Genomic DNA, 162,137 nt, shown 5'->3' on the forward strand with positions numbered 1-162,137 from the left:
TATTCCGGAAGACGAACGGTTGATCACCATCGAGGACGCGGCCGAACTGCAGCTGCAGCAGCCGCATGTCGCGCGCATGGAAACGCGCCCCGCCAACATCGAAGGTCATGGCGAGCTGAAGCAGCGCGACCTGGTCAAGAACGCGCTGCGCATGCGCCCTGACCGCGTCATCCTCGGCGAGTGCCGCGGCGAGGAGGCCTTCGACATGCTGCAGGCGATGAACACCGGCCATGAAGGCTCGATGGCGACCATCCACGCCAACACGCCGCGCGACGCCATTTCGCGCCTCGAGCAGATGCTGGGCATGACCGGCATGCCGATGACGGTGCAGTCGATCCGCAGTCAGATCGCCAGCGCGCTCGACCTTATCGTCCAGCTGACGCGACTGTCGGACGGCAAGCGCAAGGTGACCAGCGTCGCCGAGGTGACCGGCATGGAAGGGGACGTCATCCAGATGCAGGAGATATTCCGCTTCGTGCGCACTGGCATGGAGGCCGACGGCAAGATCCTCGGTCACTACGAGGCGACCGGCATTCGCCCGCGTTTCCTCGAGGACCTGCGCAATATGGGCATTGAATTCCCCGGCAAATATTTCGAACCCGGCCGGCCGCAGGAGTAGCCGGGTGTTCGAGAATTTCAGCCCGATCTATGTCGTTTATGCCGCGGCAGCGCTGACCGGCATCATGATCGCCGAAGGCTGCTATCTGCTCTATGCCGGCCGCAGCGACAAGCGCCTGGCCATCAACCGGCGCATGAGGCTGCAGGAAAACAAGATCAGCCAGGAACAGGTGCTGATTCAGCTGCGCAAGGAACGCGGCCTCGATTCCGGCACGTCATTCTTCTCGCCCGACCGTTTTCGCGCGCTGCGCACGCAGTCTGGCATGGTGATGCCGTTGCCGAAATTCCTGACGATGACGACGGGCGTGGCGCTGGCCATGATGCTCGTCGCGCTCTGGTACGGCCTGCCGCTGTTGCTCGCCATTTTGCTGTTTGTGGTGCTGACAGCGCTGCTGCCGGTGATTGTGCTGCGTTCCAAGCGTGCCCGGCGGGTGAAGCGTTTCGGCGTGCAGTTGCCGGAGGCGCTGGAATTGATCACGCGCGGCTTGAAGGCCGGGCATCCGGTTCCGGTGGCGATCTCGATGGTGTCGCGCGAGATGTCCGATCCGATCGGCACCGAATTCGGCGTTATCTCCGACGAGGTGACTTATGGTTCCGACCTGGTTTCGGCGCTGAATTCACTGTTCGACCGCGTCGGCCAGGAGGATCTGCCGCTGTTCGTCACCGCGGTTTCCATCCAGACGAGTTCGGGCGGCAATCTGCGCGAGATCCTCGACGGGCTGTCGACGACGATCCGCGAACGCGGCAAGCTGCGCCGCAAGGTGCGCGCCATTTCGACTGAGGGTCGTATGTCGGCCTATATCCTGACGGCGGTGCCGGCACTGCTGTTCGCCACCATCATGGTGATGATGCCGCAATTCTATCAGAGCGTCTGGGATGTACCGAAGACGTGGTATCTGCTGGGCGGTTCCGTGACATGGCTGATGCTGGGCAACATCATCATGTTCAAGATGTCGAACTTCCGGTTCTGAGATGGAGCAGATGATCCAGTTTCTTGCATCGCTGGCGCCGACGTCGCTGATGCCGGTAGCCGCGCTGCTGCTGGTGTTGGGTGGCAGCGCGGTGGCATGGCCGCTCGTGGTAGCCAAAGGCGACCGCAACGATCTCAAGCGCCGGCTCAAGATCGACGACAGCAAGACTCCCCAACAGGCCGAGGCGGCGCCGAAGAAGAACCAGAGCGTCGTGCGCGAGAAGGCGGTGAAGCGGGCGCAGGAATTCTACGCCAAGAGCGATCCGGAAAATGTCGCCCGGTTGCGTATGAAGCTGATCCAGGCGGGCTATATGGAGCCGCGCGCGATCGGCACATTCTTCCTGATCCGCTTCGCCTGCCTGGTGGGCGCAACGATCGGCGCGTTCCTGGTCAACCATTGGATGGGCAGCGCCGATTCCACCGCGACCAGCCGCTGGACCTTCATCATCCTGTCGGGAGCCGCCGGCTATTTCGTGCCCGGCCTGGTGCTCAGCCAGAAGGTGCGGGAAAAGATGCGCGAATACCGCAACGGCTTTCCCGACTTCATGGATTTGATGATCGTCTGCTCCGATGCCGGCATGAGCATGGAGGCAGGCATCGAGCGGGTCTCGAAGGAACTGGCCAAGACCTATCCGTCGCTGAGCCAAAACCTGCAGCTGGTGTCGCTGGAACTCAGGGCCGGCCGCAGCCTCGACGATGCCTTGAAGGCGCTCGCCGACCGCCTCAGCTTGGACGAGGTGCGCTCCTTCGCCACGCTTTTGCAGCAGTCGAAGGAACTCGGCACCAGCCTTGCCGGGGCGCTGCGCGTGTTCTCCGACGAAATGCGCCACAAGCGCATGTCGCTGGCCGAGGAGAAGGCACATGCCTTGCCGGCCAAGATGTCGGTGCCGGTGGTGGTGTGCATCCTGCCGGTGGTGCTGATGATCGCCGTCATCCCGATCATCGTCAAAATGACGGCGGTTCAGTAGATACCTAGGGGATTGCCCGGCGGCTTCTTGCGGTTACTCACTCCAACTACGCTTCATCTGGATGTCGAAACCCGGCCGGTTCGGTCGCTCTCCTTCGGCAAAATCCGCAAAGCAAAATGAGTGAGCCGTCCATGCGAATAGTCTTGTGCACCGCTTTCCTCGGCCTGGCCGCCACCAGTCTGTCGCCGGCCTCGGCCGCGGCCGACGATTGCGGCGATGCTGCCGCCCTGGTGCAACAGGCCTATCCCAGGGCCCAAAAGAGCGCAGACGGCGCCTCGTTCACGCTCGAACCCCATACCAGCATCGCCGTGACGCTCCCGGATACGCCGTTTGGCCTCGTCTGCAAGATATGGCCTGCCCATGACGATCTGTTGCTGGTCGCGGTGCCGCTCATCGACAGCAGCCAATCCAGCGACGACGGGCATGTCGGCGATGTCGACCTTCTGGTCGTCGACAGGAAGACCCGGCAGGTGCGCCAGCGCCTGCTCCAGCCCGGGCTGATGACCGATGATGCCATCGCCATCAACAAGGTCGAATTCGATACCGGCCGCTATGGCCTGGCGCCCGGTGTCACCGGCTTTGGCCTGCGCATCCAAATGGCGAGCCATTCGCGGCCCAATCCCTTCAGCGAAACCGACCTGCGACTCTATGCCCTTGACGGCGGTGATCTGCGCCTGGTGCTCGACGGCATCATCGTGGCCGGCTTTGGCGGCGAAGGCGACACCAATTGCTCAGGATCCTTTCAATCCAGCCGGGTCAGCCTGGCGATGAGCCCGGCGAGACATCACGGCTATCACGACATCACAGTGTTCGAGCGGTTGGACACCGACAATCCGTCTGTCGACAAGAATGGCGAGTGCCAGTCCCATCCCGGAAGGTCCATGAAACGAACCTACCGGCTGCGCTATGACGGCAGCCGCTATCAGTTTCCGGCGGGGCTCAAGTCGATGGAGCCGGACCCTCGGCTGGTTAATGGCTGGTGTGCCCGAAACCAAATTTTAGGGGCGTTTCAGCACTGAAGTTTAATTGCCCTGTTGTAGTCTGCCTCCTGAAGAACGACCCGGTAAATCGGGCGATTGGGGCCAGGGGCATGCGTCACAGAAGTTTCACGGCAATGGCCGCGCTAGCGGCCGTCTTGATGGTCGGCGGCTGCACGACCGACAACGTCGACAAAACCAAGACCACATCGATCCAACCGGTGGCAAAAGACGTCAGCACCTCCGACCTTGCGCAAGGCAAGGCGCAGTTCCGCGAGGCCAATTACGGCCTTGCCGAACAGCATTTTCGCAAGGCCGTGGAACTGAAGGCCGACAGTGCCGAGGGATGGATGGGGCTTGCCGCCTCCTATGACGAACTCGGCCGGTTCGACTTCGCCGACCGCGCCTACGACCAGCTTTTGAAGGTTGCCGGGCGCAAGCCGCAGATTGTCAACAATATGGGCTATTCGCAGCTGCTGCGCGGCAACAAGAAGAAGGCGAGAGCGCTGCTCATGGAAGCAAGGGCCGGCATGGCCGACCCGAGCGTGATCAACGCCAATCTGGCGCTGCTCAACAAGGGCTGAGACTAGGGACACTCGCGTGCCGAGCTTCGCGGGACGGCAGTCGACGCTTTGTAAACCCTGTCGGCAGGTTGCTTTGAAAACCGGCCGAAAACGGTATCTCCGGCCGGTTGCATGCCTATGATGCGCCACAAATCGAAGATCCCAAAGGTTGCCGCTCATCCATGCTGGATTTCAGTTCGCTATTGCTGGCGGCTGCGCTGTCGGGCACATGCCTGAGCGTCACCATGTTTGTGATCTGGTTCACGGCGCCGCGTGCACGCTTCGTGCTGACGGTTGCGTGCGGCATTCTCGTCCTTGTCGCCCACGTCATCGTCTTCTGGCGCTACACGAGGGAGCCCAGTCCGTTGCTTTGCCAAGCGGCGCTGGCGCTGCTCAGCCTCGGTTTCCTGGCGCTTTCACTTTCGGCCATGCAATATCTTGGTGTGCGCAATTACAGCCGCGCTGTCCTGCCGGCCCTGCTCGCGATGGCCGTGTGCGCCGGCGTCACCTATCTCGGTTTCGATGGTGTCGCCTTCATCCTCACCTATGCGACGGTAACAGTGCTGCTCGCCTCGATCGGGATGATGTTCTGGATCAAGGGCGGTCATGATCGCGGCATTCTGCTGGTCGTTTCGGCGCTAAGCGGCGTCTGTGGCGTATCCTTCGGGCTCTGCGGCGCCGTGCTTCTGGTCAAGGGCCAGTGGGTGCTCGGCGTCGCACCCGACAATTGGGCCGAGCGGTTGAATTCGGTCGTGGCGGTCGCCTGCATGACGGCTCTCGGCGCGCTGACGCTGTCGCTGCATCATCTGCAGGCACAGATCGAACTGAAGGCCGAGACCTTGACCGACCCGTTGACCGGGCTGATGAACCGGCGGGCTTTGAACTCGCTTTATGGCGAGCACGTCTTCGGCCCGTTCATGTCGGTCGCCATGTTCGACCTCGACGACTTCAAGCGGACCAACGATGTCTATGGCCATCCCGTCGGCGATCGGGTGCTCTGCCGTTTCGCCGCTGTCATCAAGAAGTATGACAGGGTTGGCGTCGACGCCTTCCGGCTGGGCGGCGAGGAGTTCGCGTTGGTCATGTCGCGGATGACTGAGGACAAGGCCTACGATCTCGCCAGCAGGATCGGCGTCGCCTTCGGCACGGAAGTGGTGCCGACGCCGCGCGGGCCGTTGCGCAGTAGCGTCAGCGGTGGCATTGGCTTTGGCAAGGAAGACGGCAGCAGCCTCGAGGACGTCCTGGCCGAGGCAGACAAAGCGCTTTACGCGGCCAAGCACGCGGGGCGGAACCGCGTGCTTGTGCTGAACCGGGTAAGCAAAGCCGACGGACCGGCCCTGCGCTCAGCCTGACAGGCCAGAGTGTTATTCGGCGGCGCCGAGATATTCCGACAGCGGCGGGCAGGAGCAGACGAGGTTGCGGTCGCCGGCGACATTGTCGATGCGCGAGACCGGCGGCCAGTATTTGGCCGCTGTATCGACATCGCCGGCGGGGTAGGCCGCTTCCAGCCGCGAATAGGGGTGGGTCCACTGGCCGGCAAGGGTTTCGGCCGCCGTGTGCGGGGCATTGACCAGCGGGTTGTCCTCGAGCGGCCATTCACCCTTCGCCACTTTCGCTGCCTCGCCGGCAATGGCGATCATCGCCTCGCAGAACCGGTCGAGTTCGCGCTTGGGCTCGGATTCGGTCGGCTCGACCATCAGCGTGCCGGCGACAGGGAACGACATGGTCGGCGCGTGAAAACCGTAATCGATCAGCCGCTTGGCGATATCGTCGACGCTGATGCCAGCGCTCTCCTTGAGCACGCGCGTGTCGACAATGCATTCATGCGCGATGCGATCGTGCCTGCCCTTGTAGAGAAGCGGGAAGTGCGGCGCGAGCCGCGTCGCCACATAATTGGCCGAGATGATCGCCGTCTCCGTCGCCTGCTTCAGGCCGGCGGCGCCCATCATGCGGATGTACATCCAGGTGATCGGCAGGATGGAAGCGCTGCCGAACGGGGCAGCGGACACGGCATGCGCCGAACCTTCGGTGACATGACCCGGCAGATAGGGTTTCAGATGCGCCCTGACGCCGATCGGACCGACGCCCGGACCGCCGCCGCCATGCGGGATGCAGAAGGTCTTGTGCAGGTTCATGTGGCAGACATCGGCGCCGATATCGGCGGGCCGCGCCAGGGCGACCAGCGCGTTAAGGTTGGCGCCGTCCAAATAGACCTGGCCGCCATGTTCGTGGATGAGAGCGCACAGGTGGCGCGCGCCTTCCTCGTAGACGCCGTGCGTCGAGGGATAGGTGAACATCAGAGCTGCGAGATTCTTGGAATGCTCGTTGGCCTTGGCCCGCATATCGTCCATGTCGATATTGCCGTCCTCCAGGCAACGCACGACGACGACGCTCATGCCGGCCATCGCCGCACTCGCGGGATTGGTGCCATGCGCGGACTGGGGGATCAGGCAGATGGTGCGATGGCCTTCGCCACGCGAACGGTGATAGGCGCGGATGGCGAGCAGGCCGGCATATTCGCCTTGGCTGCCGGCATTGGGCTGCAGGCTGACGGCGTCGAAGCCGGTGATCTCCGCCAGCCAGCCTTCCAGCTCGCCGACCATGGCGCGATAGCCGGCCGAATGGCTGGCCGGCGCGAAGGGATGGAGGTTGGCGACAACAGGCCAGCTGACCGGCATCATTTCGGCCGCCGCGTTGAGCTTCATGGTGCAGGAGCCCAGCGGGATCATGGTGCGGTCGAGCGCCAAATCCTTGTCGGCTAGCCTGCGCAGCAGGCGCATCATGTCGGTCTCGGAGTGGTTTTCGCGGAAAACCGGCTGGGTCAGAAACTCCTTGCCGCGCGGCTTGCCGGGCATCGCGCCCGCCTCAGTAGCGCCGGACTTGGCGCCGAACAGGGCGGCGATAGCCTCGAGATCCGCCTCGGTCGAGGTTTCGTCGAAGGCGATGCTGATGCGGTCGGCATCGATGACGCGCAGCAGCCGGCCACCTTTTTCAGCGGCAGCGGCGATCGAAGCTGCCTTGCCCTTCACTTCGGCTGTCACCGTGTCGAAACGGCTTGAGCCGAGCACGGAAACACCAGCGGTTTTCAGGCCTGCTGCGAGGCCGTTGGCGAGCTCATGGATGCGGGCTGCGATCGCCTGCAAACCAGTGGGGCCGTGCCAGATCGCGTAGGCGGTCGCCATGTTGGCAAGCAGCGCCTGCGCGGTGCAGATGTTGGAGGTCGCCTTGTCGCGGCGGATATGCTGTTCGCGCGTCTGCAGGGCGAGGCGATAGCCGGGACGGCCCTTGCTGTCGATCGACTGCCCGACGAGGCGGCCGGGCATCAGCCGGGTCAGCTTGTCGGAGACGGCGCAATAGGCGGCGTGCGGGCCGCCAAAGCCCATCGGCACGCCAAAGCGCTGCATCGGGCCGACGGCGATGTCGGCGCCAAGCCTGGCCGGCGCTTCGGTCAGCGTGAGCGCAAGCGGATCGGCGATGAAGACGACCACGGCGCCGGTGGCGCGAGCCTTCTCGATCGCCGCCTTGTGGTCGCCATAGACGCCAAACGTGTCCGGCCAGGAGACCAGCAGGGCGGCGGTGTTGTCGTCGATGGTCTCGCCATCGATCTCGATGCCGAGCGGCTCGGCGCGGGTGCGCACGACGTCCAGCGTCTGCGGATGCGGCGTGCCGGCTAGCGCCACCTTGGTGCGCTTGTCGCGATGATGGCGCAGCGCGATGCCGACCGCTTCGGCCACCGCCGTCGCTTCGTCGAGCAGGGAAGCCGAAGCCACCGGCAGGCCGGTCAATTCGGTGACCAGGGTCTGGAAGTTGAACAGCATTTCCAGGCGGCCCTGGCTGATCTCGGCCTGGTAGGGCGTATAGGCGGTGTACCAGGCCGGGTTCTCGAACAGGTTGCGCTGAATGACCGGCGGCACATGGACGCCGTGATAGCCGGCGCCGATGAAGCTCTTCAGCACCCTGTTTCTTGCCATGGTCGCAGCCAATTCGGCCAGCGCTTCGGCTTCGCTGGCCGGCGCGGGAAGGGCCAGCGGCAGATCGAGGCGGATCGACTGCGGCACAGCCTGGCTGATCAGCGTCTCGACGGAGGGAACGCCGATCACGGCAAGCATGGCTCTGACGTCGTTTACATCAGGACCGATGTGGCGGGCCGAGAAGGGGGTAAGTGCTGCGCTCATGGCAATAGGTCCTGATGTCAACCGATATGGGCTTTGTAGGCGGCCTCATCCATGAGGCCTGCGAGTTGGCCTTCGTCGGCGAGCTTCATCTTCCACAGCCAGCCGTCGCCGGTCGCAGCGGAGTTGACCAGCGACGGGTCCGAGGACAGCGCGCCGTTGGCGTCGGTGATCTCGCCATCAACCGGCGCATAAACATCGGATGCCGCCTTGACGGATTCGACGACCACGGCGGTGTCGCCCTTACTGAGTTTGGTGCCGATTTGAGGCAGTTCGACGAAGACGAGATCGCCAAGCTGTTCCTGCGCATAGTCGGTTATCCCGACGGTGGCGATGCCTCCCTCGACGCTCAGCCATTCGTGATCTTGTGTGAAATAGGTTTTTGCCATCGGAATTATCCTTTGCGGTAGCGATGAGGAGTGAAGGGCAAGGAACTGATATCGACCGGGATTTTCGTCCCGCGAACGTCGGCGAACAGTTTCGTGCCCGGCTTGGCCAAGGCCGTTGACACATAGCCCATGGCGACGGGATGGCCGGCCGACGGGCCGAAGCCGCCTGATGTCACGTAGCCGGTCGGATCGCCGTCGGCATCGAACAAAGCAGCGCCGGCGCGCACCGGCTGGCGGCCGTCCGGCTTCAGGCCGACGCGCTTTTGCGACGGCCCGCGCTCCAGGATGGACCGCAGCGCATCGGCGCCGATGAAGGACCCGCCGGCGCGGAGATCTTTGGGGATCGCCCACATCAGGCCGGCACTCGCCGGATCGATCTCCGGCGTGATGTCCTGGCCGTGCAGGCACAGGCCGGCCTCCAACCGCAGCGAGTCGCGGGCAGCAAGGCCGATCCACAACACACGCTCGTCCTCGAGCAGTTTCGTGACCAGAGCGCGCGCATCCGCCTCCGGCAGGCCGATCTCGAAGCCGTCCTCGCCGGTGTAGCCGGAGCGGCTCATGAACCAGTTTTGCTTCGGCTCGATGCCATGCATGAACAAGAGTGAGCCGGTCTCGATGCCGGCGCGGGACAAGGCAGCCCAGGCTTCCGGCCCCTGGATCGCCAGGAAGACGCGGTCGAGCGCATCGACTTTGACGTCGAAGTCCGCGGCCAGCGCACGCAAATGCTTCTCGTCCTCGACCGCATTTCCGGCGTTGGCGACCACCATGAAGCGCTCGGCGCCGAGCCGGGTGACGATCAGATCGTCGATGATCCCGGCGGCCTCGTTGAGGAAGAAACTATATTTGGACTGTGAAATCTCAAGCGCGCCGGCATCGAGCGGACTGGCGCGGTTGAGCAGTGCCGCAGCGCCCGGTCCGCTGACAGCGAACAGCTTCATATGCGAAATGTCGAACAGGCCGGCATGTTCGCGGGTGTGAAGGTGCTCCTTCATCACGCCGGCCGGATAGGTCAGCGGCATCGACCAGCCCGCAAAGGCGCCAAAGCGTGCGCCGGCGGCGGTGTGCAGATCTTCGAGAGGAAGGTGTTTGGTGTCGTCGCCCGTCATGTCATCTCCAGAGTCGCACGCAATCGGCCGCTGCTGGCGACCAGTCCGTGCCCCTCTGTCTGAAGCCTGAGAGACTCGCGCAACCGGAACTCTGTCGGCGACGCTTACACCTTCGGCGCGGGGGCAAGCCCCGACTTTCCAGAGTGTCTTTCCCGTCTACGGTTCTTTTGCCTGAGAGATTTCGGGCGATTTCCCCTTCGGCGACAGCTCGCGCTGCTCTCTCCCGCAAACAGGTAGGACTCAAAACTTAAGCCCTCGACGCGCCATCCATAGCTTGTCGGCGACACCTTGTCACCTGCCAGCGACACGTAAAGCGCGTCGTCTTTACAGTCTTCGCTAACCACGCCGTTTGCCGGTTTTTCAAGACAATGGCGATATTCTGGGCTGACGGTTTGGCCGGCAATTGCGTTGGGCACGGCGGATGGGGATTGACAGATGGGCGAACGGATCGGGAGCGCGCCGGTGGCGGGGCTGGCCTCCAAGGACCGCATCACGGCGGAAGATGTCGTCATGCTGCGTCGCGAAGTGTTCGCTGACGGCGTGGTGACGCGCGGCGAGGCTGAAGGCGCTCGATGCGACAGCGACGGACAAATGCCCGCAATGGCCTGAATTCTTCGTCGAGGCCGTTACCGACTACATCGTCTACCAGGAAAAGCCGGCAGGCTATATCTCTGAAGACAATGCCGGTTGGCTGATCCAGACCATCTCGCGCGACGGAATGGTCGACAGTGTGACCGAACTGGAGCTGCTGGTGCATGTGCTGGAAAGGGCGAAATCATCGCCCGGCCGGCTCTCCGCCTATGCGCTCGAGCAGGTCGCCAACGCGGTGGGTCGACGGCAAGGGACCACTGATGCTCGGCGGCGCGCTGGTTCCCGGGCTGGTCGCCAAGGCAGAGGTCGATCTGTTGCGCCGCATTCTCCATGCCTATGGCGGCGACGGCAACATTGCCATCACACGGGTTGAGGCCGAGGTGCTGTTCCAGATCAACGAGCAGACCGCAGCGGCCCACAACGACCCGTCCTGGAACGACCTGTTCGTCAAGGCGCTCGCCAATTTCGTCATGTGTTCGGCCGGCTACGAAGCGCCGACGCGCGATGTGGCGCTGCGTCGTGACAGTTTCTTGGACCAGGCCGAGCCCGAAATTGGTGGCTTCTTCAGCCGCATGGTGTCGGGCGGACTGGCCGGCATCATGGAAGCCTATCGTTCGCCCGGCGATATCGAGGCCGAATGGGAGTCGAAGAACCGTGCCGCCGAGGCACTCGCGCGCCGCGCCGAGACGATCGAAGCCAGCGAGGCGAAATGGCTGGCCGATCGCATCGGCACCGACCGCCCGCTGCGTGACAATGAACGCGCGCTGCTGACGCTGATCAAACTCGCCTCGCCCGAGATACATCCGGCGCTCAAGCCGCTGCTCGACAAGGTTGCTTAAGCCGCGCCGTTTTCTGCGACCGGTTTGCAGAGGACGGTATTGGAGTGTCTTCAGGCCAATCGCCAAGTTTGGCCACGCGCTCGAAACCAGCTTCCTCAGGAAAGCTCGGTTCGGTCGGAGTCAGATCGTGCTCGGTCAGAATGCGAGGCCCATCAAATCCCGCCATACCAGTCATAGCCATTGTCTTCCCAATAGCCGCCGCGGCCGCCGCCGATATTGGCAAAACTGTCGACGAGCTCGATCTTGTAGAGATACTTTGGCATCTTGTAGCCGAGCTGTCGTTCGACGCGCACGCGCAGCGGCGCACCGTTTTCGACCGGCAGCGGCTTGCCGTTGAGGCCGTAGGCGAGGATCGTCTGCGGGTGGCGGGCATCGATCAGGTCGATGGTGCCGTAATATTTGATTTCCCCGGAGAGGCTGCGATCGATCGTATCGAGGCAGTGGAACATGACATAGCGGGCCTGCGGCTTGACCACAGCCAGGTCGAGCACCAGCGACAGCGGGGTGCCGGTCCATTTGGCGATGCAGCTCCAGCCTTCGACACAGTCGTGGCGGGTGATCTGCGTGCGGCTCGGCATGTTCTCCAACTGCTCGCGGCTGAGCGACAGCGGCTTTTCGATCAGGCCCGTTACCTCCAGCCGCCAGTCGGCGAAATTGTTGGCGAGCAGGCCCTTGTAGGTGTCATCCTCGGGCGCGGTGACGCCGTTCGGCCGCTGCGGCTGGCGGATGTCGGCCTCGGTGAATTCCGGCGCCAGAGCATCGCGGCCGGCAAGCCAGCGTTGCGCGCGGTAGGTCAGGCCATTGGCGTTTTCGAGGAAACTGCGCAGGCCGTCACCCATGCCGAGCTGGCTGTCGAAGGCATCGCAGCCCGACAACATGATGCCGGAAACGCCGAGGCCGGCGCCCGTTAGGAACTTTCGGCGGCTGATCTGGAATTTGGCCATCTCACGCACTCCTCTCGGTGTCGCCATGCCTTGGCGGATCGGAGCGGTACCAGCCGGTGATGATCGAGCGCAGTTCGTTGATCGGGCCGGCGGCGAGGATCATCATCATATGGACGATGAAAAAGCCGACCAGCAGCACCATCACCGTGAAATGGATGGTGCGCGCCGTCTGCCTTCCGCCGAGCAGTTCGTTGAGCCAGGGCAGCACCGAGTTCATGCTCGGCGACATGGCAAGGCCGGTGATGATCATGAGTGGCAACAGCACGAACAGTACGCCGCCATAGGCCATTTTCTGCAGCGTGTTGTATTCGCGTGTGTGGTGGAACCTGAGCTTGGCGTGCTCGATGATGTCCTGCGGCAGCCGCTTGAGATCGTCAAGGCGCGGCGCCAGATCGCGGCGCAGATGGCCGTTGACCAGGCTGGCGACCAGCCAGACGACCAAGGTGGTTGTCAGTATCCAGGCGAAGAAGAAATGCACGACGCGGGCGGTGCCGAGATCGTAATAGGACGGGATTGTCGCCCAGGACGGGAAGGCACGCGACGTTTGCTGCCCGGCCGGGCCCGACCAGCCGAGCACGCCTGTGGTGTCGAAGCGATGGCCGAAGATTTCGGTATAGCCGCGCGGGCCGGTGGCGGTGTTTTCGGCGCCGATGGCAAAGACGGTGTTGTTGTACTCGAAGCCGGATTGCTTGCCGATGTAGAGCTGCGGCCGGGCATTGAAGATCTGCAGGCCGGACAAAAGCATGAAGAACAGCGAGATCGCCCACAGCCAGTGCGTCAGGCGGGTCCAGCGCGATTGCCGGTAGATCAGCGTCGCATCCTTCGTTGAGGCGGCATCGACGCCTGCGCCGGGCTGACTCATGGTAATGGTTTCCATCTTTTCCTCGCCTCCGGCTGCGCGATCCTGGGATGGCCGCGCTCGTCCTTGTCCTCCCAATACGTCGCTATCGAAAGCGATGTTTCATGCGGTCACGTTTTTATTACGGGCACGGGTTTATCGCGGGCACGGATACTCAATTGCCGAGGCTCACCGCGAGATTGACGACGGCGGCGACGATGACGGCGTTGAAGAAGAACGACAGGATCGAATGGACAAGCACCACGCGGCGCATATGCGAGGTCGTGATCGCGGTGTCGGCGGTCTGCGCGGTCATGCCGATCACCGTCGCGAAATAGAGAAAGTCCCAACCGTCCGGCCGTTTGCTGCCGGGAAAATCGAGGCCGCCGACCGGTATCTTCTTCTTGGTTTCGGCATCGATCGCGTCGCCGTCCATCCAGTAGACATGCGCATAGTGGAGGGCGGCCATGGCATGGATGGTGAACCAGCCAAGCGGGATCGACAGCATGGCGAAGCCGAGTTCGATGGGGTCGCGATCCTTGTGATTGATCAAAAGGAACAGCAGGACAATGGCCATGGCGACGATGCCGAGCGTGATGGCAAAGATGCCCAGCACTGGGAGGTCCAGTTCGCGCGCGTTCTTGCTGAGATAGCGGCCGGACAGCAGCGGCATCTTGGCGATGACGAGCGCGATGAAGACGACGAAGAAGGAATCGGCGGCAATCGAGATCGAATAGGCAAGCCGCGTGGAGACGGGGAGCGATCCAATCAAAGGCAATACCGCGGCAAATACGACCAGACCGACGGCTAGCGACACAAAGAACTGCTTGTGCCGCTGCAAGGGGTTATTCGGCGATGTGTCGGCCATAGCCCGACCTCGGATGATGCTTCACGTCTGGTCGGGTGTGACGGATTTCAGAGCCCGCCGCAAGATACGGTCGAGCTCACCCAGGAAACGCGAGCGATCCTGTGGCGCAAAGCTGGCATTGTAGCCCTTGCTCTCGCCGGTTTCGCGCAGATGCTGCTTCAAATCGCGCATTGCAACCGCCATGCCGATGGTCTCCGGCGTGAACGGCCGGCCGGTTGGCCCAAGCACATGCGCGCCGAGCGCCACGGTGCGAGCGGCAAGCGGGATGTCGGCGGTGATCACGATGTCGTTGGGTTTTGCGTTCTCGACGATCCAATCGTCAGCGGCATCGGCGCTTTTAGAGACGACGACGTTGCGAATCATCGGATCGCGCGACGGACGCAGCCCGCCATTGGAGACGTAGGTGACGACCACGCCATGGCGCTCGGCGACCTTCTCGACCTCGGCTTTCACCGGGCAGGCGTCGGCGTCGACGTAGATGGCGGGTGCCGGCATTATCTCTCCAAAACGGACATGGGGCCGGCATGTTACCCGGCCCCATGCCAGAAATCTCGTACTGTCAGGCCGGCAGCGCGCCCGACTTCTTCGCCGTCCAGGTGGCTATGTAATCCATCAGGCCGGGATTGAGACAGTCATAGGGCTCGAGGCCCATCGACTTCAACTGGCCGCGGATGCCGTCCATGCGCTTGGGGTCGACACCGGATTCGATGATCGACGAAACGAAAGCGGTGAAGCCCGGCGGTGACCAGCCGTCTTCCTGGAAGCGCTCGGGATGGATGAAGGACAGACCCTTGAACGGATGGTCGCGCTCGACCGGTCCGTGCATATGGACACCGCAGCCGGTGCAGGCGTGACGCTGGATAAGTGCCGAGGGGTCGACCACTTTCAGCTTGTCGCCGTTTTCGGTGACTGTGACATCGCCGGTGCCGGCTACGGCCACGACCGAGAACACCGCGCCGTCAGGCTTCCAGCATTTGGTGCAGCCACAGGCATGGTTGTGGGCGATCTGGCCCTTGACCGTCACCTTCACCGGCTTGCTGGTGCAGGCACAGACCAGCGTGCCGCCGGCAAAGCTTGCGCTTTCCTTCGGCAGGCCATTGTCGATTTTCGGATGCAGTTTCTCAGGCATTATCTTCCTCCCTTGTTGAACCCATGCAACTACAGTCGCTGGCCCTTCGGTCGGCGGCTTCTTCTCCTCAATAAACGACGACGCTCCTGATCGACTTGCCCTCATGCATAAGGTCGAAGCCCTTGTTGATGTCTTGCAGCTTCAGCAAATGGGTGATCATCGGGTCGATCTGGATCTTGCCGTCCATGTACCAGTCGACGATTTTTGGCACGTCGGTGCGGCCGCGTGCGCCGCCGAAGGCGGTGCCCATCCAGGTGCGGCCGGTGACCAGCTGGAACGGCCGGGTCGAAATCTCCTGGCCGGCGCCGGCCACGCCGATGACGACCGACTTGCCCCAGCCGCGATGCGAGGCTTCCAGCGCCTGGCGCATCACCTTGGTGTTGCCGGTGCAGTCGAATGTGTAGTCGGCGCCGCCGATCTGGTCGGCGCCGCGCTTGGTCAAGTTGACGAGGTGAGGAACGATGTCGCCGTCGATCTCCTTCGGATTGACGAAATGCGTCATGCCGAAGCGCTCGCCCCATGCCTTCTTGTCGTTGTTGAGGTCGACGCCGATGATCATGTCAGCGCCGGCGAGCTTCAGGCCCTGGATGACGTTGAGGCCGATGCCACCGAGACCAAAGACGACAGCAGTCGCGCCTTGCTCGACCTTGGCGGTGTTGATGACGGCGCCGATGCCGGTGGTAACGCCGCAACCAATGTAGCAGATCTTGTCGAAGGGGGCGTCGGCATTGACCTTGGCCACCGCGATCTCGGGCAGCACGGTGAAGTTCGAGAAGGTCGAGCAGCCCATATAATGGAAGATCTTGTCCTTGCCGATCGAGAAGCGCGAGGAGCCATCGGGCATCAAGCCCTGGCCCTGCGTGGCGCGGATGGCGGTGCACAAATTGGTCTTGCGCGACAGGCAGGATGGGCACTGCCGGCATTCCGGCGTGTAGAGCGGGATGACGTGGTCGCCCTTCTTGACCGAGGTGACGCCCTTGCCGACATCGACGACAACGCCAGCGCCTTCATGGCCGAGGATTGCCGGAAACAGGCCTTCGGGATCGGCGCCCGACAGGGTGAACTCGTCGGTGTGGCAGATGCCGGTCGCCTTGATCTCGACCAGCACCTCGCCTTCGCGCGGTCCGTCGAGGTCGACCTCCATGATTTCCAACGGCTTTCCGGCGGCGACAGCGACAGCGGCGCGGGTTTTCATTAGGCAATTCCTCCCAAGGCGATTGGTCTTCAGGCTTTCAGGGTTTCTATACTGTTTCAACCCGATTTGGCGACCAAATATGGCGCAAATCTTGGCCCAGTCGTCGGCGAGCCCAACCTTCGCCCCTCGGCACGGGCCTGGCGGGCAGGGAGTGTCTTGATGGGTGCGCTGCCGGCGGTGCTTGAGCCCGGCTGCCGAAGCCCATAAGAAGGACGAAAGACCGAGGAAACGCCTTCGATGTTCACGAAAATCCTGATCGCCAATCGCGGCGAGATTGCTTGCCGCGTCATCAAGACGGCGCGCAGGATGGGGATTGCCACCGTAGCGGTCTATTCCGACGCCGATCGCGACGCCGTGCACGTCGAAATGGCCGACGAAGCCGTGCATATCGGGCCATCGCCTGCCGCGCAAAGCTATCTTCTGCCTGAAAAGATCATCGCTGCCTGCAAGGAGACGGGCGCGCAGGCCGTGCATCCCGGCTACGGTTTTCTGTCGGAGCGGGCCGCCTTCTGCGAAGCGCTTGAGGCTGAGGGCATTGTCTTCATCGGTCCGAAACCCAAGGCTATCAAGGCGATGGGCGACAAGATCGAATCGAAGAAGTTCGCCAAGGCCGCAGAAGTGTCGACGGTTCCCGGCTGGCTTGGTGTCATCGAAAATGCCGACCATGCCGAAAAGATCGCCGGCGAGATCGGTTATCCCGTGATGATCAAGGCCTCGGCCGGCGGCGGCGGTAAAGGCATGCGCATTGCCTGGAGCCAGTCGGAAGTGCGCGACGGCTTCGACCGGGCGCGCTCGGAGGCGAAAAGCTCGTTCGGCGACGACCGCGTCTTCATCGAAAAGTTCGTCGTCGATCCGCGTCATATCGAAATCCAGGTGCTGGCCGACGCGCATGGCACCGCCCTCTATCTCGGCGAGCGCGAATGCTCGATCCAGCGCCGGAACCAGAAGGTTGCGGAGGAGGCGCCGTCGCCATTCCTCGATGCCAGGACGCGCAAGGCCATGGGCGAGCAGGCCGTGGCGCTGGCCAAGGCGGTCGATTACCAGAGCGCCGGCACCGTCGAGTTCATCGTCGATGCTGAAAAGAACTTCTATTTCCTTGAAATGAATACACGATTGCAGGTCGAGCATCCGGTGACGGAGCTTGTTACCGGCATCGACCTAGTCGAGCAGATGATCCGTGTCGCCGCCGGCGAGAAGCTGGCGATCGAGCAGAGCGACGTCAAGCTGAACGGCTGGGCGGTGGAAAGCCGGCTCTATGCCGAGGATCCCTATCGCAATTTCCTGCCCTCGATCGGCCGTTTGACGCGCTACCGGCCGCCAGAGGAGGGCACGTTCGGCGACATCGTCATCCGCAACGACACCGGCGTCACCGAAGGTTCCGAGATTTCGATGTTCTATGACCCGATGGTGGCAAAACTCTGCACATGGGCGCCGACACGGCTGGCGGCAATCGACGCCATGTCGGAAGCGCTGGACAGTTTCGTCGTCGACGGCATCGAGCACAACATTCCATTCCTGGCGGCGCTGATGCAGCATCCGCGCTGGCGCGAGGGGCGGATATCGACGGGCTTCATCGCCGAGGAATGTCCTGACGGCTTCGCGCCGATCGTGCCCAATGGCGATGAAAAGGCAGTGCTGGCGGCGATCGCCACCGCGGTCGAGCTTCTGCGCCGCGACCGGCTCGACCGGCTGGGCGGGCGGCTGGCGCCGCATTCGGGCGCACTCAAGCGCGATTGGGTGGTGAAGCTCGGCGACGACTATCTCCAGGCTTCGATCATCGAGGGCATGATCTCCATTCCGATGGAAATCGATCTGTCGGTCGATGGCGGCAAAGCGCTGACGGTGGCGTCCGACTGGCGGCCGGGCGACCTCATCTGGCGCGGCACTGTCGGTGCCCGCAAGGTCACGGCGCAGATCAGGCCGGCGCCGAACGGCCTGCGCATTGCCTGGAAAGGCATGTCGGTGAGGGCACGCGCCATGCTGCCGCGCACGGCTGAACTGGAAAGGCTGATGCCGGAGAAGGTGGCGCCGGACACGTCCAAGATGCTGCTTTGCCCGATGCCGGGCCTGGTCGTGTCGATCGCGGTTGCCGAGGGGCAGGAGGTCAAGGCCGGCGAGACGCTGGCCGTGGTCGAGGCGATGAAGATGGAAAACGTGCTGCGCGCCGACCGCGATCTTGTCGTGTCGAAGCTCAACGCCAAGCCGGGTGACAGCCTGGCTGTGGATGCGGTGATCATGGAGTTCGCCTAGAGATTGTTTGGAAATTCTACTCCGGCGGCCATCTGAAGGCGGTTTCTGCGCTTCCCGTGCTCACGGACCAATGGCCGCTGCGCTCCGGTTCTCGAAACCACCATCATATGACTCGCCAGAGCGAATTTCAGAAACAATCTCTGAGCCGTGCGGCTGGGTACGGAAGCCTGTGGTCGGTGGTCATTTGTGCTGGACTGGCATCGCCCGGTCCGGGACAATACATCTCCATCGACTCAAAGCCCTTCGAGCAATTTGAAACATCATGGCGGATGACAAACTTCCACGCGATCCCCTGAGGCGCGAAGCAGCGCTCGCTGCTGCGCGCCCGGAGGCGCCGGCGCGGCCGTTCATCCATCTGCGCGTGCATTCGGCGTATTCGCTGCTCGAGGGCGCCTTGCAGGTCGCCGCCGTTGTCGGTCATGCCGTCAAGGACGAGTGCCCGGCAATCGCAGTCACCGACACAAACAATCTGTTCGGCGCGCTGGAATTTGCCCAGAAGGCGGTGAAGGAAGGCATCCAGCCGATTATCGGTTGCCAGATCGATCTCGCCTTTTCCGGCGAGACCAGCGACGCGCAGCGCGACCGCCGCCGCCATGGTCCGGAGATGCACGCCGTGGTGCTGCTCGCCGCCACCGAGGTTGGCTATAGCAACCTCGTCAGGCTGGTCAGCCAGGTCTATCTGGAGACGCCGCCGGGCGAGCCCGTGCATCTGACGTCAGCAATGCTGGAAGGCCATTGCGATGGCCTGATCTGCCTCAGCGGCGGGCCGCGCGGCCCGATCGGCCGGGCGCTGAAGGAGGATCGCCGAGATCTTGCCGAGACGCGGCTTCTGGCACTCAAGGCGCTGTTCGGCGACCGGCTCTATGTCGAGCTGGACCGTGTTTCCGGTTATGACCGCGCTATCGAGAAATCATCGGTCGACCTTGCCTATATCCATGATCTGCCGCTGGTCGCCACGAATGAGGCGTTCTTCGCCGCCCGCGACGACTATGACGCGCATGATGCTCTGATCGCCATTGCCGAGGGTTCGGTGGTTGCCGCCGACAACCGTCGCCGGCTGACTTCGGACAATTTCCTGCGCAGCCAGGCGGATATGGCGCGGCTGTTCGCCGACCTGCCGGAAGCGATCGACAACACCGTCGAGATCGCGCTGCGCTGTTCCTATTATCCCAAGACCCGCAATCCGATCCTGCCACGCTTTACCGGCGGCGATGTCGCCGACAATGAGGTGGCGCTGAAAGCGGAGGCCGATGAGCTACGCCGGCAGGCGCATGAGGGGCTGGAGGCGCGGCTGGCTGCGCATGGGCCCACTTCCGGCTACACGGTCGAACAATACCGCGAGCGGCTCGATTTCGAACTCTCCATCATCGAGAAGATGAAGTTTCCCGGCTATTTCCTGATCGTCGCCGACTTCATCAAATGGGCCAAGGCGCAAGGCATTCCGGTCGGGCCGGGCCGTGGTTCGGGCGCCGGATCGCTGGTCGCTTATTCCACGACCATCACCGACATCGATCCGCTGCGCTTCTCGCTGCTGTTCGAGCGCTTCCTCAACCCCGACCGCGTGTCGATGCCCGACTTCGACATCGACTTCTGCCAGGACCGGCGCGAAGAGGTCATCCGCTACGTCCAGCAGAAATATGGCCGCGACCAGGTTGGGCAGATCATCACCTTCGGTACGCTGCAGGCGCGCGCGGTGCTGCGCGACGTCGGCCGCGTGCTGCAAATGCCTTACGGCCAAGTCGACAAGCTCTCCAAAATGGTGCCGCAGAACCCCGCCAATCCGGTCAAGCTGGCGGATGCCATCGCCAACGAGCCGCGCTTTGCCGAGGAGGCGGAGAAGGAGCCAATCGTGCAGACGCTGCTCGATATGGCGCAAAAGCTGGAAGGGCTCTACCGCCACGCTTCGACGCACGCCGCCGGCATCGTCATCGGCGACCGGCCCTTGTCGGAACTGGTGCCGATGTACCGCGATCCGCGCTCCGACATGCCGGTCACCCAGTTCAACATGAAATATGTCGAGCAGGCCGGGCTGGTAAAATTCGACTTCCTCGGCCTGAAGACGCTGACGGTGCTGGAGACGGCGGTGAAGCTGATCCGCCGGCGCGGCATCGAGATCGATCTGGCGACGATCCCGCTCGACGATCCTGAAACCTACGCCATGCTGTCGCGCGGCGAAGTGGTCGGTGTGTTCCAGGTGGAAAGTGCCGGCATGCGCAAGGCGCTGATCGGCATGCGGCCCGACTGCATCGAGGACATCATCGCGCTGGTGGCGCTCTACCGTCCCGGCCCGATGGAGAACATCCCGACCTACAATGCCAGAAAACATGGCGAGGAGGAGATGGCCTCGATCCATCCCAAAATCGACCATCTGGTGAAGGAGACGCAAGGCGTCATCGTCTACCAGGAACAGGTGATGCAGATCGCGCAGGAACTGTCGGGCTATTCGCTCGGCGAAGCCGATCTGCTGCGTCGCGCGATGGGCAAGAAGATCCGCGCCGAAATGGACAAGCAGCGCGAGCGTTTCGTCACCGGTGCGGTCGAACGCGGCGTCGGCAAGCCGCAGGCCGACTTCATCTTCGACCTTCTGGCCAAGTTCGCCGACTACGGCTTCAACAAATCGCACGCGGCCGCCTACGCCGTCGTGTCCTACCAGACCGCCTATCTCAAGGCGCATTACCCCGTCGAGTTCCTGGCGGCGTCGATGACGCTCGACATGGGCAATACCGACAAACTCGCCGATTTCCGCCAGGATGCGCTGCGTCTCGGCATCGAGGTGGTGGCGCCGTCAGTGATGACCAGCTTCCGCAATTTCGAGGTCGGCGAGAACCGCATTTACTATTCGCTGGCGGCCCTCAAGGGCGTCGGCGACGCCGCGGTCGAGCACATCGTCGCCATGCGCGGCGAAAAGCCGTTCAAGAATCTCGCCGATTTCTGTGAAAGGGTCGATCCCAAGATCGTCGGCAAGCGCGTCTTCGAAAGCCTGATCATGGCCGGCGCGCTCGACTGCTTCGGCCACGACCGCGCCCAGATGATGGCCGGCGTCGAACGGATGATGGGGCTGGCTTCGCTGGCGCAGCAGAATGCCATTTCGGGCCAGCACGACATTTTCGGCGCGTCGCTCGGCGCGCAGCAGCAGGCGCTCAATTTGCCGCAGACCGATCCTTGGCTTGCCGCCGACCGGCTGCACCGTGAATTCCAGGTCGTCGGCTTCTATCTCTCGGCGCATCCGCTCGACGAGTACAAGGCGGCCCTGCAGAAGATGCGCGTGCAAAACTGGGGCGAGTTCTCGGCTGCGGTCAAACGCGGTGCCGCCGCGGGCCGGCTCGCCGGCACCGTCACCACCAAGCAGGAGCGCAAGACCCGAACCGGCAATAAGATGGGCGTCATCGCCTTTTCCGACACATCTGGCCAATATGAAGCCGTGCTGTTTTCGGAAGGGTTGGCGCAGTATCGCGATCTGCTCGAGCCCGGACGTTCGGTGGTGATCACCGTTTCGGCCGAGGATAGGCCCGAAGGGGTCAATCTGCGCATCCAGACGGTGCAGTCGCTGGAGGATGAGGCCAGCCGTATCCAGAAGGCGCTGCGCATCTTCGTGCGCGATGCGGCTCCGATCGGCATGCTGGCCGGCCAACTGGCGGTAAAGGGCGAGGGCCAGGTCAGCTTCGTGCTGATCAAGGAAGCCGGGCAAGGTGAGATCGAGATCGAATTGCCCAATCGCTACCGCATCTCGCCGCAGATCGCGTCTGCGATGCGCGCGGTGCCGGGTGTGGTGGAAGTCGAGCTCGTCTAGGCTGCGCTGATATACACGGCAGTCGCATCGACGTCGGCCAGTGCATGACGGCCTAAAGATGCTCTGGGCCTGACATTGCAGCCGATAGGGCCAGCGTGCGGGGCGTGGTTGAACTGACCTTCCTTTGAACCACATGCGTAGAGCAGAAACGTCACAGGAACGCACAATCATGCCCAGCCGCGAACGCGTCGAAGCCTTCCTCAAGGCGGTGGTCGAAGGCAGCCATGTCAAGGCGATCGCCGACTTCTACCATGACGATGCCACCATGCAGGAAAATCTTGGCGTCCCGCGGCGGGGCAAGGAAACACTGATGGCGCATGAACAGGCAGCACTCGACCGGATCGAGAAGATGCACACCCATCCTGTCCAGACATTCCTGGTCGATGGCGACAATGTCGCCATCCGCTGGACCTTCGACCGTGTCGACAAGGCCGGCACCGTGCGCCGGCTGGAAGAGGTGGCCCTGCAGCGCTGGCGTGGTGACCGGATTGCGGAGGAGCGGTTCGTCTACGACACCGCCTCGGCCTGGCGCCTCGTCGGGCCGGACGGCAAGGTGGTGGAGGGCTGACGATTACCGGGGCCACTAGATGATGATGAGATTTGGTTGAAATCTCATCATGATCTAACCCTTTGTTGGAGCATGATCTTTTCCGCAAACCGGCACCCACTTTTTGGTATCATGCTCTAGACGACCCCGGCTGGGACCGTTACGCACTTGGTGATGAAAGCAGCCGAGAAGGACGGATTGCAGCAAAGCTCAGCGATGGCGCGGCTGCGTGACAGGCTGCGCAAGCTCTATCACGGACGCACGCCGGCGGCGTTCCGGTTTCAACTGGTGGCGGTCATCATCGACCTCGCCATCATCGCCTTCTTCGTTGCCACGCCGGTGCTCCAGGACAAGCCGTCATTCCTGTGGCTCGACTATACCGTCGCGGCGCTGGTCGCCGCCGACCTGATTGCCCGGCTGTTAGCCTCCAACGACATGCTGCGGCTGATGAAACAGCCGACATCCTGGGTCGATGTCTTCATCCTTTTGACGCTGCTGATGCCGACGGCGTTGGCAAATCTGGCGTTCCTGCGCATCCTGCGGCTATGGTCGCTGTCGCGCAGCGGGTCGCTGTGGCGGCATTTCGAAATGCGTGGCTTAAGGCCCTGGCGCGAGGCGAGCCACGCGGTCATCAACCTGTTGACGTTCCTGTTCGTCATCACCGGCTTCGTCTACACCTTCTTCTTCCGCACCGGCGCCGGCCTCGAAAACTACATTGATGCGCTGTATTTCACCGTTGCCACGGTGACGACGACCGGTTTCGGCGACATCGTGCTGCCGGGGATCGCCGGCAAGCTGACCGCGATCGCCACCATGATCATCGGCATCTCGCTGTTCGTCAGACTGGCGACGGCGATTTTTCGACCCGCCAAAGTGTTCTTTCCCTGTCCGCAGTGCGGACTGCAACGGCACGAGCCGGACGCCGTGCACTGCAAGGCCTGCGGGCATCTTCTCAACATACCAGATGAGGGGAATTGACCGACCGCTACGAGGCCGCGACCTCGGCCGGCTTTGGGGCCTTGCGCTGCAGGTTGAGCAGGTTGCCCATCAGGATCAGCAGGGCGCCGCCGGCTGTAAAGATGTCGATCTGTTCGCTGTAGAGCAGCCAGCCGATCAGCGCCGACAGCGGCACGCGCAGGAAATCCATCGGTGAAATCACCGTAGCGTCGGCATAGGTGAGGGCACGCGCCATGCAGAAATGCGACGACATGCCGGTGAAGGCAATCAGCAGGATCCATGGCCAGAGTTCGAGCGGTGGGTTGCGCCATTCATAAAGCGCCGGGATCAGGCCGACCACCGACTGGATGATCAGCATCCAGAAGATGATGCGCACGACACTGTCCGTGCGGGTCAGCGACTTGACCAACACCACCGATACGCCAAAGCACACGGCCGCGCCGAGAACGACGAGGTGACCCGGATCCATGGAGCCGACGCCGGGGCGAACGATGACCACCACGCCGATCAGGCCAAGCACGACCGCCGCAATTTTCGGGCGGGAGAGCCTTTCGCCAAGAAAGGTCACCGCCAGGATCGCGGTCCAGATCGGCGTGGTGAATTCGATCGATATGAGCACCGCAAGCGGGATCAGCGTCAGCGCATAGAGCCATGCCGCCTGGCCCGTATAGTGGATGACATTGCGAGCGATATGGGCCAACGGGCGCTGCGTGCGCATTGCGGCGAATCCGCCGCTCATCGTCACCAGCGGCAACAGGATGAAGAAGCCGATCACCGAGCGCAGTTCCAGCACCTGGAAGACGTTGAGCTCGGCGGTGGTTGCGCGGCCGGCGACTGACATCGCCAGAAACGAGGCGATCGACAGCGCCATCCAGAACGCGGCTTTGGGGATCGATGGGGAAGGTGCCATAGGCGCTATGTCGCAAGCCGGGACTTCTATCGCAACCGTTAGGCGACGCATTCGACTGGGCCAGACCGTTGCGAAAACAGCCATGCTGGAAGTGGAACCTGACGAAACGGCAGGCGTTGGTTCCCGGTATTGGCCAATTGCTGGACGCATCGTTTCTTCAACATCAACGGGGAAGAGATTCCGATGAAATCATTCGCGCGGTTTCTGCTAGCCGGCTGCCTGCTAACTGCAAGCGCCGCGGCCCATGCCGACGAGGCGAATTTTCTCAGCTCCTTGCAAGGGAATTTCTCCGGCAAGGGGACAGTCAAGGTCACCACCGACGCACCGACGGTGAATGTGTCCTGCACCTTCAATTCCGACGCGACCTCGAGCTCATTGTCGCTTGACGGCAATTGCCGTGGTCTTGTCGTGGTGACGCGCGCCATCAGCGCCAATCTGAAGGTCCGCGGGGCGAAGTATACAGGCGTCTATGTCGGGTCGCGCACCGGGCCGGCACAGCTCGCCGGCAGCCGTTCCGGCAACGCGATCAGTCTCGGCATTCGCTGGGCGGCGGAGGTCAATGGCGATCGTAAGGCGCGGTTGACGGTCGAGAAAACCAGCGGCGACGGAATGCGGTTGACCGTTACCGACGTCGATCCGAAAACCGGCAAGAACGTGGTGACGAGCCGCATCGATCTCAAGCGTATCTAAGCCGTCTCACTCCTCGATCGGCTCCGGCGGGTTGGCGTTGCGGCCTTTACCGAAGGTGTAGCCGGTTTCCACCGCCTTCTTGCCGAACTTGTCGCGCAGCGTATCGATGGCGCTTTCGGCCATGGCGCGCTTGCGCGAGCCGACGTCGACGAGATCGGGCGGATCGGCCTTCTCGTCATCCGAGAGATCGCTGACACCGATGCCAAGCAGCCGGTACTTTGTCCCGTCCGCCTCCTTGCGCAACAGCTCGAGCCCGGTCTGGAAAATGCGGTCGGCCAGCCGGGTCGGGTCGCCGAGCTGGCGGTTGCGGGTACGCAGCTTGAAATCCTGCGTCTTCAGCTTCAGCACCACGGTGCGCCCGGCAATGCCTGACTTCTTCAGCCGCGCCGAGACCTTTTCCGACAATCCCCTCAGCACTGGAACCAGTTCGCCCATTTCAGCTATGTCGGTGTCGAAAGTGGTTTCGGCCGACACACTTTTCGCATCCTGGTCGGGATCGACACGGCGGTCGTCCTGGCCGCGCGAGAGATGGTAGAGCCGGGTGCCCATCACGCCATAGCGGCGCATAAGATCGGCGCGCTCCATGCGCTGCAACTGGGCGATGCTGCGGATGCCGTCGCGTTCGAGCGTTGCGGCAAAAGCCTTGCCGACGCCCCAGATCAGCGTCACCGGCTGTTCGGCCAGGAAACCCAGCGCCTCGGCTTCGCCGATCACCGAAAAGCCGCGCGGCTTGCGGAAATCGGAGGCAACCTTGGCCAGGAACTTGCAGTAGGAAAGGCCGGCCGAAACGGTGATGCCGATTTCCTTTTCGACGGTCTGCGCAAAGCGCGCCAGCACCACCGCCGGCGGCATGCCGTGCAGGCGCTCGGTGCCGGCGAGGTCGAGAAACGCCTCGTCGATGGAGAGCGGTTCGACCAGCGGCGTCAGCGCCTGCATCAGCGCGCGGACCTCGCGGCCGACGCGGACGTATTTCTCCATATTGGGCGGGATGACAACCGCTTCCGGACAGGCTTCGAGCGCCTTGAACATCGGCATTGCCGAGCGCACCCCCTTGATGCGGGCGATGTAGCAGGCGGTGGAGACGACGCCGCGCTTGCCGCCGCCGATGATCAGCGGCTTGTCCTTCAGCGCCGGATTGTCGCGCTTTTCGATCGCCGCATAGAAGGCGTCGCAATCGATATGCGCCAGATGCAGCTGGTAGAGCTCGGGATGGCGGGTGAGTCGAGGGCTGCCGCAACGCTCACAGCGCCTGGTATCGCTGCGCTGAAAGGTCAGGCAGTCGCGGCAAAAACCGTGCTCGGGATTGTTGACAGGGGCCGCCATCGCTGCGAACATAAAGAGAACAGATGCAATGGTACGTCAGGACGGAAGCCGCCACAAGCGGTTAGCCGGGAGATAACTCATGAGCACGACCATAGCGCCGCTGGCGCCCGACCTGTGGGCGGATTTCGAGGATCTTTTCGGCAAGCAGGGCGCCTGTTACGGGTGCTGGTGCACGCATTTCCGGATGGCGCCGGCGGTCCGGCGGGCCAGCGACAAACAGCGCAACAAGGATCATATCAAGGCGCGCATCGAGGCAGGGCCGCCGCCGGGGCTTTTGGCTTTCGAGGACGGCATAGCGGTCGGCTGGATGCAGATCGGCCCGCGCGCCGACGTGCCCGAATGGAACAATCGGGGCAGGGGCTCGGCGCCGGTCGATCCAACCGACGCCGTAGATCCCGGCGTCTGGGCCATCTCCTGCTTCTTCATCCGCGCCAGCGCGCGCGGCCGGGGCGTCAGCCACCGCCTAGTCGAGGGCGGCATCGCTTTTGCCCGCCAGAACAAGGCGCGGCTGGTCGAGGCGTGTCCGATCGACGTGTCGCGCGATTCGCGTTCGATCGGGCTATTCGTCGGCTCGTCGCGTGTGTTCGAAAAGGCCGGCTTCGAGCGGCTCCTCGAACGCAAGGCCGGCCGGCCGCTGATGCGGCTTGTGCTGTAGTCTAATTACCCGTCGGCGTTTGTTGATGTCCTGTGGAAACTGTAGGTTGGTTTCATAGCAGACGAACGAAGCGTTCCTTTTTGGTCAAATGGAGAATTTTGTGAACCGTGTCTTGCCGCTTGCTTTCCTTCTCGCCCTCAGCGCTCCTGCCTTTGGCCAGGCTGTCGATGCCCAAGGTGCCAAGCAACTTTCCGATGAGCTCTCTCGCTATGTCGGCAAACAGGCGCTCAATGAAGGCATTTTGAAGATCTCAGCCGAGGAGGGTGCCTACAAGATCACCTTCGATGTGAAGGCGCTTGTGGCGAAGATGCCGAAGCAGGATCTGAAGCGGTTCGATTTCCCGCCCGTCACGCTGCGGGTCAAACCGCGCAGCGACGGAGGCTGGGATGTCGCCTCGGATTTCTCTACGACTGGGTCCATCGAGGTAAATGGCCCAAATGGCCTGAACACCGGGCAAATCGTTGTCAAGGATGGCAAGTTCACGGGCGTCTATGACCCGAAACTGGCGGCATTTACCAGTGGCACCAGTTCGATTGCGGGCATGACGATGACGTCGCGCCAAGTCAGTCAATTGACCAATTTGAGCGTGGGGCTGGGCTCTTCCAAATTTGACGCCAGCAAGTCGGCTAACGGCGGCGTCGATCTTAATTTCACACAGGCGATGGCGGACTTCGTCGAAACGGTCAAAATCGATGACCGGTCAATCGCAGCGCTCCGGGCACCGGAGCTCGCTGTGAACGTGACCGCTAAGGCCATTCAGACCAAGCCGCTTCTGGATCTTTTGGCGTTCGCCGTCGCCCATGAGGACGAGGCCCGGCTGAAGGCCGATCAAGCAGAGTTCAAAACGCTTCTGCTCGGTGCGCTGCCGCTATGGGAACGGATCGATGGGACCTACGCATTCAAAAACCTTGCCATTGAAACATATGCCGGCAATTTCGGCGCGGCGCAGCTGAACACCGTTGTCGGCATGGACGGCATCACCAAGGACGGCAAGATCAGCTACGCATTCAAGGTTTCCGGCCTGACAATACCGCAGCAGATGCTGCCCAGTTGGACCGTTGCGTTGCTGCCGACGGATCTCGACCTGAATTTCGGCGGCGCCAACATCAATCTCGACAGTATGGCTCGGAAAACCATAGAAACCCTCGATTTCAGTAAGGATCCACCGCTTCCGGCAGATTTCGGCGATGAGATTTCCGCCGATTTCTTGGCCAAGACACCAAAGTTCGTGCTTGGACACAGCACGGTCAAGAATGGTGACATTGAGGTCGCCATGGAAGGCGAAATGACCTTCCCCGACAAGAAGCCCGATGCCAACGTGACGATCGACGTGACCGGCTACGACAAGATCGTGGCAAGCCTGCAGGAGGCGGCGAAGACGGACCCGCAGGCCTCGCAGGCTTTTACCGGCGCGCTGGCCATCAAGGGATTCGCCAAGACGCTGCCGGGCGGTCGTATCGAATGGGTGATCAACGCCAGGCACGACGGGTCGGTGACGGTCAACGGCGCCATGCTGAAGGGGCCTGATCCGGTCGTGGAAGACAACACCGATCAGGATGCGAGCCCTGGGACAGCAACGAAGCCCTGAGCGCTGGACTCAGAGGCGACTAACTCAGAGCCCGAGCGCGCTTGCGATCTTCGGCGCGGCCTCGTGCCAGTCCTCGACGGAGATGACGTCGTCCGGCACCGGCGGCAGGAAGGCGCGCAGCGAATTGTCGGCCATCAGGTGGAAGAGATGGGCGTCGGCAACCGAGTTGCGTGCTGAGATGAGGTTGGCGGGCTGGTCGTCGACAAAGACCACCGGCCGGCCCTTGCTACCACGCAACTTGGCCACCGCCGGTCCCTTGGCCATCTCGGTGGTCAACAGCGGATAGGGCAGCCCGAGCGCATCGAGATGAGCGCGGCGCGCCGCGCGATGCCGATGCGGCATGGCGGTCAAAAGGACGATCTCGGCGCGGTCGCCGAGGCTGGCAAGCGCTTGTTCGGCACCGTCGGTGACGCTCTGCCAGTCGGCCTGCGTATCGAAGAAATCTCCGAGAAGTGCCGTCACCTCCGGCTGTTCGATCAGCCGGCCGCTCGCCGTTTCGGCAATGTTGCCGGTGAGACGGAACGAGGCCAGCGTCAGGCCGAAGCCGCGCGATTTCAGGAAATGCGGAAACGGCCGGATGAATTCGAGCACGACATCGTCGACATCGAGGATCAGCAGAGGCCGGTCGTCGGCTGCAAGTTCGGCGATCTGGCGTGCCGTCTCGGGATCGTCGCTCATATCGAATGCTCATGGTCCTCGCCGCCAAGAGGCAGCGCGCGCAACGCCTTGCCGACTGAGGCAGGCGGGGTGCCGGTTTCCTCGGCAAAGCGCAGCAAGGTCGGCTCGTGGGCGAGGATGAACTGCAGCACGCCGGCAAGGAATCCCGGTTCGGCCGCGGCGCGGCGGATGGCGGACGCCTCGATGCCGGTGATGGCCAGGAAGCGCGGCAGGAGTTCGGGGTCGGCGGCGACGAAGCCCAGTGCCTTCACGGCAATGGTTTCCGCTTCCTCGCGCATTGACGCTGCGTTTGCCATCACTACTTTCTCGTTGCGGAAATGAGTCTCTTTTCCGCAGTAATCGCAAGCGTCGCCTGCGGCAAGCCACAGCCCCGATCCAATGTGGTTTTCGAGGTGGAATCCGAATGGCTTTTGCCGCTTCGGGTTTCCATTTCGTCAATCATATTGCCTTAAGAGTGAGCGAGGGTTTGGTGTGCTTCGACAAGGGCGCATAGCGGCAGGGCTTCGGGCAGAAGCCTGGCCGGGACGGGAAATCGATGCCTAAGAAGGTCATGATCGTCGAGGACAACGAGCTCAATATGAAGCTCTTTCGCGACCTCATCGAAGCCAGCGGTTATGAAACGGTGCGCACGCGCAACGGGCTCGAGGCGCTCGATCTGGCGCGCCAGCACAGGCCCGACCTGATCCTGATGGACATCCAGCTGCCCGAAGTGTCGGGGCTGGAAGTGACGAAATGGCTGAAGGAGGACGACGACCTCCATTCCATTCCGGTCATCGCCGTCACCGCCTTCGCCATGAAGGGCGACGAGGAACGCATTCGCCAGGGCGGTTGCGAGGCCTACATCTCCAAGCCGATCTCGGTGCCGCGTTTCATCGAGACCATTAAATCCTATCTCGGTGATGCCTGATGCCTTCAGCCGGAGCCTTGTGACATGACCGCGCGGATCCTCGTCGTCGACGACATCCCTGCCAATGTCAAACTTCTCGAGGTTCGGCTGCTGGCCGAATATTTCGAGGTGTTGACGGCCTTCAACGGGCCGGACGCGATCGAGACCTGCGAAAACGGCAAGGTCGATGTCGTGCTGCTCGACGTGATGATGCCCGGCATGGACGGGTTCGAGGTCTGCAAGCGGCTGAAAAGCGATCCGGCGACCGCGCATATACCGGTGGTCATGGTGACCGCGCTGGGCCACGTTGCCGACCGGGTGCGCGGCCTCGAGGCAGGCGCCGACGACTTTCTCACCAAGCCGGTCAACGATCTGCAGCTGATGACGCGGGTGAAGAGCCTGGTCAGGCTGAAGTCGCTGACCGACGAGCTGCGGCTGCGCGCATCGACCACCCGCAACATCGGCATCGAGGCGCTGTTGAGCCGCAGCTTCGCGTCGGAGGACGCCACGCCGAAGGTGCTGTTGATCGACGAGCGCAAATCGTCGTTCGAGCGCATCCAGAAAATGCTGCGCGGCAGCGCCGAGCTCGACATTGCGACCGATCCGCATGCCGGCTTCTTCCAAGCCGCCGAGGCGCCCTATGAGTGCGTGCTGATCTCGACCGGTTTTGCCGATTTCGATCCGCTGCGGTTGTGTTCGCAATTTCGTTCGCTCGACCGCACCCGCTTCCTGCCGATCATCCTGATTGCCGATGGAGGCGAGGAGGGGCGCATCATTCGCGGGCTCGAGCTCGGCATCAACGACTATCTGATGCGGCCGATCGACCAGCAGGAGCTGACGGCGCGGCTGCGCACGCAGGTGCGCCGCAAGCGCTACAACGACCAGCTGCGCGCCAGCGTCACCCAGACCATCGAGATGGCGGTGACCGACGCATTGACCGGCCTGCACAACCGCCGCTACCTCGACAGCCATTTGCAGACGCTGTTCGACCGCGCCGTGGCGCGGCGGCGGCCTCTGTCGGTGATGATCACCGATCTGGACCGCTTCAAGACCGTCAATGACTCGCATGGCCATGATGGCGGCGACGATGTGCTGCGCGAGTTCGCAAGGCGGCTGCGCAAGAACGTCAGGGGTATCGACCTTGCCTGCCGCTTCGGCGGCGAGGAATTCGTCGTTGTGATGCCGGACACGGACGGCGCGGTGGCGGAGAAAGTTGCCGAGCGCATTCGCGCTGAAATCGCCCAGCTGCCGTTTGCCATCGGCCCTGAAGGCAAGGCGATCGAAGTCACGGTCAGCGTCGGCGTGTCATCGGTTCTGAAGGGCGCGGACACGGTCGCGGCGTTGATGAAACGTGCCGACGTGGCGCTCTACGAAGCCAAAAGTGGCGGCCGCAACCGGGTCGTCGCCAAGGCAGCGTAGGCTAGACCACCGATTATGCAGTCAATCGGACAGGGTTAGGAATTTACCTTAATCCAAGCGATTCGGCAGGCTTGGTTAAGAAACTATTGATTTTCAAACATTGTTGCGCAAATGTGCGGTGCAAGAACAAGGGCGATGCGGGCACGAGGGTAGACAGCCGCATCGCTTCGCCGAATACCCCATGATGCTCAGGTCCGCCGCATCTCCTGGGTCCGTGGGGTCGGCCGGCCGGCGCTGGCACATAGTGGCCTCCTCGTACCGCTGCCATACGCCGACCGGCCCCCTTTTTTGCCAAAAAATGAGATGAGCACTTCGCGCCAAACAGCGGAGGGTTCTGGCTTTTCGGGGCCTTGAATCAAAAACGCCGCCCGAAGGGGCGGCGCTTTTGACAGAGCGTATGAAAACCAGATTACTTGATCTTGGTTTCCTTGAACTCGACATGCTTCTTGGCGACCGGGTCGTATTTGCGGAACGACAGCTTGTCGGTCTTGGTACGGCTGTTCTTGCTGGTCACGTAGAAGAAACCGGTGTCGGCGGTCGACAGAAGCTTGATCTTGATGTTTGCGGCTTTGGCCATTGTATCAGTCCGTTATGTTCGTGGGGTTTTGGCCGCTGGAGCGGGGGAAAACACCCGGACGCGGGAAACTTGGCGCGACACATAAAGAACGTGCCCGGAAAGTCAAGCCCGGCGCGGCCGCCGTGTCGTAAGCACATGAGTTGTCCGGATTAGGTAGCACATGAGTTGTCCGGTTTTATCACCGGCTCGATGGAGGCTGAGGCTCAGGGCGTTCGAATCTCGAAAACCAAGCAATTGGCTTTTCGTCCGCTACGAGGCCGCTTCTCACCCCACAAGGAGAGAAGGTAAGGTCGCTGTTGCTCGCCCTCAGCGGGGCCGGATTTCTAGGCTTCTTCCTTAACTGGAAGCGCTTTTTTCCAGTCCCCGGTGGTGTTCCACCAGCGATTCGGATTGGCGCGGTCGTCCAGGCCCTTGGAGCGGCTGGCGAGGATCGGCTGGATGCGGATCACCGGCTCCTGGTAGGAATGCGCCTGGAAAATCGCCTCGACGACGCGGGCGGCGAGCACCTGGTCGTCGGGCAACTCGAACGAGACCTCGACGGTGCCGGGGCGGCGGCGCAGTTCGGTTTCGACGCCGGCGGCTGCACCTTCCAGCGGTCGGTAGCGTTCGATGCCGTGCGCCGTTTGATAGGCGTTGCGGTCGTATTTGCCCATTGCCAGCGGCGCGATCGCGACCACGGCGTCCATGATGCGGTCGACATCGGTTGCCGGGGCCTGGAAGCTGACAAGCAGCAGAAGCGTCATGCGCAGAGATGTGGTTTCAAAGCCGCTGTCGATCATCACCGTATCCTCAAACTCGGGTTTTTTGGGACACCCTTTTAGCTGAGGTCTCCTGACACAGTTCTGTCAGCAGCGGCGACATCCCGTCAGGATTGCGCAGGCTGGCGACGGACAGGCTACCAGATCTTGCGGACCAGCCTGGCGCTGACCAAGGCGATATAGGCGGCAAAGAACAGGCCGAGCGACCAGCCGAAGCCGGAGGGCCCGAAGGCATCCATGCCGATGCCGATCGCCTGCGGGCCAAGCACCATGCCGACGCCGTAGCAGAGCACGAAGGCGGCATTGGCCGAGGCCAGTTCATGGCCGGAGAGCTGCGAGCCCAGATGGGCAAGGCCGATCGTGTACATGGCGGCCACCACGCCGCCCCAGACAAACAGAAGCGCCGCCATCAGGTGCCAATTGCCGGCGAAGAACGGCATGAAGATGGTGCCGGCAAGTCCGACCGTGGCACAGGCCAAAAGCAGATAGCGGCGGTCTGAGACGCGGTCGCTGATCATGCCGATAGGGATCTGCAACAGCACGTTGCCGAGGCCGATCATGGTGAGCAGGAGGGCTGCATCCGCCTCGGAATAGCCGATGCGGTTGCCATAGACGGGGAACAGCGCAAAGCCGCCGGTCTCGACGGCGCCGAACACCAGCACGGCGGCGGTCGCTGTCGGCACCAGCCAGATGTAGCGCAGGAAGTTGCTGGTTTCGCCGTCAACCACGATTGTGGGACTTTCATTCCGTGCGGCCAGCACCGGGATTGCGGCCAGCGCGACCAGGACGATGATGACGCCAAACGGCAAGAAGCCGGTGCTGCCGATATGGGCGAAGATCCATGGCCCGGCGGCGAAGCCGAGCGACAGCACTGTGGCGTAGATGCCGAGCACCAGGCCGCGCCGGCGCGGCGGCGCCGAGGTGCTGATCCAGAATTCCGACAGGATGAACAGCACCGTCAGCGCGATGTGCAGCACGACGCGTAGTGGGAACCACATCCAGAAGTCCGGCGCGAAGTGGAAGCCGACAAAGGCGAGCGCGCCGGCGGCGATCATGGCGATCATCGTCCAGGCGACGCCGAAGCGCATCGCCAGCGGCGTGGCCAGCGGGGCGCCGGCGATCGAGGCAAGGCCGGCGACCGCGGTGTTGAGGCCGATCATCGATGCCGAGTGGCCGCGGCTCTCGAGAATAACGCTGAGCAGCGGCATGCCGAGGCCTATGGCGATGCCGACGACGCTGATCGACGAGATCGCGGCGATCATCGGTAGCCAATGTACGCGCTCGTCGCCCTCTTGCTGGGTATCGACCGTCATGTGATGCCTGAATACTCTGTCTGTTTGATATTGCGTAATTCCGGACGGAAAACCGCGTCACACTTTTCCTGGAATTGCTCTAAAGAATTTCGCGAACGAAGCGGTTGCGGATAAGCCGGTAGAACGGCACGGACCCACCGGGTCGCAGGCGCGGATCGCCGGCAAGCCGCGTCTCCAGCTCCTGCAAGATCGTTCGGGTGATGTCGGGGATATCGGCCTCTCTGGCCTTGGCAAGCGGCAGCCAGACCAGTTCTTCCAGCTCATTGGTCGGGCCGCCACCCGGCAGTTCCACGGCGACATCGCTGCGCCAGGCGCTGAAGAAGCGGGTGTCGAAACGACGCACGCGATTGGGCGGGGTGATGGCGCGGGCGATGAAGCGCAGCGGCGCCAGCGAAGGCTGGACGCCGTGCTCGACAAAGCCCTGCCAGTCGCGCTTGTCGGTTGCGAACGAGCCTTTGCGGCCGATGAGCAGGCCGGCTTCCTCATAAGTCTCGCGGATGGCCGAGAGCGCGATGGCACGGGCCCGCGACGGGCTGATGCGGCCGACGCCGGCGGTCAGCCTGGCTTCTTCCTCCGGGAGCAATGGGGTGGCAACGGCTATGCGGCTGTCGGCCGAATCGGTGCGGCCGCCGGGAAAGACGAACTTGCCGGGCATGAAGGCGTGGCCTGCATGGCGCCGGCCCATCAGCACCAGAATCTCGTCGCCCTCGCGGTCGAGCAGGATCAGGGTGGCGGCATCGCGCGGGCGTATGGGCAGGCCGCTGTGGGCGGCTGCGCCACGGTCCATCCTGCTGACTTCCGCCTTGGTCATACCTTCCATGCGCAGGACCTAGCGGAAACTTCTGGCAAACGAAAGTGGCCTTTCACGGTCGGCATGTTGCGCCAGGCGACATTGCCCTGACGCAAACTAGGTTCCGGGATGCGGCTCGGTGCCGTCTTTTTCGCCGCCGAAGCCGTGCATATAGAGCGCCCATTGCAGTCCGATGACGGCGCCCTTGACCGGTTGCAGCAGAGCGACCGACAGCACGATGGTCAACGGCACCCAAATGGCGATGTGCTGCCACATGGAGAGCGTCGAGGTCGCCTCAACGCCCATGAAGGCGCCGAGAACGATGTGGCCGACAATGACGATGACGAGATAAGCGGGCAGGTCGTCGGCGCGGTGGTGGTGGAACTCCTCACCGCACACGGCGCATTTGTCGACACTTTTGGTGAAGCCGGCGAACAACCTGCCTTCGCCGCAATGCGGGCAGCGGCCAAGGGCGCCGCGCTTCATCGCCGTCCACAGCGGGCGGGCGACTCGGCCCGAATGATGTTCGCCGCCGAAAACCTGCTTCTGGATTCCCATTTCGCTTGCCATTATCGTCTCCTGCCGCGCGACCCCGGGCGCGATTGCGACGCGCGGGCGCGGCCTTTTGCCTTGTGAAACGACCGTTTGGAGCCGGGCAGGGGCTTCGGGTCGGTCAGCATCTCGAAACGCATCGCGCCGGCCATAGGCGCCACCTCGATCAGGCGAACCTCGACGCGGTCGGCAAGCTGATAGCCCTTGCCGGTGCGTTCTCCGAACAGCGATCGCGCGGTTTCGTCATATATATAGTAATCGCCATCCAGACTTGACACCGGGATGAAGCCATCTGCGCCAAACTGCGGCAATTGGACAAATAGTCCCGATTTGGTGACGCCCGAAATGCGGGCGTCGAACCGGTCGTCGATGCGCTCGGCGAGGTAGGCAGCGATCAGCCGGTCGACGGTGTCGCGCTCGGCCGCCATGGCGCGGCGCTCGGTGCCGGAGATCAGCACCGCGACGTCTTCCAGCCGCGTCTCTTCGTCCTGCGTCAGCCCGCCAGGGCCGAGCCCAAGTGCGGCAATCAGCCCGCGATGCACGATCAGATCGGCATAGCGGCGGATCGGCGAGGTGAAATGCGCGTAGCGCTTCAGGTTGAGGCCGAAATGGCCGATGTTCTTGGGCGAATATTCGGCCTGACTCTGCGAGCGCAGCACCACTTCGTTGACCAGCCCCTCATTGTCGGCGCCACGCACGCGCTCGAGAATGCCGTTGAACTGGGCGGGCCGCATCTGCGCGCCACGCGCCAGCGACAGGCCGAGCGTCTGCAGGAACTCGCGCAGCGATTCCTGCTTGGCCAGCGACGGCGCATCGTGGACGCGGTAGACCAGCGCCTGCTTCTTCGCTTCCAGCGTTTCGGCGGCGGCGACATTGGCCTGGATCATGAATTCTTCGATCAGCTTGTGGGCGTCGAGCCGCTCCGGGACGACGACGCGGTCGACGGTGCCGTCCGGCTTGAGCAGGATCTTGCGCTCGGGCAGATCAAGCTCGAGTGGCTGGCGGCCATCGCGGCCGCGCTTGAGGATGGCGTAGGCGTCCCACAGCGGCTTCAGCACCGTATCGAGGATCGGGCCGGTCTTGTCGTCAGGAAGGCCGTCTATCGCGGCCTGGGCCTGCGGATAGGCGAGCTTTGCCGCCGATTTCATCATGACGCGGTGGAAGGTGTGACGCAGCTTGCGGCCATCGGCGGCAAAAATCATGCGCACGGCAAGCGCGGGACGGTCCTGGCCTTCGCGCAGCGAGCACAGGTCGTTGGAGATGCGCTCTGGCAGCATCGGCACGACGCGGTCGGGGAAATAGACAGAATTGCCGCGTTTCAGCGCCTCGCGATCGAGTGCGGTGCCATAGCGGACATAGGCTGCAACATCGGCGATCGCCACCGTGGCGATCACGCCGCCGGGGTTCTTCTCGTCGAGGTCGGGCGTGGCGAAGACGGCGTCGTCATGGTCCTTGGCGTCGGCCGGGTCGATGGTCACCAGCGGCAGGTCGCGCCAGTCCTCGCGGTGAGCAAGCGTCGCCGGTTTTACCGCCTCGGATTCGGCGATGACGTCGGCCGGGAAGATATGCGGAATGTCGTGCGCGTGGATGGCGATCATCGAGACCGCCTTTTCGCTGGTCAGCGAGCCCAGCACCGCCACCACTTTTGCGCGCGGCAAACCATACCGGGAGGCCCGCGCGGGCTCGACCTCGACAAGGTCGCCGTTCCTGGCGCCGTTCTGGAATTCCTTGTCGACGATCAGTTCGGGCTGGCGACGTTCCACCGGCTCGATGCGGAAGGTGCCGTCCTGAAGGATACGAAAGACGCCCAGCACGGCATCTGTCCGCTTCTCGAAAATCTTCATTACGCGGCCCGTATAGGCGGGCCCGGTCGCATCGTCGGTCGGGAAGGTCTTGGCCAGCACACGGTCGCCGATGCCCGGCTGCGGGCCATTGCCGCCGCGCGAGACGCGGATCGAGACGACGGGCGGTTCGCCGGTGCCTACGGGCTCGGCAGGATGCGCCAGCAGGATGCCGTCGCCATCGCGGCCAAAAATGTCGAGTACGGCGACATGCGACAAGGCGCCGACACGGGCCAGCCGTTTGCGCTCCTTGGTCAGGATGCCTTCGTCCTGCAGGTCGCGCAGAATGTCCTTCAGCCAGATGCGGTCGTCGCCGCGCAAGGCAAACGCCTTGGCGATGTCGCGTTTTCCCGCGCGGTCGGGGTTCTCGGCGATGTAGCGCAGGATTTCGTCACGCGAGGGCCTGTAGTCGTCCTTGACCTTGGCCCTCGTGTCGGCGGTGCGCGGATCGCCGTGGCTTCTACCGGTGATCCTGCGCGCCACGCTGCTATCCCTTTTTCTTCGCCGCCGGCTTCTTGGTCGCCGACTTCTTGGCTGTGGTTTTCTTGCCAGTGGTTGTTTTGGCAGTGGTTTTCTTGGCTGTGGGGGCCTTGGCGGCTGCCGCCTTGCGGAACGGCTTCTTGCCGCCGCCCTTGGCTTCCTTCTCGGCGATCAGCGCCAGCGCGTCCTCGACGGTCACCGACTGCGGATCCTTGCCCTTGGGCAGTGTCGCGTTGACCTTGCCGTAGTTGACATAGGGCCCATATTTGCCATCGCGCACGACGATCTTGCCCCCGCCATCGGGATGGTCGCCGAGTTCCTTCAGCGCCGCCGCAGTGCCGCCATTGCGGCCGCCCTTGCCCTTCAGCTGCTTCTCGGCGATCACGGTGACAGCGCGGTTGAGGCCGATCGAGAACACATCCTCTATGCTGTCGACATTGGCATAGATGCCATCATGCAAAACGAATGGACCATAGCGGCCAAGCCCGGCGGAGATCATCTTGCCGGATTCAGGGTGCTTGCCGATATCGCGCGGCAGCGACAGCAGCGCCAAGGCCTTTTCATGGTCGATCGAGTCGGGCGTCCAGCCCTTGGGCAGGCTGGAGCGCTTGGCTTCCTTGCCGTCGCCGCGCTGGATATAAGGACCGAAGCGGCCTGAGCGCAGCGTGATTTCCTCTGCCGTGTAGGGGTCCTTGCCGAGGACCTTGGTGCCGTCCTCGCCGCCGCCATTCTCGCCATTCGGGTTGGCGGCATCGCCGAGTTGGCGGGTAAAGGAACATTCCGGATAGTTGGAGCAGCCGACGAAGGCGCCGAACTTGCCGAGTTTCAGCGACAGATTGCCGGAGCCGCATTTTGGGCAGATGCGGGGATTCGAGCCATCCTCCCGCGCGGGGAACACCAGCGGCGCCAGTTCCTCGTTCAGCGCGTCGAGCACGTCAGTGACGCGCAGTTCCTTGATGTCGGCGACGGCGCCGGAAAAATCTTTCCAGAAGTCACGAAGCACGTCCTTCCAGGCGAGCTTGCCGTCGGAAATCTCGTCAAGCTTTTCCTCGAGTGAGGCCGTGAAGTCATATTCGACATAGCGCTCGAAGAAGCTTTCGAGGAAAGCCGACAGCAGCCGGCCCTTGGCCTGCGGCACCAGCCGGCGCTTGTCGATGGTGACGTAGTCACGGTCTTCCAACGTCTTCAGGATCGCGGTGTAGGTCGACGGACGGCCGATGCCGAGCTCTTCCAGCTTCTTGATCAGCGACGCCTCGGAGTAGCGCGGCGGCGGCTCGGTGGTGTGCTGGGTGGCATTGATCGCCTGACGGGCCAGCTGCTCGCCGGCACGGATCTCGGGCAGACGACGGTTTTCCTCGTCTTCGGCGTCGTCGTCCTTCTGGTCGGTGTAGGCGGCGATGAAGCCGTCGAAGCGAACGACGGAACCGACGGCGCGAAGCTCCGCGGTGCGAGCGCCATTGACCGCCTCGATTTCGACCGTGGTACGCTCGATCTCGGCCGACTGCATCTGGCTGGCGATGGCGCGCTTCCAGATCAATTCGTAAAGCCGCAGCTGGTCGGAATCGAGATACTGCCTGACCGAAGCCGGCGTGCGCATGAAATCGGTCGGGCGGACCGCCTCGTGCGCTTCCTGGGCATTCTTAGCCTTGGCTGTGTACTGGCGCGGCTTTTCCGGGAGGTATCTTGGGCCGAATTCCTTGGCGATGGTGTCGCGGGCGGCGTCGATCGCCTCCGGCGCCATCTGCACGCCGTCGGTTCGCATATAGGTGATCAGGCCGGTAGTCTCGCCGCCGATCTCCATGCCTTCATAGAGGCGCTGCGCCACCTGCATGGTGCGCGTCGCCGAAAAGCCGAGGCCCGACGATGCCGCCTGCTGCAGCGTCGACGTGGTGAAGGGCGGGCCAGGATTGCGCCTTGTCGGTTTGGCTTCCACCGACAGAGCCTTGAAGGTCGCGCCTTCGAGCATGCCCTTGATATCGTCGGCCTGCGCCTTGCTGGCGATGTCGAGCTTCTGCAGCTTCTTGCGCTCGAACGCGGTCAGCCGCGCCTCGAAGCTGTCGTTACGTGGCGTGCCGAGGAGGGCAGCGATCTGCCAGTATTCCTCGCGGATGAAGCGCTCGATCTCGGATTCGCGGTCGCAGACCAGGCGCAGCGCCACCGACTGGACGCGGCCGGCCGAACGGGCGCCCGGCAATTTGCGCCACAGCACCGGCGACAGCGTGAAGCCGACGAGATAATCGAGTGCGCGGCGAGCCAGATAGGCATCGACCAATGGTGCATCGATCTGGCGCGGATTGGCCATCGCTTCCAGCACCGACGACTTGGTTATGGCATTGAAGACGACGCGGCTGACCGGCTTGTCCTTCAACACGCGCTTCTGCTTGAGCACCTCCAGCACGTGCCAAGAAATGGCTTCGCCCTCGCGATCCGGATCCGTGGCGAGGATCAGGCCATCGGCATCCTTGACCGCGTTGGCGATGTCGGTGAGACGCTTTCCGGAAGCGGTGTCGACCGCCCAGGACATGGCGAAATCCTCGTCGGGACGCACCGAACCATCCTTGGCCGGCAGATCGCGGACATGGCCGAACGAGGCCAGAACCTTGAAGTTCTTGCCGAGATACTTGTTGATTGTCTTTGCCTTGGCCGGCGATTCGACGACGACGACGTCCATGAGGTCTCATATCAGCTGTGGGGCGGCAGAAGAATTCCGCTGCGTGACGCATTCAATTGGTCGCTCACATGGCCGCGCTTTTGCGATCGGTCAAGGGCAAGCGGCCAAAATGCGGAGGCGTGTGCCGCAATACACTCTTAGAGTGTATGGAGAAGATCACAAAATTTTTGTCTGGGACGGTTCGTGTTTCGAGCCACCGGGAAAGGCGCCGCGACCAGTTCGTGCTGCGCGTAAATGCCGAACTGGTCGCCGGGTCGCTTGGAGCCGGCGGCCAGCCGAGTCCCGCCGATGGGGTGCGGGATAGAGGTTCGGACGATCAGTCGGCCTTGACGATGTGCCAGACTTCGCCGACGCCGTCGCCCGTGATGTCACCGGCCTTCTTGTCCTTGATGAAGGTGTAGACCGGCTTGCCGTCATAGGCCCACATCTTGGTGCCGTCGGTGCGGTCGACGATGGTCCATTCGTCGTCCGCCTTAGCGCCGTCCTCGGCCTTCAGCGGCGGCCAGTTGGTGGCGCATTTGTCGTAGCAGTTGGTCTTGCCCTTCTCGTCCTTGTCATAGGTATAGAGCGTCATGCCATTGGCATCGGTGTAGATCTTGGTGCCACCGACTTCGGCTTCCTTCCACGCTTCGGCGGCGAAGGATGCGGCGGTGCTGAGCAGAAGGGCGGCCAGGCCGACGGTGATCGTTTTCATGGAAATCTCCCTGGTGATCCGACGAAGCGCGCAGAAATCGCGGCTTCGCTCTGTGAACGCTCGGCGAGGGACATTTCTTCCCCGGCTTGGTCAACTTGGGATTGGCCGCCAACAATTCGTCCGCCGGACCGTATCTGTAGCCAAATGCCACACGATGGTGATTGGCGAACACGATTTTGCACCGCTATATCGGCGCCAGGGAATCTGGAGTTCTGGAATGCCATTGGACGTCGGCTATGTCAGCGCGGTCGGAGCGGGGGCGATCTCGTTCCTGTCGCCTTGCGTGCTGCCGCTGGTGCCTCCCTATCTCTGCTACATGGCCGGCGTGTCGGTCGACGATTTTCGCGGTGACGATGCCGGCGTCACGGCCAAGGCCGGCGCCCGCGGCGCGCTCATCTATTCCTCGCTCGCCTTCGTACTCGGTTTCTCCACCGTGTTCGTGGCGCTTGGCGCCGGCGCCTCGACCATCGGCCACTGGCTGCGCGTCTGGCAGGAGCCGCTGGCGATGGCTGCCGGGGTGCTGATCATCCTGATGGGGCTGAATTTCCTCGGCATCCTGCGCATCCCGCTTTTGTCGCGCGAGGCGCGCTTCCAGTCGCAGGGCAAGCCCGNGGCTGAATTTCCTCGGCATCCTGCGCATCCCGCTTTTGTCGCGCGAGGCGCGCTTCCAGTCGCAGGGCAAGCCCGCCAGCATGGTCGCCGCCTATGTCATGGGGCTGGCCTTCGCCTTTGGCTGGACGCCGTGCATCGGCCCGGTGCTGGGGCCGATCCTGACCTTGGCCGGCGGCCGCGAGACGGTGGGCGAGGGCGCTCTTCTGCTTGCCGCCTATTCGCTTGGCCTCGGCATTCCGTTCCTGATTGCTGCCCTGTTCTCCGGCGCCTTCATGCGCTTCCTCGGCAAATTCCGCGTCCATCTCGGCCGCGTCGAAAAGGCGATCGGCGCGCTGCTGGTCGTCGCCGGCGTGTTCTTCCTCACCGGCGGCGTGCAGACGGTGTCCTACTGGCTGCTGGAGACCTTTCCGCTGCTGGGCCGGCTGGGGTAGAGATCCGCTGATCGAGAGTGAACTGCCTCATCACCTCACCGGAATTTAACCCCATTGGTGCAGCATGGCGCCAGATGCTACCACTCTGCGATTCCTGATCCCATTCATACGGTTGTCCTTCCATGAGCCAGAGATCCTGCTTGTCCGTCATTCTCGCCGCCGGTGAAGGCACGCGCATGAAGAGCGCGATGCCGAAGGTGCTGCACCAGATCGCCGGACTGCCAATGGTCGCCCATGTGGTGAAAGCGGCCGAGGCCGCCGGCGCCCGCAGCCAGGCGCTGGTGATCGGCCATGGCGCCGATGATATGCGCAAGGCGGCGGCGAAATTCGCGCCCAAGGCCGAGACCTTCGTGCAGGAGAAGCGGCTCGGCACTGCGCATGCCGTGCTGGCTGCGCGCGATGCGATATCAAAGGGTTATGACGATATTCTCGTGATGTTCGGCGACACGCCGCTGATCGATGCTGAAGCCCTAGTGGCCGCGCGGCAAAAGCTTGCCGATGGCGCGGCCGTCGTAGTGATCGGTTTCCGTCCGCCCAGCCCGACCGGCTATGGCCGGCTGATCGAAAAGGGCGGCAAGCTCACCGCCATCCGCGAGGAGAAGGACTGCTCCGCCGAGGAAAAGAAGATCGGCTTCTGCAATGCCGGCATGATGGCGGTGGCGGGCAAGCATGCGCTCGACCTGCTCGACCAGGTTGGCAACAAGAACGCCAAGGGCGAGTACTATCTCACCGACATCGTCGAGATCGCCAGTGCGAAAGGGCTCGATGTCCTCGCCACCGAAACGAGCTTCGAGAGCGCGCTCGGCATCAACAACCGGGCCGAGCTGGCGCAGGCGGAAGGCATCTGGCAGGTGCGCCGGCGCTACGAGGCCATGCTGTCGGGCGTAACGCTGATCGCGCCGGAGACGGTGTATTTCTCGCACGACACCGAAATCGGCGCCGACACGATCGTCGAGCCCAATGTCTGGTTCGGCCCGGGCGTGAAAATTGCAACCGGGGCCAAGATACACGCTTTCAGCCACATAGAGGGCGCCACCATCGCCTCCAATTGCGACGTCGGTCCGTTCGCGCGGCTCAGGCCTGGCGCCGATCTGAGGCAAAAGGCCAAGGTCGGCAATTTCTGCGAGGTCAAGCAGGCGGTCATCGAGGAGGGCGCCAAGGTCAATCATCTGACCTATATCGGCGATGCCCGTGTGGGCGCGGGGGCCAATATCGGCGCCGGCACCATCACCTGCAACTATGATGGTTATTCAAAGTTCTTCACCGATATCGGCGAGGGTGCCTTTGTCGGCTCGAACTCGTCGCTGGTGGCGCCGGTTTCCATCGGCAAGGGTGGCTACATCGCCTCGGGCAGCGTCATCACCGAAAGCGTGCCGGACGATGCGCTGGCCTTCGGCCGCGCCCGCCAGAAGACCATTCCCGGGAAAGGCAAGGAATTGCGCGAGCGCTTTGCCTCGGCCGCTGCGGCGAAGAAAAAGGCCGGCACCGACCATTAACCGCCGAAGCAATTGAACAACCGAGGAATTGCGGTAACCGGATTGCAAGAGCGGTGTGTCATGGTGCATCGGGTTGAGAAGCGTTCCGTTACACCAGACGAAATGCAAAGTGACTTTCGCGGCGGGCCGGCAATCCCTAGATAACGCTGGTTTTCCATCGGGACTGGTTTTCCAGGTGAATCGGGGGCAGGCGCATGTGCGGTATCGTCGGAATTGTCGGCCAGAGCCAAGTCGCGCCGCTCATTGTCGATGCTTTGAAGCGGCTTGAATATCGTGGCTATGACTCCGCCGGAGTCGCCACCGTCGAGAAAGGTGCGCTCGGCCGCCGCCGCGCCGAAGGCAAGCTCATCAACCTCGAACGCCGGCTGAAGGAAGAACCGCTCGACGGCACCATCGGCATCGGCCACACGCGATGGGCGACCCATGGCGTGCCCAACGAGACCAACGCCCATCCGCATTTTTCCAACGGCGTCGCCATCGTTCACAACGGCATCATCGAGAATTTCGCCGAGTTGCGCGATGAGCTGATCCGCGACGGCTATTCCTTCTCGTCGCAGACCGACACCGAGGTCGTGGCGCATCTGGTGGCGCGCGAACTGGCCAAGGGGCTGAAGCCGATCGAGGCCGCGCACCAGGCGCTGAAGCGGCTGGAAGGCGCCTTTGCGCTGGCCATCATGTTCACCGGCGACGAGGACCTCATCGTCGGCGCCCGCAATGGTCCGCCTCTGGCCGTCGGCCATGGCGATGGCGAGATGTTTCTGGGCTCCGACGCCATCGCGCTGGCGCCGTTCACCAATTCCATCACCTACCTCGAAGACGGCGACTGGGCGGTGGTGCGCCGCGATGGCGTCACCATCTTCGACATCGACGGCAAAGAGGTTGCCCGCAAGCGCCAGCAATCACTGTCGACCAGCTTCATGGTCGACAAGGGCAACCGCCGCCATTTCATGGAAAAGGAAATCCATGAACAGCCCGAAGTGATCTCGCATACGCTGGCGCACTATGTCGATTTCGTCTCTGGCGTGTCGAAGCCGCTGGAACTGCCGTTCGACTTTGCCAAGATCGGCCGGCTGGCGATCTCGGCCTGCGGCACCGCCTATCTAGCCGGCCTGATCAGCAAATACTGGTTCGAGCGCTATGCGCGGCTGCCGGTCGACATCGATGTCGCCTCGGAATTCCGCTACCGCGAAATGCCGTTATCGGCGGATGATGCCGCCTTCTTCATCTCGCAGTCCGGCGAAACCGCCGACACGCTGGCCTCGCTGCGCTATTGCCGCAAGGCGGGCATGAAGATCGGCGCCATCGTCAATGTGCGCGAATCGACCATGGCGCGCGAATCCGACGTCGTGCTGCCGACGCTGGCCGGGCCGGAGATCGGCGTCGCCTCGACCAAGGCTTTCACCTGCCAGCTTTCGGTGCTGGCCTCGCTGGCGGTGCGTGCGGGTGTGGCGCGCGGCACGATCTCGAAGGATGAGGAAAAGACGCTGGTGCGCGCTCTTTCGGAGGCGCCTCGCTACGCCAACCAGGTACTGAAGCTCGAAGAGCAGATCGAGCGCATCGCGCGCGAAATCTCGCGCTACAAGGACGTGCTCTATCTCGGACGCGACACCAATTTCCCGCTGGCCATGGAAGGCGCGCTGAAACTCAAGGAAATCTCTTACATCCATGCCGAGGGTTATGCCGCGGGCGAACTGAAGCACGGGCCGATCGCGCTGATCGACGAGAACATGCCGGTCATCGTCATCGCGCCGCATGATCGCATCTTCGAAAAAACCGTGTCGAACATGCAGGAAGTGGCGGCGCGCGGCGGCAAGATCATCCTGATCACCGACGCCAAGGGCGCGGCGCAGGTCAGCGTCAAGACGATGGAGACGATCATCCTGCCCGACGTGCCGGAAATCATCTCGCCGATCATCTATGCGCTGCCGATCCAGATGCTGGCCTACTACGCCGCCGTGTTCATGGGGACGGACGTCGACCAGCCGCGCAACCTGGCGAAATCGGTGACGGTGGAGTAGTCGGCGCTCATCGGGGGTCTAAAAAACTTCGCAGTTCCAAAGCGCCGTCCGCTTCACTAGTGTGGCGCTGCAACCCGCGTCCCCGGTGAACCATGTCCGATGCTCCCAGAACTTCAGGCATGACCCGGCTGAGGAACTATTTCCTCACAGGCTTTATCGTCTGCGCGCCGCTGGCGATCACCGCCTATATCGCCTGGTCGTTCGTCGGCTGGGTCGATTCCTGGGTGAAGCCGTACATTCCGGCGCGCTACAGCCCCGACACCTATTTGCCGTTTCCGGTGCCCGGCTTCGGCCTGATCGTGGCGCTCGTGCTGATCACGCTGATCGGCTTCATGACCGCCAACATCGTCGGTCGCGCCATCGTCAATTTCGGCGAACGGCTGCTTGGCCGTATGCCGCTGGTGCGCGGCATCTACGGTTCGCTGAAGCAGATTTTCCAGACGGTGCTGTCGAACAAGGGCGATATGTTCCGCCAGGTCGGGCTGGTCGAATATCCGCGAAAAGGCGTCTGGTCGCTGGTCTTCGTCGCCAGCGAGAAGGAAACCGAGATCAACCAGAAGCTCGACCATGCAGGCGACCCGATGATCGCCGTGTTCATGCCGTGCACGCCGAACCCTACCACCGGTTTCCTGATGTACGTGCCGAAATCCGACATCGTGCTGCTCGACATGACGATCGAGGACGGCGCCAGGCTGATCGTCTCGGCCGGGCTGGTGGCGCCCGAAGTCAAGCCGAAAATGGTGACTATGAACGGCCAGCCGATCGACGGAGATCTCGCCAACCCGCCGCTTGGCGGGCTGATCGCCGAGGGCGCTCAGCCGGCGCGCAAGAGCCGTACGGCCTCGTCGCGGCCGAACAAATAGAGCAGCAGGCGCAGCGCCTCGCCGCGCTCAGACTGTAGTTCCGGGTCGCGCGACAGGATCAGCCTTGCATCGTCGCGGGCTGCTTCGAGCAAGTCGGCGTGCACCTCGATGCGCGCCACCTGGAAGCCCGGCGTGCCGGACTGGCGGGTGCCGAGCAATTCGCCTTCGCCGCGCAGCTTCAGATCCTCTTCGGCGATCAGGAAACCGTCCTCGGTCTCGCGCATCACCGACAGCCGGCGTTTTGCCGTCTCGCCGAGCGGGTCCTTGTAAAGCAGCACGCAGGAAGAAGGCTTGTCGCCGCGGCCGACGCGGCCGCGCAACTGGTGCAGTTGCGCCAGGCCAAAACGTTCGGCATGCTCGATGACCATGATGGTGGCATCCGGCACGTCGACGCCGACCTCGATGACGGTGGTGGCGATCAGGATGCGGGTTTCGCCGGCCTTGAAGGCGCGCATCGCCTCGTCCTTTTCGGCGCCCTTCATGCGGCCGTGGACGAGGCCGATGCGATCGCCGAACAAGGGCTGCAGCGAGGCAAATCGGTCCTCGGCCGACATCAGCTTGATCTCTTCGGATTCCTCGACCAGCGGGCAGATCCAGTAGATCTTTTGGCCGTCGGCAACCGCGTCCAGCATGCGACCGACCAGTTCGTCCAGCCGTTCCAGCGGCAGCGTGACGGTGCGGATCGGCTGGCGGCCGATCGGTTTTTCCGTCAGCTTGGAGACGTCCATGTCGCCGAAGGCGGTCAGCACCAGAGTGCGCGGGATCGGCGTCGCCGTCATCACCAGCATGTCGGGGGCGTCGCCCTTGGCGGTGATGGCAAGCCGCTGGTGGACGCCGAAGCGGTGTTGCTCGTCGACCACGGCAAAGACGAGGTCGTGATAGGCCACCGTTTCCTGGAACAGCGCATGGGTGCCGACGACGATGTCGATCTCGCCGCTGGCGAGACCTGATAGCGTTTCAGTGCGTTCGCGGCCCTTTTCGCGGCCGGTCAGGATAGCGACGCGCAGGCCGGCCTGTTCGGCCAAAGGCGTGATCGTCGCCAGATGCTGGCGCGCCAGGATTTCGGTCGGCGCCATCAAGGCCGCCTGGCCGCCGGCCTCGACTGCGCGCCCCATGGCCAGCAGCGCCACCACCGTCTTGCCGGAGCCGACATCGCCTTGCAGCAGGCGCAGCATGCGCTCGGGGTCGGCCAGATCGGCATTGATTTCGGCAAGCGCGAATTCCTGGCTGCCGGTCAATGAATAGGGCAGGGCTGCGCGCAGTTTCTCGACGATGCGACCGTCGCCGATGAGCGGCCGGCCCGACAGGCGGCGCACTTTTGCCCGCACCAATGCCAGCGAGACCTGGCCGGCGAGAAGCTCGTCATAGGCAAGGCGGCGCCATGCCACCCCCTCGATGGCGACATCGATCGGGTCCGCGGGATAGTGGACCCGGGCGAGCGCGTCGGCAAAGGCCGGAAAGGTCTGGTTGCGCATGAAGGCAGCGTCCTGCCACTCCGGCAATTCCGGCAGCCGGCCGAGCGCCTGGCCGATGGCGCGGCGCAGCACTTTTCCGGACAGGCCCGCAGTGAGCGGATAGACCGGTTCGACCAGCGGCAGGCTCTCAGTGTCACCTGCCAAAGCGATATGGTCGGGATGGACCATGGTCGGGCGGCCGTTGAACCATTCCATACGGCCGGAGACGACGACATGCTCGCCCACCGGCATCGCTTTTTCGAGATAGGCGGCATGGGCGTGGAAGAAGGTCAGGCCGATCTCGCCGGTGTCGTCATGGGCATAGACGCGGTAAGGCACCGACCGGTTGCCGCGCGGCGGCGGCTGGTGGCGGTCGATGCGCACGTCGAGCGTGACGATGGAGCCGGCCGGCGCAAGCGCGATGCCGGGACGATTGCGGCGGTCGATGACGGTGTGCGGCAGCACGAACAACAGGTCGCCGGCGCGCGCCGGCCGTTCGCCGAGATCGGCCGCCACCACCTTCTCGATCAGAGCGCCAACCTTGGGGCCGACGCCGGCAAGCGAAGTGATGGGCACGAAGAGAGGGTCGAGGAGGGAGGGGCGCATGGCTTTACCCTCCCCCCTGTGGGGAGGGTCGATCCGCGAAGCGGAGCGGGGTGGGGGTAGGTGCGCGGCTAACTTTCGAGGAAGTCGGTAGGTCAGCGCCGCACCCCCACCCCGTCTCACTCGCTTCGCTTTGCGAAGCGTGCTCGCCGACCCTCCCCACAAGGGGGAGGGTGAAGTGCGGGCGGTATCCGGCACCAGCGTTGTCAGGAGTGTTCTTCACACCTGGGATGTTTAGCCGCCCACCCGTGCGTTGCAAGGCTGACACCGCCCTCTATCCACGCTATATGCGCCGCACCAAGGAAGGATGCGGCACGATGACCGGGACGAAACGATCAAGCGAGGGGCTGGATATCAGGTGCCGCAAGCTGTTGTTCCGCTCCTGGCATCGCGGGATGCGCGAGATGGACCTTATCCTCGGTACGTTTGCCGACAACGAGATCGGCGCCTTGACCGGCGATGAAATCGACCAATATGAAAGGCTCCTCGACATCCCCGACACCGAATTCCTGCCCATGGTCACCGGCGAACGCCCGGTTCCCGGGAATATCGACTGTGCCGTCCTGCAAAAGATCCTGGCATCGCGCCGGACCATGACATTTTAAACGTGCAACCATGAGCCTCATTCCCAGAATCGGTCTGCCGAAAGGCCGCGCCGGCCAGTTCATCGTCGACGGCGTTGCCGATGGCTACGAAGCCTTTGCGCTGGTGCAGGCGATCCATGAGATTGCGCCTGACAAACCGGTGCTGTTCGTGGCGCGCGACGGCCAGCGCCTGCCGTCGATCATCGAGGCGCTGACCTTTGCCGCCCCCGGCCTGCCGGTGTTGGAGTTGCCGGCCTGGGATTGCCTGCCCTATGACCGCGTTTCTCCCGGCTCCGATGCCGCCGCCAAGCGGCTCGACGCGCTGACGGCGATGATCGCGCTGGCGAAAAAGCCGCATCGCGCCGTCATCCTGACCACTGCCAATGCGCTGCTGCAGCGCATTCCGCCGGCCGATCTGGTCGAAGCGCAGACTTTCCACGCAAAGCCCGGCAACCAGATCGACATGAACGCGCTGGTGTCCCGGCTGGAGATTTCCGGCTTCGAGCGGGTGCCGACGGTGCGCGGTATCGGCGAATTCGCCGTGCGCGGCGGCATCCTCGACCTCTACGCACCCGGCTGGACGGAAGCACTGCGGCTCGATTTCTTCGGCGACACGCTGGAATCGATCCGCGTCTTCGACGCCGCCACGCAGCGCACCACCGGCCAGCGCAAGTCGATGGCGCTGCAGGCGATGAGTGAAGTGGCGCTGACCCCCGAAACCATCAGCCGCTTCCGCCGCTCCTATATCGAAGCCTTTGGCGCGCCGCAGCGCGACGACGGCCTTTATGCGGCGGTGAGCGAAGGGCGGCGCTTTGCCGGCATGGAGCACTGGCTGCCGCTGTTCTACGAGCGGCTGGAGACAGTGTTTGATTATCTGCCGGATGCGCCTGTCATCTTCGACCATCTGGCGCACGAAGCGCTGGCTGAGCGTCACACGCTGATCCTCGACCACTACGAAGCGCGCCGCAAACAGGCCGACGCCGCCTTGAAGGACGCCGTGCCCTACAAGCCGGTGGCGCCGGACCTGCTCTATCTCTCACCGGAAAACCTCGTAGCGTCGCTCGGACCGCGCGAAGCCATCGACTTCACCGCCTTCGACGCGCCCGATGTCGGGGCCAAGAAGGTCTTCCATGGCGGCTCGCGCCATGGCCGCAGCTTTGCCGAGGAACGGGCTGACCCAAACATCAACGTCTTCGATGTCGTCGTAAAACACATCGCTGACGAGCGCGCGGCGCGCCGCCGGGTCATCGTCGCCGGCTGGACCGAAGGCTCGCTCGACCGGCTTGGCCAGATCCTGGCCGAGCACCATCTCGGCAAACTCGTGCCGGTGGCGACGCTGGCCGAGGCGGAAAAGCTCGAGCCGGGGCAGGCGGCACTCGCCGTGCTGCCGCTGGAATCCGGCTTCGAGACCGAACAGCTGGTTGTCGTCGCCGAGCAGGACATTCTGGGCGACCGGCTGATCCGCCGCTCGAAGCGCAAGAAGCGCGCGTCGGATTTCATCGCCGAGGCCTCGTCGCTGTCGGCCGGCGACATCGTCGTCCACGCCGATCACGGCATTGGCCGCTTCATCGGCCTGCGCACCATCGAGGCGGTCGGCGCGCCGCATGACTGCCTGGAAATCCACTATGCCGGCGACGACCGGCTGTTCCTGCCGGTGGAAAACATCGAGCTTCTGTCGCGCTACGGCTCTGACACAGCCGAGGCGACGCTGGACAAGCTCGGCGGCGGCGCCTGGCAGTCGCGCAAGGCGCGGCTGAAGAAGCGCCTGCTCGACATGGCCGGACAGCTGATCCGCATTGCCGCCGAGCGCCAGATGCGTACCGCGCCGCCCATGGTGCCGGCGGAAGGGCTTTACGGCGAATTCTCGGCGCGCTTTCCCTATGAGGAGACCGACGACCAGCAGGGCGCGATCGATGCCGTCGTGGACGATCTCGGCGCCGGCAAGCCGATGGACCGGCTGATCTGCGGCGATGTCGGCTTCGGCAAGACCGAAGTGGCGTTGCGCGCCGCCTTCATCGCTGCGATGGAAGGGTTCCAGGTCGCGGTCGTGGTGCCGACGACGCTGTTGTCGCGCCAGCATTTCAAGACCTTTTCGCAGCGCTTCTCCGGCCTGCCGATCCGCGTCAGCCAGGCCTCGCGGCTGGTCGGCGCCAAGGAACTGGCGGAAACCAAGAAAGGCATCGCCGAGGGGCAGGTCGACATCGTCATCGGCACCCATGCACTGCTCGGGTCGGCGATCTCGTTCAAGAATCTCGGCCTGCTGATCATCGACGAGGAGCAGCATTTTGGCGTCAAGCACAAGGAACGGCTGAAGGACCTCAAAACCGACGTCCACGTGCTGACGCTGTCGGCGACGCCGATCCCGCGCACGCTGCAGCTTGCCTTGACCGGCGTGCGCGAACTGTCGCTGATCGCCACGCCGCCGATCGACCGCATGGCGGTGCGCACCTTCATCTCGCCTTTCGACCCGCTGGTCATCCGCGAGACGCTGCTGCGCGAACGCTATCGCGGCGGCCATTCCTTCTATGTCGTTCCGCGCATCAGCGATCTCGCCGAAATCCATGACTTCCTGCGCGAATCCGTCCCCGAGCTGAAGGTGGCGGTGGCCCATGGCCAGATGCCGCCGGGCGAACTCGACGACATCATGAACGCCTTCTATGACGGCCAGTACGACGTGCTGTTGTCGACCACCATCGTCGAATCCGGGCTCGACATTCCGACCGCCAACACGCTGATCATCCATCGCGCCGATATGTTCGGCCTGTCGCAGCTCTACCAGCTGCGCGGCCGCGTCGGCCGTTCCAAGGTGCGGGCATATGCGTTGTTCACGCTGCCGGCCAACCGCAAGCTCACCGACACGGCCGAGCGCCGGCTGAAGGTGCTGCAGTCGCTGGACACGCTTGGCGCCGGGTTCCAGCTCGCCAGCCACGACCTCGACATCAGGGGCGCCGGCAATCTACTCGGCGAAGAACAATCCGGACACATCAAGGAGGTCGGCTTCGAGCTCTACCAGCAGATGCTGGAAGAGGCGGTGGCCGAGGTGAAGGACTCCGGCGAGGTCCAGGACGGCGGCTGGTCGCCGCAGATCGCTGTCGGCACGGCTGTCATGATCCCGGAAAGCTACGTGCCGGACCTTCAGCTCAGGCTGGCGCTCTACCGCCGCCTTGGCGATCTCGAAAACACAGAGGAGATCGATGCTTTCGGCGCCGAGCTGATCGACCGCTTCGGCCCGCTGCCGGAGGAAGTGAAGCATCTGCTCAAGATCGTCTTCATCAAGGCACTCTGCCGCAGGGCCAATGTCGAAAAACTCGATGCCGGCCCCAAGGGCGTCGTCATCCATTTCCGCAAGCGCGAGTTTTCCAACCCGGTCGGGCTGGTCAAGTACATCGGCGAACAGGGCTCGCTGGCCAAGATCAGGGCCGACCACAGCGTGGTCTTCATCCGCGACTGGCCGACAGCCGAGAAGCGTCTGGCGGGCTCGGCTGTCGTCATGACGCAGTTGGCGCGGCTGGTGGCCACCTAGACTTTCGGATGGAAATTCGACTGCAACTGCAGGTCGGATGCCGAGAACGTGCCGGCGCCGACGATGACGTGCCCGGCAGGCACGGTGAAGCCGCGCGCGGCGCCGGCGCCTTTCAGCAATCCGGCCCGGCGGTCGGGGTCGGACTCACGAAAACTGCCGCCCGGTTCCAGCCGGCAACTGTCGACGGTGATCGCGCCGAGAAGCTGGCTGCCCGAACCGAGCACCGTCTCACCGAACACCGCCGCGCCGTTGAGATAGCGGCCTTGATCGCCGATCACGATCGAGGCTCCCGGCCTGTTGGCCTTTGCAGTAAAACCGCCTTCGCCAAACTGGTTGCGTGAGCCGACGCGGATTGCGCCGGCGGATGCTTCGAACAGTGTGTTGGCGTGGAAAATGTTGGCGTCGCCGATCTCCAGCGCGCCACCGTCGGTGCAGAACAGGTAGACGCCGGGGAAGAAGACGTTGCCTCGCCCGATGACGGCGCCTGCGGAAATCAGCGTGGAGTAGGGGTCGTAGATCACGTTGCCGCGCTCGGACAGGCCAACAACCTCTTCGATCGTAAACAGGCCTTGCTCGCGGCGCACGCGGTCAAGGTAGGCGGACACGGACATAGGGACTCCATGGAGAATTGTTGCGCAGCGGACGATGACCGGCGCGACTACATCGGTGAGGATCGATTCTGGCACCAAGGGATATTGCACAGCCGTCGCGAAGATAAGAAGCCAAAGTGGGTCGCGGCATGGAGCTCCCCATCATTCGCCAGCGCTTGAATTCCGGTCTAGAATAGAAAATCGGCTTCGTGTATGGAGCCGCCATCCCCATATGGGGCGGGAATGGCGGGCAAAAGCCTGCTGGAAAGAGCGTTTGGGTGCAGCGATGACGAAATGGTCGCCGAATTCTTGGAGAGCAAAGCCGATCAAGCAGGTTCCTGCCTATCCGGACCTCGCCGCGCTGAAGAACACGGAAGCCCAGCTCGCCACCTTTCCGCCGCTGGTTTTTGCCGGTGAGGCGCGCAAGCTGAAGAAGCAGCTTGCGGCTGTCGCTGCCGGCGACGCATTCCTTCTGCAGGGCGGCGATTGCGCCGAGAGTTTCGCCGAACATGGCGCCGACAACATCCGCGACTTCTTCCGCGTCTTCCTGCAGATGTCGGTGGTGCTGACCTTTGCCGGCGCGCAGCCGGTGGTGAAGGTCGGCCGTGTCGCCGGCCAGTTCGCCAAGCCGCGCTCGTCCGACAATGAGACCAAGGGCGAGGTGACGCTGCCAAGCTACCGTGGCGACATCATCAACGGCATCGAGTTCGACCCCAAGTCGCGTATTCCCGACCCGGCCCGCCAGGAAATGGCCTACCGCCAGTCGGCGGCGACGCTTAACCTGCTGCGTGCCTTCGCCCAAGGCGGCTACGCCAGCCTGGAGAATGTGCATCGCTGGATGCTGGGCTTCGTCTCCGACAGCCCGCAAGGCGAGAAGTATGGCATGCTCGCCAACCGCATCACCGAGACGATGGACTTCATGAAGGCCGTCGGCATCACCTCGGAGACCAACTACGCGCTGCGCGAGACCGACTTTTACACCAGTCACGAGGCGCTGCTGCTCGGCTATGAAGAGGCGCTGACCCGCGTCGATTCGACCTCCGGCGACTGGTACGCAACGTCGGGCCACATGATCTGGATCGGCGACCGCACCCGACAGCCCGACCATGCGCATGTCGAATATTGCCGCGGCATCAAGAACCCGCTCGGCCTCAAATGTGGCCCGTCGCTGACGACTGACGGCCTGCTGGAGCTCATCGACCTGCTCAATCCGGAGAACGAGCCGGGCCGGCTGACGCTGATCGCCCGCTTCGGCTCCGACAAGGTCGCCGACCATCTGCCGAAGCTGGTGCGCGCGGTGCAGAAGGAAGGTCGCAGCGTCGTGTGGTCGTCCGACCCGATGCACGGCAATACGATCGAGGCTGCCGGCTACAAGACGCGGCCGTTCGACCGCATCCTCAAGGAAGTGCAGACCTTCTTCGAGGTGCATCGCGCCGAAGGCACGCACCCCGGCGGCATCCATGTCGAGATGACCGGCAAGAACGTCACCGAATGCACCGGCGGCGCCCGCGCCATCACCGCCGAGGAGCTGCAGGACCGCTATCACACCCATTGCGACCCGCGCCTCAACGCCGACCAGGCGATCGAGCTGGCGTTCCTGGTGTCGGATCTCTTGAAGAAGAGCCATCCGGTGCAGCACAAGCAGGTGGCTAACGGCTGAACCCGTTTTCAGAATTGAAATGATAAGCGCCAGAGAAATCCGGCGCTTTTTCGTTTGATCAACGCCCGCGTTCCCAGCGCAATCCGTTGAGCCGGGGATCATTGGCGAAGGCGGTTCTGGAAAACTCGATGCGCCTTTCCGGAAATTCGCAGATCCCCTGGACGCCGAGGGAGCCTAGCCGGATGCGCCATGTGTGCGGCTCCAGCGGCTTGGCCTTGGTAAAGCCGCGGCATGTCAGCAGCGCCACATTGACGCCCTTCGGGTCGCGCGCCGAACGGTAACGGATCGCCTCCAGCCCAGCCTCACGCGCGACATCGGCAATCGCCTGGCTGGCGGCATAGTCGGTCGGATGCGTCCAATGGGCCCGATCGCGGTCGAGCGGCGGCCGCGTCAGGTCGATGGCATTGTCGGTATGGATCGCGGCGGCGAAGGCGGTGTATTCGGCGGCGTCGCGCGGCCATGGCGTGTCGGGCGAATCGGCGAAGAACAGCAGGCGGTAGAAGGCCATTTCGGCGACCGCCGTCATGATCGTCTCCGCCGCATAGTAGACGCCCAGGGTGCGGCCGGCGCGGCGGAAGCGCGAGCCGTAGGGATAGATCGAGCCGTAGCGGAAGGGCGTCGCCAAGAGATAGTGGAGATGCCGGCATTCCATGGGGATCTGCGGCTTGGTCTCCTCGATCAGATCCTCGAGCAGCGCCTGTTCGTCCAGCGTGTCGACGATCTTCAGCGTCGAGACGCGGTGCTGCGCCTCGACCATGCGCCAGTATTTGCCGTCGAGCCGGACGGCTTCAGACGAGAGCGCGTCGGGAGTCCAGATAGGCAATGACATCGACAAGCCCGGTAATGGTGAGGATCTTTTCAAGCGGGCTGCCATCGAACGCGGTATTGGCGTTCTTCAGCCATGCCCGGGCTATCGTCTCGTCACCGCCGACAATGGCGTCGAGCGAACGGAACAGCCGCACGAACAGCACCGCGAGTTCGAACGGCTTGGTGCCGCGCTCCAGCAGGAATTCCTGCCTGCGCATGCGTGAAACCGTGGCTTCCGAGACGCCGATGATCGACGCAAGCACCCTGGCGGTTATATCCAAGAGTTCGGCGGCGCGCAGCGTGGCCTTGGTCAGAACCGCGTTTTCGGCCGCCTTCACGGTCAGATCAGGGGCGGCAGCATTGGGTTGTGTAACAGACATGGCCTCTCTCTTTCCATGGAAAATATAGTCCACGGAAATTCATATGGAAAGAGGCGGGATCCGATAAATTTGCCTGTGCCCGGGAATTAGCTGCACGCCGAAGCGTCAGTCTTTCTTGTATAGCAGCCAGTTCTTGCCGGTGCGGCCGGCCATTGTCGAGTGCCGGGTGACGCGGTTGCGCCCGCCAACCTTGGAGCGGTAGAGCGCCCGGTCCGCCTTGGTGTAAAGATCCTCCGGGCTTTCCGCTTCGGAAGCCATGCAGATGCCCATGGAAACGGTCACTGTGCCGTAATTGGCGCCGGTCTGGCTGCTGGTGAACGGCGTCTGTTCGATCAGCACGCGGATGCGTTCGGCGATCTCGTAAGTGGTATCCTCGCTGGCGCCCTCGACGATCAGCGCGAATTCCTCGCCGCCGGTGCGGGCAACGAACATGTCTTCACGGATGCTGGTCTGGAAGATGTCGGCGACGATCTGGATGATCTTGTCGCCGACCGGGTGGCCGTAGCGATCGTTGACACCCTTGAAATGGTCGATGTCGGCAAGGATCAGGGCGTTGAACAGGATCCCCTTGTTGGAGGTGTAAATCGCCGTGATTTGCTTGTCGAAGGCGCGGCGGTTCCAGATATGGGTCAGGGGGTCGGTGTCGGCGAGCCGCTTGTACTCCTCAAGCTTCGACTTGACGCTCTCCAGTTCCGCCGTCTTGTCGCTCAGCGTGGTTGCAACCTGCTTGCCGTGGTCGAGGGTCGAGTTGGTGGCCGCCGCCATGGCGCTGGCGACCTTCTGCAGCAGATCCTGCGAAAGCAGGCTGCGGTTGGCGAGGCCACTCGATGTCTCATCGAGGATCTTGCCGTATTTCTCGATATGGCTACGTTCGCTGCGCAGCAGCAAGGCGATGTCCTCGAGTTCCCTGGCCAGCACGTCGCGCGCCTGCTCGACAATGCCGGGACCGTGATGCTGGGCAAAGAAAGCGCGGCCGATGCGGTCGAGATCGTCCTGCGTCGGCTGGTTGCCGAGCGCGACGACGGCCAGGCCGAGTTCGCGGTTGGTGCCTTTCAGTGCTTCGTAGAAGATTTCGTAATTGCGCGGCAGGCCAAGCACACCGAGCTGACGCATGGTCGCCACAACGGCTGTTGCAATGTCGCTGTTTCGGTCGGTCTGGACGGCTGCCGGCTGCATGTTCTGTTCACTCTGCCTCTGGGAACCATCGCAGACCGTGCGAGATGCCGCCGACCGGAGAGTGCCAGCCGTATTTCGGATCATCCTGCGAAAGACACGTCCCCAATCGCGACATTCGCTTGGCAACGACTATAGATGCGCCGGCGCTAAAGTTTCCTTAATGTGCCGCCAGGTAACGCGTCCGTTCTACCGCAGGCTGCAGAAATGGTTTGCAAAGATCCTGAGGTCAGGTCCGAACACGCCCACCCCATGTCGCATTTGCCGGTGCCCGGCTGCGGCAAAACTGAAATCCTCTCGGCCAGCGGCGAAGCCGTGAACGATGGCTGGTGGAGGCAGGGATGAGCAACAACCACAGCGGATCTTGCCTGTGTGGAGCCGTGCGTTTCCAGACGCGAGGGCCGTTGCGCGGAGTCATTTATTGCCACTGTTCGCAGTGCCGCAAGCAGAGCGGGCATTTTTACGCCGCGACCAACGTCGCCGACGGCGACATCACGATAACCGGCGCCGACAACATCAGCTGGTACGAATCGTCTTCCTTTGCCAAGCGCGGCTTTTGCAAGATCTGCGGCTCGGTGCTGTTCTGGAAGCCGGGTCAGGATGCCTATGTCTCAGTTCTGGCCGGATCGTTCGACAACCCGACCGGGCTCGAAGGCCAATGCCACATCTTTGTCGGCGACAAGGGCGATTACTATACGATCGACGATGGACTGCCGCAGTTCGAGAAGTCGACGCCGACGATCAAGGTTGCGGAGGAGTGATTTTGCGGCGGCTGCCTTATTCCCTTGATCCAGCCATTGCGATATCCCCTGCCGGTGATTCGAAGGGGATGCGGCATGCAGCGGCTGATCGGTGCTTACTTCAATTCTGTGCGAGCCTTTCGCAAGCTCGCCGCCAGCGAAAGGGCATTTCAGCAGGAACTGATGCTGCTGGTGCTGGCGCTGCCGCTCGGCTGGTTCGTCTCGGTCTCGTGGCGCGGCTACGCGCTGTTGATCGGCGCGGTGCTGCTGCTCATCATGGTCGAAGTGCTGAACACCGGCATCGAGGCAGCCTGCGATGCCTTCAGTCGCGAGTTCAACGTCGACATCCAGCTCGCCAAGGACTGCGGCTCGCTGGCGGTGCTGATTTCGGTTGTTATCGTCGCCGGCGTCTGGGGAATCGCCCTCATCGAGCGCATCACGGGACTACCGATCTGATCTGAACGCTCCCATATGTTAGTCACCAAAGGAGACTGACGTCGTGGAAGCCAATTTTCTGCTGCTTGAAAGAGCCGGCCTGCCGGAAGACCTGCGCTGGCTGGCGGAAAAATATCCGCGCGAGACATGGCAGGGCCACGCCAACATCCACGGCATGGCAAACATGTGGCTGCAGCGGCACGACATGTTCCGAGAGCTGGGCGGCATGCTCACCAACGGCATTGGCGACTATCGCGAAGGCAGGCTGACGGCGCCGGATTTCGCGCGCTGGTTCGCGCCGCGGCTGAACCACTTTCTCGGCAATCTCGACGGCCACCACAATGTCGAGGACTACCAATATTTCCCGGCTTTCGCCAAGGCGGAGCCGCGCCTGAAGCGCGGCTTCGAAATCCTCGATGCCGACCATCACACCATTCATGAGGGGCTGGAGCGCAACGCCGAGACGGCGAACGCCTTCATCCGCACGCTCGAGGAGAGCGAGGACAGGCAGCGCTTCGCCGCCGACGCCTATGCGGACGAGAACAGCCGGCTGATCGCCATGCTGAAGCGGCATCTGGCCGACGAGGAAGATCTCATCATCCCGCTGATCCTCGATCGCGGCGACCGGGCTCTGGTCGAGGACGACGACTGAACCTTACGATGTGGTTTCGCTGTCGCGGGCGTCCTTGGCGCGCTCCTTGCCGGCGACGGTGCGGGCGATGAGCCAGGCAATGATGGCGACACCCAGACCTATGGCAAGCGCGATCAGCAGCCGTTCGTGATGGAGCAGTGCCTTGCCTATCATCTGCTCGGCGCCGAGGCCGAAGACGTAGCCGATGCCGCAGAACAAAGCCGCCCAGACCAGCGACGACACCGCGTTGAGGATAACGAAGCGCGCTACCGAAATGCTGGCGAAACCGGCCGCGATGCCGCCGACTAGGCGCAGGCCATAGATGTAGCGGTTGGACAGGACGAATATGTTGGGATGGGACGAGACGAGACGGTAGGCGTGGTTGAAGCCGGGCCTCGCCTTCAGTTTCAGCACCCTGGGATGGTCGGCAAAGCTGCGGCCGAGAATGAAGAAAAACGTGTCGCCGACGAAGGCGCCAATGGCGGCCGTGAGGAAAGCCTTCCAGAGGATGAAGACATGCTGATGGGCGAAGAAGCCGCCGAGGATGGCCGCACTTTCGCCTTCGGCGACACAGCCCATGAAAACCGCGATCAACCCATATTGCTCGATGAGGTGATGGACGATCCCGGTCATTGAGAGGTTTGCCGGCCCGACAGTTTTTCGTCTATGCGGTTCACCTGTTCGGCCAGGCGCGCGATGTCCTCGCGCACGCCGATGATCTGGCTGTGGCGCAGTTCGTCCAGCTTTTCATGCAGAGCCATGATCTCGATCTCGGCCTTGAGGTTGACCTCATAGTCATGCGCGGCGTCGATGCGGTCGCGCGCGGCCTGGCGGTTCTGCGACATCATGATCACCGGCGCCTGCAAGGCGGCGATCATCGACAGCACCAGGTTTAGGAAGATGAAGGGGTAGGGGTCGAACGAGTCTCGCCCGAGCAGCCACCAATTGGCGCCGATCCACAGCACCAGAAAAGCAATGAAGGACAGGATGAACGTCCACGAGCCGCCGATGCGGGCAATGGCATCGGCGATCCGGTCGCCGGCGCCCTGAAGGCCGGTGAGGCTGTCGTTGATATCCTGCGAGATGGGCTTGCGGTCGACAGTGCTCTGCAACACCCGCCGCTCGAGCTCGCTGAGGGTTTCAGGCGTTCGCCTCAACCAGCGGTTGGCAAGTTCTGGCACGGTCTTGTGCATGGATGTCTCCATAGGAAAAGCGTCGGCTTGGCAGCCTTGTTTGCATATAGGAAGATGGCGTTTCGTCAAAAGCGCGGCGCGAGGATGCAGGATGCCCGATTTCGCGAAGATTCGCGCCCGTGCTGCAAAACGCAAAGGCGGCGACGCGGTGCTGACGTCGCTGCTCGGGCCGGCGTCTGACAATGCTGCTGTTGCCGACATTACGGACGATCGCATCCTGTCGACGATGGCCGAGCGGGTGTTTGCCGCCGGCTTCGTCTGGCGCGTCATCGAACAGAAATGGCCGGGCTTCGAGGAAGCCTTTCTCCATTTCGAGCCGAAACGGCTGTTGTTTCAACCTGATGACTTCTGGCACGACCTGACGGCTGATCAACGCATCGTGCGCAACCCGCAGAAGATCAAATCCGTCCGCGACAACGCCGCCTTCGTTGAGCGTGTGTCGAAGGAACATGGCGGTTTCGGCAAATTCCTCGCGGAGTGGCCTGACGACGACCAGGTCGGGCTGATGGCGTATCTCGGCAAGCATGGCAGCCGGCTTGGCGGCAACACCGGCCAGTATTTCCTGCGCTGGCTGCAATGGGACGCCTTCGTCATCTCGGCCGATATGGTCGCGGCTTTGCGTGACGCCGGCCTCGACATCGCGGAAAGTCCGACGTCGAAGAGGGATCTCGACAGGATTCAGGCGCAGATCAACAAATGGGCGCAGGAAACCGGCCTGCCGCGCCGGCACATTTCGCGCATTCTGGCGATGTCGATGGGAGAGAACCATTCGCCGCAATCGCTGCGCGAATATATGGGCGACGACTGATCACCGAATTGGTCCAAACGAACGCCATTGCTCGGGCAAATTTGCCGCGCTAAACCGCACAGATGACCCAGAAGACCGCACCCGATATTCTGCGCATCGCCGTTGCCCAGCTCAACCCGACGGTCGGCGATGTCGCCGGCAATCTTGCCAAGGCGCGCGAGGCGAGGGCGGATGCCGCCCGCCAGGGCGCCGACATCGTGCTCTACACCGAGCTTTTCCTTGCCGGTTATCCGCCGGAGGATCTGGTGCTGAAGCCGGCCTTCCTCAAGGTTTGCGAGAAGGCCGCTCAGGATTTCGCCGCGGATACCTCCGATGGCGGGCCGGGCGTCATCATCGGCACGCCGCTGAAGCGCAAGAGCGGCACCCACAATTCGATCATCGTCGCCGATGGCGGCAAGATCCTCGCCGAGCGCTACAAGCTCGATTTGCCAAACTATGGCGAGTTCGACGAGAAGCGCGTCTTCCAGGCCGGGCCCGAGGCTCAGGGACCCGTCAACTTCCGTGGTGTGCGCATCGGAATTCCGATCTGCGAGGACATCTGGGGCGACGTTGGCATCTGTGAAACCCTGGCCGAGAGCGGCGCGGAAATCCTGCTAGTGCCGAACGGCTCGCCCTACTACCGCGCCAAGATGGACGTGCGCCATCAGGTCGTTATCCGCCAGGTCATCGAGACCGGTTTGCCGATGATCTATGCCAATCAGATCGGCGGCCAGGATGAGCTGATCTTCGACGGCGCCTCTTTTGCCATCGGCGCCGACAAGACGCTCGCCTTCCAGATGAGCCAGTTCGAGGAAACTGTCGACGTCACCACCTGGAAGCGCAACCGCGTCGCCGCAGGCGCGCAAAACGCAGAAGAGTTCGACGGCTGGGTCTGCTCGGAAGGGCCGATGTCGAAAATCCCCGAGCGCGAGGAGGCGGACTACCGCGCCTGCATGCTCGGCCTGCGCGACTACGTCAACAAGAACGGCTTCAAGAACGTCGTGCTGGGTCTCTCCGGCGGCATCGATTCGGCGATCTGCGCCGCATTGGCCGTCGATGCGCTCGGCGAGGAGCGGCTGCGGGCGGTGATGATGCCCTACCGCTATACCTCGGAGGATTCGCTGAAGGATGCCGAGGATTGCGCCCGTGCGCTTGGCTGCCGCTATGACATCGTGCCGATCTTCGAACCGGTCGAGGGTTTTCTGCATACGCTGGCGCAGCTTTTCGAGGGCACCAAGGAAGGCATTACCGAGGAAAATTTGCAGAGCCGCGCGCGCGGCACGATCCTGATGGCGATCTCCAACAAGTTCGGCTCGATGGTCGTCACCACGGGCAACAAGAGCGAGATGTCGGTGGGCTACGCCACGCTTTATGGCGACATGAATGGCGGCTTCAACCCGATAAAAGACCTCTACAAGATGCAGGTCTATGCGCTGTCGCGCTGGCGCAACAGCCATGTGCCGCCGGGCGCGCTCGGTCCCTCAGGCGAGGTGATCCCCAGGAATATCATCGACAAGGCGCCGTCGGCGGAATTGCGCGAGAACCAGACCGACCAGGATTCGCTGCCGCCCTATCCGGTGCTGGACGACATTCTGGAATGCCTGGTCGAGAACGAAATGGGCGTCGACGACATCGTCGCGCGCGGCCACGACCGGGCGACGGTGACGCGCGTCGAACATTTGCTCTACATTGCCGAGTACAAACGCCGGCAAGCGGCGCCGGGTGTGAAGATCACCCGTAAGAATTTTGGACGCGACCGCCGCTATCCCATCACCAACCGTTTCAGGGATCGCGGCTAAACATCTGATTAAATTGATGAACCTTGGGGGGGGCGCATGTTTATCAGCTATTTCAAGGGAACGCCTGAGTATCACATCCTGCGCTTCAAGAACGGCAAGATCAGGGAGCAGGGGCGCGGCATCTCCTTCTGGTACGGCACGTTAGGCACCACGATAGCGATGGTGCCGGTGACGTCGCTCGATAACCCCTTCATCTTCACCGAGACGACGGCGAATTTCCAGGATCTGGCAATCCAGGGGTCGGTCAGCTACCGCATCATCGATCCACTCAAGGCAGCCGAAGGTTTTGATTTCAGCGCCAAGCTCAGCCGTGCCGACGTCGTCGGCGACGGCCGGGAGAAGATCGCCGAGCGCCTGGTGCTTGCGATACAGAGCCGCGCCCGCGCGGTGGTTTCGAGCATGACGCTGGAACAGGCGCTGGCCGAGGTGACCAAGCTCGGCGGCAATCTCGCCGAACTCCTGCGCAACGATCCGATTGCGGCAACCGCCGGCCTGTCGATCGAGGAGGTCCACATCACCTCGGTCCAGCCGACGCCGGAGATCCGCAAGGCGCTCCAGACCGAATATCGCGAGGCGCTGCAGCGCCAGGCCGATGCGGCGATCTATGGGCGCCGTGCCTGGGGCGTGGAGAAGGAGCGCGAGATCAAGCAGAGCGAACTGGCGACCGAAATCGAGCTTGCCGAACGCAACAAGCTGCTGGTCGACACCGAAGCGCGCAACAAGCTGACGCTTGCCGAGGCGCAAGCCAAGGCGCAGCAGCTGGAACTGACCGTCTATTCGTCGGCGCCCGCCCACGTGCTGACGGCGATGGCCTTCAAGGCCTGGGCGGAAAAGGGCGGTTCGGTCGGCAATCTGTCGATCACGCCTGACATGCTCACCAGCGCGCTCAGCCAGCTTTCCACGCCGAAAGCCGGGTCCTGAAAGGCAAGCACGGGTGGCAAGCGACCAGAGCGGCAGGCCGATCGACCGGGTGATCGTCGTCACCCGCAAGACCGAGCTGGAGGAGCTGACGACGCGCTTCAACACGCAGGGACAGGCGCGCTTTTATCTCCGGCAGGCCGGCATGAATTTCGACCCGGTCAAGGCGGCGCATGACGTCTATCACCATGCGCTCGACCGGGTGATGGGTTCGCTTCCCCAAGGCCTCAAACAGTTGCGGCTCGACCGCGAACTGGTACCGCAGTTCGAATTCGGCTCCGACGCGGTGATCGCGCTCGGTCAGGACGGGCTGGTGTCCAACACCGCGAAGTACCTCCCGTACCAGCCGCTGATCGGCATCAACCCGAACCCGGCGCTTTTCGACGGCGTGTTGCTGCCGTGGAATGCCGACGATACCGAAAAGGTCCTCGGCCTGACGATCGCCGGCAAGGCGAAGCGCCAGGCGGTGGTGATGGCCGAAGCGCGCTCCAATGACGGACGCCGGCTGATCGCCTTCAACGATCTGTACGTCGGCGCCTCGACGCATGTCTCGGCGCGCTACGAGTTGACCTATGGCGGCAGGACCGAGCGCCAGTCGTCGAGCGGCATTATCATCTCCACGGGCGCCGGCTCCACCGGCTGGCTGCGCTCGGTTATGGCGGGCGCCGCGGGACTGGCCGCGGCCTATGGTGACAACTCCGTGCCGACCGTGCCGCCGCAAGGCTACGATCGCGAAGGCGAACAGCTGTTCTTTTCGGTGCGCGAACCGTTTCCGAGCAACACGACCGGCGTGTCGCTTGTGCATGGCGTCATCACCCGCGACCGGCCGCTGGTGGTTTCTTCGCGGCAGAGCAGGGGCGGCGTCATCTTCAGCGACGGGATGGAGCTCGATTTCGTCGAGTTCAATTCCGGCACCGACGTGACCATCGCGATCGCCGACCAGAAGGCCTATCTCGTGGTGCCATAAACGCGCCACGTGGGCAGCCAAATCACCGGCCGGACTGAATTCGGCCGCCCGCCATTCTTTGCGATGCACCATGCCCGACTGTGAAATCAGCTTCGACATGTCACGGATCGATTTCCGGGCGACCTCCGACCTGTTGATGGCCAGCTATTGGGGCGACGGTCGCAGCGATGAGTTTCATCGCCGCGCCTTTGCGAACTCGCTTTGCGCCAGCGCCTATCTGGATGGGAATCAAGTCGGTTTTGGCCGGGCCATCACCGACCGTACGGTGTTTGCCTATCTCGCCGACATCATCATCTGGCCGCAGCATCGCGGCCAAGGCATTGGCTTGCAACTGGTGCAGGCGCTCATCGACCACCCTGAACTCAGCACGGTCTCGCACTGGAGCCTGTCGACCAGTGACGCGCATGGCCTTTATGAGAAGCTGGGCTTCAAGGCATCAACCGACGGCCGCTACATGCGCCTCGATCGCAACCCGGAATGACGCATAGCGAGGGGGGTTGACCGGCTGTTGTTGCAAAATAACCTCACTGGTTGGACCAGTTACGCTTTGCCACGTGCCCGGCCTTGGCGATCCTTCATGGCGTCTCTATAAGGACCTCTCCGCAAGTGTCTTGCGGGAGGTCCGAATGGCAGTATTTCACATGGTAATGCGAGGCCGCGAAGCCTAGGTCTCACCTGGCGTCCGGCGAAGGTTTGCCCTTCGCACCGATGCCGGGTCGAGTACAGGCTTCTGCCGATGCCGGTCGCCACCCGACAAACCGGGGCGCGCCGCCACCTATGCCGAACCTCCGCAGCCGGGCGAATTGCCCAGCGCGGTTTTCAATTTTCAGACCTTACCGGGACCGGGCAGATTTGCGCCCGGATGACACCATGACTCGTTTTCGAATCGATCTGCGTGCAAGCGCCTTTCGCAGCGTTCTTGGCTTCACGCTCAGCCACTGGCGGCGCCAGCCGTGGCGGCTTTCGCTGATCATGGGCAGCTTCCTGCTGTCGACCCTGGCCGACGTCTTGACGCCGCTCTATTCCGGCCGGCTGGTCGACGCCGTCGCCAGCAGTGCGTTGGCTGACGATGTCGCGTGGAACGCGGCAATGGCGGCGTTCTTCGCGCTCATCGCTTTGGCGCTGACCGGCGTGGTGCTGCGCAACCTCGCCTTCATGGGCATTGTCGAGCTGACGCTGAAGATGATGGCCGACATCGCCGCCGACGCGTTCCATCGCGTGCAGCGCTTCTCAACCGACTGGCACGCCAACAGCTTTGCAGGATCGACGGTGCGCAAGGTCACGCGCGGCATGTGGGCTCTCGACCTGCTCAATGACACCATCCTGATTGCGTTGTTGCCGTCGGTCGCCATGCTGGTCGGCTCGACGTTGCTGCTCGGCTGGTTCTGGCCGCTGATGGGGCTGGTCGTGGCAGTCGGTTCGGTGCTGTTCATCACGGTGACGGCGCTGCTGTCGCTCGGCTATGTCGCGCCCGCGGCACGGCTCGCCAACAGCTGGGATACGCGGCTTGGCGGCTCGCTTGCCGATGCGGTGAGCTGCAATGCCGTGGTCAAGGGTTTCGGCGCCGAGACGCGCGAGGAAACGCGTCTTGCCAAGGTCGTCGCCAAATGGCGCGCGCGGACCAGCCGCACTTGGGTGCGCGGCACCATCAACGGCACGACGCAAGGCGCCATGCTGCTGGTGCTGCGGACGGCAGTAATCGGCCTGTCGCTGATGCTGTGGGCCTGGGGCCAGGCAAGTGCGGGCGATGTCGCCTTCGTGCTGACCTCGTTCCTCGTGCTGCAGGGCTACCTCAGGGACATCGGCACGCATATCCGCAATTTGCAGCGTTCGGTCAACGACATGGAGGAACTGGTCGATTTCCAGTCGCAACCGCTCGGCGTCGAGGACCGGCCCGGCGCCAAGCCGATCCGGATCACGCATGGCCACATCGCCTTCGATAACGTCACCTTCCACTATGGTAGCCATCGCTTGCCGCTCTACCGCGACTTTTCGGTGGAGATAGCGGCGGGCGAGCGGGTCGGACTGGTCGGTCATTCCGGCTCGGGCAAGACGACCTTCGTGAAGCTGATCCAGCGTCTCTATGATGTCAGCGGCGGCAGGATACTGATCGATGGCCAAGACATCTCCCAGGTTGCACAGGCGTCGCTGCGCGCGCAGATTGCCATCGTCCAGCAGGAGCCCATCCTGTTCCACCGCTCGCTGGCGGAAAACATCGCCTACGCCCGTCCGGACGCCACGCAGGCCGAGATCGAGCATGCCGCCAAGCTCGCCAGCGCGCACGACTTCATCACCAGCCTGCCGAAGGGCTACGGCACGCTGGTCGGTGAACGCGGCGTGAAGCTGTCGGGCGGCGAGCGCCAGCGGGTGGCGATCGCACGCGCCTTCCTGGCGGATGCGCGCATCCTGATCCTGGACGAGGCGACATCGAGCCTCGATTCGGAATCGGAAGTGCTGATCCAGCAGGCGATGGAGCGGCTGATGGTTGGCCGCACGACGCTGGTCATCGCGCACCGTCTGTCGACGGTGCGGGCGCTGGACAGGCTGCTCGTGTTCGACCGTGGCAAGATCGTCGAGGAAGGCTCGCATGACGAGCTGATCCGGCTGAAGGGCGGCATCTACCGCCGCCTGTTCGAGCGGCAGGCGCTGGAACTGACCAAGGGCCTGGTGATCTGAGCTGAACGCAGAGCCCTATCCGAGGGATAGGGCTCTGCCTGGTTCATCCAGGCATTCGCTCGAATGGCTGAAGCGCTGGGTCGATCGTGTCCCAGACGTGGCCGCGCACGGTGTAGGTGACCGCCTGCGGGTCGAACTGGCCGGGATCGTCGAGGCTCGTGGCCTGGATCGCCGTCACCTCCGGCATGGCGACGAACGTTACGTAGACCGGCGTGCCGCAGGTCGGGCAAAAGGCCTGGGCTTTTTCATTGCCGCTGTCGGCGATCATCCGCCATGTGCTCGGCTCGCCGGTGATCTTTACGTCAGCGCGCCGGCCGAAGGTCACATAGGAACAATGGCCAGTACCGCTGCGCTTCTGGCAATCGAGGCATTGGCAGTGGTTCTGAAAGATCGGCTCGCCGCTGGCCTCATAGCGGATCGCGCCGCAGGCGCAGCCGCCGGTATAGTGCCTGGTCATTGTCGTTCTCCCGCTGTCAGATTGCTTCAGGCCGATTTCGGCTTGGCGAACAGGTCGATGCCTGTGCCGGTTTCGAGGAAGGATTTCATGCTGGACAGCACGGCCGGCCAGCCCTGGCTGATGCCCTTGGCCATGCCGCTGCCGGCTTCGAGCTCGTCATGGCTGACGGTCAGCTTGACCATGGTGTCGTATTCCTCGATGGCGAACGTCACCCGGCTGTGCTTGGTGGGATCGTCGGCCTGCGAGGCGTTGGCCCAGCTCATGACCAGGCGGGTCGGCGGCGAGATCTCGACGACCTTGCCAACGAGTTCGACGGTCCGTTCGTCATTGGCGCGGATGTGTTCCCATTTCGAGCCGGGCTTCCAGTCGGAGACGTTTTCGTGGCCCCAGTAGCGCTTGGCGATATCGGGCCTGGTGATGGCTTCGAACACCTTTTGTGGCGTCGATCTGATGTAGGTCACGTAGACAAAACTGGTGGTTTCCCGGGTCATTGGTCGTCTCCTTCGAGTTCTTGTTTCAGGTCGTGCAGCAGGCTCAGCCGCTGCCGTTCGAATTTTCGCACCCACCGCTCGTAGACTTCGTGCAGCGGCACGGGGTTGATGAAATGCAGCTTCTCGCGGCCACGCTTGACCGTGCTGATCAGATTGGCCGCTTCCAGCAGATCGATGTGCTGCGTGGCGGATTGCCTCGCCATGTCGAGATTTTCGCAAAGCTCGCCGAGCGTCTGGCCGTTCTTCTCACACAGAAGATCGAGCAGCATTCTGCGGGTCGGGTCGCCCAGCGCTTTGAAAACCTTGTCGGCGTCCATCGGTCTCACTCATCTTGAAGACACAATATGCAGGTAAATGCCTGCATGTCAAGCTGTGGCTAAGCTTGGCCTGAAGGGGAGGGATTTATAGTGTCGGATTGCTGGCGCGCGGAGCGAAGCACCGAGCCCGGAATCGGGGCAAGAACCGGTGCGGGCGCGCAGGACTATGCAGCGGTGGCTGTGAGCTAGGCTCTAACGACGAACTTGTCGGGATCGGCGCAGAAATGGGCGATGATCTGGCAGAGGTCCGGCTCGTTGACCATGCGTACGGCCTCGGCCCCATTGACCCATTTGCGGGTGCGCGCGCGCTTTTCCTTCCAGCGGTCGGCAACGTGCTCGACCTGCAGCGGAAACACCAGCACTTCGCAAGGGACTTCCTCGCCGGACGCGAGGGCCTTGGCGTAGAAGTAACGACCGGCCTCGAAAAGCGAAATCTTGCCACGCAATCCGGCTTCCTCGCCCGCCTCGCGCGCCGCTGCCTCGCAGAGCGGCTCCCTGGCCTCGGGCCAGCCCTTCGGCAGCACCCAACGCCCGGTGTCTCGGCTGGTGATCAGCATGATCTCGACGCCGTCTTCGTTATTGCGCCATGGCAAAGCGGCAACCTGCAGGCGACAAGGCGAAGTGCCGAAGAGCTTGCGGACCCTTTCAGCCAGATGGTCGTGTGTCGCCGGTGTCGTCAGCATCAGTGAAAGCTACCCCAGCCCTCAGAATCGTTAGCCGCCGTATGAATCTTACCGACAAGTGTAAGTCTTAAAAGTAAAAAACCTCACACCGACCCGTCAAACTCCGCCAACAGCTGTCGATTCGACAGAATATTGTCCCTTCCAGTGCCTGTTTTCATAGCAAACGGGGCGGGTTTGGCCGTCTGGGCAGAAATGGGGCTGGCGCGAATCAGCCTGCGTGATCGTCGGCGATCGGCTTCTGGTAGGTAAAACCCATGTCCCAGGGAAAGTAGATCCAGGTGTCCTGACTGACTTCGGTGATAAAGGTGTCGACCAGCGGCCTGCCTTTCGGCTTGGCGTAGACGGTGGCGAAATGCGCCTTGGGCATCATGGCGCGCACGATGCCTGCCGTCTTGCCGGTGTCGGTGAGGTCGTCGATGATCAGCACGCCCGCGCCATCATCGGCGAGCAGCGCCGGGGTGATCTCCTTCAGCACCTGCAACTGCCCCTGGCTGGTGTAGTCGTGATAAGAGGCGACGCAGACCGTCTCGATGACGCGTATGCCGAGTTCGCGTGAGATGATGGCAGCGGGAACCAGGCCCCCACGGGTGATGCAGACGATGGCCTTCCACTGACCCTTGTTGGCGCCGGCAAGCCGCCAGGCGAGCGCCCGGGCATCGCGGTGGAACTGGTCCCAGGAGACCGGAAAGGCTTTTTCGGGAAGGGACATTCTGCACTCCGCGCGCACCATTGTGGAATGCGCGCGGAATTAACTGGAAAGTCAGGGCATTGGCAAGGGCGGGGCCAGTCTGTGGGGTTACCGCGACAAAAAGGCCGCCACCGGCACGCTGCGCAACACGGTGCGCGTGACGCCGCCGAACAAAAGCTGACGCAGCCAGGAATGGCTGTAGGCGCCGAGCACCAGAAGGTCGGCTCCGGTCTCGGCGATCCGGGTCTGGATAACGTCATCGACCGAAGCATTGCCCGATTTCTGCACCGACACGCTGACCGTTGCGCCATGCCTGGAGAGTGCCGCGGCGATCTCGGCGCCGGCGGCTTCCGGGTTGTCATCCAGCGTATCCGGCGGATCGATGACCAGAATGTCGGTTTTCTCGGCCTCGATGATGAAGGGCAGCGCGTCGAAGGCGGCACGCGCCGCCTCCTTGCTGCCGTTCCAGGCCAGCAGCACATGTTTGAATGTGGTGACCAATGGCCCCTCATGCGGCACCACCAGCACCGGCCGGCCGGCATCGTAAACCAGCGTGTCGACATCGGCGCTCGTGTCGCCCCCGGTCTCGCGCTGCGCGGCAATAATCAGATCGGCGGCGCGCACGCTGGAAATACCCGTCAGCGCGCTGTCGCCGGAAAAGCTCTCGAGGCTGCGCCATTCGAAGGAAAGGCCGGAATTCTCGATCCGCCCAACGAAAAGCGCCTGCAGTTTCTCGGCGCGCTCGCGGTTCATGTCGGCGGAGACCTGCAGGAACTCGGTGTCGGGGAAGCCGGTTGCCGAGGTGTAGGGAACGGGCAGCGCTTCGGCATGGATGCCGATGAGATGGCTCTCGAACCGGTCGGCAAGCGGGATGGCGCAGTCGAGCACGCGTTCGGCGTCCTGTTCGTTCTGCAATATGGCGACGATGGTCTTGAAGCGCATGCGAAATCCCTCAAATCTGCCAGCGCGTGCTGCGCCCGAGGGAAAACGTGGGAGTGCGGTGCTTGGTTCCGGCCCGGCGATGGTCCGCGAACCCAGGGTCAATTGGCGGCGGTGAAGCCGGCCACCATCGCCTCGACGTCCTTGCGTGCCGAATCCAGCGCCTCCTGGCTGCGGGCGCGGACCACCAGCTCCGTCCAGAATTTGCCGTCGCCATATTTCGGATAGGAGCCGATGATGGTGTCGGGATGCGCCTTCTGGATGTCGCCCAGGGGACCGCCGATCAGGCCTTCGCCGAACGGGCAATGGACGGTGGCCGACAGCATCTTGGTGCCGGCCTTCAGCGTCGGCACGACATTGTCGAGCATGGCCTGGAAAATCGCCGGCACGCCGGCCATGACATGGACGTTGCCGATGCGAAAGCCGGGCGCGACGGAGACCGGATTGTCGATATGGTCGGCGCCGCGCGGCATGCGCGCCATGCGCTTGCGGGCCTCGGTGTATTCGATGCCGCGCGCGGCATAGCTCTCGCCCAGCATGGCATAGGCCTTGGCGTCGTATTCGCACGGCACCCCAAAAGCCTTGGAAACGGAATCGGCGGTGATGTCGTCATGCGTCGGGCCGATGCCACCGGTAGTAAAGACATAGGTGTAGCGGGCGCGTACGGCATTCACCGCAGCGACAATCTCGTCCTCCTCGTCGGGAACGATGCGCACTTCCTTCAGGTCGATGCCGATGGCCGTCATGATGTCGGCGAGGTGGCCGATATTTTTATCCTTGGTGCGGCCGGACAGAATCTCGTCGCCGATGACAAGCATGGCGGCAGTGACGATTTCAGGCATGGAAGGCTCCGGCAAACAGGCCCGTTGGCAGACAAGGTCGCCTGAGGCAGAAAGAAGGTCGCCTGAGATAGCGCGCCATTGAACTGGCGGCAATGCCGACACAAGCCGCCATCTGCCTTGCCGAGCGTTCGTCAGTGGGTGATGGTGCGCGCCGATCCGCTTCCCGGGTGAAAACATGCTGGTATCAATTCTGCTGTGGCTTGTTGCCGGCCTGTCCGTGCTGGCTCTCGTCATCGTAGCCTGCCTGGTCGCGGCAACGCTCTGGATTGCCGCCAAGGCCGAAAGGCTGGTGCCGGCCGGCGGAAACTTCGTCGAGATCGACGGCAGCCGCGTCCATTATATCGAAACGGGCGAGGGACGGCCGATCCTGTTCGTGCACGGACTTGGCGCCCAGCTTCATCAGTTCCGGCACACGCTGTTCAACCGCTTCGGCCCCGGTTACCGGCTGATCGCGCTCGACCGGCCGGGATCGGGTTATTCGGTGCGGGCCAAAGGAGCCACCGGCCGCTTGCCTGAGCAGGCCGAGATCATAAGGCGCTTCATCGAAACGCTCGCGCTGGAAAGGCCGCTTGTGGTCGGGCATTCCCTGGGCGGCGCCGTCGCGCTGACCCTGGCCGTGGAACATCCCGACGCGATTTCCGGCATCGCCTTGCTGGCGCCGCTGACCCATCTGGAAGCCGGCGTCCGCGAGAAAGCGGGACTGCTCTATATCCGTTCGAGGATTTGGCGCTGGATCATGGCCTACACCGTCGCGATACCGACAAGCCTCGGATATGCGCGGCGGACACTGGAGTTCATCTTCTCGCCGCAGGCCGTTCCCGCCGACTACATGATCGATGGCGGCGGATGGCTCGGGCTGAGGCCAAGCCATTTCCATGCGACCTCCACCGATTTCGTGGCGGTCGAAGAGGATCTTGGCCGCATCGAAGAGCGCTATGGAGAGATCGCCATGCCGGCCGGCATTTTCTTCGGGACAGCCGATCGCGTCATCGCCATGGGCACACATGGGGAGCCGATGAAGGACAGGATCGAAGGGCTCGATTTCGAGACGGTCGAAGGCCTCGGCCACATGCCGCAATTCGACGAGCCGGACCGCGTCATCACCTTCATCAAGCGCATTGCCGAGCGGACATTCGCCGGCCAAGACCTCACCACAGCCTCACAACAATTTCACTGAACCATTCGGCTGATATCCGGTTTTACCCCGTGTCGCACCCAAGGCGGCAGATACGGCGTAATTCAATGTACAGGAAAGTCTTTGCAGCATTCATGCTGACGATCGGTCTTGCCACATCGGCGATGGCGCAGTCATCGGACGGCACGTATTCCAACCATCACAGCTGGTGGCCGTTCGGGAACGACCAGTCATCGACCGTCGACCAGAGCACCACCGGCAGCATCAATGCCGACGGCAGCCAAGGCTATGGCGGCGCTACGGGGCCGTGCGCCTCCGACCCGTCAGGACCCTATGGAAATGTGAGGCCCAACGTGAACGATCAATATTGCGGCAAGTGATCAAGCCGCGGGCGACTGACCGGCAGGATGTCCCGCCTGTTTGTTTTGACGCAATTCCCTAGGAATTGCTTAGGCGAGCATCCACGGCCGGCAGCGAAAGCTGAGGGGCAAAGATCAGTCGGAAACTTCAGTCTGCGGCCGGTCGCGGCCGTCGGCCAGTTCGTCGTGCCACTTGCCTTCGGCATCCTCATACTGGATGCCGTCCGTGGCGCCGGCGATCTGCTGTTCGGCCGAGGCGATCTCGGCGGCGCGCAGCGCATCCTGGTGGGTCGGGAATGTCTCCGAGAATGTCGAACCGACCTTGTAGGCCCAGCCCCCGTCATGCTCGACGATCTTGTAAGTCAGCTTCGCCATGAAATCCTCCGGTTCGCCGTCCGCTCAATGCGGCCCGTTTTTCAATGCCATCTGCGCTTCAATGCAATTTGGCGTCTGGCAGCCGGTCTTCGGGAACCAGCACTTCCGATTCCTTGGCCGCTTCGATCAAGGCCCTGCGTGCATCGGCCGTCGAACGATAACCTTCCAGCACTTTGAGGCAAGTGTCGAGAGCATCACGATGGCGCGGGCCGCGATTGAGCGGCCACACCGTCATCAGACACTCCGCCGCTTCCTGGGTGCTGCGGATCTGGCGATATTTGCCGACATGGCCGAGTTCGACCACGACCGGGGTTTCAAAAGGTTTGTTATCCATGATGGCCGCAACGCAAAGCAGCCAATATGGTTGCAAAAGTGGCCGTCAGCCTGCGCCCAAACGTCTCACCAACCGCAATCGTTGGTCTCAGTAACTGCAGTCGTTGCGCAGCCAGCGGGCGTTGGCCCAGCCGGTCCGTCCGCCGATTTCGACCTGGTACCAGTTGCCCCGGCGGTCGAAAATCTCCGTGTGGTCGCCGTTGAACAATTGCCCGATCATGCGCGACGACGAGTTCGGCCGTGCGCGCACGGCGAGAAACCCGCTGCCGGTATCCAGATCGTAGTGCCTGGACAGGCCGTGCACCGTGCCTTCGCAATATTGCGCGCCGACCGGAGACGACGCGGCGAACGACAGCGCGACCACCAGAGCGGCGGCTGCCGGATAGATTGCCCTTGATGCCATGGACTTTGCTCTCAACCCGGCCGCCAAGGCGGCCTACCCCAGGGAATATTGCGGGCGGATTAAAGCGAAGCTGCGGCAATCTGTCCAGCAGATGCGTTTGGCGCATCCGTCGGCGCAGCCTGTTCAGCCCTTCGTCCAATGCTGCATCGTCGTCACCGAGCGGGCGAGCTGTGGCGCGGGATGGATTTTCTCGCTGAAGGTGGCGGCGGCGCGCCAGCCCCAGCGCGGATCGGCGAGGAAGGCGCGGGCCAGCGCGACCATGTCGGCGCGGCCGTCGGCGACGATCGCCTCTGCCTGCGAGGGATCGTCGATCAGGCCGACAGCCCGTGTCGGGATGCCGGCGCCCTTGCGCACCGCTTCGGCCAGATGCACCTGATAGCCGGCGCCGGTCGGCAGCTTCTGCAACGGCGAATTGCCGCCGCTCGAACAGCAGATATAGGCAACATCAAGCGCCTTCAAGGCTTTGGCCACCTCGATCGCCTCGTCGACCTCGAAGCCGCCATCGACCCAGTCCTTCACCGACAGGCGGGCGCCAAGCATCAGGTTTGGAACTGCCTTCCTCACCGATTTGGCGATCTCGATGAGGAAACGCATGCGGTTTTCCAGCGAGCCGCCCCAGCGGTCGGTGCGCTGGTTGGAAAGCGGCGACAGGAACTGGAAGATCAGATAGCCGTGCGCGGCGTGCAGCTCGAGGAAGTCGAAGCCGGCGCGCTCGGCCCGCCTCGCGGCTTGAGTGAAGCGCTCGACAAGCTGCAGGATTTCATCTTCCTCCAGCGCATGCGGCACATTCCAGCCGGTGTCATAGGCGATGGCCGAGGCCGAGACGGTCTGCCAGGGATCCTCGCCCGGCTGCAATGGGCCGCCGCCTTCCCAGGGCTTTCGGTTGGATGCCTTGCGGCCGGCATGGGCAAGCTGAATACCGAATTTCGTTTCCGGCGCGGCGACGCGCCTCGCTGCATCCAGCGTGCGCCGGGCGGCCGCCTCGTTGTCGTCGGAATAGAGGCCGAGGCAGCCATGGGTGATGCGGCCGCGCCGTTCGACGTCGGTCATCTCGACGGTGACCATGCCGGCGCCCGACATCGCCAGGTTCATCCAGTGATAGAGATGCCAGTCGCTGGCCGAGCCGTCTTCGGCGGAATACTGGCACATCGGCGCCACCGCGATACGATTCGGAAAGGTCAGGCCATCGAGGGCGATCGGCTGGAAAAGCGCTGCGGTCATCAAAAAAACTCCGGAGAGGGACTGCAGCTATTTAGGCGATGGCAGTTGCCGGCACCAGACACGAGGCGGTGAAAGCTTCGCCGTTTCGGTTGCGCGCAAAACCGTTCGCGGTTACGCCATGGCGCCGACAGCTTGGAGCTCATCATGGAAGATCGTATCCGCATCCGCTCGGAGGAAGTCCTGTCCGACGACTGGGCGGTCCTGAAGAAGACCGTTCTCGATTACCGTCGGCGCGACGGGCAGTGGGAGACGCAGATTCGCCAGACCTACGATCGTGGCGACGGCGCGGTGATCCTGCCTTTCGATCCCGAGCGTCAGACGGTGCTTCTGGTGCGGCAGTTCCGCTACCCCGCCTACGTCACCGGCCACCGCGAACCGCTGATCGAGGCCTGCGCCGGCCTGCTCGACAAAAACGATCCCGAAACCGCCATCCTCAAGGAGGCCGAGGAAGAGCTCGGCTACCGCCTACAGAACATCGAGCGGCTGTTTTCCCCCTATATGAGCCCGGGCAGCGTCACCGAACGGCTGTGGTTCTTCGTCGCCCGCTATTCACCCGCCGACCGCATCTCGGCCGGCGGCGGCGCGGCCGACGAGGGCGAGGACATCGAGGTTCTGGAAATGCGGCTTGATGAAGCGCTGGCCGGCATTTCAGACGGCCGCATCATCGACGCCAAGACGATCATCCTGATCCAGCATTTGAAACTGTACCCGATGAAGGGCTAGCTCGGCGAAGCTCGACGTGCCTCACTGCTGCGGGCAGGGTGGCACGTCCACTTCGCGGATGAAGTTGCGCAGGTTGCAAGGACACCGGAATGGCGCGTGGCGCAAAGGCATGGCTGAAGCGAAACAGCGCGCGGGCATCTCTCATCTTGCTGAACGCCGCGCTGCTTGTCCGCTACCGCCGGTTGACCCAGCGTTTCCTTGAGCGGATGCGGCATCTGCCGAATTTTGCAGCCCCGGTGACGTTCACGGAAAAGATCCACTGGCGCAAGATTTTCGATGACGATCCTCGCTTTACCGGCCTTCTCGACAAGCTCAAGTCCAAGGAAATCGTCAGGGAGCGGCTTCCCGGGCTCGCCATCCCGGAGGTGCTGTGGCAGGGCGACGATCCGCGCCAGATCCCTTTCGATGACCTGAAAATCCCCTACGCCGTCAAATGCAACCACGGTTGCGCCATGAATGTCATCGTTCGCGATCCGGCCAACGCCGACCGGGAGGCGATCATTGCCGAGATGACGGAATACCTTGGCCAAACCTATGGCGCCCGCAAGCTGGAGCGCAGCTATGCGCACATAGAGCGGCGGGTTTTCGTCGAAGCGCTTGTCGGCAAGGACCAGGATTATGACCCGGTCGACTACAAATTCTGTGTGCTGGCTGGCCACGTCGCCTACATTGTCGTCGTCGCCTTCCGTTCCACGGTCAAGAATACCGCCCACCTGGATCGCGATTGGCGCCCGCTGAACATCGTCCAGGGCGCGATCGACTCGAGCCTGGAAATTCCCCCTCCCAAGAGCCTGGCGCGGATGATCGAGGCAGCCGAGGCGCTCGGCAGCGAGTTCGACATGGTGCGTGTCGATTTCTACGAGGAGGAGGGGGAGCCGATCTTCGGAGAATTCACGGTCTACCCACGCAGCGGCTTGCTGCAATTCGACCCGGCTGTCTTCGACCGCGAACTGGGCGCGCATTGGGATATTGGCGCGTCAGCTTACCTCAGTCGTTTGCCCAGCCGATTTGCCAAACGGTACAAGGCAATGCTCGTCGCCGCCGGCTATCTCGACGTTTGAGATGGCTGCCTTGGTGGCGTGCTACCCGAAGCTCGAAGAGCGAAGGGTGGTGCGGAGAACCCATACCATTAGAGATCGAGGGAAACTGATAGCTCAGCAGGTCAATAGCCGTGATTTCGAAGTGCTGCCTCAACTGAGCCGTAGCGTTCATAGCGACGCCGCAGTCTTCATCGAGCAAGTTTTCAGCGCGCTTCCTGCTGCGACTCGGCCGATTACCGCTAAGGTTACCGGCAAGCTCTCCCACGTCCGGACTGGGTCGAGATCATTTGAAGAACTCTTTCAGCTTGTTGAGTCGACTGTCGCCAGAGGCCTTCCGGCCTTCAGGACACGCCGCCTCGCCGATCGTATCCTGCTGGATAAAGCGAGGTTCTCAGCCACCATTTTCTCGCTGAGTACCAGCGCGAACTCGGTCTGTTTGATGCGCTGCTGAGCATCAGCGAGTTGCATCGTGAAAAGATCGGTTGCCATTGTTGATCCGGGATCCGCGAGATTCATGATTGCGTAACACATGGCGGGCGAAATCGTTCCTAATTGTCGGGCGAAGCCGGTGCCGCAAAGGGCGGCTGAGTTTGAACTTCCCACCCGGCCAGACGTCCGCGAGCGCCAAGGCATCGAGAGCCCAGTGATCGGAGGGCCACGACGAGCGGGCGCAACCCGACCACTTAAGTGATCAGCCTCGCTACAGCCTTGACAGGTACAGTCGCGGCCTCATCAAGGGGAGGTATCAATGGTCTCGGCGATTGGAAACCAACATCGGCAGGCAGCTGAACCTCGACCGAAACCCGCAAAGACAGAACCGGGCGAAGGATTTGCGCCAGGCAAAAGCGCAGACAGCGTAGGACATCGCGCCAAGGCAATGGCGGCAGAAAGTGGCGACACGGATTCTGGCGCCCAGGGGCGCGCCGCATCGACAATCGCCAGGATGGATATCACCGTTTTGGCTCCACAGAGCGAAGAGCCGCCTTTGGAGTAACCCGGGCGGCCGTGCCGCTGCCTCGGTCCTTGTGCAGCACGACGCGCGCTGGCTACGCTCGGTGGACATCGTCGTCTCGAAACACTTCGGGCGTTGCACTGCCGCGAGCCGCCTTCGCTGCTGGTCGAGGGGCTGTAACCCTTGGTGAGGCCGGCATCGCCTCGCCGGTCGTTGCGAGCCCACGATCGCGCGGCCAAGCGACCTTCCCTGTGTCGGTCTCTATTTGATACTAGGGGACGGCGGTTTCATCACGGGCAATTGCAGCTGGTCAATGGTTGCGACGATGCCGGCGGCAATGGCTTCCGCCTCATGGATCAGTTCCGGACCATAGAGCCCATTGACCATCTCTTCGCTCGGCAGCACGCCAGGAGGACAGTGCTCTTCCATTGTGCGCCGGATGAGCGTCAGCGCTGCCCGGCATTGGTCGGCTTCGATCTTCATAGCCCTTCAAACATCCAATTCGTCTAAAATGTTCCGGAACTAATTTAGCGATAGCTAATTGAAGTCGTGGTTCTGCGAGTCAGTGCATGCGTCTGAAATTCATCAAGCCTATGGAACCCGAACTGGTCGACACGCCGCCGATGGGCGATGATTGGATTCATGAGATCAAATTCGATGGCTACCGCACCCAGGTCATCAAGGATGATGACGGGATTCGGCTGATCACCAAGAACGGTTATGATTGGACGGGCCGCTACATCCAACTTGCCGGTGAGGCGGAAGCGATCGAGGCGAAAGACTTCATCATCGACGGCGAGACCATTACGATCAATGAGGCTGGCCTATCCGACTTCCATGCGCATCAATCAGCCGCGACCAGCCGCAAGCCGTCGCGCGATCTGTATCTGCTAGCATTCGACCTCTTGCATCTGAACGGGCATGACTTGCGGAACACGCCGGTGGAAGACCGTCGCGAGATCCTCCGGGCGTTGATCCCGGACGGCGGCCGAATCCAGTTCAGCGAAGCGATGCCGGGCACTGGCGACGCCGTCTTTCATCTGGTCGACCAGGCTGGGCTTGAAGGTATCGTTTCAAAGCGGAAGGGCAGCAAGTATCGGTCGGGTCCGACGACGAACTGGCGCAAGATCAAGTGCTATGCCGAAAAGGAGATGGACATCATCGGCGTGCAGCGCGAGGCCGGCAAGCCTGCCATGGTGCTGATGGCCGACAAAGGCCACTATGCCGGCGGCGCCTTCGTCACCTTCAAGGCGGACAAGCGCCAGCGCCTATGGGACCGCGTGCAAGGCAAGATTGGCGGGCCGGCGCCGAAAGGGCTCAAGAGTGACAAGGCCGAATGGCTAAAGCCGGGCCTGGTCGGCCGCGTGCGGTTCCTAAAGGGCGAGGAGAAGCTTCGCCATGCCAAGCTGCTGGATTTCCGGGAGGAGACTTAGCCCGGAGGCTTGTCCCGGGGCTGTGCCGGTCCTGTACCGTTCCAGCGGATGAACTGCGCCCTCTGGCCGGTGATGGTCTCGATCGACTTCAACAGGGGTCCATGGACCTTACGTAGAGCTTGGTAGTGCTCGCCGTGGTACGCCAGGAGCGGCCCGACGATGCTCTTGTGCAGCGCTTCGGCTGCCGCCAGGAAGCGCTGGATTTCAGCCCGGGAAAGTTGTTCCGAAGGTTTGGTTCTGGCCATTGGCGCTCTCCATTGAGGGGTCGCCGCAACGAGGACTATAATCCTACATGCCGGACTGCCTGACAAGAGGGCTCGCCGGCCTTACCGCGCAGGTAGCAGTAGGGCGACGGCGCCAAGCGCAGCCATCAGGAGCAACCACCAGCAAAGATGAGCAACGGCAGGCCCGGCGACCTCCTTTGGCACACGGGACAAACAAGAAGGTCGCCGAGCCTTACCGGCGCTGCTTTGTGAGGGAGACGACGCCGGATGAGATGAGAGTATGCGATCGTGCTAATCTCTGCGAACCATGCGAACGAAGGAAAGCCTTGTGGCACCGACGTTGAGATCAAGGTCGGCGGGGCGCTGATCGCTGCGGCAGGATTCTTCCAAAGCGGTAGTGAGTCCAGAGCGGAACATTAGCGTCGGCTAACGGTTAATTCGGCAGTGTTCCGAACCGTGATTGGTAGGGCGATGGTGACGTTTCATCTTGTCTATTTTTCCGGCCTGACGGCAGACCAGCTGCTAGGCAGCGCCGTTTCTATCCTGGCGTGTTTGCTGCTTTATAACGCTCTGGCTACGGACGCCTGACTGATAGGTCGGCCAGCGGCCCGGCATCCTTGGCAGCCGGCGATTGCCATCCCGATGCCAACTCCTATCACGAGGCCAAAGACAAGCTTGCCGACGAAATCAATGGCGAGGGCCGGACAGGACGCCACACGTCCAGGCAGGGCTCTCTGAGGGCATTGGCGATGCCCGTTGCCTCAAGGTGGCGAGCTTTTTCGTTAATGGGCCTCCGCGCTGGGCAATCTGTCCCAAGAGCTTCTGTGATGCCTCTATGACGCGGCAAACCTTGGAAAAGGTTTCCGTGGCAGGACCTGGGTACGATTCTAACAAACTACGGCTGTATAGGCCACTAGCGCCCGACGATCCGGCTAATCATGTCGTCGTCAGGTGCGCTGTCGGTGAATTCCCGTAGGAGCGCCTTCGCGTGGTCTACCCAATGCTCTTCAGCCAGGTTCAGCTCCCGAACGGAACTCCTGAAGGTCTCGCACACCACATCGAAATCGAAGGCGTCAATGCTGTAGCCTTCCTCGTCATGGTCCATCGGCCGCCTCCCCCAATGGGGGAAACTGTACGGAATCGTACGAAGCAAGTGCAAGGGCATTCAAAAGCAATTGGCTGATGCCGCCCGATCGTTCCACAATGTGTTGCTAATATGCAGCACCGACTGAATCTCCGATCAGCGGCACTTGTGGTTGGTTCCAACAGCTGCACGTTGACGGCAAGATGCCAAAGCCAACGACATGCGGGCGACGAAGATGGACAAGCGACAAAACACAAGAAATGTTGAGTTGGTCGGTCTTCTGGCCGTGCCGTTGTCAGTTCTAATCACGCTGCTGATAGCTGGAATGATCCTTTGCTGAAATGTTTGAGTGGCAAAAGGCTGGGGCGGCGGGTTTTTCCCCTTTGAAAGAAGTCACGATGTCCCAATCCGTCGAACCCCGATATTGCCAGAGGATAGCCCAGACCGTGAGGTGAACTGTGAAGTCGCATTAGAAGCCGCGTTTGCGGCCTTGGTGACTGCGTCAGAAGCGCAAGGTTGGACGCCACAGGAAACGGCTGCAACTCTTCTTAAAATCGCGACGGAGCATGCCCACCGGGTTGAGGCCGCTGCGGCCCCAGCCGGCTCCCAAGGGAGTGCTTGACCTGGCCCGCGCGGTCGGTCGCTACCGACAGGAGTGTTGCAGCAGGTATTCCAGCAAGAGTGTTAAACCTCTTCAGTTTTGTCCCTCTCCTCTACCAATGCGCTTTTATCAAAGCCAAGCCCCAGTGGCATCGGCATGATAAGGTCTGTGAGTTGCGGCTTACACTCGAAGAGGATTGCCCTGGCCAATAGGTGGCCGGCTCGCAAAGGTCTTTGAGACGTTCTGCAGCCACATCCTCTATGCCGACATGCTCCATAGCGTATGAAGAGCTACCAGCACGCTTGTAATATAGCTTTTGATCGCTGCGGTGTGGTCGACGTTCCGACCGTGGCACGTCAATGACTATGAAACCGGCATTTTGGTCGGCATTCGATGCAAGTCCGGCGACACGGATACCGTCGTTTTTCGGCTGCATTAGATCCCCAACTGCCGAGCTTACGACCGAAAGGGCTACAGGTTCGGGATTTGGCTCAAGCGCAGTTGCGCCGTCAGCCCCGTCACTGTTCTTACGGCAGCCAATACCGAACACCAAAACTCCAGCATGGCAGTTCCCGGCTTTTGTATCCCGGCTCTACGGCTACCCGCGTCAGCCTTTTCTATGGTAGCCAGTGAGTTCTTACAGAACGAATCCTAAGCATTTCAATTTGGTGCGGACGACGGGAATCGAACCCGTACGATCAGAGATCGAGGGATTTTAAGTCCCTTGCGTCTACCAATTCCGCCACGTCCGCAGGCCAGCCCTTTTCAGACGCCAGCGAAAACCCGTCAAGCCATCTTTTGCCGAGTGTCGAACTCATGAAAGGTGGTTCGTGATTTCAAAACAATTGGTTGTCGCGAAAATCTCAGTCGCCGAGAACGCTCAGAATTTGTAGCTGAGATTGATACCGACCGCGTTCAGCTTCACATCCTGATCGCGATCGTTGAAGGGTTCCGCCACGTCATAGTGCTCGGAGCCGAAATCGTAATAGCGATATTGCGCGCCGACGATGAATTTGTCGGTCAGCGCGTAGTCGACGCCGGCGCCCAAGGTCCAGCCGACATTCGTGCGTGTGCCGGCGAACGACGCGCCCGCGACTTGCGAAGTTTCGATGCCGGCAAAGGCGACGCCGCCGACGCCGTAGACCAGCACGCGGTCCATGGCGAAGCCCGCTTTGGCGTTTACAGATCCGAACCACTTGATGTCCGTGCGGAATGTGCTTCCAAGGCCTGATACCGCCGTACCGTCGACGGCGGAATAATTGAGCTCCGCCTCGGCGCCGAGCACCGCCTGATCGAACTGCCACAGGCCAGCGACATGGCCGCCGACGAAACCGCCGTCAATGTCGGGCGAGATGGAAAACGGCGCGCCTTCCGTCACTGATATGTCGGACTGGCCCCAGCCGTAGCCGGCCTGCAGGCCGGCATAGTAGCCGGTCCAGTCGAAGCCTGGTTCGGTCATCGGCACCGCCATCGGGTCGGCGGCGAACGCCGGCCCGGCCAGAGCAATCAGAAATCCGGCACTGGCAATCGTCAGACAGCGCATCGAGTTCTCCGAAAAGGCGGTTCAGAAGGCGCCTTGTCGGAAGGTAATCCTATTCGCCGCAAAACGGAACCCATTGTTCAACAATCGGAATGCACCCGTTGCTGCGCTGGGTGCTTTAGCTGGGGGCGCTATTTGGCGTCAATGAAGTCCAGCGCCGCCTGACTATATTCGTCCGGCGCCTGCAGCATGGCGAAATGACTGGCGTTGGGCAGGATGATGAGCTTGGCGCCCGGAATGACGGAGGCCATGTATTCGGTGTGTTCGCGCTTGATCGCCTCGTCATGGTCGCCGGCAACGATCGCGGTCGGCGTGGTTATCTTGCCGAGCTGTTCCTTGGTCCAGGCCGGCTCCGACTCCCACATGTGGCTGATCTGCGCCACGAAGGCATCGTACTGGTCGGGAGTCTTCGAAAGTTTCTTGTAGTCGCGGCCCGAGCGGTCGATATAGGCGGCAAAGGTCTTGTTGGTCAGCACACCCGGATCGACGCCATCGGTGGTGACGTTGGCGGCCTGCGCAAAGAGCCGTGTCAGCCGCTCCGGATGATGCAGCGCGATGTCGATGCCGATAATGCCGCCGTCGCTCCAGCCGACAAGAGCGGTCTTGTCGATCTTGAGATAGTCGAGCAGCGCAAGATAGTCCGACGCCATGAGGTCATAGCCGTAAGGCTGCTCGGTGCGGGTAGAGCGGCCATGGCCGCGGCTGTCGGCGATGATAACCTTGTGCGTCTTGGACATGGTCGCCACCTGGCTTGCCCAGATGTCGCCATGGCCAAGGCCGCCATGAATCAGGAGAATCGGATCACCGGCGCCGAAAACGGCATAGTACATCTGAACGCCGTTGACCGGCGCATATCCGCTCTGATCCGGTTTGGGCATCGCCGCCGGCTCCGGCAAGGTCTGCCAACGCTCCTCGGCGGATGCAAAGCCGGACGAGATCAGGAACAGGGTGACGAAGGCGAATGCTTTCAGGAACCGGATCATGACTTCACCTCAGGAGGTTTCGGCCTCATCATAACAAAAACCCGCCTCGCGGCGGGTCGTCGGCGCAAATCAGCACCATAGCCAGAATGGTAGCATAAGTGCCGGCACAAGCCAAACTGAATGACCGCGCCGTTGATGCTGTCATCGGGGTGAGCAGGTGCGGCGCATCCGCCCGGGCGAATCTCATCGAGCGGATTTCGTCTGTGATCGCTGGCCAAAACCTTGCCGGCTTGGCACAGTCTGGCAAACAGGAGTCTTTCATGGCCAAGCAGCCGTCGGCGACGAAACCCAAACCCTGGACCGAGATGGCGACGCATCTGGTCGACGTCGCGACGGGGCGCAAGCCTGCCGATCTCGTCATTCGCAACGGCCGCTGGGTGAACGTGCACTCCGGCGAAATCATAGCCGGCACCGACATCGCCGTTGCCGGCGGCCGCTTCGCCTATTGCGGGCCGAATGCCAGCCATGCCATCGGCCAGGGCACCAAGGTGGTCGATGCCGGCGGCCGCTATCTGGTGCCCGGCCTGTGCGACGCGCACATGCATGTCGAGAGCGGCATGGTGACGGTGACCGAGTTCTGCCGCGCCGTCATCCCGCACGGCACCACCTCGATGTTCATCGATCCGCACGAGATCGCCAATGTGCTGGGTCTGCCCGGCGTGCGGCTGATGCATGACGAGGCCGTCGCCATGCCGATCAACGTCCATGTCCAGATGCCGTCCTGCGTGCCGTCCGCGCCGGGGCTGGAGCATGCCGGGGCCGAACTGACGGTCGCCGATGTCACGGAAGCGATGACCTGGGAAAACATCATCGGGCTCGGCGAAGTGATGAATTTTCCCGGTGTCGTGGCCAACGATACGGTGATGTCGGGCGAGATAGCCGCCACGGTGCGAGCGGGCAAGACGGTCGGCGGCCACTATGCGTCGCGCGATCTCGGCCTGCCGTTCCATGGCTATGTCGCCGGCGGGCCGGAGGACGACCATGAAGGCACACGCGCCGAGGACGCAATCGCCCGTGTGCGCCAGGGTATGAAGGCAATGCTGCGGCTGGGCTCGGCCTGGTACGATGTTGCCTCGCAGATCAAGGCGGTGACCGAGAGCGGTCTCGACCCGCGCAACTTCATCCTGTGCACCGACGACAGCCATTCCGGCACGCTGGTGCATGAAGGCCATATGGACCGGGTGGTGCGCCACGCCATCCAGCAGGGATTGAAGCCGGTGACGGCGATCCAGATGGCGACGCTGAATACCGCCCAGCATTTCAAGCTGGAGCGCGAACTGGGCTCGATCGCGCCGGGACGGCTGGCCGATCTGCTGATCGTCTCCGATCTTGCCGCCATGACCATCGACGAGGTCTATGGCCGCGGTATCAGGCTGGCCAAGGGCGGCAAGCTCGAGATCGACATTCCGGCCTATGATTACCCCAAATCGGCGAAGAACACCGTCAAGCTCGGCAAGAAGCTGAAGCCAGGCGACTTCGACATTGCGGCGCCCAAGGGCGCCAACGAGGTGCGGGTGCGGGTCATCGGCGTGATCGAAAACCAGGCGCCGACGCGGGCGCTGGAGGCCGACCTGCCGGTCGAGGACGGGCTGGTCGCCATGGACCGCCGCAACGACATCTGCCAGATCGCGCTGGTCGAGCGCCACCGCGGCACCGGCGGCGTCACCAATGCCTTCGTCTCAGGCTTCGGCTATATGGGCGACTGCGCCATGGCGTCGAGCGTCGCACATGATGCCCACCACATCATCTGCGTCGGCACCAACAAGGAAGACATGGCGCTGGCCGTCAACCGGCTGGGCGAGGTCGGCGGGGGCGTGGTGCTGTTTTCGAAGGGCAAGGAACTGGCGCTTGTCGAAATGCCGATCGCCGGGCTGATGTCGGACGAGCGCGCCGAAATCGTGGCGGCCAAGGCCGAGAAACTCACCGAAGCAATGCGCAAGATGGGCTGCTCGCTCAACAACGCCTACATGCAGCACTCGCTGCTGGCGCTGGTCGTCATCCCGGAACTCAGGATTTCCGATGTCGGCCTGATCGACGTGACGACGTTCCAGAAGGTCGGTTTGTTTATCTGAGATCAGCCCCGGCTCTCATCCGCCGGTGGCGATGGTCAGCACCTTGAATGGCGTGGTGATGATGATCTCGGCGACGGATCCGACTGCCTTGCCGAGGCCTCGGCCGAGATTGTCGATCTGACCCTGCGTGGGTTCGTCCGATGCCAGGCCGGCTGGAGCGCGCAGACGGTCGCCGAGCAATTGCACCAGGAACGGGTTGTCGGCGAATTTGGCGTGGTTCAGGCGGTCGCCGCCCTTGATCTGGCTGAGGTCGGCCACGACCACGCCGTAGCTGGCAATGTCGGCGGCGTTGCCGTAGTCGCCGACGCGCGGCTTGTCGCCGGATAGCAGGCTGGACAGTCTCAGAGCACGGTCGTCGGCGGAAAGCAGGATGACGAACGGCCTGTCGGGCTTGCCGTAGCGGATCATCTGCTTCTTGAAGACGTCGACATCGATATCGGGCGATGCCAGGACGACACGGCCGAGCTTGCCGTCGAGATCGCGGTCGCCGGTGATGGCGAGCTGGCGCAGCGCTTCCATCGTCACCCAGGTTCCCATCGAATGCGCGATGATGTCGATGCTCTTGACCTTTGTCTTGGCGAGCATCCTGAGCGTCGCCTCGAGGTCGTCGCGCGCGGCGTTGGCGCTGTCCTTGTCGTAGATATAGCCCGTGGTCTTGCCGCTCGAAGCCCACGAAAACAAGATCGGCGTACCCGGATATTCGGTGTCGTGGGCGATCTGCGTCAGCCGGTAGACCCCATCGTCGAAGCCGTTGTTGAAGCCGTGGACGAAGACCAGCGCGCGGTCGCCATTCATGGTGATGTTGGCACCGACGGCCTTGGCGAATTGCGAGGCGTCGCCATAGTGGACGACGTCGGTGGCGGTGAATTGCTTGGCCGGGTTCGAATTGGCCGAGCCCTTGGCGCGCTCGATGGCGCCGACCTGGTGGACCTTCGGCACGGTGACGTCGACGCGGGCGTAGCTGGTGGTCAGCGAGCGATCGCCATCGAACACCTGGCGTGGGTCCTTGGTCGCCTGCTTGCGGGTGGTGGCGACGAAGATTTCGTGGGTGGCCGCGATGTCGGAGGCAGGCACCGAAACCGTCGTCTCGTTCAACAGGTCATGGGTGTTGGGGCCGGCGCAGCCGGCGGCAGCTAGCGCGAACGCAAGGACCAGGACAGTCTTCCATCGCTCGTTCAAGCGGGCTCCCGCTGGCGCATTGGCGCCGATTTCAATGTCGTAGAGGCAGAGACCGGCCCGGTCCAGTTGAAAGTGATCGGGCCGAGCGGCATTCGCGACCTCACGCGGCGACGGTCGCCGCAAGGCGACAGCCTTATTGTCCGAGCGCGCTGATACGGTCGGTCACCGTCTGGTCGCTGGCAAAGCCGTCATCCTCGCGCAGCCGCTGGCCGATCATCTTCACCAGTTCGGGATTGTCGGCGAATTTGGTGTGGTTGAAGCTGTCGCCTCCCTTGACCTTGGAGAGGTCGACCACGGTGACGCCATAAGCGGCGAGGTCGGCGGCATCCTTGTAGTCGCCGACGCGTGGCCGCGAGCCTGCGATCAGGCCTGAGAGCCGCAGCGCCCGGTCGTCGTCGGAGAGCAGCAGGATGAACGGCTTGTCCGGCTTGCCGTAGCGGCGCATCTGGCTCTTGAAGACGTCGACGTCGATGTCGGGAGAGGCCAGCACGACATCGCCGAGCTTGCCGCCGAGATCGCGGTCGCCGGTGATGGCCATCTGGCGCAGCGTTTCCATGGTCACCCAGGTTCCGAGCGAGTGGGCGACGATGTCGATGCGCCGCGCGCCGGACTGCTGCAGCATGCGCAATGTCACCTCCAGCTGATCGCGGGCGGCGCTGGCGCTTTCCTTGTCATAGACATAGTCGGTGGTTCTGGCGCCGGATGCCCAGGAAAACAGCACCGGCGTGCCGGGATAGCCGGAATCGTGGACGATCTGGGTCAGGCGGTAGACCGCGTCGTCGAAGCCGGTGTTGTAGCCATGCACGAAGACCATGACGCGGCCGCCGCGCGCGGCAATGTCGGCATTGAGCGCACTGGAGAATTTCGGCTGCGCATCGTAGCCGACGACCTCGGAGGCCATGAAGTACTTCGCTGGGTCGTTGGACCTGCCGCGCGAGCGGCGCTCGATCTGGCCGGTCTGGTGGATGCCGGGAACGGTGACGGTGACGCGGGCGTAGTTCAGCGTCGCCGAGCGTTCGCCGTCGAAAACTTTGTTGGGATCGTCGGATTTCTTGCGTGTGGTGGCAATGAAGATCGAGTGATTGCCCGAGATTTCGGTCACCGGCGTGGACATGACGGCGCTGCCGAGCAGTTCCTCGGTTTTGCGGCCGCCGCAGCCGGCGATCAACAGGGCAAGTGCAAGAATGCAAATCGTCTTCAAACGCACGTCAAAAATTCCAATCGAAAGATGAATTCACATAGAATTCACTTTGAGGCCCAAAGGCCTGTCTACCCTCGGCCCGTCTACCCTCCGCGACACCTCCCGGACAGTGAGAGTGCGGCAGAAGTAAGTCGTGTCCAGCCGAAATGTGGTCAGCGTCGGGTCACAGCCATCGCACTGTTGCGCGAAAGCCAGAATGGCGGCAGGAACGCAGGGATGTTGGAGAAGGGCAATACCTCGGGCTTGAGCCTGATGCCGAGCACATCGCCCATGAAGGCGCGGCGCGCCTCGATGCGGCGCCATGCCTCGGGATAGCGGGCCGCGATCTCCTCGCGCAGGGACTCATCGGCAAGCGCGATACCGTCTTCGATGTTGGTGGTGAAATAGCTGGTTCCGGTCGCCGGAATGATGTCGACCTGCAGCGCCATGCCCGATTGCAGCTTGATGTCCGAGCCGGAAAACACCGGCGAATGCATCCATTCGTCCATATGGACGAGATGGCCGGGATTGAGCGAGACGCCGAAGAACGGGTCGCCTATGCGGTCATGCACGGCTTTCCAAAGCGCTCCGCCGGCAACGCCTATGCCGATGGTCTCGTACCAGTCGACGACGGCGGCGAAATAGGGCGCTACCAGCTGTTCGACATAGTCGCTTATCTCGCGCGGCAGTTCGGCCGCGCTCTCGACCAGGAAGCCGGCGCGGGCGTTGAGCGAGCCCTGGATGCCATAGGCCATGGTGACGGGATCGCCGCGCTTGATGATGTCGAGGCGCGGGCTAGGCAAGCCGTAGGGCGCACGCCTGCCGGCGGACAGCATCGGGTGGCAGCACAGGGGCAGGCCGTTGATCCCCATCAGCCGCGCGGCCTGCAATTCGCTCATGCCGGGCTCAATATTCCCAAGCACGTTGCGCAGGCCCTGCGAGGAAAAGGTCGCGGCGAATTCGAAGGACGCCAATTGGTCTGCCTCGTTGATGGCGCGTAGGCCGTCGGATGGGTTCATCAACAGGTTGGCGGCGTTGACCACCGCGCCTCTGTCGCCGGCCAGTGTGCGCAGCGTATCGGCGATGAAGGACGGCAGGTCGAGCGTCGTCTCGCCAAAGCCGCCATCGCCGGCGCCGAACGGCTTCCAGCCGATGGCGCCGATTTTCTGGCCGGCCTTCAGGCCGCAGGCGGCAAGCGTGTCGGATAGAGAGGCCGAGCGGTCGCGTGGCTGCGCCGGCAGCGAGAAGGTCTGGTAGAGGACGCGCTCGTAAGGCCCGTCGCAGATTTCGGCATAGCCCCAGCCCTCATTGCCGACGAGAAGCTTTGGCTGGCTGCCGGGGACGATGACCAGCAACGTCTCCTCGAAACGCGGATCGTAACCACTGAGATAGGCGACATTGGCCGCGTGCTCGCGGTCGCCATAGACGGCAAAGCCGTCGAGCCCGGCTTCGGCGCCGCGCGCCAGCAGAGCCTCGATGCGCGCTTCGTAGGTCTGGCGCTTAAGCAGCGGCATCACGGTCGGCTCGGCGAATTCAGGAAGGTCTACGGTCTTCAGGGCGACAGCCGAAACAGGCATGAAGATGGCTCCAATGGATTTCCTGCTGGCGCGCCAAAGCGGCCGCGCCGCATCGGTGGCTGCAAACGGCGAATTGTGCAATAGGCTTCGCCTTCGAACCATTCGATCCAGAGGTGACGGCGCCATGAACAGTTTCTCCTCCCGTGTCGCCACCGCCGCAGCCGCGATCCGCGAGATCTTTCCCGAAACGCCGCTGCAGGAAAACGACTATTTGTCGAAGAAGACGGGGGCTCGGGTGCTCTTGAAGCGCGAGGATCTTTCGCCGGTGCGCTCCTACAAGATCCGCGGCGCCTTCAACTTTTTCCGCAAGGCGCTGGCCGCAGGCAACGAGGCCGAGCTGTTCGTCTGCGCCTCGGCCGGCAACCATGCGCAAGGCTTTGCCTTCGTCTGCCGCCATTTCGGCAAGAAGGGCGTGGTCTTCATGCCGGTGACGACGCCGCAGCAAAAGATCGACAAGACGCGGCTGTTCGGCGGCGATTTCGTCGAGATCAGGCTGGTCGGCGACTTCTTCGACGACTGCTACCGCGCCGCCTTCGAATTCACCGAAAGTTCCGGCGCGCATATGGTGCCGCCCTTCGACCACAAGGATATTATCGAGGGGCAGGCGACGGTCGCCTATGAGATCGCCGACCAGATGCCAGGCGCGCGCATGCCCGACATCATCATGCTGCCGGTCGGCGGCGGTGGCCTGGCCGCGGGGGTGACGCACTATTTCGCCGATCAGCAACGTGACGCGCGCTACGTCTTTTGCGAACCGGCCGGTGCGCCGAGCCTGCATCAGAGCCTCGCCAGCGGCAAGCGCGTCCGGCTCGCCAATGTCGACAATTTCGTCGACGGCGCGGCGGTGGCCGAGATCGGCCGCGAGCCGTTGCGCCACCTCAAGGAGTTCGCCGCTCAGGCGGTGCGGCTGATCCCTGAGAACCGGCTCTGCGCCACCATGATCGAGATGCTCAACATCGAAGGTGTGGTGCTGGAGCCGGCCGGTGCCTTGGCGATCGACGCGTTGAAGGATTTTTCGCGCAAGGAAATCCGCGGCAAGACCATCGTCGCGGTGGTGTCGGGCGGCAATTTCGATTTCGAGCGGCTGCCCGACGTGAAGGAGCGGGCGCTGCGCTTCGAGGGGCTGAAGAAATACTTCATCATCCGCTTTCCGCAGCGGCCGGGCGCGCTGCGCGACTTCCTCGAACTGCTCGGTCCCGACGATGATATCGCCCGCTTCGAATATCTGAAGAAATCGGCACGCAATTTCGGCTCTGTGCTAATCGGCATCGAAACCAGGGACCGGCGTAACTTCGATCTGCTGAGGGCAAATTTCGAGGCCGAGGGCGTGCACTATCAGGACATCACCGACAACGAGACCCTGGCCGGGTTCATCATATGAGCGGTACAGCCTGCCACCCGAAGCTCGAAGAGCGAAGGGTGGTCTTCGTCGCGCTGTTTTCCGGCATCAATGTCGGCGGCAACCGCATCGTCCAGATGGCGGAGTTGCGGGCGTTATTCGAGGCGCTAGGCTTCACCGATGTCGCCAGTTATGTGCAGAGCGGCAATGTCGTGTTCCGGACCAAGAAGGGCGACGCCGCCACGCTGGCGAAACAGATCGAAATGGCGTTCGAGAAAAAATGGGGCTTTCACTCGCGCATCATGGTGCGCGATCTCTCCTGGTTCGAACGGTTGGTGAAGGAGAATCCTTATCCGGAAGTCGCCGGCGATCCGACCAAGCTTCACGCCTACACGCTGGAGCGCCAGCCGACGGCGGACGAGATCGCCAGGCTTGCCGAAAAATGCACCGGCCCGGAAAGCTTCGAGGTCAGGGACGACGTGCTCTACCTCAAGGCGCCGGACGGGCTCGGCAAATCGGTGTTCGCCAATCTCATCCCGCGCGTGCTGAAAGTGCCCGGCACCGCGCGCAACTGGCGGTCGGTGCTGGCGCTGCTGCAGATGGCGCGTTCGCTTTGAATCGCTTAGATCTGCGTTGCGGTTGCGATGCTAATTAAGTCTCGGCTAAACAGTTGTTTTCTGCAACAATTTCCGATTTTCCGGCCTGGGCAGCTTAATGAATATTGCATGTCTGTGCTATGCTCTTTCCGACTGCATTGGGGAGTTTCATGAAACGTCTGCTTCTCGCATCCACTTTCCTGATTTCGGCTTGCGGCGCGACGTTCGCCGCCGACGTGATTGAGACCGTACCGGCAGGGTTTGTCTGGTCGGGTGGCTATGTCGGCATCAACGCCGGCTATGGCTGGGGACGCGGTGACGCGGTCGACCAGACGGATTCCTTCTTCGACGAGGAGCTTGGTCAGACCCATGACGTCGATACCGACGGCTTCCTCGGCGGCGTTCAGGCCGGTTACAACTGGCAGTCTGGAGCATTCGTCTATGGCGTCGAAGCCGATCTGGGCTATCTCGGCCTCGATGGCGACAGGACTATCGTCGAAGAGCCCGACAATTTCGGATCGGCGAAACTGGGCGTCTATGGCGATCTGACGGCACGTCTGGGCTACGCCACCGACAGGCTGGTGATCTACGCCAAGGGCGGCGCGGCGGCGACTCACTACAAATTGAGTTATGGCGATACTTTCGATTTTGACGGGGTGCCCGACCCGGACAGCAGCGCATCGAAGAGCGGAGGCCGCTTCGGCTATACGATCGGTGGCGGTGTCGAATGGGCCTTCGCCGACAAATGGACCACGAAGCTGGAATACCAGTACTTCGACTTCGGTAAGGTCCGTTTGACAGATATCGAGGGCAACGACGCAAAGGTGAAGATCGACGCCCATACGATCAAGATCGGCCTGAACTACAAGTTCTGATCGATCCGTCGTTCCGACGGTTCAGATGGCGTCGCAACCAAGTGACGCCATAACGTCGCCCGGGGCTGGCAGCTTCCGGCGTTCGGCGTTGCGGCTGACAGCAGATCAGGTCGCCGGAGCCTGCTTCCACTCGAAAGTCAGTTCCTCGCGGAAGGCAAAGCGCTTGATGTGATCGGCAACAACGCTCTCCATGCGCTCCAGCGATCCGCTTTCCTCCGTCGACACCGTGATATGCAGCGCTGCCGCATCGGCATCGAGAACCGTGCGGCCGAGCGACAGATCGATGGTGCCGTGGTTTGGATCGAACACGACGGGAAATTTGTGCGCCCAGTGCTTGCACAGCTGCTGCAAATAGCGGCTGGCATATGCGGTGGTGACATCGGCACGGCTGGTCGGCATAAATGAATTCTCCTGGATGAGGCACTGGCTTTGCTTGGCTGGCGCGACAGGCAGGTAAATAGGTGCCGTTGGTCGAAATGGCAAAGGCGGCCGGCTTGTCGGCGCGGCCGCCTCGCTCAAGATGGCGTGATCGCTACCAGGTGCCGGTGTTCGGCATCGATGCCCACGGCTCGGCCTTGGGTTTGGCCGGGCCCTTCTGCAGCAGTTCGAAGGAGATGCCGTCCGGCGACTTGACGAAGGCCATGTTGCCGTCGCGCGGCGGCCGGTTGATGACGACGCCATTGTCCATCAGATGCTGGCAGGTGGCGTAGATGTCGTCGACCTCATAGGCGAGATGGCCGAAATTGCGGCCGCCCTTGTACTCCTCCGGATCCCAATTGTAGGTCAGTTCGATCAGCGGCGCCTTCTCAGTGATGCCGCTTTCTACATCCTCGGAGGCGGCGAGGAAGATCAGCGTGAAGCGGCCCTGCTCGTTTTCGTAGCGGCGCACTTCCTTCAGGCCGAGCTTGTTGCAGTAGAAATCGAGCGAGACATCGACGTCGGCGACACGGACCATTGTGTGGAGGTAGCGCATGGGATTTCCTCGGGGATGTTTGGGCTGCGAGGCAACATAAGGTCCACCCCGTCGGAGGGCAACGAGCATCGGACTGGAAAAGTGATCACCGGTTTTTGGAAAATCAGGTTGCTCTGACAAAAGCGTCCGACCACAAGTGGTTGCCGATTTCGGCAAAATCCGATGCAAATTGCCGACCGGTTGACGGCCTTGACGGATCGCCATTGCAGCCGGCAGCGACGCCGGCAAACAACAAGTCAGCTATTCCTGTATTCAACCGTGAAAAAAGGCACGGCAGGTCTTGCACACCCCGGAAGCGGCGGTGTTAATCTAATGTCAAGAATCACTTGCGGTTTTCTTGAAAAAAAGGGGGCGTTCTTATGGGGGATAAGGCCTCTTTCACGAGGCGGGATGAGAACCTTGACGACGCCCTGAAGCGCGACAGTGGCGGCGATAGCGCCGACCTTGTCGAAATCGCCGGCGCCATCAAATGGTTCGACGTGGCCAAGGGCTACGGTTTCATACTACCCGATGACGGTTCCTCGGGCGACATCCTCCTCCATGTCACCTGCCTTCGAAAGGACGGTTTTCAGACGGCATTGGAGGGCGCGCGTGTCGTGTGCCTTGTCAAGCATGGCGACCGTGGTTTGCAGGCTTTCCGGGTGCTGTCCATGGACACCGCCACCGCGGTCCATCCGGCCGAGATGCAGGAACAGCGCACCCATGTGGCGGTGACGCCGGAAAGCGGGCTCGAGCGGGCGCTGGTTAAGTGGTTCAACCGCACCAAGGGCTTCGGCTTTCTGACGCGCGGCGAGGGCACCGAGGATATCTTCGTCCATATGGAGACGCTGCGCCGCTATGGCATCACCGAGCTCAGGCCCGGACAGGTCGTGCTGGTGCGTTTCGGACGCGGTGACAAGGGCCTCATGGCTGCCGAGATTCACCCTGATATGGGCACCTTGCCGGTCGCGCATTAGGACGCGAGCCTTCCTGAGGAAGTCAGGACGGCGTTTTTCTTGGTTTCACCACGATCTTATCCGAATACCTGAGACCACTTTTAGGGATCATGGTCTTTGGTCGAGGATTTCCAATGGCGTACAGGAACTGGCTGACAGCGGGCGCGCTCTGCGTCATCGTTGCGGTAGCCGCAGGCGCTTACTTCTATTCCGGGCAGCCGACCGCATCCCAGCAGACGATCGCCGGCGGTCAGGCGATGATCCTTCCCGTCGATCCGACACCCTTGGTCGTGGCGACGAAAGGGGGCGATAAATCCTTTTCGATCGAAGTCGCCGACACCGACTCGGAACGCGAGGCCGGCCTGATGTATCGCCAGGATATGGCCGACAATCATGGCATGCTGTTCGTCTTCGAGATGCAGAAGCAGGTCGGCTTCTGGATGCACAACACGCCGATGCCGCTCGACCTGATCTTTGTTGGACAGGACGGCAAGGTCCGGGCCGTCAAGCACGGCACTCCATTGTCCGATGCAGTCATCTCGCCGGGTGTGCCAGTGCGCTTCGTGCTGGAGCTCAAGGCCGGCACCGCCGCCAAAAACGGCATCGACTATGGCGATCTGCTGCGCCATCCGGCCGTCGGCACGGTGTCCGGCCCCGGCATGCCGCCATCGGACAAGGGCAACGCGCCCACGCCCGGCGCCGGCTGAGCCGCTCCCGATGCAATTCTTCTCCCATGACGGGTTCGACTTCGCCTTCCTCGACCGCCAGCCGGCGTCGGGGGCGGGCGATCCGGTGCTGATGATCCACGGCTTTGCCTCCAGCCACTATGTCAACTGGGTATCGCCCGGCTGGTTCAAGACGCTGAACGATGCCGGCTATCGCGCCATCGCCTTCGACAATCGCGGCCACGGCTCGTCGTCGAAAAGCTATGACGAGGCCGACTACACCCCGGCCAAGATGGGCTCGGACGCGGCGGCCCTGCTCGACCATCTTGGCATCGGCCGCGCGCATGTCATGGGCTATTCGATGGGCGCGCGCATCGCGGCGTTCCTGGCACTGTCGGATCCCGACAAGGTGGCGACGCTTGTCTTCGGCGGGCTCGGGATCGGCATGGTCGACGGCGTCGGCGACTGGGATCCGATCGCCGAGGCGCTGCTGGCCAACGATCCGGCCGCCACCAGCCATCCGCGCGGTCGCTCGTTTCGCGCCTTTGCCGATCAGACGCGCAGCGACCGCCGCGCGCTGGCCGCCTGCATCGCCACGTCGCGCGAACTGCTCAGCGAAGACGACATGACGCGCATCGCCCAACCAACGCTGATTGCGGTCGGGACGACAGACGATATCGGCGGCTCGCCCGACGAGCTCGCCGCGCTGATGCCGAACGCCAAGGTGTTTCACATAGACGGCCGCGACCATATGCTGGCTGTGGGCGACAAGACCTTCAAGCAGCGGGTTTTGGAGTTTTATGCCGAAAATCCGCTTTAACCGGTAAGCGATTTTCGGGCGATATGGATTGGGCGGCCGGCGAGGGGTGGCAAACAATGGCACAATGGGGAAGAAGCGCCGACGCTCTGCCGGGCGCCGTCGTGACAAGCAAGTTCGGCAAGCGTTCCGTCATCCTGGCGCTGCTCGCCTTCGGTGCCGGTGTGATGGCGCTGACCACAATGGTGGCGCTTCCGACCCACGCATCCGAGCGTGCCCAGAACATCGCCACGGGTTTCTTCATGGCGGTTTTCCTGCTGGCAGGGCCGTTGGCGCATATTGCCGGATTGATTTTCGGACTGATGGCGCTGGTGCGTTCGAACGATAGCCGCGTGCTTGGGGTCGTCGGCATCCTGCTCAACGGCGGCTCCCTGGCGGTTGGCTTCCTGCTNTTCCTGCTGCTTGTGGCAATGGCATCGACGATAGGCGCTTTCACCTGATCGGGGACGAGTAATGGCCGGATGGGGAAGAAGCACGATAGCAATGCCCGGCGTGGTGGGGCGGAGCAGCTTGGGCAAACGCTCGGTGATCCTGGCCCTGCTGGCGTTCGCAATGGATTTTGCGGCGGTGGTCACGCTGGCGTTGATGCCAGGCGAGGCGTCGCTGGCCGCTCAAAACGTCCTCGGCGGGGTTTTTCTGGTGGTGTTTCTCGTTGCGGCGCCGCTGGCGCACATCACCGGCGTGGTTTTTGGCTTGATGGCACTGGGACGTTCAAACGACAATCATGTCCTCGGCATCATGGGTATCCTCCTCAACGGGCTGTCGTTGGTGATCGGCCTGTTCTTTGTTTGGGCGGCGACCAAGTCCGTTGGCGCCTTCAGGTGATCGATCTTCGTCTGGCTTGCAGCCGGAGGCGGTGCCGCTTTGGTTGAACTTTTCGTCACCTATATGGAAATGCGCCAGGCCGATCTGGCGCCTGCGCGCGCCAACCCGGCGGCAAGTGCCAGGGTTGTGCGTGAGAGGCTGGACCGCGCCGCCTATCTCAGCCTCTACCGCGCTGTCGGCGAGCCGGTGCAGTGGGACCAGCGGCTGCGCATGCCGGCGGAAGAGCTCGAGCGCCTGCTGGCGCTGCCCTCGACATATATCCATGTGCTGCGCGTCGAGGGCGAAGCGGCTGGTCTGTGCGAATTCAACGGCGTCGGCCAGCCTGAGGTCGAGCTGGTTCATTTCGGGCTGGTCCCCGTCTTCCAGGGTCGCAGGCTTGGGCCGTTCCTGCTCGACCAGGCGCTTCGCGCCATCTGGTCGCACGCGCCGCAAGGGGTCTGGCTTCATACCGACACATACGACCATCCGGCTGCGCAATCGGTCTACAGGCGCGCCGGGTTCAAAGCCTATGCGCAGCGCATGGAGACATTTCCGGATTAGGATTTGAGCGTTTCTAGAGACCGCGCCAGGTTTTGCCTGGCCTGGGGCTCGAACCTCTGGCGGAATTCCTGCGTGTGAAAAATATGCTGGCGCGCGAGGAAAGTCTTGAGAATCGCGCCGCGACCGGCGCGCCACATCGGCTCCTCGACCCAGCCATATTCGCGGCGGACCGCTTGTTCATAGGCGTCGAAAGCGTCGGCTGACGCACCCAGGATCGCCAGGTCCATGTCGAGGAAAAGCGCTGCGTCGCGGAGGGCGTTCTCATCGGCAAGGCACCGTGGTTGAAGGCTGGGCAGTTCATGCGTGGCGGTGGCGACGATCATCGCCGCTATGCGGCCGAGGCGCTCCGGATCGGTGCGGGCGGCAAGTTTGTCCTGCGCAAGTGCCGCACTCCTGGCCTCGTTGTCCTTGGCGCGGCTGTCATAGATGGCGTCATGGAACCAGATTGCGGCTTCGACGGCGCCGGAATCATGCAGCGATGCTCGATATTCGTCCGCCAGCGCCAGCAACGCCTCTATATGGGCGAGGTTGTGATAGTGGCGATCCGGAGCTTGATAGAGCGCGGAGAGCGCGCGTTTCAGCGGAGCGTCGATCAAGGGTTCGTTTTCCATGGCGGCTTGAATTTCCGTGAACCAAATCCATTTCACCGAGCACTAAGGAAAATTGAGTTCAATCGTGCTATGATCTGGCTTATATGTGCCGCCGGAGAATAGGCAAGCGGCCAGGACGCAGGACAAGACGTCGATGAACAGCATCAGCATTTCCCGCCCCACAATGGTCCAGCCGATCGATCCGATCTGGCGTTCGGTCCGCGACGAGGCGATGGAAGCGGTCAACCGCGACCCGCTTCTGGCGGCGTTCCTCTATTCGACCATCCTCAACCAGGAGAGCCTGGAGGAAGCTGTCATCCATCGGCTCGCCGAGCGGCTCGCGCATCAGGACATCGGCTCCGACCTCATCCGCCAGACGTTCAAGTCGATGCTGGCCGACGACAAGGAATGGTCGTCGATCGTGCGTGTCGACATCCAGGCCTATTACGACCGCGATCCGGCCTGCGACCGCTTCATCATGCCGGTGCTCTATTTCAAGGGTTTCCATGCCATCCAGACGCACAGGCTGGCACATTGGCTGTGGAATCAGGGCCGCAAGGATTTCGCGCTCTATCTGCAGAGCCGCTCGTCCTCGGTGTTCCAGACCGACATCAACCCGGCCGCCCGCATCGGCAAGGGCATCTTCATCGACCACGCCACCGGCCTCGTCGTGGGCGAGACGGCGGTGATCGAGGACGATGTGTCGATCCTGCATGGCGTGACGCTGGGCGGCACCGGCAAAGCCGGCGGCGACCGTCACCCCAAGATCCGTTACGGCGTGCTGATCGGCGCCGGCGCCAAGATTCTCGGCAATATCGAGATCGGCCATTGCTCGAAGATCGCGGCAGGCTCGGTCGTGCTGTCGCCGGTGCCGCACAACAAGACGGTTGCCGGCGTACCGGCCCGCGTCGTCGGCGAGACCGGTTGCGACCAGCCTTCGCGGCAGATGGACCAGCTTTTGCCGTCGCAGTCGATGGATCAGGTCGTCAGCTTCGACATCTGATTTGCAACACCCGGCGTGCCGGACTGAGTCCGGTTGCCGGCGCCGTTGCCCCTGGAGCATGATGCCGAAACGTGTGAGGCGGTTTTCGGACGACATCATGCTCTACCTCCTTGATTTAGAGGCGGATTTGGATTCGACCTGAAATCATCCGGCCCCAGGGTTCGCGTTCTATCCAGCCGGCTTGCCTTTACATCGCCATTGTCGACGTGCCAGAAGCGCGTTCCAACGAGCAAGCCCGACGATCGGAGAAGACTTTTGAAGCCGGACGAAATCAGAAAGCTGGACGCCTATTTCAAGCGCGTCTTCCAGAATCCCAAACTCGAGGTGAAGGCGCGGCCGCGCAAGGAAGATTCGGCCGAGGTCTATGTCGGCGACGAGTTCCTCGGCATCGTCTTCAAGGACGAGGACGACGGCGACTATAATTTCTCGATGGCGATCCTCGACATCGATCTGGCCTGAGCCCAGACGGCTACGGACTTCGGCGATTGGCGGCAGCCAGCTGCGCCATCGTCATCCCGGGGAGAAGCAGCCGCAGAGCGGCGTCGCTGAGACCCTGGGATACATTCCGGGCCTCGGCTCAGGAATGTGGCGGTCCAGAACTGCCTCTGCTGCTTCCCAACAGTAATTCTGCACCGCTTCGCTGCCTTAAGGGCATGGAACGGATCCTCGGGTCCGCGCGGCTTCGCGCCCGTGTATGACAAAAGCAGAGGGCCGCTACCGTGCGGTCTTTAAGACGCGCGTGGCCTCGGCAACGATAGCGGCGTCAAGCGCCGGCCAGTTGCCCAGCAACTCCCGGGGAAAGCGGTAGGTCAGGCTGAGGCTGTCGCCGACCTGGATGTCCCGCTCGCAGGGCGCCAGCGATTCCTCGGCGCTCGGTCCGCTCAGGCAGCGGGCGACGAACGGGTCCTTGCCGGGCCGGCCGGCGACCGCGAGCACCTCGTTGAGATAGCCTGATTTTTCCGTAAAACCGTAAATCGTCGTGCCGCCGGGGCCGGGCGCGCCGGGCTGGCTGATGAGCGCGCTGTAGATCGGCGCGAAACGGCCGCTCATGTCGCGCGACATCATCTGCGGTTCGAACGACAGGAAGATGATGTTTTTGGCCGTGCCCGTGTGGTTGAAATCGTCGCGTGCGGCTTCGCTGTAACCGTCCATCTGGGGATAGCGCAGATAGAGGTCGAGGCGCGAAGCGATGCCGTCGCGCCGCGCCTGTAGGAAGCGGATGGCGTTGGCCGGCACGGCAATGACATTGTTGCCGATCACCACCCGGTGGACCGTGGAGTCGTCGGTGTAGCCGGCCATGGCGATCGAGCGGCCGAACCATTTTCCGCCAAGGCTGATCGCCAGCGACAGCAGCGCCAGTGCGGCAAAGGCATAGAACACCCGCTTCATCAGCACGGAATCGACGACGTTGAACTCTTCGGCGGTCGCTGCCTGCTTCATCGCAATCCCCATAGTCGCCGCCGTCTGTCCCTGGGCGGCACACATGCCGTGGCACGGCTCTTGCTGCGCTGGACGCGACTGTGCGATCTCATGGTAAACGGAAGGTAAAGATGAGCCTGCTGCTGCCCGTTCTCTTCGCTTCTGCAGTCGGCCTCACTGCCTGCGGGCTTACCGGGTCCGTGATGGAACTGGCGGCGGGCCGCCGGCTTGCCTTTGCCGAGCCTTATGTGTCGCCGGCGTACATCCTGCGCTCGCTGGCCGCGACCGCTTGCGCCGGTCCGTTCATGCTCGCCAACGATGCGCTCGATGCGCGGCGCGAAGGCCGCATTTCGATGCTGATGCTGGTGTCCTGCGGCTGCACGGTGATCGCCTGGGCGCTGGCGCTGGGCATCGTGCTGATCGCCATTGCCTCCTGGGGCATTGGCTCTCCTGGTGCGCTTCAGCTTTTGGTGGAATCGCTGGCGCGGTATTTGCCTTGAGGCAATTGCTGGGGAAACCGCTACGCGGTTTTCCCAGGATTGTTCTAGGGTTTGTCCCGGCCTGCGACGAATCGGAGACTGGAAATGCCGACCTATGCAATCGACGGAAAATCGCCCCGTTTCGAGGATGCCGACAGCAACTGGATCGCGCCCGATGCGACCTTGATCGGCGACATCAGCGTCGGTCGCAATGCCGGCTTCTGGTTTGGCGCAGTCATCCGCGGTGACAATGAGCCGATCGTCGTCGGTGCCGACAGCAATGTCCAGGAGCATACGGTGATGCACACCGATCCCGGCTTTCCGCTGACGATAGGGCAAGGCTGCACCATCGGCCACCGCGCCTTGCTGCATGGCTGCACGATCGGCGACAACAGCCTGATCGGCATGGGCACCATCGTGCTCAACGGCGCCAGGATCGGCAGGAATTGCCTGGTCGGCGCCGGCGCACTGGTCACCGAAGGCAAGGAGTTCCCCGACAATTGCCTGATCGTCGGCTCGCCCGCGCGGGTGATCAGGACGCTGGACGATGCCGCGGTCGCCAGGCTGCGCGCCTCGGCCGCGCACTATGTCGCCAACGGCAAGCGCTTCAAGGCCGGGCTGAAGAAGGCCTGAACTCTATTCCTGTTTGACGATGATCTTTCCCGAACGGCGGGTCAGCGCAGCAAAAATCGTTTCTCGCTTTCGCTGACGCGGTCCTTCGGTTCGGGATCATGGTCTGAAATGGTGGAGCCGGCCCGGGGACGGGGCCGGCTCCTTAAAACCCGGTCGTTGGGGACGGGGAGGGTGGGGACTCGACCGGGCTTTCTCGTTAGGCACGTCGCATTATTCGATGTGCTTGACCTCTGTAATGGCGTCCTAGCGGACGCTGGCGACCGCGTCGGCGCGGCCGTCGTTGATCGTCACCCACACGCCGGAATTCTGGTCGGACTGGCGCTTCAGGTAGGTGTAGTCGGTGTCGGTCCAGGACAGCACCTTGGACTCCAGATTATCGAGGATGAACTCGCCGAGGCTGGTGCGCACGGTCAGCACCGCATGGCCGTCGCCATTTTGTTGGCGCGCCACGGTCATCAAGAGATTGCCGGCGGGAACGCCAAGCGCCATCAATTCGCGGCGCTTCTCCAGCGCATAATCCTCGCAGTCGCCGAAGCCGCTGTCGGGATAGGACCAGACCTCTTCCTTGCCCCACATTTCCATGTCGGTGCGCGGCACGATCCGGGTGTTGACAGAATTGTTGACGTCGACGATCGCCGCCCACAGCTTGCGGGTCAGTTCGACCGGTGTCTGCTTCGGCGTGCGCTGAGCGCATTCCTGCGGCAGCTTCTGGCAGAATTCGTAGTGACCGACCGGCTGTGTCGTGCGGCCGCCAGTGTGCATGTAGGCCGGTCCTGCTGCTTGCGCCGTTCCCCAAGCGGGAAGCTGCATCGCCATTGCCAAGAGCAACAGCTTGCCCCACGTCTTTGCCATTCGTCAGTCTCCCCGTTTGAGGAGACAATGACAGCGTTGGATTTATTTGACGCAAAAACCCGAAGTAGACATTGAGTAAAACCCCAATAGAATAAGCGTAAAATTTGATCTATTTTAATATAAAATCGTTCAGGGTCTCGGCGTAAAACCGCGGTGTCGGAGGCGCGGATTCCGGGTGGAGCCGTGGATTTGCGAGTGCCGCTACAAGCTGCAGAGGCAGGCGGAACGCCGGCAACAAAAACCGGCCGCGCAGGGCGGGTTCGTCTTTGCTGCCTGTTGCCGATCGTTCAGGCGCGCGGAGCGTTGAACTCGGAATCGAGCGTTTCCGGGCGCTGGATGACGGCGAATTCGATGGCGACGCCATCCTCGAAATGACGCACCACCTGGCCACGCATGGTGCCCAGCATCACCTGGATGCCGAGCGCCGGCTTGACGTCGATCTCGACCGCCGCGCCCGACAGCGACAGGTCGATGATGCGGCACTGATACTGGCGCCCGTCGGTGAGCTGCAGCACGCTTGTCGGATTGCGCGGCGCCACGCGTTCGTGGCGGCGGTCTTCCGGCAGGTCGAGTTCATGCTTGTTGGCGAGCCAGGTCAACTGCGCGGCAAGCTTGTCCTTCTTGCGATCCGAAGCAATGACGGTCATGGCGAAGCCGTCCTGCGAGGTGCGCGTCACCACGCCCTCGATGCGGCCGATATGATCGATATAGGCAATGATTTTTTCGCCCGGCATGCCGACGCGCTCGGTGCGCAACGCGACATTGCCCGGCGACATATCGACGACCTGGCAGGGGTGCTCGGTGCGGTCCTCCAGCATGAAGCGCCCGTAGATCTTGACCCGGACGCGCTGAAAATTACGCCTTTCGGCGCGGGACGGTGCGTATTCGACCGCCGCTGACCTCATGACTGCCTACACCCCGTTGGCATTCCCGCGTCGTGCGTGGAATCTCGGCAAAAACTACAGCCAAGCAGGTTAACAAAGGGGTAAAGTGGGCCCCCGATAGTTAAGATTAGCGCCGGCTTGGAGACTATTGCTCGCGCCCGCCGTCGAACACGACGAGGTGGCGGATACGGCGCGACCGACCGAGCGCCGAGATGGTCTCCGGCGCTTCGAGTTCGGGAGCCAACGACGGAACGGATATTTCCGGCCGGTTTTTCAGGAACATCGGGTCCTTGTCGGGATCGATGACGCGGATGGCATCGATCAGCGCGTCGGTGATCGGGTCGGCGCCCAGCCAGAACGGCTTTTCCACGGCGCTGATGACGCCGAGGCAGCGCGGGTTCTCGACGCCGCCATCGAGCGGCAGCGCAAGCAGTTCGAAGTGGTTGGAACGGCCGTTGCGGCTGAATCCCTCATAAGTGATCGACACCACGGATTTCTGCTCGAAAACGCCGTGAATGAGGCGCGACACCAGCCGCTGGTCCTTCTCACGCCATAGCGAGGGGAACGAAAACCCCTTGAGCTCGCGGCCGTAGCCGGCGCAAAGCCTGGTGCCGGCAAGCCGGAACACCGCTTCGCCGCGCGTATCCCTTTCCAGGATGAAGGTGTCGGCCAAAAGCGCCTTGATGTCGGCCGGTTCGACCTCCGAACGCTTTGGGGCAGGACGTCCACCACGCAGGCGATTCCAATAATGGAACAGCGCGATTGATCCGTTCTGGTTCATGCTATGAAACTCCGCGCATTCTGCCGTCTGATGGTCCCATCGGTGAACAGAAAGGGCGCCCTCCGATGACCTACATGCGTTCCGGAGCAGGATGCGTGCCAGCGTCGTTAAGACTTGTTCACGGGTCGGGGACGTTAAGGTTAACAAGTGGTTTACGTTGCGCGCACAGGCTCGCCATGGCACACCAAAACCACTCCAGAAGCGGTCGTTTCGCGACGACCAACAGCACTTCGGTCAATAGTTTTAGGGGAGCAGGGGCTCGACCAGCCGTTCAAGGGAAACCTTGGACGGCTTCTTTTTGATTCGCGCCCCTGGTGATTCGCGGTTGTGATTCGTAGTTTGTGATTTGTCCGGGCATGGCCTAGATGCTCGCGACGACACGCAAATCCCTGGATCAGAGCATATGAGCGAACCGGCCGGCCCCTTGGAGACCGAACAGACCGCGGAGGCGCCGCCGCCGCGCCGCGAGCCGGTGTTCAACCTGCCACCGGCGGTGCTGGCGGTGATCGGCATCTGCGTTGCCGTCTTCCTGCTGCAGCAATATGTGCTGACCGAAGAGCAGCAGATAACATTGCTCACCGACGGCGCCTTCATTCCGGTCCTCTACACCGGCCAATACGGTTTCGACTGGTTCCTTTTCACCCGTCCTTTCACCTATGCCTTCATGCATGGTGGCGTTGCCCACATTGCCATCAACATGGTTGCGCTGGCCGCCTTCGGGTCGCCGCTGGCCAACCGTCTCGGCTGGTTCTGGTTCGCCTTGTTTTTCGCCGCCACCGGGCTGGCCGCGGTGGTGCTGTTCTGGGCGGTCCATCCATACGGCGAAGCACCGCTGGTCGGCGCTTCCGGGGCGATATCGGGCATGATGGGTGCGGCGGCTCGCTTCGGATTCCGTACCGACCGCTCCTCCGGCAGGGCGGCCTTTGCCGGTCCCGTGCTGCCGATCGCAGTCGTTTTGCGCATGCGCGGCGTCGTCAATTTTCTCGGCGCCTGGATGGTCATCAATCTCGCCACCGGCCTTTACGGTCTCGGGCTCGGAGAACCCGGCCAGATCGCCTGGGAAGCGCACATTGGCGGCCTCGTCGCAGGCTTCTTCGGATTGCGCTGGTTCGACCGGCGCTGGCGGGCGCCTGAATGGGAGATCCCCGACGACCAGCGCACCCCCCACTAGCGCACTCTATTGGCGCACCCCACTGGCACACCCCACTGGCACACTTGAAAAGCAACCGATCACGGCGCACGATGTTCACTCTTATGTGAAGCCGGTCAGGGCGGGAGCTGGCTAGCCAAGCAGGAGGAGGAGGACGCCATGACGGTTAAGGCAATTCTCGAGAGAAAAGGCCATGACGTGTTCACGCTCGGGCCGAATGTAAAGCTCAGCGAAGCCATTCGAATCCTGGCCGACCACAAGATCGGTGCACTGGTCATCACCAACGGCGATCGCAAGATCGTCGGCATCCTTTCCGAGCGTGACATCGTGCGGGTCGTTGCCAGGGAAGGCGCTGCCGCACTTGATATAACGGTACGCTCGGCGATGACGCCGAAAGTGAAGATCTGCAACGAGAACCACACGGTCAACGAGGTGATGGAGATCATGACCAAAGGCCGTTTCCGCCATCTGCCGGTGGAAAAGGATGGGCTGCTCGACGGGATCGTGTCGATCGGCGACGTGGTCAAGCGCCGCATCGAGGATGTCGAGCGCGAGGCCGACGAAATCAGGGCCTATATCGCAACGGCCTGACCTGACGAAGAAACCGCCGTCCGAATACCGGCCGGCGGCGTTCATTCTATCGGTTGCCGAGCGGCCGAAAGGGGCTGAAAAGGCCAGCCCACTGCTCTGCGCTGCTTTGGGCGCTTGTCTCGCGAAGCGGTTTGCACTAGCGAAGACCGATACCCAAATTCGCGAAAATCGCAGTTTTCGCGAGCCAAAAGCGCAGGCCACCATGACCCTTATCGATACCCGCACGCCCGATGCCAAACGTTTTATTCCCGGCGCTACCGGCGATTGGGAGATCATCATCGGCCTCGAGGTCCATGCGCAGGTAACCTCGGAAGCAAAGCTGTTTTCCGGGGCGTCGACGACTTTCGGCGCGGCGCCCAACGCCAATGTCAGCCTGGTCGACGCGGCCATGCCCGGCATGCTGCCGGTCATCAATGAGGAATGCGTCAAGCAGGCGATCCGCACCGGCCTCGGATTGAAGGCGCAGATCAACCACAAGTCGGTTTTCGACCGGAAAAACTATTTCTATCCCGACCTGCCGCAGGGCTACCAGATATCGCAGTTCAAGCAGCCGATCGTTGGCGAAGGCACGATCGTCATTTCGGTCGGTCCCGACCGGCAGGGCGAGTTCGAGGATATCGAGATCGGCATCGAGCGCCTGCACCTGGAGCAGGACGCCGGCAAGTCGATGCACGATCAGCATCCCACCATGTCCTATGTCGATCTCAACCGCTCCGGCGTGGCGCTGATGGAGATTGTCTCCAAGCCCGACATGCGCTCCGCCGACGAGGCCAAGGCGTATGTCACCAAGCTGCGCACCATCGTGCGCTATCTCGGCACTTGCGACGGCAACATGGACGAAGGTTCGATGCGCGCCGACGTCAACGTCTCCGTTCGCAAGCCCGGCGGCGAATTCGGTACGCGCTGTGAGATCAAGAACGTCAACTCGATCCGCTTCATCGGCCAGGCCATCGAGTTCGAGGCGCGCCGCCAGATCGCCATCCTCGAGGATGGCGGCAAGATCGACCAGGAAACCAGGCTGTTCGACGCCGTCAAAGGCGAGACGCGCTCGATGCGCAGCAAGGAAGAGGCGCATGACTACCGCTACTTCCCCGATCCCGACCTTTTGCCGCTGGAGTTCGACCAGGCCTATGTCGACGCGCTGGCCAAGGAGTTGCCGGAACTGCCCGACGACAAGAAGGCGCGCCTGATCTCCTCACTTGGCCTGTCGACATACGACGCCTCGATCCTGGTGTCGGAAAAGCCGATCGCCGACTATTTCGAGCAGGTGGCCTCGGGCCGCGACGGCAAGCTTGCCGCCAACTGGGTCATCAATGACCTGCTCGGCCAGCTTAACAAGGCCGGCAAGGGCATTGAAAATGCTCCTGTAACACCGGAGCAGCTCGGTGCCGTGATCGACCTGATCAAGGAAGGCACCATCTCCGGCAAGATCGCCAAGGATCTGTTCGAGATCGTCTGGAACGAGGGCGGCGATCCGCGCCAGTTGGTCGAAAGCCGCGGCATGAAGCAGGTCACCGACACCGGCGCCATCGAGAAAGCGGTCGACGAGGTGATCGCCGCCAACCCCGACAAGGTCGAGCAGGCTCGCGCCAAGCCGACCATGGCCGGCTGGTTCGTCGGCCAGGTGATGAAAGCCACCGGCGGCAAGGCCAACCCGCAGGCGGTCAACGATCTGGTCAAGGCCAAGCTCGGTATCGAATAGAACAATGTTCGTCCGCACCGCCAGCGAACGTGACCTTGCCGCTGTCCGCGCGCTGCTGGTCGAAACCTGGCACGCAACCTACGACGCGATCTATGGCGCCCAGCGGGTGATCGAAATTACCGACGACTGGCATTCGATCGCCTCGCTCAAGGCGCGGCTGACAAGGCCGAACTCGGAATTCCTGGTCGCCGATGACGGCAAGCGTATCGGCGGCATGGCTTTTGCCGCCGCAACGACGGATGCGAAGATCGTGCTGCTGAACCAGCTCTATGTACTGCCGGCCTGCCAGCGGCAAGGCATCGGCCAGGCCTTGCTGGACGAGGTCGAAGCCAGCTTTCCCGAGACGAACAGGTTGCGCGTCGAGGTGGAAGAGGCCAACGTGCCGGCCATCGCCTTCTACCGTTCGAAGGGATTTTTGCCGGTCGGCAGCACCGCCGATTGCGGCGGCGGTTCGGGGTTGCCGGCGCTGATCTTCGAGAAACCGCTGGGATAGGCGCCCGACGAAACGCTCAGTGCTGTCCTTTCAGCACGACCAGATAGCCGCGTTCCACCGGCTGCCGGAAGGCGATCTGTTCGGATGTGCCCGGATCTTTCGATTGCTTTTCGATGACGTAGCCGCCGGGGTGAGACTTGAGCCATTCCTCAGGCTTGTCGGCGTTCTCGAATGGCTTCTCTATTCGCCCAAGGAAACCGACCTCGCCCTGATAGTCGTAAGCGACGGCCCAGTCGGCGTCCTTTCGTTCGTCGATGAAGCTCGCCAGCTGCGTGAGATCGTAGCGTTTGAACACGGTCGCAGAGGCGGCGGCGTGGCCGATGGCGAAAAGGGCAAGCATGACAAAGGCCGTCGCCCTCAGCCTGGCGACTGAAATCTCGGCCATGAAATAGCCCAGCAGAATGGTCGCGAACGGTAGTGCCGGCACGACATAGTGCGGCTGCTTGCCGGATATGGCGCTGAAGACCAGCAGCACCGCAATGAACGAGAACGACAGCAGGCGCAGGGCACGCAGATCCGGGGATTTGGTGTCGATCAGGCTGCGTATCCGGGCAACCGGCCTCAGCCGCCACACCGGGGGGATAAAGGCCCAGGGCACGAACATGAGCGGCAACAGCATCAGGTAAAAGTAAAACGGCCGGCCATGCGAATTGTGCAGGCTTCCGGTAACCCGACCTGCCGACTGGTTCCAGACGAGATCGTAGACGAAACTGCCCTTGGTCAGGATGGTCGCGGGCGCCAGCCATATAGCGACCGGGGCAAGGGCGGCGAGAATTGCCAGGCCGGCTCCGGCAAAGAACTGCAAAGGGGCAAGGCCGGCTCGCCGGTCACGCCAGAGGGGATAGAGCAGGACGGGCGCGCCGATGTGAATGAGCACGACCGGGCCTTTGGCCAGCACGCCGAGCCCGATGAAGAGACCCGCCAGCACCGCCTGCCAGCGGTTGCCGGTCCTGGCGAAGCCCAGCAACGCCAGCAGTGCGGCGACCACACAGGCCGTCAAAAGCATGTCGAACAGGATCAGGGTCGAATAGATGACAAAGACGGTGCTGCCGGCCACCAGCCAGGGGATGCGACTGGCGATTTCCGGGCGCTCGGGAAACAGGGTTTTGGCCAGAAGTGTCGTCAGCCAGATGACCAGCGACGAGGCAGCGAAGATGACGAGCATCGCCGCCGCGCGGCTCACACCGAAGATGTTCCAGACGAGATCGATGAGCCAGAACAACAGCGGCGGCTTCTGCAGATAGGGCGCAAAGTTCATCGTCGGTACGAAGACATGTCCACCGAGATACATCTCCCAGGCGACGCTGAGATAACGCGTCTCGTCGACCGGCAGTAGCGGACGGAAAGCGAGCGCGATGCAAAGCAGGGCCAGCAGGAAGAGGTAAGGCAGCAGCCGTTCAATTCGTGTCGGTATCAAGTTCGGGGACCGCCCAGGAAATGGTTTTCCACGTCCGGTCGTGCACGATGCACCGTCTCCGGACCGGAGCAGAACCGCACCATGATTTTGGCCGAATTGCAACGATGCCGGCTTGGTATTGTGGATTACGCCTGCGTACCGGCAAATAGTTGAAAAATTTGATGATTGGCTCCGAGTATGGCTTCAGGCCGAGCGCAGCGGCGGCGTCAATTCGCGCATCAGGAGTTCCAGCTCTCGCTGGNGGCTCCGAGTATGGCTTCAGGCCGAGCGCAGCGGCGGCGTCAATTCGCGCATCAGGAGTTCCAGCTCTCGCTGGTCGCCGGTGGCGGTCTTGTCGAAGATGGTTGCCAGCTGTGATTTGACGGTGCCGTCCGAGACGCCGCTGGCAGCCGCGATTTCACGCCGTGTCAGCCCGGCGGCGACATGGCCGGCGACACGCTTTTCCGCTGCGGTCAGTCCGAACAGCGCAGCGATCGCTTCCAGCGCCGGCACTGATGCGGCGCCGGCGGCGGCAATGAAGATGGCCGCGGCGGCGCGCGGCGACATGCGGGCCGAAATGTCGCGTCGCGCCAGAGGCATGACATGCGCCACCGCCGGAGACATGGCCTTCACCAGCGGAATGTTGATGCCGGACGGTCCGAGCGCGAATTCGTCGCGCGTGCCGAGCTGGACGGCGCGGCCGATGGCGGTGTTGGCGTTGGCATAAGCGAAGGACAGCTGGCCGCGCACCGAGGACACTGAGGCGGTTTCGGTGAGCAGGGCTTCGGCTGCCGGATTGGCGAAAATGATCTGCATATCGTCGGCGACGATCAGCACTGGATGGTCGAGGCTCTCAAGGATCGAGCGAAAGATGTCGGCCTTGCGCCGCTCGGCCTCGAACAGGTCGCCGATGGTCACCGCACGCCGGACATGGGGGGCGAGCCTGGACATCAGGTCGATATCCCTGGCTGAAATCTGGGGCCTGTCCTTGTCGGTAACCACCATCAGCGTGCCGGTGCGCGCCGGCTGCTTCATCAGCGCTACCCAGAAGAAATCGTCGAGACGGTTGGGTTCCACCCACTCGCGCACGATGCGGCTTTCGAGCCAGTTCTGGCGGGCGTCAGGGCCTTGCAGGGCGTAGACGCTGTCGACGGTCAACGGTATGTCGACTTCCATCTTCGGCACCGCCTTGAAAAAGGGCACCTCGCAGGCGTAGTCGCGCTGCAGCGGCTCAAGCAGAACCGGATCGCCGCAGGAAGTCGAAAACCGGGCCGAGTTTCTCGCCGTATCGACGACCGCCAGCATGGCAAGCCGGCCGAGCGCCAATTTGCAGATTGATTCAAGCGTCGATGGCCAACGGCCGACATCGACAATCGAATCGTAGATTGCCTCGACGATCTGCGGCAGGGCGCGACCGACTATGTTGGCCTGGACAGACACGTAGAGCCTCGTAAGGATTGCAGCGTAGTGGCAGGTCACACACTGTCTCTGCCTGGGGTCGCACACAACATAGCCGGCTTGGTTACGTCTGTGAAACGTCTCACAGCGGCGTTCGGTGTATCGTGAGCGCTTACGGGCTGGCCAGAACGTACCTGATGAGCCGTTGTCTAAGAGCGCTCGGGCCGCTCTGCGATACAAATCAAAGTGAACGGAATTGGAATTTTTCAGGGAATAAATGAGTAAACTTCCACATTGTCGATCAACCTGGTTCTGCCAAGCCACGCCGCGGCAAGCAGGCGGCCATCGCCGTCACGCCGCCACGAGGTGAGCGTCAGGCTCTCGCGCGCGGCGACATAGTCGACGCTGTCGAAGCCTGCCTCGAGAAGCGCGGCAGTGGCTTTACCGGTCACGCCGTTTTCATCGGCACCGGCCGCGAGCGCTGCCGCCGTCTGGCGCAAGATGACATTGAGCTGTCGCGCGACGTCGAGCTCGGCGGCGTCGAGATAGGCGTTGCGCGACGACATTGCCAGGCCATGCGCATCGCGCACGGTTGGCGCGCCGACGATTTCCACCGGAAGGTCAAGATCGCGGCAGAGCTTTCGGACGACGCAAAGCTGCTGGTAGTCTTTTTCGCCGAAGATGGCGTAGTCGGGCAGGGCTTGCAGAAAGAGCTTGGCCACGACCGTGGCGACGCCCTCGAAGAAGGTCGGCCTGAAATCCGATTCCAGGCCAGAAGACGGGCCGCCGACCGAAATCTTCGTCGCAAAGCCTGCCGGATACATTTCGGAAACCGTAGGCGTGAAGGCAAGCTGTGCGCCGGCCTCGGTCAGCCGGTCGAGATCGCGGGCCAGCTGCCGCGGATACTTGTCGAGATCTTCAGTGGGGGCGAACTGGGCCGGGTTGACGAAGATGGAGACGACGCAGCGATCGGCCGTTGCGAGCGCAGCCCCGACCAGCGAGATATGGCCGTCATGCAAAGCGCCCATGGTCGGCACCATGGCGACGCTCAGGCCTTCGCGCCGCCATTCGCGGATCTGCGCGCGAAGGCCGGGCACGGTGTCGACGACGAGCGGCTGGCGGATGGGGGGCCGGTTCATGCCTTGTCCTTGTCGCTCGCGGCTGAAAAGACGTGGCCCGGCCCGGGGAAGGTGCGGCTGCGCACCTCCGCCGCATAACGCGCCGCGGCATCGGCGACAGCGCTGCGCAAATCGGCGTATTCCTTGACGAATTTCGGCACCCGGTCGACCGTCAGGCCGACCATGTCGTCGATGACCAGGATCTGGCCGTCGCAATCGCGGCTGGCGCCGATGCCGATGGTAGGAATGGTAATGTGCCGGGTGAGGTCGGCGGCAACGGTCTCGACCGTGCCTTCGATGACCAGCGAAAACGCGCCGGCCTTTGCGACCGCGTCGGCGTCGCGCATGAGCGCGGCCACATTCTCCGGCGTGCGGCCCTTGATCTTGTAGCCACCGTCCTTTTCCACCGATTGCGGCTGCAAGCCGATATGGCCCATCACTGGAATGCCGGCCGTGACGATTGCGGCGATCTGGAGGGCGACTTCGACGCCGCCTTCCAGCTTCACCGCCTCGCAGCCGGTTTCCTCAGAGATGCGGCGCGCCGAGGCAAGGGCTTGCGCGGCCGAAGTCTCGTAGCTGCCGGCCGGCATGTCGACCACCACGCAGGCCTTTGACGAACCGCGCATCACGGCCTGGCCATGGGCGATCATCATCTCCAGCGAGGCGCCGAGCGTGGTCTTGTGGCCATACAGCACCATGGCAACGCTGTCGCCGACCAGGAGAAGGTCGACATGATCGTCGAGCAGGCGGGCGACGGGATAGGTGTAAGCGGTAAGGCATACGACCGGCACGCCGCCCTTGCGGGCGCGTATTGTCTCCGCACTGATCCTGGCGACAGCTAAGGCCATTCCTCACCTCCCGCAGCCGGCGTTGACTACAGCGCCGCGCGTCCCGTGGACGCGCAAAGGACGCTGTAGCACTTTGGTTTGCGCATGATCCTTTCCGAAAATCGATTTCGATTTTCGGGGTCATGCGGCAGCGCCGGGCGATGAGAGCTTTAGGAAGACGCAGCCGGCTTGGCAAGCGTCGGTTCGCAGGTGCGAAATGGATCGGCCAATGACCGAGCGTTTCGGCATGCCGTCAGTGCCGCAGGCGCCGCAAAACCCTTGCCTTCGCCAAGGCCTGACGCCATAAGCAGGGAACAGCCACCGCCGCGCGCCCGCGAGGATCTGAATGAAAACTTTCCTTCTGCAGTTTTTCACCTGGTGGAACCGCCAGACGCTGGGAACCCGTTTTCACACCTGGCGCCACGGCAACAAGGTCGGCCAGGATGGGGCCGGCAATGTCTACTACGAAGGCGGCGTCGATTCGGAAGGCCGCACCCGCCGCTGGATCATCTACGCCAATTATTCGGAGGCGTCGGCGATCCCTCCGGGCTGGCACGGCTGGATGCATCACCGCGTCGATGTGGCGCCGCCAAGCGACGACTATCGGCCGCGCGAATGGGAAAAGGCGCATGAGCCGAACCTCACGGGAACACCGGCGGCTTATCGCCCGAAGGGTTCCGTGCTCACCAATCAGCACCGTCCGCAGGTGACGGGCGACTACGATGCGTGGACGCCTGGTTCTTGACCGCCGGCCGGTCCTTTGTCGCCACAATTGGCGTTTAGCTGCTTGCTGATATGACAACGGCGAATAGCCTTGGGCGTGACAGAATCACCCGGGCCCAAACCACCGGTATCTCCGCATGAACATTTTCAGCCTGACATCGATGGCCGGACTGGCGGCAATTGGCGCTGTCGCCATGTTCCCGACAGCGTTTGCCGCGGCGCAGGCGCCTGCGGCAGCACCCGCAATCTCCGATCGCATCACCAATCCGGTCGCCGAATTTGCCGGCATCGACAAGATCACCGGCCGTATCATCACCTTCGATGTCTACATCGACGAAACCGTGCAGTTCGGCGCTTTGCAGGTGACGCCGCGCATCTGCTATTCGCGGCCGGAGAATGAAGAGCCGAAGACCGATTCCTTCGTCGAAGTCGACGAAATCACGCTCGACCGCAAGATCCGCCGCATCTTCACCGGCTGGATGTTCGCCGAGAGCCCCGGCCTAAACGCCGTCGAGCACGCCGTCTATGACGTCTGGCTAAAGGGCTGCAAGCAGAAGTCGGATGTGCCGCCGCCCGACGCGGCCAATGCCGAGACGCCCAAGGTCGACACGTCCAAGCCAAAGCCCGCCGCTGCTCCGGCCGCCGAACAGCCGGACCCTACGGAACCTGACGCGACCAACACCAACTGATCCTCCGGAACCGTGGTGGCAACTATGCGTTGGGCCATGGACGATGACGCATTTATGCGCTTGGAGGATATTCTGATGTCGGACAGCAAACGGATCACGGCCAGCAAAGACGACCTGCTCGAACTCGAAAAGGGGTTCTGGACGGGCGACGAAGCTTACTACGCCGCCAATGTCGACACAGAATGCCTGGTAGCATTTCCTGAGATGGCACAGGCAATGGACAATGCCGATCTGGCCAAGACCGCGACCAAGCCGAACCGCTGGCGCGACCTTCAGATCGACCTCAAGGGTATCATCGAGCCCGGCAGCGACATTATCATGCTGACCTATGAGGCTCATGCGACACGAGAAAACGGCGAGCCCTACGCCGCGTTGGTTAGCACCGGCTATGTTCATCGTGTCAACGGCTGGAAGATGATGTTCCATTCGCAGACGCCGATGGAAACCGCGAAGGGCTGACCCCTTTCACCGGTCGAGCCGGCTCGGCCGCTCGGTCTCCGGTCAGGGATAAAAAACGGCTTCGCCCTTCAGCGCGTCGGCCAACATCTTCTCGTATTTGACGCGCGGCACGTCGACCGCGCCGAAGCGTTTGAGATGCTCAGTGGTGAATTGCGTGTCGAGCAGGGCAAAGCCGCGCGCCTTTAGCCGCTCGACCAGATGATACAGGCAGGTCTTGGACGCGTCGGTTTCCCGGGCGAACATGCTTTCGCCGAAGAACACGCGACCGAGCGAGACGCCATAGAGGCCGCCGACCAGCCGTTCCTCGCGCCATGCCTCGACCGAATGGCAGTGCCCAAGACGGTGCAGCTCGATATAGGCTTCGCGGATCGGCGCGTTGATCCAGGTCGAGCGGCGCTCCTCGCGCTTTTCGGCGCAGCCGTCGATCGTCGCCTCGAAATCGAAATCGAAGCGGATGTCGAACGGGTGCTTGCGGATCGTCTTCCGCAGGCTCTTCGGCGTGTGGAAGCCGTCGAGCGGGATGATGCCGCGCGTCTCCGGCCGCACCCAGAACACTTCCGGGTCGGAAGCGCTCTCCGCCATCGGGAAGACGCCCGAGGCATAGGCCTTGAGCAAGAGGTCGGTCGGAATGCGATAGCCGGGTGCGTAAGGGCGGGTCATCGCGGCATCATAGCGGCAATTCGGGCGCTATTCCTCTTTGGCCAGATACTTTTCCAGCCAGTGGATGTCGTAGTCGCCATTGGCGATATCGGCATTGCCGACCAGGTCCCGAAACAGCGGCAGCGTCGTTTTGATGCCGTCAACGACGAATTCGTCGAGCGCCCGGCGCAGCCGCATCATGCATTCGACGCGGTTGCGGCCGTGCACGATCAGCTTGCCGATCAGGCTGTCATAATAGGGCGGGATCTTGTAGCCGGAATAGACACCGGAATCGACGCGGATGCCGAGACCGCCAGGCGTGTGGAAATGTGTAATCGTGCCGGGCGAAGGCGTGAAGGTGCGCGGGTCCTCGGCATTGATGCGGCATTCTATGGCGTGGCCGTTGAACTTGATGTCCTCCTGGCGCACCGAAAGCCCGCCGCCGGAGGCAACGCGGATCTGTTCGTGGACGAGATCGATGCCGGTGATCGCCTCCGTCACCGGATGCTCGACCTGCAGCCGCGTGTTCATCTCGATGAAGTAGAACTCGCCATTCTCGTACAGGAATTCGATGGTGCCTGCGCCGGAGTAGCCGAGGTCGGCGATGGCCTTGGCACAGATATTGCCGATGCGGGCGCGCTCCTCGGCGTTGAGGGCCGGCGAGGGGGCCTCTTCCCAGACTTTCTGGTGGCGGCGTTGCAGCGAACAGTCGCGCTCGCCGAAATGCACGCCGCGGCCGGCGCCGTCGCCGAATACCTGCACCTCGATGTGGCGCGGCTTTTCCAGGTATTTCTCGATGTAGACGGCATCGTCGCCGAAGGCCGCGCCGGCCTCCGTGCTGGCTGTCTGCAAGGCGATCTCGAGATCGGCTTCGGTAAGGGCGACCTTCATACCGCGCCCGCCACCGCCTGCCGAAGCCTTGATGATCACGGGATAGCCGATCTCGGCGGCAATGCGCCTGGCTTCCTTTTGGTCGGTGACGGCGCCGTCGGAGCCCGGCACAACCGGAATGCCGAGCCGCTTTGCGGTGCGCTTGGCCTCGATCTTGTCGCCCATGATGCGGATATGGTCGCCCGACGGGCCGATGAAGGTGATGTTGTGGGCGGCGAGAATGTCGGCGAACTTGGCGTTTTCCGACAGGAAGCCATAGCCCGGATGCACGGCATCGGCGCCTGTAATCTCGCAGGCTGCGACGATCTGGTGGATGTTGAGATAGCTGTCGCGCGACGGCGGCGGACCGATGCACACGCTTTCGTCGGCGAGCCTGACATGCATGGCGTCAGCGTCGGCGGTCGAATGCACGACCACGGTCTGGATGCCGAGTTCCTTGCAGGCGCGCAGCACCCGAAGCGCGATTTCGCCGCGGTTGGCGATGAGGATCTTCTGGAACATCCGGCCCGCTCTACTCGATCACGACGAGCGGCATGCCGTACTCGACCGGCTGGCCGTCCTCGAACAGGATCGCCGTCACCGTGCCGGCGCGCGGCGAAGGGATCTGGTTCATCGTCTTCATCGCTTCGATGATCAGCAGCGTCTGGCCTTCCTTGACCTTCTGGCCGACTTCGATGAAGGCCTTGGCGTCGGGCGAGGGCGCGAGATAGGCGGTGCCGACCATCGGCGAGGGGACCGCGTTCTTGGACGGGTCGGCCACTGCTGGTGCGGCAGCCGCGCCCGCCGCGGGCTGCTGCGCTGCCGGAGCATAACCGGCCTGCGGGGCGGCGATGGCGTGGACGGCCGGCGCCTGGCGCGACACGCGCACCTTCAGGTCGCCGAGCTCGACTTCGATCTCGGTGAGATTGGTGTCGTTCAGTATGCCCGCGAGATCGCGGATCAGTTGCTGGTCAACACCGGTCTTCTTTATCGACATTTTCGAGCCTTCTGTTTGTGGGCCGGTCATAGGCGTGCCGCCAGCGCCTGCAGCGCCAGCGAGTAGCCAAGCGGCCCGAACCCGCAGATCATGCCGACAGCGACCGGCGCGACCATGGAGACGTGGCGGAATGGTTCCCGCGCGTGGATGTTGGAGAGGTGAACTTCGGCGACGGGCAGCGGCGCGACAGCGCGGATGGCGTCGTGAATGGCAATCGAGGTGTGGCTGTAGGCACCCGGATTGATGACGATGCCGGCTGCCTTGTCGCCGGCTTCCTGGATCCAGTCGACGAGGTCGCCCTCGTGGTTCGACTGGCGAAAATCAATCTCGAGGCCAAGGGCGGCGCCCGCCTGCTTGCAGTCGTCGGCGATCGCGGCAAGCGTCTTGCCGCCATAGATGCCCGGCTCGCGCTTGCCGAGCGCGTTCAGGTTGGGGCCGTTCAGGACGAAAATCGTTTTCAAAAATGCCGACCTTTTCCGACGCCGGCCTCAAGCCGGCGCGCAGGGCCTTCTATAATGGGCATAGCCGCCCGCGGAAAGAGCACAAGTGCGATCTTTCACTGTCCACAACAGGCGGAAATGTGCCCGCGAGAAATAGGCTCGCGTGCAAGATCAGAGTGCGGCTTTCGCCGCCTCGATCTTTTCAGCCAGCACTTCCTGGCCGAGCGCGCCGAACACCACTTCATTGCCGACGACATAGGACGGCGTTCCGGTGATGGCCAGCTTGTTGGCGAGGTCGAAGGTCTTGGAGAAGGCCTCGGTGATGGTCGGGTCCTTCATCTTCTCGCGCAATTTCGCCTCATCGGCGCCTAGCGACAGCGCAACCTTGATGGCCGCCGCCTCGGTGGCGCGGCCCTGGCCGCCGAGCAGGGCGTTGTGGAACTCGCCGTATTTCTCCGGATGCATCAGGTGGAAAGCCATCGAGACGACGCTGGCCTTTTGCGAATCCGGCCCGAGGATCGGGAATTCCTTGAGCACGAAGCGCAGCTCCGGATCGGCCTTTGTCAGAGCCTGCATGTCGTCGATGGCGCGTTTGCAGAAGCCGCAATTGTAGTCGTAGAATTCGACGATGGTGACCTTGCCCTTCGGATTGCCGACGACGCCGTCGAAGGTCGAGTTGAAAATCTCGGACTTGGCCTTCTCGATGACGCCGAGGCTGGCTATGCGCTGCTCTTCCTTCTGCTTGGCCTCGAGCGCCTCCTGCACTTCGAGCAGCACTTCAGGGTTCTTCAGGAGATAGTCGCGGATAATGCCCTCGACCTCGGTGCGATCGATCTTGGTGTCGGCAGAGGCGGTCTGCACGGTCTGCGCCGTGCCGGCCTTGGCCACTTGCGGACTGCCGGCGACGAACCCGAAAGCCAGCATGGCAAGAGCAGCCGCCACTCCCGTCGCGCCGAGCAATATTGCCTTGTTCATCGTCTGATCCTCTTTACCGGTTCCGGTCTATCCTAGTCGCCGCGGGCGACCGGAAGGTTCATTTCTTCAGTTTGCCTGAAGGGTTGTAGTTTATGATGTCCTGCGCCCGAATCCAGCCGGGCTCGCCACGCTTCAAGTCTTTTTGCGCGCGCATGGCGAAAATTTTCGCATTCGTGTAATCGCCGGAATAAAAGTGGCCCTCGGCGGTGGCGAGTTCCGCCGCAGGAATGTTGCCAAGCTCGCCATAGGCCTGGGCGAGATAGCGGTATCCGACCGTGTTTTCCTTGTCGCGCCCGAGACCGTTGTTGATCTGCACCACCGCCTTCTTCAGCGAGTCGGGCGTGCCGATGGCCATCAGCGCCTGGCCGAGGGAAACGGGCAACAGGCCCGACCTCACCGGATCGAGGCTTACCGCCTTTGCATAGGCGTCCGCGGCGTCCTTGGGCTTGTTGGCCTTCATCAGTATGTCGCCGCGCATTTCCTGGAAGTAGGGGTTCTTCGGCTGTTCCTTGATCAGTGCATTGGCCTTGGTCAGCGCCGCACCCAGATTGCCGTAGAGGTAGGCCATCTGCGCTTCGCCATAGCGCGAGGCGAGGCTGCCCGGGGCCTTGCGTATCAGCCGCGTGGCGGCGGCCTGGCCGCCCATATAGGCGGCGATCTTGATGCGCATCATGTCGTGCCGCTGCTGCAGTGCCGGCGGATCGACCTTGTCGACATTGGGGCTCTGCTTGACCAGCACTTCGAGATTGGCGATGCGCTCCTGCGGCATCGGGTGGCTGATGCGGTAGGGATCGACCTGCGTGCCGGAAAGCGACAGCGCGCTCTGGAAGCGGGCGAAGGTCTTCAGCATGCCCATGCCGGACTGGCCGGTGGCATTGAGATAGGTGATGGCAGAGCGGTCGGCGGTCGACTCTTCGGTGCGCTGGTAGGCAAGAATGCTGCGCTGCGCCATCTCGCCGCCGCCCGCGGCGACACCCATGCCGGCGCCGGCAAGGCCGCGGCTGTTGGTGGTAGCGCCGGCAACGATGGCGCCGGCGCCAAGCAGCGTGGCGATGATGGCCATGGTCTTGGCGCGCTCGAGCTGGTCGCGCAATTTCTGCTGATGGCCGCCGGCGATGTGGCCGGCCTCATGGGCGATGACGCCGATGATCTCGTTGGGCGTTTCTGCCTGCATCAGCGCGCCGGTGTTGATGAACAGCCGGCGCCCGGTGACGAAGGCGTTGAAGCTCTGATCGTTGACCAGAACAATATCGACACCGTCATTGGCAAGACCGGCCGCCTTGAAGATCGGCCGCGCATAGTCGCGCACCAGCGCCTCGATCTCGGCATCGCGCACGACCGGCACCGCCTGCGCGAAGGCCGTCACCGAGCCGGTGACAGCGACGGCGGCGGCAAGCAAAAGCGTCGCGAAGCCGCGCACTGTCTTCCCGATGGAAGATTTGGACATCGTCGATTTGGGTCGGCTCAGCATGAGGTCCACTGGTAAACGAGCGGGCGAACGATGAAAAGTCACGGCACCGAAACTAGGCGAACTTGTGATCCTCACATCAATCGGGCATTTGTGCGGCGCTGCCGCCGGTTCATGGCTTCGAGCGGCGGGCCGGACGGAGGTCAAATGGTAGTTTCGCTGTCGCGCCGCGGTGAAGTCGAGCCGTTTCACGCCATGGACATTCTGGCCGAAGCCAACCGGCTGAAGGCGACGGGCGTGCCTGTCGTCTCCATGGCCGTCGGCCAGCCATCCGATCCGGCGCCCGTGGGCGTGAGGGAAGCAGCCGCAAATGCGCTGAGGATCGGACGCATCGGCTATACCGACACGCTCGGTCTGGCGGATCTGCGCAAGGCGATCGCCGCGCATTATGGCGACCACTACGGGATCGATGTCTCGCCGAACCGGATCGCCGTGACCACGGGATCGTCGGCCGCCTTCAATCTGGCCTTCCTGGCGATGTTCGATCCCGGCGACCGCGTCGCCATCGCATCACCCGGCTATCCGGCCTACCGCAATATCATGGCCGCGCTCGGCATCGAGATCGTCGAGATCGAGCNGAGATCGAGCTCGGCACGGACGCCTACCTGCACGCCGAGCATTTGAAATCGGCGCACCAGGAAAAACCCCTGAAGGGCGTGTTGTTCGCCAGCCCGGCCAATCCGACAGGTGCGGTCATTCCCGTCGACGAGTTGTCGGCACTGGTGAGGACAGCCGAAGAACTCGGCATCGCGGTGATATCGGACGAAATCTATCACCGGCTGGCCTATGCCGCGCCCGACACCACGGCGCTGGCCTATGGCTCAGGCGTGACGGTGATCAATTCCTTCTCGAAATATTATTGCATGACCGGATGGCGCATCGGCTGGATGGTGCTGCCGGAAGCTCTGGTGCGGCCGATCGAGCGCATCGCCCAGAGCCTCTACATCTCGCCGCCGGAACTGTCGCAGATCGCGGCGATCGAAGCCTTCAAGGCGGCGGAAGAGCTGGAAGCGGTGAAGGCGCGCTATGCCTGGAACCGCGAGCTGTTGATGCGGCGCCTTCCGGAACTCGGATTTCCCTTGGCGGCGCCGATGGACGGCGCCTTCTACGCTTTCTGCGATGTTACCCGGCATACCAATGACAGCATGGCCTTTGCGCGCAAGATGCTAGCCGAGGCGAATGTGGCGGCGACGCCCGGCCGTGATTTCGATCCACTTCAGGGCCACCGCACGATGCGCTTTTCCTATGCCGGCAGCCATGACGACATGGTCGAGGCGATGGCGCGCATCGAGCGCTGGCTGAAATAGCGGGGACGACCATGCCGGATCTTGAACAAGCGCTGGCCGATGTCGCCGCCGAGATGGCCGAGCGCACCGATCGCGGCGAGGTCGCCACCTACATTCCGCAACTCGGCAAGGTCGATCCGAAGAAATTCGGCATTGCCGCCGTGACCAATGACGGCCACGTGCTGGTCGCCGGCGACGCCGAGCAGGCGTTTTCGATCCAGTCCATCTCCAAGGTGTTTACGCTCACGCTGGCGCTCGGCAATGTCGGCGACGCATTGTGGCAGCGTGTCGGACGCGAGCCGTCGGGCAATCCGTTCAACTCGATCGTGCAGCTCGAGCATGAGAACGGCATTCCGCGCAATCCGTTCATCAATGCCGGCGCCATCGTCGTCTCCGACATACTGCTTGCCGGCCACCAGCCGCGCGAGGCGATCGGCGAAATCCTGCGCTTCATCCAGTTCCTTGCCGATGACGAAGCGATCATCATCGACCGCGAGGTCGCGGCTTCCGAACGCGCCACCGGCTATCGCAACTTCGCGCTTGCCAACTACATGAAATCCTTCGGCAATCTCAACCATGCACCGGAGCTGGCGCTGGGAGTGTACTTCCACCATTGCGCCATTGCCATGAGCTGCCGGCAATTGGCGCTGGCCGGCCGCTTCCTCGCCAATGGCGGCAGGAACCCTGCAACCGGGCACTCCGTGGTGTCTGCCGAGCGGGCGCGGCGCATCGGCGCCATGATGCTGACCTGCGGCCACTATGACGGTTCCGGCGATTTCGCCTTCCGTGTCGGCATTCCCGGCAAAAGCGGCGTCGGCGGCGGCATATTGGGGATCGTGCCGGGTGTTGCTTCGCTCGCCGTATGGTCGCCGGGCTTGAACGCCAACGGCAATTCCAAGCTGGGGTCGATCGCCTTGGAAAAACTGGCCAGGATGATGAACTGGTCGATTTTCGCCCCCTGACGCCTTCCGTCATTCGCGCATGCAAAAATCCCGCGCCGTGGTTTGAACGGCGCGGGATTTTTGTCAGGAACCTATCTTAATCGGCTGAATAGCTTAGAAAAAGCCCTTCCGCTGCCACCAGCCGGCGCGCTTCGGCTTTTCCTCGGCCTTTGCCTCGTCGGCAACGCTGGAGGAAACCACCGGCACCGCGGAGGTATCCGCGGCCACGGCTTTGCGCCGTGACGGGCGAGCCTTGGCGGGCTCGTCGTCGACGGTCGTTTCCGTGGCGGCATCGGCCGCAGCGGGGGCGGCTGCTTCGACGGCAGCTTCCGGTGCAGCCTCGGCCGCCGTCTCATCGGCGACTTCCACCACAGCCTTCTTTGCCCTTGAAGCGCGCTTCTTCTTCGGCTTTTCGGCTGGAGCGTCGTCGTTCGCCGCGGCGGGAGCCGCTGCTTCTTCAACCGCTACGGCTGCTACGGGCTCGCTTGCGGCCGTTCCGACTTCAGCGGCCTCGGCCACCGAGGCGGTTTCGCCGGCTTCGGTCTCCGTGCCGTCTTCGCGACGATTGCGCTTGCCGCCGCGCTTGCCGCGACGGCGCTTCTTGCCCTGGGCGTCATCTGATGCTTCCACCGTTTCGACGGCGCCAACCTGGGCTTCGTCTTGCTGTGTTGCATCGTCATCGCCTGGTTCAGCGGCAAAGTCGTCGCTTGCCGCCGAAACCGAAGCACCTTCGGCGCCATGCTCGCGATCGCCATGTTCGCGTTCGCGATCCTTGCCGCCGCGCCGCCTGCGGCGCTTGCGACGCTTGCGATCGCGGCCTTCGCCGTCCTCAGCCGATCTCGGCTGCTGCTGCTGCGACTGCGGCTGCGCCTGGCGCGGCTGCTCGGCCTGTACCACAACCTCGTCGTCTTCCTCCTCGATGACGATCTCGTCCTCGGGCTCTTCCGGCTCGACATAGGCCGGGAAGGTTCGCGCTTCGACAAAGCCTTCCGGCTTTTCGGCAATGGCGCCGCGGAAGATCGCGTAGTGCTGCACACCCACCGTATCATCGGCCTCGACGGTGATCGTAAGACCAAAGCGGCTTTCGAGTTCCACCAGCGTGCCGCGCTTGTGGTTGAGCACATAGAGAGCGGTCGCCGCCGGGGTCCGCACCGTGATGTGGCTGCGCGAATCCTTGAGCAGGAATTCCTCGATCGCCCGTACCACCATCAGCGCCACCGACGAATCGGAGCGCACATGGCCGGTGCCGCCGCAATGCGGGCAGGGCTTCATGGTCGATTCCAGCACGCTGGCGCGGATGCGCTGGCGCGACATCTCCATCAGACCGAAATGCGAGATGCGGCCGACCTGGATGCGGGCTCGGTCGTTCTTGAGGTGATCCTTCAGCCGCTTCTCGACGGAGCGGTTGTTGCGGTTCTCCTCCATGTCGATGAAGTCGATGACGATCAGGCCGGCGAGATCCCGCAGCCTCAATTGCCTGGCGACTTCTTCCGCCGCTTCAAGGTTGGTGTGGAGAGCGGTGTCCTCGATCGAGTGCTCCTTGGTGGAGCGGCCCGAATTGACGTCGATGGCGACCAGCGCCTCGGTCTGGTTGATGATGATGTAGCCGCCGCTCTTCAGCGTCACCTGCGGCTGCAGCATGCGGTCGAGCTGCGCCTCGATGCCGTTGCGCACGAAGATCGGCGTCGTGTCGCGGAACGGCTGAACCACCTTGGCGTGGCTCGGCATCAGCATGCGCATGAAATCCTTGGCCTCGCGATAGCCTTCCTCGCCGGAGACAAGAATCTCGTCGATATCCTTGTTGTAGAGGTCGCGCACCGAGCGCTTGATCAGGCTGCCTTCCTCATAGACGAGGGCAGGGGCGGTGGATTGCAGCGTCAGGTTGCGGACGTTTTCCCAAAGCCGCATCAGATATTCGTAGTCGCGCTTGATTTCCGCCTTGGTGCGGCTTTCGCCGGCGGTGCGCAGGATGACGCCCATGCCCTGCGGTACTTCGAGATCGGCAACGACCTCCTTGAGGCGCTTGCGGTCGACCGCACTGGTGATCTTGCGCGAAATGCCGCCGCCGCGTGCGGTGTTGGGCATCAGCACGGAATAGCGGCCGGCAAGCGACAGATAGGTGGTGAGTGCAGCGCCCTTGTTGCCGCGCTCTTCCTTGACCACCTGCACCAGCAGAATCTGCCGGCGCTTGATGACTTCCTGAATCTTGTACTGGCGGCGCACCGGCTTGCGGCGGCTGCGCACCTCTTCCAGCGCATCCTCGGCGCCTACGGATTCGATCTCGTGGTCGTCCGGATGCGAGGACTGCACCTCTTCCAGCATGCCGCGATCATTGTCCTCGGAGGTGGCTTCGCCACTTGCCTCGCTGGACGACCTTTCGTCACCCGGCTCCGCCGCAGGGACAGCTTCGGAGATCACATCCGCTTCGACGCTTGCCGCGATCGATGTCGGGCCGCCTTCCGACGGTTCGGTCCCGGATGTCTCGGCGTCGGAGGCTTCGCTGTCGCCATGCCCGGCATGATCGTCATGCCCGGCGGTATTGGCCGCGGCATGCTCGGAAGCAGGCGCTTCGGAGACGGCATCGCTGCCGGCATCACCATGTTCGCCGTTCTCATCATCGGCGCCGGCGTCGCGCTTGTGTTCGCCTCGCTCACGACCCTTGCCGCCGCGCCGGCGGCCGCGCCGGCCGCGATCGCGGCTCTGGCGGTCGTCGCCGTCATTGTCCTCGTTCTCCTCGTCCTCGGCTTCCTGCGCTTCAGCGCGCAGCAAAGCCTGACGATCGGCGACCGGGATCTGGTAATAGTCGGGGTGAATTTCACTGAAGGCGAGGAAACCGTGACGGTTGCCGCCATATTCGACAAAGGCTGCCTGAAGGGAAGGTTCGACGCGCGTTACGCGGGCGAGATAGATGTTTCCTTTGAGCTGCTTCTTGTCCTGGGATTCAAAGTCGAATTCTTCAATACGGTTACCGCGGATAACGACAACGCGTGTTTCCTCCGGGTGGGAGGCGTCTATCAGCATTTTGTTGGGCATTATTTCGTTTCCTCCCGGCAGCCGTCAGCCGCAGCTTGCGAGGCAAAGCCCGCTGCTGCGTGTCTGGGATGTGGGTGCCGGATGTCTGAATGTCCGCCGGACGCCGCTTGAGCGCCATGGCGGTGCCGCCCGCTGCCACAATGGCGCGGTTTGATGCGGACCTTTCCATGATTGCGCTTGAAGCCATCGTCACCAGCAGAACCTTTTGAACCAAAGCCCGGACGAACCGGACCAGCTTGTTTGCTCATACAGAGCCGGCACGGGAACAAACCCGGCCGTTTTCCTCACGCAGGCGATTCCCCCGCCACGGGCGCACACCTGCGAAATTCGTCGCGATCACCTGAAGCCTTTTCGCGGGAAGCGAAGGAGCCGCCTTTCATCTGACCTGTAGCAGGAAGCTGCGGGAGAAGCGGTTCCAGGATTGCAGTGATCCACCATCGCTTTTATGATTTGACGGGGTGGAAGGCAACCCCGATTTCGGATGCCGGCAAAAAGCAGTGCCGTAACGGAAGCACAGGCCTTAATCCTCAATGAAAAGGCTTGGTTAACCTTCTCTGGATACCAATCGTTAATCGAGTCTGCGGCCTGACCGGCATTTCGACCAACCACGCGGGCGCAAGGCGCCAAACCAGGAGCGACTGCAAAGAAATGGGACTGGCGGGCACCACAGACAAGGGCCATGGCCGTGCAGGCCATTTCCTGCGCGCTGCCGGTGTGCTGTTGCTGCTGGCGCTTGGCCTTGCTTTTGCGCCGGTTTCACGCGCCGCCGATGCGCCACTCGGCGCCACCGCCTACAAGATGGCCGGCGACGCAACCAAGATGCGCATCGTCATCGATTTCGACCGCGAGCCCGACATCAAATGGTTCCTGCTGCGCGGCCCCAACCGGCTGGTCGTGGACCTGCCGCGCACCCGATTCGCCATCGGCGCGAAGGACGCCAAGGCCCGCGGCCTGGTCAAGGCGGTGCGTTATGGCGATCAGGGCGAGGGATCGCGGCTGATCCTGACCGGCAAGGGGCCGTTCTCGGTCGACAAGCTCGACGTGCTCAAGAACGATGACGGCGCAGGCTATCGCATCGCCATCGACATGTCGGCAGCCTCCGACCGCGAGTTCGACGAAGCCCTTGCCAACCAGGCGCTGACCACCGGCTCGACCGTCTCCACCGACAAGGGCTCCAGGGTCGGCACAGGGCCGATCTCCAATCCCGGGCATCGCTTCACCATCGTCATCGATCCCGGCCATGGCGGCATCGACGGTGGCGCCGAAGGCCTCAACGGCACCATCGAGAAGAACGTGACCTTGGCCTTTGCCACTGAATTGCGCGACAAGCTCGCCACCGTCGGCAACTACGACGTGTTCATGACGCGCGACACCGACGAGTTCCTGCGGCTCGATGACCGCGTGCGCATCGCCCGGCAGCACGAGGCTGACCTTTTGATCTCGATCCATGCCGACACGATCAGCGTCAAGGGTATCAGAGGCGCCACCGTCTATACCGTCTCCGACAAGGCGTCCGATCCGGAAGCGCAGGCGCTTGCCGACCGTGAAAACCTCTCCGACCAGTTCGCCGGCATGGTGATCAAGGACGACAACAAGGAAGTCACCGACATACTGATCGACCTGATCCGCCGCGAGACGCATAATTTCTCGATGAGCTTTGCCCACACTCTGGTCGGCCAGTTGTCCACCAGCGTCGGCCTGATCAACAATCCGCAGCGTTCGGCCGGCTTCAAAGTGCTGAAAGCGCCCGATGTGCCGTCGGTGCTGGTGGAACTCGGCTATCTCTCCAACGCCAAGGATGAGGCGCAACTGCTCGACGCCGACTGGCGCGGCAAGGCGGCGCAGAGCATCACCAACGCCGTCGCCCTGTTTGCCTCCGCCAAGATGGGAACGGGAACCGGAGGCTGAGATGGTCGCCGCCGCCCACGACCGGAGGCAGCGTTGCACGGGGACAACACCAGGCGCTTTTATTTCCGGTGGGGGATGCCGAAACCGGGCACTGCCGTATTTTGCCCACATGGTGGCGACATGGGTTTTCCATCACGGATCGGGACAGTTGCGAAGGCTTGCGCGAAAGGCGGCTTCGTCTAGGAAATTCCCGGACCTCGGACTGGAGCGGGCATGATTCGTCTTATCGGCTATTTCTTTGGTATCGGCACGACGCTGGCGCTTATCGTCGCCGCGGGCGTGGCGATATACATCAGCCATCTGTCGAAAGACCTACCCGACTACGAGGTGCTGGCCAAGTACGAGCCGCCGGTGACGACCCGCATCCATGCTTCCGACGGCTCGCTGATGGCCGAATATGCGCGCGAACGGCGGCTCTATCTGCCGATCCAGGCGGTTCCGGACCGGGTCAAGGCGGCGTTCCTGTCGGCCGAGGACAAGAATTTCTACAACCATCCCGGCATCGACATCACCGGGCTTGGCCGCGCCATCTACGTCAACCTGCAGAATCTTGGTTCGGGCAGGCGCCAGGTCGGCGCCTCGACCATCACCCAGCAGGTGGCGAAGAACTTCCTCTTGTCCTCGGACCAGACCTACGAGCGCAAGATCAAGGAGATGATCCTGGCCTTCCGCATCGAGCAGGCCTATTCGAAGGACCGCATCCTTGAGCTCTACCTCAACGAAATCTTCTTCGGCTTCGGCGCCTATGGCGTTGCGGGCGCGGCACTGACCTATTTCGACAAGTCGGTCAACGAACTCACCGTCGCGGAAGCCGCCTATCTGGCGTCGCTGCCGAAGGGGCCCAACAACTACCATCCCTTCAAGCATGCCGACCGCGCCATCGAGCGCCGCAACTGGGTCATCGACCAGATGGTCGAGAACGGCTACGTGACGCGCGAGGAAGGCGACAAGGCCAAGGCCGAGCCGCTCGGCGTGACGCCGCGTCGCAATGGCTCCTATCTGTTTGCGGGTGAATATTTCACCGAGGAAGTGCGCCGCCAGATCATCTCGCGCTATGGCGAGAACGCGCTCTATGAGGGCGGCCTTTCGGTGCGCACGACGCTCGATCCGAAGATCCAGCTCATCGCCCGCAAGTCGATGCAGAACGGCTTGCTCAAATACGACACGCTGCGTGGCTATCGCGGACCGGTGACGCATATCGATGCTTCCGGCGACTGGGGCGTGGCGCTGGGCAACGTCAAGGGGCTGGAAGACGTGCCGGAATGGTCGCTTGCCGTCGTGCTCGACAGCTCGGCGACCGGCCTTTCCATCGGCCTGCAGCCGACGCGGCAGATTTCGGGCGATATCGTCAAGGAACGCATCGAAGGCGCCGTCAGCAAGGAAGACATGAGCTTTGCCATGCGCCATGTGGTCGATGGCAAGACGGTCAAGGCCAAGTCTCCGGCCGATGTGCTGCAGCCCGGCGACGTCATCTTCGTGCAGAAGAACGAAGGGTCGGAAGGCGCCTACACGCTTCGTCAGGTGCCGGAAGTGGAGGGCGGCCTGATCGCCATGGATCCGCATACCGGCCGCGTGCTGGCCATGGTCGGCGGCTTCTCCTATGCGCAGTCGGAGTTCAACCGCGCCACACAGGCGATGCGCCAGCCCGGATCGTCATTCAAGCCGATCGTCTATTCGGCCGCGCTCGACAATGGCTATACGCCGGCTTCGGTGATCATGGACGGGCCGATCACCATCCAGAGCGGCAACACGACCTGGACGCCGAAGAACTATGACGGCACGGTGGCCGGCCCCGCGACCTTGCGCTCCGGTATCGAAAAGTCGCGCAATTTGATGACGGTGCGGCTGGCCAACGACATGGGCATGAAGCTGGTGGTGGAATATGCCGAGAGGTTCGGCGTCTACGACCATCTGGCGCCCTACCTGCCGATGGCGCTGGGCTCCGGCGAGACGACGGTTATGCGCATGGTGTCGGCCTATTCGATCATGGCCAATGGCGGCAAGTCGATCAAACCCTCGCTCATCGACCGCATCCAGGACCGCTACGGCAAGACCGTGTTCAAGCAGGACGAGCGCGGCTGCGAAGGCTGCAATGCGCCCGAATGGAACAACCAGCCCGAACCGGAACTGGTCGNAGCAGGACGAGCGCGGCTGCGAAGGCTGCAATGCGCCCGAATGGAACAACCAGCCCGAACCGGAACTGGTCGACAATTCCGAGCAGGTGCTCGATCCGATGACCGCCTACCAGATCACCTCGATGATGGAAGGCGTCGTCCAGCGCGGGACCGGCGCCACCATCGCCGAGCTTGGCCGTCACATCGCCGGCAAGACCGGCACGACCAATGACGAGAAGGACGCCTGGTTCATCGGCTACACGCCGAACCTCGTCGTCGGCCTATACATGGGTTACGACACGCCGCGCGGCCTTGGCCATGGTGCCACCGGTGGCGGTCTGGCGGCGCCTATCTTCAAGGATTTCATGCGTGTTGCGCTGGACGGCACGCCCAATGTCGACTTCAAGGTGCCGGAAGGCATGAACCTGGTCGCCATCAACCGCAAGACCGGCATGCGTGCCGCGTCGGGCGATCCCGGCACCATCATCGAAGCCTTCAAGCCCGGCACCGGCCCCGCCGACAGCTATTGGGTGATCGGCATGGGCGCCGACGGCTCCAACGGCGCCGGCGGACCGCTGTCGCCGCAGGCTACGGAAGCCATCCAGGCACCCGGCGGCGGGCTTTACTAACGATCTGATTTTTTATGCTGCATGGGCTGGCTTGTTGAGCCGGCCCATTTCGCTTTACAGGCAGCAATGCCGTGCCTATGTATCGCGCCGACCCAAGCGCCATTTCAAAAACAGGACAGAACAACCAGCCATGCGCGCGGAAACGCAGAACATTGTCGACGAGATCAGGCAGGCGATCACCCTGCTGAGGAGGCATCTTTGACTGGGATCAGGCCATAAAGCGGCTTGAATACCTGAATGTGCGGGCCGAGGATTCCAGCCTCTGGAATGAGCCGCTGGAAGCGCAAAAGCTGATGCGCGAGCGCCAGGGCCTCGAAGACGGCATCACCGGCGTCAAAAGCCTGACGCAGGCGCTGGAAGACAATATCGGCCTGATCGAACTGGGTGAGGAAGAGGGCGACCAGAGCGTGATCGCCGAGGCGGAAGCGGCCCTCCGCTCGATGCAGGGCGAGGCCAAGGCTCGCCAGGTCGAGACGCTGCTGTCGGGCGAGGCCGACGCCAACGACACCTATCTCGAAGTCCATGCCGGCGCCGGCGGCACCGAGAGCCAGGACTGGGCCTCGATGCTTCTGCGCATGTACACGCGCTGGGCCGAGCGTCGCCGTTTCAAGGTCGAAGTGCTGGAAGTCCATGACGGCGAAGAGGCCGGCATCAAGTCCGCCACGCTCCTGATCAAGGGCCACAATGCCTATGGCTGGCTGAAGACCGAGTCGGGCGTTCATCGCCTGGTCCGCATTTCACCCTATGACAGCAATGCGCGCCGCCACACGTCCTTCTCCAGCGTCTGGGTCTACCCGGTCGTCGATGACAGGATCGAGATCGACGTCTCGGAATCCGATGTACGCATCGACACCTACCGCTCATCCGGTTCGGGCGGCCAGCACGTCAACACCACGGACTCGGCGGTTCGCATCACCCATATCGCCACCGGCATCGCGGTTGCCTGCCAGGCCGAACGCTCGCAGCACAAGAACAAGGCGAAGGCCTGGGAAATGCTGCGCTCGCGCCTTTACGAGGAAGAGCTGAAGAAGCGCGAAGCGGTGGCCAATGCCACAGAAGCGTCGAAGAGCGACATCGGCTGGGGTCACCAGATTCGTTCCTATGTGCTGCAGCCCTACCAGTTGGTGAAGGACCTGCGCACCGGCGTCGAGAGCACCAGCCCGTCGAGCGTGCTCGACGGCGACCTCGACGACTTCATGGAAGCCTCGTTGTCGCAGCGCATCGAGGGCGGTGCCGGTGAAGCCGTGGCCGACCTCGACTAGGATATGTTCATATTCAGCTGAGGCCGGCCTGCGAATGGATGATACCTGCGCTTCCGCCACTTTCGACTCGGCTGACTTGAATAAGAACATCCCTTGGCGGGGGAGCGAAGGAGGAACCATGACTCGCAGGCTCACCGGCAAATGCTTTTGCGGCACGGTTCAGTATGAAGTGGCGGACGAGTTCGTCTATGCCGCGATCTGCCATTGTTCGAACTGCCGGCGCACCACAGGTTCCGCCTTCAAGCCCTTCGCCGGCATCGAGCGCGAGAAACTTGCCCTTGCCGAAGGGCATCACGGGCTCATCCATTTCGGCGATGGCAGCGGCCACGATGCGCATTGCAGCCGCTGCGGCTCGTTGCTGTATTCGCTGGTCCGCGACGGCGCCTATGTCCATGTCGCCATGGGCACGCTGGTCGACGATCCGACGATCCGGCCGACCGCGCACATCTTCGTCGGCTCCAAAGCGCCATGGTTCACCATCGCCGACGACTTGCCGCAATATGAAGGGCATGTGATCGCCGGTCCAGGCGAAGTATAGGCTGGAACCACATTCGGCCAATCCCGTTGTTTCGATGCCCGTCTGCCGGGAGTTGAGCCTGGCCTTGGATCTCGTCAGCGGTTGCAGATAGCGGCGTAGATGTGCGGCTTCGCGCAGCAACTTCTTGCGCCAGCCTAGGAATCAGCCCAGCATCCGAGGGCTGGAAGAGAAAAAGCATGTATGGCCGGACGCGGCATATCTGCGACCTGACGATCCGGCCACTGGGAAGACACGTTCCGGGAACGGGCAAGCGAAACGCTTGATGCTCGTTTGAAAGGAACGCTTCCATGTCTGCTGCCACTCTCCGATCGGCCAGAGCCGTTCAACCGGCTGGCCGACTCCTGTTTTCCTTGTTCGTGACCCCGATCTTTGCCATCGCGATGCTTGCGATGGCGGTGCTGACCGCACCCGCCTTCGCCCATGACGCCAAACCCACGGCGGCGAAGCCGCAAGGCTGGAGTTATCCCTTCGCCTGCTGTGCAAACTACGACTGCCGCACCACCCATACCGGCGAGGTGCTGGAAAAGCCGGAGGGCTATGTCATCGCCGGAACGGGGGAGGTCGTTCCGATGAGCGACAAGCGGGTCAAGGACTCACCCGACGGCGATTTCCACTGGTGCGCGCATCAGGCCGGCCTCGACGCAGGCAAGACGATCTGCCTGTTCGTGCCACCGCGTTCCTACTGAGTTCTGTTGGCAGTTCTCATCGGAAGGCCGGCCTTGGTGGTGCTGAAGGCGCTTGCGTCAGACGGAAGCAGCGAGTGCCGAGGCGAAGTCGCGATACGGGCGCAGTGGGCGACCCAGAAGTGCCGTCAGGCGCTCGACGTCGCCGGCCTCGGGCAGCATCCCGTCGGTGAAGAAACGCTCGCCCATCAGGCGCATGTCGTAGGCCATCCAGGCGGGCAGGAACTGCTTGAGATTTTGCTCAAAACCCTCCGTATTGTCGCCGCTGTAGCTGATCGGGCGGGCGAGTACGTCTGACCAGATTGCGGCAATATCCGTCCCGGTCAATGTCTGCGGACCGACGAGGTTGATCCTCTCGAACGCAAGCGGCTCCTTGGACCGTTCGCGACGCAGCAGCTCAAGAGCGGCGACCTCGGCGATATCACGGGCATCGATCATGGCGAGACCCTTGGGGCCGATCGGCATTGGGTAGGTACCGTAGCCGGTGATGACGTCTTCGACCGTCAGATCGTTCTGGATGAAGTAGGCCGGGCGCAAGATCGTAGCCTTGAAGTCCATCTGCTCGATCATTCGCTCGACGCCGAACTTGCCCGCGAAATGCGGCACGTTCACATAGACGTCAGCGTGGATTACCGAGAGATAGACGATCCGCTCGATGCCGGCCGATCGGGCGACGTTCAAGGCGATCAAAGCCTGGGTGAATTCGTCCGGCACCACGGCGTTCAAGAGAAACAGCGTGGAAACGCCAGACATGGCTTTGCGCAGCGAATCGACATCGAGAAAGTCGCCTTGCACGACCGATACGCCTGCCGGAAAACTGGCTTTCGACGGATCGCGCACGAGAGCACGCACATCGGCGCCGCGCTTGGCGAGCTGTTCGACGACTTGGCGGCCGATATTGCCGGTGGCGCCGGTAACGAGAATGGTCATGGAATTTCTCCTGTTGGGTTGCTTGACAGTCCCAATATGTGTGGCTCAAAAAGAGCCCAGTAGACGGCAATTTTAGACACGTCGTCTCACTGGTGGGACAGTCATGGATCTTTTAGCCCTTGCCGATTTTAACCTCGTGGCTCGCCATGGCGGCTTCGGCAAAGCGGCAAGGTCCACCGGCCGGCCCAAGGCAACGTTGTCCCGGCGCGTTGGCGAATTGGAAAGCAGTCTCGATCTGCGTCTGTTCGAACGGGGTGCGCGTAACCTGAAGCTGACCGAAGAAGGACGGGCGCTCTTCGAGCGGACGGGGGCGTTGCTTGCCGAGCTGGACGAGACGGCATCGGCGATTGCCTCGGGCGGTCAGAGACCCAAGGGCAGATTGCGGATCAGCGCGCCTTTGCATTTTTCGCAGACTGCAATGGGGAGGATCGCTGCGGGATTTGCCCTGAGGTATCCTGAGGTGAGGCTTGAAGTGACCACCGAAGACCGGCATGTCGATATGATCGAGGAAGGCTACGATCTGGTAATCCGGGTCAATCCGGATCCCGATGAAAGCCTGGTCGGACGGGCGTTTCTCCGCGACCGCCTGGTCGTTGTGGCGAGCCCGGACCTTCCTCGCCCGGCCGATGGGCTCGCCGCTCCTGGCGTTGCGCGCGGGACAGGCGAGCGGCAAACATGGCAGGTGAAGACACCAGGTGGCCGGGCAACACTTAGAATCGAGCCGGTCCTCGCCTTGTCGACGCTCATCATGGTCCGGGATGCGGTGCGAGCCGGCATCGGCGCAGGACGGCTTCCCATTTCGTTGGTGGCCCACGACCTGGCTGACGGCACACTGGTGAATTGGGGGGATATCGACGGCCCCGAAATTTCTCTATGGACGCTCTACCCGTCGCGGCGGCTGCTCAGCGCGCGCGTGTCGGCGTTCCTGGATTTTCTGAAACAGGCTTTCCCAAACGGGACGCCGGACGAACTGGCCGCCTATATCGGCAGGTGACGACGATTGGGAGGTGACGACGGGTCCGCTTCGGCCAGAGCGCCGCTCGGCTCGATCGATCAGAGCCTGCTGACAGACAGTTGTCAGGAGCCTTCCTTTATGGTGCCTTGCCGCATGGGTGGCGGCAACGGAGAGGAAAGCTTTTCATGACCATCAAGGCCAGCTGTCATTGTAAGGCGACGACGTTCGAGGTTTCGCAGGCGCCCGAGACGGTAACACAATGCACCTGCTCGTTCTGCTCCAAGCGCGGTTCGCTGTGGGCTTACTACGTTCCGTCGCAATTCAAGCTCACCAGCTCGCCGGAAAACGTTTCCTTCTATCAATGGGGATCGAAGACCGTCAAACACGGGTTTTGCGCCATTTGCGGCTGCGGCACCTTCACCGAAACGCCGGACTGGTCAACCGGCAAACCGGACTTCGACAATCCCAAGATATCAGTCAATTCGCGGCTGTTCGACGATTTCGACCTCGATAAGGTCGAGGTGGTCGTCATTGACGGCAAGAACCTCTGGTAGGCCAGCACCAGCCACCGAAGCGGAAGAGTGGCGCGAGCGGGGAAAAGCCGCTTTCGCCGCTCGGTTTTTCGCCGCATTTCATGTTACAAGACCCGAGAAGGGCTTATATGCGCGAGCGCAAAGGCCGCGCTTTGGAGAGGGACGATTCTATGAAAAAGACTGTGCTCGTCGCCGTTGCGACGGCTGTGCTGGTGAGTGCCTGCACCACGACCGATCCGTACACCGGCGAGCAGAAGGTTTCGAACACCGCAGCCGGCGCCGGCCTTGGTGCCCTGGCGGGCGCGGGCCTCGGCCTGCTTGCCGGCGGCAATGACCGCCGCAACGCGCTGATCGGCGCCGGTATCGGCGCGCTGGCCGGCGGCGCCATCGGCGCGACCATGGACCAGAACGAGGCTGAACTGCGCCGCCAGCTCGAAGGCACCGGCGTCAGCGTCACCCGCACCGGCGACCAGATCATCCTCAACATGCCGTCCGACATTACTTTCAACGTCGACCAGGATGCGGTGAAGCCTGGCTTCTACCAGGTGCTGAACTCGGTTGCGCTGGTGCTGAAGAAGTTCAAGCAGACCACGGTCGACGTGTTCGGCCACACCGATTCGACCGGCGGCGACGAACACAATTTCGATCTGTCGCAGCGCCGTGCATTGGCGGTCGCCAACTATCTCTCGGGCCAAGGTGTCGATTCGCGCCGCTTCGCCGTCACCGGTTTCGGCAAGACCCGTCCGATCGCGTCCAATGGAACGGCGGCCGGCCGTGCGCAGAACCGGCGCGTCGAGATCCAGCTTTCGCCGCTGACCTGATCAGGTCGGCATCGAAATGCGAAGGCGGCCCCGCAAGGGCCGCTTTCTTTTTGGGCTCCTGTGGTCCGCCAAAAGGTCTAATGCATTAGAGATTTCTAATAATCCCTTTCCGGAGACCTTGGAAGGGATTAGCATTGGTGCGGTTCCAGAGGGGATGGGGCGATACAAACGGCCGCGCAGTCACTTAGTCGGCCCCGGTCCTGCACGGCCAGATAAGGAAATCTGGGAGGAATGCATGACAAGAACAGCTCGTCTTGGGCGTTGCGGCGTCCTCATTTTGACAGGTCTGGTCTCAGCTTGGTGCGCAGCCGCCACGGCTCGAGCCGAGGACGCCAACAAAGCCGACATCGAAGCTTTGAAGAAATCGCTCGCCAAATATGAGGACTACACTGTCGCCGTCCGCGACCTTTATCTGTCGACTGTCGGGTGTGTCTATTACAGCGGGGACAGGATCGAGGGCGCAATGGACTATCCGAAGGGCGCTATGGGCATCCATTTCGTCAACGTTCCGAGTGTCGGTCAGAAACTCGATCCGATGCGCCCCAATGTGCTGATCTACGAGCCGACCAAGAAAGGCTTGAAATTGGTTGGCGTGGAATGGCTGATGCCCCTGACGCCAGACACCAAGGAACCTCCAAAACTATTTGGCCAGACCTTCATGGGACCGATGGAAGGGCACTATCCGCTCATTCCGAGGGAGTTCGTCCACTACGACCTTCATGCCTGGCTGTTCAGAGACAATCCGAACGGCATGTTCAGTCCGACCAACCCGAACGTGAAATGCAGCAAGGCAGAGTTTCCGATGCTGGAAAAACCGACCAAGATGATGCCCGGCCCGATGTGACGGACGGGCCAGGATAGGAGCTTGCCAAGAGTGCAAGCCGGCCGGCTGCCATTTGAGGGCGCTCGGGATCAGGCTCGGAGGACGATCGGCATGAGGGCTGGCGCGCATGAAGGCTGCCCGCATGAAGACAGGTATCTGGTCGCGGAACCCGACAATGGCGCTGCGAGCCGTCAGTCGAAGGTAGAAGCGGCCCGCAAGGGCCGTTTTGCTTGGCATATCGGCCCCTGTAATCAAGGCCTACGAGGTCGGCTGATCGACAATTGCCGCAACGATACGGCGCACGATCGGCAAGACCAGCAGCAGACTTGGAAAGCCCACTAGCCATGATGCTCCCCATGCATACGGCCAGGTCGCCACGAAACCGGTTGTCCAGCCCGCATTGATCAGCGTCGCTACCGCGGAAACAATGCACGACATCAGGATGGAAAGAACGAATGGCATCACCAGCGCATTGTAAGAGGCCGGTAGCTTTCTCGATTTCAAAACCTTGTGGGATGACGGTCGCATCACCTATCTCCTTCTCGAAAAGTGAAAGTATGCGCGGCTGGGCGCAGTCAGGCGGCCTGCGCCATTTGCTGGGCCAGGTTCCGAATAAAGCCGCGCAACGAACGCGGTTCGCGGCCCAGGGCGGCGCGCAATGTCAGACTGTTTCCGCCAAGGCCATAGTGGGCATAGTGGGCGTATATTTTGGCCAGCACCTGCATTTGGCGGTCATTGTAGGGAAGGCGTGCCTCGGCCGCCCACTCGCCAAATGTCGGCTCACCAGAAGAGATGGGTCGGCCAAGTTCCTCACTCATCATCGCAACGATGTCTTCCCGACTGTGCATGCCGTCAGCGCACAGATCGAGGGTCGCGTAGGACAATCGCGCTTCGGTTAGGGCGATCGCCGCCACCTCAGCGACGTCGCGGTAGTCGACGCGGGCCAGCTTCGCCGTCTTTGGAAACGGTTCCGAGAAAACACCATGTTCAACGACGGACGGCCAGGCCGCTGCGAGGTTCTGCATGAAATTGGCAGGGTGCAGAATCGTATATTCCATCGTCGTCGAGTAGAGAGCAGCCTCGACAGGCACCTTGCTGGCATGGTTCTTCAGTCGCGTATTGGTAGGCTGGATCACCGACGAGAAGACGAACTTTCGAACTCCTGCTCGCGTGGCGGCCTCAACCATGGCAACGCCCATGGCTGCTTCATCGGGAGCAAAAGCCGGCCCAATGTGAAAGACGCCGTCGACGCCCTCGACCGCCCTTTCGAGGCTCTGACGATTTCGCAAATCTCCTGTCGCAACCTCGGATGCCCCTAGCTTCCGGGCCTTTTCGGCATTCGCAGGGTCGCGAACGAGCGCTCGAACATTGGCATTGCGGCGGACAAGTTCAGGCACGACAAGTCCCGCAACTCGGCCTGTGGCACCAACGACCAGAACAGTTGGATTGGCTACTTGCATGACGATTTCCTTCCATCAAGCCTGTCCTCGCGGGACAACTTGCAGAGGTACGACGTCGCAAGTGTCGTTACAATTACCCGTTTTTGCGATATATTATGTCGAATGTCGGGAGAATGCATGAGCCGGATGGACGATTTCGAGGCTTTCATCGCGATCGTCGAGCATGGAAGTCTGACGACTGCCGCACATCGGCTGAACCGCTCGCTGCAGTCGGTCAGCCGGTCCCTGGCGGCACTGGAGGAATCAGTCGGCGTCGAGCTGATCCACAGGACAACGCGTCGCTCGACACCGAGTGAAGTCGGAGCAGCCTTTTTCAACCGGATCAAACCCGCGGTTGACGAAATAAACGACGCAAGACTTCAGGCGATCAATCAACGATCGGAGCCGGCAGGCGTCCTGCGCATCGGGGCGCCGGTTCTGTTTGGCCCGAACGTCCTGATGCCTGTCATCGCGGAATACATGCGGACATTTCCCCGGGTCGAGGTCGATCTTCAACTTTCCGATGGATTTGCCGATCTTGGCGCCGAAGGTCTCGACCTGGCAATACGCATCGGCGATTTGCCGGATTCCAAATTGAAAGCCAAACGCCTGGGGGCGTTGCGGCGCGTTGTGTTCGGCGCGCCTTCCTATTTCGCGCGGTGTGGCCGGCCGGCCCATCCCTTCCAGCTGAGTGAGCACAGTTGCATCATCAGAACCGCTAACGAGCGTCCAGGTGAATGGACGTTTCAGATCGACGGGAAACCCCGGACCGTGAAGGTCGCAGGCACTTTTCGCTCCAATCTGATGACCTCGGTCTATGCCGCCGCAATCCACGGACTGGGTTTGGGCTTCTCGCCTCTGTGGCAGATAAGACATTTGGTCGACGACGGTCTCGTCGAACTGGTTTTGACGGAATTCGAGCCGGCACCGGTGCCGATCCATGCCTTGTGGCAGGAAGGCCGGTCATCTTCGGCCAAGGTTCGGGCGTTTCTGGATTTATTGGCATCCCGCCTGGAACTGAAAAGCCTGTAGCATCGACGGGCTATTTAAGCCTCCAGACCGGAAGCGATCGGGTAGATCGAGCCTGTTTTGCAGTTACCGCGCATGGCGCCGATCCTGGAGCGGGCTCCAGATCTCACATCCCCGTCGCGTCCAGGCAAGCCGCGCGTCCTCGGGACGCCGCGGCTCATGGGATCAGACCTTGGCGACGATCTTCATGAAGGCCGGCATGTCGTCGCCGAAGCCGACGGTGCCGTCATTGTCTTCACCGCGGTTGTTGCCGCGGGCAGGGCGGCTGTTGCCGCTGGCGCGCTGCGGCCTTGTGTCGCCGCGTTCCGGGGCACGGTTCTCGTTGTTGCGATCGGAGACCTTGCGGTCGCTGTTTTCGGAGCGAATCGCTTCCTTGCGCTGATGCCGTTCGCCGATGTCGGCGACCGCGGCCTCGGCTACCGCCGGCTGTTCCTCGCGTGCGGCATCTGCCGCCGGCGCGTCGTCGCTGCGCTTGGCATGGCGTTCGCGCGGCTTGCGCTCGCCACCGTCCTTGCGATCATGGACCTTGCGGTCCTCGTCCTTGCGGCCGGCGCGGCGCGGAGCGCCACGGCCACGGCGGGGCGCTTCGTCCTCGCCGCCTTCGCTGGCGACCACGGTCGACAGGTCGCCGTCATGCCACTCGATCTTGTTGCCGATCAGCCGCTCGATGGCGTCGATGTATTTGGTGTCGGACTTGGTGGCGATGGTGAAGGATTTGCCCGAGCGTCCGGCGCGGCCGGTGCGGCCGATGCGGTGGACATAGTCTTCGGCGTGGATCGGCACGTCGTAGTTGAAGACGTGGCTGACGTCGGGAATGTCGAGGCCGCGCGCAGCGACGTCGGACGCCACGAGATAGCGCAATTTGCCATCGCGGAAATTGGCCAGCATCTGCATGCGGGCGCGCTGGTCCATGTCGCCATGCAGGGCGCCGGCGTCGAAGTCATACTTCAACAGCGAGCGGAACAGCTCCGCGACCTCGACCTTGCGGTTGCAGAAAATGATAGCGTTCTTCAGCTCGGCGTCTTCGGCCTTTATCAGATTGCGTAGCGTCTCGCGCTTGTCCCACGGCTTGGAGCCGGACTTGACCAGGCGCTGGATGATGTTGGTGGCAGCGGATGCCGCCTTGGACACCTCGACGCGCACCGGCGCATGCAGGAATTTCTCGGTGAGCTTGGTGATCTCCGGCGGCATGGTCGCTGAGAAGAACAGCGTCTGCCTGGTGAACGGGATCATCTCGCAGATGCGCTCGATGTCGGGGATGAAGCCCATGTCCAGCATGCGGTCGGCCTCGTCGATGACGAGGATCTCGACGCCGTTGAGCAACAGCTTGCCGCGCTCGCGGTGATCGAGCAGACGGCCGGGCGTGGCGATCAGCACGTCGGCGCCGCGCTCCAGCTTCTTGTCCTGCTCGTCGAAGGAGACGCCGCCGATCAGCAGCGCGATGTTGAGCTTGTGGTTCTTGCCGTATCTGATGAAATTCTCTTCGACCTGCGCGGCGAGCTCGCGCGTCGGCTCGAGGATCAGCGTGCGCGGCATGCGGGCACGGGCCCTGCCTTTTTCGAGGCGGGTCAGCATCGGCAGCACGAAGGAAGCCGTCTTGCCGGTGCCGGTCTGTGCTATGCCCAGAATATCCTTGCCGAGCAAGGCATGCGGGATGGCGCCAGCCTGGATCGGCGTCGGCACGGTGTAGCCCGCATCGGTGACTGCGGAAAGGACCTTGGGCGACAGGCCGAGGTCTGAAAAGGTCAACGCTTCTAGAGCGGTCGTGGTGTCTGAGGACAAGAGTTGCTGTCTTTGGCTGGTTCGGGGAAGCGCAACGGCATCCGTCGCGGCAAGCACAGCGTGCCTGCAAGATTGGTATTGCGATTAGGCGCAAGCCCGCGATTTGTCAACAGAAACGGGCGGGATTGGCACGATTGTGAAAACGTAAGCTTAATCGCGATGCTTAATTAGGTAGTCACTCTTTGCGCCGGCTCAATAGCGAAACTGCTCGGCGAGAATGCGTTCGTTCCACGAATGGTTGGGATCAAACAGCAGCGTTGCCGTCGCAGTCGGCGATTCGCGGACCGTTACGGAAGCCACCGCCTTGACCTCGGTGTGGTCGGCGGCGGTGTTCACCGGGCGCTTTTCCGACTCCAGAATATCGAAGCGTACGGTCGCCTTGTTTGACAACAAGGCACCCCGCCAACGGCGCGGCCGGAACGGGCTGACCGGGGTCAGCGCGAGCAACGGCGCATCCAGCGGCAGGATCGGCCCGTGCGCCGAAAGATTGTACGCGGTGGAGCCGGCCGGCGTCGCGATCATCACGCCGTCGCAGTTCAGTTCCTCGATGCGGACCTGCTCGTCGACGGTGATGCGGATCTTTGCCGTCTGGTAGGACTGACGCCACAGCGCCACCTCGTTGATGGCGAGTGCCGAAACCGTCTCGCCCTCATGCGTCAACGCCAGCATTTCCAGCGGGCGGATCGTTTCGGCGACGGCGGCCGCGATGCGCTCGGTGAGGCCCCCGACGCGGTACTCGTTCATCAGGAAGCCGATGGTGCCACGGTTCATGCCGTAGACCTTCTTTCCCGTGCTCATCGTGTCGCGCAAGGTCTGCAGCAGGAAGCCGTCGCCACCCAGTGCCACCACCACCTGGGCGTCGTCGAAGGATGCCTGGCCATAGCGGGCCGACAGGCTCTCCATCGCCGCCTTGGCATCGGCAGTGTCGGAGGAGACGAAGGCGAGATTGGCTTTGCTCATGACATTCCGATGGCGGTCGGCCGATGGCGGTCGGCGGCGGTTGCGTGGGGTAGCATGGGCAAGCGCATCTGCAAAGGGAGGCATCGTCCGGGCCAGTTGCGGCCGCGGCGAAACGAAATCGGCGGCTCGCGCTTCATGTCGCCGGAACGGCGAATGTGATGGTTAAGTGCGAGCTTAAGCACTCGTAAAGCCTGATCGATCATGTTAGCCGACAGAGGATGGGTGGCTGGGGGCTAGCCAGTCGAGACCTGTCTATTGCCGGTGACACGCCTGATTATCGTCTTCCTTGTGATGGGAAGTTTCGCCCTTCTCTTTGCGGAGCTTGTGCGGCAGTCCGAAGACATGAGCTCCAGGCCGATGGCCTCACGCTGCGGCGGCGCCGGCGTGCCATGCCCGCAAAACGCATTGTAGGCGAAGCCAATCCGCCAACGACGATCCGTCGCCTACTGCCCGACAATCCTCAGATTGGCGTTGCCGTAGAATGTGTAGGCGAGATAGGTCGGATCGCCGGTCCGGTAGAATTCTCTGCGGACATCCTGCAGGATCTCGGCCAGATAGACCGGCCCGTCCTTGATCCGCGTGCTGATGCCGCCATAGAAATCGGTCGAGAAGGCCGCTGCCGCGCGGTCGGTCAGTGGCCACATGCCGCCGATGAAGCCGGAAGCGCCGCCCGCCAGCACCGCCGGACCCCAGCCCTGCACGAAGCCGCCGAGCATCTGCGAACGGCCGGTGTCGCAGGCGTTGAAAAAGTAGAACGGATTGCCCTTGCCATGCGCGGCCGCGACCAGCGCGGCCCATGTATCGGGGTCGAGCGACTGGTCGACGAGATCGATGGCAAAGACCGGCCGGCCACTGCTCGGCTGGTTGACCTCGCCATGACCGGAGAAATGAATGAAACCGGTCGAGACTTCACCGACCAGTTTCTCGAAAGAGGTGAAATCGCCATCGAAGCGGCGGTAGCCGTAAAGCTTGCTCAGCGCCGCGATCTCGTCCTGCTGAAAGCGCAGCGAGCGCTTGTCGAGATAGGAGGGCGCGACGGCCGCGACGCCGGTGAAGGTCATGCGGTCGAGCGGGTTGTCGACCTGTGAGGCACTGCTGCGCGGAGCCCAGCGCGCCAGCCGGTAGCCCATGCCGAGAAAACCGTCGGCGACGGCGCCGTCGGCGCTGCGCGGGCGGATCAATTCCCAGGGCAGCGTCGGGCTGTTCGAGGTGATCTGGATCGAATGGAGTTCGCCTTTGCCGCGCAGCGACCAGAACACGTCCTTGAACGGTTTCGGCACATAGTCGCGGTAGAGCGCATCGCCAAAACCTTCGGCGGCGAGCGTGACAAAGCGCTTTTGCGCCCCCGTATCGCTGCTTGCGGCAGGCTGCTGCAGCGAAACGGCGCCGCGCAGGCTCAATCCGAGCTGCAGCAGGCGGCGGTATTCGGAGTCCAGCCATGCCGCCATCTCAGGTGGCGTCGAGAACGTATCGGTCACCGGACCGGCCAGATGCGGCGAATGGATGATGATCTGCCCCGAACCCAGCCCGCTCGGATCGTCATAGAGGATGGTCACGTCGAGATCGGGGACGTCATCGCCGGCTGCGCCGCCGAGCGTCACATTGCCAGTTACCGCCGGCTGCGGCGCCGCTGCGGCCAGCATCAGCATGGCAGGTGCTGCGGAGCGTTCGGCTGTGGCGCTCAGAGCGGCTGCCTCGACAGGCGCGGTGCGGCGAATGATAACCGACCGCGATGCCGATCCCAGGAACCTCCCGGCGCTGTAGATGCGCGCGATGAACTGGGCCGGCTTGCTGTCCTTGGCGATCGGCCGCGCCTTGACGTCGAAGCGGACGAAGTCGCTGTCGCCCTGGCGGTAGAGCGTCGTCCGTCGGCTCCATTTGCCGCCGTCAGCGAGATCGAAGCCGGAGGCGAACAGATCGATATCGATCGGCCATTGCTCGGTTCCCGCCGGCATCGCCATGGCCAGGGCGCCATCTTCCGTCACCGACGAGCCCGGCGCTGCCTTCACCTTCACTTCGGGCGTGAATTGCTCTTCGGTAAGGGCGATCGAAACGGTCACCGTCTCGCCGGCGACAATCTCATCCGGCGCATCGATGGTTGGATGGCGCACCACCTCGACAGCGCCCGTCTCGGGTTGTGGAAGGGCGCCGCCGGAAGGAGGGCTTTGCGCCTGGTCGATGGGCGGCGGCGCTGGTTTCGGTGGCGCCTGCGCCTCCGGCGGACTTTCGGCGCCGGTCGCGGGTGGCGGGGCCGATGTCATGCCGTCCTCAGGGGGGATCCCTGCCTTATCGGGGGGCGGTTCGGCGCCGGTGGCTCCGCCATCCTGCGGATAGGTCCCGCCGAGATTGTTCTGGGCAGCGGCCACAGCTGCGTCTTCAAGACGTTGCTTTTCCTCTTCGTATCGTTGCCGAGCCTGCTCTTCCTGCAATTGGCGCTGCTGTTCCTGGCGTTTGTATTCCTCGTAGAGCGCCGCCTCCTTGGCGCTGTCGCCCATCGCGGCATCGGGACTGCCGGAGCCCGGTGCAACGTCCATGGGGTAGGGCTCCTGACCGCTGCCATCGGCGTAGTCGCTGCCATCAGGCTCCCAACCGCCACTCCCGGAGATGTAGCCGCCGCTCGCCATCGCCGGCGGTGCCGGTTCCGGCACAAGCGGCAGCGCCGGTGCCGCGCCGGCCACCTGGTCCGGCGTCAGCACAAAGGCAGCGTCTGCCGAGCGGCCATATGCCATCCATGGCCACTGGGCGCCTGACGTTTTGTCGATAGTGGTTTGCCTGACCGAGGCGAGGATGATGGCTATGTCCGCGCCGCGCTTGACCAGCGCAGCGGTGAGCGCATCGGCAAATACGGTGACGGGGCGGGCTTCGTCCAGTGCAACGGTTCCGGGTTTGGCCGACAGAGCGACGATGGCGTGGGTGAGGGGATCGACCGCCGCCAGACCCTGCATCACGCCGGAAGTAGGGTTGTGGCCATCGCCGGGATTGTCGAGCAGAACCACCTTCAATGTCGGGGTTGCCTCGAGCGCCTGCATGAACAGATCGAGGGGCAATGCCGTCTGGTCGACCGTTTCCTTTGAATCGATCCGGGTGCCGCGCGTCAGTAAATAGTTCCTGCCGTTGGCCTGCGCGGTGTGGCCGACATAGTAGAAGATGCCGACGGAGTCCGGTTTGGCCAGGGATTGGGCGAAATCATGCATGGCGCGCGCGACATCGGCGCGGTCGCCATCCGACACCTGCCGGACGGTGAAGCCAAGCGATCGTAGTGTCGCTGCAACGAGTTCGGCACTGAGGTCGGCGTTGGCGATTGCCGGTGAGCCCTCAGAGGCCGGATTGGCGACAACCAGCGCTATCCGCTCTTCGCCGCGCGCAGCGGAGAAGAGCGCCATGGTCATCAGCAGCACGACCGCCAGAAAAAGGCGCATGACCGTGATCCAAGCCCTGCAGGCTGCGGCGCTCACGCCACGGCTTGCCCCAATTCATCAATGGCCCAACCTTGACCATATCATGTCGGCTTCGCCGGCGCACTGCCGGTGCCGATGATGCAGTTGTGTCGCTAAAAGATATTGACTGTATGTTTAGTAATTAATACCGTTGCCCGAGATACCGAGTTGGTCAGCCGGCATTCGCCGGTGAATGATCACCAGGACGAAGGGAACTTAGGGACTCGAGGCGCAATCCCGCCGGTCCCAACAATGGGAGACACAAGCATGCAGTTGAAATCGACCGCCACGGCGCTCGGCCTGTCGCTGCTGGCGATGACCGGCATTGCCCGCGCCGAGGGCGAACTCCAAATCTACAATTGGGGCAACTACACCAGCCCGGACCTGATCAAGAAGTTCGAGGAAACCTACAAGGTCAAGGTTACCGTCACCGACTACGACTCCAACGATACGGCTCTGGCCAAGGTCCGCCAGGGCGCTTCCGGCTATGACATCGTCGTTCCATCGGCCAGCGTGATGCCGATCTGGATCAGCGAAGGCCTGCTCTTGGAAACCGATCCCAACACGATGGAGAACTTTAGAAACGTCGATCCGAGATGGGTCGACGTGCCGTTCGACCCCGGCCGCAAATATTCGGTGCCGTGGCAATGGGGCACGACCGGCATCTCGGTCAACAAATCGGTCTATGCGGGCGATCCGAACACCTCGGCGATTTTCCTCGATCCGCCGCCGGAACTCGTGGGCAAGATCAATGTCGCGCCCGAAATGGGAGACATCATGTTCCTCGCCATTGCCTATGAGGGCGGTAAGTACTGCACCGACGACAAGGTGCTTTTGAAAAAGGTGCATGACAAGCTCATCGAGGCGAAAGCGAAATGGCTGTCGCTCGACTATGCGGCCGTCGACGGTCTCGGCAGGGGCGACATTGCCGCCGGCGTCAACTGGAACGGCATATCGCTGCGCGAGCGGCTGGAGAACGACAAGATCGTCTACGGCTATCCCAAGGAGGGCTTTCCAATCTGGATGGACAATGTCGCGGTGCTCAAGGATGCCAAGAACGTCGAGAACGCCAAGCTCTTCCAGAATTTCATCATGGACCCCAGGAATGCAGCGATGATCTCGGCCTTCGCGCACTACGCCAATGGCATCAAGGGCTCCGAGCCCTTCCTGCCGGCCGATATGAAGGGCGCGCCCGAAGTGGATGTTCCGGCCGAATTTGCCGACAAGGGCCAATTCATGTCGGCCTGTCCCGCCGACGTCCAGGCGCTCTACACCAGGATCTGGACCGATCTGCAGAAATAGCAGCGCCGCCGGCCGAAGCTGACCAACATCGGGCCGCGCATCGCGGCTCGGCCATCCCCAATGCCAGATGCCGTAAAGCCGCCGCGGGAGATTTTTTATGTCCGATCTCGACCTTTGCTACATGCCGGCCAGCGAGGCGTTGCGGCTGTTCAAGGCGAAGAAACTGTCGCCTCTGGAACTGATGCAGGCCACCATCCGCCGCGCCGAGGCAACCAAGGCGACGATCAACTGCCTCACCTTCACGCATTTCGACGAGGCGATGGATCTCGCCAGAAAAGCCGAGGCGAAATACGCCAGAGGCGCCAGGACCGGCGCGCTCGAGGGCCTGCCGATCGGCATCAAGGATGAGAGCTACATCAAGGGCAAGCCGACCTCGCATGGCTCGCTGCTGTCCGGGGACGCCATTGGCGGCCATACCTCGACCATGAACGAGCGTGTCATGAAGGCCGGCGGCATCGTCCACGCCCGCACCGCGACGCCCGAATTCAGCTGCGCCGGTTATACCTGGTCGAAGCGCTGGGGCGTCACGCGCAACCCCTGGAACCCGGATTTCACGCCGGGCGGTTCGTCGGGCGGTTCGGCGGCAACGCTGGCCTCCGGCACGTCGTCGATCGCAACCGGCTCGGACATAGCGGGCTCAATCCGCATCCCTGCCTCGGCCTGCGGCCTGGTCGGCTTCAAGCCGCCTTACGGCCGCAATCCCGATGAGCCGCCGTTCAATCTCGATTTTTTCTGCCACACCGGGCCCTTGGCCCGAAACGTCGGGGATGCGATCCTGCTGCAGAACGTCATGGCCGGGCCGAGCCCGCTCGACATCGCCACGCTGCGCCCGAAACTGCGCCTGCCGCTCGACTACAAGCCGATCAAGGGTTGGAAGATCGCATTCTCCATGGATCTCGGGTCCTTCGAGGTGGATGCGGACGTGCGCAAGAACACGCTCGCTGCCTGCGATGTGTTCCGCTCGCTCGGCGCCACCGTCGAGGAGGTGGACCTCGGCTGGGGCGACGAGGTGCTCAAGGCCGGCATGGCCTATCTCGAACATCTCTTCGGCGCCTCGCTGTCGCCGCTGCTCGCCAAGAACGGCAAGGACATGACCAGCTATGCCAGGCAGTTCGCGCAGGACGGGCAGAAGTCGAAGGCGACGGATTTTGTCGCGACGCTCGATGTGGCGGCCAGGATGTACCTGACGCTGGGGCCTTTGCTGGAAAAATACGACGTGCTGATCTGCCCGACCAATGCGCTTCCCGCAGTGCCGGCGGAATTCGATCAGACCAAAGGCAAGGTCGAGATCAATGGACGAGAGGTGAACCCGTCGCTGGGCTGGGTGATGACGACGCCGTTCAACATGCTGAGCCGCTGCCCGGTTCTGTCGATCCCGTCGGGCCGCGCCGCCAACGGCGTGCCGACAGGCATCCAGATTGTCGGCCGCACCTATAGCGACGCTGACGTGTTCCGGGCGGGTATGGCCTATGAGACGGCTCGTGGTCAGTGGTACACGAATGCCGGGACACGCCCGGCGCTGTGAGTCCGCAGGGCGCCGGCATGCCAAGACAGCGGCGGGATGTTTCGGCCGCCGGGGAAAGGCCTGACGACAATGGCGCAACGCATAGCCACTCCGGATGCGGGAAAAAGCAAGGCGGCCAAGGGTGCGGCGAACGACGCCGCGCCCAAGGACCGCCGGCGCGAGCGCGGCGAAGCGAGCGTCCAGCGCATCATCGACGCCACCATCGAGCTCATCGCGGAGGAGGGGCTGGCCAGCGTCACCATGCAGCGCATTGCCGAGCATGTCGGCTCGTCCAACGCACTGGTGGTCTTTCATTTTCGCAGCAAGGAGAACCTGTTCCGGGCCGTCCTGCAATATCTCAGCGACCAATATGACGCGCTGTGGCTGACGCTGGTGCGGGCGCCCGGCCTGTCGCCGGTCGAGCGGGTGTTGGGCGCGGTCGATTGCGCGCAGCGCTTTGCCCGGCAGCATCCGAAATGGGTCTCGGTCTTCGTCGTGTTTTCCAGCGACCGCAAGAGCATGCAGATCTACAATGAAATCGGCCTGCCGAGCGATCTCGCCTACACGGCCGAAGCGCGCGAGCTGCTGATCGAGATTTCACGCAGCGGCGGTTACACCGGCGTCGACATAGACACGCTGTCGGAGAGCCTGAACTATCTGGTGCATGGCGCCTGGTATTGGGACCATCTCAACCCGTCCAGCCGCGACACCGACGTGCTGCGCAAGACCATGCTGCTCCTGCTGCACCAGGCCTTTCCGCGGCATTTTGACTTGGGGTGAGATGCGGCCATTGCGAGCGACGAAAGCGTCCTCTGCAAACCTAAACCCGAAAATCTCTACGATGCCTTGATCTCTGTAAAAACGCTTGCACAATCCAGAGGTGCGAGCTAAACAACCCAGGGATGTATTCGAGGGTGGGTAAATGTGGCATTGGGCGATACTTCTGTTGCTGATTGGCGTGCCGGTTTTCTTCGCCGTCCGGTCGTCGCGCAAATCGTCACAGAGCCCAGATGACCTCGTGGGGTTCGGCGGCTGGCTGATCCTGCTGGCGATCAGCCTGTCCCTTTCGCCGTTGCGCACACTTGTCGATATGGCCAGTCTGGTCAAAACCTACCAACAGCTTGTTACAGTGCCCAACGGGGCCTTGGCCATCTATGGCGAGGCAGCCCTCAATCTGGCATTTCTGGTGCTTCAGCTGGTCGTGCTTGTTTCGATGCTGCGGCGAAGCCACCGCTTTCCGCAGCTGTTCATATGTCTGTGGTTCGCGATCCCTCTCTTATTCGTACTGGACACAGTTTGGATATCGACTGTTCTGGGTGTCCCGGTAAACCGTTTGCTTGCCGGAGGAGCTCTGGTTACACCTTTGGCATCCTTCATAGTCACAGGGATCTGGGCCGCCTACGTCTACAGGTCGGTTAGGGTGAGGAACACGTTCGGCGATACGGCAGCCATACAGGCTGCCACATTTTCCTAGAAGGTCCGACGGCTGCGAGTTGGCCTGATGTCGTGCTGCCAGCTCCGCCGAATAGAACCGTCGGCAGTCCTCCTTCGACTAACGAGCTTCGAGTGGCCTGCCACCCGAAGCTCGAAGAGCGAAGGGTGGTGCCCCCGGACGGAATCGAACCGCCGACCTTCGGTTTACAAAACCGCTGCTCTACCAGCTGAGCTACAAGGGCACGGCGCTCCGGTTAGCATATTTCGTGCGCCAGTAAAGACAAAACTCCGTTTTCGATCGCTAATGGACCCCGCCGAGGTGGGCGGGCCGCCATGCTGAAAACCGCCAATGCGATCCCTACATATCTCTCAGGTGCAAACGCATCGAACGGGGTGTCGCATGATCAGACTTGTCATCATCCTGCCGCTTGTCGTCATTGCCTGGCTGCTTGCGGTAAAGCTCATCAGGGACGTGAAGAGCGCCAATGTCGACTGGACCGGCATCGCCGCCATCGTCGGTTTTATCGCGATGGCGTTTTGGCTGCGGCATGTGACTGGGATGGGGATGAATGGTGAATGGTGAATGGGCGAACGCCTTTCGGACCATTGACTACTCACTACTCGCTCAAAACCTCGAACCTTTCACCACGTCACCGCGACTGATCTCCAGAGGCGAATGGTCGCCTCGATCAAGGAGATCATCATGTTGAAGCGCAGTCTTACTTCGGGCCTGGTCGCCATCTTCGTCGCCACCGGCGCGCTCGCCGGTACCGTGCAGTCGTCCTCCGCTCACAGCCATCATCACCACCATCACAAGCACCACGACAAGCCCTCTTGGTGGTGGAACCATCAACACAAGCACCATCACCACAAGCATCATCATCACCACGGCAAGGTGATCATCTTCCTTTGAGCGAGACGACCTGCCTCGCGGAAGGGCGGCTTCGGCCGCCCTTTTTTGCGTTGAGCGCTCGATCGATCAGATCTTGGTTTCCATCGGCTGATTTCCGGCCTTCAAGAAAATCCCAAATTCTTTCGAACCTTTTTCCGCGCCGAAACGACAGATGATCAAGAGGCGGATGGATCGCCTCTCGCAACGAAACAAGGAGATCGTCATGTTCACGCGCAAAATCGCTTCTGCCCTCATCGCCAGCACCGTCGCCGCCACCTCGCTGGTCGGCACCGTCCAGCCCTCGGCCGCCCACAGCCATCACCACAACCGCGAAATCGGCATCGGCATCGCCGCCGGCGTCGGCGGCTTCGTGCTCGGCAGCCTGCTCAACCAGCAGCCCCGCACCGTCTATGTCGACGACGAGGGTGGTTCCTGGCACGTCCGCCGCTGCGCCAATCGCTACGCCAGCTACGATCCGTACTCCGACACCTATGTCGGCTATGACGGCTACCGCCACTATTGCCGCCTCTAAGAGGAGGCTCCCCACAAGAAGGAGGGGCTGTACGCAGCCCCTCTTTCCTACATTTGAGCGCGTGGCAGTGTCAGCTACGGTTTGGAGATCGGTAATCCGGCTGCATGGCAGGTGCCGACAACACCACCGCTCGCATTCAGCGATTGATCGCCCATGGCGATGAGTTCGAAGCTGCTTCCTTCATCCGGATAGATCTTGGCGGCGAACGGTTGGTCTGTTGTATGACCACCGGACGATGACTTCGCGGCGACATGGCCGCAGACCACGATTTCCCGGCGGCCGTTGAGCGTCCGCTCGCCGGCGCGCATCGTCCCGAATTTGGCGGATACAGGATCCTGCAAATGCTGGCGAATGCCGATCGTGATTGTCTCCTCCAAAGCGAGCGAGATCGGAATCTCGCTGACTTGCTGGGAGACAGGGGCGGGTTCGGGCGCCGTCGCCACGCATCCGCACAGTGAAGCGGCGAGCAAAAGCTGAAGCGTTCTCCGCATTATAATCGGAACCCGCCGATCATCCTCGTCACCTCAGCGGCGGCGTCGCGCACCAGCGGCCCGATCTCGTCCAGCCGCTCCATCGTCACCCGCACCGTCGGTCCGGAGACCGAGACACCGCCGATCGGCTCGCCGAACTCGTTGAAAATGGCGGCGGCCACGCAGCGCATGCCGGGATGCCGCTCCTCGTCGTCGACCGACCAGCCACGGTGCTTGATGACAGCCAGGTCATGGGCCAGCGCCGAAATGTCGGACAGCGTCTTGTCGGTGAAGCGCTGCAGGCCCGACTTGCGCAGGATGGCGGCGACGCGTTCCGGCTCGAGCTGCGCCAGCACCGCCTTGCCGATGCCCGAGGCATGGAAAGAGCTGCGCGTGCCCGGGCGGAAGAAGGCGCGGATCGCCTGATGGGTCTCGACCTGGCTGACGAAAACGACGCAATCGTCCTCGGCGACGCCGAGATTGGCGGTTTCACCGGTCTTCTCCATCAATTCCTGCATGACCACGCGGGCCCGGTCGACAAGCTTGCGGCGGCGCAGGAAGGCGGCACCCATGCGGTAGGTCTCGACGCCGATCGACCACAGCTGGTCCGATGTATCGAACTCGACCATGCCGTGGTTCTGCAGCGTCGTCAGCATGCGGTAGGCGGTGGACGCCGCGAGCTCGCTACGCGCCGAAATCTCGCTCAGCGACAGGCCACTGCCTTCAGCGACGATGGCCAGGATGCGCAAGGCCCGGTCCAGCGACTGTACAGAACCGGCCTCGGACGGACCGTTGAAAGCGCGCGGCCGGCCGCGCTGGCGTTTTTCGCTGGTTTCCATGGCGGCATTGTCGCCGGTTTCGCCGAAATCGCAATGAAAAACTTTTTCACAGATTCTGGTGCCCGGATTCATGAAAAACGGAAAAGCCAGCGAAATCAGTGGACAGGAGCCGTTTTCTAGAAATGAAAAATTATTCTGAAAAAATTGAAAAATGAAAACCATACTGGCATTGTCGGTCGACCAACAATTTGCGGAGGCTGGACATGGCCAGGATGCGCGCTGTAGATGCAGCGGTTCTCGTTCTCGAAAAGGAAGGCGTTTCCTGCGGCTTCGGCGTGCCGGGCGCGGCGATCAATCCGTTCTATTCGGCGCTGAAGGCGAGGGGCTCGATCCGCCACATCCTGGCGCGCCATGTCGAGGCGGCCTCGCATATGGCCGAGGGCTACACGAGAGCTAAATCAGGCAATATCGGGCTGTGCATCGGCACGTCGGGCCCGGCCGGCACCGACATGGTCACCGGGCTCTATTCGGCGGCGGCGGACTCCATCCCGATCCTGTGCATCACTGGTCAGGCGCCGCGGGCACGGCTCAACAAGGAGGATTTCCAGGCGGTCGATATCGCCGCCATAGCCGCACCCGTCGCCAAATGGGCGGTCACGGTCATGGAGCCCTATCTCGTGCCGATGGCGCTGCAGAAGGCATTTCACCTGATGCGCTCGTCGCGACCGGGCCCGGTGCTCATCGACCTGCCGGTCGACGTGCAATTGGCCGAGATCGAATTCGATATCGATGCCTATGAACCGCTGGTCCCGTTCAAGCCGGCAATGTCGCGCGCCCAGGCCGAAAAGGCCTTGGCGATGCTCAATGCCGCGGAAAAGCCGCTGATCGTCGCCGGCGGCGGCATCATCAACGCCGATGCGTCGGATCTGTTGATCGAATTTGCCGAGATAACGGGCGTGCCGGTCATCCCGACGCTAATGGGCTGGGGCGCGATCCCCGACGACCACCGGCTGATGGCCGGCATGTGCGGGCTGCAGACCTCGCATCGCTACGGCAATGCGACGATGTTGGAAGCCGATTTCGTCTTTGGCATCGGCAATCGCTGGGCCAACCGCCACACCGGTTCGGTCGATGTCTACACCAAGGGCAAGAAATTCATCCATGTCGACATCGAACCGACCCAGATCGGCCGGGTGTTCGCGCCGGATCTCGGCGTCGTCTCGGACGCCGGTGCGGCACTAAAGATGCTGCTCGACGTCGCCACCGAATGGAAGACGGCAGGAAAGCTGCGCGACTGGTCGGGCTGGGCGAAGGAATGCCAGACCCNGCCAGACCCGCAAGAAGACGATGAAGCGCAAGACGCATTTCGAGCAGGTGCCGCTGAAGCCGCAGCGCGTCTATGAGGAGATGAACAAGGCGTTCGGCCGTGACACCACCTACGTCACCACGATCGGCCTCTCGCAGATCGCCGGGGCGCAGTTCCTGCATGTCTACAAGCCGCGCAACTGGATCAATTGCGGCCAGGCCGGCCCGCTCGGCTGGACGCTGCCGGCAGCGCTTGGCGTGCGCGCCGCCGATCCGGATCGCACCATCGTGGCGCTGTCGGGCGACTACGACTTCCAGTTCATGATCGAGGAACTGGCGGCCGGCGCACAGCACAAACTGCCGTATATCCATGTCGTCGTGAACAATGCCTATCTCGGCCTGATCCGCCAGGCGCAGCGCGGTTTTGCGATGGATTTCGAGGTGAGCCTGGCCTTCGAGAACGTCAACCGCGCCAACGATCCGGAGGCCGGCTACGGCGTCGATCATGTCGCGGTCGCAGAAGCGATGGGCTGCAAGGCGGTCCGGGTGCGCAAACCGGAAGAGTTCGCCGGCGCCTTCAAGGAAGCGCAGCGGCTGATGAAGGAATACCAGGTGCCGGTGGTGCTCGAATTCATCCTCGAGCGCGTCACCAACATTTCCATGGGCACGGAAATCGACAAGATCACCGAATTCGAGGACCTTGCCGAAAGCCATGAGGATGCGCCAACGGCGATTGTGTTGCTCGATTAGGCGCGCCGATATTCAGGTGAGACAGGCCTGCAAACGGCGCCTTCCTGCGCTTCCGGTGCTCACGTACAGAAAGTACGTTCCGCTCCGGTTTTCGAAAGTCACCGTTTTCGACTCTGCCCGACCTGAATCTCAACACGCCTAGGGCCAAGCAGAAGAAGGAGAAAAAGAATGCCGCGTTTTTCAGCCAATCTGTCGATGCTCTTTGGCGAGCATGAGTTCCTCGATCGCTTCGATGCCGCAGCCCGCGCCGGCTTCAAGGGCGTCGAATATATCGGCCCCTATGATCATACGCCTGACGTGGTCGCGGCCCGGCTGAAGAAGAACGGCCTGACACAGGTGCTGTTCAACCTCCCGGCCGGCGACTGGGGCAAGGGCGAGCGCGGCATCGCGGTTTTGCCCGACCGCGCGCCGGAATTCCGGCAAGGCATCGCCAAGGCGATCAGCTATGCCCATGCGCTCGGCTGCGAGCAGGTCAATTGCCTCGCCGGCATCGCGCCGCAGGGCGTGGATCGTTCGGTGCTGGAAAATACTTTAGCCGAGAACCTCGCGTTTGCAGCCGAGAAACTGGAGCAGGCCGGCATCCGGCTTTTGATCGAGCCGATCAACACGCGCGACATACCGGGTTTTTTCCTGAACTATTCGGAGCAGGCGCTGGCGCTGATCGAGCGCGTCGGTTCGAAGAACCTGTTCCTGCAATACGACATCTATCACATGCAGATCATGGAGGGGGATCTCGCCCGTACCATCGAGGCCAACCTCGGCCGCATCGCGCATATCCAGCTTGCGGACAATCCCGGCCGTCACGAGCCGGGGACGGGCGAGATCAATTATCCCTTCCTCTACGAGCATATCGACAGGATCGGCTATTCCGGCTGGGTCGGAGCGGAATACAAACCGAAGGCGGGGACGGAGGCTGGGCTGGGGTGGTTTCGGGAGCTTAACGGGCAGGGGAGTGCCGCGGCTTAGCTGTTACGATTGAAGTCGCGTTCCTTCGCGCCCCCCTCTGGCCTGCCGGCCATCTCCCCCACAGGTGGGGAGATCGGACGTCATCCCGGCTTTCGCTCCCCAACATTGCAGGGTGAGCGAGGCGCCGAAACTGCCAATCTCCCCACAAGTGGGGGAGATGGCCGGCAGGCCAGAGGGGGCGCGAAGGAACTCAGCCTCAACAAAGGAGAAAACAATGGAAACCATCGGCTTCATCGGCCTTGGCATCATGGGCGCGCCGATGGCGGGGCATCTCCTGGATGCCGGCTACGCCGTCATTGCCAGCGACCACCGCTCGAAGCCGCCGGCCGATCTCGTCGCCAAGGGCTTGAGAAGCATCACCGGCCACGCGGCAGTGGCGAAGGCCGCGGATATCATCATCACCATGGTTCCCGACACCCCGCAGGTAGCCGAGGTGCTGTTCGGCGAGAACGGTGTCGCTTCCGGCCTGAGCAAGGGCAAGCTGGTCATCGACATGAGCTCGATCTCGCCGATCGAGACCAAGGTTTTCGCCAAGAAAATCAACGATCTCGGCTGCGACTATCTTGACGCGCCGGTGTCGGGCGGCGAGGTCGGCGCAAAGGCGGCGTCCCTGACCATCATGGTCGGCGGCGAGGACAAGGCGTTCGAGCGCGCCAAGCCCGTGTTCGAAAAGATGGGCAAGAACGTCACGCTTGTCGGCCCGAACGGCGTCGGCCAGACCACCAAGGTTGCCAACCAGATCGTCGTAGCCCTGACCATCGAGGCGGTCGCCGAGGCGCTGGTCTTTGCCGCAAAAGCCGGCGCCGACCCCGCCAAGGTCCGGCAGGCGCTGATGGGCGGGCTGGCGGCATCGCGCATCCTCGAGGTGCATGGCGAGCGCATGATAAAGCGCACCTTCGCGCCGGGCTTCCGCATCGAACTGCACCAGAAGGATCTCAGCCTGGCGCTGGAAGGCGCCAAGGCGCTCGGCGTCTCATTGCCCAACACCTCGACGACGCAGCAGCTGTTCAACTCGTGCGCGGCGAATGGCGGGGCGAAAGAGGATCATTCGGCGCTGGTGCGGGCGCTGGAGCGGATGGCGGGGCATGAAGTGGGTGAATAGTGAACGGTGACGGTAAGAACGCTTTCCATTCAGCATTCACTATTCACTTTCCAAGGAACTTCCGTGCCGCATAAAGGCTCACCGCCGCGGCGTTCGACACGTTGAGCGAGCGGATGGCGCCGGGCATGTCGAGGCGGGCGAGTGTCGTCACCGTCTCGCGCGTCTTCTGGCGCAGGCCCTTGCCTTCGGCGCCGAGCACCAGGGCTATCTTTTCGCCTGAAAAACTCGTTTCGAGTTCGGCCGGCCCGTCCGAATCGAGGCCGATGGTCTGGAAGCCGGCTTCGTGCAGCTGTTCCAGCGCGTCGGCGAGGTTCTTCACCTCGACCTGGTCGATATGTTCCAGCGCGCCGGAGGCGGATTTGGCCAGCACGCCGGATTCCTGCGGGCTGTGGCGGGCCGTGGTGATCAGCGCACCGGCGCCGAAGGCGACCGCCGAGCGCAGGATGGCGCCGACATTGTGCGGGTCGGTGACCTGGTCGAGCACCAGCACCAGTTTGGTATCGCCGAGCGCGTCAAGGCGCTTGGGCTTCAGCGGCTCGGCCTCGATCAGCACGCCCTGGTGGACGGCGTCCGAACCGGTGATCTTGTCGATGTCCTTCGGCTCGACCAGTTCGGCCTTGAACGGCAAAGCGGCGAGGTCGGCGATCGCCAGCCGCTCGGCGGCATTGCGCGTCACCAACATCTTTCTGATCCGCCGGCGCGGATTGTCGAGCGCGGCGCGCACCGTGTGCAGGCCATAAAGCCGCACCAGCCCGTCGGCGGCGTTCTCGCCCGGCGGCACCGGCTGGCGCGGCCGGAAGGCAGGCGCGCCGCCGGCCTTCTCGTCGCGATGGGCGCGACGCAGCTTGGCGTAGTGGGTGTCTTTGGCGGTCTTGGACGTGTTGTCATTGCTCATGGCCGGCTTCTATAGCCGCGTCGCCGGGCCATGGATACAGGCAGAAAGCCGGCTTGCCGGGTGAGCTGTCAAAATCAGCGCATTTTGCCTTGCGGTGCGGTTGACACCCACTGGCCTTGCCGCCATAAGGCGCTTCGCTGATTTCGGACAAAACCCTGGTTTCGACCTGATCGGCGAGAATGCCTCGTTGCAAGGCTTCGACGGCAGGCTGGAGAGGTGCCCGAGTGGTTAAAGGGGACGGACTGTAAATCCGTTAGCTTAGCTTACGTTGGTTCGAATCCAACCCTCTCCACCACTGCCAGCCCGCGAACCTTGAGGACGATGCGGGTATAGCTCAGTGGTAGAGCAGCAGCCTTCCAAGCTGAATATGCGGGTTCGATTCCCGCTACCCGCTCCAAACTCCCCACTCCGCATCAGATCTCAGCGAATATCTCGACAACGTTGCCGTCCGGATCGCGGAAGAACACTGTCCTGTGGCCCCATTCCTGGTCGGTGAGCGGCAGGACCGGCTGCACGCCCTTGGCCTGAAGCGCCTCGGCGCAAGCAGCGACCATCTCCGGCGCCACCCGGAATGCCAGCTGAAGCGACAGCGCATCCCGCTGCTGCGGCGTGTCGTTGAACATCATGCCGAGGCTGGTCAAGGCCAGCGTGTTCGGGCCGACCCGATATTCGATCCACCTGTCGCCGAGTTCGCGCTGCAGATCAAATTCCATCACATCCCCGTAGAAGTGCCGCATGGCGGCCATGTCGCGGGCGAAGATGACGGTGTAGTCGATCTGACGGATTTCATTGAGCGCATTCATTGTCGAAGTCCCGTGGGCTGATGTTCGATCGCCCGCAACCTAGCTTTCCTTTAAAGTAGTACAAGACTATAGCTTATACTGGTATCGGAGGTGACTGCATGCCATACGACGGCCCACGGCACGATGAGCTTGCCCGCTTCCTGCGCGAGCGGCGGGACCGCTTGCCGCGGATCGATGGCGCCAATGGCCGCCGCCGGGCGCCGGGCCTCAGGCGCGAAGAGGTCGCCGCCGAGGCGGGGATCAGCACCACCTGGTACACCTGGCTCGAGCAGGGACGGGAGGTGAACGCGTCGCCGCAGGTGCTTCGCTCGCTGGCGCGGGTGCTGAGACTGAGCCGGTCGGAGCAGGCCTATCTCTTCCAATTGGCGCGGCCCGATCTCGATTGGCGAAACCGGCTCGGCGCGCAAGGCCTGCCCAGCGCGCCGTTGCTCAGCCTGCTCGACGGGCTGGCGCCGCACCCGGCATATGTCGTCAATCGCTACTGGCAGGTCGTCGCCTGTAACCATCCGGCGGCGGTGCTGCTTGGGGATTTCGAGACGGATGATGAGTGGTCCGGCAGCCTGCTCGCCCGGCTGTTTCTCGACCTGGAATGGCGGCAGCGCTTTGTCGACTGGCCGGAGGTTTCGCGCTCGGCGGCGGCGCAGTTCCGGCTTGCCACTGTCGCCATGACTCGCGATCCGGTGCTGGCTGCGCTGGTTTCGTCACTGGAAGCGGCAAGCGAAGCGTTCGCCACGTGCTGGAACAGCCGCGACATCGCCGAGCCACCGATCTGGCGGAAATCCATCCGGCACCCTGTCGCCGGCGCGATGTCCTTCGATTTCGCCACGCTGCAGCCGGGCGGCCGCGACAGTGATTTCTCGGTTTCCGTCTACACGCCGGTCGATGCGTCGACTGCCAGGCGGTTCGCCGTGCTGGTCGGAGCAACGCCCGACAGCCGCAAGGCGGTGCCGGGCGTGTTTGCGCGTGATGCAGGCGCAGAAGTCTAGCTGTTGAAAGCGGACGCGACCTGGTGTTGCTGCGGCACCTGTCCGTTCGGCGTCAGTCTGTCGACAATGCCGGGCAGGGCTGTGGACAATTGCTTGAGCAACTCCTGCTCGTCCAGTCCGGTCCTTTGCGCGATCTCTCGAATGACCTGCGGGCCGATCGCCTTGCCCAGATCATTGGCGTTGATCGGCTGGTTCTGCCCGGTGCCGACCCATGAGTCAGCAACATTGCCTTGGCCGGCATTCTTGAGCTTGTCGAGCAGTCCGCCCAGTCCGCCAAGCAGGCCGCCGTCGCCTGAGGCCGTGGTTCCGGTGGGGGCTGGCGTTTGAGGCTGGGCGGGCTCGCCCGTCTCTTCGGCACTCGTCTGTTCGGCGCTTCTGCCGCTCAGCATCTTTCCCACCAGCAGCGCGCCGAGCGCGATCATCAGCGGTTTGGTGATGTTGCCGCCGGGCACGGCGTTGTCAAAAAGTCCCATAGGTCAATCCTCCATAACGACCAAGCCCGTCCCGCCGGCTACAATGGACCATGCGGGCGGAAATTCAAGTTGGCTTGAGCTTTTGACAATCATGTGACCATGATCGGCGGGCGGGGAATGGAGAGGAAAAATGGGCATTATCAGCTGGATCATCCTCGGCGTCATCGCCGGCTTTATCGGCAGCAAGATCGTCAACAAGACCGGCCAGGGCCTGATCATGGATATCGTGCTCGGCATTGTCGGCGCCATCGTCGGAGGGCTGATCTTCAGCGCCTTTGGCGCCACGGGTGTGACCGGCCTCAACATCTGGAGCCTGATCGTCGCCATCATCGGCGCGGTGGTCGTGCTGTGGGCCTATCACCAGTTCTCCGGCAAGCGAACGCTTTAGGCGCCAGTCTGCCGACTGGCCGACCGCAGGTCGGCCAAACCTGCTTCGACGCGTTGACTTGAAGGTCAGGCGACGACGGTCAGCCTGCGCTTGCGTTCATCAAGCGAGACGATGGTCAGCCCGCTCGCGACCACCAGCAGGATGCCGCAGACCGCCAGGGCATTCGGGAACTGGCCGAACACCAGAACGCCTGAGATGACCGCCCAGACGGTGAAGCAGTAGTAGAACGGCGCCACCACGCCGGTCGGACCGACGCGATAGGCCATGAAGATGAAGAAATGGCCGAAGATCAGGAAGAATCCGGCGCCGGCCATGAGCAGCAGGTGCCGGGCTTCCGGCATGACCCAGCGCTCGGAAACGAGATGCGCGGCGCCCGCGCCGATCAGCACCACCACAACGGCGGAAATGGCGACGATCATGCCCGGCACCTCGGCCGCGACCCGCCTGCCGGCAAGATCGCGCGCCGCCGCCAATGCCGCGTTGCCGAGCGCCAGCAACGCATAGACCGAGATGCCCTGCATGGTCGGCTGGGCCACCATAAGCGCACCGATGAAGCCGAGCCCGATCAGCGCCATGCGCACGCCGCCGATCCGTTCGCCGAACAGGATGGAGGAGCCGACCAGCATCAAAAGCGGGGTGATCTGCCCGAGCGCGGTCGAATCGGCGATCTGCATGTTGGCCAGCGCCACGACGTAGCAAAGGATGGCCGCCAGCTCGAGCAGGTTGCGGCGCAGCACGCGTTTGTCGAAGATCAATGGAATCTGCCTGCCATAGCCCAGCAGGAACAGCAGCGGCATGCCCCATAGCGTGGCCGCGACCCCGCGCAGGAACAGCACTTCATAGGACGGCAAGCCCGCGGTCGCGAGTTTCATCATCGTGTCGTTGACGAGGTACGACCCCGTCGAAACGATCATGAACAGCGGGCCGCGTATGGAGGTCGGTATGAATTGCATGGGGCAACCAAATCAGACCGCCGCCGTAGCGGCAATGGGCCAGGCGCCGGCTGCACATCCGGCAGGCAAAGGCCAGGACATGGGCGGGACAGGACATGGGCGGGAATAGCAAACAGGTGCTGGAGCCCGCAGCCCCCATTTCATTTCCGCTCGCGCGTTCCTATATCAGCGCCACATCCCCGCAATCGGATCATCGGTTCGCACCGAGTGGACAGCGCACCCGGCCACAAGGCACTTGTGTTTTTCGGCCGTAGTCGCTAATCGCCCCGCATTCGACTGAACTGAAGGTCAAGGCCGTCCAAGGAAAGAGACTATGGCAAAAGGTAAATTCGAGCGTAACAAGCCTCATGTGAACATTGGCACGATTGGCCATGTCGATCATGGCAAGACGTCGCTGACGGCGGCGATCACGAAGTATTTTGGCGAGTACAAGCGCTACGACCAGATCGATGCGGCGCCCGAAGAGAAGGCCCGCGGCATCACGATTTCGACGGCGCACGTCGAATACGAGACGGCAGCGCGCCACTACGCCCATGTCGACTGCCCCGGCCACGCCGACTATGTGAAGAACATGATCACCGGTGCTGCGCAGATGGACGGCGCGATCCTGGTGGTGTCGGCCGCCGACGGCCCGATGCCGCAGACCCGCGAG

General features: G+C 62.6%; 155 protein-coding genes, 4 tRNA genes, 5 pseudogenes and 1 riboswitch (1 of these 165 only partly in view). Of the genes and pseudogenes, 84 read left to right on the forward strand and 80 right to left on the reverse strand.

What is annotated here, in order from left to right:
• From X751_RS150550 to X751_RS150525, 6 genes are all read left to right on the forward strand, one after another.
• Nucleotides 1–619: the 3' portion of a CpaF family protein gene (locus tag X751_RS150550; RefSeq protein ID WP_023667600.1), read on the forward strand. 803 nt of this gene lie to the left of the window's left edge; the window shows 619 of its 1,422 coding nt (coding positions 804–1,422); its start codon lies beyond the left edge, outside the window; it ends in the stop codon at nucleotides 617–619.
• A gap of 4 nt (nucleotides 620–623) precedes the next feature.
• Entirely contained in the window at nucleotides 624–1,589 is a 966-nt protein-coding gene (locus tag X751_RS150545) for a type II secretion system F family protein (RefSeq protein WP_023704530.1), read from the forward strand.
• Between the two features lies 1 nt (nucleotide 1,590).
• Nucleotides 1,591–2,556 (forward strand): type II secretion system F family protein, encoded by a 966-nt coding sequence (locus X751_RS150540; protein ID WP_023681595.1) that lies wholly within the window; start codon nucleotides 1,591–1,593, stop codon nucleotides 2,554–2,556.
• 131 nt (nucleotides 2,557–2,687) lie between these two features.
• A complete protein-coding gene (locus X751_RS150535; RefSeq protein ID WP_023744806.1) occupies nucleotides 2,688–3,575 on the forward strand; it encodes a hypothetical protein in 888 nt (295 codons plus the stop codon).
• Nucleotides 3,576–3,670: 95 nt separating this feature from the next.
• Nucleotides 3,671–4,117, forward strand: a complete 447-nt coding sequence (locus X751_RS150530; protein WP_245264504.1) for a hypothetical protein — start codon at nucleotides 3,671–3,673, stop codon at nucleotides 4,115–4,117.
• Nucleotides 4,118–4,278: 161 nt separating this feature from the next.
• Nucleotides 4,279–5,448, forward strand: a complete 1,170-nt coding sequence (locus X751_RS150525) for a GGDEF domain-containing protein (protein WP_023744807.1) — start codon at nucleotides 4,279–4,281, stop codon at nucleotides 5,446–5,448.
• Between the two features lie 12 nt (nucleotides 5,449–5,460).
• Here the strand turns inward: X751_RS150525 and gcvP are convergent, their stop codons facing one another.
• From gcvP to gcvT, 3 genes are read right to left on the reverse strand one after another with little or no spacing between them, the layout of a single operon-like run.
• Complete coding sequence (gene gcvP / locus X751_RS150520; protein WP_023744808.1) at nucleotides 5,461–8,271, reverse strand: aminomethyl-transferring glycine dehydrogenase; 2,811 nt, start codon at nucleotides 8,269–8,271, stop codon at nucleotides 5,461–5,463.
• A gap of 17 nt (nucleotides 8,272–8,288) precedes the next feature.
• Nucleotides 8,289–8,657, reverse strand: coding sequence for a glycine cleavage system protein GcvH (gcvH, locus tag X751_RS150515; protein WP_023688297.1), 369 nt, complete (start codon nucleotides 8,655–8,657; stop codon nucleotides 8,289–8,291).
• A gap of 5 nt (nucleotides 8,658–8,662) precedes the next feature.
• Entirely contained in the window at nucleotides 8,663–9,763 is a 1,101-nt protein-coding gene (gene gcvT / locus X751_RS150510; protein WP_023688298.1) for a glycine cleavage system aminomethyltransferase GcvT, read from the reverse strand.
• 149 nt (nucleotides 9,764–9,912) lie between these two features.
• A riboswitch (glycine riboswitch) is annotated at nucleotides 9,913–9,999 on the reverse strand.
• A 199-nt stretch (nucleotides 10,000–10,198) separates the two neighbouring features.
• On the opposite strand from gcvT, the pseudogene X751_RS1000000168595 reads away from it, so the two are divergent.
• A pseudogene (locus tag X751_RS1000000168595) lies at nucleotides 10,199–11,193 on the forward strand (hypothetical protein).
• Between the two features lie 152 nt (nucleotides 11,194–11,345).
• Here the strand turns inward: X751_RS1000000168595 and X751_RS150505 are convergent.
• From X751_RS150505 to X751_RS150480, 6 genes are all read right to left on the reverse strand, one after another.
• Nucleotides 11,346–12,137 (reverse strand): molybdopterin-binding protein, encoded by a 792-nt coding sequence (locus X751_RS150505; protein WP_023744809.1) that lies wholly within the window; start codon nucleotides 12,135–12,137, stop codon nucleotides 11,346–11,348.
• Between the two features lies 1 nt (nucleotide 12,138).
• Nucleotides 12,139–13,014, reverse strand: a complete 876-nt coding sequence (locus tag X751_RS150500) for a cytochrome b/b6 domain-containing protein (RefSeq protein ID WP_023744810.1) — start codon at nucleotides 13,012–13,014, stop codon at nucleotides 12,139–12,141.
• A gap of 136 nt (nucleotides 13,015–13,150) precedes the next feature.
• A complete protein-coding gene (locus X751_RS150495; protein ID WP_023688301.1) occupies nucleotides 13,151–13,843 on the reverse strand; it encodes a DUF1345 domain-containing protein in 693 nt (230 codons plus the stop codon).
• A gap of 21 nt (nucleotides 13,844–13,864) precedes the next feature.
• Entirely contained in the window at nucleotides 13,865–14,338 is a 474-nt protein-coding gene (locus tag X751_RS150490) for a YaiI/YqxD family protein (protein WP_023695438.1), read from the reverse strand.
• Between the two features lie 64 nt (nucleotides 14,339–14,402).
• Nucleotides 14,403–14,972 carry an S-(hydroxymethyl)glutathione synthase gene (gene gfa, locus X751_RS150485; protein ID WP_023725716.1) on the reverse strand — a complete coding sequence of 190 codons (570 nt, stop codon included), beginning with the start codon at nucleotides 14,970–14,972 and terminating at the stop codon, nucleotides 14,403–14,405.
• A gap of 67 nt (nucleotides 14,973–15,039) precedes the next feature.
• On the reverse strand, nucleotides 15,040–16,167 hold the full coding sequence (locus tag X751_RS150480) for an S-(hydroxymethyl)glutathione dehydrogenase/class III alcohol dehydrogenase (RefSeq protein ID WP_023744811.1): 1,128 nt from the start codon (nucleotides 16,165–16,167) through the stop codon (nucleotides 15,040–15,042).
• 237 nt (nucleotides 16,168–16,404) lie between these two features.
• Between X751_RS150480 and X751_RS150475 the strand changes: the two genes are divergently transcribed.
• From X751_RS150475 to X751_RS150460, 4 genes are all read left to right on the forward strand, one after another.
• Entirely contained in the window at nucleotides 16,405–18,417 is a 2,013-nt protein-coding gene (locus X751_RS150475) for an acetyl/propionyl/methylcrotonyl-CoA carboxylase subunit alpha (protein WP_023744812.1), read from the forward strand.
• A gap of 262 nt (nucleotides 18,418–18,679) precedes the next feature.
• Nucleotides 18,680–22,207: a DNA polymerase III subunit alpha gene (gene dnaE, locus X751_RS150470; RefSeq protein ID WP_023744813.1), complete on the forward strand. Its 3,528-nt coding sequence runs from the start codon at nucleotides 18,680–18,682 to the stop codon at nucleotides 22,205–22,207.
• 169 nt (nucleotides 22,208–22,376) lie between these two features.
• Complete coding sequence (locus tag X751_RS150465; protein WP_023735317.1) at nucleotides 22,377–22,775, forward strand: nuclear transport factor 2 family protein; 399 nt, start codon at nucleotides 22,377–22,379, stop codon at nucleotides 22,773–22,775.
• A 153-nt stretch (nucleotides 22,776–22,928) separates the two neighbouring features.
• A complete protein-coding gene (locus tag X751_RS150460) occupies nucleotides 22,929–23,732 on the forward strand; it encodes a potassium channel family protein (RefSeq protein ID WP_023725720.1) in 804 nt (267 codons plus the stop codon).
• 7 nt (nucleotides 23,733–23,739) lie between these two features.
• On the opposite strand, the gene X751_RS150455 is transcribed toward X751_RS150460, so the two are convergent.
• A complete protein-coding gene (locus tag X751_RS150455) occupies nucleotides 23,740–24,621 on the reverse strand; it encodes a DMT family transporter (protein ID WP_023710632.1) in 882 nt (293 codons plus the stop codon).
• Nucleotides 24,622–24,804: 183 nt separating this feature from the next.
• Between X751_RS150455 and X751_RS150450 the strand changes: the two genes are divergently transcribed.
• Nucleotides 24,805–25,311 (forward strand): hypothetical protein, encoded by a 507-nt coding sequence (locus X751_RS150450; RefSeq protein WP_023744814.1) that lies wholly within the window; start codon nucleotides 24,805–24,807, stop codon nucleotides 25,309–25,311.
• A gap of 6 nt (nucleotides 25,312–25,317) precedes the next feature.
• Here X751_RS150450 and X751_RS150445 read toward each other — a convergent pair whose 3' ends face one another.
• Nucleotides 25,318–26,646, reverse strand: a complete 1,329-nt coding sequence (locus X751_RS150445; RefSeq protein ID WP_023744815.1) for a DNA polymerase IV — start codon at nucleotides 26,644–26,646, stop codon at nucleotides 25,318–25,320.
• A 67-nt stretch (nucleotides 26,647–26,713) separates the two neighbouring features.
• Between X751_RS150445 and X751_RS150440 the strand changes: the two genes are divergently transcribed.
• Nucleotides 26,714–27,289 carry a GNAT family N-acetyltransferase gene (locus X751_RS150440; protein WP_023729854.1) on the forward strand — a complete coding sequence of 192 codons (576 nt, stop codon included), beginning with the start codon at nucleotides 26,714–26,716 and terminating at the stop codon, nucleotides 27,287–27,289.
• Nucleotides 27,290–27,389: 100 nt separating this feature from the next.
• The gene (locus X751_RS150435) at nucleotides 27,390–28,877 is read left to right on the forward strand and encodes a hypothetical protein (RefSeq protein WP_023744816.1); all 1,488 of its coding nucleotides are present in this window, start codon (nucleotides 27,390–27,392) and stop codon (nucleotides 28,875–28,877) included.
• Between the two features lie 24 nt (nucleotides 28,878–28,901).
• Here X751_RS150435 and X751_RS150430 read toward each other — a convergent pair whose 3' ends face one another.
• Both X751_RS150430 and X751_RS150425 read right to left on the reverse strand, forming a co-directional pair.
• Nucleotides 28,902–29,555 carry a hypothetical protein gene (locus X751_RS150430; protein WP_023710628.1) on the reverse strand — a complete coding sequence of 218 codons (654 nt, stop codon included), beginning with the start codon at nucleotides 29,553–29,555 and terminating at the stop codon, nucleotides 28,902–28,904.
• Nucleotides 29,552–29,851, reverse strand: coding sequence for a DUF3572 domain-containing protein (locus X751_RS150425; RefSeq protein ID WP_023729852.1), 300 nt, complete (start codon nucleotides 29,849–29,851; stop codon nucleotides 29,552–29,554). Before X751_RS150425 ends, X751_RS150430 begins: the two co-directional genes overlap by 4 nt.
• Before the next feature lie 239 nt (nucleotides 29,852–30,090).
• On the opposite strand from X751_RS150425, the gene X751_RS150420 reads away from it, so the two are divergent.
• The gene (locus X751_RS150420; protein WP_023667574.1) at nucleotides 30,091–30,462 is read left to right on the forward strand and encodes a response regulator; all 372 of its coding nucleotides are present in this window, start codon (nucleotides 30,091–30,093) and stop codon (nucleotides 30,460–30,462) included.
• A 24-nt stretch (nucleotides 30,463–30,486) separates the two neighbouring features.
• Nucleotides 30,487–31,860, forward strand: coding sequence for a PleD family two-component system response regulator (locus tag X751_RS150415; protein WP_023710626.1), 1,374 nt, complete (start codon nucleotides 30,487–30,489; stop codon nucleotides 31,858–31,860).
• Between the two features lie 409 nt (nucleotides 31,861–32,269).
• On the opposite strand, the gene rpmG is transcribed toward X751_RS150415, so the two are convergent.
• From rpmG to X751_RS150375, 8 genes are all read right to left on the reverse strand, one after another.
• On the reverse strand, nucleotides 32,270–32,437 hold the full coding sequence (gene rpmG / locus X751_RS150410; protein WP_006201775.1) for a 50S ribosomal protein L33: 168 nt from the start codon (nucleotides 32,435–32,437) through the stop codon (nucleotides 32,270–32,272).
• 323 nt (nucleotides 32,438–32,760) lie between these two features.
• Entirely contained in the window at nucleotides 32,761–33,216 is a 456-nt protein-coding gene (locus X751_RS150405; RefSeq protein WP_023710625.1) for a hypothetical protein, read from the reverse strand.
• A 116-nt stretch (nucleotides 33,217–33,332) separates the two neighbouring features.
• Nucleotides 33,333–34,508, reverse strand: coding sequence for an MFS transporter (locus X751_RS150400; RefSeq protein WP_023681570.1), 1,176 nt, complete (start codon nucleotides 34,506–34,508; stop codon nucleotides 33,333–33,335).
• Nucleotides 34,509–34,587: 79 nt separating this feature from the next.
• Nucleotides 34,588–35,328 (reverse strand): NUDIX hydrolase, encoded by a 741-nt coding sequence (locus X751_RS150395; protein WP_023710624.1) that lies wholly within the window; start codon nucleotides 35,326–35,328, stop codon nucleotides 34,588–34,590.
• 87 nt (nucleotides 35,329–35,415) lie between these two features.
• Nucleotides 35,416–35,868: a DUF983 domain-containing protein gene (locus tag X751_RS150390; protein WP_031194788.1), complete on the reverse strand. Its 453-nt coding sequence runs from the start codon at nucleotides 35,866–35,868 to the stop codon at nucleotides 35,416–35,418.
• Nucleotides 35,868–38,174, reverse strand: a complete 2,307-nt coding sequence (rnr, locus tag X751_RS150385) for a ribonuclease R (protein WP_023744817.1) — start codon at nucleotides 38,172–38,174, stop codon at nucleotides 35,868–35,870. The genes X751_RS150390 and rnr overlap by 1 nt, the downstream gene beginning before the upstream one ends.
• Before the next feature lie 4 nt (nucleotides 38,175–38,178).
• Nucleotides 38,179–40,842: a type I DNA topoisomerase gene (gene topA / locus X751_RS150380; RefSeq protein ID WP_023695425.1), complete on the reverse strand. Its 2,664-nt coding sequence runs from the start codon at nucleotides 40,840–40,842 to the stop codon at nucleotides 38,179–38,181.
• Nucleotides 40,843–41,158: 316 nt separating this feature from the next.
• Nucleotides 41,159–41,536, reverse strand: coding sequence for a hypothetical protein (locus X751_RS150375; RefSeq protein WP_023725729.1), 378 nt, complete (start codon nucleotides 41,534–41,536; stop codon nucleotides 41,159–41,161).
• Between the two features lie 217 nt (nucleotides 41,537–41,753).
• Here X751_RS150375 and X751_RS01000000163800 point away from each other — a divergent pair.
• From X751_RS01000000163800 to X751_RS150360, 4 genes and pseudogenes are all read left to right on the forward strand, one after another.
• Nucleotides 41,754–42,579 (forward strand): annotated as a pseudogene (locus X751_RS01000000163800) (cytochrome c biogenesis CcdA family protein).
• Between the two features lie 122 nt (nucleotides 42,580–42,701).
• Complete coding sequence (gene glmU, locus X751_RS150370) at nucleotides 42,702–44,075, forward strand: bifunctional UDP-N-acetylglucosamine diphosphorylase/glucosamine-1-phosphate N-acetyltransferase GlmU (RefSeq protein WP_023744818.1); 1,374 nt, start codon at nucleotides 42,702–42,704, stop codon at nucleotides 44,073–44,075.
• A 194-nt stretch (nucleotides 44,076–44,269) separates the two neighbouring features.
• Nucleotides 44,270–46,093, forward strand: a complete 1,824-nt coding sequence (glmS, locus tag X751_RS150365) for a glutamine--fructose-6-phosphate transaminase (isomerizing) (RefSeq protein WP_023701181.1) — start codon at nucleotides 44,270–44,272, stop codon at nucleotides 46,091–46,093.
• Nucleotides 46,094–46,185: 92 nt separating this feature from the next.
• Nucleotides 46,186–46,956: a DUF502 domain-containing protein gene (locus X751_RS150360; RefSeq protein ID WP_031193123.1), complete on the forward strand. Its 771-nt coding sequence runs from the start codon at nucleotides 46,186–46,188 to the stop codon at nucleotides 46,954–46,956.
• Here the strand turns inward: X751_RS150360 and recG are convergent.
• On the reverse strand, nucleotides 46,908–49,016 hold the full coding sequence (recG, locus tag X751_RS150355; protein WP_023744819.1) for an ATP-dependent DNA helicase RecG: 2,109 nt from the start codon (nucleotides 49,014–49,016) through the stop codon (nucleotides 46,908–46,910). The two genes, X751_RS150360 and recG, sit on opposite strands and share 49 nt — an antisense overlap.
• Nucleotides 49,017–49,330: 314 nt before the next feature.
• Here recG and X751_RS150350 point away from each other — a divergent pair, with 314 nt between their 5' ends.
• Both X751_RS150350 and mfd read left to right on the forward strand, forming a co-directional pair.
• Nucleotides 49,331–49,618, forward strand: a complete 288-nt coding sequence (locus tag X751_RS150350) for a succinate dehydrogenase assembly factor 2 (RefSeq protein WP_023704554.1) — start codon at nucleotides 49,331–49,333, stop codon at nucleotides 49,616–49,618.
• 10 nt (nucleotides 49,619–49,628) lie between these two features.
• A complete protein-coding gene (gene mfd, locus X751_RS150345) occupies nucleotides 49,629–53,120 on the forward strand; it encodes a transcription-repair coupling factor (RefSeq protein ID WP_023744820.1) in 3,492 nt (1,163 codons plus the stop codon).
• Here mfd and X751_RS150340 read toward each other — a convergent pair.
• Complete coding sequence (locus X751_RS150340) at nucleotides 53,117–53,731, reverse strand: hypothetical protein (protein ID WP_023691173.1); 615 nt, start codon at nucleotides 53,729–53,731, stop codon at nucleotides 53,117–53,119. The genes mfd and X751_RS150340 overlap by 4 nt on opposite strands.
• Nucleotides 53,732–53,996: 265 nt before the next feature.
• Between X751_RS150340 and X751_RS150335 the strand changes: the two genes are divergently transcribed.
• On the forward strand, nucleotides 53,997–55,370 hold the full coding sequence (locus tag X751_RS150335; RefSeq protein WP_023688326.1) for a 3-deoxy-7-phosphoheptulonate synthase class II: 1,374 nt from the start codon (nucleotides 53,997–53,999) through the stop codon (nucleotides 55,368–55,370).
• A gap of 58 nt (nucleotides 55,371–55,428) precedes the next feature.
• Here the strand turns inward: X751_RS150335 and X751_RS150330 are convergent, their stop codons facing one another.
• From X751_RS150330 to X751_RS150320, 3 genes are all read right to left on the reverse strand, one after another.
• Nucleotides 55,429–56,199 (reverse strand): RES family NAD+ phosphorylase, encoded by a 771-nt coding sequence (locus X751_RS150330; protein WP_023744821.1) that lies wholly within the window; start codon nucleotides 56,197–56,199, stop codon nucleotides 55,429–55,431.
• Nucleotides 56,159–56,557: an MbcA/ParS/Xre antitoxin family protein gene (locus tag X751_RS150325; RefSeq protein ID WP_023695419.1), complete on the reverse strand. Its 399-nt coding sequence runs from the start codon at nucleotides 56,555–56,557 to the stop codon at nucleotides 56,159–56,161. Before X751_RS150325 ends, X751_RS150330 begins: the two co-directional genes overlap by 41 nt.
• 105 nt (nucleotides 56,558–56,662) lie before the next feature.
• A complete protein-coding gene (locus X751_RS150320) occupies nucleotides 56,663–57,733 on the reverse strand; it encodes a GGDEF domain-containing protein (protein ID WP_023695418.1) in 1,071 nt (356 codons plus the stop codon).
• 338 nt (nucleotides 57,734–58,071) lie between these two features.
• On the opposite strand from X751_RS150320, the gene X751_RS150315 reads away from it, so the two are divergent.
• The 3 genes from X751_RS150315 (at nucleotide 58,072) to X751_RS150305 (ending at nucleotide 59,557) form a co-directional block, all read left to right on the forward strand.
• Complete coding sequence (locus tag X751_RS150315) at nucleotides 58,072–58,491, forward strand: GFA family protein (RefSeq protein WP_023667555.1); 420 nt, start codon at nucleotides 58,072–58,074, stop codon at nucleotides 58,489–58,491.
• Between the two features lie 75 nt (nucleotides 58,492–58,566).
• On the forward strand, nucleotides 58,567–58,926 hold the full coding sequence (locus tag X751_RS150310) for a diacylglycerol kinase (protein ID WP_023667554.1): 360 nt from the start codon (nucleotides 58,567–58,569) through the stop codon (nucleotides 58,924–58,926).
• A gap of 43 nt (nucleotides 58,927–58,969) precedes the next feature.
• Complete coding sequence (locus X751_RS150305) at nucleotides 58,970–59,557, forward strand: hemerythrin domain-containing protein (protein WP_023667553.1); 588 nt, start codon at nucleotides 58,970–58,972, stop codon at nucleotides 59,555–59,557.
• A gap of 3 nt (nucleotides 59,558–59,560) precedes the next feature.
• Here X751_RS150305 and X751_RS150300 read toward each other — a convergent pair whose 3' ends face one another.
• Both X751_RS150300 and X751_RS150295 read right to left on the reverse strand, forming a co-directional pair.
• Nucleotides 59,561–60,169 carry a DedA family protein gene (locus tag X751_RS150300; protein ID WP_023667552.1) on the reverse strand — a complete coding sequence of 203 codons (609 nt, stop codon included), beginning with the start codon at nucleotides 60,167–60,169 and terminating at the stop codon, nucleotides 59,561–59,563.
• Nucleotides 60,166–60,729: a DUF1003 domain-containing protein gene (locus X751_RS150295; RefSeq protein ID WP_023667551.1), complete on the reverse strand. Its 564-nt coding sequence runs from the start codon at nucleotides 60,727–60,729 to the stop codon at nucleotides 60,166–60,168. Before X751_RS150295 ends, X751_RS150300 begins: the two co-directional genes overlap by 4 nt.
• A gap of 91 nt (nucleotides 60,730–60,820) precedes the next feature.
• Between X751_RS150295 and X751_RS150290 the strand changes: the two genes are divergently transcribed.
• The 6 genes from X751_RS150290 to X751_RS150265 all read left to right on the forward strand — a co-directional run bounded on the left by X751_RS150290 (nucleotide 60,821) and on the right by X751_RS150265 (nucleotide 67,876).
• On the forward strand, nucleotides 60,821–61,537 hold the full coding sequence (locus X751_RS150290; RefSeq protein ID WP_023744822.1) for a DNA-3-methyladenine glycosylase I: 717 nt from the start codon (nucleotides 60,821–60,823) through the stop codon (nucleotides 61,535–61,537).
• Between the two features lie 62 nt (nucleotides 61,538–61,599).
• Entirely contained in the window at nucleotides 61,600–63,315 is a 1,716-nt protein-coding gene (locus X751_RS150285; protein ID WP_023681548.1) for an NAD+ synthase, read from the forward strand.
• Between the two features lie 36 nt (nucleotides 63,316–63,351).
• Nucleotides 63,352–64,236 carry an SPFH domain-containing protein gene (locus tag X751_RS150280; RefSeq protein WP_023744823.1) on the forward strand — a complete coding sequence of 295 codons (885 nt, stop codon included), beginning with the start codon at nucleotides 63,352–63,354 and terminating at the stop codon, nucleotides 64,234–64,236.
• Between the two features lie 13 nt (nucleotides 64,237–64,249).
• A complete protein-coding gene (locus X751_RS150275; RefSeq protein WP_050592364.1) occupies nucleotides 64,250–65,200 on the forward strand; it encodes a hypothetical protein in 951 nt (316 codons plus the stop codon).
• A gap of 70 nt (nucleotides 65,201–65,270) precedes the next feature.
• Nucleotides 65,271–65,681, forward strand: a complete 411-nt coding sequence (locus X751_RS150270) for a GNAT family N-acetyltransferase (RefSeq protein WP_023744825.1) — start codon at nucleotides 65,271–65,273, stop codon at nucleotides 65,679–65,681.
• Nucleotides 65,682–66,070: 389 nt separating this feature from the next.
• Nucleotides 66,071–67,876: an ABC transporter ATP-binding protein gene (locus tag X751_RS150265; protein ID WP_023744826.1), complete on the forward strand. Its 1,806-nt coding sequence runs from the start codon at nucleotides 66,071–66,073 to the stop codon at nucleotides 67,874–67,876.
• Nucleotides 67,877–67,919: 43 nt separating this feature from the next.
• Here X751_RS150265 and X751_RS150260 read toward each other — a convergent pair whose 3' ends face one another.
• The 7 genes from X751_RS150260 to X751_RS150230 form a co-directional block, all read right to left on the reverse strand.
• Nucleotides 67,920–68,333, reverse strand: a complete 414-nt coding sequence (locus X751_RS150260) for a GFA family protein (protein WP_023681543.1) — start codon at nucleotides 68,331–68,333, stop codon at nucleotides 67,920–67,922.
• A gap of 26 nt (nucleotides 68,334–68,359) precedes the next feature.
• A complete protein-coding gene (locus X751_RS150255; protein WP_023681542.1) occupies nucleotides 68,360–68,824 on the reverse strand; it encodes an SRPBCC family protein in 465 nt (154 codons plus the stop codon).
• Complete coding sequence (locus tag X751_RS150250; RefSeq protein WP_023681541.1) at nucleotides 68,821–69,141, reverse strand: helix-turn-helix domain-containing protein; 321 nt, start codon at nucleotides 69,139–69,141, stop codon at nucleotides 68,821–68,823. Before X751_RS150250 ends, X751_RS150255 begins: the two co-directional genes overlap by 4 nt.
• A 185-nt stretch (nucleotides 69,142–69,326) precedes the next feature.
• Nucleotides 69,327–69,824 carry an NUDIX hydrolase gene (locus tag X751_RS150245; protein WP_023667541.1) on the reverse strand — a complete coding sequence of 166 codons (498 nt, stop codon included), beginning with the start codon at nucleotides 69,822–69,824 and terminating at the stop codon, nucleotides 69,327–69,329.
• A gap of 208 nt (nucleotides 69,825–70,032) precedes the next feature.
• Nucleotides 70,033–70,533 carry a xanthine phosphoribosyltransferase gene (gene gpt, locus X751_RS150240; RefSeq protein ID WP_023667540.1) on the reverse strand — a complete coding sequence of 167 codons (501 nt, stop codon included), beginning with the start codon at nucleotides 70,531–70,533 and terminating at the stop codon, nucleotides 70,033–70,035.
• An 87-nt stretch (nucleotides 70,534–70,620) separates the two neighbouring features.
• On the reverse strand, nucleotides 70,621–71,454 hold the full coding sequence (locus X751_RS150235; RefSeq protein ID WP_023681540.1) for a universal stress protein: 834 nt from the start codon (nucleotides 71,452–71,454) through the stop codon (nucleotides 70,621–70,623).
• A gap of 98 nt (nucleotides 71,455–71,552) precedes the next feature.
• Nucleotides 71,553–72,293, reverse strand: coding sequence for a competence/damage-inducible protein A (locus X751_RS150230; protein ID WP_023681539.1), 741 nt, complete (start codon nucleotides 72,291–72,293; stop codon nucleotides 71,553–71,555).
• A 175-nt stretch (nucleotides 72,294–72,468) separates the two neighbouring features.
• Between X751_RS150230 and X751_RS15445 the strand changes: the two genes are divergently transcribed.
• Both X751_RS15445 and X751_RS150225 read left to right on the forward strand, forming a co-directional pair.
• A complete protein-coding gene (locus X751_RS15445; protein WP_050592365.1) occupies nucleotides 72,469–73,470 on the forward strand; it encodes an alpha/beta fold hydrolase in 1,002 nt (333 codons plus the stop codon).
• 65 nt (nucleotides 73,471–73,535) lie between these two features.
• Nucleotides 73,536–73,808, forward strand: a complete 273-nt coding sequence (locus X751_RS150225; RefSeq protein ID WP_023744828.1) for a hypothetical protein — start codon at nucleotides 73,536–73,538, stop codon at nucleotides 73,806–73,808.
• A gap of 114 nt (nucleotides 73,809–73,922) precedes the next feature.
• Here the strand turns inward: X751_RS150225 and X751_RS150220 are convergent, their stop codons facing one another.
• The 4 genes from X751_RS150220 to X751_RS150205 form a co-directional block, all read right to left on the reverse strand.
• Nucleotides 73,923–74,162: a DUF2188 domain-containing protein gene (locus X751_RS150220; RefSeq protein WP_023667535.1), complete on the reverse strand. Its 240-nt coding sequence runs from the start codon at nucleotides 74,160–74,162 to the stop codon at nucleotides 73,923–73,925.
• Between the two features lie 58 nt (nucleotides 74,163–74,220).
• Entirely contained in the window at nucleotides 74,221–74,499 is a 279-nt protein-coding gene (locus tag X751_RS150215) for a DUF982 domain-containing protein (protein ID WP_032891817.1), read from the reverse strand.
• Between the two features lie 84 nt (nucleotides 74,500–74,583).
• Nucleotides 74,584–74,898, reverse strand: a complete 315-nt coding sequence (locus X751_RS150210; RefSeq protein WP_023744829.1) for an SH3 domain-containing protein — start codon at nucleotides 74,896–74,898, stop codon at nucleotides 74,584–74,586.
• Between the two features lie 123 nt (nucleotides 74,899–75,021).
• On the reverse strand, nucleotides 75,022–76,119 hold the full coding sequence (locus X751_RS150205; RefSeq protein WP_023695406.1) for an NADH:flavin oxidoreductase/NADH oxidase: 1,098 nt from the start codon (nucleotides 76,117–76,119) through the stop codon (nucleotides 75,022–75,024).
• A 144-nt stretch (nucleotides 76,120–76,263) separates the two neighbouring features.
• On the opposite strand from X751_RS150205, the gene X751_RS150200 reads away from it, so the two are divergent.
• Together X751_RS150200 and X751_RS150195 are read left to right on the forward strand one after the other, a co-directional pair.
• Nucleotides 76,264–76,842 carry an NUDIX domain-containing protein gene (locus X751_RS150200; protein ID WP_023688346.1) on the forward strand — a complete coding sequence of 193 codons (579 nt, stop codon included), beginning with the start codon at nucleotides 76,264–76,266 and terminating at the stop codon, nucleotides 76,840–76,842.
• A gap of 89 nt (nucleotides 76,843–76,931) precedes the next feature.
• Nucleotides 76,932–77,903, forward strand: a complete 972-nt coding sequence (locus X751_RS150195; RefSeq protein ID WP_023744830.1) for an ATP-grasp fold amidoligase family protein — start codon at nucleotides 76,932–76,934, stop codon at nucleotides 77,901–77,903.
• 279 nt (nucleotides 77,904–78,182) lie between these two features.
• Here X751_RS150195 and X751_RS1000000166980 read toward each other — a convergent pair whose 3' ends face one another.
• Nucleotides 78,183–78,371: a hypothetical protein gene (locus X751_RS1000000166980; protein WP_023688348.1), complete on the reverse strand. Its 189-nt coding sequence runs from the start codon at nucleotides 78,369–78,371 to the stop codon at nucleotides 78,183–78,185.
• A 724-nt stretch (nucleotides 78,372–79,095) separates the two neighbouring features.
• The gene (locus X751_RS150190) at nucleotides 79,096–79,317 is read right to left on the reverse strand and encodes a hypothetical protein (protein WP_023681532.1); all 222 of its coding nucleotides are present in this window, start codon (nucleotides 79,315–79,317) and stop codon (nucleotides 79,096–79,098) included.
• An 86-nt stretch (nucleotides 79,318–79,403) separates the two neighbouring features.
• Here X751_RS150190 and X751_RS150185 point away from each other — a divergent pair, with 86 nt between their 5' ends.
• Entirely contained in the window at nucleotides 79,404–80,267 is an 864-nt protein-coding gene (locus X751_RS150185) for an ATP-dependent DNA ligase (protein ID WP_023667527.1), read from the forward strand.
• On the opposite strand, the gene X751_RS150180 is transcribed toward X751_RS150185, so the two are convergent.
• From X751_RS150180 to X751_RS150165, 5 genes are all read right to left on the reverse strand, one after another.
• Nucleotides 80,264–80,512 (reverse strand): hypothetical protein, encoded by a 249-nt coding sequence (locus X751_RS150180; RefSeq protein ID WP_023744831.1) that lies wholly within the window; start codon nucleotides 80,510–80,512, stop codon nucleotides 80,264–80,266. The genes X751_RS150185 and X751_RS150180 overlap by 4 nt on opposite strands.
• Nucleotides 80,513–81,404: 892 nt before the next feature.
• On the reverse strand, nucleotides 81,405–81,596 hold the full coding sequence (locus X751_RS0133365; RefSeq protein WP_023744832.1) for a hypothetical protein: 192 nt from the start codon (nucleotides 81,594–81,596) through the stop codon (nucleotides 81,405–81,407).
• 1,246 nt (nucleotides 81,597–82,842) lie between these two features.
• Nucleotides 82,843–82,928, reverse strand: a tRNA-Leu gene (locus X751_RS150175).
• 128 nt (nucleotides 82,929–83,056) lie between these two features.
• Nucleotides 83,057–83,719: an outer membrane protein gene (locus tag X751_RS150170; RefSeq protein ID WP_023744835.1), complete on the reverse strand. Its 663-nt coding sequence runs from the start codon at nucleotides 83,717–83,719 to the stop codon at nucleotides 83,057–83,059.
• Between the two features lie 128 nt (nucleotides 83,720–83,847).
• A complete protein-coding gene (locus X751_RS150165; protein WP_023744836.1) occupies nucleotides 83,848–84,699 on the reverse strand; it encodes an alpha/beta hydrolase in 852 nt (283 codons plus the stop codon).
• 260 nt (nucleotides 84,700–84,959) lie between these two features.
• Between X751_RS150165 and ade the strand changes: the two genes are divergently transcribed.
• A complete protein-coding gene (ade, locus tag X751_RS150160) occupies nucleotides 84,960–86,771 on the forward strand; it encodes an adenine deaminase (RefSeq protein WP_023744837.1) in 1,812 nt (603 codons plus the stop codon).
• 15 nt (nucleotides 86,772–86,786) lie between these two features.
• Here ade and X751_RS150155 read toward each other — a convergent pair whose 3' ends face one another.
• The 3 genes from X751_RS150155 to X751_RS150145 all read right to left on the reverse strand — a co-directional run bounded on the left by X751_RS150155 (nucleotide 86,787) and on the right by X751_RS150145 (nucleotide 90,707).
• Complete coding sequence (locus X751_RS150155; RefSeq protein WP_023744838.1) at nucleotides 86,787–87,950, reverse strand: alpha/beta hydrolase; 1,164 nt, start codon at nucleotides 87,948–87,950, stop codon at nucleotides 86,787–86,789.
• 133 nt (nucleotides 87,951–88,083) lie between these two features.
• Nucleotides 88,084–89,157 carry an alpha/beta hydrolase gene (locus tag X751_RS150150; RefSeq protein ID WP_023706608.1) on the reverse strand — a complete coding sequence of 358 codons (1,074 nt, stop codon included), beginning with the start codon at nucleotides 89,155–89,157 and terminating at the stop codon, nucleotides 88,084–88,086.
• Nucleotides 89,158–89,303: 146 nt separating this feature from the next.
• A complete protein-coding gene (locus X751_RS150145) occupies nucleotides 89,304–90,707 on the reverse strand; it encodes an aminopeptidase P family N-terminal domain-containing protein (protein WP_023833725.1) in 1,404 nt (467 codons plus the stop codon).
• Nucleotides 90,708–90,831: 124 nt separating this feature from the next.
• On the opposite strand from X751_RS150145, the gene ilvA reads away from it, so the two are divergent.
• The 3 genes from ilvA to X751_RS150130 all read left to right on the forward strand — a co-directional run bounded on the left by ilvA (nucleotide 90,832) and on the right by X751_RS150130 (nucleotide 93,517).
• Nucleotides 90,832–92,088 carry a threonine ammonia-lyase IlvA gene (gene ilvA, locus X751_RS150140; RefSeq protein ID WP_023735350.1) on the forward strand — a complete coding sequence of 419 codons (1,257 nt, stop codon included), beginning with the start codon at nucleotides 90,832–90,834 and terminating at the stop codon, nucleotides 92,086–92,088.
• Entirely contained in the window at nucleotides 92,085–92,663 is a 579-nt protein-coding gene (locus tag X751_RS150135) for a DUF1697 domain-containing protein (protein ID WP_023691202.1), read from the forward strand. Before ilvA ends, X751_RS150135 begins: the two co-directional genes overlap by 4 nt.
• A gap of 149 nt (nucleotides 92,664–92,812) precedes the next feature.
• A complete protein-coding gene (locus tag X751_RS150130; RefSeq protein WP_023691203.1) occupies nucleotides 92,813–93,517 on the forward strand; it encodes an outer membrane protein in 705 nt (234 codons plus the stop codon).
• A 105-nt stretch (nucleotides 93,518–93,622) separates the two neighbouring features.
• Here X751_RS150130 and X751_RS150125 read toward each other — a convergent pair whose 3' ends face one another.
• Nucleotides 93,623–93,916, reverse strand: a complete 294-nt coding sequence (locus tag X751_RS150125) for a DUF2218 domain-containing protein (RefSeq protein WP_023744840.1) — start codon at nucleotides 93,914–93,916, stop codon at nucleotides 93,623–93,625.
• A 133-nt stretch (nucleotides 93,917–94,049) separates the two neighbouring features.
• The gene (locus X751_RS150120; RefSeq protein ID WP_023681520.1) at nucleotides 94,050–94,490 is read right to left on the reverse strand and encodes a VOC family protein; all 441 of its coding nucleotides are present in this window, start codon (nucleotides 94,488–94,490) and stop codon (nucleotides 94,050–94,052) included.
• Between the two features lie 359 nt (nucleotides 94,491–94,849).
• On the opposite strand from X751_RS150120, the gene X751_RS0133370 reads away from it, so the two are divergent.
• The 5 genes from X751_RS0133370 (at nucleotide 94,850) to X751_RS150095 (ending at nucleotide 98,272) form a co-directional block, all read left to right on the forward strand.
• The gene (locus X751_RS0133370) at nucleotides 94,850–95,446 is read left to right on the forward strand and encodes a cold-shock protein (protein WP_027050415.1); all 597 of its coding nucleotides are present in this window, start codon (nucleotides 94,850–94,852) and stop codon (nucleotides 95,444–95,446) included.
• A gap of 113 nt (nucleotides 95,447–95,559) precedes the next feature.
• Nucleotides 95,560–96,132 (forward strand): DUF192 domain-containing protein, encoded by a 573-nt coding sequence (locus X751_RS150115; RefSeq protein ID WP_023681518.1) that lies wholly within the window; start codon nucleotides 95,560–95,562, stop codon nucleotides 96,130–96,132.
• 10 nt (nucleotides 96,133–96,142) lie between these two features.
• Nucleotides 96,143–96,910 carry an alpha/beta hydrolase gene (locus tag X751_RS150110; protein WP_023681517.1) on the forward strand — a complete coding sequence of 256 codons (768 nt, stop codon included), beginning with the start codon at nucleotides 96,143–96,145 and terminating at the stop codon, nucleotides 96,908–96,910.
• A 507-nt stretch (nucleotides 96,911–97,417) separates the two neighbouring features.
• Nucleotides 97,418–97,732 carry a hypothetical protein gene (locus X751_RS150100; protein ID WP_023744842.1) on the forward strand — a complete coding sequence of 105 codons (315 nt, stop codon included), beginning with the start codon at nucleotides 97,418–97,420 and terminating at the stop codon, nucleotides 97,730–97,732.
• Nucleotides 97,733–97,771: 39 nt separating this feature from the next.
• Nucleotides 97,772–98,272, forward strand: a complete 501-nt coding sequence (locus X751_RS150095; RefSeq protein ID WP_023691208.1) for a GNAT family N-acetyltransferase — start codon at nucleotides 97,772–97,774, stop codon at nucleotides 98,270–98,272.
• Here X751_RS150095 and X751_RS150090 read toward each other — a convergent pair.
• A complete protein-coding gene (locus X751_RS150090) occupies nucleotides 98,269–98,883 on the reverse strand; it encodes a hypothetical protein (RefSeq protein WP_023681513.1) in 615 nt (204 codons plus the stop codon). The genes X751_RS150095 and X751_RS150090 overlap by 4 nt on opposite strands.
• 133 nt (nucleotides 98,884–99,016) lie before the next feature.
• On the opposite strand from X751_RS150090, the gene cysE reads away from it, so the two are divergent.
• Together cysE and X751_RS150080 are read left to right on the forward strand one after the other, a co-directional pair.
• Nucleotides 99,017–99,865, forward strand: coding sequence for a serine O-acetyltransferase (gene cysE / locus X751_RS150085; RefSeq protein ID WP_023691209.1), 849 nt, complete (start codon nucleotides 99,017–99,019; stop codon nucleotides 99,863–99,865).
• A gap of 255 nt (nucleotides 99,866–100,120) precedes the next feature.
• A complete protein-coding gene (locus tag X751_RS150080) occupies nucleotides 100,121–100,324 on the forward strand; it encodes a DUF3126 family protein (RefSeq protein ID WP_006200852.1) in 204 nt (67 codons plus the stop codon).
• Between the two features lie 255 nt (nucleotides 100,325–100,579).
• Here X751_RS150080 and X751_RS150075 read toward each other — a convergent pair whose 3' ends face one another.
• Nucleotides 100,580–101,305: a hypothetical protein gene (locus tag X751_RS150075; RefSeq protein WP_023710585.1), complete on the reverse strand. Its 726-nt coding sequence runs from the start codon at nucleotides 101,303–101,305 to the stop codon at nucleotides 100,580–100,582.
• Nucleotides 101,306–101,415: 110 nt separating this feature from the next.
• On the opposite strand from X751_RS150075, the gene X751_RS150070 reads away from it, so the two are divergent.
• Complete coding sequence (locus X751_RS150070) at nucleotides 101,416–101,784, forward strand: hypothetical protein (protein ID WP_023710584.1); 369 nt, start codon at nucleotides 101,416–101,418, stop codon at nucleotides 101,782–101,784.
• A gap of 84 nt (nucleotides 101,785–101,868) precedes the next feature.
• Nucleotides 101,869–102,396, forward strand: coding sequence for a gamma carbonic anhydrase family protein (locus X751_RS150065; protein ID WP_023710583.1), 528 nt, complete (start codon nucleotides 101,869–101,871; stop codon nucleotides 102,394–102,396).
• Nucleotides 102,397–102,639: 243 nt separating this feature from the next.
• Here the strand turns inward: X751_RS150065 and X751_RS150060 are convergent, their stop codons facing one another.
• The 3 genes from X751_RS150060 to X751_RS150050 form a co-directional block, all read right to left on the reverse strand.
• On the reverse strand, nucleotides 102,640–103,248 hold the full coding sequence (locus X751_RS150060; RefSeq protein ID WP_023710582.1) for a transglutaminase-like cysteine peptidase: 609 nt from the start codon (nucleotides 103,246–103,248) through the stop codon (nucleotides 102,640–102,642).
• 287 nt (nucleotides 103,249–103,535) lie between these two features.
• Nucleotides 103,536–104,153, reverse strand: coding sequence for a PilZ domain-containing protein (locus X751_RS150055; protein WP_023667501.1), 618 nt, complete (start codon nucleotides 104,151–104,153; stop codon nucleotides 103,536–103,538).
• A gap of 124 nt (nucleotides 104,154–104,277) precedes the next feature.
• On the reverse strand, nucleotides 104,278–104,913 hold the full coding sequence (locus X751_RS150050; RefSeq protein WP_023695380.1) for a PAS domain-containing protein: 636 nt from the start codon (nucleotides 104,911–104,913) through the stop codon (nucleotides 104,278–104,280).
• A 403-nt stretch (nucleotides 104,914–105,316) separates the two neighbouring features.
• Between X751_RS150050 and X751_RS150045 the strand changes: the two genes are divergently transcribed.
• From X751_RS150045 to X751_RS150030, 4 genes are all read left to right on the forward strand, one after another.
• Nucleotides 105,317–106,084, forward strand: coding sequence for a rhomboid family intramembrane serine protease (locus X751_RS150045; protein ID WP_023706620.1), 768 nt, complete (start codon nucleotides 105,317–105,319; stop codon nucleotides 106,082–106,084).
• A gap of 138 nt (nucleotides 106,085–106,222) precedes the next feature.
• On the forward strand, nucleotides 106,223–106,654 hold the full coding sequence (locus X751_RS150040) for a CBS domain-containing protein (RefSeq protein ID WP_023667498.1): 432 nt from the start codon (nucleotides 106,223–106,225) through the stop codon (nucleotides 106,652–106,654).
• Nucleotides 106,655–106,856: 202 nt separating this feature from the next.
• Nucleotides 106,857–108,356 (forward strand): Asp-tRNA(Asn)/Glu-tRNA(Gln) amidotransferase subunit GatB, encoded by a 1,500-nt coding sequence (gatB, locus tag X751_RS150035; RefSeq protein ID WP_023688375.1) that lies wholly within the window; start codon nucleotides 106,857–106,859, stop codon nucleotides 108,354–108,356.
• A 4-nt stretch (nucleotides 108,357–108,360) separates the two neighbouring features.
• Nucleotides 108,361–108,849 (forward strand): GNAT family N-acetyltransferase, encoded by a 489-nt coding sequence (locus X751_RS150030; RefSeq protein WP_023738941.1) that lies wholly within the window; start codon nucleotides 108,361–108,363, stop codon nucleotides 108,847–108,849.
• 16 nt (nucleotides 108,850–108,865) lie between these two features.
• On the opposite strand, the gene X751_RS0133375 is transcribed toward X751_RS150030, so the two are convergent.
• The 4 genes from X751_RS0133375 to panB form a co-directional block, all read right to left on the reverse strand.
• Nucleotides 108,866–110,266 carry a glycosyltransferase family 39 protein gene (locus X751_RS0133375; protein ID WP_050588894.1) on the reverse strand — a complete coding sequence of 467 codons (1,401 nt, stop codon included), beginning with the start codon at nucleotides 110,264–110,266 and terminating at the stop codon, nucleotides 108,866–108,868.
• A gap of 258 nt (nucleotides 110,267–110,524) precedes the next feature.
• Entirely contained in the window at nucleotides 110,525–111,685 is a 1,161-nt protein-coding gene (locus X751_RS150025) for a PAS domain-containing protein (RefSeq protein ID WP_023738939.1), read from the reverse strand.
• Between the two features lie 224 nt (nucleotides 111,686–111,909).
• On the reverse strand, nucleotides 111,910–112,767 hold the full coding sequence (gene panC / locus X751_RS150020; RefSeq protein WP_023738938.1) for a pantoate--beta-alanine ligase: 858 nt from the start codon (nucleotides 112,765–112,767) through the stop codon (nucleotides 111,910–111,912).
• 11 nt (nucleotides 112,768–112,778) lie between these two features.
• Nucleotides 112,779–113,609, reverse strand: coding sequence for a 3-methyl-2-oxobutanoate hydroxymethyltransferase (gene panB, locus X751_RS150015; protein WP_023744843.1), 831 nt, complete (start codon nucleotides 113,607–113,609; stop codon nucleotides 112,779–112,781).
• A gap of 325 nt (nucleotides 113,610–113,934) precedes the next feature.
• Between panB and X751_RS150010 the strand changes: the two genes are divergently transcribed.
• The 3 genes from X751_RS150010 (at nucleotide 113,935) to X751_RS150000 (ending at nucleotide 115,459) form a co-directional block, all read left to right on the forward strand.
• Complete coding sequence (locus X751_RS150010) at nucleotides 113,935–114,333, forward strand: NADH:ubiquinone oxidoreductase subunit NDUFA12 (protein ID WP_023710575.1); 399 nt, start codon at nucleotides 113,935–113,937, stop codon at nucleotides 114,331–114,333.
• A gap of 115 nt (nucleotides 114,334–114,448) precedes the next feature.
• The gene (locus X751_RS150005) at nucleotides 114,449–115,000 is read left to right on the forward strand and encodes a DUF2155 domain-containing protein (protein ID WP_023681499.1); all 552 of its coding nucleotides are present in this window, start codon (nucleotides 114,449–114,451) and stop codon (nucleotides 114,998–115,000) included.
• A 75-nt stretch (nucleotides 115,001–115,075) separates the two neighbouring features.
• Nucleotides 115,076–115,459 (forward strand): hypothetical protein, encoded by a 384-nt coding sequence (locus X751_RS150000; RefSeq protein WP_023667489.1) that lies wholly within the window; start codon nucleotides 115,076–115,078, stop codon nucleotides 115,457–115,459.
• Between the two features lie 42 nt (nucleotides 115,460–115,501).
• Here X751_RS150000 and aat read toward each other — a convergent pair whose 3' ends face one another.
• From aat to X751_RS149970, 6 genes are all read right to left on the reverse strand, one after another.
• Nucleotides 115,502–116,119 carry a leucyl/phenylalanyl-tRNA--protein transferase gene (gene aat / locus X751_RS149995; RefSeq protein ID WP_023681498.1) on the reverse strand — a complete coding sequence of 206 codons (618 nt, stop codon included), beginning with the start codon at nucleotides 116,117–116,119 and terminating at the stop codon, nucleotides 115,502–115,504.
• Nucleotides 116,120–116,146: 27 nt separating this feature from the next.
• Nucleotides 116,147–117,490, reverse strand: a complete 1,344-nt coding sequence (gene accC, locus X751_RS149990) for an acetyl-CoA carboxylase biotin carboxylase subunit (protein ID WP_023681497.1) — start codon at nucleotides 117,488–117,490, stop codon at nucleotides 116,147–116,149.
• A gap of 10 nt (nucleotides 117,491–117,500) precedes the next feature.
• Nucleotides 117,501–117,965, reverse strand: coding sequence for an acetyl-CoA carboxylase biotin carboxyl carrier protein (gene accB / locus X751_RS149985; protein WP_023681496.1), 465 nt, complete (start codon nucleotides 117,963–117,965; stop codon nucleotides 117,501–117,503).
• A gap of 26 nt (nucleotides 117,966–117,991) precedes the next feature.
• Nucleotides 117,992–118,426 (reverse strand): type II 3-dehydroquinate dehydratase, encoded by a 435-nt coding sequence (gene aroQ / locus X751_RS149980; RefSeq protein ID WP_023667485.1) that lies wholly within the window; start codon nucleotides 118,424–118,426, stop codon nucleotides 117,992–117,994.
• Nucleotides 118,427–118,576: 150 nt separating this feature from the next.
• Complete coding sequence (locus X751_RS149975; protein WP_023744844.1) at nucleotides 118,577–119,380, reverse strand: DsbA family protein; 804 nt, start codon at nucleotides 119,378–119,380, stop codon at nucleotides 118,577–118,579.
• Nucleotides 119,381–119,438: 58 nt separating this feature from the next.
• Nucleotides 119,439–120,851: a M48 family metalloprotease gene (locus X751_RS149970; RefSeq protein ID WP_023744845.1), complete on the reverse strand. Its 1,413-nt coding sequence runs from the start codon at nucleotides 120,849–120,851 to the stop codon at nucleotides 119,439–119,441.
• 144 nt (nucleotides 120,852–120,995) lie between these two features.
• On the opposite strand from X751_RS149970, the pseudogene X751_RS1000000168600 reads away from it, so the two are divergent.
• Together X751_RS1000000168600 and X751_RS149965 are read left to right on the forward strand one after the other, a co-directional pair.
• Nucleotides 120,996–122,155, forward strand: a pseudogene (locus tag X751_RS1000000168600) (aminotransferase class I/II-fold pyridoxal phosphate-dependent enzyme).
• An 11-nt stretch (nucleotides 122,156–122,166) separates the two neighbouring features.
• Complete coding sequence (locus X751_RS149965; protein WP_023744846.1) at nucleotides 122,167–123,096, forward strand: glutaminase; 930 nt, start codon at nucleotides 122,167–122,169, stop codon at nucleotides 123,094–123,096.
• 93 nt (nucleotides 123,097–123,189) lie between these two features.
• Here X751_RS149965 and X751_RS149960 read toward each other — a convergent pair whose 3' ends face one another.
• Nucleotides 123,190–126,108: a ribonuclease E/G gene (locus X751_RS149960; RefSeq protein WP_023691224.1), complete on the reverse strand. Its 2,919-nt coding sequence runs from the start codon at nucleotides 126,106–126,108 to the stop codon at nucleotides 123,190–123,192.
• A 648-nt stretch (nucleotides 126,109–126,756) separates the two neighbouring features.
• Between X751_RS149960 and X751_RS149955 the strand changes: the two genes are divergently transcribed.
• The 5 genes and pseudogenes from X751_RS149955 (at nucleotide 126,757) to X751_RS149940 (ending at nucleotide 133,245) form a co-directional block, all read left to right on the forward strand.
• Complete coding sequence (locus tag X751_RS149955) at nucleotides 126,757–128,016, forward strand: N-acetylmuramoyl-L-alanine amidase (protein ID WP_023744847.1); 1,260 nt, start codon at nucleotides 126,757–126,759, stop codon at nucleotides 128,014–128,016.
• Nucleotides 128,017–128,229: 213 nt separating this feature from the next.
• Nucleotides 128,230–130,759, forward strand: a pseudogene (locus X751_RS01000000163810) (penicillin-binding protein 1A).
• 130 nt (nucleotides 130,760–130,889) lie between these two features.
• Nucleotides 130,890–132,021 (forward strand): peptide chain release factor 2 gene (prfB, locus tag X751_RS149950; RefSeq protein WP_156936377.1). Its coding sequence is split into 2 segments (ribosomal slippage): nucleotides 130,890–130,955 and nucleotides 130,957–132,021, totalling 1,131 coding nucleotides; the frame shifts between segments, so codons are not numbered across the junction.
• 118 nt (nucleotides 132,022–132,139) lie between these two features.
• Nucleotides 132,140–132,559 carry a GFA family protein gene (locus X751_RS149945; protein ID WP_023744850.1) on the forward strand — a complete coding sequence of 140 codons (420 nt, stop codon included), beginning with the start codon at nucleotides 132,140–132,142 and terminating at the stop codon, nucleotides 132,557–132,559.
• A gap of 287 nt (nucleotides 132,560–132,846) precedes the next feature.
• Entirely contained in the window at nucleotides 132,847–133,245 is a 399-nt protein-coding gene (locus X751_RS149940; protein WP_023708478.1) for a hypothetical protein, read from the forward strand.
• A 57-nt stretch (nucleotides 133,246–133,302) separates the two neighbouring features.
• On the opposite strand, the gene X751_RS149935 is transcribed toward X751_RS149940, so the two are convergent.
• Nucleotides 133,303–134,172 (reverse strand): NmrA/HSCARG family protein, encoded by an 870-nt coding sequence (locus X751_RS149935; protein WP_023741412.1) that lies wholly within the window; start codon nucleotides 134,170–134,172, stop codon nucleotides 133,303–133,305.
• Nucleotides 134,173–134,275: 103 nt separating this feature from the next.
• On the opposite strand from X751_RS149935, the gene X751_RS149930 reads away from it, so the two are divergent.
• The 4 genes from X751_RS149930 (at nucleotide 134,276) to X751_RS149915 (ending at nucleotide 137,325) form a co-directional block, all read left to right on the forward strand.
• On the forward strand, nucleotides 134,276–135,166 hold the full coding sequence (locus X751_RS149930) for a LysR family transcriptional regulator (RefSeq protein ID WP_023681487.1): 891 nt from the start codon (nucleotides 134,276–134,278) through the stop codon (nucleotides 135,164–135,166).
• 146 nt (nucleotides 135,167–135,312) lie between these two features.
• The gene (locus X751_RS149925) at nucleotides 135,313–135,681 is read left to right on the forward strand and encodes a GFA family protein (protein WP_023667471.1); all 369 of its coding nucleotides are present in this window, start codon (nucleotides 135,313–135,315) and stop codon (nucleotides 135,679–135,681) included.
• Between the two features lie 149 nt (nucleotides 135,682–135,830).
• Nucleotides 135,831–136,481, forward strand: a complete 651-nt coding sequence (locus X751_RS149920; protein WP_023667470.1) for an OmpA family lipoprotein — start codon at nucleotides 135,831–135,833, stop codon at nucleotides 136,479–136,481.
• A gap of 235 nt (nucleotides 136,482–136,716) precedes the next feature.
• Complete coding sequence (locus tag X751_RS149915) at nucleotides 136,717–137,325, forward strand: hypothetical protein (RefSeq protein WP_023667469.1); 609 nt, start codon at nucleotides 136,717–136,719, stop codon at nucleotides 137,323–137,325.
• 237 nt (nucleotides 137,326–137,562) lie between these two features.
• On the opposite strand, the gene X751_RS149910 is transcribed toward X751_RS149915, so the two are convergent.
• Entirely contained in the window at nucleotides 137,563–137,832 is a 270-nt protein-coding gene (locus X751_RS149910) for a DUF2798 domain-containing protein (RefSeq protein ID WP_023667468.1), read from the reverse strand.
• Nucleotides 137,833–137,879: 47 nt separating this feature from the next.
• Nucleotides 137,880–138,764: an NmrA/HSCARG family protein gene (locus X751_RS149905; protein ID WP_023702467.1), complete on the reverse strand. Its 885-nt coding sequence runs from the start codon at nucleotides 138,762–138,764 to the stop codon at nucleotides 137,880–137,882.
• Between the two features lie 117 nt (nucleotides 138,765–138,881).
• Here X751_RS149905 and X751_RS149900 point away from each other — a divergent pair, with 117 nt between their 5' ends.
• Nucleotides 138,882–139,775 carry a LysR family transcriptional regulator gene (locus X751_RS149900; protein WP_023715781.1) on the forward strand — a complete coding sequence of 298 codons (894 nt, stop codon included), beginning with the start codon at nucleotides 138,882–138,884 and terminating at the stop codon, nucleotides 139,773–139,775.
• Nucleotides 139,776–139,937: 162 nt separating this feature from the next.
• Here X751_RS149900 and X751_RS149895 read toward each other — a convergent pair whose 3' ends face one another.
• The 3 genes from X751_RS149895 to X751_RS149885 all read right to left on the reverse strand — a co-directional run bounded on the left by X751_RS149895 (nucleotide 139,938) and on the right by X751_RS149885 (nucleotide 145,933).
• Complete coding sequence (locus X751_RS149895) at nucleotides 139,938–141,554, reverse strand: DEAD/DEAH box helicase (RefSeq protein WP_031201721.1); 1,617 nt, start codon at nucleotides 141,552–141,554, stop codon at nucleotides 139,938–139,940.
• Between the two features lie 192 nt (nucleotides 141,555–141,746).
• A complete protein-coding gene (locus X751_RS149890) occupies nucleotides 141,747–142,514 on the reverse strand; it encodes an NAD kinase (RefSeq protein ID WP_023681482.1) in 768 nt (255 codons plus the stop codon).
• Between the two features lie 443 nt (nucleotides 142,515–142,957).
• A complete protein-coding gene (locus X751_RS149885) occupies nucleotides 142,958–145,933 on the reverse strand; it encodes a caspase family protein (protein ID WP_023688397.1) in 2,976 nt (991 codons plus the stop codon).
• 285 nt (nucleotides 145,934–146,218) lie between these two features.
• On the opposite strand from X751_RS149885, the gene X751_RS149880 reads away from it, so the two are divergent.
• From X751_RS149880 to X751_RS149865, 4 genes are all read left to right on the forward strand, one after another.
• Nucleotides 146,219–147,253, forward strand: a complete 1,035-nt coding sequence (locus X751_RS149880) for an extracellular solute-binding protein (RefSeq protein ID WP_023744852.1) — start codon at nucleotides 146,219–146,221, stop codon at nucleotides 147,251–147,253.
• A 97-nt stretch (nucleotides 147,254–147,350) separates the two neighbouring features.
• Entirely contained in the window at nucleotides 147,351–148,778 is a 1,428-nt protein-coding gene (locus X751_RS149875; protein WP_023688399.1) for an amidase, read from the forward strand.
• 69 nt (nucleotides 148,779–148,847) lie between these two features.
• Nucleotides 148,848–149,537 carry a TetR/AcrR family transcriptional regulator gene (locus X751_RS149870; RefSeq protein ID WP_023688400.1) on the forward strand — a complete coding sequence of 230 codons (690 nt, stop codon included), beginning with the start codon at nucleotides 148,848–148,850 and terminating at the stop codon, nucleotides 149,535–149,537.
• A 166-nt stretch (nucleotides 149,538–149,703) separates the two neighbouring features.
• On the forward strand, nucleotides 149,704–150,231 hold the full coding sequence (locus X751_RS149865; protein WP_245260196.1) for a DUF2569 family protein: 528 nt from the start codon (nucleotides 149,704–149,706) through the stop codon (nucleotides 150,229–150,231).
• 126 nt (nucleotides 150,232–150,357) lie between these two features.
• Here the strand turns inward: X751_RS149865 and X751_RS149860 are convergent.
• Nucleotides 150,358–150,433, reverse strand: a tRNA-Thr gene (locus X751_RS149860).
• Nucleotides 150,434–150,591: 158 nt separating this feature from the next.
• Here X751_RS149860 and X751_RS149855 point away from each other — a divergent pair.
• The 3 genes from X751_RS149855 (at nucleotide 150,592) to X751_RS149845 (ending at nucleotide 151,615) form a co-directional block, all read left to right on the forward strand.
• On the forward strand, nucleotides 150,592–150,774 hold the full coding sequence (locus X751_RS149855; protein ID WP_023667458.1) for a hypothetical protein: 183 nt from the start codon (nucleotides 150,592–150,594) through the stop codon (nucleotides 150,772–150,774).
• A 120-nt stretch (nucleotides 150,775–150,894) separates the two neighbouring features.
• Nucleotides 150,895–151,104 carry a hypothetical protein gene (locus tag X751_RS149850; RefSeq protein WP_023688402.1) on the forward strand — a complete coding sequence of 70 codons (210 nt, stop codon included), beginning with the start codon at nucleotides 150,895–150,897 and terminating at the stop codon, nucleotides 151,102–151,104.
• Between the two features lie 202 nt (nucleotides 151,105–151,306).
• The gene (locus X751_RS149845; RefSeq protein WP_023667455.1) at nucleotides 151,307–151,615 is read left to right on the forward strand and encodes a BA14K family protein; all 309 of its coding nucleotides are present in this window, start codon (nucleotides 151,307–151,309) and stop codon (nucleotides 151,613–151,615) included.
• Between the two features lie 74 nt (nucleotides 151,616–151,689).
• Here X751_RS149845 and X751_RS149840 read toward each other — a convergent pair whose 3' ends face one another.
• On the reverse strand, nucleotides 151,690–152,106 hold the full coding sequence (locus X751_RS149840) for a hypothetical protein (RefSeq protein WP_023688404.1): 417 nt from the start codon (nucleotides 152,104–152,106) through the stop codon (nucleotides 151,690–151,692).
• Nucleotides 152,106–152,924 (reverse strand): HTH-type transcriptional regulator BhcR, encoded by an 819-nt coding sequence (gene bhcR / locus X751_RS149835; RefSeq protein ID WP_023681470.1) that lies wholly within the window; start codon nucleotides 152,922–152,924, stop codon nucleotides 152,106–152,108. The genes X751_RS149840 and bhcR overlap by 1 nt, the downstream gene beginning before the upstream one ends.
• A gap of 203 nt (nucleotides 152,925–153,127) precedes the next feature.
• Between bhcR and gcl the strand changes: the two are divergent.
• The 3 genes and pseudogenes from gcl to X751_RS149825 all read left to right on the forward strand — a co-directional run bounded on the left by gcl (nucleotide 153,128) and on the right by X751_RS149825 (nucleotide 156,987).
• Nucleotides 153,128–154,919, forward strand: a pseudogene (gene gcl, locus X751_RS01000000163815) (glyoxylate carboligase).
• A 168-nt stretch (nucleotides 154,920–155,087) separates the two neighbouring features.
• Entirely contained in the window at nucleotides 155,088–155,885 is a 798-nt protein-coding gene (gene hyi / locus X751_RS149830) for a hydroxypyruvate isomerase (protein ID WP_023744853.1), read from the forward strand.
• 214 nt (nucleotides 155,886–156,099) lie between these two features.
• On the forward strand, nucleotides 156,100–156,987 hold the full coding sequence (locus X751_RS149825; RefSeq protein WP_023715772.1) for a 2-hydroxy-3-oxopropionate reductase: 888 nt from the start codon (nucleotides 156,100–156,102) through the stop codon (nucleotides 156,985–156,987).
• Between the two features lie 43 nt (nucleotides 156,988–157,030).
• Here X751_RS149825 and rlmB read toward each other — a convergent pair whose 3' ends face one another.
• Entirely contained in the window at nucleotides 157,031–157,882 is an 852-nt protein-coding gene (rlmB, locus tag X751_RS149820; protein WP_023681467.1) for a 23S rRNA (guanosine(2251)-2'-O)-methyltransferase RlmB, read from the reverse strand.
• A gap of 210 nt (nucleotides 157,883–158,092) precedes the next feature.
• On the opposite strand from rlmB, the gene X751_RS149815 reads away from it, so the two are divergent.
• Both X751_RS149815 and X751_RS149810 read left to right on the forward strand, forming a co-directional pair.
• A tRNA-Tyr gene (locus tag X751_RS149815) sits at nucleotides 158,093–158,177 on the forward strand.
• Between the two features lie 28 nt (nucleotides 158,178–158,205).
• Nucleotides 158,206–158,279 (forward strand) — tRNA-Gly (locus tag X751_RS149810).
• Between the two features lie 16 nt (nucleotides 158,280–158,295).
• Here the strand turns inward: X751_RS149810 and X751_RS149805 are convergent.
• Nucleotides 158,296–158,685: a VOC family protein gene (locus X751_RS149805; RefSeq protein WP_023688409.1), complete on the reverse strand. Its 390-nt coding sequence runs from the start codon at nucleotides 158,683–158,685 to the stop codon at nucleotides 158,296–158,298.
• Between the two features lie 98 nt (nucleotides 158,686–158,783).
• On the opposite strand from X751_RS149805, the gene X751_RS149800 reads away from it, so the two are divergent.
• Nucleotides 158,784–159,671, forward strand: a complete 888-nt coding sequence (locus X751_RS149800; protein ID WP_023744854.1) for a helix-turn-helix transcriptional regulator — start codon at nucleotides 158,784–158,786, stop codon at nucleotides 159,669–159,671.
• Here the strand turns inward: X751_RS149800 and X751_RS149795 are convergent.
• Nucleotides 159,668–160,144, reverse strand: a complete 477-nt coding sequence (locus tag X751_RS149795; protein WP_023667447.1) for a YidB family protein — start codon at nucleotides 160,142–160,144, stop codon at nucleotides 159,668–159,670. The genes X751_RS149800 and X751_RS149795 overlap by 4 nt on opposite strands.
• Before the next feature lie 130 nt (nucleotides 160,145–160,274).
• On the opposite strand from X751_RS149795, the gene X751_RS149790 reads away from it, so the two are divergent.
• Nucleotides 160,275–160,532: a GlsB/YeaQ/YmgE family stress response membrane protein gene (locus tag X751_RS149790; RefSeq protein ID WP_023688411.1), complete on the forward strand. Its 258-nt coding sequence runs from the start codon at nucleotides 160,275–160,277 to the stop codon at nucleotides 160,530–160,532.
• 65 nt (nucleotides 160,533–160,597) lie between these two features.
• On the opposite strand, the gene X751_RS149785 is transcribed toward X751_RS149790, so the two are convergent.
• The gene (locus tag X751_RS149785; protein WP_023681464.1) at nucleotides 160,598–161,485 is read right to left on the reverse strand and encodes a DMT family transporter; all 888 of its coding nucleotides are present in this window, start codon (nucleotides 161,483–161,485) and stop codon (nucleotides 160,598–160,600) included.
• Nucleotides 161,486–161,798: 313 nt separating this feature from the next.
• Between X751_RS149785 and X751_RS149780 the strand changes: the two genes are divergently transcribed.
• The coding region (locus X751_RS149780; protein WP_023744855.1) for a GTP-binding protein at nucleotides 161,799–162,137 on the forward strand (339 nt) is incomplete at its 3' end.

It is taken from the genome of Mesorhizobium sp. LNJC394B00, assembly GCF_000502555.1.
Lineage (GTDB): Bacteria > Pseudomonadota > Alphaproteobacteria > Rhizobiales > Rhizobiaceae > Mesorhizobium.

What these genes read in the sequence shown, in the direction of transcription:
- X751_RS150245 (WP_023667541.1), bottom strand. Translation starts at nt 69,824, where the DNA reads ATGCTGACGACACCGGCGACACACGACCATCTGGCTGAAAGGGTCCGC.
- X751_RS150315 (WP_023667555.1), top strand. Translation starts at nt 58,072, where the DNA reads ATGAGCAACAACCACAGCGGATCTTGCCTGTGTGGAGCCGTGCGTTTC.
- gcvT (WP_023688298.1), bottom strand. Translation starts at nt 9,763, where the DNA reads ATGACGGGCGACGACACCAAACACCTTCCTCTCGAAGATCTGCACACC.
- X751_RS150180 (WP_023744831.1), bottom strand. Translation starts at nt 80,512, where the DNA reads ATGGCCAGAACCAAACCTTCGGAACAACTTTCCCGGGCTGAAATCCAG.
- X751_RS150405 (WP_023710625.1), bottom strand. Translation starts at nt 33,216, where the DNA reads ATGATCGACAGCGGCTTTGAAACCACATCTCTGCGCATGACGCTTCTG.
- gatB (WP_023688375.1), top strand. Translation starts at nt 106,857, where the DNA reads ATGACCCTTATCGATACCCGCACGCCCGATGCCAAACGTTTTATTCCC.
- rlmB (WP_023681467.1), bottom strand. Translation starts at nt 157,882, where the DNA reads ATGAGCAATGACAACACGTCCAAGACCGCCAAAGACACCCACTACGCC.
- dnaE (WP_023744813.1), top strand. Translation starts at nt 18,680, where the DNA reads ATGGCGGATGACAAACTTCCACGCGATCCCCTGAGGCGCGAAGCAGCG.
- X751_RS150495 (WP_023688301.1), bottom strand. Translation starts at nt 13,843, where the DNA reads ATGGCCGACACATCGCCGAATAACCCCTTGCAGCGGCACAAGCAGTTC.
- X751_RS150250 (WP_023681541.1), bottom strand. Translation starts at nt 69,141, where the DNA reads ATGGACGCCGACAAGGTTTTCAAAGCGCTGGGCGACCCGACCCGCAGA.
- X751_RS149970 (WP_023744845.1), bottom strand. Translation starts at nt 120,851, where the DNA reads ATGCTGAGCCGACCCAAATCGACGATGTCCAAATCTTCCATCGGGAAG.
- X751_RS150390 (WP_031194788.1), bottom strand. Translation starts at nt 35,868, where the DNA reads ATGGCAAGCGAAATGGGAATCCAGAAGCAGGTTTTCGGCGGCGAACAT.
- X751_RS150115 (WP_023681518.1), top strand. Translation starts at nt 95,560, where the DNA reads ATGGCGTACAGGAACTGGCTGACAGCGGGCGCGCTCTGCGTCATCGTT.
- X751_RS150070 (WP_023710584.1), top strand. Translation starts at nt 101,416, where the DNA reads ATGAGCCTGCTGCTGCCCGTTCTCTTCGCTTCTGCAGTCGGCCTCACT.
- X751_RS149845 (WP_023667455.1), top strand. Translation starts at nt 151,307, where the DNA reads ATGTTCACGCGCAAAATCGCTTCTGCCCTCATCGCCAGCACCGTCGCC.
- X751_RS149975 (WP_023744844.1), bottom strand. Translation starts at nt 119,380, where the DNA reads ATGAACAAGGCAATATTGCTCGGCGCGACGGGAGTGGCGGCTGCTCTT.
- X751_RS149825 (WP_023715772.1), top strand. Translation starts at nt 156,100, where the DNA reads ATGGAAACCATCGGCTTCATCGGCCTTGGCATCATGGGCGCGCCGATG.
- X751_RS150455 (WP_023710632.1), bottom strand. Translation starts at nt 24,621, where the DNA reads ATGGCACCTTCCCCATCGATCCCCAAAGCCGCGTTCTGGATGGCGCTG.
- X751_RS150010 (WP_023710575.1), top strand. Translation starts at nt 113,935, where the DNA reads ATGAAAACTTTCCTTCTGCAGTTTTTCACCTGGTGGAACCGCCAGACG.
- X751_RS150400 (WP_023681570.1), bottom strand. Translation starts at nt 34,508, where the DNA reads ATGACGGTCGATACCCAGCAAGAGGGCGACGAGCGCGTACATTGGCTA.
- X751_RS150295 (WP_023667551.1), bottom strand. Translation starts at nt 60,729, where the DNA reads ATGCACAAGACCGTGCCAGAACTTGCCAACCGCTGGTTGAGGCGAACG.
- rpmG (WP_006201775.1), bottom strand. Translation starts at nt 32,437, where the DNA reads ATGGCCAAAGCCGCAAACATCAAGATCAAGCTTCTGTCGACCGCCGAC.
- X751_RS149910 (WP_023667468.1), bottom strand. Translation starts at nt 137,832, where the DNA reads ATGCGACCGTCATCCCACAAGGTTTTGAAATCGAGAAAGCTACCGGCC.
- X751_RS150195 (WP_023744830.1), top strand. Translation starts at nt 76,932, where the DNA reads ATGGCGCGTGGCGCAAAGGCATGGCTGAAGCGAAACAGCGCGCGGGCA.
- X751_RS150440 (WP_023729854.1), top strand. Translation starts at nt 26,714, where the DNA reads ATGAGCACGACCATAGCGCCGCTGGCGCCCGACCTGTGGGCGGATTTC.
- aat (WP_023681498.1), bottom strand. Translation starts at nt 116,119, where the DNA reads ATGACCCGCCCTTACGCACCCGGCTATCGCATTCCGACCGACCTCTTG.
- X751_RS150230 (WP_023681539.1), bottom strand. Translation starts at nt 72,293, where the DNA reads ATGCCTGAAATCGTCACTGCCGCCATGCTTGTCATCGGCGACGAGATT.
- cysE (WP_023691209.1), top strand. Translation starts at nt 99,017, where the DNA reads ATGAACAGCATCAGCATTTCCCGCCCCACAATGGTCCAGCCGATCGAT.
- topA (WP_023695425.1), bottom strand. Translation starts at nt 40,842, where the DNA reads ATGGACGTCGTCGTCGTCGAATCGCCGGCCAAGGCAAAGACAATCAAC.
- X751_RS149855 (WP_023667458.1), top strand. Translation starts at nt 150,592, where the DNA reads ATGATCAGACTTGTCATCATCCTGCCGCTTGTCGTCATTGCCTGGCTG.
- X751_RS150055 (WP_023667501.1), bottom strand. Translation starts at nt 104,153, where the DNA reads ATGAGGTCAGCGGCGGTCGAATACGCACCGTCCCGCGCCGAAAGGCGT.
- X751_RS150490 (WP_023695438.1), bottom strand. Translation starts at nt 14,338, where the DNA reads ATGCCGGCACCCGCCATCTACGTCGACGCCGACGCCTGCCCGGTGAAA.
- X751_RS150000 (WP_023667489.1), top strand. Translation starts at nt 115,076, where the DNA reads ATGTCGGACAGCAAACGGATCACGGCCAGCAAAGACGACCTGCTCGAA.
- glmS (WP_023701181.1), top strand. Translation starts at nt 44,270, where the DNA reads ATGTGCGGTATCGTCGGAATTGTCGGCCAGAGCCAAGTCGCGCCGCTC.
- X751_RS150375 (WP_023725729.1), bottom strand. Translation starts at nt 41,536, where the DNA reads ATGAAAACGATCACCGTCGGCCTGGCCGCCCTTCTGCTCAGCACCGCC.
- X751_RS150500 (WP_023744810.1), bottom strand. Translation starts at nt 13,014, where the DNA reads ATGGAAACCATTACCATGAGTCAGCCCGGCGCAGGCGTCGATGCCGCC.
- X751_RS150255 (WP_023681542.1), bottom strand. Translation starts at nt 68,824, where the DNA reads ATGACCCGGGAAACCACCAGTTTTGTCTACGTGACCTACATCAGATCG.
- X751_RS150075 (WP_023710585.1), bottom strand. Translation starts at nt 101,305, where the DNA reads ATGAAGCAGGCAGCGACCGCCGAAGAGTTCAACGTCGTCGATTCCGTG.
- X751_RS150050 (WP_023695380.1), bottom strand. Translation starts at nt 104,913, where the DNA reads ATGAACCAGAACGGATCAATCGCGCTGTTCCATTATTGGAATCGCCTG.
- X751_RS150225 (WP_023744828.1), top strand. Translation starts at nt 73,536, where the DNA reads ATGTACAGGAAAGTCTTTGCAGCATTCATGCTGACGATCGGTCTTGCC.
- recG (WP_023744819.1), bottom strand. Translation starts at nt 49,016, where the DNA reads ATGCGCCCCTCCCTCCTCGACCCTCTCTTCGTGCCCATCACTTCGCTT.
- X751_RS150525 (WP_023744807.1), top strand. Translation starts at nt 4,279, where the DNA reads ATGCTGGATTTCAGTTCGCTATTGCTGGCGGCTGCGCTGTCGGGCACA.
- X751_RS149965 (WP_023744846.1), top strand. Translation starts at nt 122,167, where the DNA reads ATGCCGGATCTTGAACAAGCGCTGGCCGATGTCGCCGCCGAGATGGCC.
- X751_RS150200 (WP_023688346.1), top strand. Translation starts at nt 76,264, where the DNA reads ATGGAAGATCGTATCCGCATCCGCTCGGAGGAAGTCCTGTCCGACGAC.
- X751_RS149880 (WP_023744852.1), top strand. Translation starts at nt 146,219, where the DNA reads ATGCAGTTGAAATCGACCGCCACGGCGCTCGGCCTGTCGCTGCTGGCG.
- X751_RS149850 (WP_023688402.1), top strand. Translation starts at nt 150,895, where the DNA reads ATGTTGAAGCGCAGTCTTACTTCGGGCCTGGTCGCCATCTTCGTCGCC.
- X751_RS149800 (WP_023744854.1), top strand. Translation starts at nt 158,784, where the DNA reads ATGCCATACGACGGCCCACGGCACGATGAGCTTGCCCGCTTCCTGCGC.
- X751_RS150165 (WP_023744836.1), bottom strand. Translation starts at nt 84,699, where the DNA reads ATGATCCGGTTCCTGAAAGCATTCGCCTTCGTCACCCTGTTCCTGATC.
- X751_RS150335 (WP_023688326.1), top strand. Translation starts at nt 53,997, where the DNA reads ATGACGAAATGGTCGCCGAATTCTTGGAGAGCAAAGCCGATCAAGCAG.
- X751_RS150280 (WP_023744823.1), top strand. Translation starts at nt 63,352, where the DNA reads ATGTTTATCAGCTATTTCAAGGGAACGCCTGAGTATCACATCCTGCGC.
- X751_RS150325 (WP_023695419.1), bottom strand. Translation starts at nt 56,557, where the DNA reads ATGTCTGTTACACAACCCAATGCTGCCGCCCCTGATCTGACCGTGAAG.
- X751_RS149790 (WP_023688411.1), top strand. Translation starts at nt 160,275, where the DNA reads ATGGGCATTATCAGCTGGATCATCCTCGGCGTCATCGCCGGCTTTATC.
- X751_RS150190 (WP_023681532.1), bottom strand. Translation starts at nt 79,317, where the DNA reads ATGAAGATCGAAGCCGACCAATGCCGGGCAGCGCTGACGCTCATCCGG.
- X751_RS150350 (WP_023704554.1), top strand. Translation starts at nt 49,331, where the DNA reads ATGACCGGGACGAAACGATCAAGCGAGGGGCTGGATATCAGGTGCCGC.
- X751_RS150045 (WP_023706620.1), top strand. Translation starts at nt 105,317, where the DNA reads ATGAGCGAACCGGCCGGCCCCTTGGAGACCGAACAGACCGCGGAGGCG.
- X751_RS150060 (WP_023710582.1), bottom strand. Translation starts at nt 103,248, where the DNA reads ATGGCAAAGACGTGGGGCAAGCTGTTGCTCTTGGCAATGGCGATGCAG.
- X751_RS150320 (WP_023695418.1), bottom strand. Translation starts at nt 57,733, where the DNA reads ATGCAGCCGGCAGCCGTCCAGACCGACCGAAACAGCGACATTGCAACA.
- gcvP (WP_023744808.1), bottom strand. Translation starts at nt 8,271, where the DNA reads ATGAGCGCAGCACTTACCCCCTTCTCGGCCCGCCACATCGGTCCTGAT.
- X751_RS150090 (WP_023681513.1), bottom strand. Translation starts at nt 98,883, where the DNA reads ATGGAAAACGAACCCTTGATCGACGCTCCGCTGAAACGCGCGCTCTCC.
- X751_RS149890 (WP_023681482.1), bottom strand. Translation starts at nt 142,514, where the DNA reads ATGAGCAAAGCCAATCTCGCCTTCGTCTCCTCCGACACTGCCGATGCC.
- X751_RS150505 (WP_023744809.1), bottom strand. Translation starts at nt 12,137, where the DNA reads ATGGCCAAATTCCAGATCAGCCGCCGAAAGTTCCTAACGGGCGCCGGC.
- X751_RS150145 (WP_023833725.1), bottom strand. Translation starts at nt 90,707, where the DNA reads ATGCCTGTTTCGGCTGTCGCCCTGAAGACCGTAGACCTTCCTGAATTC.
- X751_RS149925 (WP_023667471.1), top strand. Translation starts at nt 135,313, where the DNA reads ATGACCATCAAGGCCAGCTGTCATTGTAAGGCGACGACGTTCGAGGTT.
- X751_RS150535 (WP_023744806.1), top strand. Translation starts at nt 2,688, where the DNA reads ATGCGAATAGTCTTGTGCACCGCTTTCCTCGGCCTGGCCGCCACCAGT.
- X751_RS149915 (WP_023667469.1), top strand. Translation starts at nt 136,717, where the DNA reads ATGACAAGAACAGCTCGTCTTGGGCGTTGCGGCGTCCTCATTTTGACA.
- ade (WP_023744837.1), top strand. Translation starts at nt 84,960, where the DNA reads ATGGCCAAGCAGCCGTCGGCGACGAAACCCAAACCCTGGACCGAGATG.
- X751_RS149885 (WP_023688397.1), bottom strand. Translation starts at nt 145,933, where the DNA reads ATGCGCCTTTTTCTGGCGGTCGTGCTGCTGATGACCATGGCGCTCTTC.
- X751_RS150425 (WP_023729852.1), bottom strand. Translation starts at nt 29,851, where the DNA reads ATGGCAAACGCAGCGTCAATGCGCGAGGAAGCGGAAACCATTGCCGTG.
- X751_RS149920 (WP_023667470.1), top strand. Translation starts at nt 135,831, where the DNA reads ATGAAAAAGACTGTGCTCGTCGCCGTTGCGACGGCTGTGCTGGTGAGT.
- X751_RS150310 (WP_023667554.1), top strand. Translation starts at nt 58,567, where the DNA reads ATGCAGCGGCTGATCGGTGCTTACTTCAATTCTGTGCGAGCCTTTCGC.
- X751_RS150030 (WP_023738941.1), top strand. Translation starts at nt 108,361, where the DNA reads ATGTTCGTCCGCACCGCCAGCGAACGTGACCTTGCCGCTGTCCGCGCG.
- X751_RS150395 (WP_023710624.1), bottom strand. Translation starts at nt 35,328, where the DNA reads ATGGAAGGTATGACCAAGGCGGAAGTCAGCAGGATGGACCGTGGCGCA.
- X751_RS150285 (WP_023681548.1), top strand. Translation starts at nt 61,600, where the DNA reads ATGACCCAGAAGACCGCACCCGATATTCTGCGCATCGCCGTTGCCCAG.
- X751_RS149935 (WP_023741412.1), bottom strand. Translation starts at nt 134,172, where the DNA reads ATGACCATTCTCGTTACCGGCGCCACCGGCAATATCGGCCGCCAAGTC.
- X751_RS149905 (WP_023702467.1), bottom strand. Translation starts at nt 138,764, where the DNA reads ATGCAAGTAGCCAATCCAACTGTTCTGGTCGTTGGTGCCACAGGCCGA.
- X751_RS1000000166980 (WP_023688348.1), bottom strand. Translation starts at nt 78,371, where the DNA reads ATGGCAACCGATCTTTTCACGATGCAACTCGCTGATGCTCAGCAGCGC.
- ilvA (WP_023735350.1), top strand. Translation starts at nt 90,832, where the DNA reads ATGAACAGTTTCTCCTCCCGTGTCGCCACCGCCGCAGCCGCGATCCGC.
- glmU (WP_023744818.1), top strand. Translation starts at nt 42,702, where the DNA reads ATGAGCCAGAGATCCTGCTTGTCCGTCATTCTCGCCGCCGGTGAAGGC.
- panB (WP_023744843.1), bottom strand. Translation starts at nt 113,609, where the DNA reads ATGGCCTTAGCTGTCGCCAGGATCAGTGCGGAGACAATACGCGCCCGC.
- gpt (WP_023667540.1), bottom strand. Translation starts at nt 70,533, where the DNA reads ATGTCCCTTCCCGAAAAAGCCTTTCCGGTCTCCTGGGACCAGTTCCAC.
- X751_RS149955 (WP_023744847.1), top strand. Translation starts at nt 126,757, where the DNA reads ATGGGACTGGCGGGCACCACAGACAAGGGCCATGGCCGTGCAGGCCAT.
- X751_RS150480 (WP_023744811.1), bottom strand. Translation starts at nt 16,167, where the DNA reads ATGAAAACCCGCGCCGCTGTCGCTGTCGCCGCCGGAAAGCCGTTGGAA.
- X751_RS150360 (WP_031193123.1), top strand. Translation starts at nt 46,186, where the DNA reads ATGTCCGATGCTCCCAGAACTTCAGGCATGACCCGGCTGAGGAACTAT.
- X751_RS150125 (WP_023744840.1), bottom strand. Translation starts at nt 93,916, where the DNA reads ATGCCGACCAGCCGTGCCGATGTCACCACCGCATATGCCAGCCGCTAT.
- X751_RS150170 (WP_023744835.1), bottom strand. Translation starts at nt 83,719, where the DNA reads ATGCGCTGTCTGACGATTGCCAGTGCCGGATTTCTGATTGCTCTGGCC.
- X751_RS149930 (WP_023681487.1), top strand. Translation starts at nt 134,276, where the DNA reads ATGGATCTTTTAGCCCTTGCCGATTTTAACCTCGTGGCTCGCCATGGC.
- X751_RS149875 (WP_023688399.1), top strand. Translation starts at nt 147,351, where the DNA reads ATGTCCGATCTCGACCTTTGCTACATGCCGGCCAGCGAGGCGTTGCGG.
- X751_RS150430 (WP_023710628.1), bottom strand. Translation starts at nt 29,555, where the DNA reads ATGAGCGACGATCCCGAGACGGCACGCCAGATCGCCGAACTTGCAGCC.
- X751_RS149795 (WP_023667447.1), bottom strand. Translation starts at nt 160,144, where the DNA reads ATGGGACTTTTTGACAACGCCGTGCCCGGCGGCAACATCACCAAACCG.
- X751_RS150135 (WP_023691202.1), top strand. Translation starts at nt 92,085, where the DNA reads ATGAGCGGTACAGCCTGCCACCCGAAGCTCGAAGAGCGAAGGGTGGTC.
- hyi (WP_023744853.1), top strand. Translation starts at nt 155,088, where the DNA reads ATGCCGCGTTTTTCAGCCAATCTGTCGATGCTCTTTGGCGAGCATGAG.
- X751_RS150540 (WP_023681595.1), top strand. Translation starts at nt 1,591, where the DNA reads ATGGAGCAGATGATCCAGTTTCTTGCATCGCTGGCGCCGACGTCGCTG.
- X751_RS150290 (WP_023744822.1), top strand. Translation starts at nt 60,821, where the DNA reads ATGCCCGATTTCGCGAAGATTCGCGCCCGTGCTGCAAAACGCAAAGGC.
- X751_RS149940 (WP_023708478.1), top strand. Translation starts at nt 132,847, where the DNA reads ATGTCTGCTGCCACTCTCCGATCGGCCAGAGCCGTTCAACCGGCTGGC.
- X751_RS150465 (WP_023735317.1), top strand. Translation starts at nt 22,377, where the DNA reads ATGCCCAGCCGCGAACGCGTCGAAGCCTTCCTCAAGGCGGTGGTCGAA.
- X751_RS150300 (WP_023667552.1), bottom strand. Translation starts at nt 60,169, where the DNA reads ATGACCGGGATCGTCCATCACCTCATCGAGCAATATGGGTTGATCGCG.
- X751_RS150110 (WP_023681517.1), top strand. Translation starts at nt 96,143, where the DNA reads ATGCAATTCTTCTCCCATGACGGGTTCGACTTCGCCTTCCTCGACCGC.
- X751_RS149785 (WP_023681464.1), bottom strand. Translation starts at nt 161,485, where the DNA reads ATGCAATTCATACCGACCTCCATACGCGGCCCGCTGTTCATGATCGTT.
- X751_RS150120 (WP_023681520.1), bottom strand. Translation starts at nt 94,490, where the DNA reads ATGCGCTACCTCCACACAATGGTCCGTGTCGCCGACGTCGATGTCTCG.
- X751_RS150415 (WP_023710626.1), top strand. Translation starts at nt 30,487, where the DNA reads ATGACCGCGCGGATCCTCGTCGTCGACGACATCCCTGCCAATGTCAAA.
- X751_RS150005 (WP_023681499.1), top strand. Translation starts at nt 114,449, where the DNA reads ATGAACATTTTCAGCCTGACATCGATGGCCGGACTGGCGGCAATTGGC.
- X751_RS149840 (WP_023688404.1), bottom strand. Translation starts at nt 152,106, where the DNA reads ATGCGGAGAACGCTTCAGCTTTTGCTCGCCGCTTCACTGTGCGGATGC.
- X751_RS150185 (WP_023667527.1), top strand. Translation starts at nt 79,404, where the DNA reads ATGCGTCTGAAATTCATCAAGCCTATGGAACCCGAACTGGTCGACACG.
- X751_RS150445 (WP_023744815.1), bottom strand. Translation starts at nt 26,646, where the DNA reads ATGTTCGCAGCGATGGCGGCCCCTGTCAACAATCCCGAGCACGGTTTT.
- X751_RS150065 (WP_023710583.1), top strand. Translation starts at nt 101,869, where the DNA reads ATGCCGACCTATGCAATCGACGGAAAATCGCCCCGTTTCGAGGATGCC.
- X751_RS150340 (WP_023691173.1), bottom strand. Translation starts at nt 53,731, where the DNA reads ATGTCCGTGTCCGCCTACCTTGACCGCGTGCGCCGCGAGCAAGGCCTG.
- X751_RS150260 (WP_023681543.1), bottom strand. Translation starts at nt 68,333, where the DNA reads ATGACCAGGCACTATACCGGCGGCTGCGCCTGCGGCGCGATCCGCTAT.
- X751_RS150210 (WP_023744829.1), bottom strand. Translation starts at nt 74,898, where the DNA reads ATGGCATCAAGGGCAATCTATCCGGCAGCCGCCGCTCTGGTGGTCGCG.
- X751_RS150265 (WP_023744826.1), top strand. Translation starts at nt 66,071, where the DNA reads ATGACTCGTTTTCGAATCGATCTGCGTGCAAGCGCCTTTCGCAGCGTT.
- gfa (WP_023725716.1), bottom strand. Translation starts at nt 14,972, where the DNA reads ATGCCTGAGAAACTGCATCCGAAAATCGACAATGGCCTGCCGAAGGAA.
- accC (WP_023681497.1), bottom strand. Translation starts at nt 117,490, where the DNA reads ATGTTCCAGAAGATCCTCATCGCCAACCGCGGCGAAATCGCGCTTCGG.
- X751_RS150530 (WP_245264504.1), top strand. Translation starts at nt 3,671, where the DNA reads ATGGCCGCGCTAGCGGCCGTCTTGATGGTCGGCGGCTGCACGACCGAC.
- X751_RS150130 (WP_023691203.1), top strand. Translation starts at nt 92,813, where the DNA reads ATGAAACGTCTGCTTCTCGCATCCACTTTCCTGATTTCGGCTTGCGGC.
- X751_RS150040 (WP_023667498.1), top strand. Translation starts at nt 106,223, where the DNA reads ATGACGGTTAAGGCAATTCTCGAGAGAAAAGGCCATGACGTGTTCACG.
- X751_RS149960 (WP_023691224.1), bottom strand. Translation starts at nt 126,108, where the DNA reads ATGCCCAACAAAATGCTGATAGACGCCTCCCACCCGGAGGAAACACGC.
- X751_RS150420 (WP_023667574.1), top strand. Translation starts at nt 30,091, where the DNA reads ATGCCTAAGAAGGTCATGATCGTCGAGGACAACGAGCTCAATATGAAG.
- X751_RS150475 (WP_023744812.1), top strand. Translation starts at nt 16,405, where the DNA reads ATGTTCACGAAAATCCTGATCGCCAATCGCGGCGAGATTGCTTGCCGC.
- X751_RS150460 (WP_023725720.1), top strand. Translation starts at nt 22,929, where the DNA reads ATGAAAGCAGCCGAGAAGGACGGATTGCAGCAAAGCTCAGCGATGGCG.
- X751_RS149805 (WP_023688409.1), bottom strand. Translation starts at nt 158,685, where the DNA reads ATGAATGCGCTCAATGAAATCCGTCAGATCGACTACACCGTCATCTTC.
- X751_RS150450 (WP_023744814.1), top strand. Translation starts at nt 24,805, where the DNA reads ATGAAATCATTCGCGCGGTTTCTGCTAGCCGGCTGCCTGCTAACTGCA.
- X751_RS150205 (WP_023695406.1), bottom strand. Translation starts at nt 76,119, where the DNA reads ATGACCGCAGCGCTTTTCCAGCCGATCGCCCTCGATGGCCTGACCTTT.
- X751_RS150330 (WP_023744821.1), bottom strand. Translation starts at nt 56,199, where the DNA reads ATGTCATTGCCTATCTGGACTCCCGACGCGCTCTCGTCTGAAGCCGTC.
- X751_RS15445 (WP_050592365.1), top strand. Translation starts at nt 72,469, where the DNA reads ATGCTGGTATCAATTCTGCTGTGGCTTGTTGCCGGCCTGTCCGTGCTG.
- X751_RS149900 (WP_023715781.1), top strand. Translation starts at nt 138,882, where the DNA reads ATGAGCCGGATGGACGATTTCGAGGCTTTCATCGCGATCGTCGAGCAT.
- X751_RS150270 (WP_023744825.1), top strand. Translation starts at nt 65,271, where the DNA reads ATGCCCGACTGTGAAATCAGCTTCGACATGTCACGGATCGATTTCCGG.
- X751_RS150220 (WP_023667535.1), bottom strand. Translation starts at nt 74,162, where the DNA reads ATGGCGAAGCTGACTTACAAGATCGTCGAGCATGACGGGGGCTGGGCC.
- X751_RS150235 (WP_023681540.1), bottom strand. Translation starts at nt 71,454, where the DNA reads ATGCGCTTCAAGACCATCGTCGCCATATTGCAGAACGAACAGGACGCC.
- accB (WP_023681496.1), bottom strand. Translation starts at nt 117,965, where the DNA reads ATGTCGATAAAGAAGACCGGTGTTGACCAGCAACTGATCCGCGATCTC.
- X751_RS149945 (WP_023744850.1), top strand. Translation starts at nt 132,140, where the DNA reads ATGACTCGCAGGCTCACCGGCAAATGCTTTTGCGGCACGGTTCAGTAT.
- bhcR (WP_023681470.1), bottom strand. Translation starts at nt 152,924, where the DNA reads ATGGAAACCAGCGAAAAACGCCAGCGCGGCCGGCCGCGCGCTTTCAAC.
- X751_RS0133365 (WP_023744832.1), bottom strand. Translation starts at nt 81,596, where the DNA reads ATGGACCATGACGAGGAAGGCTACAGCATTGACGCCTTCGATTTCGAT.
- X751_RS0133370 (WP_027050415.1), top strand. Translation starts at nt 94,850, where the DNA reads ATGGGGGATAAGGCCTCTTTCACGAGGCGGGATGAGAACCTTGACGAC.
- X751_RS149870 (WP_023688400.1), top strand. Translation starts at nt 148,848, where the DNA reads ATGGCGCAACGCATAGCCACTCCGGATGCGGGAAAAAGCAAGGCGGCC.
- mfd (WP_023744820.1), top strand. Translation starts at nt 49,629, where the DNA reads ATGAGCCTCATTCCCAGAATCGGTCTGCCGAAAGGCCGCGCCGGCCAG.
- gcvH (WP_023688297.1), bottom strand. Translation starts at nt 8,657, where the DNA reads ATGGCAAAAACCTATTTCACACAAGATCACGAATGGCTGAGCGTCGAG.